The organism is Colwellia sp. MB3u-45, from assembly GCF_014077005.1.
Taxonomy (GTDB): Bacteria; Pseudomonadota; Gammaproteobacteria; order Enterobacterales; family Alteromonadaceae; genus Cognaticolwellia.
Genome location: NZ_JACGVC010000049.1, coordinates 1 through 230686, shown reverse-complemented (window position 1 = coordinate 230686; position 230686 = coordinate 1). Strand labels below are relative to the sequence as shown.

Here is a 230686-nt window from a genome sequence, read left to right as displayed (position 1 = left end):
AGTATAGTTTGGGCTTGTTATTGCACAGAATGCCAAAAACTCTCAACTGGCCCATTTAGTGTCACAGCCATTATTGCGTCAAATGCTATTGAGTTTGAAGGTGAGTTAAATGAATGGAGTAGAATCGCCGATAGTGGTAACAGAAATAACGCAAAGTTCTGCTCAACTTGCGGGAATAGAGTTTATCATTACAACCCAGATGACTTAAGCACGATCAAATTAAAATTAAAACCAATCAGTTTAGCAGACGCCACTATATTTAAACCATCGGCTCATGTTTGGGTAAGTGAAAAGCTCAGTTGGTGCCAGATCCCCAGTGGAGCTAAAACATTTGATAAACAGCCTTTTTAGATTTATCAAATCAGGCGCAACTTATGCTCTAACGTGGTTAACCATGAGGGTAATATCCCTAATACTTGGGCTATTCATCATGGTTTTTTATTAACAAATTCATTATTTTAGTGTCATGAGTTAGGCGTTTTAACCAAAAACCGTCTTGAATATTTGTTTTATTGTTATTCATTAATTATGTTAATTCTCTTTTTATTCAATGCGAATAGGTTTTTTCAGTTTGAATGCTGTCATGCATAGTACAAATAATAGGGCGAATACTTTCTAGCAAGCATGGATTGATGAATCGATTAAACCCGAAAATTTATCAGTGATATTAATTGCTCCCCTTTATGTATGAACTGAATGTAAATATGTGCGAGTTAAGTTTTTAGCTACTAATTGTTAGGGAGGCAATTAGTAGCTAAGGTTCAGAAACCACATACAATTAAATTAAACTTTTATGTTTGATTCAATAGCAGTCATTGCAGATTGAATTGACATAGCTAACTTTTCTGCGAAGATATTTTTATGGATTAATATTTATAATAATCCTCTGACGTTTATGACTGATAGGGAATGCTTTTTGAAATAAAAAAACATCAACCGAAATGGTGATGCTTTTTGATATTATTTTTTAAATTAAGGACAACACAGGACGAATAGTTTAAATCTTAATTAACTTAGGTCTACTGTCGTATTAATTATCGACAATAAAAACCAGTTCAAGACTGCTTTTTAAATCGTCGTGATGCTAACCCCATTAAGCCCAATGCAAATATAGCAAGTGCAGACGGTTCAGGCACGGTGCTTATTGGATCTGGAATCAGAATAGAGCCTCCGCTTGTTCCAATAATTAGTGCATCACCACTACCATCAGTGGCAAGAATAGATAAAGCCCCTACATTATCAAACCGATTATGACGTGGACCTGCAAGTAAGTCGGCATTAGTTAGCCCTGGAAACGCAGTGTTGCCTGCTGCAGTTAATAATGCTCCATTTCCTCCACCACCAATGACAGTTAAAGTAGGCAGTAATGCACTTACCCAACCATAGCCATTAGATTGACTAAACAGCCCGCCACCCGAACCAAGAAAAGTGTCAATTAAAAGAGCATTTGCCGTAAATAATGCTCTTTCAGATACTGATGAGCCGCCTGATACATTACCACCAGAGTCCATCATCACAATACCCGTATTGTTGATGTTAACTGCACCAATACCGTTAAAGTAATTTGTTATGGCTGCATCTCCATCAATATTAGTAAAGCTCCAACCAGCACCATTTAAAGTAGAAAAGCCGAATGCTGAGGTTGCAGCTGCTTGAGCCTCACCACCGGAACTACCTAGATTCACAAGATTCAAGTGCCCATTTGTAAGTGAAGCACTCGCCGCTAAGTTTTCCAGCACACGTTGCATAAAAAACCATCCTAATGAATTTGCAGTAGCAGTTGCACTACCATGGTCATCGGCATCGGTACCTGCCAATATAATGGGCCCAGCTGTTGCTGAAAAATTTATGCCCAGTACAAGTGCTATCAATAGTGACATATTTTTAAATATCATAGAACTATTCCTTTTAAGTTGTAATTCAACAATGAAAACAGTGAGAAATACTACATATTAGGCATTGCAACGTACTGACTTAAACAAATTAGCAAAAATCGCGACAGTATTAAGCAAGGTTTAAAAATTAATTTATAATTCCTTTGAATCCATTTCTTTGAAATTATGAACGTAACCTCTAGCATCTACGTGCAAAGTTCATTGTATATATAAGCACCAACTACGGTGTTTTTCAAGGTAGTTGGTGCCTAAATTTTTAAGCAGCTTCTTTGTGTTGCTCTGGATTTAACTCCACAGCACCCATTGGCTGCCAGTTTCTCTCTTCTTTCGACCATCGCTCAGGATGCTCATTTCTTTTCTGTTGATACAACACTTTTCGTTTCGCTAATATATCAACATCAAAACCTTTATGCCTTTGGTTTGGCGTAACAAACTTGATCCTGCTATGGCGATGTTCATTGTTGTACCAGTAAACAAACGATTTTACCCATTGTCGTGCTCCATCTAAGGATTTAAAACCCTCAGAAGGCCAGCGTGGGTGGTACTTTACTGTTCTAAATAGCGATTCTGAATACGGATTATCGTTACTTACCCTTGGGCGACTTCGCGAGGTAATAACGCCTAAATCGTACATATTAGCCCGCATCGTCAGACTTTTCATCGGCGCACCATTATCTGAGTGCAACACTAAGTCTTTCTTCAGGCATTTCTCTGACCATACACTGCGTTGAAGCAACTCTGCCGCCTGTTCACCTGTTTCATTGTAATGAACTTCCCAACCCACTATTTTTCGGCTGTAAATATCTTCTATCATGTACAAATAATAGTGCTGATCAATGACTGACGTCGGTAAATAACTAATATCCCAGCTCCACACCTCGTTTTCTTTTTTAGCGGTGTAACTTGTTGGTTTTGTATGGCTATTTCTAGGTTTTGCTTTACCTCGGTGGTGTAGCATGTCCTTCGCTTTTAATATCCGATAAAAACTCGATTCTGATGCTAAATACTCGCTTCTATCAGCCAGAATAGGCACAATCTGTGCTTGGCGGTAATGAGGCAAATTCGTTACTATTACAAACATCAATAACAGTTTGGCGTTCTTTAGCACTTAGCTTGTTCTGCGGCTCTGGCCTAATGGATGCTGGCCTTTTATCTACATCAATAGCACCATCAATACGCCAACGCTGTAGCGTTCTTGCTGATAAGCCAATAACTTCACATGCCATATCTTGCATCGCACCTGACGCCACTGCTTTGCTAATCAGTTGTGCATATCTTTGCCTCTTGGTCAGCGTAATTAGCTGTCCTCTTTTTCCTTCCAATAGGCATCGAACCTTTTTCCTAATACGAGTAATGCGGCAGCTTCTGCTAAGGCCTTTTCTTTTCTGCGCAACTCGCGCTCTAATGCTCTAATACGTTGTTTATCTGCTTTTTTCTCTGGGGTACTCTTTGTTCTTTTTTTGCGCTACCCACAATAAAATCTTGCTTCCAGGCTTTTATTTACTCGTGATACAAGCCGTTGGTTCGAAAATATTCACTTAAATCAATCTCAGATAGTGTGGATGTTTCGAGCACAACTGCAAACTTTTTTTCGCTTGACCATTTATCTGACGAACTCACTTTTGACACTTTTAAACCTGATGTATTGAATTGCTTTTGCCAACTATACAGGGTTGAGAGGTTAATAATCTCTTGCGCTGCAAACTTTCTGATCGACAAACCACTTTTACTTAGTTTGTTTAATATTGCTTCTTTAAATTGACTTGAATACCTTTGATAATCCACGAACGTTAACTTACCGCACCCTGTTTATTTATAAAATTAATTGAGGCGACAACTATCCTGTCACAGCGGGATATGATTAAAGTAAATAATTTAACTATATGAATATAAAGTGTTTTATTTTTCTTCTGCTAAGAGAGGTGAGTAGTAGGACGTCTTATTAATCTCCTCATTAGTATTATATTCTTTGTGTTAATTGTTTCTAATACCTTGTAAGTATGGGATATTAGTGTAAATAAAGTGTTAATTATGCTGCGGGGTTAGTAAGACTACCCATAATAAGCTGTTATGTGCAAATGTCACTTTGGCATTCGTAATTATCATTCAAAATAAGGATATACTTTGAACAAATTAATTTTACTCTTACCTATGCTGTCTCTTGGTTGTTTTGCTGAAGAAAATAGTCAAACTAAAAATTACTCTGTCGGCCTTGGTATGGGTGCTATGTATATTGGTATAGGTGCAAATATCGCACTGGTTTCAAAAAACGATTTTAAATATTTTTCAGCTGGTTGCACCGCATATGGCTCCATTAGTGGTGCTGAATGCGGGTTTGGTGTCGGTTGGGTTACAGCAGACTTATTTGACTTTGAAACAAACAATCATGGCTTTGGTATTTATGCCGGCATGTTGGGTGAGGAGAGGTATGCTACCTTCAAAAATAATCAATATTCATTCCATAAAAATAACTACTATGGGGCAGGTGTAAGCTATACCTACTTTATGAATGGTATAAATAAATCAGGTGCTACTTTTGGGATATCTTTTCATGCCACTAATGCTGAGTATGACGGACGATATGGTTCTTTTCTTCAGCTAGGTTATCAGTTTTAGCACATAGCAAGGTGTTGAGACTGTAGAGTAACTAATTCAGCCGAAATCACTAAATTTTGGTGTTCCTGTATCGTGCTGTAGGCGATTTATTCGATATAGGTAATGCATTTGGTACCCCAATTTTTAGGGGGAATTCATAATAAACGAGTTATTCTACAAGCTCGTTAGGTTTTTAAAGGAGTAAGGCTTTTGAATTCAATTAGGAAGATTATATTAATTAGTTTGTTTTTACCATTTACTGCTTTCGCAGAAGGTAAAATTGGGATTGCCGCAGGCGTGTCAGTTGATGGATTCTTTAGTCCTGAAATAACCGAGTTTAAAATTGATAAAGTTAATTCTGGATCTCCAGCAGAAAAAGCTGGAGTTAAAGTTGGTCAATTAGTTCTTGAACTTGATGGTTGCAAAATCCCAGGCTGCCCAGCGGATAAAGCCAAAAAAATAATGGATAAAGAAACAGGTGAAGTATTATCATTGCTAGTTAAAAATTTAGATGGCAGTGAAGTTTTGCTAAAAATTCATGTAGGTGAGTAAAAACCGAATAAGAAATTAAACAAGTACAAAAAACATTTGACTATCGCCACTTGCTTTAGTTGATTTTTTTGTGATTTAGGTAGTTAACTTTTAGGTTTGTGCTTGTTTCTATTCGTCTTTGTGGTGACTTTATCGACATAGGATATTTTGTATTTTTTGTTACACAGTTTTCGCCTAAATGGATTTAGTGCACATTACTCAACCCCTTCTAGGTTTTATAAACTCTGCTTCTGTTTTCGCTTAATCAGTTTTTGTATAAATGGCTCTAATTGACAGTTAGCAGTAAAGTGGCGATAAGTTCTTAATTTTACTCATTTCGCACAACAAACTTTGATATTTTTGGTTATTTCAGTGTCTGCCATTACGCAACATATAACAACATGTCTCAAATAACATTTAAGGACAAATGATAATGACCGAAACAAGAACACATTTGCGAGAATTTTTGGTGGCCTGGCTTGAGCACAATATGCCGGGTAATGTCTTTGTGTGGTACGACATTTTAGTCATTTTATGGATAATCACATTTACCTTAGTATTACATTATATTATTAAGGTCTCAGCCAAGCATTTTATCAAGGGCAAGTTTGAAACTATCGACCAGCCACAGGCCAAAAATTTAACCTTAGATTTATTTCAGCGCCTGGCGAAGCGACTTTCGTTGACACTGCAAGGCGCCATTGTGGTGGTTCAAGCCAAGCTTTTATTAGCGAAAGGGAGCAGCTTATTACATCTTGCTGAAGTCGTTACCGACCAGTGGATAATCTTATTTTCTTTGTTGTCGTTGTTTACCTTTTTAGACATTTTGCAAGCGCTTTCAGATAGACGTACAAGTCAGGCGCACTTTCCGTTAAGAGGTCTTTTGCAAACCGTTAAGCTTGTTGTCAGTATGTTAACGTGTATTTTAGCGGTGTCGTTGCTGATGGACAAATCACCCCTTATTTTACTGAGTGGCTTGGGCGCATTGTCTGCCGTAATGTTGTTAGTATTTAAAGATCCTATCTTGGGCTTAGTTGCCGGCATACAGCTCTCAGCTAATAATATGCTGGCAGTGGGAGATTGGCTTGAAATGCCAAAGTATGGTGCAGACGGTGATGTGATAGACATTGCTTTAACAACGGTAAAAGTAAGAAATTGGGACAAAACGATTACCACTATTCCTACCTATGCACTTATTTCAGACTCATTTAAAAACTGGCGCGGCATGTCTGAAGCGGGTGGTAGAAGAATAAAACGAAGTATTCATCTAGAAATGAGCAGTGTCTGTTTCTTAGATAAAGAGCAACTAGCTGAATTGAAAAAGGCGCATTTACTCAGCGAGTATATAACGCATACGGTGCCAGAAATTGAAAAAGAAAATACGGATAAAAAAACTGATATGACAGTAATGCAAAATGGCCGGCGACTAACCAACGTTGGTACTTTTAGAAAGTATCTGGTGTCATTTTTGCAAAACCATCCTGATATTCATCAAGGAATGACCTTGATTGTTAGGCAGCTAGAGTCAACAAGTGATGGTTTGCCCATTGAAATTTATGCTTTTACCAACACAACAAACTGGAATGCTTACGAGGACATTCAGTCAGATATTTTCGATCATGTTATTGCGGTGTTACCCGCTTTTTCACTGAGAGTGCATGAGTCACCGACCGGGAATGATATTAGGTCATTGGCGAAGCACTAGCTTGATAATTTTATGATCTTTTAAACTGTAAAGCTGCTGAACAGTTAAACTAACAGGTTTTACGCTAAGCCATAAATATTGGGCTTAGCGTCTGTCGCACTCTTAAAGCCGCTATGTTTAAAATATCAAGGTTTAAAGCATCAAAATTTAAAGCATTAACGTAAAGGTTTAAAGTATAAACATTTAAAACTAGCTACTCGCTTGTAGAACATCTTGTCGCTTTGGTAACGCATCAGCAGTAGTGGCTGAATTTTTACTGATAGTAGATATGACAAGCTATTAATCATATTCACTGGCATACCATTCATGTTCATAAGCTAAACTACCCCATAAAGCATGGGCTAAAGCGACTTCAGACAATGTTTGATTAAGCGTTGTTGGCGTTAGTTTTTTTTCATCAAAATCATAACTGAAATTCATCGGATCTTTTTGTGGTTGTAGTATCGTCACTTCATCGTCTTCCATATAAGCAAAATTTTCAGCATATTGCATCATAGCTCGCCCTGAACTTTGTGGTTTGGTTAAATCATGGCCCAGCATAGGCGAATGATTTGTCACGCCCATTAACGACAAAAGTGTTGGCGCTAAATCAATTTGACTGACAACTCTTTCGTCAGAAAACTGCTGCTTTGATGAATTGAGAATAACACCCGGAATATGAAAGTTTTTGATGGGCACAAGATCACTGCCAAATGCTCTGGCATCATGATCGGCAACCACCAAAAATATAGTATCTTGCCAATAAGGCTGTTGCTTTGCTTTAGTGATAAATTTACCTAAGGCATAGTCGGCATATTGGATAGCTTTGTGACGTAATAACTCCTTCTCATCATATTGGCTTAGTTGCTCTGCTGTATACTCAATAGGGGTTATAACGCCTGGTGGAATTTCAAAAGGGTCATGATTACTAGACGAAAAAATAAAACTAAAAAAGGGCTTGTCGCTATTGTTTAACTTGGTCAATTCAATATGGGCTTGCTTGAATAAATCTTCATCACTGGCTCCCCACGAGCCAATAAACTCAGGGTTTTGAATATCGTTAAAATCAACAATATCACTAAAGCCGTTGCCCAAGAAAAAACTCTTCATGTTGTCAAAATGACTTTCGCCGCCGTAAATAAATTGTGTGGTGTAATTATGTTTGGCAAGTAAACTCGCAATAGTGAAGAAGCCATGCTGTGATTTATCAAGTTTAACTACTGCTCTAGCAGGTGTTGGTGTAAAACCGGTAATTACGGCTTCAATGCCTCTAACAGAACGTGTACCTGTGGCATATAAATTTTTAAAGGCCCAGCCTTCATTATTTAATTTATTAATTTCAGGACTAAGAGGAAGCCCGCCCAACGATGAGACAAACTGAGCGCCTAAACTTTCTTCTAAGATAATAACCAAGTTCTTAGCTTTACCTTGATAAGTAGGTGCGCGAGAAGCCAAAGAGGGTTGAATGAGATGGGTAAATGCTTGTGGTGCTAAACCTGTTTCTTGTTGCACAATGGCAATGACTTTTTCAGTGGCCATTTCACCATAAAGCTTTGAGGCATTTTTTTCATTACCTAACTGTTTATAGGCATGAGCAACACTATAGATAGAATTTAGTGTTAACGAATTTATTAAGGGATCGGTAGAAAAATAAACTAACGACGGATTTATTGGCCGATGTCCAACAGTGCCTCTGGCACACAGCACAAGTACGACAAATAAAGTAACAAATGAAAGAGTCGCTGACTTAAACGATACCGAACGTCGAGGTTGGTTTGTATTGATCAGTTTAGCTAACAGGTGCCAAAACAATTTACCTGGAATGAGTATTAAGGTGAGAACCATAACTAAGGTAAATAAGTGACCGTTGAATAACATTTTCATTACTTCATTAGGATAAGCTAAGTATTCAATGAATAGTCTATTCGGTCTGAAACCATATTCATGAATAAATGCCGGTGTGGCTAATTCAAAAAATAATACACTGATAAAAATGAAGAAAAATAGTACCTTTAATACTTTTAGCCATATTTTTTGATAACCGGAAATCATAAACCATGGATGGACTATGGCAGGTAAAATTAATAAATAGCCTAATGCGCTTAAGTCGATTCTAAAACCATTTAAAAATAAGGTTAGAAAGCTATTAAACGTATCGAATCGCTGAATTTGCCATAGACCTAAGCCCAGTCTAGAAATGAAAAGTGTCAACATTAATAGTAAGAAAAATAAGACAAAAGGTCGTAATAAATTAAGTGTAGTTTTAAACATCGTTTCAATACCGCTAATAGAGGACGCTGCTACTTTAAAAGATGAAACTTAAGAGACGCTTAATTTAAACTGAAAGCGCGCTATTTTAGTTACAATTGTTACACTTTTTAACGAAAAACAGGTTGACTAAAGCTTAATCTACTTATTTTGTATTTACTTTGCAATAAATACTTAGCATAGAATTTTGGAAGATGAGGGTTGAGAATATTTTAAAAATTATATTATTTAGGGACAGGCTTAAGTGAGTTTATTACTTTTAACAGTACTGTATTGACACGATTTATATCGATCACACCTTTTTTAAAGGCTAAATATACGGGTAACTTGTATTCGGCTATGTCTAAAACCTCGACTTTAAAATCGACATATTGATTTTGTAAAATATATTTCCCAACAACTTTACTGGTCACGACTGCATCAAGTCTTTTAAGGCTCAGCATTTGAAACAGCACTTCGTTTGATGGTAGTTCATGAAAATCAGAAGTTCGTAAACCGTTAAACGAGAGAATATCTTGATGAAAATTTATACCTCGATAAACTCCAACTTTTTTACCTGATAAATCACTGGTCTGTAAATTTTCGGGGTAAAATATCGATATCCTACTGATATGCGTTGGTTTATTCGAATATTCTAGAAATTGCTCTCTGTCTTTAAGTTTTGCTAAGGAGAAATAACAATCATAGGTGTTTTTTTTGATTTCTTTTTTAAGTCTAGCCCAAGGTATATTAACTATCTTGACGTCATAATTAAGTTGTTTAAATACAGGGTCAATGATGGCCATATCTAAACCAGTAAAGCGGTCGTTAGATTGGTCAAAAATGGTGTAAGGAGGATAATGAGTTGTAGCACAAGTTAATGTTTTTACTGCGGCAAATGAATGATTTGGTATCAACAAGCTTAGTAATATAACTAAAGTAAATTTGTAACAAGCATTATGTTTAAACATCAATAAAACCAAATCTCATTAGATAAATATTGCACTAAACAACATAACATATGAAATCAGTATAAGGTAATTATTGTTTCAAATTATAGCTTCAACTAGTGGCTTAAAATGGTGGCTTGAAATATAGATTTGAATAGAGTGTTTAAATATGATTAAAGCCCGATTAAATTTAAATAATAGCATTGAACTGCTTTACTCAAATAAGGTCATTATAAACCTTATTACCTAGGTTTATTGGTCGCCTGAAAGCAATTATTAAATAATAGTCTGTTCATCACAGCCAGATAATTACGTTAATAAAAGGCTGCTACTGCAACCCTTTTATTAACGTATCAGCTTTTAAAGTAATACTACTAGCCAAATACTGCTGGCGACAATAAGACTAATAAATACCGCCGCTGAGCCTAAATCTTTTGCAAGACCCGATAAGGGATGAATCTCTAAGCCTACACGGTCTACTACCGCTTCAATGGCGGTATTGATGATCTCGGTAAATAGTATGAAGAGTACAGCAAGTATTAAGGTAACTTGCTCTTTGGCACTTATATCAAATATAAAAGATACCGGTATAGCAATAAACAGCAGTAACAGTTCTTGCCTAAATGCTGATTCATTTTGATATAACCATTTGAAAGCTCTAAACGAGTTCAATGAGGCTAATACTATTCTTTGGATGCCCTTAGGCTTATTTTTATTGTCAAACACTAGTCTGCTAGCTCCATTTCTAATGAGGTTGATACTGTGGTGCGGGCTATCGCCTGTTGCGATTTACAATCAATGAAGGGATCACTTTCAATGCGATAGGCTGTTGTTTTAACCGACATGATACTCAATAAGGTATCGAAAACATTATCATGACTTATCGGCGATTTTGCCAAAGCATTTAAACATTGGCGATTAAAGTCAGTTTGTATTTTATCCGTCCAGTAGATCATGGGCACGTGAGTTTGTTCTTCCGGTGCAAACGCATAAGGTAAACCATGTAAATATACCCCATTTTCACCCAGTGATTCACCATGATCTGAAATATAAAGTAATGATGTTTCAATGTCATCTTTTTTATCTAAGCCACTTAATTCATTAATAATTTTTGAGAGTACTAGATCAGTATAAGCAATGGTATTGTCATAAGTATTAATCAGTTGCTCTTGGCTACAGTTTTGAATGTCACTGCGTTGACAGTCTGGTGCAAAGACACCTTTTTCTTTTGGATACCTTTTGAAATAGGTTGGCCCATGAGAGCCGATCATATGTAATACAATGAGGGTGTTCTCATGGCTTAATGTCTTTAGTTTATTTTTTAATGGGGCTAATAGCGCCTCATCATAGCAATACTCACCATCACACAAGGGGTTAGATTTATCAGGTTCAATTTGTTCAGTTTTTACTCGGGTACAAACACCTTTACAACTACCATTATTATTACTGATCCATAAAACGTCAGCACCGGCTAAATGTATCAGGTCTATGGCATTTTGTTGAGCGGTTGCGATACGCTTATCATAATTATTTTTGTTTAATCTTGAGAACATACAGGGGACCGAAACTGCGGTAGCTGTTCCACATGAACTCATTTGTGAGAAAGATATAACCCCTTGTTTTTCTGTATATTGATTGGTAGGTTTTGCATAACCGTTCAGTGAGAAGCTTTGTGCACGCGCGGTCTCTCCTAACACCATTACCGTGACATGCCGGCGAGTATTATCGCGGATGATTACAGGAGCTGTGTCTAAGATCTTAAATTGTAAAGGTGGATAAAAGTATTGATTTCTAACAAATTTATATGACGCATCTAGCAGTTTATACGGTGTAACATAACCCAGCAGTTCTTTATTATTTCGGCCAACCGAAGCATAATTTGAATAAAATACACTGGCAATTAAAAATGCTGCGCCAAAGCTAAGGGTGATCATTTTTACTCGGCTTAATAACTCTGTAAAGAAAGGCTTATAAGTTAATTTAATCGTATAGATGATCAGTGAGGGGATAACACCAAAAATCAAGAAAAATAAGATGGCGTAAAGGTTAACGTAAGATAAGGCTTCGGCTGAATCGGTTTCAACAGTATTTTGCACCATACCGTAATCAAAGACGATACCGTAAGTAATGGTGCCATAAAATATCAAAGATGAAATCATCACTGTCGTAATAAGTAGCGGTTTGGTTAGCCATCGAAATGAAAAAACCCCTTGAATCACAATACTTAAAGAGAGTAAAAATATGGGTAGTGACATTAAAAACAACAGATTATAGTTATCTAACGCGGTAATTACGCCCGCTGTTTTTACTAAAAAAGGTAAGTTCAATATCAGTGCAATATAACAGCAAGTGAAGAATAACAACTGGTTGGTTGTTAGTGTTAAGTTTTTAAAGTACGCGATAAATTTATTCATGTGAGACACCTATTAACAAGTGTCGCTATATTATAAAAGTAAACTTAAGATAACCTTAGGCTAACCTGAACATTAGCTTAGATTAAACTGAATATTGTATAAAAAATTAAGTGTAAATGGTGAAAGGTTACTGCTTGTTATCATGAAGAGCGTGGCCTATTACAATATCTGTGCTTTGTGCACGAAACATTATATTAAAGCTGATAAAAATAATAATTAAACCACGGCTGTTGTTGATAATATAATAGTAAAGGTAAGCTCTTTATCTGCCGACATAGCGACATTTAAATGGGCAGAGATACTCTCACAATAAGATTTAACAATCGCTAAACCCAAGCCATATCTTTCTGCTGATGTTCGTGATGAATCTTTCTGCCATAAAGGTTCAAAAAACAGCGCTAGGTCTTTTTCAGCGTAATCATGTTTACTGAGATTAGACACTTTTATCATGACCTGATTATTGTGTGAATGAGCTTCAACAGTAACGTTTACTGAGCTTGAGGCTGGGCTATAAAACAAAGCATTGTTCATAAGGTTGCTCATAATAGTCGTTAAAGCGAACTCATTGGTATAAACATATTCACATGACTTATCAAAGTTAACATTAACGACTCTATTGGCTTTTTTTTCTCTCATGATGACTGAATTTAGTAGTATTTCTACATTAACCTGTTGCTTTTCTAAGGTCGCATTATTGGTACTTTTTTGTAGCAGAAGTATGCCATTTACAATGTTGCGCAAACGCTCTGTAATAGTAAGCACATCAGTCTTGAAACTTTCTGTTAATTGTTTTTCATGCGGAAACTTTATCGCGACTTCACTCAGGCTGAGTAATTCTGCGATTGGGGTTTTTAACTCATGGGCAATATCTGAGGTGACTCTTTTTTCTCTGGAATAAAGCACTTTATTTTCACTTATAAAGTGGTTGATACCGTGGGCAATAGCCATGAGTTCTTTTGGCAAATTAGTGGTGTCTATCGTGCTAACGGTAGAATTTAAATTGATTTGTTTTAGTTCAATATTCAATTGTTCAATTGGTCTTAAACCGCGTTCAACCACATTAAAAACAATAAACCTTACGGCGATAATAGCGCTAATTGAAGTGAAAATAAAAATTATATCTACAAACCAAAGAATTTGATTTACGCCTTCGTTACTGATGGCATAAGCGAGCTCCATCGGCTTTTGTTGTTTTACGAACTGGGCTTTTGTTAGTCCTTGACTTTCCCTGACATCACTATCAATTTGCGGTTTAAATTTTGCAAAATACATTCTTCCAGAGCGACCGTCAGGTAAAACAATGTCAGTTATTGATGAGTTATTACCGGCAAGGTCTACTCTAGGTAGCTGATTAATATCAAAGAGATCTAGGGTTTTAGAACGCTCGAAAACCTTATTATCTAGCCATAATTGGAAATATTCGGGGTCATTAATACCGGAAAATTCAGGCATGAATTCATCAGCAAAATCAAAGTCAATTTCGTGGGTGTCTTCACTGACTAATGTAGTGAGTAAGCCAGCTTTGTTGATCATAGCTAGATCAAACTCGCCACTGATCCAGGTATCAACAGCAAGGTCGGTAAGCATTAAAATAGAGACCAATAATATGGATATTGAAATGGATATATAACGGCTTAACTTTTTCTTAATCGAAATCATTCACGGGTCTCAACAAAAATAACCGAAGCCACGTTTAGTTTTAATAGGCAGGTCATGTCCGAGTAGTTTTACTTTTTTTCTGGCGCTTGATAGATGTGCTTCGATTGAATTTTTAGCAACAGCATCATATTGACCGGCTAAATATTCACTTAATTTTTCAGGTGATATCACTTTACCTTGATTAGTGAATAAACATTCAACCAATTTATACTCATTAGGGGTTAAATTGGTATCTATTGAGTCACAAAATAATTGTTTTAAATGCAGGTCTAAGGCAAATGAGCCGATAATAATTTTACTGTCATTGACCTTTAAAGCGCCTCTGCGCATGAGGCAAAGTAGACGAACATGCAGTTCATCGAATGAAAAGGGTTTAGTGAGATAATCGTCAGCACCATTAAGTAAGCCTTGAACTTTGTCTTCGGTGAGGTCTCGCGCAGATAATATTAACACTTTCAGTTCTTTATTGGCTTTGCGAATAGCCTTTAATATGGCGGTGCCATCAACAGTGGGCAGCATTAAATCAAGTATCAAAAGAGAATAGTCACCCGACAAAGCCATGCTTAAACCTTCTGAGCCGTCTCCGGTGTCATCAACGGTATAACCTAGGTTCGATAAGCCAATTTTTAAACTTCTTCTTAGAGACGTTGAATCTTCTATAATTAAAACTTTCAAGGGTAATCCGCAACACAGAAACATTATTAAATAAAAGATACCAGAAAAAACTTAAGATTGGCTGATTTTCACTTAAATTCTTGTGGTGTTTACAATAAATTTTTAATAACGGCCACTTGATAGCTGGAACTTGTTGATAGAAAATATGATGAAAGGATAGGGGGCATAAGGAAAATATTCGATTTCTATCTAGGTGAAAACTATTTATTGCATTGAATATAAACAGAAGTTATGCGAACATTATCTCAGTATAATCTTCGGCTGGTTACTTGTGACTTTACACTGCTCTAAAACATTAATGGTATTGTTAGTATGTTTGACCTTTGTGGGTCAGGCAATGGCGTCTACTATTATGCCTTATCAAATGATGGCTATGGCAGGAATGAGTGAGCAAGTAAAAGTAGCAGCACAGTCACATAATATGCCGATGACAGCTCACAGCAACCATAATATGTCTGGTGATGCGGTTGATAATACAACAGAATCAACCGAAGATTGTTGTGCTCAAGTATGCAACTGCTATATGGGGGGCTGCTCAAGTGTTGCTGCTCTCATGAAGGGCGTATCGGGCAATACACCGATCGCTGATCTACCCTCTAAAATACTTTCCTATTCTACTTTGGCGTTAAGCCAACCAGCTAGATCATTATATCGTCCGCCAATATTAAGCTAAATACAGCATAAATGTGCCCAAAATTTGGTGCATTTATAACGATGTCTGTATTAGGCTTTTTGATTTCGTGTTGGTATAAGTATTTCTAACCTCATCAAAAATAACCTAATTAATTAAAAATATTAATTAATATCCCAATTGGGGCGGTTATGTTTTCAACTAAATTTACGTTAAACCTTATCACTACCTTGGTTGTAGTCTGTACGCTGGCGAGCTGTTCAGATAAAACCGCTCTTGCGACTAAAACTGATACAAGTGCTGTGGCTAAATCTCAAAAGCTTAAGTCGCCATCTATTGCCTTAGATGTTTATAAAAGTCCAAACTGTGGTTGTTGTAAAAAATGGCTTAGTCACATCAATGATAATGGCTTTGAATCAACAGTTTACAGTAATGATGATTTTTCAGTTATTAAAAATGAAAAAGGCATAGCGCCCAGATATCGCTCTTGTCATACCGCTATTTCAAGCAATGGTTATGTTTTTGAAGGGCATGTTCCAGCAAAATTTATCCAACAATTTATGCAAGCGACACAGGCCGTTGATGTTATCGGCTTGTCGGTTCCTGCTATGCCTGTAGGTTCGCCAGGCATGGAAGTTGATGACAAGTTTCAGCCATATCAAATTTTACTTTTGAAGTCAGATGGTACCAGTGAAGTTTATGCTTATGTTCAATCGTATAAGGAACAATTCTAATGAATAAACTCAACCAGCGCAGTAAGTTTGGCCTCACGTTTGGTCTCAAGTTTGGCGCAGCGATTTTAGCTTTTTCTGTTGTTACTGTTAGTGCTGCTCAGTTACCCGTGCTGGCTGATAGTAAGGCTTTGTCTTTTAAAAAAGCCATTGAAGTGGCTCAAAAAAGTGACCCTTGGTTAACCGGTAATAAGCATAAACAACAGGCCATTGAATTAATGAGTACAGCGGCAAATACATTACCCGACCCCAAGGTGTCAATTGGTTTGGCAAACCTGCCGACCAACGGTTTCGATTTTGCTCAAGAAGGCATGACACAGGCCAAGGTGGGTATTGCTCAAATGTTTCCTCGTGGAGATACGTTAGCGATTAAAAGCCAACAACTAAAAACGCAAAGTGAAGCTTTTCCCTATCAGAGAAAAGACCGAGCATCAAAAGTAGCGGTTACGGTAGGAAGTTTATGGTTAGACGCCTATCGAGTTCAACAAACCATGGCGTTAATAGAAAAGAATAGGTCGTTGTTCGAACAGTTAGCGGATGTAGCAACAGCAAGCTATTCGTCGGCGTTAGGTAAAACTCGTCAACAAGATATTGTGCGAGCACAATTAGAGCTAACACGTTTAGAAGATAGGTTAGCGCAGTTGGCACAACAGAAAAACGGCTTTGTCGGTATGCTTACTCAATGGTTGAGTCAGTTTTCTAGCGAAAATAGTGCCGGTGAACCGGTATTATTAGCTTCTGACTTTTCTTTACATCAGTTAGTGCTTAGTCAAGAACTGCCTGAAATAGAGTTAATTAATCGTGCGTTAGTCGCCAAAGAAACCTGGCTTGAACCTAGCGCGTTAATCCCCTATTTTTCAAATCATCCTGCGGTTATGGCGTTAGAAAAAAACATTCAGGCGACTAAAACAGGCATTAAGTTAGCGCAGCAAAAATACCAACCTGAATGGGGCGTAAACGCAAGCTATGGATATCGCGCAGACGATGCTATGGGCAGCAGTCGAGCTGATTTATTTTCTGTTGGTGTGACGTTCGATCTGCCAATTTTCACTCATAATCGACAAGATAAAGCAGTGCAATCAGCGGTCTCTGCAACAGAAGCGGTGAAAACTGACAAAATTTTATTACTCAGACAATTATTGGGCGCTTACTCAAGTGCCAAGGGCAGGTTATTGCGTTTAAAAGAGCGACAAATGCTTTATAAAGTTAAGTTACTACCTCAAATACATGATCAAGCAGCAGCCTCTTTATCTGCCTATACCAACGACGATGGTGACTTTTCTGAAGTTGTTCGCTCACGCATTGCCGTGCTAAATACTGAAATAGACCTGCTAACACTGAACGTAGAAGAACAGAAAATAGGCTTAGAGCTTAATTACCTTTTTATCGGCAGCCTTAATACAGCAAACAGCCATAACAAAACCAATAACAAGCAAATTGTTGTTAATTCGGGACAAAAATAATGAGCAAAAATATCGTTAGCAATAATAGTAAAACCATCATTATTGGCATGGTTATCGGTTCAATACTCACGCTTAGTGTTTATAGTTTTATAACTCCTGCGAAAAATGAGCAAGCCATTAGCGCTAAAACGGTTGAGAAAAAACCGCTTTATTGGGTTGCTCCGATGGATGCAAATTATATGAAAGATAAGCCAGGTAAATCACCCATGGGCATGGATTTAGTGCCAGTTTATGACGATGATGGCAAAGGACCTGATGCCGGTGTTGGCACCATTCGTATTTCTGCTGATGTGGTGAATAACTTAGGCGTAAGAACCACTATAGCGAACTTTAGCTCATTGCACAGCGAAATAAACACCATGGGGTATATTACTTTTGATGAAAGCAAAATCGTTCATATTCATCCGCGTGTTCAAGGCTGGATAGAAAAGCTCTATGTTAAGGCGGTAGGTGATCCTGTTAAGCAGCATCAAGCCCTTTACGATATTTACTCCCCTGAGTTAGTTAATGCTCAAGAGGAGTTGTTATTGGCATTAGAGCGGAAAAACAGTCGCTTAATTACAGCGGCTGAAAATAGATTGATGGCATTGCAGTTACCTAAGTCTGCGATTATAAAACTGAAAAAAACCAAGCAAGTTCAGCAAAAAATAACTTTTTATGCGCCACAAAATGGGGTGGTTAAAACGCTAAATATACGTGAAGGTTTCTTTGTTAAGCCGGGTACTACTTTGTTGTCAATTGCTGATTTGTCACAAGTGTGGCTTGAAGCAGAAGTTTTTGAACGACAAGCCAATAAAGTTAAAACGGGTTCACCTGTCACTATGACATTAGATTATTTACCGGGTAGAACATGGCAAGGGCAAGTAGATTATATCTATCCAACGCTCGATACTAAAACACGCACAGTGAAAATACGCTCAAGTTTTAGTAATGAAGAAGCTGAGCTTAAGCCTAATATGTTTGCACAGGTTGTTATCCATTCTACCAGTGATGCACAAGCCTTGTTAATTCCGCAAGAAGCTCTGATTAGAACGGGTATGCAAGACCGAGTGGTGCTAGCTTTGGGTGAAGGTAGCTTTAAATCGATTGCCGTCACTGTAGGTCGATATGACCGCAACAATGTTGAAATACTTAGCGGACTGGATGCCGGTGAAAAAGTGGTGAGCTCAGCGCAATTTTTATTAGATTCAGAATCAAGTAAATCATCTGATTTTAAACGCATGCATCATGAATCTGACCAAGCAGGCTCTGACCAAGAAGGTTCTGACCAAGAAGAGTCTGACCAAGACAAACCAAACGAAATGGATATGAGTCATAACAATGACAGCGCTGCTGACACAGTTTCCTCAGCGACCGTTAACGGTACAGTGGTTAACCTAATGCTTGATCACAGAATGGTCATTATTGACCGTGAAGCCATTGTAGAATGGGGCCGTGCAGCAGACCGAGTTGATTTTATTGTGGATGATAACGTGGATATGGCCTTATTTTCAAATAATGCCTATGTCATGTTCACCTTTGAAATACGCCAGGGTAATTTTATTATTGTCAGTGCGATGACAATGCCTAAACCTGATGCTGTAATGAAAAATGCTGCTAACGACAAAGGAGCATAATAATGATCACTGCTATTATTCGCTGGTCTATTGGTAATCGATTTTTAGTCTTGCTAGCAACATTATTACTGGTGGCCGTTGGATTATATTCTGTCAGTAAAACCCCGATTGATGCACTGCCTGATTTATCTGATGTGCAAGTCATCATAAAAACAAGCTACCCTGGCCAAGCACCACAAGTGGTTGAAGATCAGGTTACCTACCCCATGACTACCGCTATGTTGTCAGTGCCGGGTGCGGTTACCGTGCGAGGTTACTCATTTTTTGGTGATTCATATGTTTACGTTATTTTCGATGAAGATACCGACCTTTATTGGGCACGTTCACGGGTACTTGAGTATTTAAGTCAAGTTGCTCCCGATCTACCTAGCGATGCACGGCCTCAATTGGGTCCGGATGCAACAGGCGTTGGCTGGGTATACTTGTATGCACTTACCGATAAAACAGGCCAACATGATTTAAGTCAATTACGCAGTATACAAGATTGGTTTTTAAAGTTTGAATTACAAACCGTGCCTGGGGTATCAGAAGTTTCTGCGCTTGGCGGCATGGTTAAGCAATATCAAGTCCAGGTCAGTCCTGATAAATTACGCGCCTTTGGTATACCGCTGTCACTTATTCAAACCGCGATTAAACAAGGTAATCAGGAGATAGGGGCTTCAGTGGTAGAAATGGCTGAAGCCGAGTATATGGTCAGAACCACAGGCTATATAAAAAGTGTTGAAGATCTTGAAAATATCCCGCTAGGGGTCAACCAAAATGGTACGCCGTTACTGTTAAAAGATGTTGCAGATATTGGCACTGGCCCACAAATGCGCCGAGGTGTTGCTGAACTTAATGGTGAAGGTGAAGTGGTTGGCGGTATTGTCGTGATGCGCTTTGGTGAAAATGCTCAGCAAGTGATTAACCGTGTAAAAGCAAAGCTTGAACAGCTTAAAAAAGGCTTACCTGATGGCGTAGAAATAGTACCGGTTTATGACCGGTCTGCATTGATAGAACGAGCAGTCGATAATTTGGCCTCTAAGTTATTGGAAGAGTTTGGCATAGTTGCTTTAGTTTGCGTTATTTTCTTATTCCATGTGCGCTCTTCTTTAGTGGCGATTATTAGTTTACCTGTGGGTATTTTAACCGCCTTTATCATCATGCATTTGCAAGGACTTAACGCAAATATTATGTCATTAGGTGGTATTGCTATTGCCATTGGCGCCATGATTGATGGCGCTATCGTCATGATAGAAAACATGCATAAGCACATGGAAAAAACCCCACTAACGAAAGAAAATCGCTGGCAAATAGTGACTGAATCAGCCAGTGAAGTAGGGCCAGCATTATTCTTTAGTTTATTAATTATTACCGTGAGTTTTGTGCCAGTGTTTACCCTAGAAGCACAAGAAGGGCGTATGTTTGCCCCGCTAGCATTTACCAAAACTTATGCCATGGCGGCATCTGCGGCCTTGGCGATAACATTAGTACCGGTATTAATGGGCTATTTTATTCGAGGTAAAGTACTACCTGAGCATAAAAACCCAGTGAATAAATTCCTGACCTTTATCTATATGCCGGCCTTGAAAACTGTTTTACGTTTTCCAAAAATAACCCTAGTGGCTGCATTAGCTGTGCTTGCGGTTGGTATCTATCCACTGGATAAAATCGGTAGTGAGTTTATACCACCGCTTGATGAAGGTGATTTGATGTACATGCCCACCACTTATCCAGGTATTTCGATAGGTCAAGCTCGACAACTTTTGCAACAGACCGACAAGCTAATTAAAACGGTACCCGAAGTAAAAACCGTATTCGGTAAAGTAGGTCGTGCTGAAACAGCAACCGATCCCGCGCCATTAACCATGATAGAGAGCTTTATTCAGTTTAAGCCGCATGATCAATGGCGTGAAGGGGTGACAACTGAAAGTTTGAAAAAAGAACTTGATGCGCTAATTCAACTACCCGGGGTAACTAATGCTTGGGTTATGCCGATTAAAACCCGCATTGATATGCTAGCAACAGGCATTAAGACCCCGGTTGGGATAAAAATAGCGGGACCTGACTTATTAACGATTCAGGATATTGGCAAACAATTAGAGCTGATATTAAAAGACGTACCTGGTACCACATCGGTTTATTCAGAACGTGTTGCGGGTGGTCGATATATAAAAGTTGATATTCAGCGCGCCAAAGCCGCACGATATGGTTTGAATATCGCTGAAATTCAACAAGTAGTAGCCACCGCTGTTGGTGGCATGAATGTGACTCACACCGTTGAGCGTTTAGAGCGTTATCCGGTCAATGTGCGTTATCCACAAGACTATCGTGACTCCCCTGAACAGTTATCATTGCTACCTATTGTGACGCCAAATGGTCAACATATAGCATTAGGCGATGTGGCTAATATTTATATCGAAGATGGCCCTCCAGGCATTAAGTCTGAAAATGCCCGCTTAAACGGTTGGGCTTTTGTTGATATTGAAGGTGTTGATGTTGGCACTTATGTTGAGGCGGCCAAGAAAGTCGTCACAGATAAGCTAGTACTGCCTGCCGGCTACTCGGTGACCTGGGCAGGGCAATACGAATATATGCAGCGAGCCAAGGCGAAATTGGCTTATGTGGTGCCATTAACCTTATTTATTATTGTTATTTTACTTTATCTTAACTTTCGTAACGTGATTGAGGTAGCGATGATCATGGGCACTTTACCCTTAGCTATGGTGGGCAGCATATGGTTGATGTATTTAGAAGGCTTTAACTTCTCAGTGGCGGTTGGCGTTGGTTTTATTGCGCTGGCAGGGGTAGCGGTAGAAATTGGCGTTATTATGCTGGTGTATTTAAATCAGGCGTATCAAACCATGCTTGATGAACATCACTCAAAAGATATGGTGACGACAAAAGAAGATGTATTACAAGCCGTTCTGCACGGAGCAGGTATGCGTGTTCGTCCGGTGATGATGACGGCAGCAGCGATTATTCTTGGTTTATTACCAATTTTATATGGCACAGGCACAGGGTCTGAAGTGATGAGCCGCATTGCAGCCCCAATGGTTGGCGGCATGATGAGTGCCGTGTTATTAACTTTGCTAGTATTGCCGGCCTTGTTTTATTTATGGCGCTCATCATCAATAAAGCTTACTGGGTCAAAAGCCTAGAGATATAAGTGATAAAACACAGAACCTTGATGGCAATCATATGGCACTGAATGAATTTATCTAGAAAACGTTAAATATTAAATAACTAACCCAGGAGTAAAATATGAAAAAAAGCTTAATTAAAACAATCAGTAAAATCGCTTTGGTATTAATACCCAGCATTTCTTTATCAATGACAGCTACAGCACATGATCCCAGTTTGCATGCAAAAAAGGCTGAAAAAGCTGATTGTAGCAAAATGGATCATAGCAAGATGGATATGAAGGATCCGGTCGCTATCGCCATGATGAACAAGTGCATGAAACAAGCTGACAAATCAAATAACAAGATGGACCATAGTAAAATGGATATGAAAATGGACCACAGCAAAATGAAAACGATGGATGAAAAAAAGCAGAAAAAAGCTGACGACAATAATTACTAATTAACTTTTAAAAATCACTTAGTACAAAGACAGCTGCTAAGTGATTTTTATTGACGAAGGAAAGCTGATGAAAATGCTTAAATGGCTCTTGATTCTTATTGTGTTAGGCCTTGGAACGACTGCGACAATTATTTACTCGGGTAATGTCGATGTAGCTGCCGATGAACCTCACAGTGATTTAGTCCACTGGCTTTTGGAAACAACGAGATTAAACGCTATATCAAAAGCGGCTGAAAATATTAAAGTGCCAGATTTAACCGACCCTGAGCTATTGTTATCTGGTGGTGTTGATTATGGGTTCATGTGCGCTAGTTGTCATTTAAAGCCCGGACAAAGTGAAAGTGACATGAGCTTAGGCTTATATCCTGCACCCCCTAATTTAGCGGTGTCTGATTATAACGATGATAGTGATGAATATGGTGATGACACGCAAGCCGATCGTAATAATTTCTGGGTTATTAAGCACGGCATTAAAGCCTCAGGAATGCCAGCTTGGGGTAAAACTCATGATGATCAGCGCATCTGGGCAATGGTGGCTTTTATAAAACGCCTACCAAGCTTAACACCTGAACAATATCAAATACTTACAGCTATAGAATAAAAGATAGCCCTCATAATTATAAAGAGAAAAATATGAAAGTAATTCACAGTATATTAATGGTCACTTTACTCTTGTTAGCAACAGTGAGTTTTAACCTACTTGCACATAGCAATGACAAAAATACAGCTAAAATTGTCGCCAAAAATTCAATAGTTGCCACTGAAGCGGGAAAAACTATTGCACAATTTCATCAAGCACTGAAATCAGGCGACAGAGTAACAGCTAGAGCCTTATTAGCGAATAAGGTGACGATTTTTGAAGGTGGCGGTGTAGAAAAATCAGCAGATGAATATGCGGAACATCATATGCTTGCGGATATGAAATATTTGGCAGAAATTAATACTGAAGTCTTAGATCATCAAATCAGAGTTATCGGTAATATTGCTTATTCTATGTCGAGAAGCAAATCGACGGGTCAGTTTCAAGGGAAAGATATTAATAATGAAGGTATGGAAACCATGGTGCTTTTAAAAGCAGCTGGAAAATGGAAAATCGTTCATATCCATTGGTCACACTAAGTGAACTAATTAACAACAAGCAAGTAAATATATATTATTGGTACTGCTAGAATGGATGATTATTTTTCAATCAACTGACCAGGGTGATAAAAGCCATAGTAATCAAGCTATTACCTTACGTTAAAAACGGCATAAAGGTTAAAGGTTGCGCTTAATTAAGCACTATTGTGGTTATCTAACTGACAAAGATATATTTTATTTGACCTGTGTCTTAGACATAGGTGTAAAGTGAGTTTATGTTATTAAAAACATATTTTTTGCCTTATTTAAAAGAGTAGTCATGTCATGACAGTAACTGAATTAGCTAATGCGATAAACACAACACCTGATACGGTGCGTTATTACACCAAAATGGCGTTTATTACTGCCCGCAAAAACCCTAATAATGGCTATAAAATTTATGGTAAAAGTGCCCAGAATAGACTTAAATTTATTTTAAGTGCCAGGCAATTAAATTTTTCAGTGGCCGAAATAAAAAGTATTTTAATTGAAGCTGATAAGGGACATAGCACCTGCCCATTAGTGAGAGAAATAATTGAACATCATCTTACTGAAACTGAAAAGCAGTTTCAGGCGGCGTTGCTGTTACGTGAAAAATTAAGCAAGGCCATTAACGATTGGCAAGACAAACCTGATAATACACCCACTGGAGATATGATCTGTCACCTAATTGAAAGTGCAGATAACACAGACCAAGGAGGTAATAATGAATAAATTAACCGGCAGTGCGGACAATCAAAATACCCAAGAGCTGATTATTGAAGGCGCAGGCTGTGCAAGCTGCGTGGGTAAAATTGAAACCGCGTTAAAAAATATTAATGGCGTAGACAGTGCAGAAATGAACTTTGCTTTGCGCACAGTTTCTATCGTTGGGAAAGTTGCCCCTAACGTGCTGATAAAAGCGATTGAAACCATAGGTTATAATGCGAAAAGTGCCAGTGATCGTAGTGATAATGACTTATTAGATGAAAAAGAGCTTGCCGATCAAAAATACTACACCGGATTAATAAGGCAGGTTTGGATTGCTCTCGGCCTAGGTATACCGCTGATGATTTACAGTGTTTTTGGTGGTCCTATGACAGTTGAAACATCGCTAGAGCGCGGTATTTGGTTATTTATTGGTGTTTTATGCGCTGGCATTATGTACTTTGCAGGTAAACATTTTTATATAGGCGCGTGGAAATCATTGGTAAATCACAACGCTAATATGGATACCTTAATTGCGCTAGGAACAGGCACCGCCTGGATCTATTCCATGGTCGTTGTTTTCTTTCCTATGGCATTACCAGAGATGGCACGACATGTTTATTTTGAAGCGACAGCCATGATTATCGGCTTAATTAACCTAGGGTTAGCGCTTGAAGTCAAAGCACGAGGCAGAACCAGTGAAGCGATAAAACGCTTAATTGGTTTACAAGCTAAAACAGCGCGTGTTGTGCGTGACGAGAAAGAAATAGATATCGCTATCGAGCTAGTTTTGCTCAATGACATTGTGCGAGTAAGGCCAGGAGAAAAAATTCCAGTCGATGGCATTGTAACGCAAGGGCGCAGCTCAATCGATGAGTCGATGTTAACGGGTGAGCCCATGCCAGTTGAAAAAGCTACAGGCGATGCCATCGTTGCCGGTACTTTAAATAAAACCGGTTCAATTTTATTTAAAGCAACGCGAGTGGGTAAAGACACGGCATTAGCACAAATTATTAAGATGGTTAAAAGAGCACAAAACTCTAAACCGCCCATTGGCCGTTTAGCTGACGTTATTTCGGCTTATTTTGTGCCGGTAGTGATGATTATTGCCATCTTCAGCGCGTTAGTCTGGCTTAACTTTGGTCCTGAGCCAACATTAGCTTTTGCCGTAGTTTCAGCAACAACGGTTTTGATCATTGCTTGCCCTTGTGCTCTTGGCTTAGCCACACCTATGTCGGTAATGGTTGGCGTAGGTAAAGCCGCTGAGGCAGGGGTGTTAATACGTAATGGTGAAGCCTTGCAAGCCGCTTCAAAAATTACCACCATGATTTTCGATAAGACCGGCACAATCACCGAGGGTGCGCCAAAAGTTACTGATATTATTGTTGCTGATGAAAGCTACACAGAAAAATATATTTTAACCGTAGCCGCGAGTATAGAGCGTGGCTCTGAACATCCCCTGGCACAAGCCATTGTTGACTCAGCCATTGAGCAAGAAATTGAACTTGAAAGTACTACTGATTTTCAAGCCATTGCAGGTCATGGCGTAACAGCAATATACCATGGTCAGCAATTACTTTTTGGCAATCAGAAGTTGATGTTGAAAAATAATGTCGTGTTAAATGAGGTTGTTACTAAAGCGCAAAAGCTTGCCGATGAAGCTAAAACACCTATGTATTTAGCGATTGATAACAAACTCGCCGCCATTATCGCGGTATCTGATCCCATTAAGCAAGACTCTGTTGAAGCGATAAAGAGGCTTCAGGCTAATGGTATCCGTGTCGTTATGCTAACGGGTGACAACAAAGCGACAGCTAATGCAGTAGCGAAAAAAGTGGGTATTACCGAAGTATTTGCTGAAGTATTACCAGAAGAAAAATCAGATAAAGTGGCAGAGCTTCAAGCTCAAGGTGAAATTGTTGGTATGACAGGTGACGGTATTAATGACGCCCCCGCCTTGGCATTGGCCAATGTTGGATTTGCTATCGGTACCGGAACCGATGTGGCGATAGAAAGCGCAGATATCACCTTGATGAGAGGTTCATTACATGGCCTTGCGGATGCGATAGCCGTGAGTAAAGCGACACTGCGCAATATCAAACAAAATCTTTTAGGTGCCTTTATCTACAACGCGGCGGGTATACCTTTTGCCGCGGGCATTTTATACCCATTTTTTGGCTTGTTACTGAGTCCAGTTATTGCCGGCGCTGCCATGGCATTTTCATCATTAACTGTGGTCAGCAATGCCAACCGTTTACGCTTTTTTAAACCACAAGATCATTAAGTTAAGGAGAGCAATATGTTAATAATCAATTTAGTGGGCTTAGGGTTAATTGTGTTAATTATTTGGTGGTTTTGGTTATACAAAGCGCCATCAACTCAGGTGAGTGATGAACAATATAAAAGTGAAATAACGGTAGTGGTTGCAGACGGAATTTATCAACCGGCACATATTTCATTGCTTGAAGACAAACCACTGGTCATTACATTTATTCGCAAAGATGCGAGTCCTTGTGCGGCCACTGTGCTATTTCCTGATTTAGAAATTAGTGCAGATTTACCGTTAAATAAAGCGTTTTCAGTACAATTACCAGCGATGAAAAAAGGTGAATATGCCTTTCATTGTCAGATGAAAATGTATAACGGCACTATTGTTGTTAAGTAAATATAGCCCAATGGAGTTTGGGTATTATGACCGATTTAGATGAGAGTGTTGATGTGAGAGAAAATAGCTGGGTAGTTAGGTCTATTAGGTTTTTCAATGCTTGGCTGAGACAAGGCTTTGTTTAGCGAAAAGAAGCCAAATTTTTATTTAACTTCTGATTTGATCAATTTTAATTTTGATGACATTGAAGAAATTATTTAACAATATGTTCAACATCAAGCTTGGCGTTGTTATACCACAACGCCAAGTTCGACTATCATAAAATCTTAATCTTACAGCGGCGAAACTTAGCCGTGTATATCTATCTCTATATCGCTGGTAGGTGTTGAACAGCAAGTGAGAATTTCATTGTCGCCGATAAAAGCCAAGGGGAATTGAGCGTACTCAACCGTGCCTTTTTTTAACAAACAACGACAAGTACCACAAAAGCCATCTCGGCAATGAAACTGTGAGTCAATATTTTTTCTTTCTAACGCATTGAGAATATTTTTGTCTTCATCGAGGAACATTATCTTCCGTCCCTCGACGGTAATATTAAAAGCCATCAATACTATAAATTATAAATCGAAGTCGTCAAAATCATCACTTGATACTGATGAGTCAACTTGTCCAACTAAGTAGCTAGAAATTTCAGTTTCTTGTGGCGCTACTTGTACATTGTCACTCACTAAATAGGAATTCATCCAAGGTAATGGGTTACTTTTTATATCAAATGGTGCATCAAAGCCAATGGCAGTTAAACGTTGATTACTAATATATTCAATGTATTGCTTTAAGATAGCAGCGTTAAGACCAATCATTGAGCCGTCTTTAAATAGATAATCAGCCCATTCTTTTTCTTGCTCTACCACATCCATGAAAATTTCTTTACCTTCTTCACGCAAGGTTTTAGAAATTTCTTGCATTTCAGGGTCGTCTCGACCTGACATCCAGTTATTAAGAATATGTTGTGTACCGGTTAAATGCAGTGCTTCGTCTCGGGCAATAAGTTTAATGATTTTTGCATTACCTTCAAGTAACTCACGTTCTGCAAAGGCGAAAGAACAAGCAAAACTAATATAAAAACGAATAGCTTCTAAGGCATTGACCGAACAAATGGCTAAATATAGTCGCTCTTTCAATTTACGTTCGCTAACCTCGATAGTTTTACCTTCAACCTGATAACTACCTGGGCCTTGCGACTGTAATAATTGTGTGGTGATAATAACCGAGTCAAAATACTTTGCGATGCTGGTAGCACGCTTCAAAATTGACGGATTCACCATGATGTCGTCAAACACTTCACTAGGGTCAGTAAATAAATTACGTAAAATGTGAGTGTATGAGCGAGAATGAATAGTTTCACTAAAAGCCCAAGTTTCAATCCATGTTTCGACTTCAGGCAATGAAACTAGTGGCAATAATATCGTGTTAACTGAACGTGCCGTTATTGAATCGAGTAACGTTTGATATTTTAAATTAGATATAAAAATATGTTTTTCAGAGTCAGTTAGACTCTGCCAATCGGCACGGTCTTTTGATACGTCAATTTCTTCTGGACGCCAAAAAAATGATAATTGTTTTTCGATCAGTTTTTCAAACGCCATAAAACGTTGTTGATCGTATCGTGCAATATTAACACTGTTTCCCAAAAACATTGGCTCTAACAAGGCATTGTTAGCTGTTTGGTTAAACGTAGTGTACGACATTTATATCTCCTAGAAATAGCGCCGTTTGAGGCGCGATATTTCATCTTTTAATAGTAATTAAGCTGATTTTTATTAGTTTTTATGCCAGATATATAAATTGGCAAAAAAAGAGGAAAACTAGGTGTTCTCCTCTGCTGGTGCTTTATATCTTACATGCGCCGCCGGCACAATCGTCTTCAGCTTCTATTAGGTTGTCGTCAGCACCATCACGTGTGTTGTGATAATACATCGTCTTAATACCAAGCTTGTAGGCGGTTAAAATATCTTTTAATACTTGTTTAATTGGCACTTTGCCACCTTCAAAACGAGAAGGGTCGTAGTTGGTATTAGCTGAAATAGTTTGATCGATAAACTTTTGCATAATGCCAACTAATTGTAGATACCCTTCATTACTTGGAATGTTCCAAAGAAGTTCATAATTATCTTTTAATTTTTCATATTCAGGTACAACTTGCTTTAAAACACCATCTTTACTGGCCTTAATACTGATTAAACCACGAGGCGGTTCAATGCCATTAGTTGCATTAGAGATTTGTGATGAGGTTTCTGACGGCATTAATGCTGATACGGTTGAGTTTCTAACGCCATGTTTTTTAATACTAGCGCGCAACGACTCCCAGTCTAAATGTAAGGGTTCAGCGGTAACATTATCGATTTCTTTTTTGTAAGTATCGATAGGTAATATACCTTGAGATAAACGCGTTTCATTAAATTTAGGGCAAGCACCTCGTTCAATAGCTAACTGATTTGACGCTTTTAGCAAGTAGTATTGAATCGCTTCAAAAGTACGATGAGTTAAGTTATTGGCACTACCGTTTGAGTAGTAAACCCCATTTTTTGCTAAGTAATAAGCGTAGTTAATCACACCTATACCTAATGTACGACGCCCCATAGTAGCGGTATGTGCTGCCGGAACTGGGTAATCTTGATAATCTAATAAGCTATCTAAAGCACGTACGGCTAAGTCAGCTAGACCATCAAATTCGTCAAGGCTTTTAATAGCACCTAAGTTAAACGCTGATAATGTACATAGGGCAATTTCACCATTGGGATCATTAACATCTTCCATTGGCTTGGTTGGTAAGGCAATTTCTAGACATAAATTACTTTGACGAATCGGTGCCACAGTGGGGTCAAATGGAGAATGTGTATTACAGTGATCAACGTTTTGTAAATAAATACGACCTGTACTGGCGCGTTCTTGAGCAAATAAAGTGAACAGTTCTATCGCTTTAATACATTTTTTACGAATTGAATCATCAGCTTCGTATTGAACATAAAGCGCTTCAAATTTTTCTTGATCTTCAAAGAATGCATCGTATAAACCAGGTACATCACTTGGGCTAAACAAAGTAATAGATTGACCTTTGATCAAACGTTGGTACATTAATTTATTAAATTGTACGCCGTAATCTAGATGACGAACGCGGTTTTCTTCAACACCACGGTTATTTTTAAGTACGAGTAAACTTTCAACTTCTAAATGCCAAAGTGGATAGAACAGGGTCGCTGCACCACCACGAACACCACCTTGTGAACAACTTTTCACAGCGGTTTGAAAGTGCTTATAAAATGGAATACAACCGGTATGAAATGCTTCGCCATTGCGAATAGTGCTGCCTAATGCGCGAATACGACCAGCATTGATACCAATACCAGCACGTTGAGAAACATACTTAACAATGGAACTTGAGGTGGCATTGATTGAATCTAAACTATCGCCACACTCAATCAATACACATGATGAGAATTGACGAGTTGGGGTACGTACACCGGCCATAATAGGTGTTGGCAACGAAATTTTAAAGGTAGAGATAGCATCATAAAAACCTTTAACATAATCTAAGCGCGTTTCTTTCGGGTATTTAGCGAACAAACAAGCTGCGACTAAAATATAAAGAAATTGTGCACTTTCATAAATTTCACCGGTGACACGATTCTGTACTAGGTATTTACCTTCTAACTGCTTTACTGCTGCGTAACTGAAATTTAAATCACGGCCGTGGTCCATAAAGCTTTCTAACTGTTCAAATTCGTCAGCAGTGTAATCAATTAATAAATGCTGATCGTATTTACCTGCCTCTACTAGTTGTACGACATGTGGGTAAAGCTGAGGTGGCTCAAACTGACCGTATGCTTTTTTGCGCAAATGGAATATAGCTAAGCGCGCTGATAAATATTGATAATCAGGTGTTTCTTCTGAGATCAAATCAGCCGCTGCTTTAATAATAGTTTCATGAATATCAGACGTTTTAATACCATCATAGAACTGAATATGAGACTTCAGTTCAACTTGAGAGACCGAGACATTGTCTAGGTCTTCAGCAGCCCAAGCAATTACTTTATGGATTTTTTCTAAGTCTATGAGTTCTTTTGAACCATTGCGTTTTGTGACAAAAAGTTTGTTAGTCATGCAGTACCTGTAAATCTGTTTGTTGTTATAAATACCCAAAATAGATGGATATAATGTTAATTGCCTCAAGATGATATTTACACAGGGTAAATTGTATTTCATTCAAAATACCTTTGAATGAAAAATGCACTATATCTTGGGGTTTTTAAGAAACTAATCACAAGATAGTGCGGTTTGTGTGATATTGCAAGAATAAAAGTTGTCGAATATTGGTTGCTTTTTTGACAGTGAAAGTTCTGTTAGTAACAACTAACTTAGTAGCTCTTTTCAATTTTGATTTTTCTAAAACGCAACGGTTATTTTAATTTTTTTTTAGCCCTAAATTATTTTAAGTTATTTTTTAGAGTTTATATGACTAAAGAGAATATTAAAAATATAAACCTTAATATTCAATGGCTTATATTTTTGATTGATTCTTGGGCGCATTAATTGACGAATGATTATTTTATCAACGCTAATAGATGATATTTTGATGCTATTAATTAAAACGCTAGTGAATAAGGAGGAGGGGTTAGCCACGAAATCGTGCTGTTTTTAATATTTATACTCATTTGGTATTAGGCTAGATTTACTGTCAGTAAAACGAGTTAATCGCTTAATGTCATCAGCAAAGTAAAGCTGCTCTGAAACTAACAAAGTAGTGCAGCTTATCATTCAGTATCGGTCAATAATTCAGTATCAGTTAATAAAGCTGAGTAGGTCTAATGGTGTAGCGATGATATGATCTGCTTGCCAAGTTTGACAATTTTCGTTGCTAAGAATATATCCCCATTTAGCCACGAACGTAGTCATTTCGGCGCTATTACCGGCTTGGATATCACGTAGAGCATCGCCAACATAAAAACACTGCTTATTATCAACATTAATTTGCTGACAAGCGTGTAATATTGGCTCAGGATCAGGCTTTCGTTTAGTTAAGGTGTCACCCCCGACCATAACAGCACAGTTTGCCAACTCAGGGTAATAAGGTAAAAGCAGTTTTGTTAAGCCCTCAGGTTTATTGGTGATAATACCCCAAGGTATATTGTTGGTTTCTAATTTTTTCAGTAATTGAGCAACGCCCGGATACAGGCAGGTATGCTCAGCAATATTTTCTTGATAGTAATTGAGAAATTGTTGACGTAAAATTTCATAGTCATATTGTTTAATGGCTGAGCCAAAACCTAGGTTTAGTAATCCTAAAGCCCCGTCTGAAGCAATAGGGCGATAATCTTTTGCGGCGACAGTTGGCTTATTGTAATGGCTTAAAACATGATTTAATGCCGCGCCTAAATCATCAGCGGTATCTAACAGTGTGCCGTCTAAATCAAAAAGTACACTTGCAAGTTGCACAGTGGAATGATGGGGAGTTGACATAATATCGCTCTATTTCGTTATAATTATTTTTATCTGCGGGGTAGCGGCGAGAATAAAATTTTATTAACGCGTTAATTTGCACCCATGCTATTTTAAACGGCAGTTTCAGCGTTAAGCTAGCACAGTTAAACGCGTTGACAGCAAAGAATATAGTTGACATCAAGTGATGAGTTTAACTTATGATTTTCAGTCAACGGATTATAGTGAATACCGGCGGCATCGATGCATTTCAGCTCATACGACTCAGCCCATGCTATTAATGTTGATGGGCGAATAAAACTCTTGTGGTCATGAGTGCCATTAGGCACAAGCTTCAAAATCTTCTCTGCTGCGACTATCGCCAATAAATAGGCTTTTAATGACTTATTCAGGGTAGAGAAAAAAACAAAGCCACCGGGTTTAACCATTTGTGCACAGGCCTTTATAATAGATTCGGGATCAGGCACATGTTCGAGCATTTCCATGCAAGTAACCACATCGTAGTGTTGTGGCTGTTGTGCTTTTTCTTCGGCGGTTATTTTTTGATAGTCGACACTAACACCGGCTTCTAAAGCATGCAGCTTGGCAACATTTAAGGGCGCTTGTCCCATATCAATGCCAGTAACATCTGCACCAAGTTGTGCAAGGCTTTCTGCTAAAATACCACCACCACAACCGACATCAATTATTTTTTTTGCAGAAATATCGCCGACATGCTGGCAAATAAACTGTCGTCGCAAAGGATTAATTTGGTGTAGAGGCTTAAAATCACCATCAAGTTCCCACCATTGGCTAGCAACTTGTTCAAATTTAGCGATTTCGTCTGGATTAACGTTTAAAGGATTAGACATAACTACCATCGTTGTTGGTCTTTTAATATCGTCGATTCTAAAGCAATAATTACTGCAAGCCTAGTGTGAAAGTTGATTGACCTTAAATCGACAGCAAAAAAGGTGATTTTTTTATTTGTAATCTAATTGCTAGTAGCACATTGCTTTGTTTTTTCTCAATCAGGTCGTAGGTATATCGATGACAATGATGGTAAAATAAGTGCTTGAATATGAGATATGTTTAACACCCTAATAAGCGCTAATATTTTTAGGTATAGGCGCTTGAATTTAGCTGATAAATACCTCTAAAATCAAATCCATATTATTGTTGTGGTTAATATCGAGCATTTACTTGAAACTTTACCTTTTTAACGGCAAGATTAAGCCATACAAAGCGGTAGGGCATGACAAATATTTATGCTAGTATGCTGTGTTAATTATAAATATAATAATTTCGAAATTTTCTGAATTAGATTTACGTTAAGGGATACCATCAATTTATGACCGATTTGGCGAATAATATTGCTCCTGTCAATATTGAGGACGAGCTAAAAAGCTCCTATTTAGATTACGCGATGAGTGTAATCGTAGGTCGTGCATTACCAGATGTACGTGATGGCTTAAAGCCAGTGCATCGTCGCGTACTTTTTGCGATGAACGTGTTGGGTAACGACTTTAACAAGCCGTATAAAAAATCAGCACGTGTTGTTGGTGATGTTATCGGTAAGTATCATCCACATGGTGATACTGCTGTTTATGACACTATTGTTCGAATGGCGCAGTCATTTTCATTACGCTACATGCTTGTTGATGGCCAAGGTAACTTTGGTTCTGTTGATGGTGATTCAGCAGCGGCTATGCGTTATACCGAAATTAGAATGTCGAAAATCGCTCATTCTATTTTGGCTGATTTAGACAAGGAAACTGTTGATTACGTTGCCAACTACGATGGCACAGAAATGATACCAGCGGTAATGCCAACGCGCATTCCTAACCTACTGGTCAATGGTACCTCAGGTATCGCAGTAGGTATGGCAACTAATATTCCTCCTCATAACTTAACTGAAGTTATTAATGGTTGTTTAGCTGTTATAGAAAATGACGATATTAGCTTTGAAGAATTATTAGAATATATTCCCGGTCCAGACTTTCCAACAGCGGGTATTATCAGTGGTCGAGCGGGCATTCAAGAAGCTTATCTTACCGGCCGTGGTAAAATTAAAATTCGTGCTCGAGCTAGAATCGAAGTTGATGAAAAGTCGGGTAAAGAAACCATTGTTGTCTACGAATTACCTTACCAAGTTAACAAGGCCCGTTTGATTGAAAAAATGGCCGACTTGGTGAAAGAAAAACGTTTAGAAGGTATTTCTGCTTTACGTGATGAGTCTGATAAAGACGGCATGCGTATGGTAATAGAAGTGAAACGTGGTGAAGTGGGCGAAGTTATCTTAAATAACTTATATAAGCTTACTCAAATGCAAGTTTCATTTGGTTTAAATATGGTGGCATTGACCAACGGTCAACCTAAACTATTTAACCTGCGTGAAATGATTGATGCCTTTGTTTTACACCGTCGTGAAGTGGTAACACGCCGAACTATCTTTGAATTGCGCAAAGCACGAGAACGCGCACATTTATTGGAAGGTTTGTCGATTGCACTTTCTAACATCGACCCGATTATCGCATTAATTAAAAAATCACCAACACCAGGCGAAGCAAAAGAGCAATTATTAGCTTGTGGCTGGGACTTAGGTCTTGTGGCTGACATGTTAGCTGCTGCCGGTGATGACGCTGCACGTCCTGAGTGGGTTGAAGAAGAGTTTGGTATTCGTGATGGACAATATTTTTTAACGCCACCACAAGCACAGGCGATACTTGACTTACGTTTACATAAGTTAACGGGCTTAGAACACGAGAAAATTTTAAGTGAATATAAGGTATTATTGGATGTAATTGCTGAATTACTTTATATCTTGGCAACACCTTCTCGCTTAATGGAAGTTATTCGTGAAGAGCTTGAAGCGATTCGTGATGAATTTGGTGATGAACGTCGCACTGAAATTACGAATGCCTCACATGACTTATCTATGGAAGATTTGATCACCGAAGAAGATGTGGTGGTAACGCTTTCTCATGAAGGTTATGTTAAGTATCAAATATTAAGTGATTATCAAGCGCAACGTCGCGGCGGTAAAGGTAAAGCAGCAACGAAAATGAAAGAAGAAGACTTCATTGAACGTTTACTGATTGCCAACACACATGACACCATTTTATGTTTCTCTGACCGCGGTAAACTTTATTGGTTAAAAGTATACCAGTTGCCATTAGCAAGTCGTACCGCTCGTGGTCGTCCAATCGTTAATATTTTACCGCTTGATAAAGGTGAACGTATTACGGCTATTTTACCTGTACGCGAATACGAAGAAGATAAATACATCATTATGGCAACAGCGTCAGGTACGGTGAAGAAAACCGCTTTGACCGCTTATAAAAATCAACGTGCTAATGGTATTATTGCGCTGAATTTACGTGATGATGATACTCTCATTGGTGTTGCTATTACTGACGGAACTAACGACATTATGTTGTTTTCTGACGCTGGTAAAGTGGTTCGTTTTAATGAAAAAAGACGTGACAGTGAAACAGGCGAAATAAAAATTGATCCTGAAACAGGTCTAGAGCAATGGGCATTAAAACCTATTGGTCGTACAGGTACTGGTGTTCGTGGTATCAAGTTAGAGGGTGAACAAAAAGTCGTTTCTTTAATTGTACCTACCAATGATGGTCCAATCATGACCATTACTGAAAATGGCTACGGTAAGCGTACGGCATTAGATGAGTATCCTGCGAAGAGTCGTGCAACTAAAGGTGTTGTTTCAATTAAAGTCAGCGAACGCAACGGCCCTGTTGTTGGCGCGGTGCAAGTTGAAGAACAAGACGAAATCATGCTGATCACAGATAATGGTACCCTAGTGCGTACTCGTGTTAGTGAAGTTAGTGTTATTGGTCGTAATACTCAAGGTGTTCGTATCATTCGTACCATGGAAGGTGAGCATGTTGTTGCCTTACAACGTATTGATGAAATAGCAGAAGTTGAAGTATTTGAAGAAAACGAGGATGGCGAGCTAGTGCCAATTCAAGTCATAGAGGGTGAGCAAGTAAACGCGCCTGAAACTGATATTGATATAGAGAGCGAAAGTGAAGGCGATGAGCCAACACTCAATAATGACGATACGCCAGAGTAACTGTCGTTAATTTATAAAAAGGCGGTTATAACCGCCTTTTTTTATGCGTAAAATTTAGCCATTTAATTAGCTTGATAATGGTTATATCAAATTCTATTTTTGAATTGATGCTACGTACCAAACAGGTATGCTAGTAGCGGTTAAATTTCATGTGAATTTTTACAGTGGTTATCATACCAATTTGATTAATTAAGCCAGTTATCTATTCATTTTCATCATTAAAAATGAATAGATAACTAATTGGATAAAATACCCATGCCATTAAGTTATTGACCACTTGTGCTCGTTACAATAGCCCAAGGCTGTGTTGTTCATATAAAGGTGAGTACTTAGGTTTAGTTTGGAACAATAAACCTGTGCCTTGATTTGTTTTCCTGCGCACAACAAGATCACAAATTTGATGGAACTGGTATAATATCGTGAGATAATAGAATAACTTGCTATTGATGACCCAATGTCAGGCCAATACTAATTTAATAAGTTTAATAAATAAGGGTGTAGTGTTAAATGTCTAGTGTTTACAATTTTTGCGCAGGTCCTGCGATGTTACCTGTCGATGTAATGAATAAAGCGCAGAGTGAATTTTTAAATTTTGCCGATACCGGTAGCTCTGTGATGGAACTGAGCCATAGAAGTAAAGAGTTTCTTGTTGTTGCAGGACAAGCTGAAGCAAATTTGCGTAAGCTGATGGCTATTCCTGAAAATTATAAAGTGCTTTTTTGTCATGGTGGAGGTCGTGGTCAGTTTTCTGCTGTTGCCTTAAACTTGTTGGGTGAGACTAAAAAAGCAGATTATATCGTCAGTGGCTCTTGGTCTAAATTAGCGGCAGAAGAAGCCAGTCATTACGGTAATATTAATGTGTTCAATGCCATAGAACATATTGATGGCGTTCAACGTATTAAACCCAGTAGCGAATGGCCCATTAGCCCAGATGCCGCCTATGTGCATTATTGCCCCAATGAAACAGTAGACGGCATCGAGATTTTCGAGGTGCCAAATACCGGTAATATCCCCTTGGTTGCTGATATGTCGTCAACTATTTTGTCACGTGAATTTGACGTCAGCAAATTTGGCTTGATTTATGCCGGCGCGCAAAAAAATATTGGCCCGTCGGGTTTAACTATAGTTATCGTACGTGAAGATTTATTGGGTAAGGCGCATTTAGACACCCCATCAATTTTGAACTATGAAATACAGGCTAAAAATGGCTCAATGTATAACACACCACCCACTTATGCTTGGTATTTAGCGGGTCTTGTTTTTGACTGGTTATTAGCTAAAGGCGGCGTTAGTGCCATTGCTGAAATTAATCACCATAAAGCGCAGTTACTTTATCAATATATTGATCAAAGTAGTTTTTACAAAAACTCAATAGTGCCAGAAAATAGAAGTTTGATGAATATACCTTTTTGGTTAACGGATGACAGCTTATCTGCTGAATTTGTAAAACAAGCTGAAGCTCAGGGTTTAACTGCCCTGAAAGGCCACCGCATGGTTGGTGGAATGCGAGCGAGTATATATAACGCTATGCCAATAGAAGGCGTGCAAGCATTGATTAATTTTATGGACAGCTTTGCTCAACAGCATTAAGTGTCAACATGCAATAATATAATGAATATAGCAGCCTAGTGAAGCAATGGCCTAGGTTAAGCGGGAAGTTTCCGTAAAGGAAAGATTTAACTGGAATCATAATGTCAAACCTAGAAATTAAAAAAAATAGTACCTTAACAATAACGGCTAAACCTGGTCATAAAGTCAGCGGAGATATTTTAGTGCCGGGTGATAAGTCCTGTTCTCATCGCTCTATAATGTTTGGCGCGCTTGCTGAAGGTACCACGCATATTAGTGGTTTTTTACCGGGTCAAGATTGCTTGGCAACGATGAATACATTTAAAGCTATGGGCATTGAAATTGAAGGCCCAGATAGCGAACACAATGTTACCGTTCAGGGTAAAGGTTTACATGGTTTAACCAAACCAGATGGACTATTAGATATTGGTAACTCAGGCACATCCATTAGACTACTTTCAGGTATTTTAGCAGGCCAACGGTTTGAAACTCGTATGGCTGGCGATAATTCTTTAAACAAACGTCCAATGGGGCGAGTGATCACACCCTTACAACTTATGGGGGCTAATATTACCGCCGCTAGTGACGGCACGCCGCCAGTTGTGTGTAGTGGTTTAGCCGCAGATGAAAAACTTAATGCGATTGACTATTTATTACCCATGGCCAGTGCACAAGTAAAATCTTGTGTGTTATTGGCTGGTATGTACGCAGATGGCACAACATCTGTGACTGAGCCTGGCATTACGCGCGATCATACAGAACGCATGCTAACGGCATTTGGTTATCCGGTTAAGTCGATAGAAACTGAACAAGGTAAGAAAATATCCATTGAAGGTGGTCACAAGTTAACCGCCTGTGATATTCAAGTGCCGGGCGACATATCTTCCGCTACTTTCTTTATGGTCGCGGGCTTAATTGCCAAAGAAGGAAAAATAACTATTCGTAATGTTGGGATGAATCCCACACGCATAGGTGCCATTAATATTTTACAGCAAATGAATGGAGAAATACTTGTTACAAATGAACGGTTAGCGGGAGGTGAACCTGTTGCCGATCTTGTGGTATCATCTTCGCCGCTTAAAGGTATCGATATTGATGAACGTGATGTTCCACTTGCTATAGATGAATTTCCAGCAATATTTATTGCTGCGGCATGTGCAACGGGTATGACACGATTAAGAGGTGCTGAAGAATTACGTGTTAAAGAAAGTGACCGTATTCAAGCAATGGCAGATGGCTTAGTTGAGCTAGGTATTGATTGTACCGTTTACCCTGATGGTATCGATATTACTGGTGGCCAGCTAACTTCAGGTACGGTTGAAAGTCATGACGATCATCGTATTGCTATGTCATTTGCTATTAGCTCTCTAAGAGCTACAGGTGAAATAACAATTTTAGAGTGTGACAATGTGGCGACCTCGTTTCCAAATTTTGTTGCATTAGCAAACCAAGTAGGATTGACGTTAATCCCAAGTAACTAACACCTTATTGTGTTAGAAAAAAGTCAGCTAGGAAGAATTGAATGAACCAACAAATCCCTGTAATTACAATTGATGGACCAAGTGGTGCGGGTAAAGGTACCGTTGCGCGTATTCTCGCTGAGCAACTAGGTTGGCACTTATTAGATAGTGGCGCCATTTATCGTGTATTGGCCGTAGCAGCTCAGCACCATAATATTAGCGTAGAAGACGAGCAGTCCTTATTACCTGTAGCAGCGAATCTTGATGTACAGTTTCAAACCTGTAATGAAGGTGAAGGTAAAGTCATTTTGGAAGGCGAAGATGTATCTAACGCCATTCGTACCGAAGAAATAGGCGCTCTAGCATCGAAAGTTGCTGCGTTTCCTCGCGTACGTGAAGCTTTACTGCGACGCCAGCGTGCTTTTAAAGTTGGACCTGGTTTAGTTGCTGACGGCCGTGACATGGGCACTATAGTGTTTGTTGATGCGCCAGTTAAAGTTTTTTTGACTGCCAGCGCTGAAGAAAGGGCGCAAAGAAGATTTAATCAGTTGAAAGAAAAGGGCTTTGATGTTAAAATAACGCGCCTTTTGGATGACATACGTCTGAGAGACGAGCGAGATCAAAACCGCAAGGTGGCGCCGCTTGTTGCTGCAGAAGGTGCGTTAATTATTGATTCTACTGAACTTTCTATTGAAGAGGTGGTTAGTAAAATCCTCTCATTTAGCAATGAAAGATTAATGCAAACTGAACATTAACCTATCGCCTACTGTAAGGATGCACTGGGCAACTATTTAATTACCCCATGAAACAATGACGTTGACTGGATTAATAACTGAGTTTATATACAAGTTATGACTGAAAATTTTGCACAACTATTTGAAGAAAGCTTAAAAACGATCGAAACACGTCCTGGTTCTATTATCAAAGGGACTGTAGTCGCCATCACAAAAGACAACGTTTTAGTTGACGCTGGCTTAAAATCTGAATCTGTTATTTCAATCGACCAATTCAAAAGCCTTACAGGCGAAGTAGAAGTCTCTGTTGGTGATGAAGTTGATGTATCGCTTAAAGCTACAGATGATGGTTTCGGTGAGACTATTCTTTCTCGTGATGACGCTAAACGTCATGAAGCATGGCAAGTGCTTGAAAAAGCATATGAAGAAAAAGAAACTATTATCGGTGTTATCAACGGTAAAGTTAAAGGTGGTTTCACAGTTGAAGTTAGCAATATCCGTGCTTTCTTACCTGGTTCACTAGTAGACGTACGTCCTATTCGTGACACTACTCATCTTGAAGGTAAAGATTTAGAATTTAAAGTTATTAAGCTTGATCAAAAGCGTAATAACGTAGTTGTATCTCGTCGTGCTGTTATCGAATCAGAAAGCAGTGTTGAACGTGATGAACTATTAGCTTCTCTTGCTGAAGGCATTGAAGTTAAAGGTATTGTTAAGAATCTTACTGACTACGGTGCATTCGTAGACCTAGGCGGCATTGACGGCCTACTTCACATCACAGATATGGCTTGGAAACGTGTTAAGCACCCAAGTGAAATCGTAAATGTTGGTGATGAAATTCAAGTTAAAGTATTGAAATTCGATCGTGAGCGTACTCGTGTATCTCTAGGTATGAAGCAGTTAGGCGAAGATCCATGGGTTGCTATCGCTAAGCGTTACCCTGAAGGCGCTAAGCTTACAGGTCGCGTAACTAACTTAACTGACTACGGTTGTTTTGTTGAGATTCAAGAAGGCGTTGAAGGTCTAGTTCACGTTTCTGAAATGGATTGGACTAACAAAAACATCCACCCATCTAAAGTTGTTAACTTAGGTGATACAGTTGAAGTTATGGTGCTTGAAATTGACGAAGAACGTCGTCGTATTTCTCTTGGCCTTAAACAATGTATCCCGAACCCTTGGGAAGAGTTTGCTAAGAACTTCAACAAAGGCGACAAAGTATCAGGTAAGATCAAGTCAATTACTGACTTTGGTATCTTTATTGGTCTTGACGGCGGCATTGATGGTCTTGTTCACTTATCTGATATTTCATGGGCTGGCGGTGAAGAAGCTGTTCGTGAATACAAGAAAGGTGATGAGATTTCAGCGGTAGTATTACAGGTTGATCCAGAACGTGAACGCATCTCTTTAGGTGTTAAACAAACTGAAGATGACCCGTTTAATCAATATCTTGCAGATAACAAAAAAGGTGCTATTGTTACAGGTAAGGTTATTGAAGTAGACGCTAAAGGCGCTAAAATTGAATTAGCCGAAGGCGTTGAAGGTTACCTTCGTGTTGCTGATATTTCACGTGAACGTATCGAAGATGCGACTACTGAATTATCTGTAGATGACAGCGTTGAAACTAAGTTTGTTGGTGTTGATCGTAAGAACCGCACTATCAGCTTATCAATCAAAGCTAAAGATCAAGCAGACGAGCGTGAAGCTATGGATACATTGAACCAAGCACCAGAAGAAGAATCTGGTCTTAGTGCAATGGCTGAAGCGTTTAAAAACGCTAAGATATAATTCCTAGCTATACCAAGAGAAGAAGAACTACATTAAAGTAGTTCTTCTTTATTGTTTAAATCCGATGGCGCGAAGCTATAGTGAACACTGGAGGTCACATGACCAAGTCAGAACTCATTGAAAGATTAGCAGATAAATTAAATCATTTAGCTGCGAAAGATGTAGAACAAGCTATTAAAGAAATTCTTGAAATGATGGCGCACACTTTGTCAAAAGGTGAGCGTATTGAAATTAGAGGTTTTGGCAGCTTTTCGTTGCATTATCGCGCTCCTCGTGTGGGACGGAACCCAAAAACTGGCGAGTCTGTCGAGCTTGACGGAAAATATGTTCCACATTTTAAACCTGGTAAAGAATTACGTGAAAGAGTAAATCTTTCAATCGCGTAATTGCAGAATTTATGACTAAACGGCATGCTATCAGCATGCCTTTTTTTTGTGTTGTTTTGGACGAACTATTATGCGCCTTTATATTACTGTTATTCTTTTTCTTATCTTACTTGCCATTGCATTTGTTTTTGGTAGTCAAAATGATCAAGTACTGACCTTAAATTATTTGATTGCAAAAACTAATCTTTCAGTTGCTGCAGCGGTCAGTTTATTTACCTCAATAGGTTTTGTGTTAGGATTATTATTTGCTTTGTTTTGGAAGCTGCTTGGCATGATAAAGACCAGCAAAAATAATCAACTGAATACGGAGAAGAAGTCTTAGTATGCTAGGATTATTATTCTTATTGTTACCGGTTGCTATGGGCTATGGTTGGTTTATGGGACGCAATAGCGTTAAACAAAACGACCATTCAGCTACACAAGAACTTTCAATTAAATATTCTACTGGATTAAATTATTTATTTTCGAATCAACAAGATAAAGCGATTGATTATCTACTTGAAGCGTTAAAAGTTGAAGATGATACCGTAGAAGCTCACTTTGCCATGGCAAATTTATTTAGACGTCGCGGTGAGCTTGATAGAGCACTGAAAGTGCATGAGCATTTAGTGCGCCAAAAACACTTACCTAATAGTGCTAAACAGCAAGCGGTATTTGAATTAGCAAAAGACTTTCTTAGCGCCGGATTATATGATCGCGCTGAAGCGATGTTTCATAAGTTACTAAAATCAAAAATTTATGGTTTGAAATCGCTAAGCTCCTTAATGAAGATTTATCAATCAACAAAAGATTGGCAACAAGGTATTGCGCTTAAAAAAGCCATCGCAAAAACTCGTGACACAAAACTCTTACATACCTTAGCTAATTTCTATTGTGAACTTGCTACTTTGGCATTAGAAAAAGATGAATTTATTGAAGTCATTGAGCTATTAGATAATGCATTAAGTCATGATCCTAATTCATCTCGAGCAAATTGGTTGATGGCACAAATATATGAAAATCATCAGCAATATAATGAAGCCTGCCAATGTTATAAGGCTATTTATGAGCAAGATAAAGAATTTTTTCCCGATGTAATAGATAAAATGTTTATTTGTTATCAAGCACTTGATGCTGAAGAAGAGTTTTTCCAATTTATCAGAAAGGTTTATGAAGAAACGGGTGCCACATCAGCGCTTATCAAATATTTATCACATATAGAGCAAGTTAAGGGTGTTAATCAGGCGAAAAAATTTATCTTAACAGCATTAAATCGCCGACCTACTATCCGTGGTTTTAAGTATTTTGTGAAAATGCAAATGAATGACGGCGAGTCTGAAAATACCTCTGAAAATCTTGAAGTGATCCGTGAGCTTGTTTCAGCCTATCTGAATGTTAAGCACCGCTATAGTTGCAGAAGTTGTGGTTTTAATTCTAGCACCCATTATTGGTCATGTCCTTCATGCCATGATTGGGAGCAACTTAAACCTATACGGGGTTTAGATGGCGAGTAACGCCACACTCTAGTGCTCCAATTTTACAGTGTTAGCAGATCAAGCCTAAAATTTTTTGACTTGCTGATGCAAATGCCAAAACATAATTATATAACAATATTTACCTAGTAAGGAAAACAGCATGAGAGATGCAAAAGTCGTTGTGGCGTTAGATTTTGATAACAAAGATGAGGCATTATCTTTTGTAGATAAAATTCAGCCGAGTGATTGTCGATTAAAAGTAGGCAAAGAAATGTTTACTCATTTTGGCCCTGATTTTGTTAAAGAACTTGTTCAGCGTGATTTTGACGTGTTTCTTGATTTAAAATTTCATGATATCCCTAATACTGTTGCGAAAGCAGTTGTAGCCGCTGCTGATTTAGGGGTTTGGATGGTTAATGTACACGCTTCTGGTGGTCTTAAAATGATGGAAAAAGCCAAAGCGGCTTTATTGCCCTATGGAGATAAGGCACCTTTATTGATTGCGGTTACGGTTTTAACCAGTATGGGGCCAGAAGATCTTGCTGGAATAGGTATTACTAAGTCACCGGCTGAACATGTACTGGATCTAGCGTCGTTAACTAAAAAAGCCGGTTTAGACGGTGTTGTTTGTTCAGCAATGGAAGCCGAATCACTAAAGCAATTATTAGGTAAAGACTTTAAACTAGTCACACCAGGTATACGCCCAGCAGGGAGCAATGCCGATGATCAAAAACGTATTATGACACCTCAACAAGCAATAGATGTTGGCGTAGACTATTTAGTGATTGGTCGTCCGATCACTCAAGCTGAAAATCCACAGGCTGTATTACAAGAAATTAACCAATCAATTAGTTAGTTTTAACTATTAACTTGTATTTATCACCCTATCTATTTGACAAATAACGATAAGACTTCTAAACCTAATAAGGTGAATTATTATTTATGATAATTCATTTATATGGAAATTCATTTTATTAGAAGGAAGGTCTTATGAAAAAGCATATCTGTTATTCTCTTGTTATCTTATTTACGGTAATGTCATTGTCACTTCAAGCGGAAGGCATCAACGAAACGCCAGCCGTAATTTCATCTCAAGAAATACAAGTTATTGATATTAATAAAGCGGATATTGAAACTTTAGCTTTATTAAAAGGTGTGGGAGAAAAGCGAGCAAAAGCAATCATCGCTTATCGAGAGTTAAAGGGTGAATTTAAATCTCTTGATGATTTAAGCCATGTTAAAGGTATAGGTCAGCACACATTAGAGCTTAATAAAGGCAGGATTAAGTTGTAATTATTGATAATTATGCACGAGCAGTGAAATAATTAAGATTAGATAATATAGTGCTAAAGGTGACAGTAAAAAGCCAGTCTATTGACTGGCTTTTTACTGTCTAGCTTAATCTTTACAACAAGCTATCTAGGGTCAATTCCATCATATCTTTGAAAGTTGTTTCACGTTCATCAGCTGTGGTTTGCTCACCAGTTTTAATATGATCGCTCACGGTTAATACCGTCAGTGCTTTTTTACCATACTCAGCAGCAACACCGTATAAACCTGCAGCTTCCATTTCAACAGCTAAAATACCGTACTTTTCCATTAAGGCAAACATTTCTGGGTTCGGTGTGTAAAATAAATCAGAGGTAAAAATATTACCTACCCGAATTTTTTTACCAGTTTTTTCCGCTGTTTTTACCACGTTATGTAATAACTCAAAGTCAGCGGTAACGGCGAAATCACAACCATTTAAACGTGAACGATTAACATTTGAGTCTGTGCTTGCGGCCATACCAACAATGATGTCGCGTAGTTTTATATCATCACGAACTGCACCACAAGAGCCAATGCGAATAATACTTTCAACGCCATAGTCTTTATACAATTCTGTCGCGTAGATTGAAATAGATGGTATACCCATTCCTGAGCCCATCACTGAAACGGGTTTGCCTTTATAAGTACCCGTGTAGCCAAACATGTTGCGTACACGGGTGACACATTTTGCATCATCAAGAAAATTTTCTGCTATATATTTTGCGCGTAGTGGGTCGCCCGGCATAAGTACCGTTTTAGCGAAATCACCTGCGTTTGCTTCTATATGTGCTGTTGCCATGAGAGTTAACCTTTGTTAGTGGTGTTTCAATCACAGTAAGTTTTTAGCCATTGCTGATATATGGTATCAATTCAGCCGCTATCAAGGATGTTTTACTGATATGTCTTTTAAATATTTAAAGTGGAATTCTAACTGAAAAAGCGCTCGATGATCCAGTGATAACCGATGCCGCCTAAATAAATGCCGAAAATTCCGGCAATACCCGATAAAACAGGGGGTGCAGGTATGGGTAATTTCAGTAATGAAAATATCAAGCCCACAACAATACCTGTTATTGTCGCGATAATAACTTCGTACACGTGTTCTCCTAGTTGATTGTTAATTAATTATTTTAACTTAAGATCAACAATTACAACAATGAATTTGAGTTATTATTCAACACTTTTTGCTTTAACGCTGATTTCTCACTGTCTGATAAAAAGCTCGCTTTCAGCGAGTTTTCTTGCAGCTGTTTGATATCGTTATCATCAAAACCTAGGGTATTACGAGCAAGTTCATATTCATTTTTTAGCTCAATACCTTGTACCGCAGGGTCGTCAGTATTTAAACAAACCAATAATCCACGGGCTAAAAAGTCTTTAATGGGATGTTGACTTAAATCTTTAATGGTACCGGTTTGATAGTTTGAAGTTAAACAAGACTCAATGGCAATATCATGTTTTACCATATAATCCATAAGCTTCTCGTCGCGATGACACGCAACACCATGACCAATGCGCTTAGCATGCAATTGGTTTATTGCTTGCCAAATACTCTCAGGCCCGGCTGCTTCACCCGCATGGATAGTGGCATTTAATTGTGCTTTTTGTACTTGATTAAAATGATCAACAAACATTTCACCTGGAAAGTTGTATTCATCTCCGGCTAAATCAACCGCAATTAAATGTTGCTTATGAGTAAGCAGGGCGTCTAACTCTGCTTGGCACTTTTCTACACCAAAGGTGCGACTTAAAATGCCAATAAGGTTAATTTTTACGTCGTATACCTTACATGCTGCGTTAACGCCATCAATAACCGCTGCAACAACATCAGCAACCACAAGATTATTATTCATGGCCATGTAATAGGGTGAAAAACGCAATTCTGCATAATGAATACCCGCGTTAAAGGCATCTTCAACGTTTTCAAACGCTATGCGCTTACAGTCATCTAAGGTTTTAAGGACAGCAACGCCCCAATCAAGTTTACTGAGAAAAGCTAATAAATCGTTTTCACTGCCTTGTACTTGCACATGTGGAATAAAGGCTTCAAAGTCAGTTTCAGGCAAAACGATGTGATGTTGTTGTGCTAATGCCCAAATAGTTTTAGGGCGAATATTACCGTCTAAATGTCGGTGTAAATCAATTAATGGTAGCTGAGAATGCGTCATAGTTATTGGCAACCTAGATGAATGTGTTTGATGAAAAATACGACCAGAGTTTTCTACAATAAGCGTATTTATCTTGCTCTGATGTAAGATGATTTTATTATACCGTCTTTTTCGTATTTTATGTTGCTATTAGCGTGATAACACTGATAAATTAGCCAAGAGGCTAATCATCTAGGTGTCTAGACGTAAATATTGAGTAGCAATTATTCGCAGTATAAAGAGAAAAAATATGTTTGAGCAAACCGACGACGTTCGTATTAAAAATATCAAAGAACTTTTACCCCCTATCGCATTACTTGAGCGATTTCCTTCATCAGAACAAGCAACAAAGTCGGTTTTTTCTGGCAGAAAAGCCATAAGTGACATTTTTAATAACCAAGATGATCGTTTACTCGTGGTTATCGGACCATGTTCGATACATGATCCCAAAGCGGCCTTGGAATATGGTGAGCGCTTAGTTAAATTGCGTGAAAAATATCAAGACACGCTAGAAATTGTTATGCGCGTTTACTTTGAAAAGCCAAGAACTACTGTCGGCTGGAAAGGACTTATTAACGACCCTTATATGGACAATAGCTTCCAACTGAACGATGGTTTACGTATTGGCCGTAAGTTACTGCTTGATTTAAATAACTTGGGCTTACCTACCGCCGGTGAGTTTTTAGATATGATCACCCCACAATATATGGCTGATTTTATGTGTTGGGGTGCCATTGGCGCACGCACGACAGAAAGCCAAGTTCATCGTGAATTAGCGTCAGGTTTATCATGTCCAGTTGGCTTTAAAAATGGTACCGATGGTACGATTAAAGTTGCTATAGATGCTATTGGCGCTGCTAGTGCTTCACATCATTTCCTTTCGGTAACAAAATATGGCCATTCTGCCATTGTTGAAACGGCAGGTAATGAAGATTGTCATATCATTTTACGCGGTGGTAGAAGCACAAACTTTGATGCCGATAGTGTTAAATCGGTTACCGAACAACTTGATAAGTCAGGTTTAAACACCAATATCATGATTGATTTTAGTCATGCTAACAGCAGTAAAAAGTTTGAAAATCAAATGTTAGTTTGTCGTGACGTTTGCCAACAAATGAGTGCGGGTAATAAGCAAATTTTTGGTGTGATGGTAGAAAGTCACTTAGTTGAAGGCCGTCAAGACTTAGCGCTTGGTGAAACGGGCACGTATGGCCAAAGCATCACAGATGCATGTATCGGTTGGCAAGATACTGAAACTTTGCTCGCCGAACTTGATCAAGCCGTTATTCAGCGCCGCGCACTTTAGTCATGTTAATCAGCAATAGATAACAGAAAAATATAAACATAGGCTATTAATCACGCCAGTCAGTTAATTCCTGACTGGCGTTTTTCATTATAGCCAATTGATGACGTTGATTGCCCATCAGTGATAGTGAATTAACTGAGTTAATTAAAGCCAAAGAATTTAACATGCGGATGACATATAGCCTTGTCATCAGCATGTTTATCGTTAAACTATAAATGTTCAAGATCTAAAAATTCATAAGTATAAAGAGGGTAAACCATGGCTGATAACAACACAGCAGAAGAAACTATATTTTCAAAAATTATTCGCCAAGAAATTCCAGCACCGTTACTTTTTCAAGATGATCTTGTTTCGGCGTTTCGTGATATTACTCCGCAAGCTAAAAGTCATATTTTAATTGTGCCTAATAAGCTCATTCCAACAGTTAATGATATTGAAGCAGAAGACGAGCTAACTATTGGTCGTATGTTTACTGTTGCGAAGAAACTGGCACAAGCAGAGGGCATAGCAGAAGACGGTTATCGTTTGATCATGAATTGTAATCAACACGCTGGCCAAGAGGTTTATCACATTCATCTACATTTAGTGGGCGGAGAACCGCTAGGTAGAATGCTAAACCCTAAGTAAACTAATTGCTTAAATAAGTATGTTATTAGATAAGGTTGATTACTTATTGCCCATAGCTCAAGTTAAGATAAGGCAATATAAAGTTTTTTTATTTAGGTTTTACGCTGTACTTTTAAACAAATATTGTTAGTATGCATATCGAACCAAGGGGTGCCTGACAATTGTTTACAATTTTAATGGCTGAGATGCGAAGCGAACCCTTAGAACCTGAACCGGATAGTACCGGCGTAGGAATGGTTAAGCTAATCGCATTACCGTTATGTAACTTTATATTTTTTAGGCATTACTCGCTTGCTAACTATAATGCTACAGATTAATACCGAGTAGCTACCTCACTTCCCCATGCCGGATCCCATAACGTATTCCTAATCGAATTTATGAGATCATAATGACATTTATAAAATCACCCATTACTTTAGCTATTTTAACCAGCATTGTTGCTTCTACAACTTTTGCCGCTGACACTCCTATTAACACTGCAGAGCAAACAATAGAAGTGATTACCATAGACGGTGACTTCCGCTCTATGTCACTACAAAAAACCGCCAGTTCTTTATCTGTTATCGCTAGCGATGAAATTAGCGCGCGTAATGCACAGAACTTAGAAGAAATAATTGCTCGTACACCCAATGTTAATTTCTCTAGTGGCACACAACGCGCTAGGTATTATCAAATTCGTGGTATTGGTGAGCGTAGCCAATTCAAAGAACCGATTAACCCCTCTGTGGGTTTAGTGATCGACGGTATAGACTTTTCCAGTATTGGCAGCATAGCGTCAACTTTCGATGTTGAACAAGTTGAAGTTTATCGTGGTCCTCAAGGTACGCGCTTTGGTGCTAATGCTATGGCCGGCATGATCAATATCACTTCAAGTGCGCCTACCGATGTCTTTGAAGGTAAAGTAAGACTCTCTGCTGGAAATTATGACAGTTATAGCGCCGGTTTGGTTTTATCCGGTCCAGCCACTGAAAAGGTGAATTATCGTTTAGCGGTTGAACAGTACCGTAGTGATGGTTTTATCGATAATGACTTTTTAAATCGTGATGATACTAACAACCGTGATGAATTAACCATGCGTGGTAAGTTAGCTATTGCGATAAGCAAAGATTTAACTCTTGATATAACTACATTTATTGCTGATTTTGACAATGGCTATGATGCCTTTTCACTGGACAATACACGTCATACCTTATCAGACCAACCCGGTTTTGATCGCCAAGATACCAAAGCGTTAGCGACTAAATTTACCTATCAAGGCTTTAGCGATTTTACGCTCGAAACTATCATCAGCTATGCTGACTCAGCATTAGACTACGGCTATGATGAAGATTGGGCCTATGTGGGTATTCGTCCGGCTTGGGAATATAGCTCAGAAGATCATTATTTTCGTGATAAAACATCAGCAACATTTGAGCTAAGAGCGCTTTCAGAGCAAGGAAGTGAAATTTTCAATGGCAGTACCGCTTGGGTAACAGGCATATACTTCAAGCAAGAAAAAGAAGATTTATTACGTCAATATACCTATTTGTCTAGTGATTTTAGCTCGTCTTTTGATAGCGATAATATTGCAGCATTCATACAATTTGATAGCCAACTGACTCAACAGTTAAGTCTAACAACTGGTTTAAGGTTAGAGCGCAGAAACGCAGATTATACCGATTCAGAGCAACTTAGTTTTGATCCAAGCGATACCATGGTAGGTGGTAAAGTGGTGTTGTCGTATCAAGCGGATAAAAATAATTTATTCTATGGCTCAGTGAATCGTGGTTACAAGGCCGGTGGCGCCAACACTGAGGGCAGTTTACCCACTGAACTTCGTGAGTTCACGGCTGAGTATTTGTGGAATTACGAATTAGGCTATAAAGTCAGTTTATTGGATAATCAAGCCTATGTTCGTAGCGCCGTATTTTACATGGACAGGGATGATATGCAGGTGCGCACGTCATTTTTACAAGAACGTGAAGACGGCAGTACCGACTTTGTTTCATATTTAGGTAATGCGGCAACCGGCACCAATTTAGGCCTTGAACTAGAGGCAGGGTGGCAGATTAGCCCTGAACTTGAAATTTATGGCGCTGTTGGATTGTTAGATACCCAATACAATGGCTTCATTGATGCTGACGGCAATGATAAATCAGGTGACGAACAAGCACATGCCCCTAGCTACCAATTTAATCTTGGTTTGAATTATCAATTATCAGATCACTTACGGGTGAATATTTCTGTTGACGGTAAAGACGAATTTTTATTCTCTGATAGTCATAACGAGAAATCTGCAGCCATTGAAGTGGTTAATATGTCAATGAGTTATGCAAAAGATGACTGGCAAGTGAAGGTATGGGCGCGTAATTTGTTTGATGAAAGTTATGCTACGCGTGGTTTCTATTTTGGCAATGATCCAAGAGACGAATATAGCGCAAAAGCCTATTATCAATTAGCTGAGCCGGCGGTATTTGGTGCAACATTTGATTATAATTTCTAAGGAAATATAGGTCAATACTTGTGCTTAGCAACTTGCCTCTATCCGTTAGGTCTTGGCAAATAGTTTACATATCAATGAATGTTGTAGCATATTAGATAAAGTGTTTAATAGGCTACAACGTGGTACTGGTCAAATAAGAAGAAAGTTATTTATGAAAATATCAATTGAAATTAGTTTATACCCATTAGCGGAAGAAAAATTTAAAACAGAAATATGGGCGTTCATTAAACGTTTACGCTTAGTTCCAGGGCTCAAGGTAGTGACCAACGGTATGAGTACACAAGTATTTGGCGATTATGACTTAGCCACGGCGCATGTGATGGCAGAAATTAAACATGTACATCAAACGCTAAATGCTGCGGTATTTATTTGCAAGTTTATAGGTGGCGATCGCTCTGTTGTAGAAGCCGAAACATAATGGCGAATGCAATCAGTGCATCCAGTGAAATTGTTACTTACTTCACCACCTTGCCCTTATTAGAGTTGATCGCGGTTGTAGCATCATTACTGTATGTGGTGTTAGCGGCAAAAGGTAGTATTTGGTGCTGGCCTGCCGCCATATTAAGTACTGTGTTATATACGGTTATTTTTTATGATGTTTATCTTTGGATGGACAGCGTGCTGCAGTTATATTATTTATTGATGGCTGTGTATGGTTGGTTTTGCTGGCATAAAAATAAGCCCTCCAAGACCCATACTGATTCGAATAGGCTTTTGTATAGCCAATGGACCTTACAACGCCATAGCCGTATTATTGTGCTTTTAACGCTTGTGTCGTTAGTTTTAGGTTGGGTAATGGCGACTTATACCCCAGCACATTTTCCATATCTTGATAGTGCCACCACGGTTTTTGCGGTGTTTGCTACTTATTTAATTACCCAAAAGGTACTAGAGAATTGGTTATATTTTATTGTGATTGATCTAGTATCGATTTATCTCTATGTTGAAAAGGGCTTGATCCCAACAGCAGCACTCTTTGGCAGCTTCGTGATCTTAGCGGCTTATGGTTATTGGCAATGGCGCAAACAATATAAACTGCAATTTACCCAAGAGCACAATAACCTGTGCATCAATAATTCTGTTGCAGGATAGCTTGTTAGATAAAAAGTCGGACACAGGGCTAAAAGAGTGTCTGATAAAACCTAGAGTCGTGGTAACTTGTAGGAAGCATTTTGACATTTGATCAAGCAATAATAGACCCGCAGCAACAATCGCTAGCACTAAAATTAAGCCATCTACCTTGTTTTAATCTCAAGGTAGATAATATTAGTGTCATTAATGCGGGATTAAGCCAGCCTTGTTTTCAAGTTAATTATGACAATAAAACCTATTTTGCCAAGTATTTAATCGCGGACAGTATAGAGCCTTTAGCGAGCCAATTCGCGGCCAGAGCTGGCATTTCTCCTAAGCTAATATATGTTGGACGAAACTGGTTAATTACTGAGTTTATAGCAGGTCAGGGGCTAGATAATGGCAAGCAGAGTGAAGAAGAAAAGTTAGTCGTCACAATAGCGCTATTGGCGCGCTGTCATAACATTGCTCTGTCAGGTACTAGTAGTAAGAGCGAAAGTAGTCACAGCAATCCTCAAAACTTAACACAAAAAATATCACTAACCGATGATCAGCTATCAAAACAGTCTTACTTACCGAGTCTGGATATATCCGCCACTATTGAGCAATTATTACAAAATATAGTACTTAGCTCTACTCAACATCAGGCGCTAAAATCCTTAGTCAATGTCTTTCAACAAAACTTGGCCGAAACTCATAAAATAGTGCAGCACACTAGGCAAGTTTTTTGCCATGGTGACGCTAATTACAGCAATATTATAGCGCTGAAAAATGAGGCTAAAAACCCAGAAAATTTATATAAAATAATTGATTTTGAATGTGCATGTATCGCACCAATAGCGTATGACCTTGGCATGCTAATGGCCGTTAATAGTATTAATAGTAGTAAAGTTGAAATGATTACTTCGCTCTATCAGCAAGCATTAACGCGCTTAAATCAGCAACAAAAATTAACAAAAAATATCGACAATTTAACAGAGAGTACACAGAAAAACAGTAACATTTCGCCACTACTAGTTACGTGTTATTTTGATTTTTCAATTTTAATCAATAGTTTATGGTATTTATCTCAATATCAGGGCCGTCAGTTAATAAAGTACAAAATATTGTCAATAAAGCAATTAATGTTACTGGCAACTAGGCATCCACAGGTAAATAGGCTCTTAGATGAAATGAGATAAGACGTACAAATCTTAAGATTAGTGGTAGTGCTAGCATCGTGTGCTTAGCGCATAATTGCACTAACCCCACTTATTGGTGTCTTGTGTGAATTGGAAAGAGTTTGTAGAAAATAGAAATCGCTTATTTTGGTTGGTTCATACAGCTGGCTGGTGTGGTTTTGCCTTAGTACATTATTTAGGTTCATTACTGCACGATTTACGCGATATTTTTCTGATTATTATCTTATTGAATGCCTATGCCGGTTGGTTATTTACGGTTCCGCTAAGGTATATTTATCGTCGTGTTTGGAATTTCACACCGTTAAAAATCGCCATCGTGGTGATATTAACCTCTTATTGTACCGGCGTATTATGGCAAGTGGTAAAAAATATTAACTATTGGGAAATATACAAGCACGGCTATCGCCCTGATTTTTGGCTTTATTACACAAAAAACAGTCTATTATCCTTCTTCATTATTTTAAGTTGGAGTGCTTTATATTTTGGTACTAAATATTATCAAATGCTGCAAAAAGAAAAACAGAATGTATTACGTGCCAATGCGGTTGCCCATCAAGCACAGTTAAAAATGCTGCGTTATCAGCTTAACCCTCACTTTTTGTTTAATACCCTAAACGCGATATCAACGCTAATTTTGGTACAAGAAAACAAAACCGCCAATGGTATGGTCACTAAGTTAAGTGAGTTTTTACGTTACTCGCTGGACAAAGACCCTATGAAGCGAGTAACACTCGACAGTGAGTTGCAAGCCCTAAGACTTTATTTAGACATTGAAAAAGTACGTTTTGAAGAGCGCTTACAAGTCACATTTAATGTGGCTAGCGACTGCAACTTGGCCTTAGTGCCGAGCATGATATTACAACCTTTAGCTGAAAACTCAATAAAACATGCGGTAGCAGTACAAGAGCAAGGCGGCGCAATTAATGTGTCTGTGCATCGTTTTGGTAACGATTTACTGATTGAGTTGGCTGATAATGGCCCAGGGGCAGAAATCAAAAATGGTAACTTATTTCGTGAAAATGGTGTTGGTTTGGTCAATACCCGAGAACGATTGCAAGCTTTATATCAGAATGATTTTTCGTTAGTTGTTGCCAACAATATACCCACTGGTGTTAAAATCAGTATACGAATTCCTTATGAAGTTGGCGGTCGAATATGAGCAAACAGCTCAACACCATAATTGTTGATGATGAACCCCTCGCTAGAAAAGGCTTAGCGGTTCGTCTGCAAGAGCACAAAGACATCAACATTATTGCCCAATGTACTAACGGCAGAGAAGCATTAGAAGCCGTTAGAACCTATCAACCTGACTTAATATTTCTTGATATTCAAATGCCGGGCTTAAATGGTTTTGAAGTCGTTGAAGCAATTATTGCACAGGGTTTGCATTTACCTATGGTGGTATTTGTTACCGCTTTTGACCAATACGCTATGCAGGCTTTTGAAGTACATGCACAGGATTATCTACTTAAACCCGCTGACGAACAACGTCTTGCTCAAACCTTAGATAAAATACGCCAAAGTATCAGTAGTGAAGTTAATGCCCTTCATAAGTCAAAATTAGTGCGTTTAGTGAGTGACGTTACCGGTAACGATTGTGAAACAATTTTACAAGAGCTAGAAAATAACGAACCGGTCAGTGTGTCGAGTTATTCTGATGTATTAGCGATAAAAGATGCCGGTGAAGTTAGCCGAGTGCCGGTAAAAGATATTTTATGGATTGACGCTGCCGGCGATTATATGTGTGTTCATACTGACGATAACACGCATATTCTTCGTAAAACCATGAAACAACTTGAAGCAGTGTTAGACCCTCGACGATTTTTACGCAGCCACCGCTCTACCATAGTGAACAAAAGTTATATTGATAAGTTTTGCAGCCAGCTCAATGGTGAATACTATTTAGTGATGACAAACGGCAAAGAGTTAAAAGTTAGCCGCAGTTATAAAGAAAAGGTTAAAAAAGCCGTGGTTGCCTAGTGAGCCTTCATTTATTAATAAGTCAAGGCTAACGCGTTTGAGCTAATTGAGAGAATTGAGAGAATTAATATAAGCGTTATGGTGTTGCCTGACTCAAACAAAAGATATACTGCAGGTCTTAGTAATAAATAAAAGCACTTTAGGGATCAACCATATGTACATGATAGTTAAGCACACCCATCTGACTATAATTATGCTTACTTTTATCTTTTTCATGATTAATTTTATCTTAACAATGAAAGGCTCTGATAAAGTCAATAATAAGCTGCTGAAGATTGGGCCACATATTTTATATACGCTTTTTGTTTGCACCTTTATTTACCTCGTTGCCGTTAATCCACTTAATTTGTATCCCTTTGTTAATGGTTGGGCATCATCAAAATTAGCTGGTTTTGTCATTTATGTACTTTCTATCACTTTGGCGCTTAAATGGGCAAAGTCTACTTTATGGCGTGTTGTGGGTTTCATTAGTGCCGTATTTTGGTTGGCCATGACTGCCAGACTAGGTTTTGCTGATCATCTTAAATCGAAAGCTATTAGTGAAGATGCTAGTGCTTATATCGAGTTAGGACAATCTATGTTAATAGCGATTTGTTAAGCGCTTTAACGGGACAAGCACCAAGCTAAATAATATAAGCCGCTGTGAATGTTTTATTTAAGATATAACAAGTAACAGTTGGCTTTTTCAGCGGCGATGCTAATTATCAACCAAAATCTACAGCTATATAATAGTCGTTACTTCTGGAATTTTCTAAATGCACAGTATTGATCTTTTTGTAAAAAATTGGGCCAGCAAAGAATCGATGACCCCAATCGATAACGCTGATATAGCAGAACTTGAACAACGATTAGCGGCTATTCTCCCTAACAGCTATAAATATTTACTATCAAATTATGGCTTGGTGCACACACCGAATGTGTTAAGCAGAATATGTGATTTAGGTGTCGATATATCTGAGGTACAAGATTTTTTAAGTCTTGAAGATGTCTATTCATTATCCAAATTATATGAAATGAGTGGCATGCCCAAAGGCCATGTTTTGTTTGCCTCTGACTGTAAGGGCAACATGTTTTGTTTCAAACTGAGTGATTGTGAACGCCAGCAGATAGATATACCCGTTTGGTTTTTTGACCACCAATTTCATACAGTGAAAAAAGTATCACCTAGCTTCAGTGAATGGCTAGAAGAATTCAATAAACTGTAAGGAAACTCATTTCTGCAATAATTTCATTAGGCGGGTTATTGATTTAAGCTTAATCACCACATTATTGGCATGACCATCCCAGTGAGACTAATTACCAATAGACACATGGCGATACTCAAGAAGCGAATTGTCTTTTATCTACCCGCGCTAATCCGTTTGAATATAAATGACCAGAGTCATTAAAAGGTGACACTATGGCCGGACTAGTAGGTTATCGTTACTTAGGGCTAGATAAGCTGTGCAATCGCGATGACATTAAAGGGGTCAAGGTCGACTTGCAAGCGAACTTGACTTAATTTCAAGGCGTATCAGCTTTGATATTACAAGCTTAACCACCCAGAAACTAATAAAAAGACACGAGCTTTACACCCGTGTCTTTAAATTATGCTGCTTTACTTTCTGTAGCGTTAAGCTGTTAGCTTAATTGCTTGATTAAACGTGTGGCTACTTCGCTTGAACTTGCTGGGTTTTGACCACTGATAATACCGCTATCTTCAACAACGAATGATGCCCAGTCGTCGCCTTTTTGGTAGTTGGCGCCTTGCTTAACTAGCTCGTCTTCTAGTAAAAAAGGTACAATGTCGGTTAATTGTACTGCGTCTTCTTCACTGTTAGTAAAACCTGTTATTTTTTTACCTTGTACGATTGCAGCGCCATTTTTATCTTTAACATTAAGCAATACTGACGTTGAATGACAAACTACAGCTACTGGCTTATTTTGCTCGATAAATGCTGAGATCAAGGCAATTGATTTTTGGTTGGTGGTTAAATCCCACATTGGACCGTGACCACCAGGATAAAAAACAGCGGCGTAATCGTTCGCATCAATCAGCTCTAACTTGGTTGTTGTTGCCAATACTGCTTGGTTTTCTTTGTCTTGCTCAAAACGACGAGTGGCATCAGTTTGAAAGTCAGCTTCGGCACTTTTTGGGTCTAACGGCGGCTGTCCACCTAAGGGTGAGGCTAATGTGACACTGAAGCCTGCGTCAATTAATTGATAATAAGGTGAAGCAAACTCTTCTAACCAGAAACCAGTTTTTTCACCTGTGTTACCTAGCTTGTCATGTGAAGTTATTACCATTAATACGTTAGTTGTATTTGTTACAGTCATTTAAATTTTCCTATGCTAGTTAATAAGGTGCTTATTGTTGAAAGTAGTTAATTTCAAAGTAAACTTTCTGTGAGTGCCTATTGATGCATCTCATTCATGCGTCAAGTATATGCTTAACTGCTTTTAATACAATGCAGATAAATTTGACAACATTGTTTTAATTATTGATACAATGTATTAAGTGTAAGTTGTAGCAAGCCGATTAATTAAGTGACCAGTTAAGTGGTCAGCTTCAAATCTCAGCTTCAAATCTCAACTTCAAACCTCAACATAGTAAACTTTATGCTGGTGCGCAATGACATAGGTAAGTATTACTTGATAATATTATCCTGCATTGTGCTATTGGCTTATATCCATAGAAGTATCAATAGGGTGGCTTGATTTGCCCCGTTATCTTTATTAACTATTGGTCAATTATTTTATCCATTGGCTACAGTAAAAATATTTGTTGAGTAAAATTTTTAATAAGAGTGACTACTAATAAGGGGACTAAGTGGATATTTCTTTTGAGCAATTAAAAAGTATGGTGGTTTTTTCGCATGTGGTCGAGCAAGGCAGTTTTAGCGCGGCAGCAAAACATATTGGGCTTTCTAGGGCGGTAGTGAGCTACCATATTAAAAAACTTGAGACTCAGCTTGGTATTACGCTCTTGAATCGCTCAACGCGTTCTATTGCCTTAACACAAGCAGGTAACGATTATTATCAACGATGTCATATTATTGCTCAGCAGGCTAGCGCTGCTAATCAACAAATTGAAAACGTTAAAAATGAACCTGAGGGCCGACTTAAGATCACCTGCCCGGTAAGTGTTGGCCTGCATACTATTGTGCCGGCATTAGATAAATTTCGTCATATTTACCCGAAAATTGAACTCGACATCATGCTGACAGATGAAGTGGTTAATATTGTCAAAGAAGGGATTGATTTGGCTATTAGAGGAGCGCCTTTAGCCGATTCTGGCTTGCAAGCACGAAAGCTTGCTGTGTTAGCAACCTGCCTCTGTGGCTCACCAGACTACTTTGAGCAATATGGTCGCCCCGAAAAGCCAAGTGAATTAAGCCAACATAATTGGGTTGTTTATAAACTGGCCAGTAATAAGTTAACACTAGAAAAGTCAGGTCGGTCATATACCGTTGATATAAAAGGCACAATAACCACCAATAATGCTACGGCAAGAACGGCTTTTGTTGAGGGTGGCCATGGTTTAGGGCGGATCCCAACCTATGATGCTTGGCCAAAAATTAAAGCAGGGCGTTTGCAAACGGTATTAGACGATTACCAGCTTAAAGCCATTGACGTTTATGGGGTATTTCCGCCTGGGGCTGCCACGTCAAAAAAATTGCGGCTTTTAATTGATTTTCTCGAACAGTTTTTTGATCAACAACAAGCAAGATTGCTCATCAAAAACCGTTAAGAAAAATCTGAAAGTTTACTCAAAAAACTTTTGTTCAGTAAATAGCTCCAGTAAATAGCTTCAGAAAATACGCTTAAATAATGCAAACTAAGCCAAATTTTAATGACTTAACAATACCAAATAAATACAAACAAAACGATAGCTTAACAAAGACGTTGCGCGGTTAAAGCTAAAATATTTTCCTGTGCTTGTATTAAACTTTCACTCACCCCTTGTTGGTGCATAATGGCTGTTTGTAAGGCCACCGTAGCCACAGTGTTATTTTGCTCTGCAATCATGACATTTGATTTTCCAGCTATGATGGCTTGTACAGCACCCACGCCTAATTTGGTTGCCAAAATTCGATCTTTGGCAACCGGTGAGCCACCCCGTTGAATATGGCCAAGAATACAGGCAGTGCAATCGATATGTGCTATGGCTTGTAGCTGTTGAGCTAACACAGAGGCACCCCCTCGCCATACATTTTCAGCAATGACAATAATATAGCTGGCATGTCTATTGGCTTGAGCGAGTTTTATTTCTTGCGCTAATGTGAGTAGTTTTTCTTGCTCACCCTTTGTTTGATTATTATGGGCAAAATTTTCAAATGAAATAACTTGTTCAGCGGCACAAGCAATACCAACATTAAAAGTAATATGACCACTATGACGGCCCATTAATTCAACAATAAAAATGCGTTCAAATGCTTCTGCCGTATCGCGAATTTTATCTATTGCTTCTATAGCGGTATTGATAGCGGTTGAAAAACCTATAGTAAAATCGCTACCGTCAATATCGTTATCAATGGTGGCAGGAATACCAATAACTTGACCAGACCACTCTTGCTGCAAGGCGATTGAGCCAGCAAATGAGCCATCACCACCAATAACAATTAAGGCGTCAATTTTTTCTTTTAACAGAGTGCTTGCTGCTTGCGTTATACCTAAGGGTGTTTTCATCGCGGGGCAGCGCGCGCTTTTTAAAATAGTACCGCCTTTTTGAATAATATTTGCGACGTCTTTAACGCTAAGTGGCACTGACATATCGTCAATCAAGCCGTTAAAACCGGCATAAAAACCCATCACTGCTATTTGGTAATGCTGTGCGGCAATCACAATAGCTCTAATAGCAGCATTCATACCTGGTGCGTCACCACCGCTGGTTAAAATAGCGATTCTCTTAACCGTTTTGATCTTATTTGTGTTACCAGTCGGCATAGCTTTCTTCTCGATTTATATGTCCGAGGAATGCATTTCAAATTAGCAGTGATTTACCTTAAGGTAAAATAGTTTTTCATTAAGGCGCGCATAGTTTACTGTAGGTCAATAACTGGGCTTAATTCAATTGCTATAAGTTGTACGAGAAATATTAAATGAAGAAAATAAAACTAATACTAATTTGGCTATCAATGGCTGTGTTTTTATCCGGCTGTAGTTTCCGTTTTGTCTATAACCATTTAGATTGGTGGACTCATTGGTATCTTGATGACTATGTCACGCTAACTGAGCAACAACAGCAACGCTTTGATGATGAGTTTGAACAACTGCATTTATGGCATCGCACCACACAATTACCCGCTTATGTGCAGCAGCTTAAAGCCCTTAAAATGGCGATTAACGATCAAATAAATGAGCAGGACATCGCGGCTAACTTTGTACAATTTACTGAGCATTGGCAAAACTTTTTAATTGCTACAGAGCCTAAGTTACAGCCTTTGGTTGTTAGTTTGTCAACCGAACAAACACAGCAATTGTTACAAGCACTACAAGAGGCTCATCAAGAGAGGCTTGATGATGATGAGGCTTTGTCTGAGCAGGACTGGCTAGAAGAACGCACGGACCAGCAAAAGGAGCAACTTAAAGACTGGTTTGGTAAGTTAAGCCCTGAGCAAAAATCGCAAGTAACATTGCTAGGCAAAGGCTATCAGCGCTCATTTGAACCGCGTATGCTTTACCGACAACGTTGGACCCAGCAGTTTGCTGACTTATTAAATGGCAACTTACCAGACCATGAATTTAAATTGGAGTTTTATCGTTTATTTGTTGACGGTCGTCGTTTACGAGATGAAAAATTTAATGCCATGACCAACAGTAACAATCAGGTGTTCACTAACATTTTTCTTTATATGGTGACAACGGCAACTAATAAGCAGCGTAAACGCATCAACAAAAAAATTGATAAAATACTTGGCGATTTAGCGTATCTAATTAATGATGATTAATGTATTCGGTACTTAAACACTGAATACAAATAGCGCGATAAAAAAACAAAAAAATAGGTAGCTTTTAGCTACCTATTTTTAGTTAATTATTTTTGGTTAACTACCGTGCACCACGGTAAGTCAGGTTAACCGTTATAAAACAATATTAAGCAAAGTGACTTTTAGTTAAGGTTAGCACTTTTAAGGTGTTAGTTGCCCCAACAGTTTCCATTACATCGCCGTGCGTTAAGATCACTTTATCGCCCACAACCAGTTCAGAACCTTTAACCACGGTAGACAATACATCTTCTGCCATTTTTTCAGCATTGTCAGCATCTGTAGAGTCAAACGCAACTGGATAAACACCACGGTAAATCGCTGTTTTAGTTAAGGTTTTAGCATGACGAGATAACGAATAAATCGGTAAACCAGAAGAAATTCGTGACATGATTTTTGTGGTATGACCCGATTCAGTTAATGCGATGATGGCTTTAACACCGACTAAATGATTAGCCGCGTACATAGCTGACATAGCAATGGTTTCAGACACTTCAGTAAAGGCTGTTTCTACGCGATGCTTTGAGGTAGTTACCGATCTTTCTTTCTCTGCGCCGATACAAACACTCGCCATTGCTTTTACCGTTTCAATCGGGTATTTACCTGCAGCGGTTTCAGCAGAAAGCATCACTGCATCTGTACCATCAAGCACGGCATTAGCAACATCCATCACTTCAGCACGTGTAGGCATAGGTTGCTCAATCATGGTTTCCATCATTTGCGTTGCCGTGATAACTACGCGGTTTAACTGGCGGCTACGGAGAATAATATGTTTTTGTTTACCCACTAAGGCCGCATCACCAATTTCAACACCTAAATCACCACGGGCAACCATAACAACATCAGACGCTAGAATGATTCCGTCTAACACTTTGTCATCATTTACCGCTTCAGCACGTTCAATTTTTGACACTAAACGAGCGTCACAACCGGCTTCTTGTGCCAATAAACGCGCTTCGCGCATATCAGCGGCGTCACGTGGAAAAGATACCGCAAGAAAATCAACGTTAATTTTAGCTGCTAGCTTAATATCTTCTTTGTCTTTATCAGTAAGAGCAGGAGCAGTAAGACCACCGCCTTGACGATTAATACCTTTGTTGTTTGATAATGGACCACCAACAGTAACTTCAGTGAAAACTGAATCTCCTTTGGTTTCAAGCACGCGGAGTTGTACACGGCCATCGTCGAGTAACAAAATATCACCTGGCACTACATCTTGAGGAAGTTTTTTGTAATCAATACCCACTTTCTCTTGGCAACCTTCGCCTTTGGCTAATGAGGCGTCTAATTCGAATTTTTCACCAATAACTAATTGTATAGGGCCATTTTTAAATGTTGAAACTCGAATTTTAGGTCCCTGTAAGTCGCCTAATATACCGACATAAATGCCTAGCTCTTTCGATAATTCACGTACTGTATTTGCGCGGTCGATATGATCTTGTGCAACACCGTGAGAGAAATTCAATCTAACAACGTTTACACCTGCAGCAAGTACTTCTTTTAATACGGCTCTATCATCAGTTGCTGGACCTAAGGTCGCGACAATTTTGGTTCTTCTAGGCATGGTAATCCTTAAATTTATATAATATTTTGTGTATTTATCAAGGGTTGGCTATGCATCAATAGCCACTAATTAGTCTTTACGTTCAAAGCGTGAGCTACGTAAACTGTCTTTAACTTTCTTCAAGTTGTCTCTAAATTTTGTCCCGCGACGCAGGGTAAAACCGGTCGCCAAACAATCAATTAAGGTTAGCTGGGCAATACGTGATGCCATTGGCATATATAAGTCGGTATCTTCAGCAACCTCAACTGATAGTACAATATTACATTCTTTGGCTAATGGTGAGCCTGCTGTTGTTATTCCTATGACAGTGGCATCATTTTCACGTGCTAAACTTGCCACATCAACCAAAGACTTAGTTCTGCCGGTATGTGATATCACGACGACAACATCACCTTGGCAACTATTTATAGCACTCATACGTTGCATTAATATGTCATCAAAATAGACGACAGGCACATTAAAGCGAAAAAACTTATTTTGTGCGTCGTGTGCGACAACCGCAGAAGCACCTAAGCCAAAAAAAGAAATTTTATTGGCTTGAGTTAATAGGTCAACAGAGCGATTTATGGTGGAACTGTCTAAACTTTTACGCGCTAACTCTAGGTTCGCCATGGTTGATTCAAAAATTTTTGAAGTATATTCTTCAGCCGAATCATTTTCATCAACATGGCGATTGACGTAAGGTGTGCCATTAGCCAAACTTTGTGCTAAATGCAGTTTAAAGTCAGGATAGCCTTTAGTGTCGAGTCGTCGACAAAAGCGATTTACCGTGGGCTCACTTATATTAGCTTGTTTCGCCAAGGCAGCAATACTGGCATGTATAACCGTTTCAGGTGATGATAATATAACGTCTGCCACTTTACGTTCAGATTTACTGAAAGTCTCTAACTCGTTGGCGATTTTTTCTAATATATTCATTACGTTTAAGCCTTCGCGTGTTACTTAACTGGTTAATTACCGAGCAAATAAAGGGTAACTGTAATTTATTTTCTGCCTTAACAACAGAAAATATGAAAATTTATTTCATATTTTCGACTAATATAAAACAAAAGTACTGAATTTTGCAAACATTTAATCCATTTTCATACTAAAGTCGTCTTGAAGTGGTTATTTTTAAATGAAATGGAAAGAATGTAATAATATTACAAAAAAGAGCTTTACTGACGAGGCTATAGCAGATAAATTAGCCTCATATGTAGTTTAGTTACAGTAAAATAAATAATTGAGAATACACACTATGAAAAACATAGATTGCCCTTTAGCAAGCGAGATTGTTATTTTTGGTGCGTTGGGAGACTTATCTCGTCGCAAACTTTTACCTTCTTTATATCAGTTAGAACTTGCCGGCCTGTTGAGTGATAACACCCGCATTATTGCTGTTGCTCGAAATGAACTAACACTTGAGCAATTTACTAAACAAATAGATGAAAGCTTAAATGAGTTTATACCTGAAGCATTAGATGTTGCAGCCTTGACCAAGTTTTTAGCTAGGCTTGTTTATCAACAGCTTGATTTTAAAGACCTTAAATCATACAAGCAATTAGCCGAAAGCTTATCACCCGCATCGGGTGCGAGAGTTTATTATTATTCTACACCACCCGCTATTTATGGTGATATTAGTCAAGGTTTAAAAACGGCTAAGTTAATCAACGATGCAGACAGAGTCGTGATGGAAAAACCTATTGGTCATTGTTTAGAATCGTCTAAAGTGATTAATGATCAGGTTTCTCGTTACTTTAATGAAAATCAAATTTACCGTATTGACCACTATTTAGGTAAAGAAACGGTATTAAATTTATTAGTGCTGCGTTTTGCCAATAGCCTTTTTACTAATAATTGGGATAGAAACAGTATTGACCATGTCCAAATTACCGTTGCCGAGAGTGTTGGTATCGAAGGGCGTTGGGGTTTTTATGATGAAGCAGGGCAAATGCGAGATATGGTGCAAAACCATTTGTTGCAAGTACTGTCGTTAGTTGCCATGGAGCCACCAGCTGAATTAAGTGCTGACTGTGTCCGTGATGAAAAGCTAAAAGTGATCAAAGCGCTTAAACCTATTACTCGACAAAATGTTAAAGATAAAACCGTGCGTGGACAATATGCGGATGGTTATTTAAATGGTGTCGCTGTCCCTGGGTATTTGAACGAAGAGGGTGCAAAAGCCAATAGTAAAACAGAAACTTTTGTTGCCATTAAAGCAGAGATAGACAACTGGCGTTGGGCTGGCGTACCTTTTTACTTGCGAACAGGTAAACGTATGCCGCAAAAACACAGTGAGATCGTGGTCCATTTTAAACAACAAGCTCATAATATTTTCAGTGAGAGTTATGCCGATTTACCGTCAAATAAATTGACCATTCGTTTGCAACCGGACGAAGGTGTTGAACTTGAAATGATGAATAAAATTCCGGGTATCGCGTCGCAAATGCAAATTCACGAAAACAAACTTGATTTAAGTTTTTCTAAAGCTTACGACAACCAACGTGTTGTTGATGCTTATGAACGCTTATTGCTTGAAGTTATTAAAGGTGATCAATCTTTATTTGTTCGTCGTGATGAAGTTGAAGCAGCGTGGCAATGGGCTGATAGTATTATCGAAGCATGGCAAGCAACCAATGAAGCACCTAAACCTTATGCAGCTGGTTCATGGGGACCCGTTTCATCAATTTCTTTAATCGCACGCGATGATCGCCAGTGGGTAGAATAATGTATCAAATTAATGAATTCGAACAACGTGAATTATTAGACGAAGCACTAGCAGATAAAGTTGCCGCGTTATTAACGGCGGCGTTGGACAGTAAAGGCAAAGCGAGTATCGCGGTCTCGGGTGGCTCAACACCAAAAGGTTTTTTTCAAGCCTTATCAAAGAAAAAGCTAGCGTGGGAAGCTATAACTATTACCTTAGCGGATGAACGCTGGGTTGATATTGACTCAAGTGATAGTAATACTAAATTAGTGCATGAATACCTCATGCAAAATGAAGCAGTAAAAGCTAAGTTTTTCTATTTAAAACAAGGTGAAATCCTTAGCGATGAAACCTTAACTGATTTAAACCTAGCAGCAAACCAGCAGTTATTGCCATTAGATGTACTTATTTTAGGTATGGGTGAAGATGGTCATACTGCCTCGTTATTTCCTTGTAGTGATGAAATAACGCAATGCTTGGCCAAGGATAGCCAAGCATTATTGAAAGTAACACCAAAAACGGCGCCACATCAGCGAATTAGTTTTAGTTTTGCTGCCTTAGCACAAAGCAAAAATACTTTTTTACACATTAGCGGTATCAGTAAAAAACAAGTATTGGCTAAAGCTATTGCCGGACAAGTATGTAAAGAAATGCCGATCAGGGCTTTTTTACAAGCACCAAACATTAATACACAAGTTTATTGGGCCAAGTAATTATGAATAAAACAGTTATGAATAAAAATATTGTACAGATCACACAACGTATTATTGATCGAAGTAAAGCAAGCCGAGCGGCTTACCTTGAAAAGATAGCGGGTGAAAAATCAACTACTGTACATCGCGCTAGTTTATCTTGTGGTAACTTAGCTCATGGTTTTGCTGCTTGTGGTAGCGATGACAAAACGACATTACGTGGTGTTAATCATTCAGACGTTGCTATTATATCTGCTTATAACGATATGCTTTCAGCGCATCAACCGTACGAAAACTACCCAGCCATTATTAAAGCCGCTGTTAAAGAAACCGGTGGCGTAGCCCAATTTGCCGGTGGTGTACCTGCGATGTGTGACGGTGTTACACAAGGTCAACCAGGTATGGATTTAAGCTTGATGAGCCGAGACGTTATTGCTATGTCGACTGCTGTTGCACTGTCGCATAATATGTTTGATGGCGCACTGATGATGGGTATTTGCGATAAAATAGTACCTGGATTAATGATTGCCAGTATGACTTTTGGTCATTTACCTACCGTTTTTGTACCCGCTGGCCCAATGCCTTCTGGTTTGCCTAATAAAGACAAAGCCCGTGTTCGTCAGCAATATGCTCAAGGTGAAGTGGGTAAAGAAGAGTTATTAGAAGCAGAATCTGCGTCTTATCACACCGCCGGTACTTGTACATTTTTTGGTACGGCAAACTCTAACCAATTAGTGGTTGAAGTGATGGGTTTACATCTACCTGGCGCTTCTTTTATTGCCCCTAATACGCAATTACGTGAAGAATTGACCAAAGCTGCAGCGCGCCAAGTTACGCGTTTAACTCAGCAATCTGGTAATTATATGCCGATAGGTAAAATGGTTGATGAGCGTTCAATTGTTAATGCTATTGTTGCCTTGTTAGCCACCGGTGGTTCAACGAACTTAACTATGCATATCATCGCCTTTGCCAAAGCGGCCGGTATTATTATTAATTTCCAAGACTTTAATGATTTATCTGACGCTGTACCGCTATTAACGCGTATTTATCCCAATGGTCATGCTGACATTAATCAGTTTCAAGAAGCGGGTGGCATGGCATTGTTATTCAAAGAGCTTATTGATGCTGGTTTGGTACATGAAGACGTTGAGACCATCTGCGGTCGCGGCTTAACTCGTTATACCCAACGACCTGTATTGGAAGATGGCAAATTAGTTTGGATCGACGGCGCAACTAGTTCAGGCGATGACGAAATTATTGCTACCGCTGCAAAACCTTTTAGTAGCCATGGTGGCTTAAAAGTTATGAAAGGTAATTTAGGTATTTCAGTGTTGAAAACGTCATCACTGCGCGAAGGTAGCTTTGTGATTAAAGCACCTGCAGTTGTTTTTGAAGATCAACACGAACTTGATATTGCCTTTGATGCTGGCGAGTTAGAAAAAGACTTTATTGCTGTTGTTCGCTTTCAGGGGCCAAAAGCCCGTGGTATGCCTGAACTACATAAATTAACGCCACCATTAGGGGTTTTACAAGATAAAGGCTTTAAAGTTGCTTTAGTTACCGACGGTAGAATGTCTGGCGCTTCAGGTAAAGTGCCGGCTGCTATTCATTTATGTCCAGAGGCGTTAGATGGTGGCTTAATTTCAAAAATTAAAACCGGTGATATGATCTTACTCGATGGCGAAAGTGGCGAGTTAACTTTGTTAGTTGATGATGCTGAACTAGCAAAACGTAAAAATGCTATTTTTGAAGTTAATGGTCATCATCAAGGTATGGGGCGTGAATTATTTGGCTTTATGCGTCGTAACTTAAGCTCAGCTGAAACCGGTGCATGTTCACTGTTTGATGATGATTTTCAAGGCGAGCGATAACCATGTCCGATAGTGAGATAAATATTATTGCTGATATTGGTGGCACCAATATGCGCGTGGCGTTAGTCGACGCGCAAGGTAATATTGCTAACATCACCATTTATGCTTGTGCCGATTACACGAGTTTGGCCGAGGTATTAACCAACTATATTACACAGCAGCAATTAGTGGGTAAGAACGTTAATGCTTGTTTAGCTATCGCTTGCCCAGTAGATAAAGATCTTATTGTGATGACTAATCTACCTTGGCAGTTTTCACAAACACAACTCAAAGCAGAGTTACAGTTTAACGAATTGGTGCTAATTAACGACTTTACTGCTATAGCTCATGCTATTCCACATTTAGGTGCTGCGCAAAAGGTGCAAATAGGTGCTGGTGATGTTGTAGCAAACAAGCCCATTTCTATTTGTGGTGCTGGTACGGGTTTAGGCGTAGCTAATTTAATCGCCATCGATTCTGGTTGGCATAGTTTAAGCGGTGAGGGTGGTCATGTAGACTTTGCCCCCGTGGATCAACAAGAAGTTGCCATTTTACAATTTCTTTCAAAAAAATATGCCCGTGTTTCCTACGAGCAAGTATTGTCAGGACTAGGTATTGAACAAATATACCAAGCCTTGAGTTTCGAAAAAAATGGCGAGATAACAAAATTATTAGCAAAAGAAATCACTGAAAAAGCGCTGGCAGGCAGTTGTTCATTGGCCGTGGAAACCTTAGCGCAATTTTGTCGAATTTTAGGAAGTTTCGCCGGTAACCTAGCGTTAACGCTTGGTAGTTATGGCGGTGTTTATATTGCAGGTGGTGTTGTTCCTCGCTTTATCGAATTTTTTGCTAGCAGTGAATTTAGACAAAGATTTGAACAGAAAGGGCGTTTATCGAGTTTTAATCAACCTATTCCAACATTTGTTGTCACTGAAGAACAACCTGGTTTGCTTGGTGCATCAGCATATCTTAACCAATTTATGTCAGAAAAAGCTAATGACATCATCCAAAAAAATAACACGAAAAGGCATTAAGAGTAATTATGACATTATCAAATAATTGGCAAATACAGCCAAAAGATCTATTTGCTATGGGTCCGATAGTTCCGGTTTTAGTGATAAAAGATGTTAAAAATGCACTACCTATTGCAGAAGCATTGTTAGCAGCGGGCATAAAAGTGCTAGAAGTTACCTTGCGTACACCTGCGGCATTAGAAGTGATCAGCATCATAGCTAAAAATTTACCCGAGGCCATTGTTGGTGCGGGCACTGTAACTAATCGAGATTTATTACAAAAGTCTTACGAAGCTGGCGCAAAGTTTGCCATTAGCCCAGGACTAACAAAAGATTTATTAAAAGCAGGTAAAGAAGGTAATATCGCCTTAATTCCGGGGATTTCTTCTATTTCTGAATTAATGGATGGCATTGATTGTGGTTATGATCATCTTAAGTTCTTCCCTGCGGAAGCATCGGGTGGTGTCAAGGCGTTGCAGTCAATTGGTGGACCATTTCCTGACATTAAATTTTGTCCAACCGGTGGTATTAACTTAAATAATGTTCGAGACTACTTAGCCTTACCCAATGTTTCATGTTGTGGTGGTTCTTGGTTAGTGTCTGATGAAATTATTAAACAAGGTAATTGGCAAGAAATTACGCGTTTAGCAAAGCAAGTACTAGCGCATGTAAAATAATAGCCATTGGTTGCTAACTAAGGACTGATAAAAATTAATTTATCAGTAAAAACCAGGCATTGCCTGGTTTTTTTTGCTTAAAATATAAAACAAAAATAATAACAATAACGGGTTTCACTGCGGTAGTTTATTTGTAACTGATAAAACTACAGATCGTTTTTGTTGTTTTATTACATATTTAAAGACAATAATCGCACTACTTAACATTACACTCGCTAGTGCCCAGTGATGAATAGTGATGAATATTGCAAGTAAATGAGGTTAATCAAGAAGTATTGTCTTTGCAATGAAGTGAGTTTTTGTAACTTTTAAGTCAGGATCTTAGGAGGGGAGACAGCCAATAAAAAAGCCAGAATTCATCTGGCTTTTTTAGTCGTTTATTAGCGGACAAACAAAGGCTTATTGTGTTGAAACATAGGTCGCTAAATCTAAAATTTTGTTGGAATAACCAATTTCATTATCATACCAAGAAACTACTTTCACAAAAGTATCTGTTAACGCTATACCGGCAGTAGCATCAAATACTGAGGTACATCTTTCGCCAATAAAGTCGTTAGATACTACCGCATCTTCGGTGTAGCCTAAAATGCCTTTTAGCTCACCTTGTGATGCTGCTTTCATTGCGCTACAAATTTCTTGATAACTGGCTGGCTTTTCTAAGTTGACAGTTAAATCAACCACAGAAACATTAGGCGTTGGTACGCGAAATGCCATACCCGTTAATTTACCATTTAATGCAGGGATAACCTTGCCAACGGCTTTAGCGGCACCTGTTGATGATGGAATAATGTTTTGTCCAGCACCACGACCACCGCGCCAGTCTTTAGCTGACGGGCTATCAACTGTTTTTTGTGTTGCTGTGGTGGCATGCACTGTGGTCATTAAACCATCTTTGATACCCCAGTTATCATTTAACACTTTTGCGATAGGCGCTAAACAGTTTGTGGTACAAGACGCATTAGAAACAATGTCTTGTCCGGCATATTCAAGATGGTTAACACCCATAACAAACATTGGCGTATCGTCTTTTGACGGTGCAGAAAGTACCACTTTTTTAGCGCCGGCTACAATGTGCTTACGCGCTGATTCATCCGTTAAAAACAAGCCAGTTGATTCAACAACAACGTCAACCTCAGCTTCATTCCATTTTAGGTTTAGTGGGTCGCGTTCAGCGGTAACACGAACATTTTTGCCATTAACGACTAAGTGGCCATCAACAACATCAACAGTGCCGTTAAACCGGCCATGAGTAGAGTCATACTTAAGCATATAAGCGATGTAATCAACGTCAATTAAATCATTAATAGCGACTACTTCAACATCTGCTCTGGCAAATGCTTCTCTAAACACGAATCGACCGATACGACCAAAGCCGTTGATCCCTACTCTAATTGTCATAATAAAACCCTAAAATCAAACTTTAAAAATTAATGTAGTAAAATTACACCATTTTATAAAAATTACAAGTTATAACTCGACATAAAGCAATAAATATTGATTTAAACCTTGTTTTATTGCGTATTGTTACTAAAATGTCGGCTATTAAACATAGCCTAGCTAAAAATATTTATTTATTGGCTTTTCCATAAGGTTATTATTTTTCTATGATGATGGCATAATGCCTCTATCTATAATTTTTTTGGACTTTTTATGATACAGAACAACAGTGCATGCGATATCGGCTTTATTGGTTTAGGTGTTATGGGCAAGAATTTAGTGCTTAATTTAGCTGATAACGGCTTTAGTATCGCCGCCTTCGATCTTGATATCAGTAAAGTTGAAGATGCCATTACTCAAGACAAGGCTGAAAGTGGTTTATCAACAGCACGTGTTATTGGTTGTTCGTCTTATACTGAATTACTTTCTCGCTTAAAACCACCACACCTTATCGTACTATCAGTGCCAGCAGGCGCACCGGTTGATCAAGTGTGTGAAAGCTTGATTGGTGCCGGTATTCAACCTGATGATATTGTTATTGATACAGGTAATAGCTTATGGGTTGATACCGTTGCACGCGAGAAAAAATACAAAAATAATTTTATTTTATTTTCTTCAGCTGTTTCAGGTGGCGAAGTGGGGGCGCGTTTTGGTCCGGCACTAATGCCTAGTGGTTCACCCTATGCATGGGCAAGAATAAAACCTATTTGGCAAGCTATTGCTGCAAAGGTTGATGCAAAAACGGGTAAACCCATTGAACGCACTAAACCAGGTGAAGTTGTTACTGAAGGTGAACCCTGTGCTGCCTATATTGGTCCAGCGGGTGCTGGGCATTATGTGAAAATGGTGCATAACGGCATTGAGTACGCTGATATGCAAATTATATGTGAAGCATATCAAATGCTGCGTGACGGCTTAGCATTAAGCAGCGATGAAATTGCTGATATTTTTGAAATGTGGAATGGCGGCCGATTAGAAAGTTATTTAATGGAAATATCGGTCGAGGTTTTACGTCATCGAGTTGGTGAAGAAAAAACACCGTTAGTTGACTTGATCTTAGACAAAGCGGGTCAAAAAGGTACCGGACTTTGGACTGCGGTAAGTAGTTTAGAACTAGGTACACCTGCGCCCACTATTGCTCAAGCGGTTTTTGCTCGCTCTATTTCATCTTTTAAAGATTTACGTGTGAAAGCTTCAGGCATATTATCAGGTCCAGAAGTCGTGATACTTGCTGGTGAAGAAAAACAGGCGTTTATTGAACAGTTACATGATGCTATATATAGCGCAAAAATATGTGCTTATGCACAAGGTTTTCAATTAATGAAACTCGCTGAGCAAGAGCATAATTGGCAGCTTAACTTTGCTAGTATTGCCAAGATTTGGCGTGCGGGCTGTATTATTCGTGCGGCATTTTTACAGTCAATCACGCAAGCATTTGAGCGAAACCCTGACCTAGATAATCTACTTTTAGATGATTTCTTTGCTGAGCAATTAAGTCTACATCAATTGAACTGGCGAAAGTCGGTGTCTAATTCTGCCTTGATGGGGATCCCAACCGGGGCTATTTCATCTGCATTGTCATATTATGACTCTATACGTTGTGCTGTGCTGCCGGCGAATTTATTACAAGCACAGCGTGACTTCTTTGGCGCTCATACTTTTGAGCGTATCGATAAAGCCACCGGCAAAAAGTATCACGTTAATTGGTCAAGTGAATCACGTAATATGCAGGAAATTAATTAAGTATAGCTGTATATCAACCCGAGTAGGCTTTGGCGCTACTTGGGTAATCGTTAATTTGGCTAGCGCTTTATTCAAAAGACTGGCTTGCCAGTAATCGCCCAATTAGGTACGTGGCGCCTTAAACTCACCTTCAATAATGTTGTTTAAGGTTTTTTTCGCTACTCGGTCTAAAAATTCAGTGTTTAAGTTATTGCCTTTAAAGTAACTGACGAAAGTCTCATGGCTGATATTGCTATCTTTTGGACTATATAAATATAATATTTTTAACCAGATATAAGCTTGCTTATGCTCTTTTTTATGGGAAAAAATACTGGCAAGAGACTGAAATATCTCGGTATCTATAGCTGCATCGCTTGGGTAAAGTTCTAGTGCATGATAGAGCAAGTTCAAGGTTTTGGTGATATCATGTTTCGCGTAATAGCTCGCTAAGTTGATTTGTCGGTTGGGCTTTTCTAATAACTCACTGCCTTCTAAGGCAATAAATTTATTTAGTGAGTGCTCATTTAAGTAGCGCGACCAATGAAAGAATAACAGGTCAGGGTGTTCAGAATTTTGCGTAGCAAGTGCTAGTGCTTTAATTTTAACCCGCGCCTTAACCACATTATCAATACGTATGGTTTTCTTAACCTTTAGCTTAATATGCTCAATTTTAGACGCATGCAGCATGCATTTTTCATAGCCTTCGTAGGCAATTAACTGCTGATATTTGTTGCTATCGTTAGCATCATTTTTGTCTGCTAAATTAGCAAAGCCCACCTCGACACGCTCTCGTTTACACCAAGTGTCTTCTTGAAATTCTTGACAAATTTTTGTATTTTGTTCACATAACTCAGCAAAATTAGGTCTGTTTTCACAGGCCATTAATGTGAAAAAAAATGTGCAAAAAAGCAAAATAAGCACTAATTTATTAAATTTCATCTTTTTCTCTATTTATCCCAGAAAAATATTTGTAACTGGTGGCGAAATAATTCATGTTGGATTACAATATGCGCCGCATTCAGTAATTAGTTATTGCTAATTACCTCTTTACATTAATAATAACCCATCACTCAATTGACTGACATAAAAAGGTTTACGCAATGACTTCTCTTCTTGAAGAACAATATCTAGCTAGTTGGCAGGAACGTCAAACATTCGCTGAAAACATGCAGCCGATTATCGGACAATTATTTAGAAATGACGGTATCGAAATTTCAATTTACGGTCGCACACTAGTCAATGCTTCTGCCATCGACATCATTAAAGCACATAAATCAGTGGCTTTACACGAAGAAAATAAATTGCGTTTACGTGAAAGTTCTCCTTTTATTCAAGTTTTAGCTAGTATGTCATTAGCACCTGCGCGTATCGACGTAGGTAAATTAGCTTACCGTTATTTATTTAAAGGTGAAGCGAATGGTTTGTCAATTGAACAATTTTTAGAAAAAGAATTAGCCACCATCACTAAAGATACCGACGTACAAGAATCTAAAGACGTGGTACTTTACGGTTTTGGTCGTATTGGTCGTTTGTTAGCGCGTTTATTAATTGAACGTGCCGGACCCAACGCTAAGCTTAAGTTACGCGCCATTGTCATTCGCCCTGGTAAAGAAGATGATTTAGAAAAACGTGCGAGCTTACTGCGTCGTGATTCAGTGCACGGTGCCTTTAACGGTAGTATTACCATTGATAAAGAAAATAACGTTATTAAAGCGAACGGTGCTTTTATTCAAATTATTTATGCTAAATCACCCTCAGAAATTGATTACACCGCTTATGGTATCAACAACGCTTTAGTGGTTGATAATACGGGGATTTGGAGTGATGAAGAGGGCTTAGGACAGCATTTACAATCAAAAGGTGTTGCTAAAGTTTTACTCACCGCACCGGCTAAAGGCGATATTAAAAACATCGTATACGGCGTAAACGAAGATATGATTTTAGCAGAAGACACCATGATTTCTGCAGCAAGTTGTACTACCAACGCGATCACGCCGGTACTTAAAGCACTCAATGATGAGTTTGGTATTCGCAATGGCCACGTTGAGACGGTACATTCATATACTAATGATCAAAACTTAATTGATAATTACCATCCTGCGCCGCGTCGTGGCCGTAGTGCACCATTAAATATGGTGATCAGTACCACGGGTGCCGCTAAAGCGGTAGCAAAAGCATTACCTGAATTAAAAGGTTTGTTAACGGGTAATGCGATTCGCGTTCCTACGCCAAACGTTTCAATGGCTATTATGAACTTGAACTTGAAAAAAGAGACAACTAAAGCAGAATTAAACGACTATTTACGTAAAATCTCTTTAAACTCTAAATTGCAAAATCAAGTGGATTACACCGCTTCTACTGAAATTGTATCGACTGATTTAGTCGGTTCACGTTTCGCTGGTGTTGTTGATTCACAAGCAACGATTGTTGATGGTGATCGCGCTGTACTCTACGTATGGTACGACAATGAGTTTGGTTATAGCTGTCAGGTAGTGCGTGTAATGTTAGCAATGTCAGGTATTGATGTACCCACATTACCCTTTACATAACTAGCGATAGCTAAAAAAATGTAAAGTTAGTTTATTCGAATAAGCGTTTACCTTGTAGGTAAGCGCTTTTTTTTGCCAATTAATATGAAAAATCTCTTCGGTTTAATACCGGTTTAATAACCGTTTAATTAAGTATTTTACTTTTTCATGAGGAAGTGTGACTAAATACCAGGCATAAAATTTGATAAAGAGTTACGCGGCTATAAATTTATCACCTTGTAGTTTTTAATTTTAAACATTAAAACCAAGCAGATAATTAATTATCTCAGCGATTTAAGCTCATTGGCGAGATAAGACCAGTTAAATACACCTAGCCGGTTTGGGCAAACCTGCATACTTAGTGGCTTGTTTAGCAGGCCCTTCTTTAAACAAGCGATATAAATAACGACTGCTGGCCTTTTCTTCGCCAAACTCTGCTTTCATCGCTTTGGTTAGAGCGCGAATAGCAGGTGACGTATTGTAAGTTAGGTAAAACTGCCTAACAAAGCGAATAACTTCCCAATGGGCTTCTAGCAGCTCAATATCATCATTTTTTGCGAGTAACATGGCAACATCTTCGTTCCACTGCGTAAAATCGAGCAAATAGCCTTGTTTATCGGTGGCTAAGCTTTTGTTGTTATATATTATTGTCATGACCAGGTAATTGAATTGTCGTGTTTAAAAAGTAGCGCTACTACTTCGGCTAAGGTGATGGGTATAAATAATTTATTATTAGGGCATTGTGCGCGGGCGTCGGCGTGTTGGCTTATAAAGTAAAGCGTTATGTCTTGCTGCTCGGTTAGCGTTCTAAGCAATAGTGCATGACTGAAATTATAACAACCGTCATCGATTAATAATATACTGTCTTGTGGCAAAATCATGTCAAGGCATTGTGTTAATGCACTGCTATTAAAGCCTGAGTTTCTAATAAGGTGTAGCATCGCCATGTTAAAACCTGTAAATCACGTTGTGCTGGTGTAAGCGTTGACTAAACACTTCGTTTGATAATACTTGTATATTGTTAATATGAAAATGTGCGCTTAAGTTGCGCTCGGTTAATGACTGTTGGCAAACATAAATATTTTCAATATCGTAAAATTCAAGTGCTGAAAATGTTTTAAGGTAGTCTTTAATCTCAATGGCTGAGGCATTTTGATCCCCGATCACCTGAAACACCCCATCACCTAAAAAGAACAGCGACGTGGCTTGCTCGTACGAGCCAAATATCAATGCGGCGTCTAGTGCTTCTTTACCGGCGGCATTCGAAAAAGGCGCCTGGGTATTTATAATGGCGATAGTTTTATCACGTGGTTGATTTTCTGACATTATAATTGCACCACACGTTCGGCTTTACTGGTTAACTCCACTAATTCACCTAAACCCGACACTGTAAATGCTGAGTCTATATTTGAGCTTTCATGGTTATTTAACTCGTCACTTAAACCACGTTTTTCTGCGGCAGTAATACATAAATATAACGGCACATTGTATTCGCTATTAAGTTGTTGCCATTGTGCTAGTGTTTGAAATTCATCACTGGGTATTGATAAATATTTAGCGGCATTTAACACGCCGTCTTGATAGAAAAATACCCCTACGATGCTTACACCACTATCAAGCGCCGCTCTGACAAGATTAATTGCCGTTGTTGTTAAATTACTGCTGGGCGGGGTAGTCACCACTAAAGCCAATCTATTTTGCATATTATGCTTTTCGCCTTAATTAACGTTATTTAAACACAGCTAATAAAAAAGCCTCAATATAGAGGCTTTATAATTTATACATAGAGTATAAACAATTATTAATCATAGTTAATGATTTTTAACTGCTAATTAGTCATCGTTACCTAAAACCCCTAATAGGCTTAATAAGTGTACGAAGATATTATAAATATTCAAGTATAGCGAAACAGTTGCACGAATGTAGTTTGTTTCACCACCGTGAATAATGCGGCTTGTATCATATAAGATCAAACCAGACATGATCATAATAATTGCAGCACTAATAGCTAACGACAGCGCAGGAATTTGGAAAAATATATTTGCTACCATGGCAATAACCGCAACGATTAAACCAACCATTAAAAAGCCACCCATAAATGAGAAGTCTTTTTTGCTGGTTAACGCATAGCCAGAAAGTGCAAAGAAAATTAATGCTGTACCGCCTAATGCTTGCATAATTAATGAAGCGCCGTTAGGCATTGCCGCATAATAGTTAAGCATTGGGCCTAATGAGGCACCCATTAAGCCGGTGAAAGCAAAAATCCAAAAAATACCACTCGCTTTATCAGCGTTTTTATTAACAACAAATAATAAACCAAACGAAACTAAGGTCATTATTAGGGCTGCCATATGAGACAAGCCCATTGCCATAGAAATAGCAGCAGTTACGGCACTAAACGCCAAAGTCATCGAAAGTAACATATAGGTATTTCTTAATACCTTGTTAATTTCAACCGCTGAACTTCGACTAGCATTTACACTAGTATTTGATTGCATAATATTTCCTCTAAGTATGCCAATTCTATTTTTTAGATATGGGCTATTGTTAAATAGTTCAAGGGTAAATCAAATATTTAACCTTCACATCATCACTTGGGTGATAATCAATTATAAACCACATTGACATATTATGGCACGGTGTATTTTGAAATACTATCTTTAACCTTGTTGAAATTTTGCAATAATTTGTGAGCGTTTGTAACAGTCATCGCTATGATCGTTAACCATGCCACAAGCCTGCATATGCGCATAACAAATGGTTGAACCAACAAACTTAAAGCCCCGCTTTTTCAAATCTTTGCTCCAAGCATCAGACTCTTTAGAGGTAGCAGGGTAATCGTTTAATGCAGCCCAATGATTGACAATAGTTTTATGGCCAACAAAGCCCCACATATAGTGGCTAAAGCTGCCAAACTCTTTTTGAATATCGATAAATATTTTAGCATTATTAATCACCGCATTAATTTTCCCTCTGTGGCGAATAATAGCGCGGTTAACTACTAGCTCTTCAACTTTAGCATCAGTAAATAGGGCAACAAGGTTAACGTCAAAGTTAGCGAAGGCGGCACGGTAACCATCGCGACGCTTTAAAATCGTATACCAACTTAAACCTGCCTGTGCTGATTCAAGCATTAAATATTCAAATAATTGTTGATCATCGAAAACAGGAACACCCCATTCATTATCATGATAAGCAACATAATCGGGTTTTGTTGTATCTAACCACGGACATCGACAAAGGTTTTCTTCACTCATAAGTTTTCCTTAAACATGAAAATTTACTGAATTTGCTTAAATAAATGACAAATCGTTGATTTTTTTAGCAAACAAACTGTTTTATAGAATAAATGCTTTACAAGACAATTTCGAGCCTTTACTATGCGTTTCGTTCTCAAGCAGTAATGCTTCTGAACACTGGAGAGATGGCTGAGTGGTCGAAAGCACTGGTCTTGAAAACCAGCAAGGGTTTATAGCCCTTCTAGGGTTCAAATCCCTATCTCTCCGCCACACTATAAAAAACCGCTAATCGAAAGATTGGCGGTTTTTTTTCGTCTAAAATTTAGAGATCTACGACAAGGTAAGGTTTATAGCGCTAATCTCGAGTAGTGTTCAACTCCCAATCTCCAGTTATAAAGTAGGTTGGTCCATGGCTAGTGCATTATATTTAACACTGACTGTCGTCAAAGCTTACAGCCAGTGTTTAATTGAGATGACTTAAAAGTGCGCAGAGCGCAGGTAACTAATTTTCAGATATAAAATTGGCCTTTCAGTTTAAAGTCGTCGTTCACTGTAAGTAAGTTAGTGAATTAGCCAAAGGAGTGTATTTTAGACCTTCGTTATTAAATCTTGTGCATTGAAATAATCTGTTCGGCTATTTCATTCATCGTAGAGCCAATTACATCTGGTTTTAGAAATAAGGGATTATAAGGTGCCCCCGTCCTGTCTATATAAGCCGCTTTTAAACCTGCACTTAATGCTCCATGCGTATCCCAGTCATGAGCTGCCACTAAACGTAATGTATCAGCTGTTGTTTCTAATTGTTTGCTTGCAAATGCATAAGCGTTTGCTGAAGGTTTAAAGGTACCTGCTGCTTCTACGGAGATTAACTCGTCAAAATAGCTTGTTAAGCCAGCATTAAGTATTTGAGTGGTAAGTAGGGCTTGAGATGAATTAGATAAAGCAACAAGGCGAAATCCAGCTTTACGTAATTTAGTTAATGCAGCTTGTATATCTGCATGTGGTGCCAGGTTTGCAAAAGTAGCGAGTATGTCATTGCCTTCTTTTTCAGATAAAAGAAGTTTTTGTTTTGCGGCTAAAGCATCGAGCGCTATCTTAGCCAGACTAGCAAAATCTGTTTTTACCCCAGTGACTAAACAAACGGTTGACGAGTGCAGTAGCATCGAAAACCAGGTGGCGGTATAACTCTCATCGCCAAATACAGCGTTAAATTTAGGCTTTAAGCTAGCTAAATTTAGTACTGTTTCATTAATATCAAAAAGTATTGTTTGCTCACGCATGTGCTAGTCCTTTTTAAATGGATAATGGCTAAAAAAATCTTCAATCATAGCATCAAGTTTATTTTTATCATCATCGATTTTAGCAAAGGTACGCAGGCCTGCTATTTGAATTTGTATACGGTTTGAGAGATCGTTTGAATTTTTGTCTTTATCTATTTCCCCCATTGCCTGAGACTCTTCAATGAGATTGACGAATTGATTCGCTATTTCGCCCAAATAGGCCTTGGTTGTATCAATAAGGTTTTGGTTATCTTCTGTCAGCTCGCCAATGGTTTTCGCTAACATACACATTGCATTTGGAGCATCATTTTTGGTGTCAATTACCTGAATTTTAACAAAGGCTTTTAACGCCTCAATAGGTGAGGAATGTTTACTACGGCATAGTGTTAGATGAGCAAGTGCCATATCGGTATAGTGTCTTAATGCCTCTGTAAATAAACCATCTTTACTGCCAAAAGCGGCATAGATACTGCCCGGGCGCATATCTATTTCGTCTTGTAAACTACGCATGGAAGTTGCGTGAAAACCTTTTTTCCAATAAAGATTGGTTGCTTTATCAATCACCTTTTGGCGATCAAACTTAGCTGTTTTACTCATGCATAAGCCCATAAAAACATAACTGAACGATAGTTCAATTATGCGTGTAATCTCCCCTTGAGTAAAGCACGATATTTATTAACTGATGGTTTAATTAAAATTTAAAAATAATGATTTAAGTGCTAGATCACCCAGTTTGAACGATTGTTCAATACAGCTTGTTGAACAGTCGTTCAATAAGCTGTATAGTCATTTTATAAACAATAGAGTTATTTTATAAACATCCTAATGTCACCTAAGTTAAAAGTATTAAGGAAACAATATGAACAACCAATATCAACCACCTAAAGTATGGACCCATGACGCAGAAAGTGGTGGCAAATGGGCGAGTATCAACCGTCCTGTTTCTGGAGCAACACATACAAAAGCATTACCCGTTGGCAGTCATGAGCTACAACTATATTCCATGGGTACGCCTAATGGTCAAAAAATAACGATTATGTTAGAAGAGTTATTAATGCTAGGCAAAGATGCACAATATGATGCTCACATGATCCGAATTGGTGAGGGTGATCAATTTTCATCTGGCTTTGTCGATATAAACCCTAACTCTAAAATACCAGCACTCATTGATATGGCAAACGAAGATAACGCGCCTATTTTTGAGTCCGCATCCATATTATTCTATCTTGCTGAAAAATTCGGCGTATTACTCCCCAAAGCCGGGAATAAGCGTACACAAGTCATGAATTGGCTATTTTGGTTGCATGGTTCGGCGCCATATTTAGGGGGTGGTTTTGGTCATTTTTATAGTTATGCCCCAGAAAAATTTGAGTACCCCATTAATCGCTTTACCATGGAAACTAAGCGCCAATTGTCTGTATTAGACAACCAACTGAAAAATAATGAATTTATTGCGGGTGATGAGTTAAGTATTGCTGATATTGCGATTTGGCCTTGGTATGGCAACTTAGTTTTAGGCAACCTTTACGACGCAAAAGAGTTTCTTAACGTAGATGAGTACCAACACCTCAACCGCTGGGCAAAATCTATGTTAGCTCGTCCATCATTTCAGCGTGGTCGTATCGTTAATAAGAATTGGGGTCATGAGTGGGAGCAGCTTGAAAATCGTCATAGTGCAGAAGATATTGATAAGGTATTGGCATTAAATCCTAACGAGAATGACAATTTAGAGGTTAAATAATGACTAAAAAAATTAAACTAGACATCATTTCTGACGTGGTTTGTCCGTGGTGCATTATTGGCTATAAGCATTTAGAAGCAGCAATCGTTGAATTAAACCTGCAAGAGCAAGTTGAAATTGAGTGGCAACCCTTTGAGCTTAACCCAGACATGCCTGCTGAAGGAGAAGAACTGCGAGCACATGTGGCAAGAAAATATGGTTCATCAAAAGCCGATAGTGATAAGGCAAGAGACAATATCGCACAAGCGGGCGCTGAATACGGCTTCAAGTTTAATTATTTTGATGACATGAAAATCGTCAACACATTAGATGCGCATGTGCTACTTGATTATGCACACCAAATCGGCGTGCAAACAGAGCTTAAAATGCGTCTGTTTTCTGCATTTTTTACTGAACATAAAGATGTCTCGAAGCGAGATGTGCTAATTAAAGAAGCAGAATCAGTGGGTATTACCGCCGAACAGTCGCAAATGGCACTCTCTAATGATGAACTTATAAGTCGAGTCAAGACACTTGAAGCGCAATGGAAAAAAATGGGCGTGAGCGGTGTACCAACGGTTATTTTTAATCGTACAAGTGCTCTCACGGGTGCTCAACCTCAAGAAACATTTAAGCAAGTCTTACAAGAGCTATTAGATCAAGAAGAAAACAGCAACACTGCATAGTTTGTTTATTACAGGTGGTGCGGTTCACTCTTTTTCAAGAGTAAAACTGCACCAAACGCCTAAAATGCCAATACTTTTGGTTAAATATCTCATGAACTGAACATTTCTGCCCATAAGTTCTTAGCTCCTGCTGCCATTTTATTAAAAATAACATCTCTGAATGCAACAGCGCGTGACGAGATTATTTTTATATCAGTGAACGCCATATAGACGTTACCACTGGGGGGCATTGAATATTGGGCAATACAGCATTTAACTTTCCGGTTGGTATTAATGGTATTAATGGTATTAATGGAATTAATGCTGCTTTGGGCATTAAACAAATTCCTGCGCCACTAATTTCTTAGAGATTTGGATTGATATTTTATATAAGCAAAAGCCGGTATTATTTTATTACTTTGGTAAGGCTTTAGCTGTATTACAAAAGCCCACCAATAATATTTCACCTTACGACATGTGCCTTGACCTAGCTTTGCTAACGATTGTACAAAAGATATAATTGTATAATCGTTTGCTCTTGAACGAGTTAAGTCATTTTGTTGAAATGGCATTTATCATTTGAATATTACTTCCCATTATCGTTGCTTCAGTTGGTTTTACCTCAATTCACCAGATTACTTGAACTTAAATATATTCAAGTGTTAGATATCCCTGATGAATATCAGTATATGGATGAAGCGTTAATCGATATTTTGGAACAGTCTGTTAGTGCATATCTAGGAATAGTTAGATATTGATTTACTTTAAGTTAATGATATTAGTATGTATTTTATAACAAGTGTGTTTAGATAGTTACTGATGGCGTTTATTATAGAATTAACGGGCTATTAAAGGACAAAACTAGCTATTAGTTACCAATATGGAAGTAAGTATTAAATGGATTTATCAATTTACCTCAACATGATGATCAGTGCCGCTTGGTATTTAATACCGATCTTCATATTTGCTATCGTCATAAAATCTGCATGGTTCAAAGGATTTTTTAAAGGTATGGTTGGTGAGTGGCAAGTTAACTTACTCATTAAGTTTTTCTTGAACAAAAATGATTACCACCTCATTAAAAACGTAACATTACCGACTGATGATGGAACTACCCAGATAGATCACATCATCGTATCAAAATACGGCATCTTCGTAGTTGAAACCAAAAATATGAAAGGTTGGATCTTTGGTGGTGAAAACCAAAAGCAATGGACCCAACAAATCTTTAAGCACAAATCAAAATTTCAAAACCCACTTCACCAAAACTATAAGCATGTCAAAACGTTAGAATCTTGTTTGAGAATAAAGAGTGATACTCTATTTTCAGTCATTATCTTTATTGGTGACAGCACGTTTAAAACTCAAATGCCTGAGAATGTTAGGTTTGCACGAGGCGGAATTGAATATATTAAAAGTAAAACTGACGCCATTTTCAATGGCGATGAAGTAGCGAATATTATTGAACAAGTTGAAAGTGGTAGGTTTGAACGAGGCTTTAAAACAAACCGACAACACATTAAGCACGTGCGAGATATTGTAGAAGATAAAGCTGACATTAAATCTTGCACAAAATGCGGTTCTGACATGGTAATGCGTAAGGCCACTAAAGGCAAAAGCGCAGGTAATGAATTTTGGGGGTGTAGTGCCTTTCCCAATTGTCGAAATATATTAAATAAGGCTCCTTAAATGTCTAAAAGAATTGAAAACCCAGACGATTACTTTTCTGCTGGACCGTTGCAAATGGCACGGTATGGTAAAAATACAGTTATGGAGTCAAACTGGGAAAAAGGTCAATTTGAAGAGTTCCAACAAAAATTACAGGATGAATTCCCAATAATAATTGATGAGATTGATGTTTTAATTACATCCATTGTTTCGCTAGTTATTACTTTACCAGCAGAACAACTGTTGTTGAGAGCACGTACTCTAGTGACAGCTAGTTGTTTAGGCAAGAAAAGTGAGGCCGAGTATGGTACTGACGATTCAATAGCTTTTCGGATGGTTGACTATATTCAGAGTATCATAGCTTCTGCCAAACCAGCAGCGAGCCAAAAAAAAGAAGTTTCTGAAGAAGACTGGCAACAATTATATGGCTTAGTAGAAAAATTATTCAATAAACTCAATCTAGAGTATCAAATATGTAGTACTGCAAAACGAAGAGAAATTGATCCCAATTTAGATTTGGAAGTTGAAGAATTCTATTATAAAGCTCAAATGTATTGGTGCAATGTACGAGGACACCGTTACCTTGTCCATGAAGAGATTTCGTTAAGAGAGTTATTGTCACCACATTCAGACATATTAGATGAAATTTATGGAATAAAAGCCGACCAGTTGATAGTAGAAATATCCAAAATCATTAATTCTATGACGTTTGGTCTAGGTGAAGCTATTATCCAAATGGATAAATTCAGACATGCAACATTAGACAAACTAGATGAATCATTCATCAGAGAACACCCTACACTGGATATGCCTCAATTGATGGCGAAAGTAATTAAGGATAACGATTGGCAAAATTGGCAAGAAAAAGTTTTTGGTCAATGCCTTGGCTTTGATCTTTACGATTTACATAAAACAACTAATTTACCTTCAAAGTTGCTAAACGAGCTATGTTGGGAGGTAGGACAAGATTCCGACTTTCTTGCTGATGGTGAATTCAGTGGCTGGCCATTACGTATTTGGCCGATCTTCAAAAGACCTTTCATAAAAATAAATAGTACATATTATTGTTTCGATCTACAAAGTTTATTAGATCATTTATACAGAGTATTACAGAGAGCAATTTGTTCTCAAAAACCAGAATACAAGCCGACTTGGAATAAAAAACAAAAAGAAGTTTCAGAGCAATTACCGTTTACTTATTTTAAAAAGCTCCTACCAACAGCAGATGTATATCATTCTGTCTATTACAAGTGGCACACAGGAAAACAAGGGGGGAAACAGTGGTGTGAAGCAGACGGACTTGTTATATTTGATGGCCATCTATTTATATTAGAAATTAAGGCAGGTGCATTTACCTATACATCCCCAGCTACTGATTTTCCTGCTTATGTTAAATCTCTACAAAATTTAATTTTAAAACCTGCCTTGCAGGGAAGTCGATTTGTTGAATATTTAAATAGCCAAAAATCGGTTGAGGTATTCGATGAAAATCATAAGAAGATTAGCGAACTTTCTGCTAATGATTATAGTGGCATTACTATTTGTCCAATTACTTTAGATAGCTTTACAGAACTCGCATCACAATCACAACACCTAAAGCCGCTAGATATTGATGTTGGAGAACTACCTGTTTGGGCAATATCGATAGATGATTTAAGAGTTTATGCTGATATTTTTATAAACCCTTTAATATTTATGCATTTCATTAAGCAAAGAATGAGGTCTTTTGCTTCAAAAATAATTCAAACGGATGATGAATTAGATCACGTTGGCCTTTACTTGAAGCACAATTCATACGTTCAACATGCAAAAAACTTGCAGGGAAATTCTGAAGCTGCGATAAGTTTCAACGGGTATAGAACCGATGTGGATATATTCTTTTCAGATAAATTAGAAAATCCTTCAATAGAGTCTCCCTTAAAGCAGGATATGCCCCAACTTTTCTTTGAGATTATTGAGTTAATTACTATAAGTGCTAAGCCACAACGAACTAAAATAGTAAGCGATTTACTTGACTTAAGTGGTGATTGGAGAAGCAGTTTAACCGAAGGTGTTAAAAAAGCGCTAACAAAACAAATTAGTTCTAAGCAATTGCAGCCACTATCAACATATGGTGAATCAAGAATCACAGTATGCTGTTGGCATGCTCTTTATGTTGACCATGATCCTAAGCTTGCCCTAGATCATACAAAAGCTTCAATGTTGGTTACACAAGATGAGAATCGAATACTTCTTGAATTATTTTATGATGAGCATGGCAAGCTACACGATGTTGATTGGTCATATATTATTATCGATGAAAAGGAACCAGATATAGAGCGACTTCAAGTACTAGCTGAGAAGCTTAAAACTAAGCGATTAGCCGCATCTGGAAAAATAGGGCGAAACCAACAGTGCCCTTGTGGAAGTGGTAAGAAATACAAGCAATGTTGCAGGGAATAACTATCCTATGGGGCACAACACTTTTTGTGCTTTTTTCCACTGCCGCAGGAGCATTTGTCATTTCGTCCCATTTTAAACTTAACCTTTTTTTTAATTTGGCCTAAATCGCTCTGCTTTGGCTTAGATTCCAAAATATCCTCTAGCTCTTGTGAGTATTGCCACTCACTTTCAACATAATGAGCACGCCTTACTTTCTGAGATACGGGTGATATCAATACACCAAACCAAGAGCTTGCTTTTTGTTCATATTTTTTCTTTATCATATGATTTTCTAAACGCAAACTAGCAACTTCTAAATTGTCATTATTTGCATGAAAGGTGATGCCAGTATCTTTCATACCAATAGAAAAATCACTCGTAGTGTTTTGAAGTGCTTTGTATGCAATGTAATCAATAGAATCAGAAAGGTGATTGAGATGCTTTTCACTCATTTTTAAAAGTATTAGACCTAACTCGACAGCAACTCTATTGTCAGCACAGTTCATAGAGTTAATTAGCTTCCCAATTGAAGTCCCTACTAAATTAGTTAATATTCCTTCTGGTGTTCTAAGTCCGTCAGCATATTGTGTGCGACTTAATACTGCAATTTCTAAATTAACTGAAACATCGTCATGCAACATCAACATAGATAAGTCATCTTGCAGCCACAAGTTATATTTTAAGTGAAAAGAAAAAATAGTTAACTCATGACCTGCGGTTACAAGCCCGAAAGTTTTGCAACGACGATCTATATAGCTAATTAGGTATAGTGGTGATGTGAGAAACTCAGTCAATATGTCGAGAGTAAAAACATCCATGATGAATGGTGGATTGATTATTTCATGTTTTTGGGTGACTAACTTATTTGCAGTTTGATAAAGAAGTGAAGGGAAGTGCTCAGAAAGCAATATTACTGGATAAATCTCAGAAATATTTCTCTCCAAATTAATTTCTTTGCCATCACAGTTCTTTACAATTGTGCGGGGATTTAAAATAGCTTCGCTACATAAAAATGCTTGGTCATATGCGCTTTGTATAGCTTTTGAAAAGTCGGAATCTAATGTTTCTTTATCACCTTTACGTGCTTTAATAGTCAATGCTTTTGATTTGGCCTGCAAAATAATAGCCTTTGAACCAAAAAGGATTAATACATCTATTTCACAAATCCGTTTGGAATATGTTTTGTACAAATCTAGATTAATAAATACATTTTCTTTGCCAAAAATCACAGCAAGACGTTCATATGCAAACTCCTCTGTAAATAGTCCTCTATTTTTTGTTGCTGTAGGAAGGTAAGACTTATCTGCTAAAAACCAGAAAGTGGGGTTTTCATAAAACGCTTGCGACAAACTAGCACTTTGAAAAAGAGTGTATTGATCTTCAATTTTTAGAATTGGTAATTCATTTACTCTATTAAAATCTGAAGTTTCATTGAATTCATTATTCGTATCATTTATACCGAAAGAAAATGTGTTTAAAAATGCGATGACATTGTCTACTTCTACTTTACTTCGTAAGCTAACTTGTTCGGCTGTGAAAGATTGTGGCTTTAAGTAGGAGGTTGTAGTCAATTTCCCTTCGTTAGATAGCTCTTCAATAGAGTTGAAATTATTAATTATTATATATTGAAGAGAGTCGATAATTTTTTTTGCATCACAGATAGAGAACCCTTTATTCGCCTCTATCCATGCTGAGTCATACTGATACTTCTTTACACCAAGATCTAAAAATTGGTGCGGATATGCTGACTCTGAACCATAGAATATCGATTCTTTGATAGAATTTTTAGCTAAGAGTATTTTATTAAAATCAGGGATACCATGATTTTTAAAGGCTAGGCCATCATAGCTTAGCATTGAATCATGTAAATCTTGCATCAGCAGGTCAACTGAGTTGATCATATCAATGAATTTTACTTCTTCTGGAACATCGCATTTAATTATTGTTTTCAACATTAGACCTTGTAGTGTTGAAATCTCTGTTCTTAACAATTTATTATTAGAATACCAATGCCCAAAATCTGGGGTATCAAGCTCCCCTTGGCTAAAAATCAAACAATCTCTTGCTGTGATATAAGACAATATGTGAATAAACCCATTCGATGAACATAACCTAATTAAATCAGAAAATACTTCAGACTCATTTTTCCTTTGCTTCATATTAATTTCCTTATTAAGTTTATAATGCGAATTTTTATTTTATAGTGCCAAATAAAACTGGGGTCAGGGTCAACTTAAGTCTAGTCTTTAGCATTTGATTAATTTAGAAGCTAAAAATTTAACGACTTAGTGTTGAGTTATTAGGCTAACTAATGCCACATTGCTGACCTAATGTAGAAACAAAAACGCAGCATTTAAGGACTGCTTTGTGGCAAAAGTGAATATAGAAGGTCAATCCATATTAGACTAATCATTATTTTCATTCTGTTTTTTGTCATTGAATTTATTTGAGCTCATTGGCTTTTCGGTATTTACCTTGATAGTCAAAAAGTCTGTTTTTAATACGCCAGTAGTACTTTTGTTTTCTGGCAATGACAAAATCTGGGCACGGCAATATGTTAGCTAACTTTAAGGCTTGTTCAAGAGTAGTCACTTCAAAGGTCTCCGTTGAACCCAGTTGAACACTGATTTTAGCGCTAAGGCGTTTAGAAAATATATCATTGAACGCTTTAACCTGATGCGGCTTAGTGAAGTTAAAAGATTCATTGAGTTCAGCGCCTTCCTCATCATGGTAAATGATTTTTAACTTATCAGCTCCCTTATCACTGACCTTGCCATTAACTCTGGTTAAATTAAGACCTGCGCAGCGAATAATTTTTGAATCTTTAAGTTGCAGTGCCTTTTTTAACATATCATCGGGGTCAACTAAGACCTCAAGGCACTGTAAACAGTTACGAGCAGCTATGTCATTTTCACCACCGCAGTGAGGGCATTCTTTAAATACAAAGCGATAGTCACATTGGCTCTGGCTTTCTACTAGGTATGCTTGTTCTTCACTGCCAGCATCAACGAGACCTTTGCATCGTCGCCCGTAGTGTTCCACTAAATAACCATCATCATCACAAATGCCCCAAAATATATTGGGAAATTCACAACTTGGGCAAACAACTTGAACCGGCTGACTTTTACTATTCGGCTTTTTCTCACCGACTTCGGGATGATAGAGGTCAAAATCATTGCCCGTATAGTCAATCACCAAGCAATCTTTTTTGTTATCACTCAAACGCAGACCACGACCGATGATTTGCTGATAGAGACTAACTGATTGTGTTGGACGTAATATCGCAATCATATCGACATGGGGCGCATCAAAGCCAGTGGTTAATACTGAAACATTAACTAAGTATTTAATTTCTTTACGTTTGAATGCCTTAATTAACTGATCGCGCTCAGTGTTGTCGGTAGCCCCGGTAATTAATGCACTCAATTTGGCGGGTAAATAACTAAAGACTTCCTTTGCATGCTCAACGGTCGCGGCAAACATCATAATACCTTGACGTTTATGGCCTAACTCGATGACCTGTTCAATAATGCCTTGAGTCACCCGGGGATTTTTGTTTAGTAGATGATTAATATCTGTAGGACTATATTCACCAGAGGCGTTTGCTCGCAGGCTACTAAAATCATAGTGTTCTATGGTGGCATCGACTAAATTGGGTTCGGTTAAATACTGGCGTTTAATTAAGTAACTAAGTGGTAGTTCATAAATACAGTGCTCAAAAGGTCGCTTTTCTTCACTTCGCATAAAACCACGATAATGCTTTTTATAAATCCAGCCCATGCCTAAACGATAAGGGGTTGCGGTTAAGCCCAATAATTTTACCTCGGGATTAACTTGCATCAATTTTTCAATGATTTGTTGATACTGATTACTGTTGGACAGCTTGTTTGCTGTTTCTTGTGATTGCTCTTGGGGTTCACCTTTAGGTTTACTTTTAGCTTCGTCTTTAGCCAGGTCAGCGCTGGCCAAATTAACTCTATGGCATTCGTCAATAATAATTAAGGAGTAGGGCTCACTAAAGTCATCTAGATTGCGGGCTGCGGATTGTATGCTGGCGAACGTGACTTGGTACTGAGTTTCTTTTAGTTTTAATCCCGCAGAATAAATACCGGCGGTAACACCATAGCTTTCATATTTTTGATGATTTTGCTCGACCAATTCTTTAACGTGAGTGAGTACGAGTATTTTTCGCTTTGCCAAGCGAGCAAGCTCGGCAATGACCAGACTTTTACCTGAGCCTGTAGGTAAAACAATCACCGCAGACTCGTTGGTTTTTCGAAAGTGTTTGAGCACCGCAGAAACGGCTTCTTGTTGATAATCTCTAAGTTGAAAAACTGCCACGCAGTGCTACTGCCTTATAGGGAACGGATAGCCGCTATAATAGCAAAAGAGTAGATAATTCTAAAATTTAAAGCCAACTTTAAGCCTTTATTATTTTGCGCAGGCTAATCTAGAGAGTAGGGTTTAAAAAGAGAGTAATATGCTGCATATAACTGGGCATATCACTGAGGCAATTGAGCCTTAATAAGATTTCTCTACAAAAAAGTCATACAACAAAATAATACAAAGTAGTTGGTAGGCAGTTACACAATGTTTTTTACAATATACCCTCAATAATTAGGACGTTTTTCATAAAAATCAAACAGGCTATTTATCTGTTTGATTTCTTATCTATAGTGACCATGAGTTTACTTTAGTGGTAATTTTATTGAATAAAACCAGAGCGCATACTTGTCCCATTCTGTCCGCCAAATTATAAAAAATCGTTTCTTTTTTAATCAAAGTAGGGTGATATTTTCATTATGTTTATAAATTAGGTGATAACTTTAATAACTCTCCTTGAGGGCTATCAGTTAGAATATAAATATAGCCGTCAGGGCCGGTTCTAATATCGCGGATCCTTTGTTTTCGCTCAGCTAACATGGTTTCTTGCTCTACCACTTTATTGTCTTCTAACTTTAAGCGTCTGACACTTTTTCCCGCTAGAGCAGCAACAAATAAATCACCTTGCCATTGGGGGAAAATATTACCTTGATATTCTGTCATGCCAGCCGGTGCCATAGAAGGCACCCAATAGGTAATGGGTTGCTCCATTCCTTTTGCTTCAGTAAAAGGAGATATTAAGGCACCTGAATAATCTACGCCATAAGTAATGGCTGGCCAGCCATAATTAAGACCTGATTTAATTAAATTTAATTCATCACCCCCTTTAGGCCCATGTTCATGCAGCCAAACTTTTTTAGTTTTGCTGACTAATATTGCTTGCGGGTTACGATGGCCATAGCTGTATATTTCAGGTTTTGCATTTTTTTGACCGACAAATGGATTGTCTTTAGGAATAGTTCCATCGGTGTTAATTCTTAGCACTTTTCCTAACATGCTATTAAGGGCTTGTGCTTCTTCACGAAAATTAAAACCATCACCCGCGGTTATCAGTAGTGTGCCATCAGGAAGAAAGGCCATTCTAGCGCCATGATGATGAGGAGTATTTCTACTAGAGCCCGTAAATATTACTTTAGATTGTTGTAGTGACATGTTTTGTAATGTGGCGCTGATCACTTGTACAAAGTTGTTGCTTGCTGTGCCACCACTGTAAGATATATAAAGTTTTTTGTTTGTCGCAAAGTTAGGATCTAAAACAATATCGAATAGTCCCGCTGGGCCCTCGACATAAATATCAGGCAAGCCAGAGATTTTTTGCTCAAGCAACTTACCATCTCTGATGACTCTTAGGCTTCCTCCGCGCTCTGTCACTAACATATCATTGTTAGGTAAGAAGGCAATTGACCAAGGAAACTTCAAGTTTTCAACGACAGTTGATACTTTATATGCTTGAGTTTGGGTTTCTGCATAAATAATAGTGCTAGCAAGAAGTAAACATAAACTGATGCTAAGTTTTTTAAAGATATGATGATTATTTATCATTTTGATTACCTTGAGTTATTAGCTGAATTTTTGTGCGCGATGTTAGGAGGGCGAAAAGCCATGCAGAAAATATACAACAGCAAGTGGTTAAAAATAGCCCTAGTGGAGTGCGTGTAGAAGCAATTATTGTTAAGCCCATAATATATTGAATAAGATACATCGTCAGAGGAAAGGTAGTACACCCAGAGGCAATATACCAAGCCATTCTATTGCCACCGATAAATTGGTGGGCATATTTAGCCAAAATAAAACCAATCAAAAAACCAATTGAAATCAATAAATACAACACTGGAGCTAGTCCGAGTATGTCTTTAATCGTGGCATCTAAACGAACCGCCCAAGGTATGCTAAGCCCAAATGATTGCACGTCGGCTAATACTATTTGTGTCGACACAATACAAACAAGCAGGGTGGCCGTTAAGCTAGTACAAATAAAGAGTACGATGGTTTTTAACATAAATTGACCTTTGTTGAGTTCAGTAAATAGGTACACAATATTAAGTAACCTGTTAAATATACATTTTTTATCAGCTTATTATCATATTCTTATAAAAAATTTTAGAATGATGAGGTTAAGTTACCTAGATATTATTTTAAGGGCACTTTTGTTGTATAAAATAAGTAAAGCAGCCAGCTATGATTGAACCCCAATGATAGAACAATTAAAATGGTCAAAACGTAAATAGTATTGATTGTTAAAAATTCAATGCCGCTAAAGTCTTACTCTGAATACATAAAAATACCAACGGGTTGTTCTACACGCTAGTTATACAACTCAGTGGTGTTATAGGAAAATTATATGCTTGGATGGATTATTTTACTGTTTAGCCTAATCACTTGTTTTAATGCTAAATCTTCTACCAATTTAACCTCATTAAATAATAACGGTATTGCACTGTGGGAAGCTAAAGTATTCTCTGGCAAATCTATTTACACTATAAACCAGCATCAAGGACGCTTGGCACTGCAAGCCCTCAGTCAGAGTTCTGCGTCTGGATTGGTGTTGAAAAATAAAATTGATCTTACTATAACGCCTTACATAAACTGGAGTTGGTTAGTAGAAAAAACCTTACATGGGTTAAACGAACGTAGTAAAAGTGGGGATGACTTCGTCGCTAGAATTTACGTGGTCATCGATGGTGGTTTTATGGTTTGGAAGACTAAATCATTAAACTATGTGTGGTCGAGTAATCAAGATAAAGGTTTGGTTTGGGATAATCCCTTTGCGGGTTCAAGTGTCAAAATGATGTCTATCCAAGGGAAGGAATCTCAAACCGGTAAGTGGTACGAAGAAAAGCGTAATGTATACCAAGATTTGATTGATACATTTGGTGATCAAGGTAGTGAAAAAGCAAACCTAAAAGCTTATAACTACATAGACATTATAGCTCTTATGACAGACACCGATAATAGTGGCAAAAAAGCAGAGTCTTATTATGGTGATATCGTCTTTAGCACTAAGTAATTATAGGCTAATAATTACTTTAAAAATAATTAGTTAACCCTTATTTTACTATGCAGTTTTATGCAGTATTTTTTGTCCACTTAAGTTAACCTCATGTTTTTTATTGATATAAGGAAATACGAGCAGAGCTATACGAACTTAGCTGCAGTAAAGCACCTTTAAACGTCATTGCTGGTGTAAACCTTTTAACCGCTCTAAGAGTATATTAGATTGAGGTTATCAAAAATATAGCTATGTAGATTTCAAGCTATGAAATTTTTGTGACCAACAATTGTTTCCCTTATTGCCGTAGTGGAAACAAGCGTAATATAAACGGTCTACCAAAGGAGAATAAGATGAGTAAAATAGTAGATGAAGTAAAATCCGCCAATGCTGATTATGTCGCTACATTTGGAGATAAAGGTGATTTGGCAATGCCTCCTGGTAGGCAGTTTGCCATTTTGACCTGTATGGATGCACGCTTGGATCCAGCTAAATATGCAGGTCTTGCTGAAGGTGATGCACATGTCATTCGTAACGCAGGCGGCAGAGCAAGCGATGATGCTATTCGTTCATTAGTGATTTCTTATAAATTACTAGGCACAAAAGAATGGTTTGTTATCCATCATACTGATTGCGGCATGGAAACATTCTCAACTGAAATAATGGCAGATTTACTCTCGAGTAGCCTTAAAACCTCAAGCGTTGATGCTTCTGGTTGGCATGACAGTAAAGCCGGTGGCGGTACAACTGATGGCAAGTACATTAATTGGCTCACCATCAGTGATCAAGACAAAAGTGTTTTGGAAGACGTTCAAAGGATCAGAAGTAATTCAATGGTGTCCAGCGACATTCCCATTTATGGTTATATTTATGACTGTAAAACGGGCAACCTTAATGAGGTTCTTGAAGCCACAGAAGCTGGAAAGGCAAGTTAAAATAATTAATATCAATCTTATTGATTTTATTGCTATTTTACCAGATTAAAACAACCGACTATGGCGTTATTTATTTAATAAGTAACGCTGCATAGATGCAGTTTATTAGACAATTTAAGAGCCTATTACCCTGAGCAACGCGTTATTAAAATAAATGCCTTACATTCATTTGGTTGTTTTCCTGCGTATAAAGTAGGCCAGATAATTAATGAAACTGGTATAACAAAACGCTGTACTTTAACAGTACAGAAAAAACAGTACAGAAAATTTATCCCCACATGCACAACAACTAAATGTGTTATTAACTACACAGGAGAATTAATGAAGTATTTTGCATACGGTTCAAATATGTCGATTTTAAGACTTCAAGAGCGGGTACCAAGTGCCAAAAGGCTTGAAACAGTAACGCTTAAAAACCACCAATTACGCTTTAACATGAGTGGCACTGATGGCTCTGGAAAGTGTGATTCTTTTCAAACAAATAATACCGAAGACACAGTCATTGGCGCTCTGTTTGAAATAAACAGAGCTGAAAAAACAATTTTAGATCGCGCTGAAAGCTTAGGGCATGGATACGATGAAAAAATAGTTTTTGTACAAAATGACTTAGGTGAAGTCTTTGATGCCTTAATATACTGTGCAATTAATATAGACGATGCATTAAAACCTTATTCTTGGTACCTCAATCACGTCATTATCGGAGCAAAGGAAACCAAACTGCCGGCTGACTACCTTGCTGTAATTGAGTCTATTGTGTGTTTGGAAGACCCTGATAAAACGCGAGACGCAGAGCAACGTGCAATGTACAGTTAACAAAAGATTAAACAAGGGCCTGTAGTAGTTTGCTTAGCGAACTATTACTCAGGCTTTTTTTGTTATAAGGCATGTGAGCTTGTACTAGTTAAATCACTTTAAGATTGCTCTAAAATTAATGTTATTTGAATATTACAGCGAGATTAAGGCGAGTTGTTGCCTAATGATTTTTTAAAACCTAGTTTATGGTATAAATTCAACACTAAAATTTAAGTGTTAGCTGATATATTTTGCAACAAGTTAGCTAATTTGAGCATAATTAATATAAGACCAGACCCCACCACTCTTTGGTAAAATCAAACCTGCCTACTGTTATAAAACCACAAGTGATTGTTTTATAGTCTAATAATATTAGATTAAATAAACTATTTTTCTTTCAAAAAATAGTTTTAGTCTGTATCATCTCGTTGCTTTTTTTGTAAGCCCTAATGAATAACAAGGAAGAAAAAATGAAGAATAAAGCTTTAGCCGTATTAACCGCGTCAATTTTTTTAGTGACTGGTTGTGCAAGCATCACTAGTTCTGAAGAACAATCCATCAATGTTACAACAAGCAATAATAAACCTGCTGAAGTAACTGTTGATGACAAAACTATTACCGCTCCAGGTATGGTTGTAGTCTTGCGTGACGGTAAAGATAAAGCTGTTAAAACTACAGCAGAAGGTTGTGACAATACAACGCTTGTAAAGAAAAGTATTACACCTATGTTTTGGGGTAACATTGTAATTGGTGGTTTGCTTGGTTCAACCACTGACGGTGCAACCGGTAAAATGTGGGACTATGAAGAATCAGTAGAAATAAGCTGTGCTGAATAGTTAAATTGATCTTAAAAAGAATAAGCTGGCTATTGCCAGCTTTATATATTTTCCTTAGCGCTAGTGCTAATGGAATGAACTTTCAAGCTGCAGTAAGTAAAGCAGCAGAACTTAGACTTTATGAAAATCCAAAGTGGTTATCCCTTCTTCACATAAAAAACGATTCCCCTCAAATTAAAGACTCTGATTTTATTTTGAGTGCTGGGAGGTTTTCACCAAAAAATGAACTTGATGAAACATTATCGCTTTTTTTTGATGATTATTCTGACGCAAAATGTAGATTTCCAGCTCGATATTTTTTTTTAAATTATTATATTAAATTCGATACTGTCGGACATAAAAACCAAGCAGAATGCGAGGAATTACAGAAATATAAAAACTATGTTCCTTTTGATGACATTAATTTAATTTATGCTTCGGAAGTGGTTTCTTCCGCTTCAAGTATGATGGGGCACTCATTTTTGAATGCTAAGGGAAAGAACCTAAACCAAACGTCTGTTTCCCATTCCATATCGTTTTTTACCGAACTAGACAGCTTTAATCCGGCTGCTTTGATTTATGACGGGCTTGTATCAGGTATGGACGGATTTTTCATCGTCAGACCTTTTGAAAAAGACTTGAATCATTATTCAAAAGTTGAAGGTCGAAACGTTTGGTCTTACACGCTTGATATTAACGACTTCGATCGAACATTAATTAAATTACACATATGGGAGCTTAAGAATATTGAAATTGAATATTTATTTCAGTCCTATAATTGTGCAACGTTAACGCTTTATATTTTGTCACTGGCCAATCCAAATCTGATAAACGAAGATATTCTTTTTGTCAGCCCATTAGACGTAGTTAAAGCAGCAGAAAAATATGGCATGATAAAAAATATTGGCGTTGAATTGTCTGATGACTGGGCGTTAAAAATGTTAGAGCAAGAGATTCAACCTGAATTAGGTGGTAAAATTGAGTCTCTCGTATTTGAAGACCAAGAATTTTCATTTGAAAAACTTGAACCAAAATCAAAGCGTATTGCAGTAGAATATCTATCTTACCTGATAAAAAATAAAGTGATAAAATCAAATCTAACCGCTAAGCGACTTTCAAAGCTATCAGACATTGTTGATTTTAATATAGATAAATCGCTTGATTTTGACTTGTCACAATTCAAAAATCCAATTAATACAAAGCAAGACTCTATATTAGCATCCTCTCTTGTCTTCGACTCTGAAAATACCGCGATAGACTTGTCATTCCTGCCAGCGTCACATTATTTGTATGGCGACAATAGGCAATATTTCTCCGAATCAGAGCTGGTCATTGGTGAGTTTACAGTCCGCTTAACAGAAAAAAGTAACCATCTAAAGGTACAATCTCTCACGTTTTACTCTTTTAGAACTTTGACTCCTAGCTCTAAAATTGTGCCTAAATATTCAGGCAGTTTTTATATGGGATATCGACAAATACTCGATCGAAAGCTTAATGAAAATGGCTTTTTTGATCTATCGGGTGGCATGGGGAAAAGTACCAAAGTTCACAAAGATATATTGCTTTTTAGTAACCTAGAAGTTGGATTAGCAGTGAACACTTCTGATGGGTTTTTTTATGCTAAGCCATCAGTGGGTGCAATAATCAATGTTATTGCCGATGGAAAAATTGTAGTGGAATACCAGTTAAGTGCCGGTCAATATGACACAAAACACATTACCCAAGCGTTATCGACAAAATATGCCTGGTTTGGCATAAAAAATTGGACATTCCACTTAGCCCATAAAATATATAAATCTTCTTTTACAAAAAAAAATGAATTTCAATTGGCTGTGAGTATGCATTTCTAAGTATTCATTTTTAAGTAATGATCCCAATTAACTTTCTCATCTAGCCAGTCAACATATCTACACAGATAAGTTATAGAAACGAAAGACTTGACCGTGTTATTACTTCTCGTCACCTTCTCATCGCTATAGGCTAATAAGCGGCTACTTTAACGAGTCGCGATTTTTTTTCCTATTATTTGTAAAATACAGCCTTAAGCTTGGCCAAGCTAAAGAGTCTAGTAGCGTTTAACCTGCTTAATAGCTGAAATGTTTTAAGTTAGGTAGCGGTTATCGATAATAAAATGATTATTTAATACTAAATAACTGGCCAATTTTAGTGATAGTTAGCGTAGAAGTTGCTGTTCCTATCTCTTTTCTAAACTATTTAAGTCATGTTAACGCTGTCATGGTTAACATAATTAATCAAAGCGCTTTTATGCAAGGGCTGGCAAAAATTTTAGTTATGGTTAGATCGGCAATTTTTAATTAAAGCAATTGTGCAAAAATAAGAGTAAATTTGTTGGGTGCCATTTCTGTTTAATGAGCAATGCATTAAAACGTTGAAGAGAATTAATAATGATAATAATAAAAAAAAACGTAAGTCCTACTTTAGCCCAGAATAACAAAATTCATAAAAGCGTACTGCACTATCTATTAATAATATTAACGTTATCAATAGCAGTAGGGTGTTCGTCTTCAAGCAATAACTTAGTTGAAAAAGCAGTTATTAGTAAAAATTCAGTCAATAGTGAACAACCGATCAAAGGTCCTTATGAAATAGCTGCTGAGCAAAATTCACCCAGTGTAGTCAGCTATCAGGCACCTGAAGATTCATTGCGCTTTATCAATGAGCCTATTTTTAAATTTAACGATACAGTTTATCGTTACGTATTAAGCCCATTAGCGAAAGGCTATGAAAACCTTGTGCCTAAGCCTGTTGACACCAGCATACGGAACTTTTTTTATAATTTACGTGAGCCACTTTATGCAGTTAATCACTTATTACAAGGTGAATTTTCAACGTCGGGGAAAAGTATTACTCGCGTGCTGATAAATACCACCTTAGGCTTGCTTGGCTTATTTGATCCCGCTAATAGTTTGATGGAATTTGAGCGCAATAAAACCACTTTTGGTGATACCCTTGCCACTTATGGGGTTGGGCATGGCGCTTATCTTGTTTTACCTTTACTCGGTCCGTCTGATTTTCGTGACACGGCGTCATTAACTTTTAACTACTTTGCACATCCTCTTAATTATATTAATGACGACACACTGGCCCAGCAGTTATTGTTTGTTGATGGCATACAAGCGCAAACCGCTATTTTAGCTAAATATCCTGATGTTTTGGCCAAGGTTGAAAACCCTTATGAGTTTGTGCGTAATTTATATATGCAAAACTTACAGCGTGACGGTCAAGAACGTCGAAACGAAATTTTTAAAACTGAACAGCAAAAACAGTCAACAACTATACCGGTGAATACTATTAACCCAGTGGTAGAAGAATGATGTTTAAACCAAAATCGACTATTTGGGCTTATGTTATTTGTTTTGCTTTTACGTTATTGACCGCCGCATTGGCTTGGGAGGCAAAGCATTTTGAAATAGATGCATCGGCTGACACTTTATTGGTTGATAATAATAAGCATTACATTCTAACCCAGCTTTCTGAACAACGTTATGGCTCTGAAGAGTTTATATTAATTGCCTTCAAACCACATAAGGGTCAGTTATTTTCAGCAGATATTCTTAATTCCATTGCGACTATTGGTCGTGAAATAGAAGCAATTTCTCGCGTTAAACAGGTAAAAAGTATTGTTAATGTGCCTATTTTTTCTTCGGCGAAAACATTTTCTGCTGAAGTTGAGAATTTAACGTGGGAAAAGCAAAAGTTTGATGAGAACACCTTATCGCTAAGTCTAAAAAAACACCCATTATATGAAGGCTTACTGGTTAACGAAGACCAAACTGCGCTGTCGTTACAGGTGGTTTTTAAGTCAGAGCAAAAAATAGCGCAAGTTAATCATGATATTATTGCTATAAAACGTCATTTATTAACCAGAGACCTAACAAAACAAGAGCTTAATACTCTTGAAACATTAAAACAGCAACAACAAGCCTTCAATAAAAAATTTGAACAAACCCGTAGTGATGAAATTGAAAAAATTCGTGCTATTTTATTACCTTACAAAAAAGATGGCGACTTTTACCTCGGTGGTAATAACTTACTGTCTTATGAGTTAATTCAAATTATTGAGAATGACTTAGTACTTTTTGGTTCATTGATCATCTTGGTGGTTATTGTGCTGTTGTGGTTTTTGTTTAGACAATTAAGTTGGGTAATATTACCCATTGTTTGTTGTACAGCCAGTGTGGTGATGACCATAGGTTTATTAGCCGCACTTGATTTTAAAGTCACAGTTATTTCAGCTAACGTCTTTGCTCTGCAAATAATTTTGTCATTAGCCATGATCATTCATCTGATTGTTCATTATCAAGAACTCGTGACTGAAAACAGTGAGTGGTCACATAAAAAACTAGTATTTTCAACTATTAAACAAAAAATTAAACCTTGTTTCTATGCCGGATTAACCACAGCTATTGGTTTTGGCTCGTTGATATTTAGTGGTGTTCAGCCGGTGATTAGTTTCGGTTGGATGATGGTTGTTGCTATGTTAGTCAGCTTTATTGTGAGTTTAGTTTTTTTTCCCGCATTATTATTGGCAATATTTAATAAACAAGACTTTGTAAAACAGCACCACCAAATTGAGCGTGGCATGAGAGCAAGTGCCAATTTTGTTAATAACCAACCTAAAAAAATTGTTTTTATCTCGCTGCTAGTCACGGCTATTGGCCTGTGGGGTTGCTTAAAATTAACCGCTGAAAATAGTTTTTTAAATTACTTTAGTGAATCTACCGACGTTCGCAAAGAGTTAACGTTTATCGATCAACAATTTGGCGGTTCAACACCGTTTGACGTGTTATTTGATATTCCTGATGATCAAATTAAATCAGGTTTAGTTATTTCAGCCAGTACGGTGCAAACGGTCACTGCTATTCAAAATATGCTAGCAAAACAGCAAGCCATTGGTGCAATAACCTCGATTGCAGATTTTACTAAAATCGCCCAAGTGGTAAACGGTAAGCCGCTAACAGAATATGAACTTACCGCGCTTTATAAAAGTTTAGACCCTAAGTTACAACAAGCGTTATTTGGTGCTTATTTTTCAGAAAAAGATAAGCAAATACGTATTTCAATGCGCGTGCAAGACAGCACGGCAGGCTTAAATAGAGCTGATTTGTTGGCCGATATTCATCAGGAATTATTAGCCTTGGGCATAGACAAACAGCAGTATACGCTGACGGGGTTGTTTATCCTTTATCAAGATATATTATCGCGTTTACTTGATTCGCAAATACTGACCATACTGATTGTTTACGGCGCTATGGCAATAACACTGATGATTATTTTTTCATCGTTTAAAGTGGCGGTGATTGCCATTATACCTAATTTAATTACCACCTCAGTGATTATGGGCATATTAGGCATTTTTTCGATTCCATTAGATTTAATGACTATTACCATTGCTGCCGTTGCTATGGGCATTTCAATGGACGATACCATTCATTATATTCATCGATATTTAGCCGAAATAAAACTCGGGCAAGCCAGTAGTGAAGCTTGGGTTAAGCGTACTAATTTGTCAGTGGGTTATGCCTTAATATATACCACTACAGTGATTGTTCTTGGTTTTGGTACCTTGGTGTTTTCTGATTTTGTACCTAGTATGTTGTTCGGTTTATTAACCAGTATTGCGATGGTTATTGCCTTGGTGACTGACATAACAATACTACCGGTATTATTGAAAAAATATCTAGCTAAAAGCAAAGTTAAGCAAGCTGAACAAGCCCTAGCATAAGAACACTGTATTTTTAGCTCCGTGTTTTATTGCTTTGAGCGGGTAACAAAAGCTCTCAAAGCTCATTGATATCAATGAGCTTTATTTTTGCCTATTCATAACCCTGTTAAATTTTATTAAGGGTAGCTGTTACTAGGTTGTTAGCTTTAGTCGCTGTTTTACCCCAATAGGTTATTGGTGGCTAAATGACTATAAATTTGAGTGTATTGCTCATATTTAGTCCACTTTTATAAAGTTATTACTCACTTGAGCTGTTTTTCCTGCGAACAACAAGGTCACAAACTTAATGTAAATGATATAATCTCGCTGATAAAGTGTCATGCTATGACATTACTCAATTAAAAAATCCCCCTAGTTATCTGGAAAATATAAATCATGCGCGTCACCGTATCTCAGTTTGCCACCGCTTTAAATGTTCAAGAAAACCTAGCAAGCTGTGTTCGCATGATAAATCAGGCGGCGGTTTGTGAGCCATCGATAATTGTTTTGCCTGAATTTTGTAATACTCAGTCTTCATACGTCGACCATAACCAAGCTTGGCATCAAGCTTTAGCACTTAATGGTGATTTTTTACAACAGATAGCACAGCAAGCGAAAAAGCATCATTGTTATATTATGCTCAACGTAACACTTCGCCAAGACCTAACACGCGATCACCAAAATCCGGCGATTAAATCAAATATTAGTGTTACCTCCTGTTTGTTTTCACCGCTTGGAGAGCTAATTCATCAAGCCGATAAACAGGTACTGACAGGCCAAGAAAGTGATTTTTTTATTAGCACCAATAAAGTTTCTGGCGTTGTAACAAGCCCTTTTGGACAACTTGGACTGTTAGCCGGTAGCGATGGTATTAGCTTTGAACCATCGCGCGCGCTTGCCTTAGGCGGCGGGCAATTATTATGTAATTCGCAAAGTTCATTTGCATTAGATCAAAGCCAGTTACATGACTTTTCTCGAGCAGTTGAAAATAATCTATTTGTCGCCACAGCAAATAAAATTGGTTCGCTGTGGCAGCCAAAGCCATCACAACAATTTTTAAAAGAACACTTACATGGGCACTTACAAGGGCAAGAACAAGCATATGCTCCAGCAGAAAGTGACGATTTTTCAAGTCAAAGCTCAAGGGCTGAAAAGCACCTGATGGGCGTTGGCCATAGCCAAATAGTCTCTCCCAATGGCAAGGTGTTAGCAAAGTTAGATCACAATGAAGAAGGGTTTGTTTTTGCTGATATCGACTTAGCTGGGGTAGGGTTGAGCAACAAATTTCGTCCTGATGGTACCAAGCTTATAAAACAACGACGACCTGAACTTTATCAACAGCAAAAAATAGCCCAGCAACAAGCAACTGAAACTGATGCCACACTCAATTATACCGTGCCAGAAACGGCTAATGTCGCGATATTTGCCACCTATAAGTCTGACGAGCAAGCTATTGAAGACGTTTGTCATTACATTGAAAACAACCTTAGTGACATTATTCAACTACCCGAATTATTTTTTATCGCAGATAAAACAATCACTAATAACACTGAGCAACTGGCTCAAGTGGCCTGTTTGTGTACTGAGCTCATTAAACAAATCAGTGCGGTGTTAAGACCTTTTCAATATGTGTGCACGAGTTTAGTTATTGATGGAGCGCATCATGCTGTGCTAATAAGCGAAAAGGGGATATTTGCAACACAACAACAGTTACATTTTTGTCAAAGATATCAATGGACAGCATTAGGAAGTGAGCTGAAAATTATAGAGTTGCCGTTAGAGCAAGGCGTGATCAAGATTGCTATGCTAACGGGTGACGACGCGAATATACCTGAAATGATTAAGCTGGCGGCTTTAAACAATATTCAGGTATTACTTGTCCCGTTCGATATTCAAGAAGCAAGTGAGGTTGAATTTAGCTTGTTATCTTACGCCGCTGAACATAAAATTTGTATTGTTGCCGCCAGTCGTGAGAAAAGCTTTGCCGAAGCTGCTCCTGTCGATTCTTCTGCTGATGTTTCTGGTAAGAACCTTGATACAGCTAAGGGTAGCAGTTCAAACAAAAAAAAAGTAAAACAGAAAAAATCCACAGGATTAATTGCTAATGTCCCGGCAGAGTCAGCCTTATTAAATCCCTGGCAGTCAGATAAATTTAATGGCTATGTCAACCAACCCTTGGTTAAGTATCAGCATGGTAAAATCACCAAAGCTGTTATTTATCCATTGCTAAGATTAAAAAAATAAAATAATCAGTTTAGTTAGCGTATTATGAAGTCATTAATATGAGTAAAAACGAGTAATTATGCTTGCTCGTTATATCTTTAGCATGTCGTTAGAAAAATATTGGAGAACGTAAAATTGAATGAATTAACTAAGCAGTCAATAGGGTGTCCTTATTGTGGTGAAACAATTAAAGTGCTGATCGACTCATCCGACATGGAACAGCAATACATTGAAGATTGCCAAGTATGTTGTAAGCCAATAAACTTTTTGGTGACTAGCAGTATGGACGGTGATCTTAGCGTTCGTGTTTATAGTGAAGATGAAGCGTTTTAATTAAGACAGAAAAACCTAGATAGGTGTCACTAATCTAGGTTTTTAGCTATTGATAAATTTTTATATTAATAGCTTATTAAATTTACACTATATATGTCAGTGCTTGTTTGGTTTAAGTTCGGATTTAAGTTCGGATTTAAGTTCGGATATAAATTTGGCTTTAGGTTATGGTCTAATTTTTTGCTTTATTTACGCTATTATCCTCAATAAAAAATCATTTTTACATATTGCTCGCGTTTACAAAGTTTGTTAGCTAACACCTCGGTATTGCATATTGACTTCTAGCTTTACCAAAATATTAATAATTTGCTCGGAAATAGGGTAAAACCCTTCACGTTTATATTATAGTTTTGCTGCTTTTTTTGCAGGCAAGTGCACAAAATAGTACCTGCCGAGTATTACCGTTAAAATACCACCAAGTACCAATATTGATGACTCAATTAAGCGCAGGGAGATCAATTCACTGGTAAATGTAACACCACCCATAGCTGCAATTATTGGCACCAACAACTGAACAACCGCGGCTTGTGTGACTGACAGTGTGGTCAGTGCGATATACCAGACAAAATATCCGATGCCAGAGGCAATAGCGCCAGACAATACCGCGAGTAAAAATCCTGTCGAGGTGATGTATGCGTTATTAAAGCCAAAAATTATCAGGGCCAACACAAAAGGTAAAGTTCTAAGGAAGTTATGAGCGGTATCGCTAAGCGCATTTTTAGATTTTCGTCCTATCAAGGTATAGAAGGCCCAAGCCATACCTGACATGCTCATCAGCATGAAGCCCATCAATGACGGCGTGGTCAAACTAGGAATAACTAAATAGGCAAAGCCGCCAAAGGCAATACTTAAGCCTAACCATTCTGATATATGCAACTTATTACCTGAAATTACGCTGGTAATAATCATGGTTATTTGTACCGCACCAAATAAAATAAGTGCTCCGGTGCCGGTATCTAATGAAATATAACCATAGGAAAAACTTACCGCGTAAATAAATAACATACTGGCGGCTAGCCAACTTCCCTTCGACTTACTCTCTATTTTTGCTGGCTTTTCTGGTTTAGTTTTACTGGTTACCTTGATTAACGCTAACAATATAATAATACCTGACACCAGTCTTACAACAGTAAAGCTTGCGGCATCAATGGTGTTATCGCCCAAGGCTAACCGACATAGCACTGAGTTAGCAGCAAAGGCTAAAAGCGCGAAAACGGTACTAACAATCATTTTTACAGGCTTTGTATTCAAGGAAATACCTTTTCAGAAAGTAATGCCATATTACCGCTAGATAAAATATGGCAAGTTATACTAATTCGGATAAGTACTTTATCACTCTTGTTAGCTAAGATTAACCACTACTACAATTAATCACATTACATTAGTGATGCCTAATGTAGTGGTTAGGTAACTGATATCACCGCTAACAAAATTGACAGTATTAAATCTAGATAGTAGCTGTCTTGTTGATTTCGTTCTAACCTTTATTTGAACGTCTAAAACCTAAATACCCATTCAATAGAGATTAAAATGACTGATTTAGCCATAAAGTGTTTTTTTGATGAAATAACCAATACCGCAACTTACCTAGTAGCAGACAGTGTCGCAAAGCAATGTGTCATTATTGATTCGGTCTTAGGTTTTGATATGTCATCAGGCGCGACATCAACGGCGTTAGCGGATGAAATTATTGATTTTGTCACAGCAAAAAAATGGCAGTGCTTGTGGATTTTAGAAACACACGCCCATGCAGACCACTTAACAGCGGCGCCATACCTGCAAAAAAAATTAGCCGGTAAAATCGCCATTGGTAAACATATTGTTGATGTGCAAAAAATATTCAAGCCTATTTTCAATTTTGAAGCTGAATTTTGCACTGACGGACAACAGTTTGATCAACTTCTTCATGAAGGTGATGTACTTGAATTAGGCCGTTTCACCATTAAGGTATTACATACCCCTGGACACACACCAGCTTGTGTAAGTTACCTTATTGATAACAACGTTTTTGTTGGCGATACTTTATTTATGCCTGACTATGGCACCGCTCGGTGTGATTTCCCCGGTGGTGATGCTGAAACCTTATATCACTCCATTCAAAAAATATTTTCGCTGCCTGACAATACCTGTATTTTCATCGGACATGATTATAAAGCTGAGGGCAGAGAACAATATGTTTGGCAAAGCAGTGTCGCCGAGCAAAAGTTGAAAAATATTCATATTAATAGCCATGTTTCAGCGCAAGAATATGTCGCCTTTAGAAATAAAAGAGATATGACCTTGGCTATGCCAAAACTGATTTTACCCTCGGTGCAAATCAATATTCGAGCAGGGCACTTTCCGAAAGCCGCAGATAATGGTTTGCAGTATTTAACGCTACCTATAAATGCTTTTAAGTAATTAATCATGATCGAATTTATGCTTATTATTTTTGTTGCGATACTTATTGGCCTGAGCTTGGGCTTGCTAGGCTCAGGTGGTTCGATATTAACTGTGCCTGCGTTGACTTATATTGTTGGCCAAGATGAAAAAACCGCTATTGCAAGCTCACTCGCCATTGTGGGGATCATTGCGTTTTCTGGGGCAGTAAAATTCCAACAAAATAAAATGATACATTGGCCGGTTGTGTTGCAGTTTGGTTTGCCAAGTATGTTATTTAGCTATCTTGCAGCCGGGCTTTCTATTTACTTTTCAGGTAGTGAACAGCTAAGTCTGTTCGCGGTGATTATGCTGCTAGCAGCATTTTCAATGCTAAAAGGTAAGGCTAACGCTAACGCTCCTGACAAAACGCTTAGCGATAATGTTGTGCTTAAATTGGTTTTTATCGGTGCTATTGTTGGCAGTATTACTGGATTGGTTGGCGTAGGGGGCGGTTTTCTTATTGTTCCAGCATTACTTGCATTTACTCGAATGAATATGGTCTATGCCGTGGCAACGAGTCTAGCCATAATCACGCTGCAGTCGTTAACAGGTTTTATTAAATACTTTTCTATGTCAACACAGATCGATTTAAAATTAAACTGGCAAGTAATTGTTATTTTTGCTCTTATTGGTTCAGTTAGTAGTTTATTTGGTCAAAAAATAGCAACCAATGTACCCCAAGAAAAACTCAAGAAATTTTTTGCTATATTTTTATTAATCATGAGTGTGTCGATATTAATTCACTCAATCAGTGACTTTTTTTAATACTTGCTTTAATTCCATGTGCAAAAAATAAGATGATTTATGAAAAAAGTACAGGAAATTAATCTACATTTTATTTATAAACAGTAGACACTATAACAATGGAGAAGTATATGAAATCAATCAGTATTAATATGTTATTAACCAGCGTTTTAGTCATGTCACCATTACTTGTTAATGCCGATGAAACCCTGCCTATGCAAGATATTCAGCAAGCGCGCTCTTTAGTAAAGGCTTTTGGCAGCGATTTAAAATCTGTTTTAATCACCACTATGAAAACAGCCGGCCCTATCAAAGCACTAGAGGTGTGTAATACACAAGCCGGAGCTATTGCTGAAAAAAATTCTGCCTTGTCAGCATGGAATATCGCTCGAACTTCACTGAAAGTGCGTAATACCAGCAATGCACCTGATGTTTGGGAAGCAACTATTTTACGCCAGTTTGAAATACGCAAAGCGGCAGGAGAAGATATAAATACCATGGAACATTCTGAAGTAGTGCAAGTGGGTGAGAAAACTGTTTTGCGTTATATGAAGGCAATACCTACGGGTGGCTTATGCCTAGCATGCCATGGCAGCAAGTTAGCTGATGACGTAAGTAATAAAGTGAACGAGTTATATCCAAACGATCAAGCCACAGGTTTCAAGTTGGGTGATATTCGCGGCGCATTCACCTTACAGAAAATAAAGCTCTAGGGATTTTTACCACACTAGTTTGATAAACCAGTAGGATAAAAGTTGGGATAATTTTATTTTACTGGTTTTTAAGTTAATAATTTTAAGAAACGATAGGGTATAATTATTTATCATCTTTCTCTTAGAGTTAATATTATCCACCAAGCAGATAAAAAAGTAATAAATCAGCAATTCTCCTCTGAAGCTGTATCTATATCAGAAACAAATACCGAACTTAAAGTGGCTACTTTTAATTTGTTCAATTACCTTGAACCCCCTAATGCTTTTTATGATTTTGAGCGTATTTATAGCGCAGAGCAATGGCAAAAAAAGCAAAAATGGGTAGCTGATTATTTGGCTGAACATCAGCCAGATATTATTGGTTTTCAGGAGGTTTTTAGTACAGAGTCGCTAAAAGCATTAGTTGCTGGGCAGGGTTATGCTTATTTTTCCGTGGTTGATGAACCCCTGGTCATTGATGATTTTATTTACCAACGTCCTGTTGTCGCCATAGCTTCACGTTATCCTATTGTTGAAGTCAATGCGGTAAAACCAAACACTGAACTTGCCGAAGGTTTAGGTTTAGCTAATGATTTTTCTTTTAGTCGTAAAGTTATCAGAGCAACGATTGAAGTACCTCATATGGGTCATTGTGACTGTTATGTGGTGCACTTTAAATCTAAACGTTCAATGCTTGAAGTTGATGAGCAAGATAAAAAACGCTCAGCAGAAAAAACCATTATTGAGAGCTTAAAAGCACAAGTAGCGGGCGGTTGGGGTTCCACTATACAGCGTGGTAGCGAAGCAACCTTATTAATGATTGATATGATTGAACGACGAGAGGCGACTGCTCACCCTATGATATTAATGGGCGACTTTAATAATAGCTTAGCTGATGGCGTGTTAAGTCATTTACTCACGAACACCTTACGCTTTGTTTCTGCGATTGATCGTGATGCTTATCTTGCCAAATATTGTTTAAACGACGCTTGGGATTTATTCCAAGTAGCACAAACTAATGACAGCCATGAAACTAAGCCCGCTAGTCAAGCAGAAAAGGTAACGCGTACCCCGACTCATTACTTTGGTGCTGGTAGCTCGGTACTCGATTACCTTTTATTTTCCTGTGAATTTGATGCCGGTTATCACGACAGTCTTTATCAAGTCAGTGACTACCACACATATGACCGACATTTAATTAATCCCATTTTTGAACGTGATGGCGAAAGTACTGATCATGGTATTGTGTTAGTGACATTAACTTTAAGATCATAAGGCTCGATTTTAAGTCTTTTCTAGGTTGTACTTTAGTGGCTTAGGTTTTAATAGATAGCTGTCAGTAAAATAGCTATCAGCTATCAGCTATCTGCTATCAGTTAACAGAAAAAAATAGCTGACAGTTTTTGATTTTTGGTCTGTTTGTCTTTGCTTAGCGGTTGATGGAATAAATTCTTAGCTGCAAAGCATTGCCCAACTTGATGTTATCCCCGTAGTACTATGTCGGTTCAATGTCGGTTGGTTTTAGTTTGTTATATTCATCTTTTTTAACTGCCTTGTTATGGTATCGATAACACTAAAGGCATTAGTGCGATGTAATACGCTGTCGGAACTCCAAATATTTGTCACACCCATATCCTTTAGCCTTGTTAAGGCGTTATCAACAAAAAAGGCATGAGTGACTATGATTGAAATACTCATAGGGGCTTGTTGTTGTATTTGTTTAACGGCTTGTTCTAGGGTTTTTCCAGTGCTGGCAATATCATCGACTATAATCACGTCTCGGTTGCTTAAGCTTACGGCTTTAATGTTATGTTTGTCATGTGTGTTCAAGCTGACCGCAACATTTTTATCACCAAAACGCGCTTTTGTCGCAATAATATAAGGCCACTGATGTGGTTGAGCGATAGCTTTTACCCACTGCTCAGACTCTTCATCAGGGCCAATAAGAACAGGATGACTAAATTGTTGTTGTAAAAATTGTGACATAGCACTCGTGGCATGTAAAGCGCAGGCTTGAGTAATGGGAATGGCTTCATTTAGGTTATTGATACGGTGTAAATGTGGGTCGATAGTAATAACGCTATCAAAATATGCGGCAAGTAAGTTGCCAATAATTTTTTGACTAACAGCTTCTCCGGGATTAAAAGCAATATCTTGCCGCATATAGCATAAGTAGGGCGCTACTAAGGTGATGTGCTTAACACCTTGATTTCTGGCGGCGGCTGCTGTGATGATCAGTTCAGTCATCTTTGCATTGGGGTTATTTAATGTTCGGCAAATAATAATATGCTTTGGCAGTACTGTTGGCAAAGTTACCTTGGTTTCACCATCAGGAAATTGGTGTAACGCTACCTGCTTAAACGCCGCCGATAAACTTTTAGCTAGCTGCTGAGCAGGTGACAAATAATCATCAAAGCCTAGTATTAAGGTCATTGTTGCTCCTAAGGACTGATATTAAATAAAGTAGTTGTCGTCTGTTGAGGGCGGATTTTTCGCTATAACATAAGCATTGTTCTCATGGGCAAATTGTGTCGAAAATTCAAAGTCACTTTTAAAACTGGCATAGATAATAAAAAGTGTGTCACCTTTTTTGACTTTATCTGCTACTTTTTTAATCAGGTCAACACCGGCATTTTTCTCTATAGGGGCACCCGCCAAACTCGCAATATGGGCAATATTTAAGTTATTTATAGCGCTAACATAGCCACTTTTACTTGCGAGCATGGCATACTCTAATGGGGCTTTACTTTGTTTTTTGGGTTGTGCTCCTTGTGCAAGGATAATGGCTTGCATTTTTTCAAAGGCTCGGCCCGATTCCAAAATGTCTCGGGCAATATTGTAACCTTGTCCACCTCTTACATCGGGGTCAAACTCTAAAATCCTACCGGCTAAACGTAGCGATTTTTCACGTAAATCACTGGGTGCATTTTTATGATTACTTAACACTTGTTGGACATCTCTTGCCTCTAATGCAGGGCCTACACCATTGCCGATCGGTTGAGAGCCATCACTGATCACTACATCGATATGTAAACCAAAGAGATCGCCAATATATTCAAATAATTTTCTTAAGGCTAACGCCGCTTGGTTATTGTGAATTTTAGCGGATGGGCCTACAGGTATATCAATGAGCAGATGTGTTGAACCCGCGGCTATTTTTTTAGATAAAATAGAGGCAACCAATTGTCCGGTTGAGTCCATTGATAAAGGGCGTTCAACCGAAATTAAAATATCATCAACAGGTGCTAGCCTTGCTGTGCCACCCCAGGTCAACATGGCACGATGTTGATGTACTACCTTTTTCATTTGTTCAATAGAAAGCTCTACGTTAGCTAACACTTCCATGGTGTCGGCGGTACCCGCAGGTGAGGTAATGGCTCGGCTAGACGTTTTAGGCATTAACATACCGTGTGCCGCTACAATTGGCATCACTATCATAGTCGTACGATTACCAGGAATACCGCCTATACAATGTTTATCAACAACTATATTTTCACCCCAGTTTAAAACTTCGCCGGTATCAACCATGGCTTTTGTTAAAAACAAGACTTCTTGTCGTTCTAAGCCGTTATGGCTACAGGCGACTAAAAATGCGGCAATTTCCATTTTGGAGTAACGGTTTTCTAAAATATCTTGGCAAATAAGGTGAAACTCATCTTTTTTTAACGATTCACCGGCAATTTTACGATGTACGGCTTTAAGTGATATTGGGGGTTTAGCTGGCGCGATTCTTACGTCAACTCCCTGTTCTTTGCCTAATTGTTTAAAAGCTTGGATACTTAAACCCAGCTCATTAATATCAACAATAGTGCAGTCATCAACAATGTTTAATACCGCAAGCACCGGACCACCATTGCCCGTTATGTAAATTTCTATCTTCATTAACGCCTGAAAACCCTCGGTGCGATAGAGTGGGCAATCGCGATGCAAGTAGGCAACATTTTCTTTAAATGTATCAATGGCAACAGCTTTTAGTTTTAACATAAGGTGAAAAATCCTTCTCACTAAGATAATGGTTAGGGCCGAGCTTTACTGCGCACGTAACCCTCTTCATACTTTATTTAGTATTGTTTGTTAATCGGTTTTTGTAAGTTGGGTTTTACCTCATCATCTTGATTAAATATTTAATTTGGGCTATTAAAAAGGCTTAACCTGAAGGCATAAACTCTAACTTTTAAAAAACCATGGTGATCAACGAGTTGGCTCAGGTTAAAATATAGTGATTTAAAACTGTTTGGCTGTTTATGTGCTTTGGTGACTGGGCAGTGATAAATAGGACAGTGATAAAGCGGCAAAACTAGTTTTACAGCTTTATCACCCAGTATTTATTAACGCTTATAAAATGTAAAAGCTAGACTCATTTTAGGGCCCCGAACGCACTATTTTAATAAGGTTATTCATCAAATCGTACGGCGAGTACATCACATTTTGCGCCGTGTAAAAGGGCATTTGCGGTGGAGCCTAATAATAATCGTAAACCATGCACGCCATGGCTGCCGGTTATAATTAAATCAACTTTATGCTGCTCAGCAAAGGCTAATATTTCCTCACTCGTTTGTCCTACGGGTATATGCAAATTTTTCTCAGAAATATTAAGCCTTTTAACCAAAGGCTGTAGGGCCTCTTTGGCGCGGTCTTGAAATATTTTTGTTGTGCTAACACTGTCTGAAGCGTCAAGGTTAGGCACAACGCCATACACACCACCATAATAAATGTTAGCTATTGGCTCTACCACGTGAACAATACTCAGTTTAGCTTGAGTCAGCTGCTGCCATTTTTCGACCTTATCTTCAATATAACTTTTAGTTTCATTTAGCTCTGTTGCAAATAAAATGTGCTTATACATAAATTTATCCCTTGTTTAGATAATAATATTTTGCTTATAGCTGGCTTGCACGACATTAGCTTGGTATTGATGTTTTAATTTTTGTGCTAATACGCTCATGGCTTCTTCCTCGCCATGCACAAGTACTACTGGCGGTGTATTTTCAAATCCTTGATACCAGTCTAATAATCCTTTTTGGTCGGCATGAGCTGAAAAACCTCCAATAGTGTGAATTTGGGCATTAACTTGTACCTTTTCACCCCATAAATTAATATTTTCAGTACCGTCAACAAGTGACCGGCCTAAGGTGCCTCTGGCTTGAAAGCCAACAATAATCACGTGGGCATTTTTCCGCCAAATGTTATGTTTAAAATGGTGTTTAATTCGGCCTCCTGTGCACATACCACTACCGGCAATAATAATTGCTCCTGATTTTATTTGATTGATCATCATTGAGTATTCAGTTGTTTCTGACATGTGCAGGTTAGGTAAATCAAATATACCCTGATGATTCTCTTCAACATCTGTCGCTTTTTTATCATAAACTTCCCTGTGTTTGGCATAGACCTTGGTCGCTTTTATCCCCATAGGGCTATCGAGAAAAATTTGCCAGTCATCCAGTTGCCACGCGTCAAAGTGTTGTTTAAATTCATAGAGTAACTCTTGCGTTCTACCAACAGTAAAAGCTGGAATTAATATATTGCCTTTGCTGCTTTTAGCATGGGCAATAATATCGCCCATTTCTTGCCAAGTATCCGCCCAGCTGCGATGGAGTCGGTCTCCATAAGTACTTTCCATTATCACGAGATCAGCATATTTAACTTGAAAAGGATCGCGCAAAATAGGGGCGTTTTTATGGCCTAAATCACCACTAAAAACAACTTTTTTACTTTCGCCATTTTCAGTAAGGGTTAATTCAACAATAGCTGAACCAATAATGTGGCCTGCATCTCTGAGGGTGAGTTTAACGCCAGAACAAATTTCTAATTCTTTGTCATAACTAAGGCCTTGAAAATATTGTAGTGTTCTGGTCGCTTCTTCAGTGGTGTAAAGTGGCTCTATTAATGCTAAGCCTTTACGTTCACGTTTTTTGTTTTCCCAGCGTGCTTCTTTTTCATGGATATAACCAGAATCAACCAGCATAATTTCAGCTAGATCTGCGGTCGCACTATGGGTGTATATATTGCCATGATAACCTTCTTTTATTAGCATGGGTAAACGCCCTGTGTGATCAAGATGAGCGTGGCTAACAATCACGGCATCAAGTTGGGCAACATCAAACGGGAAGGGGTCATGGTTGTGTCGTTCATGACTTTTAGAGCCTTGCAACATGCCACATTCGAGTAATATGTTTTTATGATTAACTTGTATCAAATAGCACGAACCAGTAACTTCTCTGGTAGCACCAAAAAATTTAATATTCATTGAAAACTCCCGTAATAATTAATGTGGATAGTATTGATACTTGGTGTGTTTATAAGGCACTAGTTGATAATTGGGCTGTAAAAAAGATACTAAATCAATAAGTTCAGTGACGGTCATCACATCATTAAAGATCTTCATATTTGATTGACCATCTGCAGCTTTAGCTGCTGGTAAATATGGGCTAGAAAATTTATGCGAAGGGTTGATAACCGAAGTTACTAACTCTGCGTAAGTGACGATTTGGGTTTTATTACCACCAATAGTAATAGCAATTGTTGGATTTTTTTCAACATTTTCCTCTGCAATTTCAATATCATTAACATTGTTAAGTGTGTGGCAAGCTGAACAGTTAAACTTTAAAAATACTTTTTTTCCTGAGTCAATATTGCCTTTAGGCAGACTAAAGCCTCGTGGTGAATCAACGCCTTCACTACAACTCAGTAGTGTTAATGACATGATGATAAGTAAAGTAAGCAGGGTATATTTCATTATTATTCCTTAATTTTTTGGCCGATTTAACTAAACCACTCATTAATTCCATCCCTTATTTAATAAGTAATGGGAAAATAAGGGATACACTTTTGAACTGACTTTTTCTATTGCAAAGTATTAAGCCTAATTTCTTAGGGAGGCTGCTCAAGCAGTAAATATATGCTTCGATTACCTCACAATTTAATACCGTATTGTGAAAATACCACTCATAGTTTGTCCGATTAATATTGTCTGCAGAAACATAGGCTACAGAACACTTAATAATCTAATTGTATTTAGCTTGGCAGCTAGTTCCTCAGGTAGCACTAGTTTATAAGGCCCAATATTGATTAAGATCAATATTGGCTTAATTGGTAGGTAGTTAACCCTAATGTTCAGGAGGTACTGGCAAGAGCGAGTGCAAATAATGTAGATAAATAGATGAAAAATAAGAGTGTTAATTTTGGTGTTCACCCATGCCTTATTTGGTTTTTTTTCGATAGATTTTTGTTAGCTTATAGTTATAACTATAGTGATAGTATTTCCATGTGCTATGACAGAGATGCTCGATGTCGAGCCAGGTTTCAGGGTTAATTTCATTTGATGATTAAATATAGTCAAAGATAGTAAAACAAAAAAATCAGTCACATTTCAGCAAAAAACAGGTCAGAGTTATCGCCATAATATAGCTACTGTCGTGAGACTAAACATTAAATGTACTAGGTGTTTATTTTTACTTCAGAATAACAGCAATGAATGTCTTATTTTAATTTCACATAAAAACAAAGGCTTATTATTTTATTTTGGTAACGCGTAACAATAAATCTATTAAGCTATGCTTTACAGTGAACAGAAGTCATGCCACAGGCAATATTTTTGCACTAATAAATAACAGCAATGAGTAAATACTGTTGTTTAGCAGAATAACCGAATAAGTCAAAGCTCTGGCCAGTTTTTTAGTGGCTAAATTAGCATCAGTGTAGATGTTAGCTAATATTACTAAACCTGTTAGTACTTAGCGGTTTGTAAACATTTATATAGAATGTTTTTTCAGTGCAGAAAGTTTGTATCAACTATTGAATGAGGCATAAGATATTGCCGAAAACACCTCAGACAGATGAGGAAATTAAATTGGCTTTATTGTTATTTATCGCTGCAAGTCTACTCGTATAAATTATAGTTATAGGTTGGTGCGTGTAAAGTCTGTACGCCTTGAATGCATTTGGCAAAGTCCGTGCTAGCGCTTTTTTGGTCCGGATTGATTATTTCAATAGATATAAGGGATGAATATGGCTAAAAAAGCACGTAATAGTAAAAGTAGCACGGCTAAGGTTGTTATCGGTAAGCCCAACAAAGGCATTAATTTACTTGCTTCTTCCTTGGGTCTGTCTGGTGTCAGGACGAAAAATCGCCAGCACCGAGTTAAACCAGGAGCCTTACCTGGTATTGAACATATTGCCGATGCTTCTACTGCCCCTGCACCTGACAGCATTTGTATTAGTTATATCGATTATTGTGCTAATCAACTAGAAACTGGAAGTGTTACTGATCTTGACGAATTTCTTGCTAAGCCAATGCCCGACTGGGTAACTGTCAGATGGATTAACATCAGTCCACCGCACCCTTATGTTATTAATCAATTTCGGCAACATTTTGAGTTTCACACACTAGCGGCAGAAGACGTTATGCATATTCCTCAACGTCCTAGAGTAGAGCTCTTCGACGATCATCTATTTGTGGTATTGCGTATAATGCAACTGATTCAAGCCGCACCTAGCCACATCAATAACATTGCAACGAGTAATGAACTAGATTCTGAGCAAGTCAGTCTTTTTCTTTATGATAATGTCTTGATCACCTTTCAGGAAAAAAAGGGTGATGTCTGGCAACCTATCCGTGACCGATTACAAAAAGATAACGTGCGCATTCGTAAAAATGGCACAGATTATCTGCTCTATGCACTACTTGATGCCATTGTTGATCATTGTTTTCCGGTGCTAGAACAATATGGTGATGTGCTTGAAGAGCTTGAACAGGTCACCCTGAATAATCCCTCAGTGGAAGTTTTGCACAGCATCCATAGTGTTAAACAGCAGCTTGCCCTTTTGCGACGTATTGTTTGGCCGATGCGAGAAGTTGTTGATCAACTCTATCGTGAGGAGGATGGTCGCATCACTGATGCCACCAAGCCTTATTTGCGTGATGTCTATGAGCACACAATTCAAATTGTTGAAATTATAGAATCCTATCGTGAGATGGCGAGTGGGCTGACCGATTTATACATGTCTGCCGTGTCAAATCGTATGAATGAAATCATGAAGGTGTTAACTATTATGGCCTCAGTGTTTATTCCATTAACCTTTATCGTGGGTGTTTACGGGATGAATTTTGAGTATATGCCGGAATTAACTTGGCGCTGGGCTTATCCAGCAATATGGTGTGTTTTTATCTTGCTTACCATCGCGATGCTATTTTATTTTTGGCACAAAGGCTGGATTGGCAAAAATTAGCTTATACCAATTTCATTAATTAGGTGGTCTACTTTATACGCAGGAAAAATGGCCAAATATAAGGCATTTATTTTAATAACTAGTCGTTCTAATTATTAAATAAATAACGCAGTAGTGGGTTATTTTAACCAGTAAAAATGATCAGATAATTAGTGAGGTTGGTATTAGGTTAACGTCAATACCATTTATTAATAAAGCTTAAGCTATATAAAAAATTAAAATCTCGTTTCTTGCATAAAAATATCAGATGTAAGTAGATTCACCAGAAAAAGCGAGCAGATAAATTTAGTAGTGGTTAATCCGTAACATTATTTGGGCTTAAATAGCTAAAAATCATCACAGAGGGTTAAACAACGACACCTGCGCCAATCATAAGACAGGCCAATAAAATATGGCCTGTCTTTTATCTATCGCGAAATAGTCATAAGGCTAGTCAGAGGCGGCTAAATTACGTAGCACATAATGTAATATGCCCCCATGTTGGTAATAACTAAATTCGTTTGGTGTATCAATGCGAATATTCGCATCAAAAGAGTGTTTACTGCCATCTTGAGCTGTGAGCGACACTTTCACTGTTTTTTGTCCTGCACTCACGGCTGGAATATTGAATTGCTCTTCCCCCGTGAGCTTTAATGACTCGGCACTATCACCAGGCATAAACTGCAATGGTAAAATGCCCATGCCGACTAAGTTAGAGCGATGAATACGTTCATAACTTTGTGCGATAACCGCTTTAACACCCAATAAAGCTGGCCCTTTAGCGGCCCAATCACGAGAACTGCCCGTACCATATTCTTTGCCGGCGATTACAATCGAAGCAACTTTTTGTTGCTGGTATTGCATGGCAGCATCAAAAACACTCATTTTTTCACCCGATGGCATGAGTCGAGTCCAACAGCCTTCGGTGCCTGGCGCTAATAAATTACGTAAACGCACATTGGCAAAAGTACCGCGCATCATCACTTCATGATTGCCACGTCTAGAACCATAAGAATTAAAATCTTTAGGCGCTACTCCAGCACTTTGTAAATATGCGGCCGCTGGACTATCTAACGCAATTGAACCGGCAGGTGATATATGATCTGTGGTGACACTATCGCCCAACTTTAACAAGCATCGGGCATTTTCAATCGGGTTAATATCCGGTATTTTAGCGGTAATATTGTCAAAAAATGGGGGTAGTTTGACGTAAGTAGAATCTGGCCAATCATACTTTTGGCTTTCTACTATATCTAGTGCTTGCCAGTCTTTATTACCGCTATAAATATCCGCATAACGTGAGATAAACATTGAACTGTCAATCACTTTTTCTATCACTTGTTTAATTTCCTGACTATCTGGCCAGATGTCATGCAAATAAACCGGCTTACCTGAAGTATCATTACCCAAAGATTCAGTCGTAATGTCTATCTTCATATTACCGGCCAATGCATAAGCAACCACAAGCGGCGGCGAGGCTAAATAATTGGCCTGTACTTCGGGGTGAATGCGTCCTTCAAAGTTGCGATTGCCTGATAAAACAGAGGTAACAGACAAGTCACCTTGATGAATGGCTTCGCTAATTTCTCTGGGTAGGGGACCTGAATTACCAATACACGTAGTACAGCCATATCCCACTAGCTGAAAACCAAGGGCATCTAAGTCTTCATTTAAGCCTGATTTTAACAAATAGTCGGTGACCACTTGTGAACCGGGTGCAAAACTGGTTTTCACCCAAGGTTTAACATCTAATCCCTTTTGTCTGGCATTTCTAGCTAACAAACCTGCGGCAATTAATACCGATGGATTCGAGGTGTTAGTACAGCTGGTAATTGCCGCAATTACCACTGATCCATGTTTTAATGAAAAATTTTCATCACCATACTGACAAGGCACGCCTGAATCTTCATCACTGGCAGGTAGCATTACTGACGGTTGTCCGCCTTCGCTTTCAAAACCACTTTCACTTTGGTTGGAATCAACTTGTTTGATGCCATTTTGTAAAGCCAACCAGTCACGATAAGCAAGGCCGGCTTGGTCTAATGAAATTCTGTCCTGTGGGCGTTTGGGACCCGCAATAGAAGGCACCACTTCATCTAGTTTTAACGATAATTTGCTGTGATAAACCGCATGCTGTTGCGATTCAGTACCCCACATATCCATCACTTTTAAATAAGTTTTAATGCGGTCAATATGCTCGCTGTCACGCCCGGTTAATTGCAAATAGTCTGTTGTTTGATGATCAATAGGAAAAATACCACAAGTCGCGCCATACTCGGGCGCCATATTGGCAATAGTGGCTCTGTCGGCCAAGGTCAGTTCGTTCACGCCAGCACCAAAAAATTCGACAAACTTACCTACCACACCGGCAGCACGTAACTGTTCGGTCACAGTTAACACTAAATCAGTGGCTGTAGTACCTGCAGGTAACTTGCCCGTTAATTCAAAACCGACTATTTTTGGCAATAACATGGTGACGGGTTGTCCTAACATAGCCGCTTCAGCTTCTATGCCGCCAACTCCCCAACCCAATACACCTAAACCATTAATCATGGTGGTATGTGAATCGGTACCAACTAAGGTATCTGGATAAAGTAAATTATCTTCATCTGGTTTTTTGAATACCACTCTGGCTAAATATTCCAGATTAACCTGATGGACAATACCTCGCCCAGGGGGGACGACTTTAAAGTTATCAAAACTTTGCTGGCCCCAGCGCAAAAACTGATAACGTTCACGATTACGTTGAAATTCAATGGCGGTATTTTGTTGCATCGCATCGGCTTGGCCGAATACGTCTACCATTACTGAATGGTCAATCACCAGTTCTACCGGATTTAACGGATTAATTCTTTCTGCTTTGCCACCCATTTTTACGATAGCATCACGCATAGCCGCCAAATCAACCACAGCTGGTACGCCAGTAAAGTCTTGCAAAATAACACGGGAAGGTACAAAGGCAATTTCGGTATCCTGCCAGTTGTCTACATCCCATTTGGCTAAGGTTTCAATATCCGCTTGTTGGACAAAGTCACTATCGGCATGACGCAATAAATTTTCCAAGAGAATTTTAGCGGCAAAAGGTAAACGTGAAAGATCATACTTATCTGCCAAACCATCAAAACTGTGGTAGTTGCAAACTTCACCGTTAATTTCAAGTTGCTTTAAACATTGTATCGACTTGGTCATTAGTAGTTATCTCCATTTAAAAGCATTAGTTCGATTGGTATAACGCATCACATTAGATTAGTAAATCTACAGTAACAATACTAGACTAAAAATATAGTGGATAAGTCATAAAACAGGTTTGAATTTAACATATCAGCATGAGTAAAGGCAAAGGTAGGGGGGAGTTAGACTCTCAATGTTAACATTAATGGGTGATACCGGAGCCACCTTTGTTGCTTTGCCACAAATTCCGCCAAGAAACAAAACGTGGTATTCAAAAGGCAAATGGGTGCATTTTGCTAAGATTGCCTTTGAGAAATACTTTCTTTATAAAATACGTCACGGCTCAACATCGCCTGTTGACGAAAAATACCTATTAAAAGCCTTGGGTATTGTGCATTTGGTTGAAGCGAAAGCCAAAAAATATGATGAACAGTAATACCTAATTACGGTTGTTTTTGTGCTGTGATTTATCATCATTGATTATCTTGGATTGTGACTACTTTGAGTAAGGTAATTGAGTAAGGTAACAAATAGGAGAACTATCATGCTAAGTCGTGATACTTGAGCAGCCAAACATGGTTTATAATATAACCTCTACAAGAGAGGTTATATTATTTTTGTTGGATTTTAGCTCAGTAACGACAAGCTAATAGGGTAGTGATCAGAAGAGTGAATATGTGTATGTACGTGCGTATCGACAACCGTTAATCCGCGACAGTAGATATGGTCAAGGTGCTGAAATAAATGCTTTAGTCTTGGCTGACGCTTCATTTTTACTTCATTTAACGAAAATAACCTGGTGAGCTGATTAAAATATTTCAATCTTTTACTATTCCAGGTATTAAAATCTCCGGCCATTAATATCGGCCCGTCATGATGTTCAAGCGTGCTAAATACTTGATCTAAATGTGATTTGAATTTTTCGAAAGAAACAAAATTGATAATATGGGCATTGACCACCAATAATGACTGCTCAAGGCTATGTAATGGATATACGCTTGCCAATAACATTTTTTTTGTTTTAGAAATGGGTTCACTGTGCTCAGATACTGAATAATAATGTCTTTTTGCCGCAACAGTCGATCCGGTTTTAACACCGGTTTCTATGTTGGTTTTTATGTTTTTAAAACTACGCGCCATAATCCATTGATGTTGCAACGAGGCTTTAAAATGGCTGTCGAAGGGCGAGTTGATAATAGCCTCCTGCAAGAGAATTAAATCTTTTTCGCGCATTAGTGTTATAAAATCGTCTTGCCAGCCTTTTTTTTGGCATTTAAAAACATTCCACATCAATATCTCTATATTTGGTCCCAATACCTGCTTAGAGGCGCGGCCCATAATTTTCAGCGATTCCACTTTGCTATATCGACCTTTAATCATGAAAAAACCCTCTTTAATAAAATTTATGACCGTGAGGTTTTGGTTCTAGTTACAAATAAGGTGAAAACAAACGAAATAAGTTGTTGCGAATTTTTTTGTAGATTGGCAAGTTATTAAATTCGCTTGCAATAACGGGTGTAGTATTTTGCTTTTTTAAGGCAAAAAAGGCGGTCAGTTTTGCATTGAGATTCACATCATAGCACTCTAGGTTGATTTCAAAGTTGAGCTCGAGACTTCTGGCGTCCCAGTTGCTAGAGCCTATAAACGACCAAATGTCATCAATGATCACAATTTTACTGTGGTCAAAAGGTCTTTGGTTTTGGTATATCTTTATACCGTGTTTTATTATTCTTGAGAAATTTGCTGCCATTACCCAGTCTACAAAAGTAATGTCGCTGTGCTCAGGCACAATAATTTCGATTGACACGCCACGCAATGCCGCGGCGTGAAGAGAAGTCATTAATGTTTGGTCAGGGATAAAATAAGGTGTCATTATTTTTACACTCTTATTTGCGCAAACTAAGGCATTAATTAATGTCCACCTGACTCTGTTATGGTGTTCATCGGGCCCATCTTGTATGACTCGAGCAATAACAGAATGACTATTTTTTTGCTCAGCAGTGTTTGACTGCCAGTAGGGAAAATTAATGTGCTCGCCGGTGGCAAAAAACCAATCTTCGATGAATACTTGACTAATTTGGTCAATCACTGGACCGGTAACTTTAAAGTGAATATCATCAATGGGGTGTATTGCCGCTTTAATGATATTATTTTTACTGATGTTTATGCCCCCCATGTAGGCTACTTCACCATCTATACACAGTGTTTTGCGATGATTTCTTAAGTTAATAAAGCGAAAGCTGGTAAGGGAAATAGCGGGTAAGAAACGAGCCGTTTTTACCCCCATTTTTTTTAAGGCACGGTCGACTTTCTGCCAACTATAGCCAATACCAATTCCGTCCAGTAATACGTTTACTGTTACACCTCTTTGATGCGCTCGAGCTAAAGCGTTAACAAATTGGCGACCCAGTGAATCGTAAGCAAATATATAACTCGATAAAACAATATAATTCTTAGCGTCATCAATAGACTGGATCATGGTTGGGTAAGCTGTATCGCCATTAATCAGTGGCTCAACGCTGTTATTAGCCAGGTAATTAACGGGGTGAATAGTATGAGCCGCGATAATGGCTGAATGCCAATTTTTAGGTAACTGGTGAAATTTAATGGTTTTTTCTGTTGAGCAGAAGTCTTGCTTAAGTGTTGGTGGGTGTTTTTTTTGTGCTAAACGCTGGATACGATTTATGCCAAACAACCAATAAAATAGGCTGCCAATAACCGGCGAAAGTATGACAAGACCAATCCAAGCCAGTGATGTGCGTTCGTTTTCTTTGAACAGAAGTACATGTATCGATGTTATAAAAGATAAGCTAATATGGAAAATAACTATGATGGTTACCCAGTGGGTGCTGAGCCATTGAACCAATTCTTCAAATATTTGCATAAAGACCAACCCAAATAATACGCTGCTAAATCAGCTATTTAATTAATCGTGGAAAACCAAAGTGCTTAAAGATTATTATAACCAAGTGGCAAGCTATTTAATGGCAAATTTTGATGCTAATTTTATGCTCTTAACCATGTTTTTAACGACAGCCGCTGCCATTGTTTATTTCATCATAATAAGTTATGTCATTACACAAATGGATTCACGATACTTTGTCCGAAACAACTTAAGCCATGAAAACCTAGCTGATAAAAATATAGCTCATAAAAATAAACTTGGAAAAAATAGCTCTGCTGATGATACGAATGAAACTTCGCGCTTAACACCCATAAATCGCAGCGTAAGCTTGATGATCAACATAGTGAAGATTATGGTTGGGCTATTCTTGTTAATCTGTGGGCTGGTAATGTTAGTTTTACCGGGTCAAGGTCTACTCACCATGTTGATGGGGCTGAGCTTGATGCCGTTTCCAGGTAAAAACAAGCTTGAACAAACCATTATTGCACGTAAGTCGGTGAGGTATTCCTTAAATTGGATTCGAATGAAAGCCAATAAAAAGCCTTTTATTTTTTAGTAAACGCCAATAAATTCATTAATGGTTCAACTGTATTTTAACATAAGCCATCAGGATAAATATTAACAACGGCAAACTTGCTTGCGCGGTAGTGGCCTATCGGCAATTTTAATGATGTTGTTATTACTAAGGTATTGCCAAGGTTATTAGCCATTTTATGGCGTATGCAAGACATTTCAACAGCTTACTTAGTTTGATGAGTATAAAACAATAAACTTGTAAAACAGTGAGCTAACCTTCCCAATTAACTTAGTGCAGCTTTTATTGAGCTAACGCAAAGAACTATCGCAAATACTACCCTATAATAATTTTACTAAGTACTTAGTATTAACAGACAGCTGTCAGTAAGCCGTTGTCTGTATGGAAATTTGTTATCAGGAGATCAATATGATTCAACTATATTACAAGCGCGGGTATTTCGGTTTGCCTTATCAGCGGCTCTATGGTTGTTTTAATCACAAGTTTAACTCACCTGAGCATAGCGATAACATACCCCCTTTGGATATTAACCAGCCTAATAAAAATGCTGCAGCGTTTTATGAACAGTAAAAATAAAACCTCACAAAGTACTGATATAACCATGTCTGAGCAAAGGTCTGAGCAAAAGTCAGAGAATAAAAATGACCAAAACGCTGACCAGAGCTATGACCAAAAATGCGAGTCCAAAAAGCCAGTCACAGCAATTAAAAATACGGGTCGTGTGATAGCTGTGCGCGGCAGTGTGGTAGATATAGCATTTTCGGATCAACTTCCCCCCATACGTTCCTTATTGCATGCGGGCGAGAATAATCAAATTTCAATCGAAGTTTTTTCACAACTTGATACCCGTCGTGTGCGGGGTATTGCCCTAACACCTACCCAAGGTTTAGCTCGTGGCATGTTAGTAAAAGACACAGGTGCACCGTTACAGGCTTTAGTAGGTAAAGGTATTTTGTCTCGTATGTTTGATGTTTTTGGTAACGTGATTGATCGCGAAGCACCACCGAACGACGTGCAGTGGCGTTCAGTTCACAATGTGCCACCAAGCCTAGACAAACGCGCGACTAAAAGCGAAGTGTTTGAGACCGGTATCAAGGTCATTGATGTCTTAATGCCACTTGAGCGCGGGGGTAAAGCTGGCTTGTTTGGTGGTGCGGGTGTTGGCAAAACGGTATTGCTGACAGAAATGATTCACAACATGGTTGGACAACATGCGGGGGTCAGTATTTTTTGCGGTATTGGTGAACGCTGTAGAGAAGGTGAAGAACTCTACCGAGAGATGAAAGCGGCCGGCGTTTTAGACAATATGGTAATGGTGTTCGGCCAGATGAATGAGCCACCAGGAGCGCGTTTTCGGGTGGGTCATGCGGCGTTAACCATGGCGGAGTACTTTCGTGATGATGAACACCGTGATGTTCTGTTACTGATTGATAATATATTTCGCTTTATTCAGGCAGGTATGGAAGTGTCTGGTTTGATGGGGCATATGCCCGCTCGACTCGGTTATCAGCCGACCATGGGTACCGAGTTGTCACAACTAGAAGAGCGTATTGCCAATACTGGCAGTGGAGCGATCACCTCAATTCAAGCGGTATATGTCCCCGCAGATGATTTTACTGACCCTGCTGCAGTGCATACCTTTTCGCACTTATCTGCCTCAATTGTGTTATCGCGTAAACGTGCCAGTGAAGGGCTATATCCGGCTATCGATCCGTTACAATCTAATTCAAAAATGGCTACCCCTGGCATTATTGGTCAGCGACACTATGACTTAGCACAAAAAATACGCAGTACTTTGGCGCAATACGCAGATCTTAAAGATATTATTGCCATGCTTGGCATGGAACAGCTGTCACCCGAGGATCATAACGTGGTGGGGCGTGCTCGTCGTCTGGAACGTTTTCTTACTCAGCCTTTTTTTACTACAGAGCAGTTCACTAGTATGTCGGGTAAGTTGGTGAGTTTAAGTGATGCTTTAGATGGTTGCGAACGCATACTCCAAGATGAGTTTAAAGATACACCAGAAAATGCGCTGTATATGATTGGGGCGATTAGTGAGGCTAGTGAAAAAGTTAAACAACTAGCACCCGAGGAGCAAACTGCAGAGAATAAAAATAAGATGGCAAAGGAGGCGGCAGATGCAAGCAGCCCAGATGAAGCTTAAGGTTTTATTACCCTATAAGGTGTTTATTGAGCAAGCCCAAGTCATGCGTATTATTGCGGTGACAAACGAGGGTGCATTTGGCATTTTTCCGCACCGACTTGACTGTGTTATCGCACTATCTGCAGGAATATTAGTCTTTGAAACCCAAGGCGCTGATGAAGTATACATTGCCGTTGACGAAGGTATATTGGTTAAGACAGGTTTTGAGGTACTGATTTCAGTGCGTAATGCAATTGCTGGCACAGCACTGGCTGATTTACGTGAGGCCATAGAACAAAAATTTATAAAACTTGACGAACAAGAGCAAAAATTGCGCTCGGTACTGGTAAAAATTGAAAGTGGTTTTATACGTCGCCTAGTGACCTTTAAGCAGGAAAGGTAATTGTGATGCCTGATAAACCCAAACCCAAACCCAAACCCAAACTTAAAGCTGAGTTAAATGCAGCGCAATTGGCTGAGGTTAAGTTAGCTAACGCTAAGCACCGTGGCACTAGGTTTAGTCAACAGGTTGGTGATATGGCCGCACGAAAACTTAAAGCGCAGCGACATGTTAATCAAACCGTGTGGTCTGGCCTAGGCATGATGGGGCTAGTGGGTTGGTCGGTTGCGATACCAACAGTGCTTAGCGCCGCATTAGGCATTTGGTTAGATAAGCATTATCCAAGCGAAAACTCTTGGACATTAACCTTACTCATTATCGGTTTATGCCTTGGCTGTTTTACCGCTTGGCGCTGGGTCGATAAGGAATATAAAGAGATTCACCGAGACGAGGACGAAAATAATGATGATTGATAACCTAGAGGGATTATTTGCCTTGCTAGTTGGGGCAATGCTTGGCGTATTCTATTTTGCAGGGCTTTGGTGGACTGTGCGTCAGCTTGGCTCAAGTCAATATGTTGCGCTGTTATTTGTCTTTAGCCTGTTTTTTCGAACCAGTACGGTCATTGTTGGTTTTTATTTAATCCTTGGTGACAACTGGTTACGCTTGGTGGCTGGCTTAGTCGGTTTTATGGTGGTGCGCTTTTTGGCAACGCGATACTCTGACAACAGTACTGAAAAAAGTATTCACAAAAAACCTCAAAAAAACCTAAGAGAAAACAAGCCGTCAGAGCCAGTACAAAAGCAAACAGCCTATGGCCGTAATTTATGAACCTTAGCCCTGATCAAATCATTTTCTGGCAACTGGGGTTTATAAAACTCAACGCTACTATAGTTTCCACTTGGGCTGTGATCTTGGTCTTGGTACTGAGCTCGATGCTGATTACCCATAAGCTAAGCACCCATTTACATCGTTCTCGCTGGCAAAATCTGCTTGAAGTCGTGGTGATTAATATCAGTAAACAAATCGAAGACGTTGGCTTAAAGCACCCTCATCATTACTTAGCTTTTCTCGGTTCACTGTTCTTATTTATTGCCATTTCTGCCTTGGGTACTGTCTTTCCAGGTTTTGAACCCGCGACAGGTTCACTCTCGACCACAGCGGCGCTGGCGCTATGTGTTTTTATCGCGGTGCCACTATACGGTATTCAAGAACAAGGCCTAGCTAGCTACCTTGCTTCTTATACTAAGCCCACTTTTATCATGCTACCTTTTAACATTATCAGTGAAATATCTCGTACGCTCGCTCTGGCCGTACGTCTTTTTGGCAACATGATGAGCGGTGCCATGATCATCGGTATTCTTGTCAGTATTACGCCTTTTTTGTTTCCCATCGTGATGACCGTACTTGGCTTGCTCACGGGTATTGTGCAAGCTTATATTTTTTTTATTTTAGCCACTGTCTATATCGCTGCGGCTACTAGCACAATAAAACCTAAAGCCAATGGCAGTTAGACAATGCATAAACAACTAGGATTAACTTTGGAGAACTTATGGACAGCATGACTATAATTGCGGTGGTATCTATTATCACTGCTGGGATTACTATTGCTATTGGTGTTGTCGGCCCGTCGCTTGCTGAAGGTAAGGCAGTGGCGGTTGCGCTGTCTTCTCTGGCTCAGCAGCCCGACGCATCGGCAACTATCACCCGGACATTATTCGTTGGTTTGGCAATGATCGAATCTACTGCCATCTATTGTTTTGTGGTTTCGATGATTTTGTTGTTCGCCAATCCATTTTGGAATTATGTGCTTGCTGCTCAGGTGGTAGGGCCATAAATTATGCTTATTGATTGGTTTACCGTGCTTGCGCAAGTAATCAATTTTCTGATTCTCGCGTGGTTACTAAAGCGCTTTTTATATCGACCTATTCTCAATGCGATTGACGCTCGTGAAAAGCGCATTGCTAGTGCGCTTGCTGATGCGGACAAAAAAAGTGTTGAAGCCGAGCAGCAGCGTAATGAGTTTGTGCATAAAAATGCTGTGTTTGATGCCCAACAGACAACGCGCACCAATCAGCTTAGCGCTGAGGTAAAAACGGAGCGCGCGCGTTTGTTCGACGAGGTTAGACAACAATCAGATGACTTACGTGTAAAACTTCAGCTTGCACTTAAAAATGAGCAACTAAGTTTGCAAGATGCACTTAGCCAGCGCGCACGTGAAGAGGTGTTTAACATTGTTCGCAAGGTACTTAATGATTTAGCACAAGCAAGCTTAGAAGAACAAATAGTTTTAGTGTTTCTTCAACGTTTTAAAACAATCAGCGTTGAAGAAAAGGCAGCCTTTAAATTGGCATTTCAATCATTGATGCCAACCAATAAAACCCCATTGGTAGTGCGTACCGGCTTTACTTTAACTGAGGAACAGCGTGCGCAGATTGAAAGCACGATTAAACATACCCTTGGCTATGACGATAACGATGCAATAGCCTTTGCATTTGTCATCGATTCAACTGTCGTTAGTGGTATTGAAATCAGTGCGAATGGCCAAAAAGTAGCCTGGAGTATCAGTGATTACCTTACCTCCTTGGCTAAGGGAGTGGATCAAATATTACAAAGCTTAGTTCATGTTGAAAGCAAAGCGCAAAGTAATAGTGAAGGTGATAGTGAAGGCAATAACTTAGATAACAGCTTAGATAATAGCCAAATCAATCATAAAGCAAAGAGTCAAAACGAAACTACTGTTATTAATGATGCTAATGATGCAATACCCACCAATAAAACTGAAAAGGGCCGTAATGAAACCCGAGGCTGATTTTATCAAAGCAAGCTTGTTACAAACAACCTTTGATGATGTTTTTTCAAGCATGGCAAAAGCAAGGGCAGCTTTTACGCCACCATTTCAGGCCAAAGAAGTCGGTAATATTATCCGCATCACAACGGGCATTGCCATAGTTTCAGGTTTGCCTAACGTAGGTTTTGAAGAGTTACTTAGCTTTCCAGGCGGTATCTCTGGTATTGCCTTTAATGTTGATGAACATGAAATCGGTGTTGTGCTGCTCGGTGATTATTGGCATTTGCAGGTGGGTGATGAAGTTGAACGCAGAGGTAATGTGGTTGATGTACCTGTGGGCGATGCACTGATTGGGCGTATCATTAATCCGATTGGTGAACCGCTAGACGCTAAGGGAAAGTTACTGACTAGCATACGCCTTCCTGTTGAAAGACCATCTGCGCCTATTATGGATCGCGCACCGGTCAGCGTACCCTTGCAAACGGGTATCAAAGTTATTGATGCCCTTGTGCCTGTTGGGCGCGGTCAGCGAGAATTAATTTTGGGTGACCGCCAGACGGGTAAAACAGCGATTGCCCTTGATACTATTTTAAATCAGAAAGATCAGAACGTACTCTGCGTGTATTGTGCCATTGGCCAGCGTGCTTCAGGTGTGGCTAAAGTTATTGCAACGCTACGCGAAAAAGGTGCGTTAGCTTACACTATAGTGGTGGTTACTGAAGGTAATGAACCACCGGGACTTGCCTATATTGCCCCTTATTCGGCAACAAGCATCGCCGAGTATTTTATGCAAAAGGGCCGTGATGTTTTGATTGTTTATGACGATTTGACTCATCACGCGCGTGCCTATCGCGAACTGTCTTTATTATTACGGCGCCCGCCTGGTCGCGAGGCATTCCCGGGTGATATTTTTTATATTCACTCTCGCTTACTGGAACGCGCGACGCATTTGCGTGAAGAGCTTGGTGGTGGCTCCTTGACGGCATTGCCTATTATTGAAACCGAAGCGCAGGATATTTCCGCTTACATTCCAACTAATCTTATTTCTATTACCGATGGCCAAATTTATCTCTCACCATCGCTGTTTGAACTGGGGGTTTTGCCGGCGGTTGATGTAGGAAAATCTGTATCACGTGTTGGTGGTAAGGCACAAAACGCTGCCTACCGTGCGGTAACAGCTAACCTAAAACTGGCTTATGCACAATTTGAAGAGCTTGAAGCCTTTGCCCGCTTTGGCGCTAAACTCGATGACAGCACACTAAAAATTATCGAACATGGTCGGCGTATTCGTGCCTGCCTGAAACAGTCGGAATTCAGTCCTGTTTCTATGGTTGAACAAATTTCTGTTCTTCTCGCTTTGACCGCTAAGCTATTTGATGACATCCCACTAGCAGATATGACGTCTGCCGAACATCTAGTCCGCGTTTCAGCGGCTGAAATTCCTGTTGAGATAACAGAGCGATTACAAAGTGTTAAAACATTAAGTAAGGAAGATAGAGCGAGTATTATTGAGCTTGCGCGCGATGCATTGATCACACTTTTTCCGAGTGATAGGCCCAGTAACTCAAGCAGTGATTCGGCGAGTGACTTGCCTGATAATTCAGTTAATGACTTACCCAAGGATGAAAAGCTAAAGTAACATTGCTTAGCGCAGTTTTAATTAAGCAGGCTCTATTAGTGAATAACTATCTATTAGTGAATAACTATAAAGGATCAACGATGCAGAGCGAACGATAAGTGATTATTTATGAGTAATAAAACATGACCGACAGTGTTGCTAGTCTACGGCGAAAAATCACCAGTACAGAAGAACTTAAGTCTGTGGTAAGTACCATGAAGGCTATGGCATCTTCAAGTATTAGCCAATATGAGCATGCTGTGAGTTCACTTGATGATTACTATCGTACCGTGCAACTTGGGCTGATAGCTTGTTTTCAACGACACCACTCGCCTAATGTTATAAAAATCAGCAATCAACAAAAAAGGCTTGGTGTGGGCGTGATCGTGTTTGGCTCAGATCAGGGGCTAGTGGGTCAATTTAATGAAGTGATGGCAGAATTTGTTACTAGCACTTTGGCAACAATATCAGCGCATAAAACAGGGCATAAAATTGTTTGGGCTGTAGGCGAACGTATAAAGTCGCGTTTAGCTGATACCCATTGGGCTGAAAATGAAGTCACACTTAAAGACGACTTTATACTACCCAATTCAATTAATGCTATAACGGCATTGGTCGCTGACATATTGACTGAAATTGAAGCACAGCGTGAACTAGGAACAATAGATCAAGTTTATCTTTTTCATCATCGTCCTCAAGTTGACTCTATTTATAAGCCAGTGAGTCAACAGTTATTGCCCTTGAATGAAAGCTTACAAAAAAATTTCATTGATATTAAGTGGCCGACGAATAATCTACCTGAAGTGCTACCTGAACGAGATAAAACCCTAAGAGCATTGGTACGTGAATACCTTTTTGTTAGCTTGTTCAGAGCGTGCGCAGAGTCATTGGCAAGCGAAAATGCTAGTCGTCTTGCGGCGATGCAACGAGCAGAAAAAAATATCGAGGAACAACAGAATGATTTGAATCTAAGCTTTCATCGCCTACGCCAAAGCGATATAGATGAAGAGTTATTTGATGTGGTCTCTGGCTTTGAAGCCTTGAGTGATAGCGATTAAAATAATGAATTAAGCAAGTAAAAACCCATACCAAAATCACCAGTGCTAACAAAGTGAGATATCGACTATCCTTAACATAGTTAAAAAAAACTAAATACAGAGCAATAAATATAGAAGACTAAAAGTCTGTTGCTACGCTATCTTCTGTTGTGGGCATTAAAACTGTTATTTTAAATACTTAATTAGCGTGATGGATTATTAATTTCAATAGCTATAAAGCAAGCTATTATTCATTTAATGCTTACATGGCAAAGTGAATGTTTTGGGTTATTATTTTCTGGGTAACGAGGGCATCATGGCAATGCGTCGTCAAAATTAAGGAAGATTGAGTTTATATGGATTATGAACAAAATAATAAGACTGGGAGAATATCCTTGTCACCACAACAAAGCATTCTTTTTTATTCGATCATTACGGGTGTTTTGGCGGCTTGTTTAATTGCCTTCATGGTTGTTTCTATAGAATCTCAAGGCCGTGCACACATTAATCGTTTGTCGCAGAGTACGGCTAATGGCATAGCTTCGTTACTTAAAGACGACTTGAAAAACCGTATAATAACCCTGACAGAATTTGCCAAGTCATCTCGACTTACTTCAACTATAACAGATGACGACTGGCACACCATTAGCAAAAATTTGTATGATACGCGTGGTGGTTATCAAGTCATTGCTTGGATTGGTAACGACTACCATATTGGCAGAGTCAAATCATTTGAGGGTAACAAAACCAACCAAAACATCAACTTGGCGCTTAACCCTAAGACTTTATCTGCCGCATTTAAAGCACAACCAAAAGGTGAGTCTGTTATTACTATGCCATTGAGTTCAATTCGTGGCGGGGCGATCGGAATATACACGCCAATATTTGATAATAAGTCACTAAATGAACCATTGGCAGGCTTTATTAGTAGCTTACTTTTTTTCGACGTTTATATAGCTGCAATCCTGCCTTCGTATTTACTGATGGAACATGATTTTTCACTCTATATTGACGGCCAAGAAATATATTCAGACCAAACAACCCCCACAATAAATACTAGCCATTGGCACAGCCAAGCAAATTTTAAATTTCAGCAGCAAATTTGGCAAATTGACATAGTACCCACAGCCGAATTTTTAAGTCGCTCACATTATGGGATGATAGGCACTTTATTTTTGCTGGGTGTTTTGCTGAGTGTCTTTGTTACCTTGGCGGTATACACAGCGTTAACGGCAAGAAATAAAACTAAAATCATAATAGATGAACGCAACAAAGTAGGACATTTGTTGAAAAACCTACCTGGCATGGCATACCAAGCTTATGACAAACCTAACGGACCCATGATGCTAGTCAGTGAAGGTTGTGAGGTGTTAACGGGTTACGCTAAGCACGACTTTGAGTCTCATCGTGTTTTATGGCGCAGGGTTGTACACCCAGACGATTACCAGCGGGTATATGAAATAATTAGGCAAGCGGTCAGTGAGAAAAAATTTTACGAATTTGAATATCGCATAATATGTAAAAATAAGTCGGTTCGTATCGTATGGGAAAAAGGCGAAGCGGTTACCTCACTGTTAAACAATGAAACTATTCTCGAGGGTTATATCACAGATATTACCGATATTAAAAACACGGATAAAGCCCTTATACGCAGCCATAAATTTTCTGATGCTATTGTAAATTCAGTGGTTGAAGCTGTGATTACCATAGATCATAAAGGCGATATAAAAAGCTTTAATAACGCTGCGCAACGCATGTTTGGTTATACCTTTGATGAAGTGAAAAATACCAATGTAAAACGGTTGATGCCGAGCGCTTATGCAAATCACCATGATCAATATTTAACCGACTATATACGTACTAACCAAAGCAATATTATTGGCCTTGGACGAGAGCTAGACGCCAAGCGCAAGGATGGCAGTGTATTTCCTATTCATCTTTCAATAAATGATATTCAATGCCATGAAGACAGAATGTTTGTTGGTTTAATCAGAGATATTACTCAGCAAAGGGTCATTGAAGATCAAAGACGCATGCACATTGAACAAATGTCTCATGCCGATAGATTGAATTCATTGGGGGAAATAGCGGCTGGTATTGCGCACGAGGTCAATCAGCCGTTAACTGCTATTTCATTATTTTCTCAATCGGGTAAAAGTCTGTGTAATAGCGGTAAGTTCGAAAAATTGCCGGAAATATTCGAAAAGCTGAATCAACATTCACACCGAGCCGGTGCCGTGCTTGAGCGCATGCAAATCATGACAAAACAGGGGGCAAGGCAAAAAGAATTACTTGATTGCAATAAGTTAATTGACGAAGTAGCAAAATTAGCCGAACACGATGCTCGTATGCGTGATATCAATATTAAGATAAGCCACAGTAGTGAAAAATTAATTGTATTGGTTGATCTCGTACAAATACAGCAAGTCTTGTTAAATTTATTGCGCAATGGCATGGAAGCTATGCAGTCTATCGATTTTAAAAATGGCAGTGTTATTGAAGTAAGGACTCAGTTAACCGCTATTGAGAGCATTAAAATATCAGTTGTTGATAGCGGATGTGGTTTGTCTAGCAGTATGCTAGATAAGTTGTTTTCAGCATTTTCTTCAACAAAAAAGAATGGCATGGGTATCGGGCTTTCTATTTCAAAAAGTATTATTGAAGAGCACGGCGGCACCATTCATTATACTAAAAATATTCCTGTCGGCTCAGTATTTTACTTTATGCTACCCCTTGTTGAGAATGACTACTTAATTGAGGATAGTTCGCTGACCAATGCAAGTTATTTTCAATCTTGAGTTTGTTTATCCTCATCAAGAGCGGGCTCAATATGAACAGTGGTATCGACAATGTTAAACTGCGTTGCTAAAAGGCGTTCGATTTTATCTGCAAGTTCGTGTGAGGTAGCTAAAGAAAGGTTCAAGTCAACTTTAATGGTGATATCAGCAAAGTTAGCCTCGCCATCATTACGGGTACGTACCAATTTAACTGATTTTACTTCGGGGAGCTCGGTTACTGTGCGCGCAATTTTAGCTTGGTTTAACAGGCTTTTATCAACCAGTATTGGAATGGATTGTAAAAATAGCTTGTAAGCCAAAAACATAATAATAAAAGCAACAGCAATAGCAAAAACTGTATCAAGCCAATAGTATCCGCGTGCTGCTAATTGCCAGCCAATGATAACGGTAATAGAAGTCAGTACATCACTAAATGTGTGACTCGCATCTGCCTGTAATAAAGTCGAATTTAATTTTTTTGCCCAAAAAGACTCCCACAAAGTAAGGCCAGTATTAAGCCCTAAAACAATAAACATTACCCCTAAGCCAATCGAGCTATTTAACACGGGCTCACCAAAGCGGCTAGCGGCTTGAACAATAACCTCAATGGCAACAACACTGAGCAAAGTTGCTAGAAAAAATATCGCTAAAGGCACAAATTTTTTATGACCATATTGATGATCTTCATCAGGCGGTTGTTCAGATTGATTGATCGCAAACCAGGCAACAATATTATTTGCTATATCGGTTAATGAGTGGAGTGCATCAGCTAATATTGCTGCTGAGTAGGTAGAAAAGCCAACAGCTAATTTGATCATCATCAATAAGAAGTTAATAACCCCTTCAATAATTAATACTTTTTTAATGTTCAACGTTCACCAACTTTTAAGCTAGGTTAGATATCCATAAAGCTATCAAAAATTATTGATATTCGGTTTGTAGATAGATTGTATTTTAAAGATTAACTTAATTTTATCAATAGCTTAAACTTAAACTTAAACTTAAGTCCAGTAGTCTGCTATGAATAATTATTTAATTATTTTTATAAATAATACCAAAATATCATCCATCGATTTTTCAGCTGAAAAGTCTCAACTATTGGTAGATTAAAAACAGCTAAAGACTACAGAAGATTGCAAAACCGGTAAAAAGCCAAAGGCTAGCGTTTTAAAGCTAGTTGTTGAGTAAATTAATAACTAGCCTAAAAAGCCTATGGCACAGATTATTATGTTGGCAAAAAGCCTATGTAGTAATGCGCCAGTGATATGACTGTGTCTTGAGGGTCAATAAAATGGTGCATGCTGAACCGACATTATTAAAAAACAACGTACTGCTTCAGCGCTATAATATCTTTGTCTATTAGGGAAATATTTACCCGCCTAGTTCATGGTAATTTCATCTTTAGTCTGCTTTATGTATTTCCTTATAAAGCATATTGATCATCGCCATTATTTTAAAATGATGGGTTTTTATTTTATGATGTAATTCTTTTTGCTGTGTGTGTATCTTCCGCTCGTTTTTATGCATTGGGGCTGATTTTTTCTCCACGGTTTTACTCTCGCTACTGAAATTATCTTCAGTATTTCTCATGATTTTTTCGTGTTCATGAGCAACTTTAGCTTGAGCTTGAATAGCCTGACTATGCTCGATCAATATTGATGTTTGTTGCTGCATGGTTTCTTCTATGGCGACTAGTTTAGTCAGCGCTTTTTGGTGCTCTTTTGTCCAATACTTTATCTCATCTAGCCATAAAGCATGTTCAGAGTTCCATTGACTGTGCTCTTGGTGAGCCGCAAGGTGCTGCTCTGTTATGATAGTTTGTGCTTGTTCTCTAAGGCTCTTGGTAAACGCTACTAATTCTACTGTATTTGAATTAGCGATACTTTGTAACTTGTCCCAAATTGAACTATTTACAAAAGCCAGTTCCAACTTTATTTGTTCTTTATAGGCTTCACCTGCGCCTTCGAATGCTTCACCTAACATTCGAAAGTTATCTTTTAAGTCTTTGCTAGCTTCCTCAATTTTATCTTTGCTAATTTCCTTGGCATCTTTTAGCTTCTCTTCTGCGGCATGAAAAGCCTGCTGCAAAGTTTTACCTTCTGTGATCACAAAGTCTTCTATGGCATCAACCATTGCTTTATAACTGACTTGTAATTCTGTTTTTTGCTCATTTTTTTTCATGGTGAGTTACCTTTAAAAATTGACTATAAATTAATATGATAATTACTCAAACCCACGTCATATACTATTCGGTATTATACTTAATGAATTGTGGAAACTACTTAACGTGATTAATAGACTTAGCCAAAGGGCTATCACTTGTTTAGTTTCCGGCAGTCTACAAACAAAGGGGAGAGCTGATATATAAACCTTAGTATCAAGTTTGAAGTACAACAATTACAGCCGACTGTCGGTATAACAGATTAATAAAGTGCAAATAACGCTTGGTTATAATTGTCATGCGATGGCCAAGGGTTATTTTCTCGTTTGATTTTCTTATTATCTTTGGCTGATATCGGCAAAAATTATCGATTTACTTTGTGGCAATTGGTACAGCCACCAGAAACTTTGCCTGCAAAATAATAATTTGGCTCTTGAAGAGCGGCAGCGGCCCTTGCTTGGTCAATTGCAGCGACAAAGTCTTGCATGTGATCTTGCATAAACGGGTGATTTCCTCCTGCTTCTCCTGTAATTAATTTAGCGGCAGTCCTTCCCATGTTTTGTAATGCTTGTAGTACTTGCTGGCGCTGGTCCTTCGCACCATCTTGAGTGGGTTCATAACCCTTAATGAGTGCTTTATCGAGTAATAGCATTTGCTGCGATAATCTAGCCATGTCAGATCTAAGCTCAGCGGGTTCAGTGTATTTAAAACCCGGAGGGTAAGTTATCTTACGCATAGACTCTGCAAATTTACTGCTGCAACCCGCTATGGTTAAACTCACGACAACGACAATGCCCGCAGTCCAAAAAACGCTTGATTTATTCATAGTTATAAACTCCATTAACACTCAGTTGTTGACTAATTTTATAGAGTGATTTCAATTAAACTAATCAATTCGATTCAGTCTAGCTTTTAAAAGCTTATTTTCCTGTTCGAGCTTTTTCTTCTCTTTCATTAAATCTATGACTAAGCTAATGGCGACCCAGTCAATTAAAAGTTGTTGGTTCAATTTAATGGCTTTTTTGATCCAATGAGCACTCTCCAAATCAAAAATCCATTCTGAATCTTGACTGTCTGATATAGGTGCAGCAATGCCGTATTCAACCATTTCTATTATGATGCATTTTTCAATTCCGGCTATTTCACACAATTCATTGACTGAAATATGTAAGCTTATGTCTGTCATTTTGGCTAACTCCACTCTGTTCTGGGGTTATACTTTTCTACTTCAGCAAGTTGTTGCCATAACTGTTTTGTTTCATCGGTAGTTGATGGCGGAATTACAATTTTGATGACGGTAATCAGGTCACCCTGGCCGGACTTACTATTGAGTCCTTTGCCTTTTACTCGTAGTTTTTGACCACTCTGGCAGTTAGCGGGAATGTTGAGCTTAACTTTGCCATCAAGTGTCGGTATTTCAAGTTTAATACCTAGTGCAGCTTCCCAAGGCGTCAGGGGCACGTTTAATAATAAGTTTGAGCCTTGTACATCAAATAATGGGTGCGGCACCAATCTAATAATCAGATACAAATCCCCGTTTAACTTATGGTTGCTGCCAGGTGCGCCTTGGCCTTTTAACCTTATGCGCTCACTATCTTTAACCCCTTTAGGCACTTTCACATTAAGCGATTTCTTGATTTTAGTGAGTTGACCATTGATGGGTGCAGGGACATGATATTCAATGGGTTTAGTGACACCTGAGACACTTTCTTCTAAAAAAACCGGTAATTCCATTTCAAAATCTTGGCCTTTAAATAGATCCTCGCTATGCGCTTGTGAGTGTCTTCTAGACTTGGCTCGGTCAGAAAAAAAGGAATTAAAAAAGTCAGAAAAATCATCATTTTCGTTTGACTGATATTGCTTGTTACCGCTCGAAGATTGCCAGTCGGGTGGTACATTAAAACCCTCGGATGAACCTGAGCCATAGCGTCTCATTTTATCGTACTCAGCTCTTCTTCCCTCATTTTTTAATACTTCGTAGGCTTCAGCTACTTCTTTAAACTTTTCTTCTGCCCCGGGCTCAGGGTTCTTATCAGGATGATATTTTACGGCCAACTTACGATAGACTGTTTTGATTTCCTTTAGATCAGCATTTTCAGCCAAGCCTAGGATCTTGTAGTAATCTTTAAATTTCATTGATTGACCGTGCCCCAATTTTGTTGACTTTATATGGCTAGAAACACCACTTTACGCTTTTTTGAAGGCGATATTTTGATACAAATCAAGATAACGAATAGTTGTCAGTAGCAGATGTCGCTATTTTTTATGCTAAGGCAAAGTTATTGTGTATTGCTTCTTTAGAGAGAAAACTTGTGGCCTGCTCAGGTAGGCTAGATATCCATAAACCTATCAAAATTCATTGATATGCGTTTTTGTTTTTGCCATTGCATGTCAGCTAAGTTATTGAAAATGTCTTTGACCTTATGCTCGTCAACTTGCTCTGCTACTACTTGATATACTGCTATGAGTTCATCACTCATTTGCATGGATAATTCTAAAATATCATCCATCGATTGTGTTGATGGATGATTTTTGACTATTGGCAGTTTTAAAATTTCTTGATCATTGGCATATTGTAGCCAAGTATCTAAAACACCCGATGGCGTATTTTTTTCATAATTAGCTAATGATTCAGCTAATTTCTTTTCCTCACTGATCATATATTCCAATAATAACTGTGTTCTTGGCATATTTTCATCTTTGGCTAATTTTTGATAAAAAACAACTAATTTCTGATGGAATTCATTCGCATGTTTAAGTGCATCTCTGGCGCTTTCAAATCGCATAATCTTCTCTTTGGTTAAGCCTAGTTATGGTCTTTTTTATCATATAAGTGAGCTAATAAACTTTGATAGTGATCAAGTTTCTCACCGTTAGGCTTTATTTTGCTAAAAAAGGCAAGAATATAAAACGAATACAAAACATTTAAGATAAGCGACAATAGGTATGTGCTTTGACCTAGCTATGTCATGCTTTTTAAAGAACGTCTAAACATGGCAAGGCTGGCGATAAAAAATGCTGCACCAAGCGCAATAATAATAGTCAATTGTGGCCAGACTAAATTAATGCCTGCACCACGAAAAACGACGGCTTGAGAGAACTCCATATAGTGTCTTGAAGGTAATAACCAAGTTAAGGGTTGAATGATATCAGGTTGGCTTTCAATCGGTGTTAAGCCGCCCGAGAGCATCACCATAGGAATAATAACCATAAGCACCAAAAGTGCAAATTGCGCCATGGTTTGCGCAATAGTCCCTAAAAATATACCAATAGCAGCAGCGGCAAAAAGGTAGGCAGAAGTGCCTAATAATAACAAGAATTTTGAACCGGCAACGGGGATGTCGAGTATATTTTCTACCACCAGAAACATCGACAAAGTAAAAGCGATCAAAATAATTAAGCCATTGGCCCAAATTTTAGCCATCACTATCTGAAATGCATTCAAAGGCATCACCAATAAGTGTTCAATTGTGCCATGCTCGCGTTCACGCAACAGTGCTGCGCCGGTCAAAATAATGGTTAACATAGTGATTTGATTAAGCAGTGCATTAATAGCACTAAACCACATGCCGTTGCCGTTTGGATTGAAGGCTTGGCGCATAATAAGTTCTACTGGATAGGCGGTGCTTTGGTCTGAGCGCTTAAAAAAATAATTCACTTCTTGGCTAATAATACTCTGTATATAGCCATTACCTATACTGGCTTGTGTGACTGCCGTAGCGTCAATATCTATTTGCACTGTAGGTTGACGACCCTGACGCACATTTTGCTCAAACTTAGGCGGAATGGTAACCACAAACATAAATTTGTCTTGATCCATTGCTCGGTCTGTTTGAGCGGCCGAAATAAATATTGGCGTTTTAAAATAGGGTGGATAGAGCGCGTTAGCAATGGTGCCAGACAAGGCCGACTGGTCTTCATCAACAATCGCAATTGACGCATTATGTACCGATTCACTAATGGCTGTCGCCTCGGCATATATGGCCAAACTAAACGAGTAAACAATGAGCATCAACATGATGAAGTCGCTTAATAGGCTACGTAATTCTTTTGTGCCTAACCAATAGATATTGAGCCAAGTATTCAACAATTAGTGCTCCTGCTTTTTAAGTGAGGTAGCGGCTATAGCGATAAAGACAGGACCAAAAAGGGCCAGTAAAATAATGTCTTTCGCTAAATCACCAAACTCCAGGCCTTTAGTGAAAGCGGCAACACTTAAATGCATGTAATAAGTAGCAGGCCAAACTGTGCCAATAATATGTCCCGCACCCTCAAGTGTTGAAGTGGGTTGCACAATGCCTGAAAATTGTAAGGTGGGTAGCATACATAAGATCGCGGTAGCAAAAATTGAAGCCACTTGGGTTTGGGTGATTGAAGCCACCAGCAAGCCAAAACCTGTGGCTGCAAACACATAAAACAAGGCGCCGAGCATAAGACCAAAAAAGCTGCCTTGTAATGGCACTTGCAGTAAAAAAACCACCATAAAGGTTAAAATGAAAAAATTAAGCATGCCTATAACTATGTAAGGCAGTTGTTTACCTAGTAAGAACTCTAGTTTGTTGGTGGGTGTTACATAAAAGTTAGTAATGGTGCCCATTTCTTTCTCTCGAGAGATGCTAACGGCCATTAAAATAGCGGGAAACAATAGCAACAACATCGCGGGTGTTTTAGGCCCTATCGAAAAAACGGTCTTAAAAGTAGGATTGTATCTATAACGCGATGCTAAGTTAACCTTTGCCAAGGCACTGGCGTCAATACCTGCATTGTTGGCTAGCTCGGTAATATAATGCAAGTGCACGCCTGTGACATAACCGGCAATAGTGCCAGCGCGAATAGTGTTAGAGCCGTCAATCCAAGCAGATACGCTAGGCGACTCGCCATTTTTAAGCGCTCGGCCAAATCCGGCAGGGATCTCAAGTGCCAGCGTAATGTCATTGGATGTTAAACGTTGCTCTAACTCATCATTACTATGAACATCAGGGCGACTAACAAAATAACGTGAGCCCTGAAAATTGCTTAAATACTGACGACTTTCTGGGCTACGGTCATTGTCAAACGCGGCGTAATTTAAATTTTCTACATCGAGTGAAATACCATAAGCGATGACTATCAATAATATGGCACTGCCGACAAAGGCAAAGGCAAGGCGTATCGGATCGCGCAATACTTGCATAGTTTCAAGGTAACTGTAAGCCAATAGCCGATGAAAGCTAAATCGATTATGTTTGGCACGTTCTTTATTTGATGGCGGCAACTCTAGCTCTGGAGGTGAGGTTGGGATAGGCAATGAAGGTATATTTTCAATGGATTTTTTTTGTTTAATCGCTGCTTCTAAATAGGCAATAAATGCCTGCTCTAAAGTCTCCGCGCCTTTTTTCTCAATCAATTGCTCAGGGGTACCATAGATAAGTACTTCACCGGCATGCATCAATGAAATGCGATCACAGCGTAAGGCTTCGTTCATAAAATGGGTAGAGATGAAAATAGTCACCTTGTCGGTGCGCGACAGCTCAACTAATAAAGCCCAAAATTGGTCTCGGGCAACGGGATCAACACCTGACGTAGGTTCATCTAAAATGAGCATTTCTGGTTGATGAATAACCGCTACTGCAAGCGACAGACGTTGGCGCATACCCAGAGGTAAAGACGCGGCAGCTTCATCCATGTAGGTATGCAAACCAAAGCGTTTAGTGAGTGTGTTAATTCTCTGTGCTGCTTGAGCTGGGGCGAGGTGAAACAAACGCGCATGTAAAGTCAGATTTTGCGCTACGGTTAATTCGCCATACAATGAAAAAGTCTGTGACATAAAGCCAACGCGTTGACGTGTTTGTATATCGTTTGCATTGACCGCTTTACCAAATAAGTAGGCCTCACCACTGCTAACCGACAGCAAGCCTGTGAGCATTTTCATGGTTGTGGTTTTACCGCAACCATTTGAGCCTAAAAAACCAAAAATCTCTCCTGCTTGTATCTCAAAACTGACATCATTTACTGCGGTGAAATCGCCAAAACGTCGGGTTAAATTTTTAGCTATAATTGCAGGTGACGCGTTACTTTTTTTAAAGGGTGGGATGATCAATTTACTATGGTTAGCCCGTTTTTCTTGCGGTAATAAACGCACAAACGCGCTTTCTAGATCCATGGTATGGGTTTTAGCTTTTATTTCCTGTGGCGTACCGGTATCAAGAACACGTCCGGCATCCATGGCAATTAAATAGTCAAAACCTTCAGCTTCATCCATGTAGGCGGTAGAGACTAATATACTCATGGTCGGGCGTTGTGCCCTGATAGACGCAATAAGTTGCCAAAATTGTCGTCTTGAAAGGGGGTCGACACCCGTAGTTGGTTCATCTAATATCAGTAAGTCAGGATCATGAATAAGCGCGCAACACAGGCCAAGCTTTTGTTTCATGCCACCTGAGAGTTTTTTAACCGGACGTGATAAAAAAGCGTGTAATTGGGTGGCTTTTGTTAACTTGTCAATTCGCGCCTTGCGCTCATGAGCAGGCTGGTTAAATAATTTTGCAAAGAAGTCTAAATTCTCTTCTACACTCAGTTCTGCATATAAGTTTTTACCCAGACCTTGTGGCATATAAGCAATGCGAGGACCAATTAATTCTCGATGTTTCGCTAAGGCCATATCGCCATCTAAGACGGTTAATTGACCTTGTTGCAGTTTTCGTGCGCCAGAAATTAAGCCCATCAGCGTTGACTTACCCACACCATCAGGGCCTAGTAATCCGACCATCATGCCAGCAGAAATAGTTAACGTAATATCGTCAAGCGCTAGGGTATTATGATAATGATGAGTAACTTTTTGGATACGCGTTACCGTTTGCATTGTTTTACTCACTTAAGGTGTCCTCTACTGACTACTTTGTTCGGCAGGATTAATATCATCGGGCAATTTTTGTAAAAATACCGGCCAAGCAGAGGCTTGTTTCCCTTTAGTTGCTGACAAGCGAATATACGCAACCCCGCGCACGCCCGTTTTAACTTGCTCAATATGGTTTAATACCAAAGCTTGAGGTATGCGTAATTTGACTCGAAACATTAATTTATCGCGCTCGCTTTGTGTTTCAACTTGTTTGGGGGTGAATTGTGATTCAGGAGAAACAAAGCTTACTTGTGCTGGAATAGCGATATCGAGTATGTCTAGTTTCACCCTAGCTTGAGCGCCTATGGGGGTTAAATAGGCTTGTGCAGAGGGGAGAAAAACCTCCATATATATATCGCCAAGATTAATAATGGTTAATACTTTCCCGCCGCTGCCTAATACTTCGTTGGGTTGCGCTAATCGATAGAGTACTCGTCCCATTGCAGGAGATTTAAGCACGGCTTCGTCAATTTGTGTTTGCACACGTTTGACTTCGGCTTGAGCAACCAATACTGATTGTTCAAGTGTGTTTACATGGGCTTTAGCTGCATTATAAACCGCAATGGCAGTCGCTTTAATGGTTTGCTTTTGGTCAGCCAAACTTTGTGATATTGCGCCGGTTTTAACTAACGCAGCAACACGCTTGAATTCAAGCTCTGCCAAGGTTAATTCACTTTCTCGTTGCGCTATTAATACGGAACTTTCGACTACAGCAGCCCGTGTTTGCAGAACTTGTGCTTGTGTTTGTGCTAACTGTGCATCAAGTTCTGTGGTATCCATGTTAGCTAGCACTTGATCAAGGGTAACCAGGTCACCCTCCTGAACTAAAATATGTTTAACGCGGCCGGCGTACTTAGTCGTAATATCAATCTGATCGGCTTCTATTCTGCCGTTACCTGTTGCAATATCTGCAGGCAATAATGTTTGTTGGCTTTGCCACCATTGCCAAGAAAAAGCTGCGATCACAATAACGATAAGGCTAAACGCCATTAACCTAATGACAGGTTTTTTCATCATTCATTTCCATAAAAGGTCGTGTTTATGCTTGTTATATTGAATCGGTGGCAACTAGCATATATTGGGGGATTTTTTGATCTGCAACATTTGGCTTGTAATGCACGCTTTAAGTGTTGCGATCGAACAAACTGTACCTTGGTATTTGTTTTACCAATATTAGGGATGTCCGACATTTGAATGTGGCTTCCCCTTAGTGACTTTTCACCTTATCTCACTAGGTACCTAGGTGATCACTGTAGATGCAAGCACATTGTCTTAAATAAGAAATAATGCCCACATAACATAAGAAAAAAAATAATAAAAATCATCAGTATAGGTATTCCCCCTTGGTATAAGTACAAACCACAGTGCTTTAGAGGGAATCCCCAATGGTTAAGTCACAAAATTCTTCTATCATTACTTACAATCACCATAAACAATTAAGTTTGCATCAAGAGGATTTAGCATGACTGAAAAACTGACCAGCGATCATAAAAACGTGACTATTGGCGATCTTGAGATCACCATCCGGCCCATCACTCCTGAAGACAAGCACTTAGAAGCAGCCTTTGTAAAAAAGCTATCAATGCAAACAAAATATGAACGCTTTTTTGAAGGTTTAAAAGAATTATCGCCTTCCATGTTGAACGTGCTGAGTAATATCGACTATGTAGATACCATGGCTTATATCGCGACGATTAAAACTGGAGAAGGCGAAAAAGAAATTGGAATGTGTCGCTACGCGGCTGACAAAGTGCCGGGCGAAAGTGAAATGGCAATAACCGTTGCAGATGATTATCCCTATGAGGAGGTTGCGACTGTGTTACTGCATTCGTTATTTGAGCATGCAAAGGCCAATAATATAAAACGTCTTTTTTCAATTGAACTCAGCAGTAATTATCGTATAAAAAAATTAGCTGAACATCTGGGTATGTCCGCTAAAGTTCATCCAGAAGACGCGACTTTGATCCTGTATTCATTGCTGCTGAAGTAAGGCGTTTAGCGACCCATAAGTAATTTTTGGGTCGCTTTGGCGATAATAATCTCTTCGTTTGTGGGTATTACTAGCACCTTAACGCTTGAGTCATCTTGGCTAATAACGCTTTTATGCTGACGGTTTTTACTTGCATCTAAACTAATCCCAAGCCAAGTTAAGTGCTGACAAATTTGTCCGCGTATGGCCGCGGAATTTTCGCCAATACCGGCAGTAAAAACAATGGCATCAATGCCACATAAGGTGCTAACCAGAGCAGCAAGTTCGCGAGCAGCGCGATAACAAAACAAGTCAATGGCTTGTTTTGCCTGTGGGTCGTTACTTTGTTCTAGTACTTGCATGTTGCTGCTAATACCCGAAACCCCCAGTAGTCCAGACTCTTTATAGAGCATGTGTTCTACCTCTTCTACACTCATTTTATAATGGCGTAAAAGGTGGATAACAACACCGGCATCAAGGCTGCCGCAACGTTGGCCCATCATTAGACCATCGAGCGCTGTAAAGCCCATAGTTGTTGCTACGCTTTGTCTTTGCTTTAAGGCGCACATACTCGCGCCGTTGCCTAGATGAGCGACAATAACGCGTCCATTGGCAAGTGTGCCCAAATATTGTGGCAAACAGCTGGCAATATACTGATAAGAAAGACCATGAAATCCATAACGAATAATGCCTTTATCGCTATATTCGCGCGGTAGAGCAAACAGTTGTGCAAGCGCGGGTTGTGTCGAATGAAAACTGGTATCAAAACAAGCAACTTGGGGTAATTCAGGAGCCCAGTTAAAAAAGGCTTCAATAGCGGCAAGGTTATGCCCTTGATGCAGTGGCGCCAGTGGGATCAGTGTCTTTAAGTGTTTAACTACGCTAACTGTAAGTATTGTTGGCGTTAAAAAGTCGCGACCGCCATGTACCACACGATGACCAACAGCTTTAATTTTATAACCTTGGTTATGGTGATTAAGCCACTCAATCAGCCACTTTATTAGCGCTTCATGTGTCGTTTGATCATTAAATGCAGCAAGGTCGTTGTTGGTTAAATCATTGCCTTTAGCGTCTATGGCATAAAGTGTCGGACTTTGACCAATATTGACGACTTTACCACTGAGTAATGCCTGCGAACTAGGGGTGGCAAAGCTATAAAGCGCAAACTTGATGCTCGACGATCCTGCGTTAATAACCAGTACCGCATCGTTCATAAAATAGTCTTCTTAGTATAATCGACGTAGCGCTGAGCTAACACACAAGAGGCAAGTCGTGAAAGTGTTCCGTCGGCCCGACTGGTTAAAATTATGGGTACTGTAGCGCCAAGTACAATACCGGCAGATTCTGCACCCGCTAAATATATCAGCTGTTTAGCGATCATGTTGCCGGCTTCTAAGTCGGGTGCGACTAAAATGTCGGCGTCACCGGCAACCTCTGATACTAGCTCTTTAGCCGCCGCAGCAGATTTTGAAATAGCGTTGTCAAATGCCAAGGGTCCATCGATTATACCGCCCGTTATTTGCTTGCGGTCAGCCATTTTGCATAATCCAGCGGCGTCTAGGGTTGAAAGTATTTTTGAATTAACCGTTTCAACCGCAGATAAAATCGCTACTTTAGGAAGGGTTATGCCTAAAGTATGCAGTAAATCGATAGCGTTTTGTACAATGTCACGCTTGGCGTTTAGATCGGGAGCGATATTGATGGCGGCATCGGTAATAAATAGTGGTTTATGGTAAGTGGGCACGTCTAATGCAAATATATGACTCATTCTGCGTTCAGTACGTAACCCCTTGCTTTTATGTAATATAGCTTGCATTAATTCATCAGTATGCAATTTACCTTTCATGATGGCGTCAACATTATTTTTTCGCACTTCTTCAACGGCAATTTCCGCTGCACCATGACTGTGTGGTGCATCAATCAATTTTATGCCAGCCAAGCTGCAACCGGCTTGGCTGGCCACCGCAATAATTTTATCTTTAGGGCCGATCAAAATGGGCTCAATAACCCCTTGGCGTTTTGCCTCAATGGCTCCAAGCAAGGATATTTCATCGCAAGGGTGCACCACTGCCACTCTAATGGGGGCAATGTCTTTGGTTGATTCAAGTAATTTCTGATAATGCGCCCCGTGCTCATGTAAATGCACCTCAGGTAATATCACTCTGGGTCGGCGTACTTTCTCGCTCGGCGCTATAACCCTAGCTTCGCCTATGATAACGCATTCGCCGTCCTGATTTAGGCATTCACATTTAAGCAATACCTGTTTTTTGTCCGCAATTTTTTCTATCACTGTCACCCGTACTAATACCTTGTCACCAATACTAACCGGACGCCTAAAACTCAAAGATTGATTTAAATAAATGGTGCCTGGACCCGGTAATTGTGTCCCCAATAGGGCTGATATAAGCGCACCACCCCACATACCATGGGCGATTACTTTATGAAAAATATCCGCTTTTGCATATTCTAGGTCAACATGGGCAGGGTTAACATCGCCTGACATGACGGCAAACAATTCAATATCTTGCGGTTTAAGTACCCGAGTCAGTTCTGCTATGTCGCCGACAGCTATTTCATCAAAGGTCTTGTTTTCAATATATTCCATGACATTTCCTCGTTTAAGCCAACACGTGATAACCGGCATCAACAAAGGTAATATTGCCGGTAACACTTTTAGCCGCGTCACTGACAAGCCCGGTGGCTATGTTGCCTACGTCTTCGATAGTGACTAGTTGGCGCTTAGGTGCTCGCGCTCTTGCGTCATTGATCAGCTCATCAAAAAAAGCGATGCCAGAGGCTGCGCGTGTTTGTAATGGGCCCGGAGAAAGCGCATTAACTCGAATACCTGCTGGACCAAGTTCGGCGGCTAAATAACGTACCGACGATTCCAACGCTGCTTTTACTGGTCCCATAATATTATAATGTTCGACCACTTTTTCTGCGCCATAGTAACTAACCGTGAGTAAGCAGCCGCCATTTTTCATTAAAGGTTCTGCTTTACGGGCCATACGGATAAACGAATGGCAAGAAATATCCATTGCTTGAGAAAAGCCTATTCGAGAACAATCAGTGACCCGTCCATGTAAGTCGTCTTTTGGACAATAGGCAATTGAGTGTAAAATAAAATCTAACTCGCCCCACGTTGTAGCGATACGCTGAAAAACAGCATCAAGTTGACTGTCATCTTGTACATCCAGTGGTAACAATATTTCGGCGTTAACCTCAGTTGCCACGGGTTCAACATAGGCCTTACTTTTTTCATTAATATAGGTGATAGCAAGTTTTGCACCTGCTAGTGCAAATGCCTTAGCACAGCCCGCTGCGATAGATTGCTCATTGGCAATACCTACCACTAACCCTCGTTTTCCTTCGAGTATCTTCATCTTGCTTTTCCTCAAGCTTTTAGTTTTGAAATATATAAGTGCCAGGGGCATCACAAAGTACACTAAGTTTTTTGTTGGGCGCGCCCATGGTAGGCGGGGCAGTTAATTTACTGGAATGGTTATGCAGCCACTTTGTTAACTCTGGCCACCATGATCCTTCATGATGTGCTTGCTTAGCTTCCCAGCTGTTTGGGTCAGTATATTTAGCATCTTTTTTAGTGGTGGCTATTTGGTAACTTCTGCGTGGATGCCCAGGCTCGCTCACTATGCCGGCATTATGGCCACCGCTGGTTAACAAAAAGGTAACGTCAGTATCACTCAATAAATGAAATTTATAAACTGACTGCCAAGGGGCCACATGGTCTTTTTGCGTGCCAACAACAAATGCAGGAGCGCGGATATCAGAAATAGAAATGGGTTTATCATCTACAAGATAGCGACCTTCAGTCAGGTCATTATCTAAAAATAGCTTACGTAAGTAATGTGAATGCATTTTATACGGCATACGAGTGGTGTCGGAATTCCACGCCATTAAGTCGTTAACCGGCGTGCGGTTACCCATTAAATAATCATGTACCATGCGCGACCAAATTAAGTCATTTGAGCGCAGTAATTGAAAAGCGCCCGACATTTGCTTAGCGTCTAAATAGCCTTGTTCCCACATCATGTCTTCTAAAAAGCTAACCTGGCTTTCATTAATAAATAACATTAATTCACCGGCTTCTGAAAAATCGACTTGAGTGGCTAATAATGAAAGTGATTGAATTCTATCGTCACCGTCTCTAGACATAGCAGCCGCGGCTATTGAGAGTAATGTACCGCCTAAGCAATAACCAATACCATGGATTTTCGCTTTACCGGTAATTTTACCTATGGTGTCGATGGCATCCATAACGCCATACTTGCGATAATCAGCCATGCCTAAATCACGGTCGTCTTGGTCTGGGTTTTTCCATGAGACCATAAACACGGTAAACCCTTGCTCGGTTAAGTATTTTACTAGCGAGTTTTTAGCTGATAAATCAAGAATGTAGTATTTCATGATCCATGCTGGCACGATTAGAATGGGCTCTGGACGAACCTGCTCTGTTACAGGGGTATATTGAATTAATTCAATTAAGTGGTTGCGATAAACCACCTTTCCTGGCGTAACAGCCAGATTTTTACCAACCGCATATTCTTCCGTACCCACAGGTTTTTTATTACCAATATGGCGTTGCATGTCGTCCATCAGGTTTTGCATACCCCGGACTAAATTTTGACCACCTTCTTGTTTAGTTTGTTCCAGTAATTGCGGATTGGTCAGCAAGTAATTTGACGGTGAAAATATATCCAACATTTGCCGAGTGGCAAACTCAACCACATTCTCATGCTGTTGAGTGACACCGTTCACATCGGTTGTTGCATTTGACCACCACTGTTGGTTGAGTAAAAACGACTGGGATAAAAGATTAAATGGCCACGTTTGCCAAGTTGGGTCGCTAAAGCGTTTATCGAAGGGTAAAGGCTCTATGCAAGGCTGATTTTGACCTTTCTGTGTTGTGCACTCGCTAAGATAGCCTGCGAGTCGAGTAGACTTTCTAGTCGCTTTTTCCATAAGGTGAGCTTGTTTACCTGGTGATAAAGCTAAGTGAACAGCCCAATCAGCATAGGCGGCCATTAGTGCGCTTGGTGATAACCCTGATGTCAATTTAGACATAGCGGCATGTAGCGTTTTATCCATAGCATCATATTGCGAATTTTCTTTTTTCATTTTACATTCCTCACATGTGTAGTCACCGGCAATTACTGCTGCTTATTGGGGTAAGTGGCCTTGTATTAGCTTGTGTTAGCTTATGTTGGCTTGTTTAGCCCAATTGAATTAATGGTGTTTGTAGAACATGCACTAAGCCGTTTACTCGAACATGCTCAATAATTTAATAAGTACCCATAATTTATCAGTGAATAACTTCCCTTAACAATTGGTGATTGCCACACGCTTATGTGGATAACCACAATTGGCTCAGGGTTTAAAATTCAATATACTGATTTCATTTTCAAGTTCATTCAGAGCCTTATGAAGACCGAGCCACGCCTTATACAAGCATCTGTTTTTCTGCAAAATTTATCGCAGACGGTTGCTTTGTGGCTGGCTTTATTAACTGGGCTGGGTGTAATGGCCATTCAATATGCCACTTGGCTGAATGGCAGCGGGGAAGGGTATTCGCTTTTTGCGTTAAGCTTTGATCAAGGTAGTCAATTCAATAGTCATTTAACGGTTAGCTTATTACTGAGTGTATTGTCTGGGCTGTTGGTCTATCAAGCATTGATGAATAGAATTAGAACTCAGCAATTAAAAAACAAAGCCAAGTATTTAACAACCTTGTTTCAAAAATTACCGGGAACGACTTATCGCTTTATTATGGATGCAAATGATCTGCGTATTGAGGGGGTTTCGAGTGACATTTATCAACAACGCATTGCTGAAGATAGCGCTCGTTTGCAGACAGAAAAATTGGCGCATGTGGCTCGCTTAAATGCACTGGGAGAAATGGCGTCTGGCATTGCCCACGAAATTAATCAGCCACTTGCGGCAATCTCTTTATTTGCGCAAGCAGGAAAACGCTTGCTGGCTTGTGGTCAATACGAACGTGTACCCGAGGTGTTTGACAAATTAAGTCAACATGCGCAGCGTGCTGGTGTAATTATTGAGCGTATACAGTCAATGGCTAAGCCACATAATCGGGTGAAAAAATTGGTAGGCTGCTATGATTTAATCACTGAGGTTGCTCAACTTGCCCAAGCTGAAGCTCGCTTTTATGATATTAAAATAGAGCTAGTTATTGCAAGAAAACTGCCTATGGTTAAGATCGATGTATTGCAAATTCAACAAGTTATATTAAACTTGCTGCGCAATGGTATGCAGGCCATGAGTGCAATTAATTGTCGTAATGGTAATGAAATTTTCTTAAAAGCTAAGATGAATAACCGTAATGAATTAGAAATTGGGGTTGTTGACAGCGGCGATGGCATATCAGAGCAAGCTGGAAACAGTTTATTTAAAGCCTTTTCAACCACCAAAGAAACGGGCATAGGCATGGGGTTAGTGATCAGTCGAGCGATTATAGAGGCACATAACGGATTGATTAAATTTTTTAATAATAAAAATGGTGGTGCAACATTTTATTTCACTTTACCTACCACTAAGCGAGACAGCTAATATGCAAATAGCACAAATAGTGTATGTTGTTGACGACGATGAAGGGATTCGAGAAGGCTTAAGTCTGTTGTTAGAAACTACAGGGCAATTAGTTAAATCATACAGCAATGCGGCTGATTTTTTAGATGACTACGACAAGACAATGCGCGGTTGTCTTATTCTAGATATTCGCATGCCGCGTATGACCGGCTTAGACTTACAAAAACAACTGAACAACTTGGGCGCTGCGCTGCCCATCATTTTCATTACCGGTCATGGCGATATTCCTATGGCGGTTGAGGCTATGCGCCAAGGCGCACTTGACTTTATCCGCAAACCCTTCAGAGAGCAAGACCTACTCGACAGAATTAATCAAGCCCTTTTGATTGATGCTAGTAGGAGTAAGCAACAACATGATCGTAGCATTACACTAAGTAAACTGGCCTTACTTTCTGAACGCGAACGGCAAATTTTTGAGCGTGTGGCAAAAGGTGAAATGAACAAAGTTATTGCTCATGACCTTGGTATAAGTGAAAGGACAGTTGAAGTACACCGCTCACAAGTCATGAAAAAGCTTGAGGTCAAAACTTTAGCAGAACTTGTACGCTTTAAACTGCAAGAAGAAATATCGACATTAAGTTAACTTGTTATCGTGTTTTCATCAAGGTAACTACGTGAAGTAGAAGGAGTATATTTAAAAATATTGTGGTCGATTTTGCTTTGTCATGGCTCTATTGTTAATGGCGATTTTTTGAGGCCATCATTTATTTAAAGGCCCTAAGTTATTATTTCATCATTTTTTCTTAGCAGGGCATTAACATTTTTGTGCTGGATAAATTTATTGCTACCCGATGTTTTAGTTTTAGCACTTTATATCTATCTTTATAGAATAAACTTTACTACCTGTTTTAGTTTTTAGTTATAGGTAAACCAATAGGGAACGTTTATGTTTCAAGTATTTACAGATCTAGCCTCGTGGTTAGTTGTTGATATATTCGGTCTGTCAAAAGCAACAAAATTAGGCGACGCATTACATTTCTTCATTGAAGATACCACTAAGATATTTTTTTTGTTGCTTGTGATGATTTACGCTATTGCCTTGTTAAGAGCCTCAATGAATGTAGAGCGTGTTCGTGATTACTTAGCCGGTAAACATAAAGGTGTCGGTTATTTATTAGGCTCAAGTTTCGGCGCAATAACACCCTTTTGCTCTTGTTCAAGCATTCCGGTATTTTTAGGTTTTACTTCTGCGGGTATTCCTGTGGGCATAACTATGTCATTCCTCATTACATCACCGCTAATTAATGAAGTAGCCGTATTATTGTTACTGAGTTTATTAGGTTGGAAGTTTACTGTGCTTTACGTTGTTGTGGGTATGTCGGTAGGTATTTTAGGCGGCGTTTTTCTTGATGCCATCAAAGCGGAACGTTGGTTGCAATCTTTTGCTGCAAAAGCTTTAGCACAAGGCAAAAACGCTTCTACAGAGAAAGCCAAACGACCAGCAGCTTTATCCTTTAAAGAAAGACATACTTTTGCTAAACAAGAAATGTTAGAAATATTTTCTCGGGTATGGAAATGGGTCATCATAGGTGTGGGCTTAGGATCTGCTTTGCATGGTTTTGTGCCTGACGGTTGGATTCAAGCACATTTAGGTGATGGTCAGTGGTGGTCGGTTCCCGCTGCGGTATTACTTGGCATACCATTATATTCTAATGCCACTGGCGTTATTCCTGTTATGGAAGGTTTAATTAAGCAAGGGTTGCCTATTGGTACAACACTCGCCTTTTGTATGAGCACTGTTGCTGCAAGTTTTCCCGAGTTTATTTTATTAAAGCAAGTGATGCAGTGGCGCTTATTGGCCGTGCTTTTTATGCTATTACTTATCGCATTTACATTAATTGGTTGGATTTTTAATTTTTTAACACCATTTATTTAAGCGTTGAATTTTAACGCTTTATTTTAGTTTTACATTAAATAGGAAACGCTAATGAAAGAAATAAAAGTACTAGGTACGGGTTGTGCTAAGTGTATAAAAACAGTAGAAATAATTTCAAAAATAGCCAGTGAACTTAATATTAATATCCAAATAAATAAAGTGACTGATCCCGAAATAATTATGGCCTATGGCGTAATGAGTACACCGGCCATAATTATTGATGAAATAAACGTGCACAGTGGCTCTATTCCCCATCGTCAAGATATTGAATTATGGTTGAAAAAATAGTGCAGGTGACATTGCATAACTCAGTATTTGTTACGGTAAATAATACTGAGCTATGCGCTATCCGCTACGAACAAAGATGCTAAGTTTATACTCGACAGTTATATCTACCTAGACACCTGCCATTCAGCAGCTTTGGTATATAACTAACCTGTTTTAAAGTGAGTGTCAGCTGTGCACAAAACAATAAGCCACTTAACATTTTGATGTTTTTTATAAATTATCAAATGAATTATCAGCGGAATTAATTTTAACTTGTGAGTCAGATTAGTTGTCTGGCGGTTGTATGCTTTTCTAATCAAGAGCGAGTTTTTATTCTTAGTTATTGCAGTATGATTTTTAAGACTGGTTAGAATATTTTGCCTCTGTAGACATCAAACTAATTTATTATCTTAGCCAGTGTTAACTTTCACCCGCACACTGTTTATTTATACAGTATATCTTGGTAGAATCATTTTAATCCTTCTTTAGCCAACCTCAAGTTACCATGACAAAACAAAAAATCAGCTTTGAACAACGTTATGATGAAATAGGTCAAACCCTTAAAAGCTATTTTGCTACTTTAGATTTAGCACAAAAAACTTTTGTAAATTACTGCAAATTTAATGGTCGACTATTATTTATAGAAGAACAAAGGTTCAACGAAAAAGAGCAGGGGTTTTCAGAGCAATATAAAATAGTGACCGCCTTACAAAAAGTGCTCGCTTTAGAGTATAACGATGCACCCAGTTCTTTTGCGTTACCAGGTAGTACGGAAACTTTTCATGCGGTTATTGCATTGCCAACAGAATGTGAAGAAACCATTATGGATATTAATGAGACAAAACATCTTATTGGTGAGTTACTAGCTTCAACTGTTGACGCTAGAACAAAAGTTGACGGCAATTGGACACCGATGAATAAAGAATTATTGCGCGCTATTGGCAGACCTAGAGCCAATATTAAACAAGTTAAACGTCGTTTAAATGTGCATAAACAGCAATATAGCCGTATTTCATACAGTGGCACTTGGCAACGGCCAAACTATCGCAAAACATATGAAGATGTTAAAGCCTTGTTATCTCAATTCACCTCAGAGCAAGCTAAATATGACCGAGAGACTTTGGAAAAATATAAACATCTTAAAACCTTCGCCTTATATTACGACAAACATTACAGCTCGATGGACGGAAACTTTAAACTAAAAGAGCCGGTAATAATAAAGCATAAAGATGGCAGTGAATCAGAAAAAAGTATTCTGACACAAAAAATTTCATCTCCTATTTATTTATTGTGTGAGGGTGATGTGAAAGATGTAGATGTTGAGGTTCGCTATAAAATTAAAGAAAATAAAAATACCCGTAGCTCGTTTAAAGTAGTGATTGGAGAAAAACCTATTCTGAGATCAGTGCCGGTTTACTTATATCATGAGGAATAACTCATGAGTACTTCACAACTTACTCTGGTTATTAAAGAGCATATAACTCATTGTGACTATAAGGGTAGAACAAAATAATATATTTTAAACGTAACGCTGCACAAGTACCGTAGCCAACTAGCCATAAAAACAAATAGAATCAACACACAACACGCATTTTATAGTTTTAAATCAGTAAATGTAATCAAGGCAATTCGATTTTAAACCTAAGCCGAAAGAAAGGAGGTTAGTTCAACACGCATCTCTACTGAGTTTGTTGCAACGCCGGTTCACGCGAACTATCACTGAACAACAAAAAAATATGACGCTGTTTGGTTAGCCATGACTTTTTTAGTTAAGTGCGGTGGTTCAGCGAGCACCTACTCTTTTATCATATCTTTCGGCTTAGGTTTAAAAATACACTTTTTTATAATATCCATACTATTGTCAAGAGCTATAAGCCATGTGAAAGGAGTTATTTAAGTAAAGTTTCATCGATATACCTCTTGTAAAAGAGTGATACTGTAGTGAAATTACATCACGTACAGAAAGTAAATTTTTCGCTATGAGTCATCCTGTTGTGTAATCCTGCTTTGAACATCGAAATACTTATGTCGTGAATGAAACTTAGAAAGGGCACTTAGTGCCATATTTAGTGTGGCGTTCAGTTCAGTGGTTAGATGACTCGTTACCAAATCTTAAAACAATCATAGAGAAAACTTTCGATATCATCCTTGTAAGTGCTATTTAGATGCAGTTATCACCAGACGAACAAAGCAAAAGCCTTAAAACTATCATTAATCTATTAAATAAAAATGGTTACCTTGTTATCACGTTGTGCCATAGAAATTTTGAAGACGGTCGCACAGCATTTTAACTTAATGCAAAAAGAGCAATAGCTGAAGCAAAGCAGCATGGTTTATCACTGATATTATCTAATAAACATTAAGGTGACAAACTCAGCAGAGATGATGTTTCCTGGCATGCCTTATGTTTAAAAGCATGATTCCAAATATAGTTTGTTCAACATACACTACCTAAGTGTATGTTATAATGAGATATTATATTAGTAAATTAATACCTGATTAAAGCAACATCTGCAATGGAACCGTGATGCACAAAGGACAGTTAAAAAGCTGGAAAGATGATAAAGGATTTGGCTTCATTCAATCGAGTGACCTTACTCAAGATACGTTTATTCATATCTCTTCATTAAAAAACATGAGCAGGAAGCCTAAAATAGGTGATTTCATCTACTTCGAAGTAGAAAAACATAACGGTAAAGCCAAAGCGATTAACTGTCGTATTGAAGGTGTAGCAGCTAAAGCGATACAAAGGCATAAACCCCGTATTCATAGAAATACCTCAGCGCCTAAAAGTAAGCTTGTCTTAATACTTGTGGTCATAGGGATTGCTGCTTTTGCATTTCAACGATTAGGGTTAGCGCCTTCAAATAAGCCCGCACAGCAAACTCCAAGTAATTCCTTATTAGAAAGCGCTTTTTCTAATACCAACTCACAATTTTCGTGTGACGGCAGGCAGCATTGCAGCCAAATGACATCTCACGCAGAAGCCGTGTATACTGTCCAAACACAAAAATGGATGGTGATAGAGACGGCATTCCTTGTGAAAATGACTCACGATTTTAGTCTCATCATGGATAAGAAGGAACAACACCAAGATTACTTGGCTTTTCATCGAGAAAGTAGGTTTGAACAATAGTTAGTTACGGTATTTTGTAATATAAAAAATGGATGAAAAAATACGTCTAATTAAAGGTAATGAAAAGTTCAGTACAATAATGAGAAAATTAACGTAACTGAGAAGCATGAAAAGGTGTCATTTTCTGTTGCTTGGACGAGTGGGAATACAGAGGTTTTTGACGCAATATATGACTTATCAGTTGAAGCTTTAGATGAAACAATGCTGAATACTGGGTAGCGGTAAAATGGCATAACACGAAATCAATCAAAACAGCGTTTAGTGAAATAGGCTTATTTGGTAATCAAAACTCTGTTTGTAAACAGATAACACCGAAATGGAGCCATACCATTGAAAGATTAAAAACAGTTTTAAATTGAATCAAATTACATAATTAAACGTGACGCTACGTGAAAAGTAACGAGGTAAGCCTCACAATAAAACATTTCATGCACGTAGCGCACGCTCAGAAATAGTGGTAATTATTATTAGGAATACAAAAAAGTTAATTCAAATTGTATCCAGCGTTATATTTGTAAATCCGTTTTACTTAAAACACAAAATGTTAAAGCAGGCCACTAAACATAGCTGAAGATGTTTGCAAGCATTGACTGGAAGGATCCAATAATGTGTTTGGATTAACAGGTGATTACAGGGCAATAGGACTGCCCTCCATACACCCCACTATGTCCGATACTCTATAATATTGGACATAGTGAGATAGTTCATTTATAGTGGCTTCACACAGTATTTATCGATTATTTTGAGCCAGCTAATGTCTGCATTGAAAACTTGTCCCGAGCCATTATTTCCAACTTACCCTGAGTTATGTGAATTTACCTTTGAAGATTATCCAAGCGTTAAAACTTTATTAACACCTGATATTGCATTGGACTCTGCATTAGACTCTAAGTCTATTGCTGTGTCTGAGATAGAATCTGGACCTCAAGTATGGTGGTTAGAACATTGGCATTGGGGAAAAGATTTTTTAGCCTACACAGGTCGAAATAAATCTGCCCATACTTACGATCGTTTTCGCAATGAAATTGAAAAGTTTCTGCTATGGAGTTTCTTTATAAACAAAACCCCCATAGACAGATTAAGAAAAACTGACATCTTACAATATGCAGATTTTTGTTGGAAACCGCCCGTAACCTGGATTGGTACCAGTAACCAAGAACGCTTCAAATTAGCTAACGGCTATTTTGTCATTAATGAGCATTGGCAACCATTTAAGATTCAAGCAGCGAAAAGCCAAGTTATTAAAGATGTTGATAAGAAGAAATATCGTCCTTCTCAACAAACATTAACTTCTTCATTTACCGCTATTATCGTTTTCTACAACTATTTAATGGCTGAAGAACTTTGCTACGGCAACCCTGCACAAATTGCTAAAAAAGACTGCAAACATTTCATTAATGACGTACAAGTTAAAGAAGTTAAACGCTTAACTAATAGTCAGTGGCAATATTTGCTAGATACTGCCACTGATATGGCAGACGAAAACCAGTCTTATGAACGAAACTTATTCGTTATTGCCGCATTAAAAACCCTATTCCTAAGGGTATCAGAGCTTAGTGATCGTGAATTTTGGTCACCTATTATGGGACATTTTTGGCAAGATGAAGATGAAAACTGGTGGTTTAAGGTGTTTGGCAAAGGCCGTAAGCTTCGTGATACCACAGTACCACCCGACTTTATGAGTTTTCTAAGCCGGTATCGATTATCTCGCGGACTTTCTCAACTCCCTGCTAATGGTGAAAATACCGTTTTAGTTGAAAAAATTCGGGGGCAAGGAGGCATGAGTTCTCGTCATTTAAGGCGTATTGTGCAAGAAGTTTTTGACTTGGCTTATCAAAACATGAAACAGGTTGAAGGTGAAAACAGAGCCCTAAAACTTAAAGAAGCTTCTACCCACTGGTTGAGGCACACAGGTGCGAGTATGGAAATTGAAAGAGGCCGTGCCCTAAAAGATCTTTCAGAAGATCTTGGTCATGCTAGCATGGCAACCACAGATACCGTTTATGTCCAAACCGAAAACAAAAAACGTGCTGAAAGTGGCAAACGCCGAAAAGTTGATTAATTGCTTCATCTAAAATATCAAAACAACTTATAAAGAATAAACACCGGGGCAAACAGTGACAGTTGCCCTGCTGTCACAAAGATAAATTTGTTTAAAACGATTTTGCCATTGCTCGATTTCACTACTGATAAAGCTGTCTTGCCAAATTTTTTGGACATGATAAAAACTGTCTTTTCCAAGTAACATCAGATGCAATATTTTGGCTTCACTGCCATTTTTTTTCTTACAGTTTGTCTGCCATATCTCGCTTGGATATAGCTCATTAGGCAAAGATTCTATTGTTAGTGTTGTAAACTCTACACAGGTGTCATAACCAGGTTGGTCTATAACTTGGCGAAAGTAAGCTGTTTTTTTATCTTTTGGTGCAGTAACACTGATAACGTAAGCATCTTTAAAACCATGAATGGGATGTTGCCACATTCTAGTATGGTAATTTTCTTTATTTTCAATCGAAACATGCCAACCAGCTAAAAATCCAGAATAAGGTGTAATGAGGTTTTCACCTTTAAATACAGATGTTTTATGTTCAACAATATTTGTGCAGCCAACTAAAAAAATATAACTAAGGCTTAATAAAAAAATATTTTTGATAATTTTTATCTGCACGCTAAATTTACCCATTAGAAAATATTGAACATTATATTACTCGTTAATATAGGCTTTTTAGGGTTTTGTTTATATAGCGAATATATTGAAAAGCTTTTAATTAATCAAATTTTCACCCCAAAAATATATTACGCCTGGTTATTATTTCACTGGTCACAATCAATATAAAATTTTGATAAAAAAACTAGTATGTTATTAACTTTAAGCATAACGTATCAAACGTATAATTTATAAATATTGGAGCAGGCATGAGTGAAGAAAATTCATATATCCCACCCAAAGTATGGCAATGGAATACTAGCAATGGTGGTAATTGGGCAAGCATTAACCGCCCTATTTCTGGATCAACACACGATAAAGTATTAGAACAAGGTAAGCACCCTTTTCAGTTATATTCCCTTGCAACGCCCAATGGCGTTAAAGTCACCGTTATGTTTGAGGAGTTACTGGCCTTAGGTAAGGAAGCACAATACGATGCCTTTCTAATTGACATTAGCAAAGGAGATCAATTCGGTAGTGGCTTTGTAGAAATTAATCCAAACTCAAAAATACCTGCCTTGTTAGATAATAGTGATGAGCAATCAATTCGCTTATTTGAATCTGGTTCTATTTTATTTCACTTAGCTGAAAAGTTTAATGCCTTTTTACCCAGTGACAACAAACGTGCTGAATGTATGTCTTGGCTATTTTGGCAAATGGGTAGCGCGCCTTATCTTGGCGGTGGCTTTGGCCATTTTTATGCTTACGCCCCTGATAAAATAGAATATTGTATTGATAGATTTTCTATGGAAGTAAAACGTCAACTCGATGTACTCGACAAGCATCTTGAAAACAATCATTACTTATGTGGAGATGAATATACCATTGCCGACATTGCTATTTGGCCTTGGTATGGTGCACTTGCTTTAAATCGTTTATATGATGCCGCAGAATTCCTAGATTTATCGTCTTATAAACATCTAATGCGTTGGGCAGAAGAAATAAATCAGCGACCTGCAGTAAAACGTGGTGTTATGGTCAATAAAACCTGGGGAGAGCTATCAAGCCAGTTACATGAACGACATGATGCCAGCGACTTTTTAGAACGTACACAAGATAAACTAGCCAAAGAGTAGTGTAAAAGAAAAAGAGCGTATGATAAATGCGCTCTTTTATCATACCGTACCGACACTAATATAAATCTAAAGACTTACACCAGTTACTGGCATGAACAAATTCTTTGTGGATAAAGTTTGGGTCAAGTCGATATAACTCAGCTAATGGCTGAATATTTTCACCCTTACCGGTAATGTAGTTTGTGGTTAAATCTAACAGTTTTCCTAGTAACCCAGTGTGATTTACTAGCGCATCTTCAATCGGTTTAGCTAAGGGCATGGTTTTTAAAACTTCATTCATTGGCATGCTCAAAATCACCTCTATTGCACTTAATAAACCGGTAATAAAGGCAAAGTCGCTCACGGCAATGAATACACTTTCATTGGCAATTTTCGCCATTAATTTAGCGGTTATCAAAGATTGTTTTGAAACTTCACTGTATTTATTAGTTGTTAGTTTTGATAACGCAAGAATCGTAACAAACTCTTTAAGCTTGTCTTCACCTAAGTAAGCTGCAGCTTGTTTTAACGAGGTTATTTCTACCCGTGTGCCGGTTGCTACATTGTTAACTAATTTAAGTAACCCAACCGTTAAATTAACATCGTGACCCATTATTTCCGCTATACGGTTAAAGTTTAGGGGCTTATTAAAGGTTTCACTGATCAAATGCAGCATTTGCGATTTAATGGGTACTAACGTTTGCCCAGCAATAATTTCGGGCTCATGATAGAAAAATCCTTGGTAATAACTAAAGCCAATTTCCGCCAACGATTGTAACTGATAATTGGTTTCAACCTTTTCAGCAATTAACTTAATATCAAAAGCTTTGATTCTATCCAAAACTGGACGTATACGTTTAGCGTTAGTTTTTTCTATATCGATTTTTATCATCGCAAGATAGGGAAACAACACATCCCACTTTTCATCTAGGTCATATTCGGTTAAAGCGACTTTATAACCTTGGTCATGATAATACTTGACGATTGTTAACAGCCGATCATTGGCTGACTTATGCCCCACTAATTCAATGACAATACTGTCTTTGTTGAACATCAGCGGATAGTTATTGATCAGGCACTTTTCAGTAAAATTTATAAAGGCTAACTTACCTAAACTAACCGATTGAATGTCACTCTGAAAATGATTTTGTATGATCAATTTAGAACTGGCAATATCTTGATCTATTTCGGGGAATTTATTCTCTGGACTATCTCTAAATAAAAGTTCGTAACCAAGCGTTTGATTATTTTTGTCTAGTATGGCTTGACGAGCAATATAGCTTATTTGCATAGGCAGATTCTTTAAAGACGGATGGTTAATAAAACATAGCTTATTTTCCATCTTATTGAAAAGTTATTTAAAAAATAGCTAAGTTTTAATTTTTATCGGCTATGTAATAAGTGCATGCAAATAGACTATGGCTAAACGTCAAATAAAGTAACCTTAGCGTTTGCAATGTCTAAGCTAATTACATCACCGTAATGAAGGTGTTCAATGAATGGCGCAAGTAATTCAAGTTGATTTATTGGCTGCAAGTGCTCTATTTTAGTATCAAGTTGCGGTTGATAAATTAGCGCAGGATAAGAGGTAGAGTTGGCTAAAATATGACATCGACAAAACTTGAAGTTTTCTGCTGGCATATTTTCATGCCATTTTACTTGCTTAAAATAGTGATCATAAAAATTCAGAACAATGGCATGGCAGTTAAATTGAGCATTTATTGTGGCGAGATAATAGCCGTTAAGGTCCAAACCCTGTGCTTGAAAAAATGGTAACTGTGCGCCGATAGTGCCTCGAGGGAATCTAGGATCATTTGCACGACCTGACGCCACTTGATGCCCTTTTACCACGGTAAATTTAAATATCGCCATTTGTGCCTTTTTATTTAGCTTGAGCCGGGCTTGCTGAGCAAAGTAAAACTGACTAGCTTAACTAAGTTCTGTGCTTGCATCACTGGTAAGGCTATTTAACCGTTTACTTAACTATTTGCTCAGCTACTTGATAGCTACCGTCAATATTATCGACATCTTTTAGCCCTAATGCTCGAGTAATAATAGGTAATACATGTATGTTCTCAAACGCTGCAGTTTGCTTGTTTTTACTAAATGCAGGTCCCGTTGCGATAAAAATAGCCTCAAGGTCTTGAGATGACTTTGGATCGTAACCATGTGTTTCTGCTTTGATATTCGCCTTACCTTGACTAAAAACATAAGATGGTAAGGCTTCAATAATAACATTAGGTACTACCGCTGTTTTTCGATTTAAATGCCAATGGGCTGGAAAGTCAATATATTGGTAGACACGGTATTGGGCTTGTTTGTTCTCGGTTTGAGCATTGGCTTGGGCATGATTAAATAACTGAACACTTTGCTGTAATTTAATCTCGTTATCGCTATACAAATATAATTGTGTGGAGCCATTAATGGCTTTTACACCCTCGATAATATTTTCCTGCCATTTTATAACATGGTGTTTATTAACTTTAGTCATGCCATGATCTGAAACAATCACTATATTAACCTTGCCCCTAAATTCTTTATTAATTTGCTGGACAAAATCTCCAAGTAAAGCATCAAGTTTGCTTATAGCATCAATAAGTTGTGGCGAGTTTTCACCAAATTTATGACCCGCATCATCAACACTGGCAAAATAACCCGCGATAAAATTTGGTCGTTCGGATTCAGGTAAGCGTAACCATGTCAGTATTTGCTCAAGCCTTGTTTTATTCGGGGTGGAATGCTTATAAGGATAATAATAACTAGCCGTTTTATTATCTATGGCTGTCTCAGATTCTGGCCAGAAATAAACCGCCGATTTATTGCCCTGCATTTCATTGATATGCCAAAGTGGCTTGGCAGTTAACCAGCGGGCATCGTTTTTTCCATCACCAAATTTATAGTCTTTATCAATATCTCGATGATAAAAGCTATTATGCACAATGCCATGATTTATGGGATAACGACCGGTGATAATACTTAAGTGATTTGGAAAGGTTTTACTAGGATAAACCGGTAACAAAGCTTTGGCACTAGTGCCCTGCTGCATGAGTGACATTAACGTTTTAGGTTGGTATTGTGCTATGTAACCTTGAGCAAAACCATCGATAGATAATAGTACGAGCGGCGTTTTAGCCAAACTCACAGAGGAAAAAAAACAGCCCAAAAGTATTAATGCTTTTAGATTCATTCGACACAACCAGATTAAGTTCGCTTTAATTTTAGACTGTGTAAGATAAGGTAATAATAATTTTTTTACAAGCGAGTAGCTTAAGCTTTTGGTCTTTACGCTAGACGACTGAAAATTTCACTCTGCCTATTTCCTTGATATAACAACCAACACAGGTTAAGGCCGTATGTTAGTTGCTTTAACTGATAAAATAACGGCTATTCGAATAAGTCTAAAATATTGACCAAATCTTTTTTACCATGGGCTATTTCGTCAGGTGTTAAACCTGATAATTCATGTGGAAAAACTAACCATTCTGTTGATTCATGAACATAATAATCAGGCACTAAATCCACTTTGGAATTTGTGGGTTTATACCAAGGGCATGCGATTCTGATATCTTTTGGCATATTATTGCGGGTTAACTTTTTCATTTGAGCTATTAACGCTTCAATACTTCGACCAGAATCGAAAACATCATCAACAATTAACAGCCCGTCATCGGCATTGGCATTTTCAATAATATAATGTAAACCGTGCACTTTAATTTCTTTGCTTTGTTGGTTTATACCGTAATAAGAAGACGTGCGAACCGCTATATGGTCAGTTTCTACTTTTTTAAAGTCAAAATATTCTTGTACTGCAATGCCAATAGGTGCACCACCACGCCAAATTCCAACAATAAATTGTGGTCTGAAACCGTCTTCAAAAACTTTCGCAGCAACACGAAATGAATCTTCAAGCAACTCTTGTGCTGTTATAAATCGCTTTTCCATTGATGAGCTAACCTCATTAAATTAATTTTTTGTTGAGGGGCATTATAACGTGTTTTTTACTAGCCAGAGTAGCCCAGTCGACTTATTTATATATTTTGAGCCACAAAGCTGATTTTCAGAAAGATAACAGCAAAGGCGATAATAAAAACAAGGGTGCTTATTCAGATACCTGCATGATAAAAAACAAACGTAAAGGTGGTAAGCAAGATACTGTAAACTGGCTACTAAATTTCAATATCAACTAATCTAAATAAGCCTAGTAAATCACAAACTAAAAATACCTTGATAACAATAAAGCCAAAGTTATATGTAAAGTAAAGCACAGGTTATTATTTTAATATCAAGATTTACTCTTTTTGATTTAAAATAGTTAACTTCACTAAGTATTGCTTATCGAGTTGAGCGAGATGATTTTTTGCCATGGCTTTTTTGATGTAGCTTTTCGCCTTTCCTACCTCATCCAACATATAGTAAACTTTTGCTAAACCAAAATAAAATTCATGAATGTTGCTATTAAGTTTTATCGCCTTTTTATAGTGATTCATTGCCTCTTTATAAGCGCCTTGATAAAATTTTTCATTACCGAGTAACGCATAATAATAAGGATTATTTGCTCGCTTGCGCATAATATAGCTGTCTAGATGTTTCGCTTCTTCATACAACCCGTTGGCATGTAATAACATACTCAAATTAGCCATCGTGGTTAAATTATTATGGTTTAAACTTATCGCGTATCGGTAAGTGTCAATCGCACTTTGCTGATAACCATTAAAACGATATAAAATACCTAAGTTACCCCACGCTGAAGAAAAAAGAGGATCGACTTTGGTGGCTTTTTTTAAATAAGCATAAGCCGTAACATAATCACCATTAACCATGGCAGTAGCGGCTTTATTATTGTAAAACATTGCCAGCACGGTGTTTTTATTTATTTTATGTTTTTCAAAGGGCTGTTTATTTACAAAAGGGTCGAAATCAATTTCAATACTTGTGCGCTGAAAAAGCACCCTTTTATCAGGAGATTTTTCGTCCAAAACAGTGAGATTAATATGACCGGTAAGCATATTGACACGACCATTACGCACCCAGTATTCAGGCACGTCAACACGTTGAAATGCAACGCTTAGCTTCGCCTCTTGCGCTATTGCATAAGCCATAATAGTTAATGATAAACAATTAGCCGCTTGGTTTTTAAATGCTTGGGCAGCAATAACATTGGCACCAGACTCATAAGCTAAATTGATGTCTTCAGGACTAAAGAAATGCTGAAGTAGTTTGGTCGCTTTTTTGCGGGCATCACGCTCTAAACTAATACTTTTTGCCATGGTTTTCATCTCGGTACTTAAGGCAAATATTTCAGTATCAGTTTCTATTAAAATATCTTTATAGCCGATAAATTTATCATCTAAAAATTCACTAGCTTGGATATCGCCAAGATAATAGTTTTGTAATGTATTACCTGACTGGCAGCCAGTTAATAAGATAAATGTTATGCCTATAGCGCAGAATATTGGTGGTTTTTTCATCTATACTCCAAGACAATATCAACTTAGATATACTTTAAGCATATTACTTATTATGAAATTTAGCCGTTTTTTACCTTAGATTAATAAAAAATGACACTTCATTAATCGACATCATCACTATATTGAGTTGCCAATTCAAAGCCTTGCCTACAAATGGACGAGTAATTTTTTTTATTCCCTGCTATGCTTCGGCTTAATTAACTTGCTAAATTTTATTGGTTTTACATTTATGAAAAAAACACTGGCCGGATTTTTTACCGGAAGTGCTATTGCCGTTATCATAATCATAGCTACCACGAGCTATCAGTTATATAAGAACAAATATGCCACCATTGACGCTCAACTAAACGAAATATCAGGTATTGAGTTTGATAAACACAATAAACTGTGGGCAATTAATGATGGTGGCGACCAGGCAAAGTTATACCAGCTAAATAAAACAGGTGGTATTGATAGAGAAATCACTATTACTAACGCTAAAAATATTGACTGGGAGGACATGACTCAAGACGATTTTGGTCATTTCTTTTTAGGCGACTTTGGAAATAATGATAATCTGCGTAAGTGGTTAACGATATATAAAATTGAAAACCCCATCGATATAAAAGGTGAAACGACGCAGGCAGAAATTATTAAATTTAATTATCCTGAACATACCAGTTTTCCACCTAAAGCCGATGAAATGGTATTTGATGTTGAAGCTTTTGTTTTTTATAAAAAGTACCTTTATTTATTTACCAAAAACCGTACCGTACCTTTTAACGGTATAACTAGCTTATATAAAATTGGCGCTTATGCGGCTAATCATGATGCAGAAAAAATAAGTAATTTTAAAACCTGCACTATTGCCGAAAAACTCTGTTGGATAACGTCAGCTGCTTTAAGCCCGAGCAAGAAAAAACTGGTACTGCTAGACTCACAACGCATTTGGCTGTTTGAGAATTGGCAAGGTGATGATTTTTTCTCTGGAGATAGGTATCGCATTGATTTAGGTATTGTGACGCAAAAAGAAGCGATAACCTTTCTTAATGAAGAGGTTATTATCTTTACTGACGAAGAGTTTTTCGGTATTGGCAGGAACGCCTACGAAATAAACCTTAATGATGTCGAAAAACATAAATTTTAAGCTTTAATTGCTCAACTTTAAGCATTAAAAATTAGCGAGTTTTTCTATTTATGTGGTAATCCCGCCATGGTGCATGACACACGAGATGTATTACTTGAGCTAGGTTTTAAAAAACACTTAAGACGCGCTTCGGAACATTTTTAGTTTTAAAAACTATGACTAAAAAATATGGGTAGTTGCTCACTCAGCATAATTAAAACAGGGTCAAGATCTCACCTAGCAAACGAGTTCATTGGGTCAGTAATTGGCATAATCACCTGACAAAATGAAAATTTTTTATCGAATCATATGATTATTTTTAATATAAAACTAAATTTATCACTACCTACCACGATTAAAGCTAAATTTTTTCTGATAATTTTCTGGTTCAAAAGCCATCAACCAACTCATTTATAGCTCTTTTAATCGTCAACTTTATTAGTCAGTTTTATTAGTCAGTTTTATTAGTCAGTTTTTACATCTTATAATGATATTACCCTGTGCTAATTCAAGCCAAAACTCACTAGTAACAGTAAATATAAAATGTCATAAAAGGCCGGTACTACCAACTCAGCAGTAAAATCAATCATTATTGCTGAAATTATTTCACTACATTCTTGCACCCAATAACCCTATAAATAACCTTTTTTTTAAATATCAGATTTTATTAAAAACATAATGAAAAAACCCATGATAAAAGAATCATCTCAGTTGATAGACAATATTAAGGTAAGTGAATAATCACACCGTTAAAATATAGAGTTATTGGAGTTGTCTTTTTTCGATCGCAAGGAGTTACCAGGGTTGCTACTCGCTTGTTAATGGTAACCCTGAGGGTTATCTATGCATTTACAGATGGAGGTGTTGGGGTTATGCTTGGTAAAGATAAGATAAAGGACAAAGCTATGAAATATCCAGTCTTGGTTTTACGCAATAACGATGATAAAAATTACCTGCTTTCAGTTGTGGATTTACCGGGTTGTCAGGTAAAAGCAGCAACCATTGACGAGGGCTTTTTATTATTAAATGTCGCCATGATTTCACACTTAAACATATTGGTTGAATACGGTGAAAAAGTGCCACAGGCAAAAACTATTGAAGAGCATATGTTGTTATCTACTGCCGCCTCACCTATTTGGGCCATGCTTGATTTTGACATTGTCCCCTACATGGGGAAAAGCCATAAAATCAATGTAACCTTACCTGAACTATTAATAAAACAAATTGATGATCGGGTGGCTAAATCTTCAAATTACAAAACACGCTCTGGTTTTATTGCCATGGCATGTTTAACAGAGTTAGCTAATACTAAACACAATTAAACGACTTCAAACTAACGTTTGAGGTCGTTGTTCTGGCTGAGTTATATTGAGTATAAAAACCAATAATGGTTAAAATTCTCCTTATAAATCAAGTGACATGATACCACTTAATGAATTGAAAAGGCTAAAAAATTGACTATTGAAAATGCAAACTTACTACTACTAAGTAGCTCTCGTGTTGGTGATACAACCTACTTACAACATGCATTGGCCTTAATAAAGGCAAAGCTTATGGGTGTTAATGAATTATTATTTATTCCTTATGCCGGTGTGACAGTCAATTACGATGACTACACGGCAATGGTGCAAAATGCATTAACTGAGCTAGGCATTAAAGTAACCGGTATTCATCAGTATGCTGACCCCGTCAGCGCAATTAATGCCGCGCCAGCAATAGCGGTTGGTGGTGGCAATACTTTTAATTTATTGCATCAGTTATATCAAAACAAGTTAATTAAAGCCATTCAAAGCAAAGTAGCACAAGGCACGCCTTACATAGGCTGGAGTGCAGGTTCAAATATTGCGGGACTTTCTATTCGCACGACAAATGATATGCCTATTATTGAACCTGAAAGTTTCAATGCTCTGCAACTTGTTGATTTTCAGCTGAATCCACATTATACCGACTATAACCCTCCGGGTCATAATGGCGAAACTCGTGCACAACGTTTAGCCGAATTTATGGTGCTAAACACGACTACACCCATTGTTGCGATTGTCGAAGGAACCGCGTTAGATATTAAGCAAAATACCATTAAGTTAGTATCGGGCTTATCTGATACAAAAGGCTCAGCAACTGAAGCTAATGGGTTTTTATTTAAGGCAGGTAAAAAAACTGTTATCACCACTGAAGATAACTTAGATTATCTTTTATAAATTATAAACTAGATATAAGTGATGTATGTCATATATGTGATTTTCAAATAAAGCTTACTAAGTTGAAGCTAGCAGTGATTTTCGCTGTAGTGGCATAATTAATTTTGCCACTACAAAGCGGTCGCCACAGTGGTTATTTGTCGTAATATATTGTCTTTCTAAAGATTCTAAGCACTAAATTCTTAACAAACCAGCACTAGACTTATCGACAAAACCTTGAATCACTGTTGCCAATAGATTTTCATATCTATATAGGTAATCCAATACCCGTCATGTTCATTCTCATAATGCTCTAAGCAATGAAGCATACATTTGAATACGTTTTGTATGTGTTCACTTGGTAGGCTCAAGTAAATTTTAATGGTTATACTCTGATTATAAATTATTTTGCATTGGTTATATTTCTTAGCACTTGAAGCGGCTAACTTCAGGTGTTTGAGACAGCTAGGAACTTGAAAAATAAAGCTATAGAATGATATTTCTACCACTAAATCATCAAGTTCCTATGAATAAAGGAAGGTATACTAACGTTTATGTTTACCTAGCTCCTGTCTCCTCTGCACTATTTTCCATCATCATTATCATCGTATTCATGTGATTTATCTTCCTCTGCATTATGATTCATCATTTGCTCCATCATCATTTGCATCATGTTCATGTGGTTTTCCATCATGCCCATACGTTTTTCCATGCTCATTTCTTTACTCTTGTTCATTTGTGCCATGCCGCCTTTGTCTCCCATCATGTCACCTTTGCCGTTCATCATATGCATGTCTTTTGGCATCATCTCCATGTGCTGTTTCATCATTTCCATATGTTGCTCCATCAATTCTAGATGTTTATTTGGATCCGTTTCTTTTTTAATCTTTTCCATCAATGATTGCATCTCTTGCATATTTTGATGCATTTTCATCATTTGCTCATGACTCATCATTCCCATCATGCTGCCCATCATCTTACCTTCATCTTTCATTTCAGCTTTCATTTCAGCTTTATGATTATCAAAGGCAAATACCGGTGAAGCCAATACACTTGCTATAACTATTGCTTTAATTACTGTTTTCATGAGTTCGTCCTTTTTTCATTGTTGTAGTATTAAATTTTTTCATACCAAATTTAGAGTCTGCTTAAGGTTATTATTCAATTAACGATAGTGAACAATCTTAAAGCTTTACTACTTCATTCTTTCCTCACATTGTTATCTATTAATAGCAGTAGTTATTAATAGATAATCAAAGTCCTGAAACTTTGTGATAATTTACTATTTCTACGTCAAAGTTCGTTTATTGTTTTAAGTGGTGTTGCTTTTAACTGATATTGCGTTACTTCTCTTACAGCTGAATCACCATTAACTTATTTAATTTTTTTATTGGTTGTTAACAACCATAACCAAGTTTAAATTTCAGTATAGCGTTGCCAAAAACTTATGCTCACTTCTTTCCATTAGTATCAACATGAGTGTTTTAGCTTTGTATGCTATATGTTCTTGCCCAATTTATGGGGATATGAAGGTTCTCTTATTAACCCTTAAGTTTTCTTTATAGTTACGGTTGTCGACTGAAGCATAGAGCATGGGATATAGAATGAAAGTGCAATTTTTTTGATGCGTCAACAGTGACTATTTAGCAACTACAAGACAAATAAAAACAGATAGTTAACTTAGCTGAGGGAATAATATGTTAGCCACCAATATTGTTGATTGCTCAAATCTCATGGGTTTATGGATAGCAATAAGTAAAAAATTTGATGTTGGAATAATGTCATTGCTGAAATTTTATTTAATAGTTTAAAGCAGGAACGCCTTCATTGGCAAAACCATGAAACACGTTACCAAACACAGCAGGATGTGCTGAGTTAAACAATAATCTAGTACGACAGCCACTGACTTCATTCTTATCTGGGTTATCCTAGGTTATCAAAGTCCAAATAAATTTTAATGATTAATTAGAGTATTATAAATGATTGCTTAACTGAGGTAGTTGAATCAGTCAGACCATGCCAGCCTAGTAGGTTTGACAGCTACGTGGGGCAAAAAATAAGATGACAAAATGAATTTATTGATGACTAAATTTTAATCCAAGGTAAATTTTATGCTTATTAGCACGTACGGACAGTTTTTACTTTACAGATTGATTTTAAAATAAATTTTTAACTGCCGGCACTTATAACAGATAAAGTAAAATCATATTCAAAGGTCCCTTTGTATTAAAAAAATGCCCCTGTAACCGTTTTTGTTATAGGGGCAAAAAATATACTAGCGAATGCACTAAATAATTTTAATTTAGCTCACTATCCTTCCAGAACTTAGTTCCTTTAATCGTAGCTTGTAGTGCTAAACCATTTTCGGTGAAAGTGTATACGGTAACGTCACCATAATATATTTCACCTTCAACTGATGCACCCTTATTGCCTGCTTTTGCGGCCGCATCTGCATTACCACCAAAGGTCCAACCTTTATTAACAAAGTTGTTCATTGCTTCATTGGTATGAAAAACCATTACGATACGGTAGTCCTTAACACCAAGTCCTAAGCCAACGCCTCCTTCAGCCATATTCATATAAATATATTTACTTGTGTTCATATCTTTTACGACGCCATAGCCTGTACCTGCTGCGATCAGTATCAAATTCACATTGGCATTAGAAAATACCGCGTAACCTGGAGCCGCGTTTATTTGTGCGCGAGTGTCGGGTTTATTAGCAAAAAGCTGGGTTAAGACATTATCTTTCATGGTAAGTATCACTTGCTGCTTTTCCATTTTACTACCTGTCCCCATGGACGCGCACGCCACTAAGGTAAAGCAAAGAATTAGACAGGTTAAATTTTTAATCGATAACATTTTTTATCCTCTTCATTTCAAGTTTATATAACTTAACCTTATGCTATTTTAATAACATACAACGTTATGTTTAATATATGATTTCAATTAGTGTCCGTAAAATGCGCCACAGACTTAATATTAATAATATCACTATTTGGTTGATTGCTTAAATCCGTAATCGATGCAGGATCATAGACATCAAGATCAACTGCACTAGAAGAAAGAACCAAAGTGAATGCACCAAAGTGAAAGCACCTACAAGAATACATGCGGAAAAATTGATAAAATCAAATTAGATACCCTTGTAACGGCAGGAAAGTAGGAAAGTCAAAGATATGGTATGACTTACCTACTAGTTATCAAATTAGTATTAGAATAGTTATTTGCCAAATACTGCTTAATTCTTTATTTCAAGCAGGCAGAATGGAGCTTATTCAAATACCAAGTTATTTTATCGGCACCATAATATGAGCATATGGAGTATCTCCCCACATAACAAATGGTCCTCCTGATTGAGGATCTCGAGTTATTCCTTTTAGCATTTCTTTGGGAACAATGATCATTAAGTGGGGACCTGTTTCTGTATAATCATGAGCCTTCTTATGATCAGGATGATACGGCGTCGCATTACTCACTCCCGAACCAATATCACCTTTTAACATGTATGAAATGCCAATTCCTTTCGTCTTAAAATCAGCTTTAGAACCAACCGCACTCATCATTTCCATCCAAAGGGCATCATTACACATAGGTGCTTTATCTCCTGGCATAGTGTCAGGCATACAAGTCCAATCGTTAGTACCTTTTTGTAAAACTTGTCCGTCTGAATCAAGGATAGTCGCTTGTTGACTTATAGACGGCGGTGCAGCGGCCATGGCCCGATTGATTTTGGTTTCGCTTGACTCTGCTAATACCGCAAAATTAACAGACAACAAGGATATTATTATAAGTATTGTGTATTTCATCTAATATTTTCCTTTTTTATCATCTAAAGTTATAACTCAATAATTAAGTTACAAGCATTAAAGTATAGGTTAAAAAAAAATCGTCGTTAATAATACCTGTAATTTTGTGCCTTGCTTGGTCGGTTCTTGAATAACAAGAACCGACCACTTTGCGGTGTTGGTGGTTATAATGTGAGTTAATATAAAAAATTATCTACAATCAAAAACATCAATAAAAAATTAAATTTTCTTACTGGGTTAACCAATGTTTACTACTTATAAAAATGAATAGACAGACGTTAAATCAGTGAGGTTAATAACCTAATATCTATTCGCTGCGCTGCTTTAGTTATATCTAATTCAAAAGGTAACTCTGCCAATTTAGGTATGGGTAGTAGTGTAGTCAACTCACTAATATTTTCTGCTAAATAAGGCATACTTTCTGGACAGTTTGCTATCCAGCCCAAACAGTTTAGACCATCAGCTACAATTGACTGATAGGTTAACACCGCATGGTTTAAGCAGCCTAGTTTCATATTCACCACAAGTACAACATCTTGACAACTTGCTTGCACGAACGCTGATAAATATTGCCCTTGCCCTAGTGGTAACCGCCAGCCACCGGCGCCTTCACAAATTACAACATCAGCAGCCAAAGCGGTAATTTGTTCATAGCCACGTTGAATATCGGTTAAGCTTATGGCTTGTTGCAGCTGAGCTGCAGCTATATGTGGTGCAATAGCTTGTTCAAAAGCAATCGGGTTAACCTGAGAAATCATTTGTTGGCAATTAGACTGTTTTAGTAATAACAAAGCATCGTTATTAACTAACTGATGATTAATGCGCTCGCAACCCGCGGAAATAGGCTTATAGACCGCTACTTTTTTATTATTGGCCACTAAGGCATGTACAAGCGCTTGGGCTGCGTAGGTTTTACCAGCGTCTGTGTCGGTGGCGGTAACAAATAGCTTTAACATAATAGGTCACTCTTAAAATTCAATCATTGTTTTTATGATTGGCTGTTTATCAGGTTCTTAGGCTTAATAAGACACAAAGAACAGAGACAAGGCTTAATCTTTTAATTTAACCACTAGCCCAGATAAAACTTTATAAGTAGCAGGATATATACCATTGGGTTGCAAAAATTCTTGATAGTTTTGGGTCATTTTTTGCCATTTATCTTTACCCGCAAGTCCTTTGCCCTGCTTTTTAGGCAGATGATTAGCGCCAAGGCTTTTCAACTCATGGGCTAAATGTAAAACATTTTCATACGCTAAAACAATATCTTGCTGCTTAGCGTGCAATAGCTTTCGATCCGCGCCATCAAATAACGCTATAATTTCACTTTCTATTTTAAAATCAATTACGTGTTGATCATTGTCAACGTGCGCCCAAGCAGACTTTAATTCAAATAAAGTCCCGTCAATTAGCGTACTAAAAGCAAATGAACCACCAGGTTTTAACACCCGTATTATTTCATTTAATACTGGGTCTAGCGGATCACACCATTGGATCATTAGGTTTGAATAGACAAAATCAATGCTGTTATCTTGCAAGGGTATTTTATAAGCGTCTGCTTCAAGCCAATGAATACCCTTATTGCGATTATCTTTGGCAAAGTGCAGCATTTTTTTTGATACATCTAAACCAATAACTTGTCGGTAACGACTTGATAGCAGCTCAGTAAAAAAACCTGTACCTGCGCCCAAATCTAAGACGGTTATATCATGGCTATTAGGTAACCATGGCATTAAATGCTGGCCACAATAACGTTGTAAACGTGCTGAAACATCATAAGAAGTCGTGGCCGAGCCAAAAGATCTCGCTATTTTAAAACGGTTAGTCTTTTCAGACATTATGCTATAACCTCGTTAATACAATTAGCTAAGTAATTGATATCTTTAATTTCATGACTCGAGGTTACAGTTACGCGTAACCTAGAACTATTTTTTGGAACCGTCGGAGGACGAATAGCACTGAGCCAAATGCCCTTATCTCGAAGTTTTTGACAAACATCAAGTGTGGCCACTTCATCACCAATAACGATGGCGTGAATTGATGAGGCATTGTTAATAAGTTGAACTTTATGGCTTAATTTTGAGGCGAGTAATTGACTTAATTCAACAATTTTTTCTCGACGCCAATTTTCTGTTTGAATAATTTCAATACTCTTTTTTGTTGCCCAAGCTAAGGCCGGAGATATCGCGGTGGAATAAATATAATGCCGAGAAAAATTAACTAAATAATCAGCCAGTAATTCATCACAAGCCACAAAAGCGCCGCTAGTGGCAATACTTTTGCCAAAGGTGGCCATCACAATATCAGGGACTGCGATACTGCTACTACCTTGGCCTTTATCACCGACAACACCCATACTATGTGCGTCGTCTAGATATAATAAAGCTTTATGCTCTTGGGCAATTTTCGCTAAATGAGTTACGTCAGCCTGATCGCCGTCCATACTAAAAACCCCTTCTGAGACAATAACTTGGTTTAACTCTTTACCGTCATCATTAGCCTTAGCTTGGCCTTGTCTTAAAAAGCTTTGTAGTTGTTCAGTATCGTTATGTAAAAAGCGTTTTACTTTAGCGTCACTGGATAGCGCACCATCAATTAATGACGCGTGACTGAGTTTATCTAAATACAGCTCGCAGCTTTTATGACCCAAGGCGTGCATAAGCGCGTTATTAGCGGAAAAACCACTGGCAAACAACAAACATTTAGCTTTATTAAGCCAATCACAAATATCGTTTTCTAGTGCTTGATGGGCATAAGAGTAACCGGTAATTAAACTTGAGCCACTAGCACAAGTACCGAATCGCTCGGCGCCAGCTTGCAATGCTTGGTTAATTTTTGGATGATGATTTAAACCCAGATAGTCATTTGATGAAAAGTTTAAGTAACTTTTATGGTCAATGTTGACATAACGGCCATTTTGCTCAGCAACACACTGACGCACACGATAACGTGCGCGCTGTTTCTGCTCGGCAATAGTTGTGGTTAAGAAATCAAACGCCATAAATATTAATTAACCGCGTTATAAAATAGATCGCTATTTTTTTGATCAACCACAGCGGTAGTAATTTTTGCTTCGTCTGCTGCTGAACTGGCAATGGTTTCAGTATTAATACCTAAGCGGTTAAATAACATCATATCTTTATTGGCTTCAGGATTACCTGTGGTTAATAATTTACACCCGTAGAATATTGAATTCGCGCCCGCTAAAAAGCACAGGGCTTGCATTTGTTCATTCATCGCGTCGCGCCCTGCTGATAAACGCACATGGCTTTTTGGCATCATGATGCGTGCCACGGCAATACAGCGAACAAATTCAAAATGATCTAGGTCTGCAACATCAGATAACGGCGTGCCTTCAATTTTTACCAACATATTAATCGGCACACTTTCCGGTTGCGGTGAAAGGTTAGCTAATTGTGCCAATAATGACGCCCGGTCTTTACTTTCTTCGCCTAAACCTACTATGCCACCACTACAGACCTTCATGCCTGAACTTCGTACATTAGATAAAGTGTCTAACCTGTCTTGAAAAGTACGTGTAGTGATAATTTGATTATAATGCTCTGGTGATGTGTCTAAGTTATGGTTGTAGTAGTCCAAGCCGGCACCTTGTAACTCATCGGCTTGCTCAGCAGATAACATGCCGAGTGTCATACAGGTTTCAAGTCCCAGTGCTTTTACACCTTTAACCATTTCGACCACTGAAGGCATATCTCTTGCTTTTGGGTTACGCCAGCCAGCGCCCATACAAAAACGTGTTGAACCTTGATCTTTCGCCGCTTGCGCCGCTTCAAGCACTTTACTCACTTCCATCAAGCGCTCTTTATCAATGTCAGTTTTATAACGGGCACTTTGAGAGCAGTATTTACAATCTTCTGGGCATGCGCCGGTTTTAATCGACAACAAAGTACTCACTTGTACTTCATTGGGATTAAAGTTTTCGCGATGAATAACTTGCGCTTTAAACATCAAATCATTAAATGGCATGTCAAACAGTGCTTTAACTTGGTCTGCTTGCCAGTTATGGCGTACTTCACTACTACCTTGGTTGGTATTATTAACTTGGGTATTAACGGCGGTATTAACGTTGGTATTTGAGCTAGATTCACTCACCGCTGATGTTTGCTGTGTCATAGTTATTCACTCGTTTGTCAATTGCATCTATTAATATTAATCGGTAGTCTATGCATCAACTCAAATATGTCAACCAAGCTAACGAAGTAACATTTACATATGAACACTAAAAAAACAGAAAACCTTGAATTTGATAAAAACCACGTTTGGCATCCTTATACTTCTATGTCGAAACCATTACCTTCTTATCTGGTCGAATCTGCCGAAGGTGTTCATATTACCTTGGCCAGTGGTGAGAAACTTGTTGATGGTATGTCATCGTGGTGGTCTGTATTGCACGGTTATAATCACCCCGAATTAAACGAGGCCTTAATAAAACAGACTGAAAAATTTGCCCATGTGATGTTTGGTGGTTTAACCCACGAACCGGCGATTGAACTTGCGAAAACACTCATTGAGCTGACGCCTGAGGGCTTAAATAAAGTGTTTTTAAGTGACAGTGGTTCAGTGTCAGTAGAAGTGGCGTTAAAAATGTCGATACAGTATTGGCACAGTAAAAATAAGCCTGAAAAGCATAAAATACTCACCGTAAGAAATGGTTATCACGGTGATACGTTTGCCGCTATGTCGGTATGCGACCCCGTTAATGGCATGCACCAGTTATTTGAACCTGTGTTAATGAAGAATTTATTTGCTCCCGCACCAACAACTCGCTTTGATCAAGCATGGGATGCTACCGACGTTGAAGCGTTAACCGCCATGTTTGCACAACATCATGAGCAAATAGCGGCCTTTATTATCGAGCCAATAGTCCAAGGTGCGGGTGGCATGCGTTTATATCATCCGAATTATTTAAAAGCCTGCCGCAAACTTTGTAATCAATATAATGTTTTAATGATTGCTGATGAAATTGCCACAGGCCTAGGCCGAACTGGCAAGTTATTTGCCTGTGAATGGGCAGATATTAGTCCCGATATTATCTGTCTAGGTAAAACCCTCACCGGTGGCTACATGACACTGGCAGCCACCTTATGCACTGATGAAGTGGCCAATACTATTAGTCATGGTGAAGCGGGCTGCTTCATGCACGGACCTACCTTTATGGGTAACCCGCTAGCTTGTGCCCTTGCTAACGCCAACCTTAAAATATTGAAACGTAATCAGTGGCAACAACAAGTAACTGATATTGAGCAGGTTTTTAAGCAACAATTATTGCCTTTAAAAAATCATCACAGGGTTCAGGATATAAGAGTGTTAGGCGCTATAGGGGTAGTTCAAAGTACTGAGCATGTTGACATGGCCGAGATTCAAAAGCGCTTTGTTGAGTTGGGCGTATGGATACGTCCTTTTGGACAACTTATCTATATTATGCCGCCATTTATTAGCGATAAAACACAACTCAGTTTACTGATCAATGCCATTAGTATCGTATTAGATGAAGATAAGTGTTTTAAGCGCAACTAACCCCCTTGTTAGCGCTGCGCTATAAAATAAGGTTGGCGACTTAATAAAGTTGTACCAATATAAAACTGACCCAAGCGATGGTAATCACAAGTAACAATAAAATATTAAAATACTTACCATCGTTTTTACGCCGGCTACGGTAATTATCAATGATTAAACAAAAATAACTACTTAGGGCACTTAGCAATAAAACAATGTATAAATAGCCGGTCAGTGGTGTCTGCCAAATTTTTCTAATTTCAATATTATGGTAACGCAAAATGCCATAGTCGACATCAGGTGCCGCATAATAAGAAACAATGATAGCGCAAACAAACAAGCTCCAACCAAGGATAGCCAATACTCTTAACGCATAAGTCCATAAATCAGCAGCATTCCTGCGCTCTTTGCCCGATATTTCATACTTCATACCGCTTTTCATCCCTAATTTCACGTTATTTTTTTATAAAGACCCGATTTAAAAATTTTTACTTGTTAAACCTTACAAGCAAGGTAACATAGCACCCCTTAAAATTTGAGTACATTTTTGACAAAAAAGAGGTTTGTAAATGTCAGTCATTGCCATTACTGATATCTTGGCAGGAAAATATCCTGTTAATGAATCAATTACTATCCATGGTTGGATCCGCACACGTCGTGATTCAAAAGCAGGTATTTCATTTTTAGCGGTACATGATGGTTCATGTTTTGACGCTATTCAAGCAATTGCTCCGAGCAATTTGGATAATTATCAGACTGATATATTAAAACTTACTACAGGTGCTGCAGTAAAAGTTACCGGTATTTTAGTTGAATCTCCAGGTAAAGGTCAGTCGTTTGAGCTCCAAGCAGAACAAGTAGAAGTATTAGGACTTGTTGAAGACCCTGATACCTACCCAATGGCAGCAAAGCGCCATAGTATCGAGTTTTTACGCGAACAAGCACATTTACGTCCACGTACTAATATAGGTGGCGCAGTAGCACGTGTGCGCAATACCTTGGCACAAGCAGTACATCGTTTTTTACATAGCAAAGGTTACTTTTGGATCAGCACACCATTAATTACTGGTAGTGACTGTGAAGGCGCTGGTGAAATGTTCCGTGTTAGTACGCTTGATATGGAAAACTTACCGTTAAATGATGAAGGCAAAGTGGATTACAACCAAGACTTTTTTGGTAAAGAAACTTTCCTAACCGTTTCAGGTCAGCTAAATGTTGAAACTTATTGTTGTGCGCTGTCAAAAGTGTATACCTTTGGCCCAACATTCCGTGCTGAAAATTCAAATACGACTCGTCATTTAGCTGAATTTTGGATGATCGAGCCCGAAATTGCTTTCGCCGATCTTTCTGATGCCGCTGATCTTGCTGAAGAAATGTTGAAGTATGTTTTCCAAGCCGTGCTTGATGAACGCGCAGACGATATGGCTTTCTTTGAACAACGTGTCGATAAAACGGTTGTAGAGCGTTTAAACTCAGTGATCAACAACGACTTTGTGCGTTTAGATTACACTGACGCGATTACCATTTTGGAAAACTGTGGTAAGAAGTTTGAAAACAAAGTGGCTTGGGGCGTTGATTTAAACTCAGAGCACGAACGTTATTTAGCTGAAGAGCATTTTAATGGTCCGGTAGTGTTACAAAACTATCCGAAAGATATTAAGTCATTCTACATGCGTTTAAATGACGATGGCAAAACCGTTGCGGCTATGGATATTTTAGCACCAGGTATTGGCGAAATCATTGGTGGTAGCCAACGTGAAGAACGTTTAGATGTGTTAGACAAACGCTTAGCGGAAATGAATTTAGATCCAGCAGATTACAGCTGGTATCGTGATTTACGTCGTTACGGCACAGTGCCACATTCAGGCTTTGGTTTAGGCTTTGAGCGCTTGGTAGTTTATGCAACGGGCATGCAAAACGTGCGTGACGTGATCCCTTTCCCAAGAACGCCTAATAACGCGGCTTTCTAAGTTAGTATCATGCAAAACTAAAAAACCCTCAATTGAGGGTTTTTTTATTTACAGTTAACTTACCAACCATACCCACTAGATATAGACTTACTAGCTAAAAACATTTTGATGTACCTATACTAATCTTGTTATAACTTAATAACTTTCGAGATGAATGATGTCAGTCCTAGCAACCAATCATCATCAATCCATGATATATAATTCTTTGTCAGCTGAAGCTAAGCATAGGTTTATCCCAAAACCTAAGTCCTAGTTTATTTGCTTGTTATACGCACTTTGAACTATTCTTTGTCAAATAAGTGCCAAGGTATAAAAATACAAACTGTACTAAATATAAAGATATAAACAGCTTTAAATGAATAGATATCATCTATTCCGATAAAAACACCATCTTCATATAAGTTAAAATACAAATAAAACCCCATAGAAATAGAGGCTAGTAAGAAGAAAAACCTAAATTTAAAATCCTTTTTTAAGTAACCAATTATGAATTTAATACTCAAACTTCCTGCACATATAACGAGCTTGTAGAATAACTCGTTTATTATGAATTCCCCCTAAAAATCGGGGTACCAAAAGCATTACCTATATCGAATAAATTGTCTACAGCGTGATACAGGAACATAAAAATTTGTCCTGCTTGAATGGCTTATATGCCCTTTACAATACGCATTAGAGTGCGCATAATAAACACAATGATTACTTGGAGACATACTATGCAAGCATTATACGATATTGAAGCCCCTAAAAAAGCAACAAACCTTAGCTTAAATAGTGACTTACTAAAGAAAACAAGAGCACTTAACATTAATTTATCTGCAACTTTAGAGCAAGCACTAAAAGATAAATTGAAAAGTATTGAAGCTAAAAGATGGGTAAAAGAAAATAAAAACGCTATAAAAGCCTACAATGATTTTGTAGATGAAAATGGCTGTTTTGGTGACGAGTTTAGAGAGTTTTAATGGCACAATTTGAGGTATACATAAACCCAAGTAAAAAAAGCAGGGAAGCATATCCATATATAATTGATATCCAAAATGCATTAATTAGCGATCTCGCAACGAGAATTGTGATCCCTTTAGGGAAGCTTAATCATTTTAGAAATGAAAAGATGGATGGCTTAACTCCAGCGATAGAATATGAAAATGAACAATTCATTTTACTCACACCACAGATTTCATCAATGCCAGCAAATTTACTCAAAAACCCTGTTGGCTCAGTTGTATCATTAAGAGATGAGATTATTGCAGCGATCGACTTTGCTATTACGGGCATATAACGCCCACATTAACGGGCCAAGTGTTGCGTGTCACGTTGAATTGCTTATGTGAATTTAATCTCAAACCTCTCATCATAATTATGATGAGTTAAAGACTCTTTAATTTGATCTATTTCTTCTAGTTGAAGCTTTCGTAAGTTTATTTCGTGAGAGCTAAACCGAGCTTTTATTTTTATGGTTTTTTTCGTGAAATGTAACGCACTCGAGAGTATTCATATGCTCTTCAGCTATATCTAGGTCTTCAAGACTAACTTTTGTACCGCGCTCTTCTTCAGGCATAATAAATTCACAAAACAATGTCCTGTGCAAGAGAAGCGTCTTTATATAACCTTCTCCAATATCGAGAGCAAAGGAAATAATTAAGTCATTCTCCGTCTCTTCAACATCCATAAAACTAACGATATCCATCGACATCACTCCTACTGCTCGAATTATTCACATAACGAGCTTGTAGAATAACTCGTTTATTATGAATTTCCCCAAAAAATCGGGGTACCAAATGTATTACCTATATCGAATAAATCGTCTACAGCGCGATAAAAAAACACAAAAATTTAGTGATTTCGGCTGAATTAGTTATTCTACAGCCTCAACGCCCAGTTAAGAGGCAAAATTTAATTGGCTAAAATATCAAGCGGGACAAAAACAGCCAGCTTATTTTTATTTAACAGCATGTTATGTGTACTTAACGCGAAACCTGATATTTTTTTAGTGATGGTAGTTCACAATCAATTGTTGTTATATAAATATTGCGCTCAGTCCAAAACACCTCTAGATCATACAAGCAGAACGAATATTTACTGGCGTCTTCTACCCATTCATCATCAACTTTAACTGATACGGATGTGAATAATTCATTATCATTTTCCCACCAGACTAAAACCAAATAATCACAACCGGAACCATCATGAAAAATGACGAAAGCTGGAGTATTAATCCAGTTGATATTACGTGCTGCTTTAATTTCATTGAGTCGATATAAATATTTAGATTGGTCGACTAAACTATTACAGGCAGAAATAGTATAAATTTTAATACCAGTTTCATCTAACCAATCAATTTTACCCTCTATATTTCGAGATTTAAACATGCCTCTTCTCCTTTAATACTCGTTTAGTTGATGCAGGATTTTTTTTCAATGCCGCTAAAGGTCGGATGGGTCGTTGAACCAAGTTACCTAAGCAGTTTGGGCATATACTCTTTAATATTTTTTCAGCACACTTAACGCAAAATGTGCATTCAAATGTGCAAATAACAGCTTCATTCGATTCAGGTGGTAAATCAAAATCACAATACTCACAATTAGGCCTCAATTCTAACATTTAGAACTCCCTTCTATAGATACACATAACGAGCTTGTAGAATAACTCGTTTATTATGAATTACCCCTAAAAATCGGGGTAAAAAATGCATTACCTATATCGAGTAAATCGTCTACAGCGTGATACAGGAACAAAAGAATTTAGTGATTTTGGCTTAATTAGTTATTCTACAGCCAACTAAATTTTGTCCTGTTTTAACAGCTTATAAGCAAATTACACTACGAAATATGGTTCGTATTCAATAGCATTGCAACATTCCAGCCCAGTAAAATTCGAATGTAAATTAAGCCATTGCTCATTGTGCCGCATATAAGAGAGGTTAAACTTATCCTCCCCCGCATATACTAACCTCGCAAATTTTGTTTCAAAAATTGGTGAAATAGCATCTTCCCCACAGCTTTTATATTTAGCATAAAAATACAGTGAGCTTCCCCGCCATTTAATAAATATATCTACAAGTTTATTGAAACTTGGGTTATTTAGCTCTGGTTTTATGTGTTTAGGCTTTAAAGTGTTATCGATTAAATCACATGCAATTTTACTAACTTCATTTTTCATAGCATTTGTAATTTTTTCTTTAACTGTTTTAGATGTAGATATTTGCCAATTTTTCATTTTATTTTGCCAAGTTTAATTATTTACCAACGCCCACTTAATCGGACAAAAATAGTTGGTTAAAATGTGTAGAAAAGCGGAACCTAACCAACTGCTTTATTCCGTTTGAAGTTCTTGTTATGTTTTTCTAATTCCATAAATTGGTGTTGAGGAAAGTATTTTTTACATGAAACCCTAAGTTTATCAAACTTACCTTCTAAGCCTTTTTCACTCTCTTGAACGTTGTGTATTAAAACCTTAACCGAATCATAAGCTCCTTTGAATACATGGTAAGGTAATAATTCTTCATATTCATCCGTATTACTCTTGCGATCAAGTAATCCTTGTTTGTTCATATTTGGCTGTAATTCGTTAATGTAATGTTCGTGTCTAACTTTAAGAGATTCAATAGTTTGTATAAAACCATCTTGTTCTACTGATATTTCCATTAGGAGCATTGGATCATTAATTAAAATTAAGGCTATTTCATTTATATCAACAAAAACTTTCTCATTGAAGTTCTTTTCGGCTGGCATTTTGAAAGCTTGTTCATCAATATTATTATAACGATTCAACAAACGTTTTATGTTTCCAATTACATTTAGTTGGAGAGCAATATTGAGTAATGCTTTATTCAGGATTGCTACTTTTTCATCAACTAATATTTCATTTTCACGAGATAGCTTTTTATCTTCTAGTTTTGCATTAAATCTGAATGCCGCAAAAGCACCGCATAAAGTAGCTATTAATATCGTAAAAAATCGAGTGATATGATCAAAACTTGAAGGAATTAATTTTTGCTCTATAGCTAGACATGAAAAATACCAAAGGACTAATGCACCTATTCCTATGATTACACCTGTAACAACAGGGTCATAACGATAATTACTCATTGATTATCCGCAATCTCCATACTGAACGAAAAACATAACAAGCTTGTAGAATAACTCGTTTATTATGAATTCCCCCTAAAAATAGGGGTACCAAATGTATTACTTATATCGAGTAAATAGTCTACAGCGCGATACAGGATCACAAAAACTTAGTGATTTTGGCTGAATTAGTTATTCTACAGCCTCAACGCCTCGTTAAGAGGCAAATAATAGTTGGTTAAATAAGCGACGAAGGAGCATTTTTTGTCCTTGTTAAATTTGTTGTTAGGCACTGACTTCACCAACACTTTGGACTAACGACACATATTGTTCGTGATCATGTTGTTTTATTTTATCCAAAATAAATTTAGCAGCCGTATGCATTTCTGGAACCTCTATTGGTGTTGAGCCACGTTCAAATACACCTGCTAAATGAGAATACTCGTTATTAATTCTATCGCTGAGGATTGCAGGGACACTTTCTTCTCCGAAAAATGATTTCAAAGTTGTCGGGTTCATACCTTGATCAGGATATTTGTAATACAGATATATCTCAAAAAACTTTCTAGCGTTATTCCCAAAGTTATAGAATGTTGTGTAGTTATCATCGTTTATTGCAGTTATAGCTGCACACTTATGAATCTGATGGAATAAAAAATTAAACTCCGTTACATACTCTTTCAAATATTTAGGCATTAAAGAAATATCACTGGTTTGATCTGCTCTATTAATTATGAAATATTGTGATTTATTTTTATTTGATGCACCGGGAAGTCGTTTAAGGTATTTTAAAAAATCTAAATTATGCGTTGAAATGAACAATTGCTCAAAACGATTTCTCTCTTTAACCTCGCCTGCATCGTCATATTTTTCTGATGTGACAATTTCAGCATTAATCAGGCTGTAGACAAAGAAAATATGATTTGCATCCAGACTTGAAATAGGATCATCTATCCAAATAATAGGCTGATTACCTTTAGTCTCTATATCTTTAAGTTTCGCCATAAAGTAGCAGAAAGCGATTAAACTACACTCCCCTTCACTGAGATGGTAAGCTTTTTGATCATTACGAGTTACTTCAAATCGATACCCTGTACGAACAAGAGGAGATGTTTCCTCAATAGCTTTTAAAGAAAGTGATTGATGCCCAAAAAAATCATTTAGATATTCATTTACTTGATCCGCGCCCTTACTTTCATCTTTTAGTTGAGCTTTTAAACTACTTATCTTCTTTCTTTTGGCACTGACCTCTGCATTTTTAGCTATTTTCAATCTAAGAGCTGTCGTTTTATCTTCTTTGATTTTTTCTATTGCCTCGCATTCATCAACATAGGTTATATCGTTGATAAACGTAAATACTTCGTGTAATCGTAGAGCGTCACGTGCTTTAAACTGCTCGCTACTTAATGATGAGGTTGATTGATTTGCTTTATATCGGTATTCCTCGAATGAAGTCCTAATATTATTCAATTCAATCTCTACGGTAATAGGCTCTTCAAATAATACATCTTTAAATATATCTTCTATTCGGGATTTAACTTGAACTTCTATCATATCGATAGTTGCTAGGTAACTTGCGGTACGCGCAGAATAATTTTCTTTTAAAATATCTAAGTCTTCACGAAAATTAGAATAAAAGTCTGAATTATTAATTTTCAATAAATTTGGGAGTCCGTCTTTTTCTCTCTGTATTGAAGCTAATAAACTATTCAAAGCTGAACGAAGACTTTCAGATTCCTGATTGAAATGTTTATCTAATTTATCCCAAAGTTCTGGTGGCAAATCATTCCCACAAAATGCGCATTGTTCTCTTTTATCTTCATGCTGTTTTCGTCCTGACCGAACCCAAGCAGCAAGGACACTGTCATTCAGTAACTCTTGTATAGGGGCAGATGCTTGAATCTTTTTTTCTATTAATTCTTTAGCCTGTAAAAGTATTGAGGAGTACTTAAGATTAAAAGGAGGTGATTCTCTAACTTCTTCTTTAGGGACTTCCTTAAGAAGAGAAAGGTTTGTTAGTACACTTTCATCCGTAATAGGGGAATAAGAATCCTTAATAACTTTCTGAATATCAATTTTTATTTTGATCAGGTTGTAATTGGCATTCCCAAATACTTTGTTATGCTTTATTCCGCTACCTGCTTTGTTTGCTTTGTCACGTAACTTACTTTCTAAGGCAGATAATCTTCTGTTATAAGCATTTTCTGCTCTAGAGTTTTTTTCATTTGCCTCAAGAGATTTTCCAATAAGACCACTTTTATCCTCATCACTCCCAAGTTCAATTTCATTAGTTTTTATTTCTTCCTCAAGTCTAGCATTGTCGTCACCAAGGATTGCAAATGAATTAATAGTCTGTTCATCATCAGTGATAAATCGTAAGTTGTCTCTGACAAAATCTTCATTAAATACTCTAATTACATTGCTATGTGTCGTTAATGTATGTTGTGTAACATTGCTTCCATCAGCAAAGCTAAACTTAAATTCAGGGGTTACGTACTTATCCGAGAGCACACCTATTTCAGCCGATCTAATGATTCTTGAAAGCGTTGTTTTCCCAGAATAGTTTCTACCGTAAATAACATTAATATTTTTAAAATCAGCAATGTTATTACCTTCATCTCTTACTGAGTTCGACCATTGGAAATTTTTATAAACAGCAATATTTTTGATGTTGTCTATTTTTAATATTGGTGAAGACATCGAGTGGACACTCCTTGACTAGTTTAGGTGCCTAACGCCCAAATAACAGACCAAATAACAGACCAAATAACAGACCAAAAATTGGTGACCAAAATCAGTGAGGCAAGAGCAATGGCCACCAATCTTTAGTCCTTGTTGATTTGCTTGTTAGGCATTTTTAATAGCTTGTACTTTTGCTCAACACATCCAAATTCAATACTTTTAATTAGTAAGTCCGATGCTTTTTTATACCCAACAACTAATAACAAAGCACCAATAGCGGAAAATAGTACTAGGAAAAATGTGAGCATATTTTCTGAAATAGCATCTTTTATTGATTGCCCACTAGATTTCATTAAAAATCTTAATTCAAAATTAAATACAACAACATAAAGAGTCCAAGAAGCACCTACAAGCCACTTATAAAATAAGACTCTAGAGCATACTCTGTCATAAATTTTCTCTATATTTTCCTCTAATAATTCAACTTTATCTATTGAGTCGATGCCTTCTGCTTCAATAATTTGTGTTGTTTTTTTTACATGGGCACTACTTACCCCAAAATATGAATATGTACTTGGGACTGCAAAAATAACTAAGATCATAGGAAAATAAATACAAAAATTTATCATCAAGAATGAATATTCGTGATTAATTCCAAAGTTTTTTTTTGCCATTGTTACTGCAATCATTAATAAAAATGCGATAACAGCCCATAGCGAAGCAGGTTTTAAAAATTCACCTAACCCTAGCCATAAATATTTTAAAGGAAACACAATGTATCGAGTAAAAAGACTCCATAATTTATTATCACTTGGAAGATTTAAAATATAACCTTCTGTTTTTTCCAAAATATTTTGCGTGCTCTCAAACATGATACTAAACCTTAAATGCCTAACGCCCAAATAGTGGGCTAAAATGGAGCGAAGCGAACAGCCCACTGTTTTTAGTCCTGTTAATTTGCTTGTTATATTTTTAATTGCTCAAGACTGTTTTACTTTTGCGTTTAAACCATTTAACAAAACTTTTAAGCATATTATCAAAAGTATAAATGCACACTGAAAGCAGAATTAATATTGCAAATGAAAATTTATCAAATGAAAAAATTTTCTTTTGTTACATCTACACCAGAAAGCTCAAGCAACGCTATTGATAAATATATTGCGATTAATGTTTTTATAAATCTCCAATAAACATCCTCATTTTTCGACTCATCAATAATTAAGACACCTTAATTCGATAAAAATATAACGCTTTGCTAAGGGGCAAATAATGGTTGGCTATACTGTGCGAGGCACGAGCGCGGCCAACTGTTATTTGTCCCGCTTGAGCAACTTGTTAGCTGGTAAATTACACTTCCCTATAGCCATTTGTTGCATATAAGCACTCAGCATATAGATCTAATAGCTTTTTACGGTATGTAGATGAATCATCATAGAATTTTTCTCTGTTTGCAATATCCATTGCCATTTCAAGAGCTACAGATTCTTTTGATGCAACTTTTAGTTCGGATTGTTCTGACATATTTCCCTCCTAGGGAGTTATTTGAAAAGATAAGTTTTAACTTCAGGTTGTTTTGAATATGACCAATTTTGCTTACCAGCTAACAGCTTATTATTTTTTATATAGTTAAAAGTCAATTAATAACAACAACATAAACTTAAAATAAAATATAATGTAGACAATATGTAGTCAATGGGCTGTTATTTTACCTATGACTTTTTTCTTCTACTATCTTGCTTCTAATTTCATTTTGTCAAAATCTTTGCTGTAGATTAATGAACAATTATGAGTTGATGAAAACTGAGATATAATACCCTCACACACTTTTTTTGTTGAGCCAAACCATTCGATACGAGGAATATACGTTTTTGTCCTAAGTGTCGGACAGGAATTCATTTCAAAATATACCATAGGAATGATTTCATTTTCTGTGACCACCACAAAATCAGTTTTTGGAATTTTATCTTTAGGTATAGCTGTCATGAGTGTATTGGTTAACGTAATGAGGCCATCGAGTAATCCTCTCAAATTTCTAGCTTCAGTTCTCATTAAAAGCCTCGCAAGAAAATGATCGGTTAAAAGACACATTAAAACTTTTTGTTGCTTCATAGTCTTTGTATCAAAGTCGTTGAATATAAGCGGAGTATATTGGAAATCATTAGATATGTCGGGATGAGAAATACGTTGTCTCAATTCAAAATAAACAGTATTGATAACAGGAGGAATAGTTGGTCTTATTGTTTTCTTTATTTTTTTATCCGATCGTAAAACCAGCACTGAATCTGTAGCATCTAAAATAGGAGTTATAATTTTATTTAAATTATATTTTTTTCCCTTTGGAGATTGAGATGTCTTATCGCCAAGGTTTTTAAGATTAGAAACAGCCTCTCGTTGAGCATGTTTCATCCAGTTATACACTATGGCTTTGGCATGACTTTCATCACGCAAATTATCTGGACGACTAATTGAATGTTGATTCATCCGTTCTTCCCTGTTAGTACTGACGAACAACGCCCTGTTAATGCAATTTAATAAAAATAAAATCACATTAAAAACAATGCACTAGCACTATAACTCACTTTATATTTTTTTATGTAGCGCATGTGTAGCAATATGGGCGATCGTTAACTCCGCATTAAGCGGACTAAAATAGTGGTTCATAATATGTAGCGAAACCTAACCTAACCTAACCCACTGCTTTAGTTCCGTTTAAATACATTGTTATAACCGTTTATCACTTACGCCAGTCTTTTACATATAGAACATTATCATTATCCAAAGATATTACTTTTCTACTTTTTAATTTCAGCTCCGCATCTTTCCCATACTTTTCTATTTCATCTATTGCAATAAATGATTGCTTCCCAGTTGATTCGTAAAGTTCTATTAATTTTGCAACTGCATCATTCTGAATATTCTTAAATAAAACTGAATCATGTATTAGAAATGGTAATTTTGTTGTTTCTAAAAATGCCAAATCTAAAAGGATTAAATTAGAATAAGCTTTACCTGTACCAGTATCTTCAATCAATTCAAAAGAATAGCTATTTTGACCTAGATGTAGAGAAGGACATCTCCTTTCTTCGGTATATATTTTTGTAACATTCTTTCTGTTTTTATCGTTAATAACATTTTCAATTAGCGCTAAAATTCTGGTTTTTTCTGCTAGAAGTAATTCTTTTGCATCTTTTAGATCTGATTTAATTTGTACATCAGTTTCGAAATATTCAATTTCTTTACTCGCAGTGGCATGACCTTGGGATAGCTCATAAACTCGATCTATTACTAAACTTGGGTTATCGATATTAGATATTGTTGCTTCAATCTTTCTATCTATGACCTGAATTTCATCAACAACACTCTCCAATACAGCCGATAGTTCAGCCTCACTACTCCTTAACTCTTTTCTTAATATCAGTGTCAATTTAGAATGAAAAGATTCTACCTCTTCTAATTTATTAACATTCACATTAGGGAAGTATTTTAATAATGGAGATAAGTGCTTACTTTTCAGACCCTTGTTATTATTTAAATCATTTTTCACTCGTAGAAGACGAGTATCTAAACTTAGCTTTTCTGATAATAGCTTGTCTTTTTCAACTTTAAGCTCCATTACTTCTCTATTTGCAATCTCAGCAATATTGACAGCATATTTTTTCAAGTTATCTTTTATTTCTTCTATCTCATTATTTATAGAAGATACTGATGCTAGGTTGTTTTTATACTGAACTTTAGAGTTTTTTGAAATCAAACCATCTTTAAAAGCCTTACTAATAGTTTGCTTTTCTTCGTTCTTATTTTTTACATCTTCAGCTAGCAATTTAATCGAGTCAAATTTTTTATAAAGCTTAATTGTGTTAGTAATACAATCTGATGCACTTTGGCTTTTAAAACTATGTAGTGGGTGTTTTACATCTAGGTTCTCTTTTCCCCAAACACGAGAAAATAGAGAAACAATAGACCTAAATGATAAATCAACATCTTCAAGAGAATAGGAAGACTTTAGAAATGCCTTATAATCTTCAATGCTTAATGGCTCAATTTCATCGTAATCTTTAGTGCAAGAATATACTAAATCTGGTTTAAAGGTTCCCCTTCTAAAATAATAATCTTCACCATCAAATGTAAAAGAAAATTGATAATCTTGATCTCCCAACTCATAAACAGCATCTTTGTTATGCGTAAGAAAAGACTCTCCGCCAAACACAAAATCTAAAACCATTAAAAGAGTTGATTTACCAATTGAGTTAGTAGCAGCATTATCACCAAGAACTACATTTAAACCTGTATGAAAAGTTATAAGCTTTTCTCTAAACTTATTACAACGGATTTCATTTAACATATTTAATTTGTCCTTCACTTTCTTTTAATTCTATTTTTTCAAGTGCAAATAACACATCTAGTGCAAGCATAAATTCACTAATATCTTCGAATTTTGACAATCGTAATTTCATAAGCTCTGATAGTTTAATAAATTCAACATCATCAATAATTAGCCAACTAATTTTAGCCAGTATTGACTTGTCGAACTTTGTAAATTTGCTTGGAAAAGCCATTAAAAAACCTCGCAATTTTGAACGAAGAAAGAAGCTAATATCTCTGCTGCATCGTTAGTTTTAGGTTTTGTTTTCATGTGAATCCATAATACAATATTGTCAAATATTGCTTGCTGTTGAAGCCCCATTCTTTTTTGTTTCAAATAATACGTTTTTACCTGCAACGAAATCATCTCTGATAAATCGCCTTCGGCATTATCTAATTCAGATAGTTTGGTACTAATAAACATGAAGTATTCTCGGACATTATTTTTTATCTTTCTTTTTGTTGGTTGAGAAATAGTGTCATCTAATTTTTTATTTATTTCTTTTGGATCAAACTCAATCTCAGTATCATTTTCAAAATCTGGTGCTTTATAAATAGATTCAATTACTTCACCGATTTCCTTTTCAATCGCATATCGTTTCCATATAGCTTCTTGACCACTTCGATCAATTAAGCCTTTTTTTAGCTTTAGCAGTTCCCTATACTCATCAACTGTTCTAGGTTTATCGAACTTACCATGACATATTTCACAAAGAGGAATAACATTATCCTCATCGTTTACATCAGAGCTTAATCTCTCTTCACCTTTCAATAATAATATTTCATCAGGGGTAGGGTTTAATGGGTAGATATGGGCTATTTCATAGTTTTTGTAACTTCTCCCTCCCTTTTGATAAAAAAGAGGTTCTGCACAAAGTGGACAAACCCTATTCACTTGCGAGAGTAATGCCACGTTTTGCGCATCTGAATATTTTTTTCTTGGATTACTCATTTTAATTTAATTTCCATATACGAATATTTAATAGGTTATAACGGCCCATTAATAGGCTAAAATGTGAAGCGAAGCGGAACCGAGCAAACTGTTTCTAGACGTGTTTTAAAGACTTGTAGGCATTCTTTCCAAAACGTTCAATGTTTGTTTTATTTGTAACTGAGCTTCATGCAACCAACCACCATCACGACCAAGATAAACATCAAAATCTTTAAGCAATTTAATTAATTCGTCAAAGTTTTTTCTACCTAAAGCTACTTTATCAGAAGCATTATCAATTTGCTTCGTTGACAATGTACCTTTAGGAGGAATACCTACATCCAAAAAGTGATAACCATTTACCAACTCAATAGCTGCTAAAATTGCCACATCATGCAAATGTTGTTTGTCTGAAGGAACCCCAATTTTACTGCGGAAAATTGAAGCAATCCGAGGTTGCAAATACTCAATGTAAGCTACTTTGGGTCTAGAGTCATTTTGATGTGGTGGTGCACCACTACCATCATCATATGGAAAAGATCCAGAATATGAATTCATAGCTAATGTCATTGCCATTAAACATTCTTCATCTAAAAAAAGCTGGTGTGTGTATAACAAGTTTTCTAATTCTTTATAGCCCTTAAAAGGCACTGGCGCATACAATCCAACTTCGTGGTCATAGTCTTTCATCCATTCTTCATTCAATTGAGCGATTTTGGCAATCAATGCTGCAAATGCATCTCTTTGGTGATCAAAGAACAAGGATGTTCTAAGTTGGGATACTTGATGCTCGTGTTTTATACTTTCAACTTTCGAATTTAACTCAGTTTTATAACTTTCTAACTTTTCTGCGTACTCATGCTGTATAGATTGTTTAAGTCGTTCAGAAATCCATCCTTTAAACATCCAAATTAATGCCGCACCACTTGCCCCACCAGAAACGATACTTAAAAAATACTCCATGTGTTCTCCTTATGCCTAACGCTTTGCTAAGCGGCAATAAAATAGTTGGCTAAAATTAGCGAGGCACAAGCAAAAAGCCAACTGTTTTTTATCCGTTTAAGTAACTTAGGCATTTTTTTCAACCGTACCAAAAAGCTTTTGATTAGTTTCTCTATTGCGTTTTTCGGCAGCCTCAATTGCCTTTACCGCTTTTTCCTTTTGCTCGTTAAATACCTTTTCCGGTGACCACTCTGTTGATTCAGGCTTTGGCAATTTTGCAGAAGCTTGTAATTTACCTACAATTGAGCAAGCTATTACCCCTAACACGGAGTATTTCAATTTCCTCGTGTCAAAAAACTCTTCATAATCGGGTGGGCTTGCCGCATATTCAGCTTCAGCAGAAATGTGAGAGTTCGCATCATTTATTTTCTCTGGTAATGTCAAGATTTCGTAAAGCAATTCTTTTTCTAATGATTGCCATGATACATCTAAATCCATAGGCTCAAAATGAGGTGTTGCAATTCTAGTTTGTAAACAACCTCTGTCGTCATAATCGCCATCATCACAAACGACACTTAAGCATTTTGATATAAATCTTTCTAAAGAGGCTGATACAATTATTGCCAAGTAATAGCGCTCAGTTTTTTGTTTCTTGTTTGCGAAAAAATAATCTTTGATTATTGATAAAACAAAACCAAGGATACCACCTAGAATTATTGCCTGAAGCTTATCCATAATTTCCTAAATGCCTAACAATTTAATAGTGCGCAAATTACGGTTTTTTCTACCGAGCAATCGCGCACTTTAATATTTATAATACTTGTATCAAACTACTTAAGTTATTACTAGATATATATAAATACAATATTCATTTGTATGGTTCTAGATCAAAGTGTGCAAATCCCGCGCTTTCCTGAATATAAGAGAAACGTGTGTATTTTTATGTCAACTGGCGGTAGTTTAATGATAAGTACAGTTATTTACAGAACTCCAAGTAAAAGCATCTTTGCCATTCTGGCAGCGACTAAATAAAAGATAAAATGTGATTATTGGAGTATTTTCGATTGGCTTTAAAGCTTAATTTCTAGCTAAAGCCTCTTTTGCGGTGTACTTGAGTTGTTTATGTTCGCAGATTTACGGCTAAATGAGCCTTGAGTCAAATTTAGAGCGACTTTGTGCTTTAGCTTGATACGTATTAAGCTTTTTCTATTTTCCATTGGTAATGACGAGTCACAACCGCTTTACCTGCGAACCATAAGCCTTTCACTTTAAGTATTAGCTCACCATCGTAATAGCTTTGTAAACATTCGCCTGTTTGTTCATTAATATTCAAGTCGTAATGTAATTGCAGAGGTCTGTTTTTTTGTTTGGTGTGAATACCGCCCATCGCAAGTGTGTACCCTTGCCAATCACTGTTATCCGCAGCAAAACGCGCTTGCTCTAATATCGCATCTTTTTTATCTATAAACTTAGTGCGTAATCGTCTTAGTTCACGCCATACGGAAACACTGGCACCACCAATTTGTTGAAACTGACGAATACACCAACATGAAGCCCACGCATCAATGCGTTGCGCTACGAGTATCGAATCATTACCGAACTTATCTTCTCCTATTCCTTCACCATCAATATTTTTAACGATGTACTTGAGGATATAGCCTGTTGCCGAGCCTTTCGTTGGGTCAATCTTTTTAAAGTCGCAACGGTTTTCAGCTGCGCCTTTTTCATCACCATCAATCTCTAATGCGTAATGACGAATAATTGCTTGTAAGGTTTGTAGTTTCTCGCCTTCAATAAAAAACAACATATGCCAATGGGGGGTTCCGTCATGCTGCGGCTCAACCACGCGAAAACCATAAGGCGTAATATTTTGCCGTTTAAACTCTGCTCGCGCCTTTTGCCATTGATGGTTTAAATACTCGTTCGCCTCATCTGGCATTAGCCCTTGCCACTTTGGATTAGTGGCTCCTGATTTTGAAAAGGCACGGTGATATTTTGAAGGACACGTTATTGTAATAAATAGCGCTTCATGGCCTAAGTCTTTAGCAAGATTTTCAAAGCCTCTTGCACGACATATCAATTCGTCTTTTCGTATTTTGGGGTTTGATACGTTTAAGTCTGATATATCCTTTAAAGAATAGCGTTGACCTTGTTCGTTAATGATAAAGCTTGAGCTGAGTAGTTCGTCATTTCGTAATCGTTGCGCAATGCGGTTTTTAGTCGTTATGTTGCTCGCGTAAACTTGTCTTTTACTGTTAACAAAGTTTAATTGAATTGCCGCTTTTTCGTTTGCTTGGGTAATAAGTTTGCGAAACTTTCGTAACCACCAACGATTATCTGCATAACGCTTTAGGCAGCCTGAAATTTGTATGGTTTTGTTTAACTCAATTGGGTTTATTTTATATGACTCAACGTAACGAGATAAAAACGTGAGTACGGATTTTTGCTCTGTTAACGGAATTTCGCTATTGCTCGTTTTTTCGTTAACGGAATTTTCGCTTAGTACATGCGAACTGTTTCGCTCACTTTCACTATAATTTTGCTCAGTGTTTCCGTTAACGGAAATAGTCTCGTTTGGTATTTCGTTAACGGATTTACGATGGTGGATATGAATGAAAGCAATTTTCTTTGGGTCAATGACAATTTGTCGGCAGTAATTCGCGCAAGCTTTCGCTTTGACGTTAATATCATCATCAAAGCAAAAGAACATATGCGCCAATTTTTTAGGCAAAAAACTGGCGAGCTTTGCTGAGGTATCCAAAATATGCCTGTTACGGTCATAGTTTGTCGGTTTATTAAAAGCCGCCGTTAAAATGGTACCTTTAATGAGGTTAGAAAAAGGCGTTAGCTTATTCGTAATAAACTGAGCATCCGCTTTATCCACCTGTGCTAAGTAAGGGGCTAAAAAGGTATCTTTATCATTAATTGCTTTAACAATTAATTTTTCCTTGAAAATATCCATGTGCTTATTTAGATATCGCTAAAATAGACACGTAAAATTTACCCGCTTCGGTCAAAAAATAGTGTTCGTGTTTTACGCCAAAAGGAAAAACCAATTCACTTGTTACAAGATTTTCGTTAACCAGCTTGTTCAAGGTACGTGTATCAAACTTGAAAGGCTCACCATTACCGCTAACGTAAGTATTAAGGCCATTTACTTTTCGATAGGAATAACCAATTTCACGGCAAATCTCAAAATGTGTTTCAGTCCATGACAACCAAATTAAAAAACGCACCTGCTCTTTAGTTAATTTAGGCATGTTCAACCTCACTGGTTGAATAACTTAAATTATCTTCAATATATTGTTCAATATCTTGCATACGATATCGAATGGCTCTTGCACCAACTTTGATGAATGGGATTCTTGCACCTGCCCATCGGTCTCGTTCAAGGAAGGCTTCGCTAACACTTAATATGTCAGCCGTTTCTTTTGTATTTAATAGTTTTTTTAGCATGGTTCTTTACTCGTTGTTTTAAAAGACAAGTAAAGTTTTGATCATGCTTGAGTGTGTTTGAATGGCGCTAGGGGGTACAGGAATTCCTCTAGGGGGTAGAGGAATTTTTAACTATTGATTGGCATTTTCCATTTACCGTTTCTAAATGCGCCAATCCATTTAGCAAATTGAAGGTTTAATTCTTCCGCAACTGACAATAATAGAAGTGAATGTCTTTCATTAGTAAGCTCAGCATCAATGATTTCACCTGCTTTTTTATTAGAGTAACTTGTGTAGTTTTTCAAATAACGATTAATCACCTCAACTTTTAATGGCTCGATACGTTTAGCCTTTTCTTCACCTCCTGCACTCCCTAATTTTTTATGATTAATTTGAGTATCTGCAAGCACTTCTGCACGCGCAATCGTATCGGCAATTTCAGCCTGTTGGAAGAGGATGAAATTATTGCTACTTTGTTTTAGTGATTGTGATAAAGGGTCATTATCAAGCTCTTCTTCAATTTCATTTGGTACTTCAGCGCACTGCATTAAAGCCAATACGGCAAATACTTCAGCCCAAGATAAGCCTTCAATATTGAGTGTCGATAAATCAAAATAATGATGCAGAAAATATAAATCTCGTCCTTCACATGCGTAAACATCTCGATCACTTTCATCAAACCTTAATAATGCAAACAGTAATCTGTCACCCTGATATAACATCCATGTTATTGCTTTTGAGATCGTAATGACGTCCTCATTAGTTCTTGCGTTAAGGATATCTCGCGCAATATGACAGACACCATTTAATATGTCGCTTGGCGCAAAGGTTAATGGCAATAAGTTTTTTCGTTCAAAAACAGACTTATCAACTACTTTCCTTTCACTCTTGGTAAGTGACTGTATTACTTCTTGCGGTATTTTATCTTGATACATAATCGTTCAACTCTACTTTACAATGCACTTTAAAAAAATCAGTAATTCGTTGCATAGGCTCACGCAAGCGGTCGTGATTAGCAATGATATAACCTTCGGTTACATCTGAGCCACTCTTATGGTTAACAAGTCGTTTAATTGCATAAGATGATATGTCTAATGATTCAGCTACCGTGATAAAGGTACGTCTTAAATCATGAAAGCTAAACTTAATATCCGATGTTTCATTTAAGTATTTTAATGCTTTTTGAGCATAAGCTAAATAGCCTGTTTTTTTGGATGGAAAAACATATTCATTACTTTTATATTGAAGTCGATAATTAAGAATGGCAATAAGCACATCAGATAACGGTAATGTTAGCGGTACTTTATTTTTAGTATCGGGAATATGAATGGTACCTTCATCTAAGTCTACGTTGCTCCATGTTAGTGTTGCGGCCTCGTTTTTTCTAAGCCCCGTTAACAGCAAGAACACCATATAATCAGCAGCAACATGATGCGATTCTCTCCCTGTATTAAACTTCATTTCTTGAAGGGAACTGTACCAAGGTGCTAATTGTTTCGGCTTGATAATTGTTTGGCGTCTTGGCTCTTTTGCCCACGCTTTCATTTGCCCTAGTCGCTCTACAGGATTATGAGGAAATAAACTCAAACCATTATTGTCTTCATATTGATTCTTTGCGAACTTATAAATAGCACTCAAGACACGCATAGCTGTATTAGCATATGAAGGGCTATGACTTTGAAGTAATTTACCGTGTCGAGTTGATATCATATCTTTAGAAATATCCACAAGACGCTTTTGCTTCCAATCTTTTAATTCACCGTTCAGATACATTTCATACTGAACATAAGTATTATCTTTTAGGTAACACTTAATTTTTCGGTAGTCTTGCCATACCTGCCAAAGCGTCATCATTTCTGCTTGGGCTTGTTGTCTTTTGGCTATAGGGTCAATGCCTGTCGCAATTTCACCTAAGTATTTCAGAGCTTCTTTACGTGCCATTTCTACAGTGATTTCAGGATAGCGACCTAATGTAATACGTTTAAGCTTTCGGTTGATACGCTTTTCAAGAACAAAGGCTTTACTGCCACCTGTCGTTACACGAACAGCGAACCCTTTTAGCTCAGAATCACGATAGAAAACTTGTCCTTTTTCAGGAAGAACAAGTTTATCTACAAAAGACTTGGTTATTTTGCATGTAGACATTATGTAGTCAGGGTACGTAAAAGAATGATGGACTCATTAAAACTACAAAGGTGATAAAAGTCAATTGAAATAAGGGCTTGATGGCTTACTAAGGTTTATTCAAAAGCATTAAAACAACTAGAAATAAAACAGCTTATTATGTATACGTCTTAGTAACACACGTATCATAAGTAACATTAAATTAACATTAATATCCCATACTTTCAAAGCATTAGAAACTAGTAATGCTAAATCAGATGTATATTAAGGCGTGTTACTAAGACCTCTCAGTAATATAATCTGAACAAAAAAATAAATAAAATACATTAAATTCAGGCAGTTAAGTTGTTTTTATTAGTGTTTATTATAATAAATGGTGTGTTACTAAAACGTCTTAGTAACGCACCTCTAAAAATCATATTGACTCCCATATAAAAGGGCATTACAGCGTTTACGCTAGTAGTTAATTCATTAGAAAATATAGGGCAAGATTTTTAGCTGGAATGTTAGGAAGGCACATTCTAGACATTAGCTTTTAAAGAGACTTAACACTTTGGATTAGGTTTCGTATCGATAGCGCAGCGCTAAACGGACTAAAGTTGTTGGTTATAATAGGTAGCGAAGCAAAGCCAATTACAGCTTTAAATTCATTGCCTTTTTCAAAGTAATATATTTTTTGAGTGAAGCCGTTTCTTTCCATTTTTGACAGTGTTGGTAAATAAGGCTACAAACATGCTGAAGCCTTATTTTGTTAATGATTGAAGTGTATTGAAATATCTTTAATATCAAAGTTACCGTTAAATGATTTTGAATAGTTACCTAGGGGTTTAAAGATGAAAAACTTACTTTTTTCCGCGGGTAATCTTAAAATTTCAGTATAGATAGCATCTAAAAATAATTGCGGTTTACATTCAGGTTGTAGTTGTTGGTAAATGTTATTCACTAGGACTTTATCACCTGGCGTTTTGATTAACGCTAACAGTATATCTTCTAGCCACTTTGCGCCTATGGGTGTTTCAACTGCTTTTTCAACATTGTCTTGTGTCATATCAAGAGAAGAATTATTGTCCCTTTCTTTTTTAAACCGTTCACCTTCCTCTAAGTTAAGCGATTGTGCCAGATCGATTAAATCATTGCGGGTTAGTAAACTCGACTCATCAGGATAAACATCAATGTTCATTGCTTTAACTAAGTTGGTGATGTTTGGCGGCATGCTAATGTCTTCAACACTGATAAGATCACTAAAGTCATGATCGGTTTTTGTGTCAAAGTATTGTTTAAATTGCCTAACCAGTTTACCTCTACCTTCCAATTTTCTAAAGCCAATCAACAAGGCTTGCATCAGTGTCAGTGCGTTAATGAGTTCTTTAATCGCACTTTGTTTACCACCAAATAAGTCGTTATTGATAATGGAACGCAGTCGTAAATCTGTGATAGGCCTTTCCAGTAGTTCTGTTTCATCAATAATATTTAACGCTTGTCTAAGGGTTCTTGCTTCTGCAATGGCTTGTTCATTTTCTTTACGCTTTGCTGATATTGAATGCACATAACCAAATTGATTTTCAATACGGTTTCTTAATTCTTGTATGTTGTTGTTTATACCATCGAGTAATTGATAGATAGAGTCAATGACCAGTCTTTTATACATATCGCTGTCACTGTATGCGCCCAGGGTATTTGAGTGGTTTAGTTGATTTATATTAAATAAAATACTGCGCCAATAGCCGCCCACATCCAAATTAATAGCCAGTGTTCTTTCTGTTTTAAGCGCATTTTCTAAAAAATTTTGAAAAGCACTGCTGAGTCTTATACTGCCTGATGCGGTTTCAAAAGCCAGATTGTAATTGTGAAGTTCATCAAAACCTTTCAGTGCTTCTTCAGTAGGCGGAAGTACTCCCTCGGTTATAATGGTGTCAATGGTTGCCGCATGTTTTGCTAGCATACGAAACATTTTTTTCATGGCACCCGACATTATATCAAATCATCCTGTACTGGCTCATCTAAGTCAATGTCATCAAATTTCTCAGCTTGATAAGTCATAATAAATTCCATCAAGTTAATGTAGTAGGCAAGCTTACCCGTACAAAGATAGATATCTATCTTGGGTTCAATTTGCTTTAAAATTTCAGTTTTAACTAGGCTATTAATCAATTGTTTGGTTTTATCAAAAACACTGCCTTTTAACTGACCTTTTATCTGGATAATGATCCGGTCTAATGATTTTAACAGTGATTTATCGTTTTCAATTTTACTGACAATTTGAGCTAGGTGAATTTCATCTCCGGTATAGAGTGAACGTTCGTCATTACTCACGCGCATCATTAAACTTAGAAACTCGACGACTGGCCTTATTTCTTGCTGAGTTTGCTTAAATACCGCTCTTGACGATCGCCTTCTATCTGGGGTCATAGACTCGTAGGAGGCATAATAAAATTCGTGGTCAATATGAGATAATGTTTTACCAGTTTGATACAAGTAGGTCTGGACACGCTCTCTGTTGATATCTGAGTTTAGAAAGTCGTAACTTGTAGTGTATGTTATCGGACAAATGAATTTACCGGCTAAAAGTGACTCTACTGTGCTGGTGAACACTTCATCAAAAATCATGACGGGGTACCTACTGTACTGGTTTGTGCGGCACTTATTGCTTTAAGCAAAGGATCATCGTTAGCGGTGATTTGTTCAAACCTATTTTTCGGTTTATTAATAAAATAGCGCTTGTGATAAACCCCCATGAAGTTATTATCTGCATTAGGAATAGCGGTAAAAATGGTATCTTTTTCTTTATCAAACATCGCGAATAGTGAGTCGACATTTTCAACTGAGATTTCACCTAATTCATCAACGCCATATAAAATATCAACATCTTGTGTTCCTTTGATCATAGAGCCTAATGAAGTGGTAAACGCCAGCAGAATTAAGTAACTCATGCCATTAGAAGATATGTCTTTTAAATCATTACCTGAACGCGCGATTTTTCTTTCATTATTGACGACAGCTTCAAAAGAAATATCGTATAAATTAGAGTGCCTCTCTACCAGTTTGTTATGGGTAAATTTCGTCAAAACTTCTGACATAGCAACGCCATAACTTTCAGGAGGTAGGCTTTGTTGATTTTTTTTACTCCAAGCTTCATAGGTTTTTTTAAATGATTTTAAGGCTGAGAATACTTCGTGAGATTCGAGTAAAGGTGTCAGGTTAATTGATATTTTACCTAAGGCGCTAAAAACAGTTTTTTTCTCTAAGTAGCTATTAACTCTTAAACTAAAAGCATTAATATCAGATTCATAACGCTTGAGCTGATCATAAAAACCAGATAATTCCATACCCCGTAGTGCCGCATTCTCGATAATTAAATCACGTACTTCATTAATGACTAAAGGTAACTCTTTGACAATATAATCTGAAATAAGCCTGAGATTAGGGTCTATCTCCAAGGCATTACTTTTCATATCGATGGATTTTTTTATCGCACTATTCAAGTGGATATTCATTTGGGAGATAACTTGTTCGGCATAGCCTTTAATGCTTTTTAATGCCTTACGATGACTTTTTAATATGTTGTCTAATTCACCGCAAATTGTTTCAAATGAATGGGTTTGTGCCGTGTCAAAAGCTTGCTCAAATTCGCCTAATCGGTTGGTTAAGCGTAAGGCCATTTCGTGCTGTTGGCTAACCTTTGACAGCTTACCGGTAATCGCTTCACGATTGATGATAAAAGCGGCTTTACGGGCTTTAATCATGTCAGTAAGTTCAGTAAGTGATTGAGTCAGGTTTGTCACCCCTTGCGAAGCCTTAAACGATTTATCATTAAGGCTGTCAAGTTGGCTATAGCTGTTGCTCATAAATGCGTTATAACTGCTAATGATACCTGGAGCATTTTTTAATCGGCTAAGTTGTTTTTCTAACGTGACTATTTCATTATCAAGTTTGTTTAGTGATTCAGTATCAATATTTTTATCATTTAATTGATTTTTTTCATCCGCGGCTAAGCGGCTAATCGCTAAGCTATATTCAGTAGTGTTTTGGCTTGATTTTTCTTCTGTCTGTTTGATAAATTCTTCTAGCTCAACATTTTGCCCCATATGTTGTTCTTGTAAACTTCGAATACGGTCTAAGTGCTGTTGATTAATCTGACTTAGCTTCTCTTTATTTTCTCGACCCAGTTTACTCAGGGTATTGTTAAGCGCTTTAGCTTCAGTCTCTAAAACTAACTTAGCTTGTTCAATGGCATTTTTTTGTTCAATGTTCAGCTGATTGATATTGGCATTAATAGATTCAAGTAATTGCTGCTTTAACGCTATTTTAGCTTTAATCTTAATAAGGTCTTGTTGCAGCGCACTTTGTTCGTTGGCAATGGCTTTAACTTTGTCTGACAGTTTTTCTTTTGTCTCATTTAATTGCAGAATATGCTGGTCAATTTGTTCAATTTCGGCGCTAATAGTGTCACTTGTTTTCGCAAAATCATTATAAACACCAGCCCAATCTAGCGTTAAGCCTTTGAAGTCATTTTTTGAGCGGTCAGCGCTAAAATCAGGGTTAAGATCGGTTGACGCTAATACCGCTGGTGCAAGAAACTTACCTATACTTTCAGACCAGTCATCGACATTGTTCACCAAGAACTCATGCAGCGAATTTTTTTGCGGATTGAGTAAGCGCTCTAAGTCATTTTTTGCTGATACCTGAGTTTTTATTGTGTTGGCTGTATCGGCCATTTCGCTGAGTATTTTATCCGTTTGTATCGCACTATTTTGTGTTTGACGCTCAAAATCGATTGCTTGCCTTGAGTCTGCGTTAAGCGCTTCGTTTGCCCGTTGCAACTCCTGTTGTGCTAGATTAAGTTGTGCTCTTGCTTCCTTACTGACATCAACACTTTGTAATTTAAAATGACAATGGCTGAGTTTATTTTCATAATCGGCAGAAAGTTGCTGTAATTGATTTTCATTCTCTGAGATGGCGGTTTTTAGATCATATCCCGCTTCGCTCATTACCCTGTTTTGTTTTACTGTAATCTCGCTATATTCAGCATTGGCAACGCTAAGTTGGCTACTAAGCTGATCTTTTAAGTTATAAAACTGTGCTTGTCGTTTAGATTTAAGTTTGTCGAATTTCGCGGTAATATTTTGAGCTTCGTCAAGTAAATTTGCTTTTTCAACACTGGCATTGTCAAGTTGTGCTTGATAATGATCAATATTGGCATAGTCACTTTTTAAGCTGCCAACATCTTTTTCTTCCCAGGAAATTTTTTCAGCTTCAATGGTCTCTATTTGTCTTTTGGCGCCGTCAACGATGCGATTATTGTCACTAATTTGATCGGCTAAGCTGCTTTTTTCATCTGAAGTTTTTAAGTTTGCAGTCGAGTTTTCCGTATTTAATGCCGCAAGCTCAAGCGTTAGCGCTTTAACTGAATAATCGAATTGTTCAGTATAAGCTAACAAGTTGTGCTTATACTCAGCCAAGATGGCTTCAGAGTTTTCTGCCGTGTAAAGAGATTTGGATAATTTGGGTAATATGCTACTGGCTAAATCATCGTAAGTCCTAAGCGCGTTATAATCGGTTTTCCAGATAGATAGACTCGCTACGTCCATAGTAAACTCAAGTTCATTTTTACCACCATTGAGCATAATAGACGATAGCAGTTCTTTAATACGTTTAAAGTCCGTGTTGCGCTCTAATGCAGCACCAACCACGGTATTGAGCATTGATAAATTTTTGCCCGGTGCGGCAAGAGAAAACCTATGCTTTGCTTCGGTCAGATCCTTCTCACTAAATCCTGCTGTACCAAGAATAATTTTTTGATAATGTGATGGCGAAGATACTGCTTTAACAGGCACCTGCTTTAAACGGAAATGGCGATAGATGTTTGTACAGGGGATTAAATTTAGTGTGCCATCTGGCGAAGGCTCCGCCGTGTAATCGGCAAGTTCAAACGGCTTATCTACAAATAGGTAGTTTATACTTTCGTTCTTACTAAAACACACGGCTTGCTTAATGCCTGAGTGCGTTTGATATTCAAAAACAATATAACTGGTCAATCTAGGGAGGTAATAGTTTACAAAAGACTCTCTGATTTTACCCCGTACTTTAACGACATCGCCGGGGGCATCAGCAAAGAATATTCTGACCAGTTTTAAAAAGGTCGTTTTGCCCGCCGCATTGGTGCCACTGAGATTAGTATGGCCACTAACGTCAACCTCAACCCTTCTCCCCTTAAAGTAGCTATCAATCAAAATTATGCGTAATAGTTTGCTACTTGGTGCAACTTTCAAGGTCATTTATCTTCCTATTGACGGTATTATTTATGCTTTAATCTGCTGGTGATTAGTGTAATACGACTGGCTCATTGATACCATGGCACGAACAGAGAATATTGAGATTGGCTTTGCACTATGGTTCATAGCATAGTGAATAGCCGCGCTGTATTAGATGCTGTTTTAACCTTTTGGAGCAGTGGTCATTATCTGCTATATAAACTTAGCGCTTGGTTTATGAAAATTAAATTAGACAGTAAAACAACCTAAGAGCACAAGATACCTGAAACTATGATGTGAAGATGATAATAAACTAGCTACTTGATGCCACTATCGCAGGAGCGAAAGCTAGTGATATTTATATTATTGGATGAAAGTAGCTAAAGATGACATTAATGCCGGTGTTGTAAAAAGTAAGGTGTAAATTATCGAGGTATTAAGAGCCGTTGACACTTTATGGCTAGAAATAAAAATATTTAAAAATAGACAGCCTTATTGTATTCGCATAGCAATAAGACTGTTAATTAGACACTTGACTAGGAGCTTGCTCGATAACCATTAACGGCTGCGAAAACAACAAGCATAATTAAAAATAGCTAACGTAATCGTCGAAATCTCTAGCTTTTTTTACTGGTAATTCTTTCGACTTTTCGCCGATATAGAGAAAACCAACAATTTCCTCATGTAGCTCAATGTTTAAACGCTCTTTGACTAAAGGATGGTAACTCATTTCACCCGTGCGCCACACAGCACCTAGATCTAAAGTGGTGGCTGCCATCTGCATTGCATGCACTGTACACCCTGCCGCTATTAACTGTTCTTGTTTTGGCACTTTAACGTGTTGATGAAACTTAGTACTAATCACAATAATTAAAGGCGCACGAAAAGGCATTTTAGCTGCTTTTTCTACTTTAATTTCATCGCCGCCGTCACTGATAGCCGCTGATTTGAAGGCTTTACTGAGCTTTGTCAGGCCATCATCTTTAACAATAGTGAAGCGCCATGGTGTTAAACCTGCATGGTCAGGAACGCGCATGCCGGCCTTAAGAATATTACTAATGGCGTGCTCATCAGGACTATTTCCATGTAAATAAGGATTAGACTGACGAGTATGTAAAAATTCCAAAACGTTCATAAAACTGTAGATTCCTGTTGTTTCGTTCTTTAGGGTTTAATGACTAATAGGTTGTTCAATACGGCAACCAAGTTAAGTACCTTGTTAGTGCATTTAAACGCTATCTCCTTGTTATCTTATACATTAGCATTAATTTGTTATTAAAATAATACAAGTTAATACTTTATTCTAATTTATATACGAAATAGCTTATAAATCGGATCGGCGATATATGTACAGTAGAACGTAATCAGCCAAAATTTCTTTCAATTATCTAAAAAACAAAAATATTTACATTAACGACTACTTAAGCGAGACAATTTTCAGTAGCATATAGCTATCTAATACTAAAGCAAACTATAGACAGCGTTTTATGAAAGAAAAAAAAAGTACGATAGCAAGAATAACCTTAGGGCTATTTAGTTTGCTCAATACCTCACGAAAAATCATTATTAATTTAGTGTTTTTTACTCTGCTATTGATTTTTATTATTGCTATTACCCGCGATGAAAAAAATATTACAGTTGAACCAGGATCAGCGCTGATATTAAATATACGTGGTGATATTGTTGAGCAAAAACATGACATTGACCTAATGGACGCTTTTATTAGCGAAGCACTTGAACAACCTAATACCGCCGCTGAAGTGCTGTTAACTGATATATTATCTGTCATTAAACAAGCAACAACTGATGACCGTATTAGTATGATGGTGCTAGATCTAGAAAATATGCAAGGCTCTGGCATTACCAAACTAAGTGATATAGCCAAAGCCTTAACAGAATTTAAAAGTCAGGGTAAAAAAATAATCGCTATTGGTGAACAATACAGCCAAGACCAGTATTACTTGGCCAGTTATGCCGATGATATTTGGCTTAACCCCAAAGGTTGGATGTTATTAGACGGTTATGGACGTTATCAACTTTACTTTAAATCTGCTTTAGAAAAGCTTTCTATTAGCCAGCATATTTTTCGCGTTGGCACTTATAAGTCTGCGGTTGAACCTTATATTCGCGACAGTATGTCAGCTGCAGCTAAAGAAGCTAACCAATTGTGGTTAACCGATCTGTGGCAGCAATATAAAATTGATGTTGCCCAACAGCGCAACTTTGCAGTCAGTAATTTTGATGAAAACATTGATGTGTTAGTCACCAAGCTAAAAGCAGCTAATGGCAACATTGCCGAGTATGCTTTAGCCAACAATTGGGTTGATGCCTTAAAAACACGAGAACAGATGAAGCAAGATTTAATCAATGTGGTTGGCAGTAACGGCGATAAAGGTTATAAAAACATAGCATTTGATGATTATTTAACGCTGATCAACTCATACAGTTCAATGGAAAGTATCAGCACTAATAAGGTTGCCGTTATCGTAGCCAAAGGCACAATTTTAACAGGCAACCAAAAACCCGGTACCATTGGTGGCACAAGTACCGCCGCTTTATTACGCCAAGCCCGTGACAATGACAATGTTAAAGCCGTGGTACTTCGTGTTGACAGCCCAGGTGGTAGCGCATACGCTTCAGAAATAATTCGCCAAGAAGTCGAATTATTAAAAGCGTCCGGCAAACCTGTGGTGGCTTCAATGGGGACTTATGCCGCCTCAGGGGGTTATTGGATATCTGCCCCGGCTGATAAAATTTATGCATCACCTACGACTATTACTGGCTCAATTGGCATATTTGGTTTTTTTATGACCTTTGAAAAAACCTTAAGTAAATTAGGTGTTTATACCGATGGTGTTGGCACCACAGATATTGCTGGTTTTGGCATCACACGTGAGTTAACCCCAGGTATGGCTAATATTATACAATTAAATATCGAACGGGGTTATCGCGACTTTGTTGAGTTGGTGGCCAATAATAGAAATATGACAACAGCGCAAGTTGATGCTATCGCTCAAGGCCGCGTATGGTCGGGTTCAAAAGCGTTAGAACTGGGTTTAGTTGATGCCTTGGGCGATCTTGATAACGCTATTGAAGCAGCAGCCCAGCTGGCAAATTTAGAAGATTACGATAGGCTTTTAATTGAAAAAGAAAAAAGCCCCCGTGCGCTGTTCTTACAAAGTTTGCTTGGGCAAGCGTCAATATTTTTTGGCCCGCCAGCAGATAGTCATTACAGTGAAAATAAGCTCACTAGTCTTATTAACACATTGTCACTTGAACTTAAGCAACTAGCACAATTAAATGATCCGCAAGGTATTTATTCCTTTTGCCTTGCCTGTGAAGTTGAATAATTATTTAACTTAATCAAGCTATATAAGCCTCGAATTCTCGGGGCTTTTTTTATCGCTAGCTAGCCGTTTTACCTGCGTGCTTTGTGTTACAATCTCGAGCAATTTCATCACTTTGTTGGCACTATTACTTTATGCCAATTTCTATATTAAGACTTAAGCTATGAGAAAACGCATATATATCGCTTATACTGGTGGTACCATTGGTATGAAACCGAGCGAAAATGGTTACATTCCACAGAAGCAGCATTTAACCGACGCGATAATGAAAGCGCCTGATTTTCATCGTGAAGAAATGCCAGAATTTACCATTAATGAATATGACCCATTGATTGACTCATCAAATATGTCACCCTCAGATTGGCAACATATTGCTGATGATATCAAAAAAAATTATGATGAATATGACGGCTTTGTCGTATTGCATGGCACAGACACCATGGCTTACACAAGTTCTGCGCTTTCATTTATGTTGGAAAATTTAGGGAAACCTGTCATTGTTACGGGCTCGCAAATACCCTTTAGCCAATTACGTTCAGACGGACAAGAAAACCTACTAAATTCATTATATATTGCCGCTAACTTTCCTATTAATGAAGTAGGCCTATACTTTAATAATAGGCTTTTTCGAGGTAATCGCAGTATCAAAGCTTATGCCGATGGCTTTAATGCCTTTGATTCACCAAACTTACCCCCTTTGCTAGAAGCAGGGATTAACATTAAGTTAATTGAAGGGAAAATTTCCACGCCAGTATCTCAACCTTTAACATTAGCGCAAATTACGCCTCAACCTATTGGTGTTGTACATTTATATCCTGGTATATCAGTAGAGCTGATTAAAAATATCATTAAACAACCGGTAAAAGCGTTAATAATTCGTAGTTATGGTGTCGGTAATGCGCCACAAAATCAGGCGATGTTAGATTGTTTAAAGCAAGCCAATGACGATGGAATTGTTATTGTGAACTGCAGTCAATGCATTAAAGGCACAGTCAATATGAAAGGCTATGCAACCGGTAATGCCTTGAGTGAAATAGGCGTTATTAGTGGTCATGATATGACTTTAGAAGCGACATTAACTAAGTTGCATTACTTATTGAGTAAAGGGTACAGCCAAGAAAAAATTTGCCAATTATTGGAAGTGAGTTTACGCGGCGAATTAAGTTAATCACTGGCAGCGATTAACTCTCAAGGATAAAAAATAGGCTCTGTTATCGTTAATTTTTGTCGGGGCAATGCCAAGCGAAAAAGTAATATTAGGCTGCAAATGCTTTTTCGCCCTTCTATTCATCCCCTGCTTAACGCTTGATAGATTAAAGTGGCACTTCAGTCCAAAAAATTAAATGCAATTAAACTGTTATTAGCAAAAATACCAAACGCTATATTACTCCCTGTCAAAGCAATGTTAGCTAACATAGTCATTTTCTCTCTAAGCCTTTAAGGCGCAAACTTCATAACCTAATAACAGTATTGTGTGGCAAAAAATAAAAAATCAGCAATAAATTACTGATTTTTTGTAGTCGAACTATAAAACTATTTTATTGAAAAATAGGTTTTATTCTTTCTAGTAACCCAAGGTCTTGTTGAGTCAACTTTCCTAACATTAACCACTGAGAAAACTTAGCGGGTAAATCAATAGCTGTACCTGACGACATTTGCGCTTGCATTAAACTAACTTGCACTGTCATGCGCTGTTGTTGTAAATTACTTGGCGAAGGATTACCTGATAAAATTTCAAGCTCTAACGTCGCATCTTCTCTATTAAAATGTGTGGTGTTATTTGCTAATTCTTTTAACTTTTTCTGCCAAGAAGCTGTTAGCTGTAGATATTCTTTATGCTCAGTAAAACTTTCTTCATTACTGATACTTTCTTCAAGGGTCAAAAATAAATAACCCCATTGGCGTTTTTCATCAGCAAGTTTACAATCAACAATTCTCTGGGCAATGGTTTTTTCTTTAGCACTAATTTGTTTTTCAAGATTCAACATTTTTGGCTTTTGTTGCGCAACATCTTTATTTAACACTTGTAACGCTTGCTCAAACATTTGCAGATCATTTAATTGTGTTACTTGAGCAAATTTTTCTTCAAGTGTTTTTAAAGCACCTTCTAGTTCTGAGGTCCTAGCTGAGGTAGCTGATTTTTCCAAAACATTTTGTTCTGCACGTTTAGCAAAAATATCATCATTGATTTTTCTAAAATTTTGCCAAAGTTTATTTTCTACTTTGGGTCCGGCATAACCCGTGTTGCGCCATTGTGTTTGCAAGGCTTTAACTTGCGTAACTGCGGTCACAACATCTACTGTCGCCAATAATTTTTCAGCCTCAGTAATGAGTTGCTGCTTTAAGACTTTATTTTCTTGGTGAAAGGCTTTAATTGCAGATTTTATTGGCTGTAACGTGAGATTAAATTGGTTATTAATATTTTGATAAACATCTCGATCAACCTGGCCGGCACTTTGCCATTGTTTTATCAGTTGGTTTAATGCTACTTCTAAGGTTTTATAATCAACCGTCGAACTCTCATCGTTAGTGTTTTTATCACCAATTACTTGCTGGTGAAGTAATTTTGCCTGTTCGACAAATGATTCGCGAGTGATCAAGTGCTGCGCTCTTAACTTTTCTTGCTCGGCAAAAAATAAGCGACAAGGGGTGAACGCTGTTTCGCATAGTTGATTAAATTCATTATTTAAACTTTTTTCTGCATCATCATCGGCATGACCTAAACTATTCCAAATCTTACGATATTGCTTAACCTTCTCTGCCTGTTCGTTGGGATTATCAAGTGGCGTTTCAACAATCGCTTTAATGTCAGCTAATAGTTGTTGCTTACGTGGTGTGGCAATGTAGCGTTCCCAATCAGCTAACTCGGCAATTTTTTCACTGAGTGAATCATAATCTTTTTGAATACGGTGTTGTTGCTGTTCAGCTAAAGCATTAAATAATTGCTTAGCCTTTTTGAAAACACCAAATGCTGCATTGTACTTGCCAGCAGAGATTAATCGTCTAACATCGTGGAGTTTTTTCTGTGTTATAGAAAACGCTTGTTTTTGTGCTTGTTGCAAAGGTTTTAATGCTTGGCGCCAGTGCTGCTGAATTTCATTGGCCGCAATTTTAATTGAATCTGGTAAAGCACCTGAGGCGTTTTTCTCAGCATGTTTCCAATCGCTTAACCATGTTTGATAAACTGGTAGTCGTTCATCCATTTCTTCAGCTGTTGTTGGTAGGGCTAACTGTGATATTTTTGAAATTAAATGCGTTGCCTCACTGACTGATTTGGCAATTTCAGGTAATTGCTGTAACTTTTTTTGTTGTTGACAGATTTTAGCAATAAATTCGTTCTGTTCATTTTTAGCTAACACTGAAACAATAATTTCGCTGGTTAATTTGTCAAATAGCGTTTGATATTGTTGCTCTTCAATTTTATCATTTTCAAAAATACTGGTGGTTAACGTTTGATCAATAACCGCTAGTGTTTTATCAAAGTGCATACGCGCTTGCTGTTTTTTTTCATTAAGCTGACGAATAATTTCAGCTTGCACATGTTGCTCAGCTTTAGCGATAAACAATTTATCGAGTTGCGCTAAGATGGCTATTTTTTTATCTTTAAAAGTGGTTATTTCAGCGGCGTCAAAACAACTAAACTCACTAGCTAATACCTGCCATTCATTAGTTAACAGTTCACGTTTATTAAGATAGTCTTGGTACGCGTATTGATCTTTAAGTGCTTGGAGCTTAGCTAAGACTAAATTTACTTTTTTGCGTAATGCTATCGGTTGTTCAATAGCAAACTGCATTTGAGTGATTTTTTCAATCAACTGCTGTGTGATCTCAGCCTGCTGTGATTTTTTCTTTAGCTTTTCTAAAGTATCTAAGTCAGCGACTTTTTCAATGATGTATTGTTGAACCTGTACATTTTGCTTTTGAGTGAAGAGGTTAAGTAATAACTGAGGCTTTAATGCTAACTTATTGCTTTGCTCGTTCACTTGCGTTTTATTGGCGATTTTTTCAAATAACGCAATGATCAAATCAGCATCTTCAGTAGTTTTCAACCAGTTTTCATACAAGCCATATTGCTTGTGCTCAGCAATGTAACTGAGTTTTTCTTGCTGAGAAACTTTAATGGCATCTTGATCCATTAAAATAGCGGCTACTTTGTCGCTAGCATATTGCTTTACTTTCGCCATGGTATTTTCTTGGCTCTGAGTTAACCAAGATTGAAAGCTAGCAAGCTTTATCAAGCCTGCACGTCGAACATTTTCATTGTCGTCGTTTTTGACCAACGCTATGATAATGTCTCGTTGCGCGGGATCATCAACTGATAAACTACTATTAATCGCTTCAACACGCACTACACTGTCTTTATGTTGCCATTTCTTTTTTAAAAATTTAGAGAAAATCATAGATTTGAAAACCTAGCAATATCGTTGCTATCTAACGCTGACGGGAAATCTGCACGCAGTTCATGTTTTGTTTTAATGATCATCTCACCTTTAGGGCCAATAGACAGCGTTTGATCTGAGTTTAGATGCTTGGATTGATAAGCCATAGTAATTTGTACTGCGCTTAATTGCTGCTCTTTATCAACCTGAGTCCCTTCTGGCCATTTACCGGTTTCGGCGGCACACTTTAAACGCAAATACATTTCTTCTGACATATTGTCGACTAACTGAATTATATCCATGAATTTCTCTTTTAGGTAATGTTGATTATGATCGGTTACGCTTGATTAATATAAGTCTGACTCGGGTGATAAGATATAGAATAAAGCCTAAAACTGCACTGGCGATAGACACAACATATTGCCAAGTACCCGGTTGAGCATCTTGCGAATAAAGAAATAAGAAACCACCACAAAATAACAACATGGCGATAAAAGAATGATTCATCAATTGTTGCGATTTTGCCACGATACTTACACGCTTTAAACTCGCTATTTTATCTGCGTCCAACACGGTTAAATCTAACTGACAATGCTCGCACGTTTTTGCTTTATCGGAAATTTTCTTCTTACAATTTGGGCAATTTATAACAGCCATATTTACACCTCTTTTTCGATACTTTATTTTACCTAAAAAAAACGCCCTTGCGGGCGTTTTTTTACACTAAATAACATTTATTTTTTATTTTGTTCTTCTAAACGCTTTTCCCAGAAGTCAGCATTTTTAATTTCTAGGCTTTTTGGGTCAAAAGTGTAAGTTTTAACACCGGCTTTTTGCTGTCGTTCATAATCTCTTAAGGCTTTAATCGCCGGTTTAGCCATAAAGAAAATGGCAATAATACCGACAATATTCAACCAAGCCATTAAACCAACACCAATGTCGCCTAATCCCCAAGCAGCACTTGGTTTTGCCACTGTACCGTAAAATACAGCTGACATAAGTACCAATTTAAGGACAAATCTAAGTATCGGCATTTTGATGGTTTTATTGATGTAAGAAACGTTATTTTCTGCAATAAAGTAATAAGCCAGTACAGTCGTAAAGGCAAAGAAAAATAAAGCTATTGCAATAAACGGTTTACCAAATCCGGTTAATACGCTATCCACGGCAATTTGTGTAAAGGCAGGACCATTAATAACCACATCATTGGCTAAATTGTTAACAATAAAGCTTGTTGACCCTTCAGGCATAACATTATACGAGTTAGTGATTAAAATCATAAATGCCGTTGCAGAACAAACAAATAGTGTATCAATATAAACAGAGAACGCTTGAACTAAGCCTTGTTGGGCGGGATGATCAACTTCAGCCGCCGCAGCAGCATGAGGGCCAGTACCTTGACCGGCTTCATTGGAATAAACTCCACGTTTTACGCCCCAACCAATCGCCGCACCAAAGCCTGCCATAGGAGTGAATGCATCAGTGATAATCAACATAAAAATACTGGGTAGTTGATCAATATGCAAAGCAATAATTGAACAGGCAATTATAATGTACGCTAACGCCATAAAAGGGACGACAACTTGGGTAAAGTTGGCTATGCGTTTAACGCCACCAAAAATAATAAAACCGAGTAATAAAACAATAAATACCGCACTATAAACTTTCGTCAAAGGTAATTCACCCATGAAAGAGTTAACTGTGCCGCCACTACCAAAAACATTGACCATAGCATCGCCAATACCATTTGATTGCACAACCGGTAAAAGTACACCACAAGCTAGAATTGTTGCTAAAGCAAAGATCCACGCATACCATTTTTGACCTAACGCTTTTTCTATATAATACGCTGGACCACCACGGTATTGCCCATCTTCTTCTTCTTTGTATATTTGTGCATTGGTTGATTCAATATAAGCAGTCGCCGCACCTAAAAATGCTACCACCCACATCCAAAATACAGCACCGGGGCCACCAAAACCGATAGCCGCGGCAACACCGGCAATATTACCCGTACCCACACGACCCGATAACGAAACAGCAAGTGCTTGAAATGAGGAGATGCCTTTTTCTGAGCTTTTACCTGAAAGTAATAAACGGAACATTTCACGGAAATGACGTATTTGTACAAAACGCGTTAAAATAGAGAAGAAAACACCCGTTCCCAAACAAAGATAAATTAAATATGGGCTCCAAATATAGCCATTAATGTTATTAACAATTTCTTGCATCCTAGACTCCTGATAATTATTATTTTTTTAAAGTTATTTTGCGTTGTAATATATACCCGAACCACTTGCCTTTAGCCAGCTAAACTAGGAAAGCAAGATTACGCCGTATGTATGCCCTTAGCTTTTGTCTAACACACAAAACCTATGCAATACCAGATAAGGGCATAACCCTTATCCTCAAATCAAGCTTTAATCGGCTTACCTAGTTTACTGCTGAAGTTACACTTAAATGTGGCACAGTTATAACTCTATGTTATGACTAACAACTAACGTAAGTCATCCACCACGTGGTAAATGGCGGTTAAAAAGTCGCGACCAAATAAACTACTGCGCTCATCTGACCAACCGACACTGTAGTCGGGTAATAAATTGTTGTCTTTAAATGGCATTTCAACAGTGTAGGCTAAACATTTAAATTGTTCACCCACCCAATTCGCCGCCACCGTTAAGTTAGCTTGGCCAGGCTCGTCTTTATCGTAACCTTTGTCATCTTGAAACTCTGGTGTTATAGCTAAAAGCACATTTTTGAATTTGTCTTCAAGGCCTTTAATACGCGCGTTATATGAAGGAACACCTTCACTACCGGCAACAAAATTAAAAGGTAAAGCTTCATCACCATGAATATCTAAATGCATATCTACGCCTGTCGCAAGCATTTTTTCACGCACAAGATACACTTCAGGACTATTTTCCATCGTGGGTGTTTGCCATTCACGATTTAAGTTAACACCTTTAGCATTGGTACGCAGATGGCCACGAGCTGAGCCGTCAGGATTCATGTTGGGGACTAAATAAAATACCGCACTGTTTAACAATGACCGCGCAACCCCATCGTCTTCATCTAATAAGCGATCAATAAAGCCTTCCATAAACCATTCGGCCATAGATTCACCCGGATGCTGACGTGCAGTTAACCAAATAACTTTTTTACCTTCACCCTCTTCACCCACTTTTAGGACCGACATATCACGGCCATCGAGTGTTTGCCCCAATACCTGTAACTGACAATCAATATCTAATTGTGCACTGTGAATTAAGTCTTGATGACGTTCATAACTGTAAGGTGCAAAGTAGGCAAAATAAGTCGCGTCATATTCTGGTGTGAAAGTAATAGTAAGATTTTCACCATCAAATTCTGTTGGTACACGAAACCAATGTTGGCGGTCATAAGATGCAACCGCTTGATAATCTTTCCAACCGTCGACATAAGCCGACTTGCCTGCATTAGTTAAATGCATGACATGTTCAACATGTTCGGTATGATGAAGTTTGAAGTGAAACCATTGGTAGAATGCTGATTGATTATCTTTTTTAATGGCTAGTTGAATATTACTTGGGTCTTTTGCTGAGATAACATCGATATTACCCGAGTCAAAGTTTGCAGAAATTTGCATAAGGCCTTTTGCTCATGATTGTTTTGATGGCCTTAGTGTACACAAACCGGTAAAAGATCAGAAGACTAAAGACTCCTTAAATACAGACCAATTTCAGAAGAATAGCCTAGAGAGCGACCAATGATGGTATTTTCTCCATTTAACACATAATAACTTGGATAACCCTGCACTTGAAAATCAGCTTTTACTGACTCATTACCTAAAGCAACCGGAAAGGTTAATTGATGATTATTAGTAAATTTTTTAACTTCATCAAGATCAACAAAATCTAACGCGACAGCGATGACATCTATTTCAGGATTTTTTTGATAAACACTTTGCAAATTATCAATACTAAAATTACATACCGGACACCAAGGTGCAAAAAAATAAACAATGGTCTTTTTACCCTTAGCTTGTAGCCTTATATCATTATGCATCAGCGTCTTTAGTTGATGTTTAACAGGCACAACATCGGCACTAGTAGACAGCATGCTCGTTTCTCGTAACATCGAGATAGCATTAAAAATGAATAAAAAAACCAGTACCTGTATTAATAAACTACGCAACAAAAGAGTAACTTCCAAAAATTCACATCATAATAGTTAATACCGGTTTAGTTATTTTTTTGTTCATCTTAATCATTAAAATATGACTGACTGCAGGTAACACTTGAGATTTTCAGATCAAAAAACAGATTTACCACCTGATTTAGCGCCTGTATGATAACTTTTACCAAACAGAACGCTACGTTATGATCACCATAGTGCATTGTCGTTTATAGTTTTTATCGTTATTTATCTGCTGTTTTAAACTACTAGCCGATTAATACACTGATAATCATTTGCTAAGCGGTGGAACCAGAAAAATAATAACCTTTAGTCTGTAGTCTTTTCATCATGTAATTCAATGTTAAGTTCTAAGACATTTAAATTACCCTCTTTTTTATCAAGATTTATTGAAAAACTTTCATCTGATACTTTAATATATTTACGCAAAACGTTAAGAATATCCTCAGTGAGTTGCGGTAAGTAATCAGGCTGTTTATTTCGACTAGTTCGCTCGTGCGCAACAATAATCTGCAAGCGCTCTTTAGCTTTAAAAGCTGTGGTTACCTGTTTTTCTTTTTTCTGTAAAAAGTAATCTAATAGTGCCATGTTATCCTCCAAACATACGACTGAAAATGCCTTTTTTCTCGGCAACTAAAAATCTAAATTCAACCGTCTCACCTAATAAACGGTCTATAACATCCTGATACGCTTTCCCTGCATCACTTTCAATATCTAAAATTACTGGCTCGCCGGAATTCGATGCTTTAAGTACAGCTTGTGATTCTGGAATAACGCCTAACAAGGGTATTGAGAGAATATCTACAACGTCTTCAACACTGAGCATTTCACCTTCTTCCACGCGTTTAGGAGAGTAACGTGTCAATAATAAATGCTCTTTTATTGGTTCTAAACCAAGTTCTGCTCTGCGTGAGCGACTGGCTAACATACCTAAAATGCGGTCGGAATCACGTACCGATGAAACTTCAGGGTTGGTCGTTACTATAGCTTCATCCGCATAATAAAGCGCCATCATCGCGCCGGCTTCAATGCCTGCAGGCGAATCACAGATAATATAATCAAAAGTTTTTGCCAACTCTTCCAATACTTTACCAACGTTTTCTTTAGTTAATGCATCTTTGTCGCGCGTTTGTGAAGCCGGTAATATAGATAAGCTACTAACGCGTTTATCTTTAATAAGTGCTTGGTTTAAGGTCGCTTCACCGTTAATAACATTAACAAAATCATAAACAACGCGACGTTCACAGCCCATAATTAAGTCAAGATTTCGTAAACCAATATCAAAATCAATTAAAACAACTTTATGACCTTTTAATGCTAAACCAATACCAATGGCAGCACTTGATGTTGTTTTACCCACACCACCTTTGCCTGATGTAACTACTATTATGCGTGCCATAGAACGAATATCCTTTATAAGTTAGAAATTAAATAAGTTTTGATGACGTTAATTCACTGTCAGTCAAGTGTATAAATGCTGGTGAGCCCCAATGTTGCTGCATTGACTCACTGAGCCAATAGTTACCATTAATGGAGACCAATTCAGCTTCAAGATTTTGGCAATATATTTGCGCTTTATGATGACCTTTTGCGCCAGCAATTGCTCGACCACGTAACGAACCATAAACATGAATATTACCATCGGCAATCACTTCAGCACCGGCTGAAACTGAGCCAATAACCACTAAATTTTGATTTTTAGCATAAAGTTGCTGACCAGAGCGAACTTGGCCTCGGTGGACTTTGTCAGTGTATAGATGACATTCAGCACTAGCGGCTATTTTTGTCACACTTTCTTGTGCAATAGCCGTTTGTTTTGCGGTACTCACTTTTGTGGTATTAACAAAAGAAAAACCAAGTTCACGAATAAGTTTGCGTTGCTCTGTCGCTATATCACCAGTAAAACCAACAAAAGTAAAATTGAATTCTTCGATTAATGCTTTTATCGCTTGATATTCAATGCCGCCCACAAGTTTTTCGATATTGACCACAACAGGTACTAGGTAAAAAAAATCGGGAGCTTGAGCAACTTTCTTTATTAAATCAGCACGAATATCGGCTAATTTTGACGTTCTTAAATGTAAAACAGAAAGGGTAAAGCTTGACCCTTTAAATTCAATGCTTGCATCAGCCATAATGAAGGTGCTCCTAACTAAAAACTCAATGTATTTGGATGCAATTTATCTGATAAATGCAACTAAACATAATGCAACTTGACATAAAATAGCCAGTATTACTGTTATCTTACCAATAGATAGCAGTAATACTGGAAAATTAAAGTACTATAACGCACTTTTCAGTTTTAAAATCAAAGCCTCTTGCTCGTGTTGAGACAGCTTAATTTTATTATTTGCCATGAGTAGTGAATAACTTAAATTAACTGATGCCACCAATAAAGCACGCTCACTGCTCGCCGTACCTTTTTGTTTCTTAATGTCATCACACATAGCAGCAAGATTACTCGCTGCTTGCTTTAAATCCTCTACTTGTTCAGCCGGACAAAAAAACTGGTGTTGCTTGCCCATAATTTCAATGCTGATCTTTTTGGAGTCTTCAACCAACATTAACTAAGCTCTTCTACACTTTGTAACTTACCTAAAAGGCTGGTTAATACGCTATTTGTTTGCTTTTGTTTTTCTTCACCTTCAAGTGCTTCTAGTTGTAACATTTCGTTTTCATCGACTAGCACTGATTTTTGTAACTCTAATTCTGCCACTTGGCTTTTTAATAGGTTATTTTTTGCAATGATCTGTTCAATCAGTTGTTCGAGTTGAGGAAGAGTATTTTCTATCATAAGGCGCTCTGGTTAACTGTAGTAAATAAAGGCGGCAAACTTAATCTAAAGTGAGACAAAATGCTACTTTTTAGCGCAATTATTGGCTTAATTTGTGTAACAATTATCAACAGCGAAGGTGAACAGGCAATTGCGACTAAAAAACATACAGTTAGGCGTAAAATCAAGCAGTAATGATCATGATTCTTCCAACGCATTACTCTGCATGATATTAACTAGCGCAATCAATGGCAAAATTTTCTTAAGACTCAGTCTTTATTTTACGTCTTGGTGTGTGCTAAACGTTTTCTATTCAATTTGGCGGTAGAATAAATATTTGAACGCTTTTGGAAAAAAGACACTAACCACTCTTTTAATTGAATTTTATATAAAACCGCTAACCTTACGATTAACAGCTTTGCTATAATTGACCGCTAGATGCTGATTTTAAGGCGACTTAAAAATTTAAAGCGACATTAAACCTTATTCAAACAGTTAACTAATCTTATGTATAAAAGCTCGATAGACTTGTTCATTAAGTTTTTTATTGAATTAAATACATGTGATTAATTAAGTGTGCTACTTTTTCATTCAGAAAAATGGCTAAATACCATTAGTAAAGATCTTATAATCAATCAAATTTTCAAGCGAAACTCTATACAATATATTTTAAATAGGAGCACTTAGTGCCAACATCTTCATTTATATCAGCTAGTTCAAACAAAACAGTTTCCGCGCCAATAGCCAAAAAAATTCCACATGAAATGAACATTCACCATCATCAACGGGTGGATAATTATTATTGGATGCGTGATGACCAGCGCATTGACGAAGAGGTATTGGCGCACCTCAATGATGAAAATGCTTATGCTGATACTATGTTAACCGAGCAAAAACCTTTACAGGAATTACTTTTTCAAGAGCTTAAAGCCCGAGTGGTAAAAGACGATAATACCGTGCCAGCAAAAGACGGTAAGTATTGGTATCACAGCGAAATTAGTGGCGAGCAAGAGTTTTCAAATTTTTATCGAGCAACTAGCTTTGCTGGTGAAAACAAAACCCTGTTATTAGATGTTAATGAACGCGCCAAAGACCATGAGTTTTATGATTTAGGTGATGTTTCGATAAGTCCTAATGATCAATTAATGTCAATCTCTGAAGACACAGACAGCCGCCGTATTTACACCATTATCTTTAAAAACTTAAACCAAGCTGTCGACTCAGCCGATATTTATTTAACCGATATTATCGTCGAAACTGAAGGCGAAGTGGTTTGGGCTAACGACAATCAAACCATATTCTATGTCAAAAAAGATCTAGAAACCTTGTTAGGTACGCAAGTTTATCGTCACAAATTAGGCACGGCACAATCTGATGATGTGCTGGTTTATGAAGAAAAAGATCACAGCTTTTACATGAGTTTAGATAAGAGCAGAGATGACAGTCAAATTTATATTTGTTTACACGCCACTGAATCAACGCATTGTTTAGCGCTAAGTGCTGACGAGCCTGATGGCAAGTTTGTTGAGCTGTTTCCATATCAAGAACAACACGAATACCACGCTGATAAAATGGCCGAACACTTTTACATTGTCACTAACTACCAGGCGAAAAACTTTAGATTAATGAAGGTGGCGGTTGATCAAGTTAATGATATCAATAACTGGCAAGAAGTTATTCCACATAGAGAAAATGTGCTGTTAGAAGGCATTGAATTATTTCATCACTTTATTGTGGTTACCGAACGAGAAAATGGCCAAATTCGTTTTATAGTTCACACCACACAGGGTGAAAATGCAGGTCATCAATATCCCCTGTCGTTTGACGACCCCTGCTATTTTGCTTGCTTAGGTGATAACCCTGAGCCAGAAAGTACCACGGCAAGACTCTATTATTCAAGTTTAACAACCCCCGGCTCTTTATATGATTTTGACTTAGCCACTGGTGAGCGAAAGCTGATTAAACAGCAAAAAGTATTAGGCGACTTTAACAAAGAAGATTACCAATCAGAGCGCTTATTTATTAGTGCACGTGATGGCACACAAGTACCTGTATCACTTGTATATCGTAGCAGTAGCTTTAAAAAAGACGGCACTAACCCGCTGCTGCAATACGGTTATGGTGCATATGGCATTACGATAGATCCTAATTTTTCTAGTCAAACCTTAAGCTTACTCGACCGAGGTTTTGTTTACGTTATCGCCCATGTTCGTGGCTCAGAGATGTTAGGAAGAGCATGGTACGAAACCGGTAAAATGGCACATAAACAAAATACCTTTAATGACTTTATTGACGTTACCCAAGCATTGGTGGCACAAGGTTATGGCGCTAAAGATAAAATATTTGCCTCAGGCGGCAGCGCCGGCGGCTTATTAATGGGCGCTATAGCAAACCAAGCACCTGAGTTGTATTTAGGCATTGGCGCCCACGTACCCTTTTTAGACGTGTTAACGACTATGCTCGATGAAACCATACCGCTAACCACCAATGAATATGACGAATGGGGTAATCCAAACGAAGCACAAGCCTACCAGGATATTTTAGCTTATTCGCCTATTGATAATATCAGCGCGCAACACTACCCCAATATACTGGTAACCACCGGCTTACATGACTCACAAGTACAGTACTTTGAACCCATGAAGTGGGTAGCAAAACTGCGAGAGTTTAAAACAGATGATAACTTATTGCTCTTTAAAACAGATATGGACGCGGGCCATGGCGGTGCATCAGGACGTTTTAAGCGTTTAAAAGAAAGCGCCTTAGAGATGAGCTTTTTTATCTCATTACTACCAGAAGCTAGTAATGAGATTTAAGGAGAATAACGTTAACTAAGTGAAGTTACCTGATTAAAAATATCAGAGTAGAGTTAGCAAGGTAGAGTTAATAAAGTAAGTCGTTGACCTTGTTATTCATAAGTGGGATTTTCTCACTTGTGAATAACAATACCCCCTGCCCAATGCATGATCACAACTAGCACAAAACAAACGTTTTTTATCAAGCGAGTTCGACCCAACGACTACTGGCTGTCCACCGACAATATTTCAGTAGAAAAAGGCAATATAGCAAGTGAATCTGTCATCACTTCACTTAACATTTTACCTTAGCAGTTGCCTTTAATAAGCTTATTTAACTTCTTAACGCTAAATGTCAGATATTCAAACAGCAGGTAAGTTTTGAGCCAGCCATTGGGTAAATTGTGCTTTCGGTAAAGCCCCTGACATACGCGCGATTTCTTTACCATGATGAAATATCATTAAAGTAGGAATCGAACGAATATTATAACCGCCTGCGGTATTTTGATTATGTTCTGTATCTAACTTCACAAAACAAGCCTGAGCAAACATTTCACCGGCAACTTGTTCAAAGGTAGGGGCAAACTGTTTACATGGACCACACCATTCAGCCCAGAAGTCGACGACCACAGGTAAACCATTGTCTGTAACAAAACGGCTAAAGTTTTTATCGCTACCCACAACGGGTTTAGTGGAAAGCACCAATTTTCCACACTTGCCACAAACAGGTTTATTATTGAGCTTGTCTTTAGCTAAGCGATTTTTTGTACTGCAACTTGCGCAAACTATTTGAATAGGTGAATCAGACATAGTAGATCTCCGTAGAAGTCGTTTAAAACTTGTTTAGAATTTGTTTAGAAAAGATAAGCCATTATTAAAGTATTTATTAATATGGGTTTCTGTAGGTTTTAATTCAAGTGGACAAGGGCTATTAATCAGTAATTTACGCCAAAATGTTCTCAAAAATGTAAATCAAAGTAATACATGCAAATATCTCATAGATCAATGAAATTAAATCAATTTTATTCATATTACAAACCACGTATAAAACACACAGTACTCTTAACTCTAGGCAATACTACCGTTAATTCTTAGTTTGACCAGTAGATGCAAATCAAAAGAATCTGTGCGGCTACTGATAAAAAATATCAGAAAATAACCTTGTAAAACCCTGAAATAGAAATAAATAAATTTAGGTTTAATCACAATAAATTGGATGCCAGATCATGAAAAACAAAGACTTTACATTTACCATTAAGAGCATTTGTCTCGATGAAGATTATCAACCATCAGACAATACGCGTATCACGACCAACTTTGCTAATTTGGCCAGAGGAAACTATCGCCAAGCGAACTTACGCAACGCTTTAAAGATGATCGATAATAGTTTTAATGCCTTAGCGCATTGGGATAATCCCAAAGGAGATCGTTATTTTGTCGAACTTGAAATAGTTTCCGTTGATGTCGATATTGAAGGCAGTAGTAAAAGCTTCCCAGCGATTGAAGTATTGAAAACGAATATTGTCGATCGTAAAAATAACAAACGCATTGAAGGCATTATAGGAAATAATTTTTCATCTTATGTGCGAGATTATGATTTTAGCGTATTGCTACAAGCTCATAATAAGGGGCAGTCCAAATTTAGTATTCCAGATAACTTTGGCGAACTGCATGGCAAACTTTTTCAGTATTTTGTTAATTCAAAGGTTTATAAACAAAATTTTAGTAAAACACCCGTTATATGCCTTAGTGTTTCAGATAACAAAACCTATCGTAGAACTGAAAATCAGCATCCTGTATTGGGTGTGGAATATCAGCCAAATGAATCGTCTTTGACTGAGCAATATTTCAAAAAAATGGGCTTACAGGTACGTTATTTTATGCCGCCAAACAGTGTTGCACCTTTAGCTTTTTATTTTTTTGGTGATTTACTTAATGATTACACTAGCCTTGAGCTGATAAGTACCATCAGTACAATGGGCACCTTTCAAAAAATCTACCGACCTGAGATTTATAATGCCAATGCTGCTGCAGGAAAATCCTATCAACCCAATTTGAAGAATCAGGATCATTCATTAACTCAAATCGTTTATGACCGAGAAGAACGTAGCAAGTTAGGTAGCGAGCAAGGAAAGTTTGCTGAGGAGAACTTCATCAAACCATACCAAGCGGTACTTGAGCAATGGTCTGCTAACTATGTTCAATAGCTAGATTTTATAGTTACATTAAATAGTTACGTTTAAAGGTTATACGCAATAGCGACATTAAATAAACACTCTACATACGGCATCATTTTTATGAAAACACTTATTAACAAAGCACTTATTAGCAAAAAATTATTACCCACTTCAACGGCTGGCAGTTTACCTAAACCTTCTTGGTTGGCACAACCTGAGACACTTTGGTCGCCTTGGAAATTGCAAGGTGATGAATTAATAGAAGGCAAACAAGACGCTTTACGTTTGTCATTACAAGATCAACAACATGCAGGGATTGATATTGTTAGCGATGGCGAGCAAACACGACAACATTTTGTTACTACCTTTATTGAGCACCTCAACGGCGTTGATTTTGAGAAACGCGAGACCGTTAAAATTCGTGATCGCTATGATGCAAGTGTACCAACGGTTGTCGGCCCTGTTAGTCGTCAAAAGTCAGTGTTTGTTGAAGATGCCAAATTTCTACGTCAGCAAACCAAACAACCTATTAAATGGGCCCTGCCAGGCCCAATGACAATGATAGATACGCTTTATGATGATCATTATAAAAGTCGCGAAAAATTAGCTTGGGAATTCGCCAAAATTCTCAATCAAGAAGCCAAAGAATTAGAAGCAGCGGGTGTTGATATTATCCAATTTGATGAACCTGCATTTAATGTGTTTTTCGATGAGGTAAATGATTGGGGAATTGCCTGTTTAGAAAGAGCCATTAAAGGGCTTAAATGCGAAACGGCTGTCCATATTTGCTATGGTTACGGCATAAAAGCCAATACTGACTGGAAAAAAACCTTAGGTTCTGAGTGGCGACAATATGAAGAAGCATTTCCCAAGCTGCAAAAATCTTCTATCGATATTATCTCACTAGAATGTCATAACTCTCATGTGCCTATTGAACTACTTGAACTCATTCGCGGTAAAAAGGTGATGGTTGGCGCCATTGATGTGGCAAACCATATTATTGAAACACCAGAGGAAGTGGCCAATACCCTGCGAAAAGCGCTGAAGTATGTCGATGCCGACAAGCTTTACCCTTGTACTAACTGCGGCATGGCCCCCTTACCTCATCAAGTGGCAAGAGATAAACTAAATGCCTTAAGTGCCGGTGCAGAAATCGTTCGAAAAGAACTTTTGGCCTAATACTAACCAATACAATAATATGCTGTGGGGGGATTTTTTGATTTGATGATATTCAACAGCCATTATCGAACAAATTTTCCGATAATAAGTCGAATAATAAATCGAATAATACAGCGCCATGAATCACAGCGCTGTATTATTGCTTTGATAAGAGTAACTTTCTTTTTTTTGTAGTCATATCCTAATTGCACAACACAACCTATAAGAAAATTTGTGCCAACATACGTAAGCCAGTCAACAGTAATACCAAGGCAAAAATCTTTTTTAGTTTTGCAGCATCTAATTTGGCTGCCAACAATGCCCCTACAGGCGCAAATAATACCGTTAGTGGCACAATACAAATGAATCCAATCAGGTTAACTAAGCCAAATGTTCCCGCTGGTGCATCGGTTGGAGTGTTCCCCATGACTAACATTGTTAACGCACCTGGCAACGAAATGATTAATCCTATCGCAGCTGCGGTGCCAACAGCCTTATGGGCTGGATAGTTATAGAGCGTGAGTAACGGAACCGAAATAGTGCCTCCACCAATACCGACCATAGCACTGAAAAAGCCAATAGATGTACCCATAACCGTTTGCCCTGCTTTCGCAGGCAGTTGCTGAAATAAAGCGGACTTTCCAGTTCTGAGCAGCATGTTTAGCGCAGATAGGGTCGCTATTACGCCAAACAACAGAGTAAGCACATTGCCTTCAACGCGAGTTACTGACCAACTTCCCGCTAATACACCCATAAGAATAAATACAGCCCAACGTTTTAGCAGATCAAAATCTACATTACCTTTTTGGTGGTGAGAACGAATTGAGCTAATAGAGGTTGGCACTATGGTAGCCAATGACGTTGCTGTAGCAATCAGCATGGCAGATTCTGGCGATACGCCAAAGCTCTGGAACAAGAAAAATAGCACAGGCACGATGACGATACCGCCGCCTACGCCTAATAAGCCGGCTAAAATTCCTGCGAATACTCCGGTGGTAACCAAAGTTAAAATGGTAGGGATATTATTTGTTATAAATTCAATGATATTCATTAACTACTACTTCTATTTTTAATGATCGGCAAAAACTTAGCCCACGATCCTTGGCTAAGTTACCACCCCGATGTTAGCTATTTATGTCAAACAGTAGCAATACTATGTTCCTTAAGCTGGGTTCGGGTAAAAAAATACAAACTTTACGTATTGTTTCGCTGCTATATGACCAAGCTAATATTAAGTACTGCCTTCAACTCTAGTTATTAATTCTTTGACTACTTTAATGACTTAATTTCAATGATCATTTACCGATTTAGCTATCTAAAGTAATTGTACCAATACTTGTTCGATGAGTAAAAATGATATAACTTCATCATTCAATGAAAATAATTCATCATTAAAACAAAAGACAGGAGTTAACTTATGATAGAAAGGATTCATTTAGAAATACTAACGGCAATAAAAGAACATGGAACGCTAACAAAAGCGGCTGATTCATTACATTTATCTCAATCTGCATTAAGTCACAGTATTAAAAAATTAGAAGGCCAAGTGTCGACTCCAATATGGCAAAAAGATGGCCGAAACCTTCGTCTTACTGCTGCTGGTGAGCGTATTCAATCGCTTGCAAATAGAGTATTGCCTCAGTTTTTACATACAGAATTATTATTAAATCAGATTGCAAAAGGTGAAATGGGATCGCTTAGAATAGGCATGGAATGTCATCCTTGTTATCAGTGGTTACTCAGAGTCATAGAGCCTTATCTTGTGCAGTGGCCAGACATCGACATAGATGTGAAGCAGGAGTTCCAGTTTGGCGCTTTAGGTGCATTACTGAGTTATGAAATAGATGTGCTTATTACACCTGACCCGCTCTTTAAACCCAAAATAACCTACATCCCCGTTTTTGACTACGAGCATAGGCTTGTTGTTTCCACATCTCACAAACTAGCAAAGCAATATTTTGTATTACCCGAGCAATTAAGCGAAGAAGTGTTATTTAGTTATCCAGTTGAGCCAATGAGGCTCGATATATTTAGTCAATTTCTTAATCCAGCAAAGTGTTCAGTTAAAAAACATAAAATTATTGAAACAACTGAGATCATGTTACAGATGGTAGCCGCTGGTCGAGGTGTTTGTGCCTTGCCGGGCTGGTTAGTCGATGAATATTCAAAATCAATGCCAATCAAAAGTCTACGTTTTGGGAAGCAAGGTATTAGTAAACAAATATTTGTAGGTATCCGAAAGGACGAACAGCAAATAGACTACTTAAACGATTTTATTACTCAAGCTAAAAAAACAAAATAATCAATGAGTTCAGCCCAATAGAAACATCAACGCTAAAGGCTATTTCATCGCTGATAATAACTCAATACTGCCCTTTAGATTGCAAATCAACCTACTTTATGGCCAGTTATGAGTAATACCACTTTCATTAAATTTGTGATCTTGTTGTGCGCAGAGAAAATGCATCTGGGCAAGACGCTTGATTGAGCAATAGCTGGCTATTGTGATTGAGAGCACCGTAGCCTTGGTGTATTTTAACCA

At 37.9% G+C, this 230686-nt stretch carries 200 protein-coding genes, 1 tRNA gene, 3 pseudogenes and 1 riboswitch (1 of these 205 cut by a window edge); of the genes and pseudogenes, 98 read left to right on the top strand and 106 right to left on the bottom strand.

From position 1 onward, the window contains the following. Positions 1-351, top strand: partial view of a GFA family protein gene (locus H4J41_RS12050; RefSeq protein ID WP_182137852.1) — the 3' portion only. It extends 66 nt beyond the left edge of the window; 351 of the gene's 417 nt are visible here — the last part of the coding sequence; the start codon falls outside the window, past its left edge; the stop codon is at positions 349-351. 704 nt (positions 352-1055) lie between these two features. On the opposite strand, the gene H4J41_RS17625 is transcribed toward H4J41_RS12050, so the two are convergent. Together H4J41_RS17625 and H4J41_RS12040 are read right to left on the bottom strand one after the other, a co-directional pair. Further along, on the bottom strand, positions 1056-1880 hold the full coding sequence (locus tag H4J41_RS17625; protein ID WP_259364565.1) for a PEP-CTERM sorting domain-containing protein: 825 nt from the start codon (positions 1878-1880) through the stop codon (positions 1056-1058). A gap of 271 nt (positions 1881-2151) precedes the next feature. Then, positions 2152-3680 (bottom strand): annotated as a pseudogene (locus H4J41_RS12040) (IS3 family transposase). Between the two features lie 339 nt (positions 3681-4019). Here H4J41_RS12040 and H4J41_RS12035 point away from each other — a divergent pair. The 3 genes from H4J41_RS12035 to H4J41_RS12025 all read left to right on the top strand — a co-directional run bounded on the left by H4J41_RS12035 (position 4020) and on the right by H4J41_RS12025 (position 6726). Next, a complete protein-coding gene (locus H4J41_RS12035) occupies positions 4020-4511 on the top strand; it encodes a hypothetical protein (protein ID WP_182137853.1) in 492 nt (163 codons plus the stop codon). A gap of 189 nt (positions 4512-4700) precedes the next feature. After that, positions 4701-5042: a PDZ domain-containing protein gene (locus H4J41_RS12030; protein ID WP_182137854.1), complete on the top strand. Its 342-nt coding sequence runs from the start codon at positions 4701-4703 to the stop codon at positions 5040-5042. A gap of 412 nt (positions 5043-5454) precedes the next feature. Next, the gene (locus H4J41_RS12025; RefSeq protein WP_182137855.1) at positions 5455-6726 is read left to right on the top strand and encodes a mechanosensitive ion channel family protein; all 1272 of its coding nucleotides are present in this window, start codon (positions 5455-5457) and stop codon (positions 6724-6726) included. A gap of 279 nt (positions 6727-7005) precedes the next feature. Here the strand turns inward: H4J41_RS12025 and H4J41_RS12020 are convergent, their stop codons facing one another. The 6 genes from H4J41_RS12020 to H4J41_RS11995 form a co-directional block, all read right to left on the bottom strand. Then, positions 7006-8976, bottom strand: coding sequence for an LTA synthase family protein (locus H4J41_RS12020; protein ID WP_182137856.1), 1971 nt, complete (start codon positions 8974-8976; stop codon positions 7006-7008). Positions 8977-9197: 221 nt separating this feature from the next. Then, a complete protein-coding gene (locus tag H4J41_RS12015) occupies positions 9198-9923 on the bottom strand; it encodes an ABC transporter substrate-binding protein (protein WP_182137857.1) in 726 nt (241 codons plus the stop codon). 339 nt (positions 9924-10262) lie between these two features. After that, positions 10263-10628 (bottom strand): diacylglycerol kinase, encoded by a 366-nt coding sequence (locus H4J41_RS12010; RefSeq protein ID WP_182137858.1) that lies wholly within the window; start codon positions 10626-10628, stop codon positions 10263-10265. Then, positions 10628-12316, bottom strand: a complete 1689-nt coding sequence (locus H4J41_RS12005) for a phosphoethanolamine transferase (RefSeq protein WP_182137859.1) — start codon at positions 12314-12316, stop codon at positions 10628-10630. Before H4J41_RS12005 ends, H4J41_RS12010 begins: the two co-directional genes overlap by 1 nt. Before the next feature lie 216 nt (positions 12317-12532). Further along, entirely contained in the window at positions 12533-13975 is a 1443-nt protein-coding gene (locus H4J41_RS12000) for a cell wall metabolism sensor histidine kinase WalK (protein ID WP_182137860.1), read from the bottom strand. Between the two features lie 9 nt (positions 13976-13984). Beyond that, the gene (locus H4J41_RS11995; RefSeq protein WP_182137861.1) at positions 13985-14650 is read right to left on the bottom strand and encodes a response regulator transcription factor; all 666 of its coding nucleotides are present in this window, start codon (positions 14648-14650) and stop codon (positions 13985-13987) included. 337 nt (positions 14651-14987) lie between these two features. On the opposite strand from H4J41_RS11995, the gene H4J41_RS11990 reads away from it, so the two are divergent. From H4J41_RS11990 to H4J41_RS11940, 11 genes are all read left to right on the top strand, one after another. Further along, positions 14988-15323 (top strand): hypothetical protein, encoded by a 336-nt coding sequence (locus H4J41_RS11990; protein WP_259364566.1) that lies wholly within the window; start codon positions 14988-14990, stop codon positions 15321-15323. Positions 15324-15472: 149 nt separating this feature from the next. Next, positions 15473-16015 (top strand): DUF411 domain-containing protein, encoded by a 543-nt coding sequence (locus tag H4J41_RS11985; protein ID WP_182137862.1) that lies wholly within the window; start codon positions 15473-15475, stop codon positions 16013-16015. After that, on the top strand, positions 16015-17475 hold the full coding sequence (locus H4J41_RS11980) for a TolC family protein (RefSeq protein WP_182137863.1): 1461 nt from the start codon (positions 16015-16017) through the stop codon (positions 17473-17475). Before H4J41_RS11985 ends, H4J41_RS11980 begins: the two co-directional genes overlap by 1 nt. Next, the gene (locus tag H4J41_RS11975) at positions 17475-19091 is read left to right on the top strand and encodes an efflux RND transporter periplasmic adaptor subunit (protein WP_182137864.1); all 1617 of its coding nucleotides are present in this window, start codon (positions 17475-17477) and stop codon (positions 19089-19091) included. The genes H4J41_RS11980 and H4J41_RS11975 overlap by 1 nt, the downstream gene beginning before the upstream one ends. 2 nt (positions 19092-19093) lie before the next feature. Beyond that, a complete protein-coding gene (locus tag H4J41_RS11970; RefSeq protein WP_182137865.1) occupies positions 19094-22231 on the top strand; it encodes an efflux RND transporter permease subunit in 3138 nt (1045 codons plus the stop codon). A 103-nt stretch (positions 22232-22334) separates the two neighbouring features. Beyond that, positions 22335-22655, top strand: coding sequence for a hypothetical protein (locus tag H4J41_RS11965; protein ID WP_182137866.1), 321 nt, complete (start codon positions 22335-22337; stop codon positions 22653-22655). A gap of 67 nt (positions 22656-22722) precedes the next feature. Next, positions 22723-23256, top strand: a complete 534-nt coding sequence (locus tag H4J41_RS11960) for a cytochrome c (protein WP_182137867.1) — start codon at positions 22723-22725, stop codon at positions 23254-23256. A 32-nt stretch (positions 23257-23288) separates the two neighbouring features. Then, on the top strand, positions 23289-23774 hold the full coding sequence (locus H4J41_RS11955; protein WP_182137868.1) for a DUF4440 domain-containing protein: 486 nt from the start codon (positions 23289-23291) through the stop codon (positions 23772-23774). A gap of 285 nt (positions 23775-24059) precedes the next feature. Beyond that, positions 24060-24488, top strand: coding sequence for a MerR family DNA-binding protein (locus H4J41_RS11950; protein ID WP_182137869.1), 429 nt, complete (start codon positions 24060-24062; stop codon positions 24486-24488). After that, on the top strand, positions 24481-26745 hold the full coding sequence (locus H4J41_RS11945) for a heavy metal translocating P-type ATPase (RefSeq protein WP_182137870.1): 2265 nt from the start codon (positions 24481-24483) through the stop codon (positions 26743-26745). Before H4J41_RS11950 ends, H4J41_RS11945 begins: the two co-directional genes overlap by 8 nt. A gap of 15 nt (positions 26746-26760) precedes the next feature. Further along, on the top strand, positions 26761-27126 hold the full coding sequence (locus H4J41_RS11940) for a cupredoxin domain-containing protein (protein ID WP_182137871.1): 366 nt from the start codon (positions 26761-26763) through the stop codon (positions 27124-27126). Between the two features lie 287 nt (positions 27127-27413). Here H4J41_RS11940 and yfaE read toward each other — a convergent pair whose 3' ends face one another. From yfaE to ubiG, 5 genes are all read right to left on the bottom strand, one after another. Further along, positions 27414-27671 carry a class I ribonucleotide reductase maintenance protein YfaE gene (yfaE, locus tag H4J41_RS11935; RefSeq protein WP_182137872.1) on the bottom strand — a complete coding sequence of 86 codons (258 nt, stop codon included), beginning with the start codon at positions 27669-27671 and terminating at the stop codon, positions 27414-27416. A gap of 12 nt (positions 27672-27683) precedes the next feature. Then, the gene (gene nrdB, locus H4J41_RS11930) at positions 27684-28814 is read right to left on the bottom strand and encodes a class Ia ribonucleoside-diphosphate reductase subunit beta (RefSeq protein WP_182137873.1); all 1131 of its coding nucleotides are present in this window, start codon (positions 28812-28814) and stop codon (positions 27684-27686) included. A gap of 142 nt (positions 28815-28956) precedes the next feature. After that, complete coding sequence (gene nrdA / locus H4J41_RS11925) at positions 28957-31227, bottom strand: class 1a ribonucleoside-diphosphate reductase subunit alpha (protein WP_182137874.1); 2271 nt, start codon at positions 31225-31227, stop codon at positions 28957-28959. A 678-nt stretch (positions 31228-31905) separates the two neighbouring features. Continuing rightward, the gene (locus H4J41_RS11920) at positions 31906-32583 is read right to left on the bottom strand and encodes an HAD family hydrolase (RefSeq protein WP_182137875.1); all 678 of its coding nucleotides are present in this window, start codon (positions 32581-32583) and stop codon (positions 31906-31908) included. 125 nt (positions 32584-32708) lie between these two features. Beyond that, on the bottom strand, positions 32709-33413 hold the full coding sequence (gene ubiG / locus H4J41_RS11915) for a bifunctional 2-polyprenyl-6-hydroxyphenol methylase/3-demethylubiquinol 3-O-methyltransferase UbiG (RefSeq protein WP_182137876.1): 705 nt from the start codon (positions 33411-33413) through the stop codon (positions 32709-32711). Between the two features lie 479 nt (positions 33414-33892). Between ubiG and gyrA the strand changes: the two genes are divergently transcribed. The 10 genes from gyrA (at position 33893) to H4J41_RS11865 (ending at position 45318) form a co-directional block, all read left to right on the top strand. Then, on the top strand, positions 33893-36637 hold the full coding sequence (gene gyrA / locus H4J41_RS11910) for a DNA topoisomerase (ATP-hydrolyzing) subunit A (RefSeq protein WP_182137877.1): 2745 nt from the start codon (positions 33893-33895) through the stop codon (positions 36635-36637). Positions 36638-37144: 507 nt separating this feature from the next. Beyond that, positions 37145-38227, top strand: coding sequence for a 3-phosphoserine/phosphohydroxythreonine transaminase (gene serC, locus H4J41_RS11905; RefSeq protein WP_182137878.1), 1083 nt, complete (start codon positions 37145-37147; stop codon positions 38225-38227). A gap of 101 nt (positions 38228-38328) precedes the next feature. Beyond that, positions 38329-39687, top strand: a complete 1359-nt coding sequence (gene aroA / locus H4J41_RS11900; protein ID WP_182137879.1) for a 3-phosphoshikimate 1-carboxyvinyltransferase — start codon at positions 38329-38331, stop codon at positions 39685-39687. A gap of 41 nt (positions 39688-39728) precedes the next feature. Beyond that, positions 39729-40421, top strand: coding sequence for a (d)CMP kinase (cmk, locus tag H4J41_RS11895; RefSeq protein WP_182137880.1), 693 nt, complete (start codon positions 39729-39731; stop codon positions 40419-40421). A 96-nt stretch (positions 40422-40517) separates the two neighbouring features. Next, positions 40518-42185 (top strand): 30S ribosomal protein S1, encoded by a 1668-nt coding sequence (gene rpsA / locus H4J41_RS11890; protein ID WP_146879902.1) that lies wholly within the window; start codon positions 40518-40520, stop codon positions 42183-42185. Between the two features lie 98 nt (positions 42186-42283). Beyond that, positions 42284-42571, top strand: a complete 288-nt coding sequence (ihfB, locus tag H4J41_RS11885) for an integration host factor subunit beta (protein WP_077286743.1) — start codon at positions 42284-42286, stop codon at positions 42569-42571. A 70-nt stretch (positions 42572-42641) separates the two neighbouring features. Continuing rightward, complete coding sequence (locus H4J41_RS11880) at positions 42642-42893, top strand: lipopolysaccharide assembly protein LapA domain-containing protein (protein ID WP_182137881.1); 252 nt, start codon at positions 42642-42644, stop codon at positions 42891-42893. 1 nt (position 42894) lies between these two features. Continuing rightward, the gene (gene lapB, locus H4J41_RS11875) at positions 42895-44064 is read left to right on the top strand and encodes a lipopolysaccharide assembly protein LapB (protein ID WP_182137882.1); all 1170 of its coding nucleotides are present in this window, start codon (positions 42895-42897) and stop codon (positions 44062-44064) included. Positions 44065-44185: 121 nt separating this feature from the next. Beyond that, positions 44186-44881: an orotidine-5'-phosphate decarboxylase gene (gene pyrF, locus H4J41_RS11870; RefSeq protein ID WP_182137883.1), complete on the top strand. Its 696-nt coding sequence runs from the start codon at positions 44186-44188 to the stop codon at positions 44879-44881. 134 nt (positions 44882-45015) lie between these two features. Beyond that, entirely contained in the window at positions 45016-45318 is a 303-nt protein-coding gene (locus H4J41_RS11865; RefSeq protein WP_182137884.1) for a helix-hairpin-helix domain-containing protein, read from the top strand. Between the two features lie 112 nt (positions 45319-45430). Here H4J41_RS11865 and deoD read toward each other — a convergent pair whose 3' ends face one another. The 3 genes from deoD to add all read right to left on the bottom strand — a co-directional run bounded on the left by deoD (position 45431) and on the right by add (position 47504). Further along, positions 45431-46135, bottom strand: a complete 705-nt coding sequence (deoD, locus tag H4J41_RS11860) for a purine-nucleoside phosphorylase (protein ID WP_182137885.1) — start codon at positions 46133-46135, stop codon at positions 45431-45433. A gap of 128 nt (positions 46136-46263) precedes the next feature. After that, the gene (locus H4J41_RS11855; protein WP_182137886.1) at positions 46264-46434 is read right to left on the bottom strand and encodes a XapX domain-containing protein; all 171 of its coding nucleotides are present in this window, start codon (positions 46432-46434) and stop codon (positions 46264-46266) included. Between the two features lie 50 nt (positions 46435-46484). Then, complete coding sequence (gene add, locus H4J41_RS11850) at positions 46485-47504, bottom strand: adenosine deaminase (RefSeq protein ID WP_182137887.1); 1020 nt, start codon at positions 47502-47504, stop codon at positions 46485-46487. 229 nt (positions 47505-47733) lie between these two features. Between add and aroG the strand changes: the two genes are divergently transcribed. The 10 genes from aroG (at position 47734) to H4J41_RS11800 (ending at position 57335) form a co-directional block, all read left to right on the top strand. Then, positions 47734-48789 carry a 3-deoxy-7-phosphoheptulonate synthase AroG gene (gene aroG / locus H4J41_RS11845; RefSeq protein ID WP_182137888.1) on the top strand — a complete coding sequence of 352 codons (1056 nt, stop codon included), beginning with the start codon at positions 47734-47736 and terminating at the stop codon, positions 48787-48789. Positions 48790-49047: 258 nt separating this feature from the next. Continuing rightward, complete coding sequence (locus H4J41_RS11840) at positions 49048-49416, top strand: HIT domain-containing protein (RefSeq protein WP_182137889.1); 369 nt, start codon at positions 49048-49050, stop codon at positions 49414-49416. A 136-nt stretch (positions 49417-49552) separates the two neighbouring features. Further along, a riboswitch (TPP riboswitch) is annotated at positions 49553-49667 on the top strand. 137 nt (positions 49668-49804) lie between these two features. Continuing rightward, positions 49805-51898, top strand: a complete 2094-nt coding sequence (locus H4J41_RS11835; RefSeq protein ID WP_182137890.1) for a TonB-dependent receptor — start codon at positions 49805-49807, stop codon at positions 51896-51898. Positions 51899-52049: 151 nt separating this feature from the next. After that, the gene (locus H4J41_RS11830) at positions 52050-52316 is read left to right on the top strand and encodes a hypothetical protein (RefSeq protein WP_182137891.1); all 267 of its coding nucleotides are present in this window, start codon (positions 52050-52052) and stop codon (positions 52314-52316) included. Further along, positions 52316-52990, top strand: coding sequence for a nicotinamide riboside transporter PnuC (gene pnuC, locus H4J41_RS11825; protein WP_182137892.1), 675 nt, complete (start codon positions 52316-52318; stop codon positions 52988-52990). The genes H4J41_RS11830 and pnuC overlap by 1 nt, the downstream gene beginning before the upstream one ends. Positions 52991-53070: 80 nt before the next feature. Further along, complete coding sequence (locus tag H4J41_RS11820; protein ID WP_182137893.1) at positions 53071-54150, top strand: phosphotransferase; 1080 nt, start codon at positions 53071-53073, stop codon at positions 54148-54150. 85 nt (positions 54151-54235) lie between these two features. Beyond that, positions 54236-55309, top strand: a complete 1074-nt coding sequence (locus tag H4J41_RS11815) for a sensor histidine kinase (protein WP_182137894.1) — start codon at positions 54236-54238, stop codon at positions 55307-55309. Beyond that, positions 55306-56130, top strand: coding sequence for a LytTR family DNA-binding domain-containing protein (locus H4J41_RS11810; protein ID WP_182137895.1), 825 nt, complete (start codon positions 55306-55308; stop codon positions 56128-56130). The genes H4J41_RS11815 and H4J41_RS11810 overlap by 4 nt, the downstream gene beginning before the upstream one ends. A 154-nt stretch (positions 56131-56284) precedes the next feature. Beyond that, positions 56285-56728, top strand: coding sequence for a SirB2 family protein (locus H4J41_RS11805; protein ID WP_182137896.1), 444 nt, complete (start codon positions 56285-56287; stop codon positions 56726-56728). A 157-nt stretch (positions 56729-56885) separates the two neighbouring features. Beyond that, positions 56886-57335, top strand: coding sequence for an SMI1/KNR4 family protein (locus H4J41_RS11800; RefSeq protein ID WP_182137897.1), 450 nt, complete (start codon positions 56886-56888; stop codon positions 57333-57335). A 415-nt stretch (positions 57336-57750) separates the two neighbouring features. On the opposite strand, the gene H4J41_RS11795 is transcribed toward H4J41_RS11800, so the two are convergent. Further along, entirely contained in the window at positions 57751-58446 is a 696-nt protein-coding gene (locus tag H4J41_RS11795) for a type 1 glutamine amidotransferase domain-containing protein (RefSeq protein WP_182137898.1), read from the bottom strand. Between the two features lie 493 nt (positions 58447-58939). Between H4J41_RS11795 and H4J41_RS11790 the strand changes: the two genes are divergently transcribed. Continuing rightward, positions 58940-59860, top strand: a complete 921-nt coding sequence (locus tag H4J41_RS11790; RefSeq protein WP_182137899.1) for a LysR family transcriptional regulator — start codon at positions 58940-58942, stop codon at positions 59858-59860. 143 nt (positions 59861-60003) lie between these two features. On the opposite strand, the gene H4J41_RS11785 is transcribed toward H4J41_RS11790, so the two are convergent. Continuing rightward, positions 60004-61056: an ATP-dependent 6-phosphofructokinase gene (locus tag H4J41_RS11785; RefSeq protein WP_182137900.1), complete on the bottom strand. Its 1053-nt coding sequence runs from the start codon at positions 61054-61056 to the stop codon at positions 60004-60006. A gap of 155 nt (positions 61057-61211) precedes the next feature. Between H4J41_RS11785 and H4J41_RS11780 the strand changes: the two genes are divergently transcribed. Then, complete coding sequence (locus tag H4J41_RS11780; protein ID WP_182137901.1) at positions 61212-62060, top strand: DUF6279 family lipoprotein; 849 nt, start codon at positions 61212-61214, stop codon at positions 62058-62060. A gap of 145 nt (positions 62061-62205) precedes the next feature. Here H4J41_RS11780 and pyk read toward each other — a convergent pair whose 3' ends face one another. Together pyk and H4J41_RS11770 are read right to left on the bottom strand one after the other, a co-directional pair. Continuing rightward, complete coding sequence (pyk, locus tag H4J41_RS11775) at positions 62206-63660, bottom strand: pyruvate kinase (RefSeq protein WP_182137902.1); 1455 nt, start codon at positions 63658-63660, stop codon at positions 62206-62208. A gap of 69 nt (positions 63661-63729) precedes the next feature. Then, the gene (locus H4J41_RS11770) at positions 63730-64578 is read right to left on the bottom strand and encodes a MurR/RpiR family transcriptional regulator (protein WP_146881122.1); all 849 of its coding nucleotides are present in this window, start codon (positions 64576-64578) and stop codon (positions 63730-63732) included. Between the two features lie 319 nt (positions 64579-64897). Between H4J41_RS11770 and zwf the strand changes: the two genes are divergently transcribed. Genes zwf through H4J41_RS11745 form a run of 5 tightly spaced genes read left to right on the top strand, consistent with a single transcriptional unit; the run spans position 64898 to position 70578 of the window. Beyond that, a complete protein-coding gene (gene zwf, locus H4J41_RS11765) occupies positions 64898-66367 on the top strand; it encodes a glucose-6-phosphate dehydrogenase (RefSeq protein WP_182137903.1) in 1470 nt (489 codons plus the stop codon). Beyond that, positions 66367-67059: a 6-phosphogluconolactonase gene (pgl, locus tag H4J41_RS11760; protein ID WP_182137904.1), complete on the top strand. Its 693-nt coding sequence runs from the start codon at positions 66367-66369 to the stop codon at positions 67057-67059. Before zwf ends, pgl begins: the two co-directional genes overlap by 1 nt. Positions 67060-67076: 17 nt before the next feature. Beyond that, positions 67077-68909: a phosphogluconate dehydratase gene (gene edd / locus H4J41_RS11755; protein ID WP_182138012.1), complete on the top strand. Its 1833-nt coding sequence runs from the start codon at positions 67077-67079 to the stop codon at positions 68907-68909. Positions 68910-68911: 2 nt separating this feature from the next. After that, positions 68912-69922: a glucokinase gene (locus tag H4J41_RS11750; protein WP_182137905.1), complete on the top strand. Its 1011-nt coding sequence runs from the start codon at positions 68912-68914 to the stop codon at positions 69920-69922. Between the two features lie 8 nt (positions 69923-69930). After that, the gene (locus H4J41_RS11745; protein ID WP_182137906.1) at positions 69931-70578 is read left to right on the top strand and encodes a bifunctional 4-hydroxy-2-oxoglutarate aldolase/2-dehydro-3-deoxy-phosphogluconate aldolase; all 648 of its coding nucleotides are present in this window, start codon (positions 69931-69933) and stop codon (positions 70576-70578) included. 399 nt (positions 70579-70977) lie between these two features. On the opposite strand, the gene gap is transcribed toward H4J41_RS11745, so the two are convergent. Continuing rightward, positions 70978-71976 carry a type I glyceraldehyde-3-phosphate dehydrogenase gene (gap, locus tag H4J41_RS11740; RefSeq protein ID WP_182137907.1) on the bottom strand — a complete coding sequence of 333 codons (999 nt, stop codon included), beginning with the start codon at positions 71974-71976 and terminating at the stop codon, positions 70978-70980. Between the two features lie 252 nt (positions 71977-72228). Here gap and gndA point away from each other — a divergent pair, with 252 nt between their 5' ends. Continuing rightward, positions 72229-73758, top strand: coding sequence for an NADP-dependent phosphogluconate dehydrogenase (gene gndA, locus H4J41_RS11735; protein ID WP_182137908.1), 1530 nt, complete (start codon positions 72229-72231; stop codon positions 73756-73758). Positions 73759-73860: 102 nt separating this feature from the next. Here the strand turns inward: gndA and H4J41_RS11730 are convergent, their stop codons facing one another. Continuing rightward, complete coding sequence (locus H4J41_RS11730) at positions 73861-74676, bottom strand: DUF2989 domain-containing protein (RefSeq protein WP_182137909.1); 816 nt, start codon at positions 74674-74676, stop codon at positions 73861-73863. Between the two features lie 161 nt (positions 74677-74837). Between H4J41_RS11730 and H4J41_RS11725 the strand changes: the two genes are divergently transcribed. Continuing rightward, positions 74838-76286, top strand: coding sequence for a glyceraldehyde-3-phosphate dehydrogenase (locus H4J41_RS11725; protein WP_182137910.1), 1449 nt, complete (start codon positions 74838-74840; stop codon positions 76284-76286). A 300-nt stretch (positions 76287-76586) separates the two neighbouring features. Here the strand turns inward: H4J41_RS11725 and H4J41_RS11720 are convergent, their stop codons facing one another. The 6 genes from H4J41_RS11720 to H4J41_RS11695 form a co-directional block, all read right to left on the bottom strand. Continuing rightward, the gene (locus H4J41_RS11720) at positions 76587-76919 is read right to left on the bottom strand and encodes a TusE/DsrC/DsvC family sulfur relay protein (RefSeq protein ID WP_182137911.1); all 333 of its coding nucleotides are present in this window, start codon (positions 76917-76919) and stop codon (positions 76587-76589) included. Then, positions 76916-77212, bottom strand: coding sequence for a sulfurtransferase complex subunit TusB (gene tusB / locus H4J41_RS11715; protein WP_182137912.1), 297 nt, complete (start codon positions 77210-77212; stop codon positions 76916-76918). The genes H4J41_RS11720 and tusB overlap by 4 nt, the downstream gene beginning before the upstream one ends. A gap of 1 nt (position 77213) precedes the next feature. Continuing rightward, positions 77214-77591: a sulfurtransferase complex subunit TusC gene (tusC, locus tag H4J41_RS11710; RefSeq protein ID WP_182137913.1), complete on the bottom strand. Its 378-nt coding sequence runs from the start codon at positions 77589-77591 to the stop codon at positions 77214-77216. Beyond that, the gene (tusD, locus tag H4J41_RS11705) at positions 77591-77968 is read right to left on the bottom strand and encodes a sulfurtransferase complex subunit TusD (protein WP_182137914.1); all 378 of its coding nucleotides are present in this window, start codon (positions 77966-77968) and stop codon (positions 77591-77593) included. The genes tusC and tusD overlap by 1 nt, the downstream gene beginning before the upstream one ends. 129 nt (positions 77969-78097) lie before the next feature. Next, positions 78098-78763, bottom strand: coding sequence for a Bax inhibitor-1/YccA family protein (locus H4J41_RS11700; protein ID WP_182137915.1), 666 nt, complete (start codon positions 78761-78763; stop codon positions 78098-78100). A gap of 162 nt (positions 78764-78925) precedes the next feature. Continuing rightward, the gene (locus tag H4J41_RS11695; protein ID WP_182137916.1) at positions 78926-79522 is read right to left on the bottom strand and encodes a DNA-3-methyladenine glycosylase I; all 597 of its coding nucleotides are present in this window, start codon (positions 79520-79522) and stop codon (positions 78926-78928) included. 161 nt (positions 79523-79683) lie between these two features. Between H4J41_RS11695 and H4J41_RS11690 the strand changes: the two genes are divergently transcribed. Continuing rightward, a tRNA-Ser gene (locus tag H4J41_RS11690) sits at positions 79684-79774 on the top strand. A gap of 332 nt (positions 79775-80106) precedes the next feature. On the opposite strand, the gene H4J41_RS11685 is transcribed toward H4J41_RS11690, so the two are convergent. Then, complete coding sequence (locus H4J41_RS11685; RefSeq protein WP_182137917.1) at positions 80107-80784, bottom strand: haloacid dehalogenase type II; 678 nt, start codon at positions 80782-80784, stop codon at positions 80107-80109. A gap of 3 nt (positions 80785-80787) precedes the next feature. Beyond that, positions 80788-81381, bottom strand: a complete 594-nt coding sequence (locus tag H4J41_RS11680; protein ID WP_182137918.1) for a TetR/AcrR family transcriptional regulator — start codon at positions 81379-81381, stop codon at positions 80788-80790. A gap of 262 nt (positions 81382-81643) precedes the next feature. Here H4J41_RS11680 and yghU (H4J41_RS11675) point away from each other — a divergent pair, with 262 nt between their 5' ends. From yghU (H4J41_RS11675) to H4J41_RS11660, 4 genes are all read left to right on the top strand, one after another. Beyond that, entirely contained in the window at positions 81644-82525 is an 882-nt protein-coding gene (gene yghU / locus H4J41_RS11675) for a glutathione-dependent disulfide-bond oxidoreductase (RefSeq protein ID WP_182137919.1), read from the top strand. After that, positions 82525-83190: a DsbA family oxidoreductase gene (locus H4J41_RS11670; protein ID WP_182137920.1), complete on the top strand. Its 666-nt coding sequence runs from the start codon at positions 82525-82527 to the stop codon at positions 83188-83190. The genes yghU (H4J41_RS11675) and H4J41_RS11670 overlap by 1 nt, the downstream gene beginning before the upstream one ends. An 876-nt stretch (positions 83191-84066) precedes the next feature. Continuing rightward, positions 84067-84858: a nuclease-related domain-containing protein gene (locus tag H4J41_RS11665; RefSeq protein ID WP_182137921.1), complete on the top strand. Its 792-nt coding sequence runs from the start codon at positions 84067-84069 to the stop codon at positions 84856-84858. Next, entirely contained in the window at positions 84859-87279 is a 2421-nt protein-coding gene (locus H4J41_RS11660) for an SEC-C metal-binding domain-containing protein (protein ID WP_182137922.1), read from the top strand. 5 nt (positions 87280-87284) lie between these two features. Here the strand turns inward: H4J41_RS11660 and H4J41_RS11655 are convergent, their stop codons facing one another. From H4J41_RS11655 to H4J41_RS11640, 4 genes are all read right to left on the bottom strand, one after another. Further along, a complete protein-coding gene (locus tag H4J41_RS11655) occupies positions 87285-89417 on the bottom strand; it encodes a YecA family protein (protein ID WP_182137923.1) in 2133 nt (710 codons plus the stop codon). A gap of 283 nt (positions 89418-89700) precedes the next feature. After that, the gene (locus H4J41_RS11650) at positions 89701-91599 is read right to left on the bottom strand and encodes a DEAD/DEAH box helicase (RefSeq protein WP_182137924.1); all 1899 of its coding nucleotides are present in this window, start codon (positions 91597-91599) and stop codon (positions 89701-89703) included. Positions 91600-92064: 465 nt separating this feature from the next. Next, complete coding sequence (locus H4J41_RS11645) at positions 92065-93183, bottom strand: PQQ-dependent sugar dehydrogenase (RefSeq protein WP_182137925.1); 1119 nt, start codon at positions 93181-93183, stop codon at positions 92065-92067. After that, a complete protein-coding gene (locus H4J41_RS11640) occupies positions 93173-93640 on the bottom strand; it encodes a hypothetical protein (protein WP_182137926.1) in 468 nt (155 codons plus the stop codon). Before H4J41_RS11640 ends, H4J41_RS11645 begins: the two co-directional genes overlap by 11 nt. Before the next feature lie 342 nt (positions 93641-93982). Here H4J41_RS11640 and H4J41_RS11635 point away from each other — a divergent pair, with 342 nt between their 5' ends. The 9 genes from H4J41_RS11635 to H4J41_RS11595 all read left to right on the top strand — a co-directional run bounded on the left by H4J41_RS11635 (position 93983) and on the right by H4J41_RS11595 (position 105453). Continuing rightward, positions 93983-94648, top strand: a complete 666-nt coding sequence (locus H4J41_RS11635) for a DUF3047 domain-containing protein (protein ID WP_182137927.1) — start codon at positions 93983-93985, stop codon at positions 94646-94648. A gap of 335 nt (positions 94649-94983) precedes the next feature. After that, complete coding sequence (locus tag H4J41_RS11630; protein WP_182137928.1) at positions 94984-95565, top strand: carbonic anhydrase; 582 nt, start codon at positions 94984-94986, stop codon at positions 95563-95565. Between the two features lie 321 nt (positions 95566-95886). Continuing rightward, positions 95887-96378, top strand: coding sequence for a gamma-glutamylcyclotransferase family protein (locus H4J41_RS11625; protein ID WP_182137929.1), 492 nt, complete (start codon positions 95887-95889; stop codon positions 96376-96378). A 449-nt stretch (positions 96379-96827) separates the two neighbouring features. Beyond that, a complete protein-coding gene (locus H4J41_RS11620; RefSeq protein WP_182137930.1) occupies positions 96828-97193 on the top strand; it encodes an adenosine deaminase in 366 nt (121 codons plus the stop codon). A 5-nt stretch (positions 97194-97198) separates the two neighbouring features. Next, the gene (locus tag H4J41_RS11615) at positions 97199-99022 is read left to right on the top strand and encodes a DUF4105 domain-containing protein (RefSeq protein ID WP_182137931.1); all 1824 of its coding nucleotides are present in this window, start codon (positions 97199-97201) and stop codon (positions 99020-99022) included. A gap of 555 nt (positions 99023-99577) precedes the next feature. Beyond that, positions 99578-100507: a VacJ family lipoprotein gene (locus H4J41_RS11610; RefSeq protein ID WP_182137932.1), complete on the top strand. Its 930-nt coding sequence runs from the start codon at positions 99578-99580 to the stop codon at positions 100505-100507. After that, entirely contained in the window at positions 100504-102918 is a 2415-nt protein-coding gene (locus H4J41_RS11605) for an RND family transporter (protein WP_182137933.1), read from the top strand. Before H4J41_RS11610 ends, H4J41_RS11605 begins: the two co-directional genes overlap by 4 nt. Before the next feature lie 375 nt (positions 102919-103293). After that, positions 103294-105141 carry a nitrilase-related carbon-nitrogen hydrolase gene (locus tag H4J41_RS11600; protein ID WP_182137934.1) on the top strand — a complete coding sequence of 616 codons (1848 nt, stop codon included), beginning with the start codon at positions 103294-103296 and terminating at the stop codon, positions 105139-105141. Between the two features lie 114 nt (positions 105142-105255). Further along, on the top strand, positions 105256-105453 hold the full coding sequence (locus H4J41_RS11595; protein ID WP_182137935.1) for a CPXCG motif-containing cysteine-rich protein: 198 nt from the start codon (positions 105256-105258) through the stop codon (positions 105451-105453). Between the two features lie 342 nt (positions 105454-105795). Here the strand turns inward: H4J41_RS11595 and H4J41_RS11590 are convergent, their stop codons facing one another. Beyond that, on the bottom strand, positions 105796-106683 hold the full coding sequence (locus H4J41_RS11590; protein WP_182138013.1) for a DMT family transporter: 888 nt from the start codon (positions 106681-106683) through the stop codon (positions 105796-105798). A 300-nt stretch (positions 106684-106983) separates the two neighbouring features. Between H4J41_RS11590 and H4J41_RS11585 the strand changes: the two genes are divergently transcribed. From H4J41_RS11585 to H4J41_RS11570, 4 genes are all read left to right on the top strand, one after another. Further along, positions 106984-107853 (top strand): MBL fold metallo-hydrolase, encoded by an 870-nt coding sequence (locus H4J41_RS11585; protein ID WP_182137936.1) that lies wholly within the window; start codon positions 106984-106986, stop codon positions 107851-107853. A gap of 6 nt (positions 107854-107859) precedes the next feature. After that, on the top strand, positions 107860-108639 hold the full coding sequence (locus H4J41_RS11580) for a sulfite exporter TauE/SafE family protein (RefSeq protein WP_220461018.1): 780 nt from the start codon (positions 107860-107862) through the stop codon (positions 108637-108639). A 110-nt stretch (positions 108640-108749) separates the two neighbouring features. After that, on the top strand, positions 108750-109331 hold the full coding sequence (locus H4J41_RS11575; protein ID WP_182137937.1) for a DUF3365 domain-containing protein: 582 nt from the start codon (positions 108750-108752) through the stop codon (positions 109329-109331). 219 nt (positions 109332-109550) lie between these two features. Next, on the top strand, positions 109551-110585 hold the full coding sequence (locus tag H4J41_RS11570) for an endonuclease/exonuclease/phosphatase family protein (protein ID WP_310649828.1): 1035 nt from the start codon (positions 109551-109553) through the stop codon (positions 110583-110585). A gap of 246 nt (positions 110586-110831) precedes the next feature. On the opposite strand, the gene H4J41_RS11565 is transcribed toward H4J41_RS11570, so the two are convergent. The 5 genes from H4J41_RS11565 to H4J41_RS11545 all read right to left on the bottom strand — a co-directional run bounded on the left by H4J41_RS11565 (position 110832) and on the right by H4J41_RS11545 (position 116049). Continuing rightward, entirely contained in the window at positions 110832-111743 is a 912-nt protein-coding gene (locus tag H4J41_RS11565; protein WP_182137938.1) for a ribose-phosphate diphosphokinase, read from the bottom strand. Positions 111744-111764: 21 nt separating this feature from the next. After that, the gene (locus H4J41_RS11560) at positions 111765-113294 is read right to left on the bottom strand and encodes a thymidine phosphorylase family protein (RefSeq protein WP_182137939.1); all 1530 of its coding nucleotides are present in this window, start codon (positions 113292-113294) and stop codon (positions 111765-111767) included. A 409-nt stretch (positions 113295-113703) separates the two neighbouring features. Then, a complete protein-coding gene (locus tag H4J41_RS11555; RefSeq protein ID WP_182137940.1) occupies positions 113704-114156 on the bottom strand; it encodes a universal stress protein in 453 nt (150 codons plus the stop codon). A gap of 15 nt (positions 114157-114171) precedes the next feature. Continuing rightward, the gene (locus H4J41_RS11550; RefSeq protein WP_182137941.1) at positions 114172-115560 is read right to left on the bottom strand and encodes an MBL fold metallo-hydrolase RNA specificity domain-containing protein; all 1389 of its coding nucleotides are present in this window, start codon (positions 115558-115560) and stop codon (positions 114172-114174) included. An 18-nt stretch (positions 115561-115578) separates the two neighbouring features. Further along, positions 115579-116049, bottom strand: coding sequence for a c-type cytochrome (locus H4J41_RS11545; protein WP_182137942.1), 471 nt, complete (start codon positions 116047-116049; stop codon positions 115579-115581). A gap of 1271 nt (positions 116050-117320) precedes the next feature. Here H4J41_RS11545 and corA point away from each other — a divergent pair. Next, complete coding sequence (corA, locus tag H4J41_RS11540; protein ID WP_182137943.1) at positions 117321-118541, top strand: magnesium/cobalt transporter CorA; 1221 nt, start codon at positions 117321-117323, stop codon at positions 118539-118541. Positions 118542-118970: 429 nt separating this feature from the next. Here the strand turns inward: corA and acnA are convergent, their stop codons facing one another. Beyond that, entirely contained in the window at positions 118971-121709 is a 2739-nt protein-coding gene (gene acnA / locus H4J41_RS11535; protein ID WP_182137944.1) for an aconitate hydratase AcnA, read from the bottom strand. Positions 121710-121884: 175 nt separating this feature from the next. On the opposite strand from acnA, the gene H4J41_RS11530 reads away from it, so the two are divergent. Further along, positions 121885-122127, top strand: coding sequence for a hypothetical protein (locus H4J41_RS11530; RefSeq protein ID WP_259364568.1), 243 nt, complete (start codon positions 121885-121887; stop codon positions 122125-122127). Positions 122128-122318: 191 nt separating this feature from the next. Here H4J41_RS11530 and H4J41_RS11525 read toward each other — a convergent pair whose 3' ends face one another. Together H4J41_RS11525 and cls are read right to left on the bottom strand one after the other, a co-directional pair. Then, the gene (locus tag H4J41_RS11525; RefSeq protein WP_182137945.1) at positions 122319-123071 is read right to left on the bottom strand and encodes an endonuclease/exonuclease/phosphatase family protein; all 753 of its coding nucleotides are present in this window, start codon (positions 123069-123071) and stop codon (positions 122319-122321) included. A 49-nt stretch (positions 123072-123120) separates the two neighbouring features. Next, positions 123121-124575: a cardiolipin synthase gene (gene cls / locus H4J41_RS11520; protein ID WP_182137946.1), complete on the bottom strand. Its 1455-nt coding sequence runs from the start codon at positions 124573-124575 to the stop codon at positions 123121-123123. A gap of 61 nt (positions 124576-124636) precedes the next feature. Here cls and H4J41_RS11515 point away from each other — a divergent pair, with 61 nt between their 5' ends. The 11 genes from H4J41_RS11515 to H4J41_RS11465 all read left to right on the top strand — a co-directional run bounded on the left by H4J41_RS11515 (position 124637) and on the right by H4J41_RS11465 (position 135858). Continuing rightward, positions 124637-125152, top strand: a complete 516-nt coding sequence (locus H4J41_RS11515) for a hypothetical protein (protein ID WP_182138022.1) — start codon at positions 124637-124639, stop codon at positions 125150-125152. Positions 125153-125690: 538 nt separating this feature from the next. Next, on the top strand, positions 125691-127295 hold the full coding sequence (atpD, locus tag H4J41_RS11510) for a F0F1 ATP synthase subunit beta (protein ID WP_259364569.1): 1605 nt from the start codon (positions 125691-125693) through the stop codon (positions 127293-127295). After that, positions 127270-127677, top strand: coding sequence for a F0F1 ATP synthase subunit epsilon (locus H4J41_RS11505; RefSeq protein ID WP_182137947.1), 408 nt, complete (start codon positions 127270-127272; stop codon positions 127675-127677). Before atpD ends, H4J41_RS11505 begins: the two co-directional genes overlap by 26 nt. Before the next feature lie 5 nt (positions 127678-127682). After that, entirely contained in the window at positions 127683-128087 is a 405-nt protein-coding gene (locus H4J41_RS11500; protein ID WP_182137948.1) for an AtpZ/AtpI family protein, read from the top strand. Next, on the top strand, positions 128077-128445 hold the full coding sequence (locus tag H4J41_RS11495; RefSeq protein ID WP_182137949.1) for an ATP synthase subunit I: 369 nt from the start codon (positions 128077-128079) through the stop codon (positions 128443-128445). The genes H4J41_RS11500 and H4J41_RS11495 overlap by 11 nt, the downstream gene beginning before the upstream one ends. After that, entirely contained in the window at positions 128442-129128 is a 687-nt protein-coding gene (locus tag H4J41_RS11490) for a F0F1 ATP synthase subunit A (protein ID WP_182137950.1), read from the top strand. The genes H4J41_RS11495 and H4J41_RS11490 overlap by 4 nt, the downstream gene beginning before the upstream one ends. Before the next feature lie 38 nt (positions 129129-129166). Beyond that, the gene (locus H4J41_RS11485; protein ID WP_182137951.1) at positions 129167-129451 is read left to right on the top strand and encodes a F0F1 ATP synthase subunit C; all 285 of its coding nucleotides are present in this window, start codon (positions 129167-129169) and stop codon (positions 129449-129451) included. A gap of 3 nt (positions 129452-129454) precedes the next feature. Continuing rightward, the gene (locus H4J41_RS11480; protein WP_182137952.1) at positions 129455-130426 is read left to right on the top strand and encodes a F0F1 ATP synthase subunit B; all 972 of its coding nucleotides are present in this window, start codon (positions 129455-129457) and stop codon (positions 130424-130426) included. After that, the gene (locus tag H4J41_RS11475) at positions 130410-132044 is read left to right on the top strand and encodes an alternate F1F0 ATPase, F1 subunit alpha (protein WP_182137953.1); all 1635 of its coding nucleotides are present in this window, start codon (positions 130410-130412) and stop codon (positions 132042-132044) included. The genes H4J41_RS11480 and H4J41_RS11475 overlap by 17 nt, the downstream gene beginning before the upstream one ends. A 122-nt stretch (positions 132045-132166) precedes the next feature. After that, positions 132167-133081, top strand: coding sequence for a F0F1 ATP synthase subunit gamma (locus H4J41_RS11470; RefSeq protein WP_182137954.1), 915 nt, complete (start codon positions 132167-132169; stop codon positions 133079-133081). Between the two features lie 335 nt (positions 133082-133416). Next, complete coding sequence (locus tag H4J41_RS11465) at positions 133417-135858, top strand: PAS domain S-box protein (RefSeq protein WP_182137955.1); 2442 nt, start codon at positions 133417-133419, stop codon at positions 135856-135858. Here H4J41_RS11465 and H4J41_RS11460 read toward each other — a convergent pair. The 9 genes from H4J41_RS11460 to H4J41_RS11420 all read right to left on the bottom strand — a co-directional run bounded on the left by H4J41_RS11460 (position 135849) and on the right by H4J41_RS11420 (position 145892). Further along, positions 135849-136709 (bottom strand): cation diffusion facilitator family transporter, encoded by an 861-nt coding sequence (locus H4J41_RS11460; RefSeq protein ID WP_182137956.1) that lies wholly within the window; start codon positions 136707-136709, stop codon positions 135849-135851. The two genes, H4J41_RS11465 and H4J41_RS11460, sit on opposite strands and share 10 nt — an antisense overlap. A gap of 529 nt (positions 136710-137238) precedes the next feature. Continuing rightward, a complete protein-coding gene (locus tag H4J41_RS11455) occupies positions 137239-138018 on the bottom strand; it encodes a zinc ribbon-containing protein (protein ID WP_182137957.1) in 780 nt (259 codons plus the stop codon). A 344-nt stretch (positions 138019-138362) separates the two neighbouring features. Further along, a complete protein-coding gene (locus H4J41_RS11450) occupies positions 138363-138824 on the bottom strand; it encodes a hypothetical protein (protein WP_182137958.1) in 462 nt (153 codons plus the stop codon). A gap of 60 nt (positions 138825-138884) precedes the next feature. Next, positions 138885-139184 (bottom strand): chaperone modulator CbpM, encoded by a 300-nt coding sequence (locus H4J41_RS11445; RefSeq protein WP_182137959.1) that lies wholly within the window; start codon positions 139182-139184, stop codon positions 138885-138887. Between the two features lie 5 nt (positions 139185-139189). Next, on the bottom strand, positions 139190-140134 hold the full coding sequence (locus H4J41_RS11440; RefSeq protein ID WP_182137960.1) for a DnaJ C-terminal domain-containing protein: 945 nt from the start codon (positions 140132-140134) through the stop codon (positions 139190-139192). A gap of 194 nt (positions 140135-140328) precedes the next feature. Next, on the bottom strand, positions 140329-140784 hold the full coding sequence (locus H4J41_RS11435) for a hypothetical protein (protein ID WP_182137961.1): 456 nt from the start codon (positions 140782-140784) through the stop codon (positions 140329-140331). 176 nt (positions 140785-140960) lie between these two features. Next, positions 140961-142088 (bottom strand): ABC transporter permease, encoded by a 1128-nt coding sequence (locus tag H4J41_RS11430; protein ID WP_259364570.1) that lies wholly within the window; start codon positions 142086-142088, stop codon positions 140961-140963. Then, positions 142089-144839 carry a ribosome-associated ATPase/putative transporter RbbA gene (gene rbbA, locus H4J41_RS11425; protein WP_182138018.1) on the bottom strand — a complete coding sequence of 917 codons (2751 nt, stop codon included), beginning with the start codon at positions 144837-144839 and terminating at the stop codon, positions 142089-142091. Positions 144840-144863: 24 nt separating this feature from the next. Beyond that, on the bottom strand, positions 144864-145892 hold the full coding sequence (locus H4J41_RS11420; RefSeq protein WP_259364571.1) for an HlyD family secretion protein: 1029 nt from the start codon (positions 145890-145892) through the stop codon (positions 144864-144866). A gap of 445 nt (positions 145893-146337) precedes the next feature. Here H4J41_RS11420 and H4J41_RS11415 point away from each other — a divergent pair, with 445 nt between their 5' ends. Beyond that, positions 146338-146865: a GNAT family N-acetyltransferase gene (locus H4J41_RS11415; protein ID WP_182137962.1), complete on the top strand. Its 528-nt coding sequence runs from the start codon at positions 146338-146340 to the stop codon at positions 146863-146865. A 5-nt stretch (positions 146866-146870) separates the two neighbouring features. On the opposite strand, the gene H4J41_RS11410 is transcribed toward H4J41_RS11415, so the two are convergent. The 4 genes from H4J41_RS11410 to H4J41_RS11395 are packed head-to-tail and all read right to left on the bottom strand — an operon-like array spanning position 146871 to position 151980. Further along, complete coding sequence (locus H4J41_RS11410; RefSeq protein ID WP_182137963.1) at positions 146871-148058, bottom strand: acetate/propionate family kinase; 1188 nt, start codon at positions 148056-148058, stop codon at positions 146871-146873. Further along, a complete protein-coding gene (locus H4J41_RS11405; RefSeq protein WP_182137964.1) occupies positions 148055-149449 on the bottom strand; it encodes a bifunctional enoyl-CoA hydratase/phosphate acetyltransferase in 1395 nt (464 codons plus the stop codon). Before H4J41_RS11405 ends, H4J41_RS11410 begins: the two co-directional genes overlap by 4 nt. Before the next feature lie 13 nt (positions 149450-149462). Next, positions 149463-150227, bottom strand: coding sequence for an enoyl-ACP reductase FabI (fabI, locus tag H4J41_RS11400; protein WP_220461019.1), 765 nt, complete (start codon positions 150225-150227; stop codon positions 149463-149465). A gap of 19 nt (positions 150228-150246) precedes the next feature. Next, positions 150247-151980, bottom strand: coding sequence for an alpha/beta hydrolase (locus H4J41_RS11395; protein ID WP_182137965.1), 1734 nt, complete (start codon positions 151978-151980; stop codon positions 150247-150249). 303 nt (positions 151981-152283) lie between these two features. Between H4J41_RS11395 and H4J41_RS11390 the strand changes: the two genes are divergently transcribed. The 7 genes and pseudogenes from H4J41_RS11390 (at position 152284) to H4J41_RS11360 (ending at position 160806) form a co-directional block, all read left to right on the top strand. Then, positions 152284-153426 carry a sensor histidine kinase gene (locus H4J41_RS11390; protein ID WP_182137966.1) on the top strand — a complete coding sequence of 381 codons (1143 nt, stop codon included), beginning with the start codon at positions 152284-152286 and terminating at the stop codon, positions 153424-153426. Position 153427: 1 nt separating this feature from the next. Next, positions 153428-154048, top strand: coding sequence for a response regulator transcription factor (locus H4J41_RS11385; protein WP_182137967.1), 621 nt, complete (start codon positions 153428-153430; stop codon positions 154046-154048). Between the two features lie 303 nt (positions 154049-154351). Beyond that, positions 154352-155341, top strand: coding sequence for a permease (locus tag H4J41_RS11380; protein WP_182137968.1), 990 nt, complete (start codon positions 154352-154354; stop codon positions 155339-155341). A gap of 51 nt (positions 155342-155392) precedes the next feature. Continuing rightward, positions 155393-155629, top strand: a complete 237-nt coding sequence (locus H4J41_RS11375; protein WP_182137969.1) for a thioredoxin family protein — start codon at positions 155393-155395, stop codon at positions 155627-155629. A gap of 484 nt (positions 155630-156113) precedes the next feature. Continuing rightward, on the top strand, positions 156114-157043 hold the full coding sequence (locus tag H4J41_RS11370; protein WP_182137970.1) for a hypothetical protein: 930 nt from the start codon (positions 156114-156116) through the stop codon (positions 157041-157043). 1092 nt (positions 157044-158135) lie between these two features. Further along, a pseudogene (locus H4J41_RS11365) lies at positions 158136-158671 on the top strand (cold shock domain-containing protein). Positions 158672-159498: 827 nt separating this feature from the next. Then, positions 159499-160806, top strand: a complete 1308-nt coding sequence (locus tag H4J41_RS11360; RefSeq protein ID WP_182137971.1) for a site-specific integrase — start codon at positions 159499-159501, stop codon at positions 160804-160806. Positions 160807-160833: 27 nt separating this feature from the next. Here H4J41_RS11360 and H4J41_RS11355 read toward each other — a convergent pair whose 3' ends face one another. Next, positions 160834-161412 carry a hypothetical protein gene (locus tag H4J41_RS11355; protein WP_182137972.1) on the bottom strand — a complete coding sequence of 193 codons (579 nt, stop codon included), beginning with the start codon at positions 161410-161412 and terminating at the stop codon, positions 160834-160836. A 248-nt stretch (positions 161413-161660) separates the two neighbouring features. Here H4J41_RS11355 and yghU (H4J41_RS11350) point away from each other — a divergent pair, with 248 nt between their 5' ends. Then, positions 161661-162527, top strand: coding sequence for a glutathione-dependent disulfide-bond oxidoreductase (yghU, locus tag H4J41_RS11350; protein ID WP_182137973.1), 867 nt, complete (start codon positions 161661-161663; stop codon positions 162525-162527). Between the two features lie 55 nt (positions 162528-162582). Here yghU (H4J41_RS11350) and H4J41_RS11345 read toward each other — a convergent pair whose 3' ends face one another. The 5 genes from H4J41_RS11345 to H4J41_RS11325 form a co-directional block, all read right to left on the bottom strand. Further along, positions 162583-163797 (bottom strand): EAL and HDOD domain-containing protein, encoded by a 1215-nt coding sequence (locus H4J41_RS11345; RefSeq protein WP_182137974.1) that lies wholly within the window; start codon positions 163795-163797, stop codon positions 162583-162585. A 131-nt stretch (positions 163798-163928) separates the two neighbouring features. Next, a complete protein-coding gene (locus H4J41_RS11340; RefSeq protein WP_182137975.1) occupies positions 163929-164378 on the bottom strand; it encodes a hypothetical protein in 450 nt (149 codons plus the stop codon). 103 nt (positions 164379-164481) lie between these two features. Further along, positions 164482-165693 (bottom strand): alkaline phosphatase family protein, encoded by a 1212-nt coding sequence (locus tag H4J41_RS11335; protein ID WP_182137976.1) that lies wholly within the window; start codon positions 165691-165693, stop codon positions 164482-164484. Positions 165694-165890: 197 nt separating this feature from the next. After that, a complete protein-coding gene (locus H4J41_RS11330) occupies positions 165891-166448 on the bottom strand; it encodes a phosphoribosyltransferase (RefSeq protein WP_182137977.1) in 558 nt (185 codons plus the stop codon). A gap of 347 nt (positions 166449-166795) precedes the next feature. Continuing rightward, complete coding sequence (locus H4J41_RS11325) at positions 166796-167974, bottom strand: tetratricopeptide repeat protein (protein WP_182150454.1); 1179 nt, start codon at positions 167972-167974, stop codon at positions 166796-166798. A 229-nt stretch (positions 167975-168203) separates the two neighbouring features. Between H4J41_RS11325 and H4J41_RS11320 the strand changes: the two genes are divergently transcribed. The 3 genes from H4J41_RS11320 (at position 168204) to pepE (ending at position 171277) form a co-directional block, all read left to right on the top strand. Next, positions 168204-169100 carry a hypothetical protein gene (locus tag H4J41_RS11320; protein ID WP_182134747.1) on the top strand — a complete coding sequence of 299 codons (897 nt, stop codon included), beginning with the start codon at positions 168204-168206 and terminating at the stop codon, positions 169098-169100. A gap of 884 nt (positions 169101-169984) precedes the next feature. Then, the gene (locus H4J41_RS11315; protein ID WP_182134746.1) at positions 169985-170401 is read left to right on the top strand and encodes a type II toxin-antitoxin system HicB family antitoxin; all 417 of its coding nucleotides are present in this window, start codon (positions 169985-169987) and stop codon (positions 170399-170401) included. A 138-nt stretch (positions 170402-170539) separates the two neighbouring features. Then, positions 170540-171277: a dipeptidase PepE gene (pepE, locus tag H4J41_RS11310; RefSeq protein WP_404842471.1), complete on the top strand. Its 738-nt coding sequence runs from the start codon at positions 170540-170542 to the stop codon at positions 171275-171277. Positions 171278-171839: 562 nt separating this feature from the next. Here the strand turns inward: pepE and H4J41_RS11305 are convergent. Next, on the bottom strand, positions 171840-172343 hold the full coding sequence (locus tag H4J41_RS11305; protein WP_182135710.1) for a hypothetical protein: 504 nt from the start codon (positions 172341-172343) through the stop codon (positions 171840-171842). 633 nt (positions 172344-172976) lie between these two features. Here H4J41_RS11305 and H4J41_RS17830 point away from each other — a divergent pair. Beyond that, positions 172977-173129, top strand: a pseudogene (locus H4J41_RS17830) (IS3 family transposase); the annotation flags it as partial. A 424-nt stretch (positions 173130-173553) separates the two neighbouring features. On the opposite strand, the gene H4J41_RS11300 reads toward H4J41_RS17830, so the two are convergent. The 6 genes from H4J41_RS11300 to bioB form a co-directional block, all read right to left on the bottom strand. Further along, positions 173554-174117, bottom strand: a complete 564-nt coding sequence (locus H4J41_RS11300; RefSeq protein ID WP_182135711.1) for a YSC84-related protein — start codon at positions 174115-174117, stop codon at positions 173554-173556. Between the two features lie 428 nt (positions 174118-174545). After that, positions 174546-175064 (bottom strand): hypothetical protein, encoded by a 519-nt coding sequence (locus H4J41_RS11295; RefSeq protein WP_182135712.1) that lies wholly within the window; start codon positions 175062-175064, stop codon positions 174546-174548. A 278-nt stretch (positions 175065-175342) separates the two neighbouring features. Beyond that, positions 175343-176020, bottom strand: coding sequence for a dethiobiotin synthase (bioD, locus tag H4J41_RS11290; RefSeq protein ID WP_182135713.1), 678 nt, complete (start codon positions 176018-176020; stop codon positions 175343-175345). A 93-nt stretch (positions 176021-176113) separates the two neighbouring features. Next, a complete protein-coding gene (gene bioC / locus H4J41_RS11285) occupies positions 176114-176899 on the bottom strand; it encodes a malonyl-ACP O-methyltransferase BioC (RefSeq protein WP_182135714.1) in 786 nt (261 codons plus the stop codon). Then, positions 176899-178062, bottom strand: coding sequence for an 8-amino-7-oxononanoate synthase (locus H4J41_RS11280; RefSeq protein WP_182135715.1), 1164 nt, complete (start codon positions 178060-178062; stop codon positions 176899-176901). The genes bioC and H4J41_RS11280 overlap by 1 nt, the downstream gene beginning before the upstream one ends. A gap of 5 nt (positions 178063-178067) precedes the next feature. Beyond that, a complete protein-coding gene (bioB, locus tag H4J41_RS11275; protein WP_404842470.1) occupies positions 178068-179048 on the bottom strand; it encodes a biotin synthase BioB in 981 nt (326 codons plus the stop codon). A gap of 246 nt (positions 179049-179294) precedes the next feature. Between bioB and bioA the strand changes: the two genes are divergently transcribed. After that, positions 179295-180599: an adenosylmethionine--8-amino-7-oxononanoate transaminase gene (gene bioA / locus H4J41_RS11270; RefSeq protein WP_182135717.1), complete on the top strand. Its 1305-nt coding sequence runs from the start codon at positions 179295-179297 to the stop codon at positions 180597-180599. A gap of 40 nt (positions 180600-180639) precedes the next feature. On the opposite strand, the gene H4J41_RS11265 is transcribed toward bioA, so the two are convergent. After that, positions 180640-181008, bottom strand: coding sequence for a hypothetical protein (locus H4J41_RS11265; protein ID WP_259363072.1), 369 nt, complete (start codon positions 181006-181008; stop codon positions 180640-180642). Between the two features lie 139 nt (positions 181009-181147). Here H4J41_RS11265 and asnS point away from each other — a divergent pair, with 139 nt between their 5' ends. The 3 genes from asnS (at position 181148) to H4J41_RS11250 (ending at position 183827) form a co-directional block, all read left to right on the top strand. Further along, positions 181148-182548 carry an asparagine--tRNA ligase gene (gene asnS, locus H4J41_RS11260; protein ID WP_182135719.1) on the top strand — a complete coding sequence of 467 codons (1401 nt, stop codon included), beginning with the start codon at positions 181148-181150 and terminating at the stop codon, positions 182546-182548. Positions 182549-183264: 716 nt separating this feature from the next. Further along, positions 183265-183510, top strand: a complete 246-nt coding sequence (locus H4J41_RS11255; RefSeq protein ID WP_182135720.1) for a type II toxin-antitoxin system CcdA family antitoxin — start codon at positions 183265-183267, stop codon at positions 183508-183510. Then, positions 183510-183827, top strand: coding sequence for a CcdB family protein (locus H4J41_RS11250; RefSeq protein ID WP_182135721.1), 318 nt, complete (start codon positions 183510-183512; stop codon positions 183825-183827). The genes H4J41_RS11255 and H4J41_RS11250 overlap by 1 nt, the downstream gene beginning before the upstream one ends. 153 nt (positions 183828-183980) lie before the next feature. Here the strand turns inward: H4J41_RS11250 and H4J41_RS11245 are convergent, their stop codons facing one another. The 23 genes from H4J41_RS11245 to H4J41_RS11135 form a co-directional block, all read right to left on the bottom strand. Then, positions 183981-184235: a hypothetical protein gene (locus H4J41_RS11245; protein WP_220460876.1), complete on the bottom strand. Its 255-nt coding sequence runs from the start codon at positions 184233-184235 to the stop codon at positions 183981-183983. Positions 184236-184512: 277 nt separating this feature from the next. Further along, positions 184513-184917, bottom strand: coding sequence for a hypothetical protein (locus H4J41_RS11240; RefSeq protein ID WP_182135722.1), 405 nt, complete (start codon positions 184915-184917; stop codon positions 184513-184515). After that, positions 184910-185149, bottom strand: a complete 240-nt coding sequence (locus tag H4J41_RS11235; RefSeq protein WP_182135723.1) for a DUF1272 domain-containing protein — start codon at positions 185147-185149, stop codon at positions 184910-184912. The genes H4J41_RS11240 and H4J41_RS11235 overlap by 8 nt, the downstream gene beginning before the upstream one ends. A 213-nt stretch (positions 185150-185362) precedes the next feature. Beyond that, complete coding sequence (locus H4J41_RS11230) at positions 185363-185764, bottom strand: hypothetical protein (protein ID WP_182135724.1); 402 nt, start codon at positions 185762-185764, stop codon at positions 185363-185365. 83 nt (positions 185765-185847) lie between these two features. After that, positions 185848-186636 (bottom strand): hypothetical protein, encoded by a 789-nt coding sequence (locus H4J41_RS11225; RefSeq protein WP_182135725.1) that lies wholly within the window; start codon positions 186634-186636, stop codon positions 185848-185850. A gap of 264 nt (positions 186637-186900) precedes the next feature. Then, a complete protein-coding gene (locus H4J41_RS11220) occupies positions 186901-189315 on the bottom strand; it encodes an AAA family ATPase (RefSeq protein ID WP_182135726.1) in 2415 nt (804 codons plus the stop codon). A gap of 125 nt (positions 189316-189440) precedes the next feature. Further along, on the bottom strand, positions 189441-190169 hold the full coding sequence (locus tag H4J41_RS11215; RefSeq protein ID WP_182135727.1) for a hypothetical protein: 729 nt from the start codon (positions 190167-190169) through the stop codon (positions 189441-189443). A gap of 475 nt (positions 190170-190644) precedes the next feature. After that, positions 190645-190818: a hypothetical protein gene (locus H4J41_RS11210; RefSeq protein ID WP_182135728.1), complete on the bottom strand. Its 174-nt coding sequence runs from the start codon at positions 190816-190818 to the stop codon at positions 190645-190647. Positions 190819-191025: 207 nt separating this feature from the next. Further along, positions 191026-191778: a hypothetical protein gene (locus H4J41_RS11205; protein ID WP_182135729.1), complete on the bottom strand. Its 753-nt coding sequence runs from the start codon at positions 191776-191778 to the stop codon at positions 191026-191028. A 253-nt stretch (positions 191779-192031) separates the two neighbouring features. Further along, entirely contained in the window at positions 192032-193639 is a 1608-nt protein-coding gene (locus H4J41_RS11200) for a DUF2326 domain-containing protein (RefSeq protein ID WP_182135730.1), read from the bottom strand. After that, positions 193629-193853, bottom strand: a complete 225-nt coding sequence (locus H4J41_RS11195) for an ABC-three component system middle component 7 (RefSeq protein WP_182135731.1) — start codon at positions 193851-193853, stop codon at positions 193629-193631. The genes H4J41_RS11200 and H4J41_RS11195 overlap by 11 nt, the downstream gene beginning before the upstream one ends. After that, complete coding sequence (locus H4J41_RS11190; RefSeq protein ID WP_182135732.1) at positions 193853-194611, bottom strand: ABC-three component system protein; 759 nt, start codon at positions 194609-194611, stop codon at positions 193853-193855. Before H4J41_RS11190 ends, H4J41_RS11195 begins: the two co-directional genes overlap by 1 nt. A 105-nt stretch (positions 194612-194716) precedes the next feature. Then, positions 194717-195553 (bottom strand): hypothetical protein, encoded by an 837-nt coding sequence (locus H4J41_RS11185; RefSeq protein ID WP_182135733.1) that lies wholly within the window; start codon positions 195551-195553, stop codon positions 194717-194719. 105 nt (positions 195554-195658) lie between these two features. After that, positions 195659-196267, bottom strand: coding sequence for a hypothetical protein (locus tag H4J41_RS11180; protein ID WP_182135734.1), 609 nt, complete (start codon positions 196265-196267; stop codon positions 195659-195661). A gap of 460 nt (positions 196268-196727) precedes the next feature. Beyond that, positions 196728-198494, bottom strand: a complete 1767-nt coding sequence (locus tag H4J41_RS11175) for a replication endonuclease (RefSeq protein WP_182135735.1) — start codon at positions 198492-198494, stop codon at positions 196728-196730. A 4-nt stretch (positions 198495-198498) separates the two neighbouring features. Next, entirely contained in the window at positions 198499-198792 is a 294-nt protein-coding gene (locus tag H4J41_RS11170) for a hypothetical protein (RefSeq protein WP_182135736.1), read from the bottom strand. Further along, a complete protein-coding gene (locus H4J41_RS11165; RefSeq protein ID WP_182135737.1) occupies positions 198785-198988 on the bottom strand; it encodes an AlpA family transcriptional regulator in 204 nt (67 codons plus the stop codon). Before H4J41_RS11165 ends, H4J41_RS11170 begins: the two co-directional genes overlap by 8 nt. Before the next feature lie 107 nt (positions 198989-199095). After that, positions 199096-199902, bottom strand: a complete 807-nt coding sequence (locus H4J41_RS11160) for a hypothetical protein (RefSeq protein WP_182135738.1) — start codon at positions 199900-199902, stop codon at positions 199096-199098. Beyond that, the gene (locus H4J41_RS11155) at positions 199889-201112 is read right to left on the bottom strand and encodes a tyrosine-type recombinase/integrase (RefSeq protein WP_182135739.1); all 1224 of its coding nucleotides are present in this window, start codon (positions 201110-201112) and stop codon (positions 199889-199891) included. The genes H4J41_RS11160 and H4J41_RS11155 overlap by 14 nt, the downstream gene beginning before the upstream one ends. A gap of 730 nt (positions 201113-201842) precedes the next feature. Further along, entirely contained in the window at positions 201843-203051 is a 1209-nt protein-coding gene (locus tag H4J41_RS11150) for a hypothetical protein (RefSeq protein ID WP_182135740.1), read from the bottom strand. 11 nt (positions 203052-203062) lie between these two features. Then, on the bottom strand, positions 203063-203698 hold the full coding sequence (locus H4J41_RS11145) for a condensin complex protein MksE (RefSeq protein WP_182135741.1): 636 nt from the start codon (positions 203696-203698) through the stop codon (positions 203063-203065). Further along, a complete protein-coding gene (locus H4J41_RS11140) occupies positions 203695-207366 on the bottom strand; it encodes an ATP-binding protein (RefSeq protein WP_182135742.1) in 3672 nt (1223 codons plus the stop codon). Before H4J41_RS11140 ends, H4J41_RS11145 begins: the two co-directional genes overlap by 4 nt. Positions 207367-207928: 562 nt before the next feature. Beyond that, entirely contained in the window at positions 207929-208477 is a 549-nt protein-coding gene (locus H4J41_RS11135) for a nitroreductase family protein (protein WP_182135743.1), read from the bottom strand. A 352-nt stretch (positions 208478-208829) separates the two neighbouring features. On the opposite strand from H4J41_RS11135, the gene sppA reads away from it, so the two are divergent. Together sppA and ansA are read left to right on the top strand one after the other, a co-directional pair. Next, a complete protein-coding gene (gene sppA / locus H4J41_RS11130) occupies positions 208830-210692 on the top strand; it encodes a signal peptide peptidase SppA (protein ID WP_182135744.1) in 1863 nt (620 codons plus the stop codon). Between the two features lie 160 nt (positions 210693-210852). Beyond that, complete coding sequence (ansA, locus tag H4J41_RS11125) at positions 210853-211857, top strand: asparaginase (RefSeq protein WP_182135745.1); 1005 nt, start codon at positions 210853-210855, stop codon at positions 211855-211857. A gap of 370 nt (positions 211858-212227) precedes the next feature. Here the strand turns inward: ansA and H4J41_RS11120 are convergent, their stop codons facing one another. The 11 genes from H4J41_RS11120 to H4J41_RS11070 all read right to left on the bottom strand — a co-directional run bounded on the left by H4J41_RS11120 (position 212228) and on the right by H4J41_RS11070 (position 222035). Next, the gene (locus tag H4J41_RS11120; protein WP_182135746.1) at positions 212228-215089 is read right to left on the bottom strand and encodes a DUF349 domain-containing protein; all 2862 of its coding nucleotides are present in this window, start codon (positions 215087-215089) and stop codon (positions 212228-212230) included. After that, positions 215086-215370: a YeaC family protein gene (locus H4J41_RS11115; RefSeq protein WP_182135747.1), complete on the bottom strand. Its 285-nt coding sequence runs from the start codon at positions 215368-215370 to the stop codon at positions 215086-215088. The genes H4J41_RS11120 and H4J41_RS11115 overlap by 4 nt, the downstream gene beginning before the upstream one ends. A 25-nt stretch (positions 215371-215395) precedes the next feature. Continuing rightward, the gene (locus tag H4J41_RS11110; protein ID WP_182135748.1) at positions 215396-215725 is read right to left on the bottom strand and encodes a zinc ribbon domain-containing protein; all 330 of its coding nucleotides are present in this window, start codon (positions 215723-215725) and stop codon (positions 215396-215398) included. Positions 215726-215802: 77 nt separating this feature from the next. Beyond that, positions 215803-217299, bottom strand: coding sequence for a sodium:alanine symporter family protein (locus tag H4J41_RS11105; RefSeq protein WP_182135749.1), 1497 nt, complete (start codon positions 217297-217299; stop codon positions 215803-215805). Positions 217300-217565: 266 nt separating this feature from the next. Beyond that, positions 217566-218693, bottom strand: a complete 1128-nt coding sequence (locus tag H4J41_RS11100) for a carboxypeptidase family protein (protein WP_182135750.1) — start codon at positions 218691-218693, stop codon at positions 217566-217568. A gap of 65 nt (positions 218694-218758) precedes the next feature. Next, positions 218759-219184, bottom strand: a complete 426-nt coding sequence (locus H4J41_RS11095) for a TlpA disulfide reductase family protein (RefSeq protein ID WP_182135751.1) — start codon at positions 219182-219184, stop codon at positions 218759-218761. A gap of 366 nt (positions 219185-219550) precedes the next feature. Next, on the bottom strand, positions 219551-219829 hold the full coding sequence (gene minE, locus H4J41_RS11090; RefSeq protein ID WP_182135752.1) for a cell division topological specificity factor MinE: 279 nt from the start codon (positions 219827-219829) through the stop codon (positions 219551-219553). A gap of 1 nt (position 219830) precedes the next feature. Continuing rightward, positions 219831-220640: a septum site-determining protein MinD gene (gene minD, locus H4J41_RS11085; protein WP_182135753.1), complete on the bottom strand. Its 810-nt coding sequence runs from the start codon at positions 220638-220640 to the stop codon at positions 219831-219833. A 28-nt stretch (positions 220641-220668) separates the two neighbouring features. After that, on the bottom strand, positions 220669-221376 hold the full coding sequence (gene minC / locus H4J41_RS11080) for a septum site-determining protein MinC (RefSeq protein ID WP_182135754.1): 708 nt from the start codon (positions 221374-221376) through the stop codon (positions 220669-220671). A gap of 147 nt (positions 221377-221523) precedes the next feature. After that, on the bottom strand, positions 221524-221805 hold the full coding sequence (locus tag H4J41_RS11075) for a cell division protein ZapA (RefSeq protein ID WP_182135755.1): 282 nt from the start codon (positions 221803-221805) through the stop codon (positions 221524-221526). Further along, positions 221805-222035, bottom strand: coding sequence for a DUF904 domain-containing protein (locus H4J41_RS11070; protein ID WP_182135756.1), 231 nt, complete (start codon positions 222033-222035; stop codon positions 221805-221807). The genes H4J41_RS11075 and H4J41_RS11070 overlap by 1 nt, the downstream gene beginning before the upstream one ends. A 665-nt stretch (positions 222036-222700) precedes the next feature. Here H4J41_RS11070 and H4J41_RS11065 point away from each other — a divergent pair. Further along, positions 222701-224830, top strand: coding sequence for a S9 family peptidase (locus H4J41_RS11065; protein WP_182135757.1), 2130 nt, complete (start codon positions 222701-222703; stop codon positions 224828-224830). 342 nt (positions 224831-225172) lie between these two features. Here the strand turns inward: H4J41_RS11065 and trxC are convergent, their stop codons facing one another. Further along, positions 225173-225619 (bottom strand): thioredoxin TrxC, encoded by a 447-nt coding sequence (trxC, locus tag H4J41_RS11060; protein WP_182135758.1) that lies wholly within the window; start codon positions 225617-225619, stop codon positions 225173-225175. A 416-nt stretch (positions 225620-226035) separates the two neighbouring features. Between trxC and H4J41_RS11055 the strand changes: the two genes are divergently transcribed. Further along, positions 226036-227016 (top strand): DUF1852 domain-containing protein, encoded by a 981-nt coding sequence (locus tag H4J41_RS11055; protein ID WP_182135759.1) that lies wholly within the window; start codon positions 226036-226038, stop codon positions 227014-227016. A 90-nt stretch (positions 227017-227106) separates the two neighbouring features. After that, positions 227107-228165, top strand: a complete 1059-nt coding sequence (locus H4J41_RS11050; RefSeq protein WP_182135760.1) for a methionine synthase — start codon at positions 227107-227109, stop codon at positions 228163-228165. 199 nt (positions 228166-228364) lie between these two features. Here H4J41_RS11050 and H4J41_RS11045 read toward each other — a convergent pair whose 3' ends face one another. Continuing rightward, entirely contained in the window at positions 228365-229195 is an 831-nt protein-coding gene (locus H4J41_RS11045) for a sulfite exporter TauE/SafE family protein (RefSeq protein ID WP_182135761.1), read from the bottom strand. A 366-nt stretch (positions 229196-229561) separates the two neighbouring features. On the opposite strand from H4J41_RS11045, the gene H4J41_RS11040 reads away from it, so the two are divergent. Further along, positions 229562-230446: a LysR family transcriptional regulator gene (locus H4J41_RS11040; protein WP_182135762.1), complete on the top strand. Its 885-nt coding sequence runs from the start codon at positions 229562-229564 to the stop codon at positions 230444-230446. Positions 230447-230686 lie beyond the last annotated feature (240 nt).

Excerpts from the sequence above, each read along its gene's own strand:
- H4J41_RS11985 (WP_182137862.1), top strand. The coding sequence starts at position 15,473 with ATGTTTTCAACTAAATTTACGTTAAACCTTATCACTACCTTGGTTGTA.
- minC (WP_182135754.1), bottom strand. The coding sequence starts at position 221,376 with ATGGCTGATGCAAGCATTGAATTTAAAGGGTCAAGCTTTACCCTTTCT.
- add (WP_182137887.1), bottom strand. The coding sequence starts at position 47,504 with ATGACGCATTCTCAGCTACCATTAATTGATTTACACCGACATTTAGAC.
- nrdA (WP_182137874.1), bottom strand. The coding sequence starts at position 31,227 with ATGACTAACAAACTTTTTGTCACAAAACGCAATGGTTCAAAAGAACTC.
- H4J41_RS11455 (WP_182137957.1), bottom strand. The coding sequence starts at position 138,018 with ATGAAAAAAAATGAGCAAAAAACAGAATTACAAGTCAGTTATAAAGCA.
- H4J41_RS11830 (WP_182137891.1), top strand. The coding sequence starts at position 52,050 with ATGAAAATATCAATTGAAATTAGTTTATACCCATTAGCGGAAGAAAAA.
- H4J41_RS11580 (WP_220461018.1), top strand. The coding sequence starts at position 107,860 with ATGATCGAATTTATGCTTATTATTTTTGTTGCGATACTTATTGGCCTG.
- bioB (WP_404842470.1), bottom strand. The coding sequence starts at position 179,048 with ATGCCATTTAATGATTTGATGTTTAAAGCGCAAGTTATTCATCGCGAA.
- aroA (WP_182137879.1), top strand. The coding sequence starts at position 38,329 with ATGTCAAACCTAGAAATTAAAAAAAATAGTACCTTAACAATAACGGCT.
- H4J41_RS11170 (WP_182135736.1), bottom strand. The coding sequence starts at position 198,792 with ATGCCTAAATTAACTAAAGAGCAGGTGCGTTTTTTAATTTGGTTGTCA.
- H4J41_RS11160 (WP_182135738.1), bottom strand. The coding sequence starts at position 199,902 with ATGTATCAAGATAAAATACCGCAAGAAGTAATACAGTCACTTACCAAG.
- aroG (WP_182137888.1), top strand. The coding sequence starts at position 47,734 with ATGTTTGAGCAAACCGACGACGTTCGTATTAAAAATATCAAAGAACTT.
- minD (WP_182135753.1), bottom strand. The coding sequence starts at position 220,640 with ATGGCACGCATAATAGTAGTTACATCAGGCAAAGGTGGTGTGGGTAAA.
- H4J41_RS11105 (WP_182135749.1), bottom strand. The coding sequence starts at position 217,299 with ATGCAAGAAATTGTTAATAACATTAATGGCTATATTTGGAGCCCATAT.
- H4J41_RS11525 (WP_182137945.1), bottom strand. The coding sequence starts at position 123,071 with ATGATTAAAGGTCGATATAGCAAAGTGGAATCGCTGAAAATTATGGGC.
- pyrF (WP_182137883.1), top strand. The coding sequence starts at position 44,186 with ATGAGAGATGCAAAAGTCGTTGTGGCGTTAGATTTTGATAACAAAGAT.
- H4J41_RS11315 (WP_182134746.1), top strand. The coding sequence starts at position 169,985 with ATGAAATATCCAGTCTTGGTTTTACGCAATAACGATGATAAAAATTAC.
- H4J41_RS11880 (WP_182137881.1), top strand. The coding sequence starts at position 42,642 with ATGCGCCTTTATATTACTGTTATTCTTTTTCTTATCTTACTTGCCATT.
- H4J41_RS11465 (WP_182137955.1), top strand. The coding sequence starts at position 133,417 with ATGGATTATGAACAAAATAATAAGACTGGGAGAATATCCTTGTCACCA.
- H4J41_RS11485 (WP_182137951.1), top strand. The coding sequence starts at position 129,167 with ATGGACAGCATGACTATAATTGCGGTGGTATCTATTATCACTGCTGGG.
- H4J41_RS11360 (WP_182137971.1), top strand. The coding sequence starts at position 159,499 with ATGTCTGCATTGAAAACTTGTCCCGAGCCATTATTTCCAACTTACCCT.
- H4J41_RS11730 (WP_182137909.1), bottom strand. The coding sequence starts at position 74,676 with ATGAAATTTAATAAATTAGTGCTTATTTTGCTTTTTTGCACATTTTTT.
- H4J41_RS11780 (WP_182137901.1), top strand. The coding sequence starts at position 61,212 with ATGAAGAAAATAAAACTAATACTAATTTGGCTATCAATGGCTGTGTTT.
- H4J41_RS11565 (WP_182137938.1), bottom strand. The coding sequence starts at position 111,743 with ATGACCTTAATACTAGGCTTTGATGATTATTTGTCACCTGCTCAGCAG.
- H4J41_RS11600 (WP_182137934.1), top strand. The coding sequence starts at position 103,294 with ATGCGCGTCACCGTATCTCAGTTTGCCACCGCTTTAAATGTTCAAGAA.
- tusD (WP_182137914.1), bottom strand. The coding sequence starts at position 77,968 with ATGCAAAATAGATTGGCTTTAGTGGTGACTACCCCGCCCAGCAGTAAT.
- H4J41_RS11955 (WP_182137868.1), top strand. The coding sequence starts at position 23,289 with ATGAAAGTAATTCACAGTATATTAATGGTCACTTTACTCTTGTTAGCA.
- H4J41_RS11320 (WP_182134747.1), top strand. The coding sequence starts at position 168,204 with ATGAAAAAAACACTGGCCGGATTTTTTACCGGAAGTGCTATTGCCGTT.
- H4J41_RS11215 (WP_182135727.1), bottom strand. The coding sequence starts at position 190,169 with ATGTTTGAGAGCACGCAAAATATTTTGGAAAAAACAGAAGGTTATATT.
- acnA (WP_182137944.1), bottom strand. The coding sequence starts at position 121,709 with ATGACCAAGTCGATACAATGTTTAAAGCAACTTGAAATTAACGGTGAA.
- H4J41_RS11115 (WP_182135747.1), bottom strand. The coding sequence starts at position 215,370 with ATGGATATAATTCAGTTAGTCGACAATATGTCAGAAGAAATGTATTTG.
- bioD (WP_182135713.1), bottom strand. The coding sequence starts at position 176,020 with ATGTTAAAGCTATTTGTTACCGCCACCGACACAGACGCTGGTAAAACC.
- ihfB (WP_077286743.1), top strand. The coding sequence starts at position 42,284 with ATGACCAAGTCAGAACTCATTGAAAGATTAGCAGATAAATTAAATCAT.
- H4J41_RS11380 (WP_182137968.1), top strand. The coding sequence starts at position 154,352 with ATGTTTCAAGTATTTACAGATCTAGCCTCGTGGTTAGTTGTTGATATA.
- cls (WP_182137946.1), bottom strand. The coding sequence starts at position 124,575 with ATGCAAATATTTGAAGAATTGGTTCAATGGCTCAGCACCCACTGGGTA.
- H4J41_RS11150 (WP_182135740.1), bottom strand. The coding sequence starts at position 203,051 with ATGAAAAAAATGTTTCGTATGCTAGCAAAACATGCGGCAACCATTGAC.
- H4J41_RS11435 (WP_182137961.1), bottom strand. The coding sequence starts at position 140,784 with ATGCGATTTGAAAGCGCCAGAGATGCACTTAAACATGCGAATGAATTC.
- H4J41_RS11620 (WP_182137930.1), top strand. The coding sequence starts at position 96,828 with ATGAAGAATAAAGCTTTAGCCGTATTAACCGCGTCAATTTTTTTAGTG.
- H4J41_RS11185 (WP_182135733.1), bottom strand. The coding sequence starts at position 195,553 with ATGGAGTATTTTTTAAGTATCGTTTCTGGTGGGGCAAGTGGTGCGGCA.
- H4J41_RS11045 (WP_182135761.1), bottom strand. The coding sequence starts at position 229,195 with ATGAATATCATTGAATTTATAACAAATAATATCCCTACCATTTTAACT.
- H4J41_RS11325 (WP_182150454.1), bottom strand. The coding sequence starts at position 167,974 with ATGAAAAAACCACCAATATTCTGCGCTATAGGCATAACATTTATCTTA.
- H4J41_RS11960 (WP_182137867.1), top strand. The coding sequence starts at position 22,723 with ATGAAAATGCTTAAATGGCTCTTGATTCTTATTGTGTTAGGCCTTGGA.
- H4J41_RS11230 (WP_182135724.1), bottom strand. The coding sequence starts at position 185,764 with ATGAAAAATTGGCAAATATCTACATCTAAAACAGTTAAAGAAAAAATT.
- H4J41_RS11135 (WP_182135743.1), bottom strand. The coding sequence starts at position 208,477 with ATGAACGTTTTGGAATTTTTACATACTCGTCAGTCTAATCCTTATTTA.
- H4J41_RS11945 (WP_182137870.1), top strand. The coding sequence starts at position 24,481 with ATGAATAAATTAACCGGCAGTGCGGACAATCAAAATACCCAAGAGCTG.
- H4J41_RS12025 (WP_182137855.1), top strand. The coding sequence starts at position 5,455 with ATGACCGAAACAAGAACACATTTGCGAGAATTTTTGGTGGCCTGGCTT.
- H4J41_RS11245 (WP_220460876.1), bottom strand. The coding sequence starts at position 184,235 with ATGGATATCGTTAGTTTTATGGATGTTGAAGAGACGGAGAATGACTTA.
- H4J41_RS11340 (WP_182137975.1), bottom strand. The coding sequence starts at position 164,378 with ATGGCGATATTTAAATTTACCGTGGTAAAAGGGCATCAAGTGGCGTCA.
- H4J41_RS11645 (WP_182137925.1), bottom strand. The coding sequence starts at position 93,183 with ATGATAAATAATCATCATATCTTTAAAAAACTTAGCATCAGTTTATGT.
- edd (WP_182138012.1), top strand. The coding sequence starts at position 67,077 with ATGAATAAAAATATTGTACAGATCACACAACGTATTATTGATCGAAGT.
- H4J41_RS11585 (WP_182137936.1), top strand. The coding sequence starts at position 106,984 with ATGACTGATTTAGCCATAAAGTGTTTTTTTGATGAAATAACCAATACC.
- tusC (WP_182137913.1), bottom strand. The coding sequence starts at position 77,591 with ATGTCAGAAAATCAACCACGTGATAAAACTATCGCCATTATAAATACC.
- H4J41_RS11040 (WP_182135762.1), top strand. The coding sequence starts at position 229,562 with ATGATAGAAAGGATTCATTTAGAAATACTAACGGCAATAAAAGAACAT.
- H4J41_RS11635 (WP_182137927.1), top strand. The coding sequence starts at position 93,983 with ATGCTTGGATGGATTATTTTACTGTTTAGCCTAATCACTTGTTTTAAT.
- H4J41_RS17625 (WP_259364565.1), bottom strand. The coding sequence starts at position 1,880 with ATGTCACTATTGATAGCACTTGTACTGGGCATAAATTTTTCAGCAACA.
- atpD (WP_259364569.1), top strand. The coding sequence starts at position 125,691 with ATGAACAGTAAAAATAAAACCTCACAAAGTACTGATATAACCATGTCT.
- H4J41_RS11920 (WP_182137875.1), bottom strand. The coding sequence starts at position 32,583 with ATGTCAACTCCCCATCATTCCACTGTGCAACTTGCAAGTGTACTTTTT.
- H4J41_RS11300 (WP_182135711.1), bottom strand. The coding sequence starts at position 174,117 with ATGTTATCGATTAAAAATTTAACCTGTCTAATTCTTTGCTTTACCTTA.
- H4J41_RS11390 (WP_182137966.1), top strand. The coding sequence starts at position 152,284 with ATGAAGACCGAGCCACGCCTTATACAAGCATCTGTTTTTCTGCAAAAT.
- H4J41_RS11410 (WP_182137963.1), bottom strand. The coding sequence starts at position 148,058 with ATGAACGATGCGGTACTGGTTATTAACGCAGGATCGTCGAGCATCAAG.
- H4J41_RS11145 (WP_182135741.1), bottom strand. The coding sequence starts at position 203,698 with ATGATTTTTGATGAAGTGTTCACCAGCACAGTAGAGTCACTTTTAGCC.
- H4J41_RS11415 (WP_182137962.1), top strand. The coding sequence starts at position 146,338 with ATGACTGAAAAACTGACCAGCGATCATAAAAACGTGACTATTGGCGAT.
- H4J41_RS11695 (WP_182137916.1), bottom strand. The coding sequence starts at position 79,522 with ATGAGTGAAGAAAACCTTTGTCGATGTCCGTGGTTAGATACAACAAAA.
- H4J41_RS11140 (WP_182135742.1), bottom strand. The coding sequence starts at position 207,366 with ATGACCTTGAAAGTTGCACCAAGTAGCAAACTATTACGCATAATTTTG.
- H4J41_RS11725 (WP_182137910.1), top strand. The coding sequence starts at position 74,838 with ATGACTTCTCTTCTTGAAGAACAATATCTAGCTAGTTGGCAGGAACGT.
- pnuC (WP_182137892.1), top strand. The coding sequence starts at position 52,316 with ATGGCGAATGCAATCAGTGCATCCAGTGAAATTGTTACTTACTTCACC.
- serC (WP_182137878.1), top strand. The coding sequence starts at position 37,145 with ATGTCTAGTGTTTACAATTTTTGCGCAGGTCCTGCGATGTTACCTGTC.
- H4J41_RS11655 (WP_182137923.1), bottom strand. The coding sequence starts at position 89,417 with ATGAAGCAAAGGAAAAATGAGTCTGAAGTATTTTCTGATTTAATTAGG.
- cmk (WP_182137880.1), top strand. The coding sequence starts at position 39,729 with ATGAACCAACAAATCCCTGTAATTACAATTGATGGACCAAGTGGTGCG.
- H4J41_RS11100 (WP_182135750.1), bottom strand. The coding sequence starts at position 218,693 with ATGCAAATTTCTGCAAACTTTGACTCGGGTAATATCGATGTTATCTCA.
- H4J41_RS11625 (WP_182137929.1), top strand. The coding sequence starts at position 95,887 with ATGAAGTATTTTGCATACGGTTCAAATATGTCGATTTTAAGACTTCAA.
- H4J41_RS11240 (WP_182135722.1), bottom strand. The coding sequence starts at position 184,917 with ATGTTTAAATCTCGAAATATAGAGGGTAAAATTGATTGGTTAGATGAA.
- sppA (WP_182135744.1), top strand. The coding sequence starts at position 208,830 with ATGAAAGAAAAAAAAAGTACGATAGCAAGAATAACCTTAGGGCTATTT.
- H4J41_RS11180 (WP_182135734.1), bottom strand. The coding sequence starts at position 196,267 with ATGGATAAGCTTCAGGCAATAATTCTAGGTGGTATCCTTGGTTTTGTT.
- H4J41_RS12005 (WP_182137859.1), bottom strand. The coding sequence starts at position 12,316 with ATGAATAAATTTATCGCGTACTTTAAAAACTTAACACTAACAACCAAC.
- H4J41_RS12015 (WP_182137857.1), bottom strand. The coding sequence starts at position 9,923 with ATGTTTAAACATAATGCTTGTTACAAATTTACTTTAGTTATATTACTA.
- H4J41_RS11670 (WP_182137920.1), top strand. The coding sequence starts at position 82,525 with ATGACTAAAAAAATTAAACTAGACATCATTTCTGACGTGGTTTGTCCG.
- H4J41_RS11385 (WP_182137967.1), top strand. The coding sequence starts at position 153,428 with ATGCAAATAGCACAAATAGTGTATGTTGTTGACGACGATGAAGGGATT.
- zwf (WP_182137903.1), top strand. The coding sequence starts at position 64,898 with ATGAAAAACATAGATTGCCCTTTAGCAAGCGAGATTGTTATTTTTGGT.
- bioC (WP_182135714.1), bottom strand. The coding sequence starts at position 176,899 with ATGTCTGAAAAGACTAACCGTTTTAAAATAGCGAGATCTTTTGGCTCG.
- H4J41_RS11490 (WP_182137950.1), top strand. The coding sequence starts at position 128,442 with ATGAACCTTAGCCCTGATCAAATCATTTTCTGGCAACTGGGGTTTATA.
- H4J41_RS11605 (WP_182137933.1), top strand. The coding sequence starts at position 100,504 with ATGATGTTTAAACCAAAATCGACTATTTGGGCTTATGTTATTTGTTTT.
- H4J41_RS11205 (WP_182135729.1), bottom strand. The coding sequence starts at position 191,778 with ATGAATCAACATTCAATTAGTCGTCCAGATAATTTGCGTGATGAAAGT.
- H4J41_RS11590 (WP_182138013.1), bottom strand. The coding sequence starts at position 106,683 with ATGATTGTTAGTACCGTTTTCGCGCTTTTAGCCTTTGCTGCTAACTCA.
- H4J41_RS11700 (WP_182137915.1), bottom strand. The coding sequence starts at position 78,763 with ATGCAATCAAATACTAGTGTAAATGCTAGTCGAAGTTCAGCGGTTGAA.
- H4J41_RS11560 (WP_182137939.1), bottom strand. The coding sequence starts at position 113,294 with ATGTTAAAACTAAAAGCTGTTGCCATTGATACATTTAAAGAAAATGTT.
- H4J41_RS11980 (WP_182137863.1), top strand. The coding sequence starts at position 16,015 with ATGAATAAACTCAACCAGCGCAGTAAGTTTGGCCTCACGTTTGGTCTC.
- H4J41_RS11810 (WP_182137895.1), top strand. The coding sequence starts at position 55,306 with ATGAGCAAACAGCTCAACACCATAATTGTTGATGATGAACCCCTCGCT.
- H4J41_RS11155 (WP_182135739.1), bottom strand. The coding sequence starts at position 201,112 with ATGTCTACATGCAAAATAACCAAGTCTTTTGTAGATAAACTTGTTCTT.
- H4J41_RS11295 (WP_182135712.1), bottom strand. The coding sequence starts at position 175,064 with ATGAAATACACAATACTTATAATAATATCCTTGTTGTCTGTTAATTTT.
- tusB (WP_182137912.1), bottom strand. The coding sequence starts at position 77,212 with ATGGCGATGCTACACCTTATTAGAAACTCAGGCTTTAATAGCAGTGCA.
- H4J41_RS11965 (WP_182137866.1), top strand. The coding sequence starts at position 22,335 with ATGAAAAAAAGCTTAATTAAAACAATCAGTAAAATCGCTTTGGTATTA.
- H4J41_RS11405 (WP_182137964.1), bottom strand. The coding sequence starts at position 149,449 with ATGGAATATATTGAAAACAAGACCTTTGATGAAATAGCTGTCGGCGAC.
- H4J41_RS11660 (WP_182137922.1), top strand. The coding sequence starts at position 84,859 with ATGTCTAAAAGAATTGAAAACCCAGACGATTACTTTTCTGCTGGACCG.
- H4J41_RS11195 (WP_182135731.1), bottom strand. The coding sequence starts at position 193,853 with ATGGCTTTTCCAAGCAAATTTACAAAGTTCGACAAGTCAATACTGGCT.
- H4J41_RS11235 (WP_182135723.1), bottom strand. The coding sequence starts at position 185,149 with ATGTTAGAATTGAGGCCTAATTGTGAGTATTGTGATTTTGATTTACCA.
- H4J41_RS11495 (WP_182137949.1), top strand. The coding sequence starts at position 128,077 with ATGATGATTGATAACCTAGAGGGATTATTTGCCTTGCTAGTTGGGGCA.
- H4J41_RS11440 (WP_182137960.1), bottom strand. The coding sequence starts at position 140,134 with ATGAAATTTAAAGATTACTACAAGATCCTAGGCTTGGCTGAAAATGCT.
- H4J41_RS11530 (WP_259364568.1), top strand. The coding sequence starts at position 121,885 with ATGTTAACATTAATGGGTGATACCGGAGCCACCTTTGTTGCTTTGCCA.
- H4J41_RS11280 (WP_182135715.1), bottom strand. The coding sequence starts at position 178,062 with ATGGCGTTTGATTTCTTAACCACAACTATTGCCGAGCAGAAACAGCGC.
- H4J41_RS11335 (WP_182137976.1), bottom strand. The coding sequence starts at position 165,693 with ATGAATCTAAAAGCATTAATACTTTTGGGCTGTTTTTTTTCCTCTGTG.
- H4J41_RS11805 (WP_182137896.1), top strand. The coding sequence starts at position 56,285 with ATGTACATGATAGTTAAGCACACCCATCTGACTATAATTATGCTTACT.
- H4J41_RS11720 (WP_182137911.1), bottom strand. The coding sequence starts at position 76,919 with ATGACAATAATATATAACAACAAAAGCTTAGCCACCGATAAACAAGGC.
- yghU (WP_182137919.1), top strand. The coding sequence starts at position 81,644 with ATGAACAACCAATATCAACCACCTAAAGTATGGACCCATGACGCAGAA.
- H4J41_RS11200 (WP_182135730.1), bottom strand. The coding sequence starts at position 193,639 with ATGTTAAATGAAATCCGTTGTAATAAGTTTAGAGAAAAGCTTATAACT.
- H4J41_RS11190 (WP_182135732.1), bottom strand. The coding sequence starts at position 194,611 with ATGAGTAATCCAAGAAAAAAATATTCAGATGCGCAAAACGTGGCATTA.
- H4J41_RS11265 (WP_259363072.1), bottom strand. The coding sequence starts at position 181,008 with ATGAAGTATGAAATATCGGGCAAAGAGCGCAGGAATGCTGCTGATTTA.
- H4J41_RS11750 (WP_182137905.1), top strand. The coding sequence starts at position 68,912 with ATGTCCGATAGTGAGATAAATATTATTGCTGATATTGGTGGCACCAAT.
- H4J41_RS11610 (WP_182137932.1), top strand. The coding sequence starts at position 99,578 with ATGATAATAATAAAAAAAAACGTAAGTCCTACTTTAGCCCAGAATAAC.
- H4J41_RS11990 (WP_259364566.1), top strand. The coding sequence starts at position 14,988 with ATGGCGTCTACTATTATGCCTTATCAAATGATGGCTATGGCAGGAATG.
- H4J41_RS11055 (WP_182135759.1), top strand. The coding sequence starts at position 226,036 with ATGAAAAACAAAGACTTTACATTTACCATTAAGAGCATTTGTCTCGAT.
- H4J41_RS12000 (WP_182137860.1), bottom strand. The coding sequence starts at position 13,975 with ATGATTTCGATTAAGAAAAAGTTAAGCCGTTATATATCCATTTCAATA.
- bioA (WP_182135717.1), top strand. The coding sequence starts at position 179,295 with ATGAACACTAAAAAAACAGAAAACCTTGAATTTGATAAAAACCACGTT.
- gap (WP_182137907.1), bottom strand. The coding sequence starts at position 71,976 with ATGACAATTAGAGTAGGGATCAACGGCTTTGGTCGTATCGGTCGATTC.
- H4J41_RS11255 (WP_182135720.1), top strand. The coding sequence starts at position 183,265 with ATGCAAGCATTATACGATATTGAAGCCCCTAAAAAAGCAACAAACCTT.
- H4J41_RS11550 (WP_182137941.1), bottom strand. The coding sequence starts at position 115,560 with ATGAATATTAAATTTTTTGGTGCTACCAGAGAAGTTACTGGTTCGTGC.
- ansA (WP_182135745.1), top strand. The coding sequence starts at position 210,853 with ATGAGAAAACGCATATATATCGCTTATACTGGTGGTACCATTGGTATG.
- rpsA (WP_146879902.1), top strand. The coding sequence starts at position 40,518 with ATGACTGAAAATTTTGCACAACTATTTGAAGAAAGCTTAAAAACGATC.
- gndA (WP_182137908.1), top strand. The coding sequence starts at position 72,229 with ATGATACAGAACAACAGTGCATGCGATATCGGCTTTATTGGTTTAGGT.
- gyrA (WP_182137877.1), top strand. The coding sequence starts at position 33,893 with ATGACCGATTTGGCGAATAATATTGCTCCTGTCAATATTGAGGACGAG.
- H4J41_RS11210 (WP_182135728.1), bottom strand. The coding sequence starts at position 190,818 with ATGTCAGAACAATCCGAACTAAAAGTTGCATCAAAAGAATCTGTAGCT.
- H4J41_RS11345 (WP_182137974.1), bottom strand. The coding sequence starts at position 163,797 with ATGCAAATAAGCTATATTGCTCGTCAAGCCATACTAGACAAAAATAAT.
- H4J41_RS11375 (WP_182137969.1), top strand. The coding sequence starts at position 155,393 with ATGAAAGAAATAAAAGTACTAGGTACGGGTTGTGCTAAGTGTATAAAA.
- H4J41_RS11640 (WP_182137926.1), bottom strand. The coding sequence starts at position 93,640 with ATGTTAAAAACCATCGTACTCTTTATTTGTACTAGCTTAACGGCCACC.
- H4J41_RS11475 (WP_182137953.1), top strand. The coding sequence starts at position 130,410 with ATGAAACCCGAGGCTGATTTTATCAAAGCAAGCTTGTTACAAACAACC.
- H4J41_RS11630 (WP_182137928.1), top strand. The coding sequence starts at position 94,984 with ATGAGTAAAATAGTAGATGAAGTAAAATCCGCCAATGCTGATTATGTC.
- H4J41_RS11940 (WP_182137871.1), top strand. The coding sequence starts at position 26,761 with ATGTTAATAATCAATTTAGTGGGCTTAGGGTTAATTGTGTTAATTATT.
- H4J41_RS12020 (WP_182137856.1), bottom strand. The coding sequence starts at position 8,976 with ATGTTTAAAACTACACTTAATTTATTACGACCTTTTGTCTTATTTTTC.
- corA (WP_182137943.1), top strand. The coding sequence starts at position 117,321 with ATGGCTAAAAAAGCACGTAATAGTAAAAGTAGCACGGCTAAGGTTGTT.
- H4J41_RS11450 (WP_182137958.1), bottom strand. The coding sequence starts at position 138,824 with ATGAATAAATCAAGCGTTTTTTGGACTGCGGGCATTGTCGTTGTCGTG.
- H4J41_RS11505 (WP_182137947.1), top strand. The coding sequence starts at position 127,270 with ATGCAAGCAGCCCAGATGAAGCTTAAGGTTTTATTACCCTATAAGGTG.
- H4J41_RS11305 (WP_182135710.1), bottom strand. The coding sequence starts at position 172,343 with ATGAAAACAGTAATTAAAGCAATAGTTATAGCAAGTGTATTGGCTTCA.
- minE (WP_182135752.1), bottom strand. The coding sequence starts at position 219,829 with ATGGCACTATTAGATTACTTTTTACAGAAAAAAGAAAAACAGGTAACC.
- ubiG (WP_182137876.1), bottom strand. The coding sequence starts at position 33,413 with ATGTCTAATCCTTTAAACGTTAATCCAGACGAAATCGCTAAATTTGAA.
- H4J41_RS11680 (WP_182137918.1), bottom strand. The coding sequence starts at position 81,381 with ATGAGTAAAACAGCTAAGTTTGATCGCCAAAAGGTGATTGATAAAGCA.
- rbbA (WP_182138018.1), bottom strand. The coding sequence starts at position 144,839 with ATGCAAACGGTAACGCGTATCCAAAAAGTTACTCATCATTATCATAAT.
- H4J41_RS11950 (WP_182137869.1), top strand. The coding sequence starts at position 24,060 with ATGACAGTAACTGAATTAGCTAATGCGATAAACACAACACCTGATACG.
- H4J41_RS11225 (WP_182135725.1), bottom strand. The coding sequence starts at position 186,636 with ATGAGTAATTATCGTTATGACCCTGTTGTTACAGGTGTAATCATAGGA.
- lapB (WP_182137882.1), top strand. The coding sequence starts at position 42,895 with ATGCTAGGATTATTATTCTTATTGTTACCGGTTGCTATGGGCTATGGT.
- H4J41_RS11665 (WP_182137921.1), top strand. The coding sequence starts at position 84,067 with ATGGATTTATCAATTTACCTCAACATGATGATCAGTGCCGCTTGGTAT.
- nrdB (WP_182137873.1), bottom strand. The coding sequence starts at position 28,814 with ATGTCGTACACTACGTTTAACCAAACAGCTAACAATGCCTTGTTAGAG.
- H4J41_RS11770 (WP_146881122.1), bottom strand. The coding sequence starts at position 64,578 with ATGAATATATTAGAAAAAATCGCCAACGAGTTAGAGACTTTCAGTAAA.
- H4J41_RS11800 (WP_182137897.1), top strand. The coding sequence starts at position 56,886 with ATGCACAGTATTGATCTTTTTGTAAAAAATTGGGCCAGCAAAGAATCG.
- H4J41_RS11110 (WP_182135748.1), bottom strand. The coding sequence starts at position 215,725 with ATGGCTGTTATAAATTGCCCAAATTGTAAGAAGAAAATTTCCGATAAA.
- H4J41_RS11865 (WP_182137884.1), top strand. The coding sequence starts at position 45,016 with ATGAAAAAGCATATCTGTTATTCTCTTGTTATCTTATTTACGGTAATG.
- H4J41_RS11370 (WP_182137970.1), top strand. The coding sequence starts at position 156,114 with ATGACAAAACAAAAAATCAGCTTTGAACAACGTTATGATGAAATAGGT.
- H4J41_RS11175 (WP_182135735.1), bottom strand. The coding sequence starts at position 198,494 with ATGGATATTTTCAAGGAAAAATTAATTGTTAAAGCAATTAATGATAAA.
- H4J41_RS11330 (WP_182137977.1), bottom strand. The coding sequence starts at position 166,448 with ATGGAAAAGCGATTTATAACAGCACAAGAGTTGCTTGAAGATTCATTT.
- H4J41_RS11480 (WP_182137952.1), top strand. The coding sequence starts at position 129,455 with ATGCTTATTGATTGGTTTACCGTGCTTGCGCAAGTAATCAATTTTCTG.
- H4J41_RS11975 (WP_182137864.1), top strand. The coding sequence starts at position 17,475 with ATGAGCAAAAATATCGTTAGCAATAATAGTAAAACCATCATTATTGGC.
- H4J41_RS11120 (WP_182135746.1), bottom strand. The coding sequence starts at position 215,089 with ATGATTTTCTCTAAATTTTTAAAAAAGAAATGGCAACATAAAGACAGT.
- asnS (WP_182135719.1), top strand. The coding sequence starts at position 181,148 with ATGTCAGTCATTGCCATTACTGATATCTTGGCAGGAAAATATCCTGTT.
- H4J41_RS11575 (WP_182137937.1), top strand. The coding sequence starts at position 108,750 with ATGAAATCAATCAGTATTAATATGTTATTAACCAGCGTTTTAGTCATG.
- H4J41_RS11785 (WP_182137900.1), bottom strand. The coding sequence starts at position 61,056 with ATGCCGACTGGTAACACAAATAAGATCAAAACGGTTAAGAGAATCGCT.
- H4J41_RS11420 (WP_259364571.1), bottom strand. The coding sequence starts at position 145,892 with ATGATGAAAAAACCTGTCATTAGGTTAATGGCGTTTAGCCTTATCGTT.
- trxC (WP_182135758.1), bottom strand. The coding sequence starts at position 225,619 with ATGTCTGATTCACCTATTCAAATAGTTTGCGCAAGTTGCAGTACAAAA.
- H4J41_RS11250 (WP_182135721.1), top strand. The coding sequence starts at position 183,510 with ATGGCACAATTTGAGGTATACATAAACCCAAGTAAAAAAAGCAGGGAA.
- H4J41_RS11840 (WP_182137889.1), top strand. The coding sequence starts at position 49,048 with ATGGCTGATAACAACACAGCAGAAGAAACTATATTTTCAAAAATTATT.
- H4J41_RS11555 (WP_182137940.1), bottom strand. The coding sequence starts at position 114,156 with ATGTATAAGCACATTTTATTTGCAACAGAGCTAAATGAAACTAAAAGT.
- pgl (WP_182137904.1), top strand. The coding sequence starts at position 66,367 with ATGTATCAAATTAATGAATTCGAACAACGTGAATTATTAGACGAAGCA.
- H4J41_RS11095 (WP_182135751.1), bottom strand. The coding sequence starts at position 219,184 with ATGTTACGAGAAACGAGCATGCTGTCTACTAGTGCCGATGTTGTGCCT.
- H4J41_RS11745 (WP_182137906.1), top strand. The coding sequence starts at position 69,931 with ATGACATTATCAAATAATTGGCAAATACAGCCAAAAGATCTATTTGCT.
- H4J41_RS11070 (WP_182135756.1), bottom strand. The coding sequence starts at position 222,035 with ATGATAGAAAATACTCTTCCTCAACTCGAACAACTGATTGAACAGATC.
- deoD (WP_182137885.1), bottom strand. The coding sequence starts at position 46,135 with ATGGCAACAGCACATATAGAAGCAAACGCAGGTGATTTCGCTAAAACG.
- H4J41_RS11795 (WP_182137898.1), bottom strand. The coding sequence starts at position 58,446 with ATGACTGTAACAAATACAACTAACGTATTAATGGTAATAACTTCACAT.
- H4J41_RS11835 (WP_182137890.1), top strand. The coding sequence starts at position 49,805 with ATGACATTTATAAAATCACCCATTACTTTAGCTATTTTAACCAGCATT.
- fabI (WP_220461019.1), bottom strand. The coding sequence starts at position 150,227 with ATGAAGATACTCGAAGGAAAACGAGGGTTAGTGGTAGGTATTGCCAAT.
- H4J41_RS11075 (WP_182135755.1), bottom strand. The coding sequence starts at position 221,805 with ATGTTGGTTGAAGACTCCAAAAAGATCAGCATTGAAATTATGGGCAAG.
- H4J41_RS11395 (WP_182137965.1), bottom strand. The coding sequence starts at position 151,980 with ATGAAAAAAGAAAATTCGCAATATGATGCTATGGATAAAACGCTACAT.
- H4J41_RS11165 (WP_182135737.1), bottom strand. The coding sequence starts at position 198,988 with ATGCTAAAAAAACTATTAAATACAAAAGAAACGGCTGACATATTAAGT.
- H4J41_RS11050 (WP_182135760.1), top strand. The coding sequence starts at position 227,107 with ATGAAAACACTTATTAACAAAGCACTTATTAGCAAAAAATTATTACCC.
- yfaE (WP_182137872.1), bottom strand. The coding sequence starts at position 27,671 with ATGGCTTTTAATATTACCGTCGAGGGACGGAAGATAATGTTCCTCGAT.
- pyk (WP_182137902.1), bottom strand. The coding sequence starts at position 63,660 with ATGCCTAGAAGAACCAAAATTGTCGCGACCTTAGGTCCAGCAACTGAT.
- yghU (WP_182137973.1), top strand. The coding sequence starts at position 161,661 with ATGAGTGAAGAAAATTCATATATCCCACCCAAAGTATGGCAATGGAAT.
- H4J41_RS11545 (WP_182137942.1), bottom strand. The coding sequence starts at position 116,049 with ATGAAATATACCCTGCTTACTTTACTTATCATCATGTCATTAACACTA.
- H4J41_RS11445 (WP_182137959.1), bottom strand. The coding sequence starts at position 139,184 with ATGACAGACATAAGCTTACATATTTCAGTCAATGAATTGTGTGAAATA.
- H4J41_RS11685 (WP_182137917.1), bottom strand. The coding sequence starts at position 80,784 with ATGCGTGAGCAAACAATACTTTTTGATATTAATGAAACAGTACTAAAT.
- H4J41_RS11500 (WP_182137948.1), top strand. The coding sequence starts at position 127,683 with ATGCCTGATAAACCCAAACCCAAACCCAAACCCAAACTTAAAGCTGAG.
- H4J41_RS11470 (WP_182137954.1), top strand. The coding sequence starts at position 132,167 with ATGACCGACAGTGTTGCTAGTCTACGGCGAAAAATCACCAGTACAGAA.
- H4J41_RS11970 (WP_182137865.1), top strand. The coding sequence starts at position 19,094 with ATGATCACTGCTATTATTCGCTGGTCTATTGGTAATCGATTTTTAGTC.
- H4J41_RS11220 (WP_182135726.1), bottom strand. The coding sequence starts at position 189,315 with ATGTCTTCACCAATATTAAAAATAGACAACATCAAAAATATTGCTGTT.